The organism is Paenibacillus turicensis, from assembly GCF_050461185.1.
Lineage (GTDB): Bacteria > Bacillota > Bacilli > Paenibacillales > Paenibacillaceae > Fontibacillus > Fontibacillus turicensis_A.
The window spans coordinates 610093-840778 of the sequence record NZ_JBCMOR010000005.1 but is presented as its reverse complement, the minus strand read 5'-3'; the positions used below and the strand labels follow the sequence as shown (position 1 = coordinate 840778).

Sequence of the window (230686 nt, the reverse complement as noted above, 5' to 3'; positions counted from 1 at the left end):
ACTTGATTATATTTTTTCACTGCCTCTCGATATGCCTTTAAATCCTCTTCTTTGTTCATTAATAAATAATTAGTAATGGTTAGATTTTCCTCTTTAATTGCGATACTCAAATCTTTAACTTGACTTACGACTTGAGCTCGTTCATTCAATAACTTCTGATACATATCGTTTGCGGAATTTAGTTCTATATAATTAAGTCCAGCAATTACAATCAGCAGGAGAAGAATAGACAAGAAGCCTGCATATAGTTTTTTGGCGATCGTTAGTTTTAATTTCAGTTTCATTGTTTATTTCCCTCCCCTATTCATTGTTTTGTGCAAAAATTTCTTTTGCACCTTCTCTAAATTGCTGTGCTGCTTCAGTTGGCGTAATTTGTCCATCTAACATTTGGTTTCTCACTGTATTGAACAAAATATTAATATTAGTTGAAATTAATGGGGCAGGCGGGTCAATTGGGCTAGAGTTCTTTTCAACGTAGTCCATGTAGGCATATTGCACTTTATCACGTTCCTCTAACTTCTGCTGAATATGCTTACTTACTTTATCCGAAGCTGGAACCCCACGTTCTCCTAACAAAATGTCATTGGCATCTAAATTATTAAAGAAGAAATCAATAAATTGGGCAGATGCTTCTGCGTGTTTTGTATAAGCAGAGATGGAGAAAAACATAGATGGCTTCACATAGTTTGCCTCTTTACCACCTTGCATTGAAGGTAATGGTAACAGCTCCATGTCTAAACCTGAAAATTTGTTGTATGAAATGACATTGTTACTTGTAATACTATGAAAAGCTGCAAGTTTATTCGCAATGAGTGAGTCTTTATCTGAGGAAATTTTGTTAATAATATCAGGAGGTACCATCAGCCCTTCATCCACTAGCATTTTTTCCATTTCGAAAAATTTAGACAATAGTTCGTCTTGCTCATAACCAAGACCATTTCCGTCCTTATTATATAAGGTGGATCCATTTTGTCTCAGGTAATAAGCAAAATCTAAACCCGCTGATCCGATGGGGTAAAAATCATCATTATCCACTTTATCCTTGAGTTCTTTTGCAGTTGCAATCAAATCTTCATACGTATAGCTAGGCTGAGGCACAGCTACACCAGTCTGATCAAAAATTTCTGGATTGTACATCATCGATTGTGCATTGACACCCGTAGAAATTCCGTATAGATGATCGTAAAAAGTTGCAGATGCTACAGAACTGTCAATCATATCTGAAATATTTAGCTTGCCTGCTTTCACTAAATCATCCAGTGGCATAATCAACTTACGTTTTATGTATCCATCAATATATTTGTAGTCCATTTGGATTACATCTGGAAAATCCTGATCTGCTGCTTTGGAAGCAAGTAAAATCCAGTAGTCACTGTTAGAAGCTTCGATTGGTTCAATTTTTATGTCAGGATACTTGCTTTCGAACAAATCAATTACTTTTAGCGTTCTTTCTTTACGGCCATCGTTGCCCCACCAAGCGACTTTAAGCACAATCTGCTCATTCTCTTTCTTTTTATTTTCTGCTGGCTCACTCTCCTTTGAATTCATGCATCCACTAACGATTAAAGCAAAAACAGATAAAATAATAGCAACCCTCTGAAACCCTCTCTTTTTTCTCATATTATCCCCCTCATGATTCGTTAGACCTATGAAATAGGTATGAGATATATATCGGTATTGTGATGGCATGTTGAGAGAGCGTTGTCATGAAAATTTTGGAACATAAGTTACATTGTTAGTAGGTGCTACAAAAACATAAAGCGGCTTTATATTTTCCACTTAAATTGTTACGATAAATACTGTAATTCTGTAATTAAAAAGAGAATTTTTAAGCGAAAAAGTATCTAATAAGTTTAAAAATTTAGTCACTCTCTATTTTTGCATTGGTGCGAACCCCAAGCTCACATAAAAACCCCAGATCCTCCGCACCTCGCATCCCACAAGGGTTTGTAGCTTTTCAGGCATTTTTTTGCTATAATAAAGCGCTTTAAAAGTTCCTTCGCACTTTTGAGCCTGAAATCCCTTGTCCTGTAAGGGCAGAAAAGGAACGCTGTCGCACTCTGTGTGGGTGCGTGGATTGAAATACCCTTGCACAAATCACCTCTAAGGCGTTTTGTGTCGCACTCTGTGTGGGTGCGTGGATTGAAATAGCCTGTTTGCATCTGATAACAATAGTCGCACTCTGTGTGAGTGCGTGGATTAAATCATCTCTCCTTCTAGCAGAAAATTCTAAACACAAAAAAGCTGGAGCTAAGGAATCCCTTGCTCCAGCTTTCTTCATTGTACTGCCCTTTTTGGTATCTACTACAACTTATTTCAATTCTGCCGCTGCAGTTTGTCCAGCAATACGTCCAAAAACAATAATATCAGCTACTGCATTACCACCAATACGGTTACCTCCATGCACGCCGCCAACAACTTCACCAGCTGCATAAAGTCCTGATAAAACTTTTCCTTCTTTGTTTAATACATGTGTTTTGGTATCAATCTTAAGTCCGCCCATTGTATGGTGAACACCAGGTGTAACTTCAATTGCATAAAAAGGTCCTTGTTCAAGAGAATGAGTTAAATGTACTCTTTCAAATTCAGTATCTTTACCATCTTTAATAAATTGGTTATATGTCTTCATAGTTGCTTCTAAAGTAGTTGCATCTAGTCCCAATTCTTTTGCTAGACTAGCAATGTCATCACCTTTTTTAGCATAACCATCTTTAATGTAACCAGCTAAAGATGCATTATCATCTGCAATTGCTTGGTTAGTGATCAAATAAGCAACTTTATCTGTTTGCTTCAAAATATTTTGAGACACAACGTCACGTGTAAGCAATTCGTTAGTAAAACGTTTAGCTTCTTTATTAACTAAAATTGCGCCATCTCCACGTAGACCTTCTGTAAATAAATAACCTGATTTAGGATCGGTAGTTGGGTGAATTTGGATTTCTCCGATTTGCATCAAATCTGCTCCAGCTTCTTCTGCCATTACAATTCCTGTTCCAGTAGCACCTGAATGGTTAGTAGTAGAGAAGCCTTTTAATTCAGGACGGTATTTAACTACCATTTCACTGTTAGCACCAAAGCCACCTGTAGCCATAATAACCGCTTTCGCATGTACCTTAAATGGATTGTTGTTCTTATCTACCGCCTCAACACCAGTTACAGCCCCATTTTCTGTAATGAGCTTCACTGCTTTGGTTTGAAGCATAATATCAACTTTAAGCTCTTTTAATTTTTTAGATAAAGTTTCGACAACAACCGGTCCAATCGGTGAACCGTCTGCTGGCGTGTGAATTCTCGGATTAGTTGCACCACCAGACAAGGATACACGAGCAATGCCTGCTCCCATGTCATTTAACCAATAAATTGCATCAGGTGCATTATCAACTAAAGTCTGTAGCAAGGCTGGATCATTGATGCCTTTACCACCCTTTAACGTATCTTCATAAAATACTTTCTTTGAATCCTTGATTCCGTTGTCTGCTTGAATCGTAGTTTCAGCTGCATTAAGTCCACCTGTTGCACGATTCGTATTTCCTCCAATAATCGGCATTTGTTCTAAAATCACAACTGATTTTCCAGCTTCTTTAGCTTCAATAGCAGCAGATAGACCTGCTCCGCCTGAACCTACAACTACGATATCTACATTCATATCTTCTTGTTTCTTTTGCTCAACTACTAATTTGTTTGCAGGATCCTTTAATGCTGTAATATCAGCGCCTGCTTTTTCTAACGCTTTCGTTACTGCTTCAAGAATACCATTACTAGATTCACTAGCACCTGCTACAGCATCAATCGCCAAGCTTTGTGTGCCGATGATTTGTTCTGTCAACTGGTTTATGGCTCCATCCCCAATTGTTCCAGTTTCACCAGTAGCTGAAATTTCAATCGACTCGATTTTGTCAGTGGTTACCGTTACTTTAGCAACGATTTCCCCACCATGTCCTTTAGAGACTCCCTCATAAGTACCAGCTGTAAATTTACCTGCTGTCTCAGCCTCTTTTTTACTAGTTTCTCCTTTACTGCATCCAACTGCAAGAATCATAATTAGACCAATTAAAAGAGTGCCCATGATGTACTTTTTCACTTTTTTTACCCCTTTGTGATTTTTTATACAACTAGGGTATACTTTATCACACTTCATGGTGAAAACATTGTGATTTTTTTTACAAAGTGAAAAATACGTAGTAAGTAGCACCTCACTAAGCCTTTTCACCTAACAGTTTTTCCGTTTTATTCCATACTGAAAGCACTCTTAAAAGTCCTATACAGCAAGACCTTAAGAGCACTTTTTAGTTAACAATGGGTCTAAAATAACATTCGAATTCTATTTCTTTTTTTCCTTTTCATCACAGTAAATTGCAATTGCTTCACTAATAAAGCGGGCTAATCTATCATCACCATAGCTATTAATTGTTGCTTCAAAGCGTTCATCCTCCACATAAAGTAATCCTAAACCACGAAAAATTTCAATTTTACAATCATAGTAATGTTCAGTAATAAAACTTCTCCACTCATCAATAGCAGCTTGCACATCAGGATGGCTTGGAGCTTCATCAATATAAGTGAAAATCTTACTGAATATTTTTTGAGCCGCTATATCAAAGGTTTTCCACTCAGCAGTATTACCGCCATTAGGATGTTTTCCATGATACTCTTTAAAAGCGGGTGTGTGTTGCCAACGTTGGTTTGCCTCCTTGTAATATTCCTGTTGTAGCTTCATAATTTCTTCTTCACTAAATGCCTGAAAGCTCATAATGTCTTCCCCCTTCAAAGTTTGTTCAACTAATGCAATTAATTTGTCTAATCGTTTACGTTTTAGAAGCAATAGATTTTTGTGTCTTTTTAATGCCTGCTCCTTGCTATATGAAGGTGCATCCATCATGCTTTTTATATCTTTTAACTCAAACCCTACTTCTTTATAAAATAAAATCTGCTGGAGCTTGTCTAAATCCTCTTTAGAATAATACCGATAATTTGCTTCAGATAACGTGGACGGAGATAACAAGCCGATTTTGTCATAATAATGCAAAGTACGTATCGTGATGCCTGTTTCTTTTGCGACCTCATTTACGCTCATTAGGTTTTGTTTTTTCATCCCAAAAATCCTCAATCTCTTTTAAAATTTGATCTGCTGGTATTAAAGTGGCTTCTACAATATTTTTCCCTGTCTTGTTTAGATAGTACTTTACCATATGATAACCACAAGCATATCCTGCACAATATGGTAGCCCAACTGGTTCATACCCTTGTAGCTTCGCCATCTCATCTCCATACAAATAGGAGGTTATGCCATCTAAACCGGTTACCTGTAGCCCTTGCTTGATGATAGGCTTAATCTTTTTATGAAGCACATCCACCTTTGTTTTACTTACCCATGGCCCAACCATATTTTCACCAAAAAGTGAAACCGCGAAATTTTCCGCCAATCCTTCGTTCACCATCATTTCAGCTAACGAAATGTCATTGCTCCACTTTTCAAACTGAAAACGAATATTGTGATTACACTCATGCGCTAGCGCTACAGGTATTCTTTCCAACGTATACTCATTAGGTAAAAGTGAACCAAAAATATAACCAGGTATCCCACCATCTCCACTGTAACCCTCATTCATGATCGTATACGGACTTTCTGGGTCAGCTAGCACAAGCGAGTATAAATAATTTTGAACAGGCAAATCAATCCCTGCATCGATAAAAAGTTGAATCGAACGTGCAATTGATTGCTCGCACCGTTGCCAAAGCTGTTCATCAGAAAGTAAATCAATCGTTTTAGTTTGATCGCCATTCAATTGCTCTGGTGCTAAAAAACCTAGCATCTTACTAGCCATAATTACATCGTAACCATTAGGTTGCTTCGCCTTTAAAGGAATGCTGTAATAAGACCATTTTTCCTCAAATGGCGCCATTAATTCATAACGATAAATATCTTCCCTTTTTTCTGCTGGAGCCTGCATTATTTTACTGTAAATTTTATCAGATCGAACACATTTAATATCCATCTCATAACCCCCCTATACTATATAAACCTCTTACTTTTCTCACTATATAGTATGACGTAACGTCAGGGTCAAGCTAGAATATTAATAAAACAGCTTCACAGTATTGTAAATTATTGCTATATTAAAAAAGAGGAAATAAAAAATAAATTTATCATGAAAGTGATATAAAACTATTTAGTGCGAACCCCAAGCTCACATAAAAACCCCGGATCCTTCGCACCTCGCGTCCCACAAGGGATTGCAGGTTTTTTGAGGATTTTTCAACAAAATTAAAGCGCTTTAAAAGCTCCTTCGCACTTTTAGGCCTGAAAGCCCTTGTCCTGTAAGGGCAGAAAAGTGGCGCTGTCGCACTCTATGTGAGTGCGTGGATTGAAATAGGCAAGTTTGAAAAGGAATTTACGAGATTGGAGTGAGTCGCACTCTATGTGAGTGCGTGGATTGAAATCATTCCGCCGTCTTCTATTATGCATGCTTTTTTGGTCGCACTCTATGTGAGTGCGTGGATTGAAATTCAGCCAGTTTTATATCACGATCAAACGCAGACAAGTCGCACTCTATGTGAGTGCGTGGATTGAAATAAGCTACTCCACGACAAATAGCAGAAGCATCTTATATAGTCGCACTCTATGTGAGTGCGTGGATTGAAATACGATCTTCATCCGTTACTAACTTCATTTCGTCGTCGCACTCTATGTGAGTGCGTGGATTGAAATATGACAATTTAATTGAGGATTGGGGAGGCGTTGAGTCGCACTCTATGTGAGTGCGTGGATTGAAATATCCAAAGCAGGAGCCGTATACATATCTCCATTATGTCGCACTCTATGTGAGTGCGTGGATTGAAATAACAGTGTAAGTTCGCCTCCATTGTTAAAAACCCTGGTCGCACTCTATGTGAGTGCGTGGATTGAAATTCATGCTTTGGCCTATTTACAGGCCATGTACAAAGGTCGCACTCTATGTGAGTGCGTGGATTGAAATAATACTTTAAGTATATATTTGATGCTCTTGCCCAGTCGCACTCTATGTGAGTGCGTGGATTGAAATACTCCATGCCATTTTCTTACATCCTCCAAACATATTTCGCACTCTGTCTGAGTGCGGGGTTTAAAGGTTTTTAAACACGCACCAACCACTGTGTACCTCATCTTGGAAAACAAAAAAGCCCTGAGGGCTTTAGTTTAAAACTAAATTCAGCTTTCTCTAATCGAGTTATACGTACTCACTTTCCATTGACCATCTCCATAAGCTAGCACGATTTCTGCTGAAATTGCGCCCTCATTTGCTCGATACTTACTGACCTCAATTGTAAGGTTTTCCTTGCTGTCTGACTGCAAATGTTTTTCTACTTTTAATAAAACCCCATTAAGTTTAGTTTCAGATTGATCGTGTAGCCCTTTTTCAACCAACTGTTCATAGGTAAGGGTATGAATCTTGACGTTATATTTATTTTGAAGATAATCCTCTATATTTTTCTTATCATAATCGCTTAAAGGTAACTCCTTGTTGTAATCCAACGAAATGTACTCCATGTTTTCATTAAGAGCAGAATCTATAGACATTATGTCATCTAAAGCCAAACGATAAGGTTCACTCCATTCATTCTCTGAATCCGAACTCGAACCCGATCCACCAGTTGCTTTAATTGAGCAAGCCGAAATCAAAAATACCATTACAATACTAACAATCAAAAAAATTGATTTATTTTTTATGTTCCTTCCCTCCTAGACCTCAGTTATCGAAATAAACGTAACAAAACAAAATATGTTGCATTGAAAATTAGCCTTGCTCAAAAAATTAATCAAAAAAAGAGGAAAGCTTTAATACACTTCCCTCTGTTTGCCCATTATCGAAAATCTTTTTCTACTGCTATTGGCAATAGCTTAAATTTGTTTCTATAAAAGTCAATCAAGCCGTCCCGCTTCATCCATGAAAGCTCTCTTGATAAAGCACTTCGATCTACATCTAAATACTCCGCCATCGCTTCTCTATCAAAAGGAATACTAAAAGCTTCTGTTCCAATTTCACGCCTAACTCTTGTTAAAAAAGTTAAAACCTTATCGCGAATAGTAGGCATAATCAGACAATCATTTCGGTCGTGCAGTTCTAACGCTCGTTCTGCAATACTATCAAAAAGATTACCAAGCAATTGTTCATGTGACATACATAACTTCGTGCAAGGACTCAATATGCTTTTGATAGGAATAAACAAAACTTCTAGTAGTTCTAATGCCTGTACAGACATAGGACATCTTCGTCCACGGCTAGCCGCTGTTAAAACTGCGGTATACCCACCCGGATAATGGAGAGATACAATAATTTTCTTTCCCGTGATACTCAATTTCGTACTTTGAGCGCTACCCCGCAATATGATGCCGATATCATCCACTAAATCGCCCTCACGGACAACCATCTCATCTTTTACATATTCTTTCCGTGTAGCTGACAGACATTCAAGCATTTGGGAAATATCATTTGGGGAAATCCCTGAAAATAAACGTGATTGACATAGGGAATCTAAGTCGTTCATGTAAGTTCTCCTCGTTGCACATGCAACATACATTTTCTTTTTACCATACTATATTAATTGTAAATACACAAGAAGTTAGTCACCTCTTCTAACCTCAGAATGGAGGAAGAACAATGCAAGAGAAAGAAAATTCAATCAAAGCGAGAAATCGACTTTTAGCATCAAAGGTCATAAAAAATCTGCACAGCAGAAAGTTTGAGGCCTATTACTGTGATAACGCCAAAGAAGCTGCAGAAAAGGCACTATCATTTATTCCAGAACAATCTTTGGTATCATGGGGTGGGTCAGTCACGCTTGAGGAAATAGGGCTTCTTAACCAAGTACGTCAAGGTAACTATACAGTCATTGATCGCGATAAAGCGCAAACCATTGAGGAACGTTACGAACTCATGCGTCAAGCTCTTTTGTGCGACACCTATTTAACGAGCTTTAACGCCGTTAGCGAAGATGGCATATTGGTCAATATAGATAGTGTGGGCAATCGAACAGCGGCCATTACCTTTGGACCGAGAAGCGTTGTTGCTATCGTTGGGATGAATAAGGTTTGTAAGACCGCTGAGGACGCAGTTATAAGAGCTAGGACATATGCGGCCCCTATTAATGTACAACGCTGTTCGTATTCATCTAGCCCATTTTTACATTCGCCACAAAAAACGCCCTGCCTGATCAATGGTGCTTGTGGAGATTGTAAAACTGATGATTGCACCTGTTCTTATATCGTCCAAACAAGAATGTGTAAAACGGCGGGGAGAATAAAGGTTATTCTTGTTAATGAATCTTTAGGATTTTGAAATAAATTTAATCTGGATCTTTTATAAAAGATGAGCAGTCTCAATCTTAGCAACTGGGAAAACAATTTCAAACGGTTCCACTTTAAGAGCAAATATTGACTTCACATGTGAAAGATCCGGAAACAAAAATTTGTTAATCTCTATGTTCTCTATTTTAGCTAATCTTCCCTTCCCTTTACCTGAAAATTTAGTATAAAAATATTGATTATTATGTAGCTGCACTAATGGGAATGGCATCAGACTTGTACTGATCGGCAAAGAAGGCCCAAACGTACTTAAAGTTAAATCCGCGATATTTTCGTTTTCTTTAGATACAGTGACCCTTTCCTTTTTAGAGCTAAGCTGTTGAAATTTAAAATTAGCAAGCTCTTTCGGGATTCCCCAGTTTTCTATTCCATTCACTACACTAGCCATTGAGGATACATAGATTTGACTGATTGTATTTAGCTTTCGCCCTTGATGATGGAACTTTCCAGGTATAAAAAGCAATTCACCATAAGGCCCAGCATTTGAGGAGGCATAGTCCACCAGCATCACGCTTCCAAAACCTCCTGCAAATTGATTCTGCAAAAAAGGAGGTATTCGCCCCTCTGTTTCTACAAATTGACGTGTAAAGCGGTAAATCAAAATATAACCTTTTCCTTGCAGACTCCATGGGGCAGGTATACTATTCATAAGATCAACTTCCTTTCTTGTCTAACCAGCCTTGGAATTTTTTTCGCTCAACTTCGTTATAGATTTTAAGGACAAAGGGCAGAAAACGATTTAATATTATAATTGTTGAAAATGTTTTAGAAGGATAGATGCTTCTTTTTCTGCGCTTAATTCCTTTTATAATTGCGGAAGCCACTGCTTCAGCTGACTGGGAAGGCCAAGGCACTGGACTATCTCCTGCCTCTTTAAAAAATGCTGTTCGTGTTGCAATTGGATAAACAACCTGAAAATATTGTTCTTTTTCAAGCTCGTATCGATAAGCGTAAGCAAAGGAATGTACCGCTGCTTTTGTAGCACTATATAAAGCATATCCAGGTAATGGCAACACTGCCATAGCACTTGCAGTACCGATAAATTGAAACGGACGTTGTCCATTCATTTGCTTTAGCTTCTGTGCTGTATAAAAAATATGGTAGCTATTTGTCTCAAAAATAGTTGAAATATGTTGCCAATCTTTATCTTTGAACTGCTCATAATACGCAAAACCTGCATTTGCAAAAAAAATATCTATATTTCCTAGTTTCTTTACAGCACTCGTAAATAGTGTATCTAAATCTTCAGGAACGGATACATCACACGTTTGTACATAAAGTCTTTGATGACTAATAGGCATTTTGTCATTTGGTTTAATTGCAGCGAGAATAACGCAATCTTCTTCTAGCAAACGTTTTACGGTCTCTAACCCAATTCCAGATGAAGCCCCCGTAACAACAACCTTTTTATTTGCAAGGCGTGTCCGTTTTAGCATTATTTTTCTTCATCCATGTTTTCAACATTAAGTAAAATACTAAGTTGTGAAACCGCCTCCAGTAATGACCGTAACGTTTGCTCTGGCATTTTGTTAAATTGAGCTGACACAATGTCATAATTATATTTCTCTATTAATTTAATTTGTGTAGCACCCTCATCTGTAATGTAAAGTGTTACTGCTCGCTTGTCACTTTCATCTAGCTTTTTATACAAAAAACCAGCCTTTTCAAGCCTAGATACCATTCGACTAGTAGAAAAAATAGCTTGGTTCATTTGCTTAGACAGAGAAGATATACGAATGCCAGGATGACGAATAAGTAAATGTAATAAATAAACTTCACTCCAGTTAATTCCAAACATTACCGTTTCTCGATGCTCAAACAAATAAATGCTACGCAAAAACTCAAATAATGCAGCGTCTACCTCTTTTTGATCAATAGTATATGACATGGAAATACCTCACCTTTATGCTATATTTAACAATATTTTAGCATTTTATTTGCAATGTGCAACTAAATTCAAAGTGAATTTTGTTCTATTTTTTTCTGAAAAGAAGTTAAAAATTTTCTTATAAGATATTAAAGTGCGTGGATTGAAATAAGCCTCTCAGCCTATCCCAACCTTATTTTCATTTTTTCTTCATCACAGAAAAAAAACTACATCTCATTGTCGATCCTATCCAACAATAAGGTGTAGTTTACTTTTATAATAACTTATCGAGTTTTCAAACTGATAAGGTTGACGCATACTCCTTTTCCAAAATGGAATAAAAGAACTGATCTGTCCACTCATTTTCCCAGTAAAACTCCTCCTTAATAACAGCTTCCTTGGTCATTACGATGTTTCCCATCAATTTTGCTGAGCTTGTATTATATGCATTGCATGTTCCAACAGTTTTTTCACTTTATTAAATATGCGCAATCACTCTCAATCTCCGATAATCCGCAGTCCAATGCGAGCCATTCCACAATTTCTTTCGTACCTCATCTGTCATATCTTTTAAAACTAAATTCTGCTCATTTTCTGAGAGCTTACCCAAATCCCTCTCAAAAAATTGCTTAGCCCAATTGTATAAGCCGTTCTCCCCATCCTTTAAAGGTGTTGGGCGATCATAATCATATATTTTATCAATGGAGAAGCCATGCTTTTCTAATAACGAACCAAATGCTTCTACTGTAGGAAAGTTAAATTTTGAGCTAAGTGAAAGTCCCATTTTCTCCAAAGCGTTTTTCATCCCGTTTTCAATCGTCTGAATATTTCCATAAGCTCCAAATTCACAAATGAGTTTTCCAGATGGCTTTAATGCGCTTTTAATTTTCTGAATTAATAAATCATGATCTAAAATCCAATGAAATACGGCATTTGAAAAAACTAAATCCCATTGCTGCAAATAAGGCATCTCTAATGCATTCATAACCTCAAAATCTAAGCCTGGATATGCTTGCTTTGCCTTATCAATCATTTCGGAGGAACCATCAATGCCTAAGATGTAATCCCCTAATTGTGCTAATTCCGCAGTTAATACACCTGTACCACAACCTAGATCTAAAATCCTTTGTGTTTTATCCTCTGGAACAAATTCCAAAAGTCCTTTCCCATACTCTGCTACAAAATCATGATTATTATCATAAAGTTTAGAATTCCACTTCATAATTTCCTCCTTTTCTGATGGACATGATCTCTATTCCACATGTGCACACCTATAGTACCGTTTTAATTTGTCACATTAATTTAAAATATAATATAACATACGATAGCATAAAAAAAGACAAGACCACTAAAAGCGGTCTTGCCAATATAAGAGCTAATTTAGGACAAACAATTGTTCCAAATGTAAGGAACGTGACTTACTAATTTTAGCGAGAGATAACGTGAATTGGGTGACCTTCAACCAATTCAGCAGTTTCCATAACAATTTCACCAAGTGTTGGGTGAGCATGTACGGTTAAGGAGATATCTTCAAGCGTAGCGCCCATTTCAACTGCAAGGCCAAGCTCTGCAATCAAGTTGGAAGCTTCAATACCTACGATTTGAGCACCGATTACGACATCATTGTCTGCGTTAGCAACAATTTTGATGAAGCCATCTGGTTGGTTCAAGGATGTTGCACGTCCGTTACCCGCAAATGGGAATTTACCGGATTTAACTTTAATGCCTTTTTCTTTTGCTTCTTTTTCAGTGTAGCCTACGCTTGCACATTCTGGATCAGTGAAGCATACAGCAGGCATACCTTTGTAATCTACAACGGACGGCAATCCAGAGATTGCTTCTGCTGCTACTTTACCTTCATAAGAAGCTTTGTGTGCAAGTGCAAGACCTGGCACGATGTCACCAATTGCAAAGATTTGTGGGTTGCTTGTGCGACCTTGGTGGTCAACTTTTACTAATCCACGATCATCTAGTTCAACATTAGCAAGCTCAAGACCTAGATCACCATCAGTGTTCGGACGACGACCTACAGTAACTAACAAGTAGTCTGCTGTTACTTCTTTTGCTTCACCATTTACACTATATTTTACAGTTACGTTTTTATCAGTTTGCTCAGCACTTTCAGCTTTTGCATTTGTGATAATTTCGATACCTGTTTTCTCCATGTTTTTAGCTACCAAACGAGTCATATCCTTGTCGAAACCAGGAAGAACTGCGTCTGCACCTTCAATGATGGTTACTTTTGTACCAAACTTAGAGTACATTTGACCAAGCTCAGCACCGATGTATCCACCACCGATAACGATCATGCTAGAAGGAATTTCTTGCAATTCTAATGCTTCTGTAGAAGACAAGATACGTCCACCAAATGGGAATGGTTTAAGTTCAATCGGACGAGATCCAGTTGCAAGAATACAGTTTTTGAAACGGTAACGTGGTGATTCATGATCGTTAAAAGCACGTGCTTCTGTGTTGTTAATGAACATTACTTCACCGCTAAAAATTTCGATCTTGTTACCTTTAAGCAAACCATTAACACCTTGGGTCATTTTTTTAACGACACCATTTTTAAACTCTTGAGTTTTACAAAAATCTACTTTTACATTTTCAGCAGTAATCCCGAAAGCTACACCATGGGAAGCATTTTCGAATTGATGTGCTGCTGCAATCAAAGCTTTGGAAGGAATACATCCACGGTTCAAACATACGCCACCAAGCTCAGATTTATCTACGATAACTACTTTTTGTCCAAGTTGTGCTGCACGAATTGCTGCCACATAACCACCAGGACCAGCACCTACGACCAATGTATCAATATCAAGAGAAGCGTCTCCTACTACCATTACATTACACCTCCATTACAAGCAACTCAGGATTAGCAAGGAGTTGTTTGATATAGTTCATAAAGTTTTGAGCAGTTGCACCATCGATTAGACGGTGGTCAAAGCTTAGGGACAATGCCATTACTGGAGCCACTACAACTTCACCATCACGAACAACTGGTTTTTCGCTGATACGTCCAGTTCCAAGAATCGCTACCTCAGGGTAGTTAATGATTGGAGTGAAGAACATACCGCCAGCAGAACCGATGTTAGAAATTGAAATTGTGCTACCTTTCATTTCGTTTGCGCTAAGTTTACCTTCACGACCACGAAGTGCCAAGTCAGAAATCGCTTCAGCGATCATCCAAATGCTCTTACGATCCGCATCCTTAATTACAGGAACGATCAAACCGTTATCTGTATCTGTTGCAATACCGATATCATAGTGTTTTTTGTATACAATTTCATTGTTTACTTCGTCGATAGAAGCATTCAATGCTGGGAATTTACGAGAAGCTGCAACCAATGCCTTCACGATGAATGGCAAGTAAGTTACTTTGATACCTTTCTTCTCAGCAACTGGTTTCATACGAGTACGGAAAGCAACCAATTCAGTTACATCAACTTCGTCCATGATTGTAACGTGTGGTGCTGTGTATGCGGATTTAACCATTGCATTAGAAATTGCTTTACGGATTCCTTTGAATGGTACACGTTCTTCATCACTACCTGCAGGGATCGCAGTTGGTGCTGAAGTTTGTGGAGCTGTAGGAGCTGCTTCACTAGCTTGAGCCGCTGCTGCTGGAGCAGATGCGCCGCCACCATTTTTAAAGCTTTCCACATCTTCACGAGTTACTTTACCCGCTTTGCCAGTACCCGTTACTTGTGCAATATCAACACCTTGCTCACGAGCAAATTTACGCACGCTAGGAGTCGCTAACACTTCATGATTAGGTGCAGCTGGTGCATCAGTAGATGCTGCTGCAGGCGCACTTGCTGCTTCTGGAGCTTTCGCTTCCTCAGCTTGTGGCTCTTCAGCGTGATCTCCGCCACCTAACAATTGCTCAGGAATTTCACCTTCTGCATCAATTACTGCAACCACTTGACCAACGCGGAAAATCGCACCGTCAGTACCAAGCACTTCTAGCACAGTACCATTTACAGGACAAGGTACTTCTACTACCGCTTTATCATTTTGTACTTCCATAATAATATCTTCGTCAGTTACTTTATCGCCTTGCTTGATGTGCATTTTAATAATTTCGCCTTCATGCAAACCTTCACCAAGCTCAGGGAAACGATATTCAAATTTTGCCACTTGAAAGACCTCCTATTGTCTTATTTTTAGAATTCAAGAACTTGGTTCACTGCAGCAATTACACGTGCTGGTGAAGGAAGCCATTGATCTTCAATTTGAGCGAATGGATATACAGTATCAGGACCTGCAACACGAAGCACTGGAGCTTCAAGGTGAAGAATTGCTTTTTCATTAATTTGAGCAATAACCTCTGCTGCGATACCTGCTGATTTTTGAGCTTCTTGAACCACAATGACGCGGTTTGTTTTCTTAACGGAATTAACGATTGTATCAATATCTAAAGGTACAAGTGTACGTAGATCAATAACCTCTGCCTTAACACCTTTTGTTTTTTCTAATTCTTCTGCCGCTTTAACAGCCGTATGCACCATCATACCGTAGGCAAGGATGGTTACATCAGAACCTTCACGAACTACGTTTGCTTTACCAAGCTCAACAGTATATTCGCCTTCTGGAACTTCTGCACGGAATGCATGGTATAAGTTCAAATGCTCCATGAAAAATACAGGATCATTGTCACGAATTGCAGAGATCAACAAACCTTTTGCATCGTAAGGGTTAGATGGGATAACCAATTTAATCCCTGGAGTTTGGGCGATAATACCTTCAAGTGAATCTGTATGAAGTTCCGCTGCTTTAACGCCACCACCAAATGGAGTACGGAATACTACTGGAGCGTTATAACGTCCACCTGAACGGAAACGCAAACGAGCTGCTTGCACTAAAATTTGGTCTAAAGCTTCAAAAATAAATCCTACGAACTGGATTTCAGCAATTGGACGGAAACCTTGAATTCCTAAACCAAAAGCTAAACCACCGATTGCAGATTCAGCAAGTGGTGTATCAAATACACGCTCTTCACCAAAATCTTTTTGAAGACCCTCAGTTACACGGAATACACCGCCAACATGACCTACGTCTTCACCAAATATAACTACGTTTTGATCACGTTCCAACTCTACACGCATTGCATCGCGAATTGCTTCTTTCATATTCATTTGTGCCATTGCTTCATTTCCTCCTCTATTCTCAAGAACAATCAGATTGTTTAATTTTTATTGAAAATCTGCTTTTTGCTCTTCAAGATGTTTAGGTGTATGTTCAAACATGCTATCAATCAAACCAGAAATTGTCATTTTCTCTGTTTGCTCTGCTTTTTTAATTTGCTCATTTACTTTTGCTTTTGCTTCTTCTTTTACGCGAGCTGTATCTTCTTCGCTCCAAAGACCTTTTTTCTCCATATATTTAACAAGACGGTTAATTGGGTCCTTTTCGCTCCATTCGCCTTCTTCTTCTTTAGTACGGTACTTAGAAGTATCATCAGAAAGGGAATGTGGACGGTAACGATAAGTAACTGCTTCAATTAATGTAGCACCTTCACCATTACGACCGCGTTCAGCAGCTTCTTGAACAGCACTAATTACAGCAAATACGTCCATACCATCAATCTTAACGCCACGAATACCAGCAGCTACTGCTTTATGAGCAACTGACAATGCAGCCGTTTGTTTTGAGAATGGAGTTGTAATTGCATAGCCATTATTTTGTACAAAGAAAATTACTGGTAATTTATAAACACCTGCGTAGTTAAGTGCTTCGTAGAAGTCACCTTCTGAAGAACCACCATCACCTGTGTAAGTAATTGCAACATGTTTTTGTTTCTTCAACTTGTAGCCCATTGCAATTCCCATCGCGTGAAGCACTTGTGCACCGATAATAATCTGTGGCATAAGTACGTTAACACCTTCTGGAATTTCGCCACCATGTTGATGACCACGAGAATATAAGAAAGCTTGGTAAAGCGGAAGACCATGCCATACTAATTGAGGCATATCGCGATAGCCTGGGCAAATAAAATCTTCTTTATCTAAAGCGAACTCACTACCTACCATTGTTGCTTCTTGTCCAGAAACTGGTGCGTAGAAACCAAGACGTCCTTGACGACCTAAGTTAATTGCGCGTTCATCCCAAGTACGGGTAAAAATCATACGATAAATAAGTTCTTTTAATTGATCATCGGAAAGATTAGGTACTTTATCTTTGTTCACAATTTCGCCATCTGGCGAAAGTACGGTTAATGCTTCAACTTCCTCCGTATATACTTCATAAGGAATTTTGCTCATTATATTCACCTCGACAAAATATTTGATAATTCAATGTCTCTGTTATAGAATTATTATACAACTGTTTCACCGAATAAGTCAAAGGAAATAGCAATATTCCCCCAACATTTTTTATTTTGTATATGTAACAGTAGATCGTAAGTTATATAACAGTTTTATTGCAGTTACATGAATAGATACTGTATGATTGACATATACAGGCTTAATATCAGCACTAAAAAGCGAATGGTTGTAAATTATAATATTTCTATAAGGGAGTTTTAACTATGACAGAACAGCGTTATTTAAAACGAACAATTATAAAAGAAATCATTGACAGCGAGAATTTAGGCGAAAAACGTACATTAAGAATCTATCTCCCCCCCGGCTATAATGAAATTCTCAGCTATCCCGTCATCTATTGTCAGGATGGCGAAGAATTTTTCAACTTTGGTCGCATTGCAACTATTGCAAATCACCTCATATTAGATGAAGACATTGAACCCTTTATTATTGTAGGTGTTGAAGTAGATACCAAAGTTCGCACCTCAGAATACGCTCCATTTGGGGAACGCTTTGAGGCGTATACGTCTTGTTTTGTTGATGAAATTATACCCTTTGTAGAACGTAATTATCCTGTAAGACAAGAAGCTTCTGAGCGAATACTTGCTGGTGATTCACTAGGTGCAACAGTATCTTTACATTTAGCAATGAAATATCCTCATACCTTTTCAAAAATAATTAGCTTGTCTGGTGCTTACTATGGTGCTTCTCTTGAGCTTTTAGCAGCAGAAAAGAACCTTTCTCACCTTTCTTTATTTATGATTGTTGGGTTACAGGAAGACAATTACACTACAGATACAGGTACCTATAATTTTGTAGAGCTTAATCGACAAGCCAAATCATTATTAGAAGAGCGTGGTGCAAAGGTTCATTATTACGAAAAAGACGGTAAGCACTTATGGGGATTTTGGCAACTAGAGCTTCCTGATGCAATAAAACATTTTCTTATGTAATTAGATCTAATTAACCGATGGTGAATTTTTTCAAAAAATAGGCTGCTACTAAATTGATTACTTCTCTCTTTGATCGCGCTTACATTTTCCGTCAAAAAGTCATATTTTTCTTGTTTTTGGAACCAATTATGTTCGCAGCCCTATTCTTTTATTCTTTTCACTTAAATCTATTGTATTATCCCAGAATCAAATTGTGCAACTAGAAATTCTGAATTATACTTGGGTAAGCTAATATAAACAAAATAGCTTTTGGGTATCCCTACTGAAAGGAAGTAAAGCTATGTCAACTAAACGTGTTTTTATTTTTGCAGGTGGTAATATTGATGAGCATTTATTAGAAGAGATTTGCGAAGAGGATTTTATTATTGGTGCAGACCGTGGTGCTTTGTTTCTAGTAGAGCATAATATTGAGCCTAATCTCGCCATCGGGGATTTTGATTCAGTGACAGAGCAGGAAATGCAAAAAATCAAATCACATAGCATAGAGATGATGACATGTGACGCCATTAATAAGGACTTAACAGATACTGAATTAGCTTATGAGCTTGCGGTTGAAAAACAGCCAAAGGAAATTATTTTAGTTGGCGCAACTGGAACAAGACTTGATCAAACCTTCGCAAACATTCAAATGATGTCAAAAGGGTTACAACATCAAATCAAAACATATATTGTAGATAAAAATAATTATATTACTTTAATCGGCTCCTCTTGTACGGTTGAGGCACGCGGATTCAGCTATGTCTCACTACTTCCATTGACGCCACAGGTAACCGGTATAACATTAGAAGGATTTATGTATCCTTTAGATCAAGCAACCTTAAAAATGGGGCATTCTTTAGGTGTTAGCAACAAGCTTATCGGACAATCAGGTACAGTACATATAGATAGCGGCTTACTACTCATTATTCAAAGTAAAGATTAAAAATTAGTTACAATGTTGTAACTAAAATCAAAATAGTTATTTTATCAAAAAACCTTATTGCAATAAGGTTTTTTTCTATTTCCCCGTTTAAAATCACCTCATATTATTAATTTTCTGTAAACTTTAATCGTTTTTTAATAAAAGGCCTCAAAACCAAGCGCTGTAAGTAGTATAGCATTACTTCCAAAATATAGGTTGTCTCAAACCTGTTATACTTTTGTTCGAACCTATCAAACAAACTAGTATTTTGGAGGTAACAACATGAAAAAGCATAACATATTCCAAAAGGTATTAACGGTAGGCATTGTGTCAACCATCGGATTCAGCACTCTACTCGCAACTGGAGCATCTGCTGCGGAAGTTTCCCCAACAGCAAGCAACATTAATGCTAATATCACTAATGACATTACTGCTGATTTTACTGCTGATATCACAGCAGCATCAAAAGGATCTCAAATTATTAGCTATGGTAAAAAATTTATGGGAACACCATATAAATTTGGCGCTTCAACAACAACAACTAGAGTATTCGACTGCTCTTCTTTTACTAAGTATATTTTCAAAAAGTATGGAATTACATTACCACGTACATCTGTAGCACAATCCAAAGTAGGAAAAGCTGTTTCTAAGGCAAATCTTCAAGTTGGAGACTTGTTATTTTTCTCAAGTGGTAGTAGAGCAAACGGTAAAAATGTAACTCACGTTGGTGTATACGCGGGTAATGGTAAAGTTCTTCATACCTATGGTTCTCCCGGTGTAACTTTGTCTGATCTTAATTCTGGAAATTGGAAAAGAACATATTTAAAAGCTCGTCGTGTATTATAGTATTTGAATTTTAAATTAATTAATTGAAGGGCGCCCATAAATGAATTTTCATTTATTGTGGCGTCTTTTTATTGCAGCATATACCCTACCCCTCTTACAGTATGAATCAGTTTTCTTTTTCTTCCGCTATCTATTTTTTTTCTTAAATGCCGGATGTAAACATCTACAACGTTGGTATCAATTAAAAATTCGTGCCCCCAGATATCCTGTAAAATCGCATCTCGATTACATACTGTATTTATTCTTTGGGCCATGTACAATAACAATTCAAATTCCTTTGGGGTTAATCTAATCATCTCACCGTTTCGGTAAACGCGATGACTATGGATTTGAACCAATAAATCTTCATACCTAATTTCATTCACATTTTTCTGGGATAACTCAAACAACGCAATAAGATTATGAATGCGAGCAATCATTTCATCAATAGCAATATTGTTTCCGACTACATCATTAGCACCATGCTCAAACAACAATACGTTTTCCTGACTGCCACCGTAGGCGTTAATGGCAATGAGTGGAAACATTCGACTTGAACGAACATACTTAACCCAATCTAATGTTCGGTCATCAACGACTGCTACATGGAAAATAACAAGCTTAGGAAATAAGCGATCCTGTAACATATATATTAGCTCTTCATAAGAATAGTAATGAAGCTCAAAACCTGCTTCGTTTAACCTTTGTCGCCATTCCTCCTGCTCCTGCGATTTTTCCTCTACCCACCAAACAATCTGCTTTTCCATGGATAATCCCCCTGTAATCTGAACAATCGTATGCTTAGAATTCTCCATATATAGAAAAACCATTCTCCTTCCATTTATATTTATGGATGAAGAATGGTTTTATTAGATCATTGAGCTGACCAAGCCTCAACATCCCAAACCTTGGTTACCCAATCCTCATAAAAATCAGGTTCATGTGATACCAGTAATACAGTACCTTTAAATTCTTTAAGGGCACGCTTAAGCTCTTCTTTTGCATGCACATCTAGGTGATTAGTAGGTTCATCAAATAAAATCCAGTTCGTTTCTCTCATCATAAGCTTACATAATCTAACTTTAGCTTGTTCGCCACCACTTAACGCTCGTAACTGTCTAGTAATGTGTTCATTTTTGAGTCCACAACGTGCAAGATGAGCACGAACCTCATGTTGGTTTAAGTGAGGGAATTCATTCCAAACGCTATCAATTGGTGTACCATTACCTGCAACTACCTCTTGTTCAAAGTAAGCAGGCTCTAAAAAGTCACCTTGATATGTTTTTCCACTAAACGGGCTTATTTTGCCTAAAATCGTTTTTAGCAACGTAGATTTACCAACACCGTTACAGCCAACGATAGCAATCTTTTCGCCACGTTCAATAGTAACACTCATCTTAGGCAATAAAGCATAATCATAACCTATCTCAAAATCAACACCTTCAAATACAGTTTTACCACTAGCTCTCGCTTCTTTAAAACCAAATACCGGTTTTGCTGCCTCTTCTGGGCGATCGATACGTTCTAGACGATCCAGCTGCTTTTCACGGCTTTTTGCTCGCCCCGATGTAGAGTAACGTGCTTTATTTCGCGCTATAAAATCCTCTTGCTTTTTAATAAATTCCTTTTGCTTTTCATAAGCATCAATATGTTGATTTTTATTCATATCAGCCATTTCAAGGAATTTGTTATAATTTGCTGAATAACGAGTTAGCTTTGCAAACTCTAAATGATAAATTACATTTACAACTTGATTCATAAACTCCGTATCGTGAGAAATCAAAATAAATGCATACGGGTAGTTTTGCAAATAGTTAGTTAACCATTGAATATGCTCGACATCCAAATAGTTGGTAGGCTCATCTAATAGTAATACCGTTGGCTTCTCAAGCAACAGCTTGGCTAGCAGTACTTTTGTACGTTGTCCCCCACTTAAGGAAGCTACGTCACGTTCTAAACCAATCGCTGACAAGCCAAGCCCATTTGCCATTTCCTCTACCTTAACATCAATTAAATAAAAATCTCCGATGTCTAGCTGCTCCTGAATATCACCCATTTGGTTCAGTAGTTCCTCTAACTCATCGGGTGATGCATCAGCCATTTTATTCGTAATTTCCATCATTTCCTTTTCAAGCTCTAGCAAGGGCAAGAAAGCATCTTTAAGAACATCACGAACCGTTTTGCCTGGTGTTAACTTCGTATGCTGATCCAAATAACCATATCTAATTCTTGGTGTCCATTCTACTTTACCTTGATCCTTTAGCAACTGACCTGTGAGAATATTCATAAGAGTAGACTTACCTACCCCGTTTGCCCCAACTAGTCCAACATGTTCGCCATCTAATAGACGAAAAGAAACATTTTTAAATAATGTACGATCCCCAAAATTGTGGGAGACATTTTCTACACTTAGTAAGCTCATATCCTTTACAAAAACCCTCTCTTAGTCGAAATAAGTCATTTACGCGTATTCAACAACCTATTTTAGCATAATATGAAGGGTTTTTTGAACCTCTCCGAAATAAATCTTTGAACATGATTTAAAATCTCTAAAAAATAGTATTGTTTTTGAATTATTTATGCTTCTTTTCTTTCCGCTACGCGTAAAACTCGTCTAGTTGCCCTTGTATTCCAACCCACTAGATACTCTATTATGGACACTAATCCTCTTTTATAAGCACGAGTGATCGGTTGCATTTTCAAATCTTGGGTATGTGTATTTTCAAGCTGAAGCGCTATATTCGTCTCATTCCACGGGACAATAATAGGCTCAGGATCCCAAGAGATCGCAAGATCCTCCATCAAGTTCATCATATATTCATGACTTAAATGGCTATCAACAGCTTGAATATAGACAGGCTTTACAGTAATTCCTTTTAAATCAGGCCACTTTTTAAATAGCTTCTGGAACCATTGCTTACTTTGCTCAATATCGTAACGATCAAACGTTGTCATCCAAACAATGGCATCTGCAGAATACCAAGCTTCGTAACAACCACAGTGGAGATCATTAATATCTATTAATAAATAATCATAAGCACCAGCTAAGCCACCTAATTCAAATATTTCCTTTTCCAGTTCACGTTCATTCTTAAAGCCTGCTGCTACATCAAAACCACAAAATGGTGTTAATCTTAGCTTGCACTCAGTACTCCCAATACAATAGCCGTATTTACCGGACATAGTAGCATCTGCTAACAATACCTTTTTATTAGCTGAGGACAATATTTTACTCAAATAAAGCAGAAATTCATGCTTATCGCTTATACCTGCAAAAATAAAACGTTTCAACTTAGTCGTCTCCTTTTATCCATTTCTTTTTCCACCACAAAGCAATTGAGGGGATTATCCTGCGTTTAGGTATTAGCCATTGTTGAAGAAGATCTATGATCACTGTCTTCATTTCCTCTCCAGGCTCAAATGGGTCTAAATCTAAAGGTAGGGGCTGTATTAAACTTTTAATTTGTCGCCTCATCTCCTTGACTTCCTGTACTGGAGCAAAGGGGACAACACATATCCAATCACGCTTCAGCATCACTGAATGCGTCTCCATAAATTTCATTACGTCAGTTCTACGCCACTCTGCCGCGCCCGCGACAATAAACGCGATATCTGCTCGCATAAACTCTTCTTGTAAATATGGATTATTACTTGTACCAAGATCACAAACAACATAATCATAATTTTGTGCCAATAGTCCAATATACTGGGCTCTAGTAGGTTGTTTGAAATAAAAGACACGATTAATTTGTATTTCTAAAGCGTTGCTGGATTCTGGAAATTCAAAACCTTCTACAATTGAAAATATACGTTCAAATGCTGTTGAAGCTGGGTCAAGCTCAATAATAGCAACACGATATCTCAGTTTTGCAAGTGAATGTGCAATCGTAATCGCAGTATGTGTAACACCTACTCCATGCGAAACACCACTTACAGTAATAAGATTAGTTTTTCCTTCCTTTACTACTACTTCTTTTGATAATTCTTCTTTTTGCTGCAATACTGCTTTCCGTAACAACTGAATCAGCATATCTGCCGAGGGATAACGATCCTCTGGGTTAGACTGCATCAAAGTATGAACAATAGGCAACAACAGACTATAGCCTCGTTTTGAGAATAGCTCCTCCGCATCCTGTGTTAGTTCACTATGTTTACAGCCTGTACCTAAAAATAGCAATACCGCACCTAAGGAATATAGATCAGCTCTACCATCACTTTGAGTTCCTACAAATTGTTCTGGAGCGGCAAATCCAACAGTCCCTAGCTTCACCGTATCACTTGCTTGATCTTGTTTATAGCTGCGAGCAATTCCAAAGTCTACAAAACGGACCTCCTCATCTTCATCTATTAACAAATTAGAGGGTTTAATATCCCGATGTATAATGGGTGGATCCTGACTATGCAAATAATGCAAGCCTTCCCCTGTTTTTAATCCAATAAGAGCTAATTGCTTTACAGATATGGGTTTGTCTTTTTCTTTTACATATTGATCTAAATGTATGCCCTGAATATAGTCCATAACTAAATAACAGTACTGTCTTTCATTAGACCACAAAAAATCAACAATTCTTGGCAACCTAGGATGACTTAGTTTGATTAACAACGAAGCCTCCTCTTCAAGTGCCCTGCCCATGTCATCACTCACACCACTTTCCTTAATCGCCCATCGTTTACCTACTAGCTTCAAATCATCAGCTAAATACACTCTGCTCATTCCACCTACACCAATAACCTTCAAGATCTGGTATCTGCCTCCTACAACGTCTCCTGAAGCAAGCTGTGGTATAAACTTCAACGATTCACCCCCTATATAAGACAACAAAAAAAGGGAAAGCTCCGCATCCAACTATTCATTTGGTTCACTACCAAATAAATAATTGCATGGGATGCTTTCCCTGCTAAGTTTATTTTTATGTTTTAATTTGAACTTAGTATATGTTAATATAATCCAACTGTCAACATGCTTTCAAGCATAATTTTAATTAATGACATTAATATTTAATCATGTATAAAGTAATTTCATCCCGATTGTGTGCTAGCTGTTTGGCACGCTGGACTTGGAGTCTTGCGTCCTGAAACATGCTTATAATTTCACTTATAAGTGCCATTGGCTTTTTATGCAGTAGCTTAACTGTGACAATTGCTGTACCTCCAGGCTGAAGTGCATCCAATAGGTTAATGACTAGTTTTGCTGTCCCTTTTGGACTCCAACTCATATCACACACAAGTAAATCAAATTGTCCTTCGTTAAACTTTACACTATCTGCGTTTTTTTTCAGATAAGTCAGGTTTGGTGAAGCAAGTACAGAAGGGGCCATTTTAGCTGGATCAACCGCTGTAACCTTTAATCCACGTTCTAGTAAAAAAGAAGTCCAGCCCCCAGGTGCAGCGCCAATATCAAGTGCATTGTGAAAAGAGGAAAACGGTATACCAAAGCTAACCTCAGCCTCTAATAGCTTAAATTTAGCGCGCGATACTTGCCCTTCTTCCTTTTGAAAACGAATGGCTCCACCATTCCAGTCAGACAACTGATGCCCTACTGCTTCAACGCCAGCGTACACCCCATTTTGAGCAGCAAATATTGAAATGACATAATCCGCATCTTTGACTACAAATTGTGCAGCCAAATCACTTAAACCATCCTGAATGATGGTTTTAAGCTCTGCAGGGCTATCCTGCCATACAGACTGCGCAGACTTACGAACCTGAACTACAATATTCGATTCTTTTAAAAAGCTATGCGAAGCAATAAATTGATTTAGCTCACTTATCCATGACCAAGCATCACCTGACATTTCGTCATACTCATATTCCCAACTTACAGCAAACATATGACGCAAAAAGATTGGCTCCTGTCGTTCCATAACAGCGTAGATCTCTTTAAGTTCATGCTGTAGGCTTACTAACATGACTTCCCCAGGAATAAGCATTTTTGATTTAACAGAACCAAATAAACGATGTAGTTCTTCCTGCGCATATGGAGCAAAGCCATGGTTAGATGTGCATATTAATTTCGAAAATGCTGACTCATCTATGACTTCATTTTCTAGTTGATTCAAAATTTAACCCCCAACTTCTATTTTGCTTCTTTTGCAATATCGTCCAAACGAGAAAAAGGAATTGGACCGTCATGCAAGGTAACATGCTCTGGCTTATTTTGATATAACATTTCGTACATCTTTCTTTTCCCATACATGCTGGACGTGTGCAGAAAAATTTCATTTGCATAAAGTCCCTCTCGTACCATGCCCGATACTACTTCACTCCCTGTTGGCTCTCCTGGTCCCATATCATAGTCTAAAGATAATATATCAACCTCAACCTCACGAAGTACCTGCAAGCATTCCTCTACCGATCTAACTAAAGTAAAGCCTTTAGGACATCGTCGTAAATCATCCATATACAAATGAATCAATTAAGATCTTCCCTTCCGCGGTATTAACAGTTTTGTCGCTCTCCCCAGCGTCTAACCTTTTCAATATCTTCTCTATATGTTCCATCTCTTCCAGTTCTGCTCTCGATAATCATTGGCTTAGTTCGCACCTCAGGAATGGATAAAAAGTATTCAAAGCCTTTCTCACCAACAAAACCCTCTCCTGGTCTTGCATGTCGATCCTTACGGGACAGAGCAGGGTATTGCGAGTCGTTAAAATGAATACACTTGACATCCGCCCAAAAGTTATACTCTTGAGCCTTTTGGACAAAGTTATTATCCTGATCCCCAACCCACATTCCTGATGCAAATGCATGACATGTATCCAGGCAAAACCCAACATATTCGGGTTTCTCACATAAACTACGAATTTTAGTTAATTCTTCAATGGTGATTCCCATGTCTCCATGATCACCTGCTTGATTTTCCAGTAAAAGCATAGACTTGCCCTGCCAGTTTGAAAGCACTTTATTTATACATTGTATAATATTTTGGTATCCTTGCAAGAGATTAATTCCCTTATAAATGCCAAAATGAACAATTATTCCAATTGACCCACACGCCTCACTAATTTCCAAATCATTTTTTAACGAAGCAATGGTACGATCAAACTGGTCATCCGAAGCTTTTGCCTCTACCGCTAAATTACTTGGATATGGTGTATGAATAACAGAGAGAATGTCATTCTCTCTACATATTTTTTTGCATTTTGTGGCCTCAGCTTTGTCAAAATCTTTTACAGTAAGACTTCTTGGATTTTTTGAAAAAAACTGATAGCAGTTCCCTCCCTGCTTCATCGCAGTTAATGCTGCACCTGCGAATCCAGTCCGAATACTGTGATGACCTCCTACGTACAGAGGTACATTATTTTTCATGCTGGCAGCCAGGACTATAAAACATTTTTTTACCGTTAATTTCTCCCTTTACAATGGTATCTCCACAACGTGGACATACACTGCCCTCCTCATCATAAACAACACACAAATCATTAGAACCACCTGTTAAAGTATCGCCTTGCATAAGCGGAGACTCCATGTATCCTCCTGCTTGTGTTGCTGTAATCAATACTTTTCGCATTGCATGGTATAGCTCGCGTAAATCTTCCTCATTTAAATTTTGAATTTTTACGCTTGGTCTAAGCTTTGCCTCATAAGCTATCTCATCAACATAGCAGTTGCCAATCCCGGCGATTACGTCTTGATTCGTTAACGTTGTTTTAATGCTTCCTTTACGTGATGAAATTAGCTCAATAAATTTAGCTTCTGTCATTTTTGAATGTAGTGGCTCGGGCCCTAAATGACCAAACCTTTCATCAATTTCCTTCGCCGTTAACAAATGCAAATAACCAAGTCGAAGCCCAATAAAGAACAACACTTTTTCACCAAAGGAGATTTCAATTTGTGTCGTTCGATCAAGGCGATCCTCGTCTGAACCCAAATATAGCAATCCACCTAACATAAGATGAAGCACTAAACGTCTACCGTTATCTAGGTGAAAAATTAAATGCTTCGCACGTCGTTCTATGAAAATGACATGTCTATCTTGAAGCTCTGCCTCAAATTGCTCTACACTTGTATTTATGGATTTGGGTCTATTTACAACTACTTTTGTAATTTTTTTATCTAAAATGTGTTGAGAAAGCTGTATTTTATAATTTTCCATTTCTGGTAGTTCTGGCATGTTTATCTATCCTTTCATTCACTGTCTAATTAAATCAATCACTTCGGTAAGGTCGTTGCATATCACATCTGCTTTTAAATTTGTCCTTTGTTCAAAGGATTCCAAATTTTTGACATTTGTAACCCCTGTTAATGTTAATATGGTGCCACATCCTACATTAGCACCCGCTGAAATATCTGTTAGCATATTGTCACCAATTACTGCTATTTGTTCATTTGGGAGCTGTAGCTTATGAATTGCATACTCCATTAATATGCGAGAGGGTTTTCCAATTATTGTTGGTTTTTTCCCTGTAGCTGCTTCAATGGCTGCTCCAAGTGTACCCGCCCCAGGCGCAAAACCTTCCTTCGTAGGCAACATCAGGTCTGGATTTGTCAAAATAAAGTCAGCTCCGTTGGCGATCCAGTTCATTGCTTTGCTTAACGTTTCATATGTAAAAGAACGATCAATGCCTTGAACAACTATATCTGGCTTTTCCCATTCTATCGATACATTTGCCTCGTGCAAGGCGGTCAATAGCCCCTGCTCACCTATAGGCGCAACTGTAGCAGCGGGCTTCGTTCGCTTAATATAATCCGCAGCCGCTACTGCAGAGGTACAAACTTGTTCCTGTAAGGCAGGGATACCCATTTCACGTAAATGTAATGCAACTTCCGCTGGTGTGCGTGAGGAGTTATTTGTAACAAATAAATAAGGCTTACCCCAATGATTAAGCTCATGAATCAATTGCTCCGCATGAGGTATAATACGACTCCCATGATATAAAGTTCCATCTAAATCAATTAAAAAGGCATTCCAGCTTGCCAAGGCAATCCCCCCTTATGTAGCCTATAACAGTACTATTTAATTTTGTCTATTTTGCGTCGAACACCATCGAAGCATGTACAAGAACAGTGTCATTTCCTGCGCTTTCCCGGAAAATAATTAGGGTAATAATTATAGCTCAAAATCAGCAATAATAGTTGCCAAGATGTTGATGGTTGCTACGAAATAGAGGGTTCTTCACTAATTCGGGTATTTATCAACCACTATTTACAACAACAGCGAGCTATAATTATGAGATAGCTTCAGCAGTTGTTAGGTACGATCAATTGGGTACAAGACATGTTCTTGTGCCAATTGAGAAGCGGGAAAGGTGTGCTGTGCCTCTGTGGCTAAAGCTTGTAATTGCTCTTCAGATTTATATCTTGAGCTGAAATGTGTCATGTATAGAACTTTAACGCCTGCCTCTTTTGCAGCTTGTGCCGCCTGTGTGGCAGTGCTGTGATAATAAGTGTGAGCAGTTGAAGCAAGCTCATGTAAAAAGGTAGCTTCATGCACTAATACATCTGCGCCCTTCGCTAATGTCGCTACTCCAGCACAAGGTCTTGTATCCCCTAATACCGTTACAATACGTCCCTTTTTAGGTTCACCTAAAACATCGCTTGGCTTAACAATAGTACCATCTATTGAGGTCACACATTCTCCACGTTTTAACTGACCATACTGGGGCCCAGGCTTAATCCCTAAAGAATCTAAATATGTCATATTTAACTTACCCGGTTGATCCTTTTCTACAAAACGGTAACCATAACTAGCAATCCGATGATCCAGCAGGGCTGATTCAACATAAAAACGGTCATCCTCAAAAATGGTCCCACCATCATGCTCTATAATTTCAAGCTCATAGTTTATATGAGATTGACTAATTTCAAGTGCATTTTCAATAAAAGCTTTTAAGCCATGTGGACCATATATTTGTAAAGGCGTATCACCACCTTGATAGGCACGACTCGAAATAAGCCCAGGTAACCCAAAAATGTGATCTCCATGCAAATGAGTTACAAATATTTTTTCAAGCTTACTCAGCTTTAATGGCGAACGTAAAATTTGATGTTGTGTCGCTTCTCCACAATCAATTAACCAAAACGAGCGTCTTTCTTCAAGCAAACGTAGCGCCACAGAAGTAACATTACGTTCAAGTGAAGGGACTCCTGCATTTGTACCTAAAAAATAAAGTTCCATGAACTATCATCCTTTTTAGTCAACATTCTGTAACAGATAATTTACCATTCATGATCTAGACTTCAAAACGTTCACGCTTTAGTTTATCAGAATGGAGAGCAATATAAAAGCACAGCAAAACAATCAAGCTCCCTTCAATCCATTTAAGGATCAAAAGGAGCTTTCTTTTGTTATTGCATCAGCCTAGATTTAAGCATTGTCTGCAATAATATCATGCAATTCTGATAAATGTTTAATTTCGTAATTTGGTACAATTTCATCATTGCGGATATGTCCAGTACGGTTCACCCACACTGCATGCATTCCAACGCTAAGAGAACCTTTTACATCGGTCGTTAATTTGTCACCAACCATAAGCGCTTCTTCTGGTTTTACATCTAACAGCTCAAGTGCGTGATGGAAGATGGAGGAGTCTGGTTTTCCTTTTCCGAATGTACCCGAAATAATGATGTGATCAAAATAAGGTGTTAACTCAGGCACACCATCTATTTTTTCTTGTTGCAATGAAGGACAACCATTTGTTAAAAGCAATAATTTATATTTGCCTTTTAATTCATCTAAAACTTTAAACGTTTCATTATCATATACGTAAGGGCGCTTGCGACGTTCAATACCAAATTGATCTGCAAGCTTACGAGCTAGCTCTCTATTATCCACACCACAAGCTTTAAGACCACGATGCCATGATTCCTCACGATAAATTGGGGCTAACTGCTCCAATTGACGAAATTCAGGCTGCTCTCCTGCTGAAAAATTCCCCCATAAAGCTTCAAAAGGATTAATCCCTATCATCTTTGTAAAAGCAAAGGGTTCATATGTAGCATATAGCGCTCTAGCTTCTTTACGAACTGCGGCTTCTAGCTGCGCTTCATCAACGTTTGCTTCCCGGTGTGCAGCTTGACATGTTGCTTCAAAGGCTTCCGTTACACTTTTATCGTCCCATAATAAAGTATCATCTAAGTCAAAACATACAGCCTTAATCGTCACAACACATCTTCCTCCCCAAATTATCTCGTATCTTACATATAAATATTTCTATCTTCTAAATTTTCTATTTTCTTTAAAATTTTCAAAATAAAAACTATTCTTTTACAACTTTAACTTGATGAGTGTATCCAAACTTCTCTAAACTAGCTGCCATGGCTGCAACATCAAAACGATTACGGATGCGGTTAAACGTCCATTTTGATCCTCTGCCCTTAGGCACAACAACAATCTGGTCTTTTCTAATGATAATTTTATCAATATTTGCGGCATCCACCATTAAGTCACGATTAAAACGTGAAGTATATAAGAAGTTTTTGTAAATACGAAGATATGGTTTTCTTAAAAAGATAACAAGTGACAAGAGCAAATACAAAACAATTGTAATCCAGAAAATTGCAGTGTCTGCCCCTGTTGCTTTTGTAGCTATCCCTAAGCCTCCGTATAAAATCGCAATTAAACTCAAAGTGACGGGTAGAATAATTTTTCTTCCTTTAAATACCTCGCCATCACCACGAGAGCCAATCATCGTACCTCCACCGCCGCCAGAGCCACGATTTGTAGTCACATTAATTCCTTTTTTCTTCAAACGAACTTGATTCCGTTCTACCTTCCTATCAAATGACCCCATTCATTTTCCTCCTACAAAACTTTGTTTTATTTATCAACTACCTCAATGGATTCAAGCTGCTGTCTGAAATTTTTACGAATATTTTGTAAATAAATTTCACGTAATTTAGCTCTTTCCAATAGTTCCTCTTCATTTAATCCCGACTCTTTTTGCTTACGAGCAAGCTGATTAATTCGTTCTACCAAAGCATCAATATCCATAATTTCCTCCTGTAACTTATCTTTAGCACTTCACAACAATTTAAGACGCTCATCCTTTACTTTGACACGACTAAAAGAGCTTGTCAAGGCAACTTCACCTATACTGCCCAAGCTCATTAAACTTCATTATTTTTTATGCATTTCATAACATTAAATACAATTCTTAGATTGAACTTATTCTGTCAAATTTAGTCCAATATCGGTATAGCAATAACCTCACCTGCATGTATAACACTATTTTTCATATTATTTGCCTCTTGAATGACCTGAATAAATGCTCTTGTATCCCATTTCTCTGGCTTGTATTGTGTCGCAAGCTGCCACAAAGTGTCACCCGCTTGTATGATCACCATCTCTTTTTCTATATTATTAGCCCTATCAGGTGACTCGAATGCCTTCACTGCTACAGTGCAGATTAACATAAATAGGATTGTTATCCCCAGAACCCGCCACATTCTTTTAAATCTCTTGATTTTACTTAGCTTTGTAGCAAAGTTTGAAATCTTAGTTGTGGAATTGTCCTGTGAAGCAGGCAAAGTATAAATGCTTTGATATGAACTATATTTTAACATGATCGCACCTCTTTTTTGAATGAATCGAACGAACGTTCCTGTTTTTCTATACTATATCACGAACACTTGTTTGCTTCAATACTTTTTACGAACAAATATTCTTATTTTTTCGCATGCTTTTTCACGTATAGAATAACTGGTTTTTCTCCTCTCTCTACTCAAAAAACCAAAAAAGCCTATAACAACAGTGTTTTTATATAGAACTTATGTTTGTGCGAACGAGGGTTCCATGTTATAATTTTACTAATACGTTATTTAGATGGGGTTGATTATTGTGTCAAAGGTTTCTAGCCGTCAACAGGCTATTCTTGAATTTATACGTAGTGAAGTTCGGTTAAAGGGTTATCCTCCCTCTGTTCGAGAAATTGGTGAAGCTGTAGGTTTGGCTTCTAGTTCAACTGTTCATGGTCATTTGGATCGTCTAGAGAAAAAAGGTTTTATTCGTCGGGATCCAACTAAACCAAGAGCGATTGAGCTACTTGCTCAAGAAGATGGGGATCATGATGTAAGTTTATTTGCCCATACTGTGACGCGTGTTCCAGTCATTGGTAAGGTTACTGCAGGTGTTCCTATTTTAGCTACTGAAAATATTGAAGATTATTTTCCGCTGCCTCAGCATTATAGTGGAGAAGGACAAGTTTTCATGTTGTCTGTAATGGGAAATAGTATGATTGAGGCTGGAATTCATAATGGGGATTACGTCATTGTTAGACAGCAGCATACTGCTGAAAATGGTGACATTGTTGTTGCGATGACAGAAGAAGATGAAGCTACAGTAAAAACATTTTATAAAGAACGTGATCATATTAGATTACAGCCAGAAAATCCTGATATGAGCCCAATTTTATTGAAAAATGTAAGTATTTTAGGTAAGGTTATTGGTTTGTTCCGCGACTTGCACTAATTTTAGTTAAAGTTAGTTATTAGTAAGGTATTCATTTTGTCATATTTTCTTATCCTTTTGGTCATGATAGCTATAAGAATTATCTTTTACTTAGATATTCAATCCAATGCTAAGGATATGATCAAAATGGACGAAATCAAAGAGATATTACAGAAAATTGAGGAGCTTCGCCAACAGTTAAATGCCTTTCAAGCAAAGCAATTAACCGATCCTGAGGTAATTAAAATTAGTACAGAGCTGGATCAAGTTTTAAATGAATATCAACGTATGCTCAACCAGAAAAAATTTAATTCTACTGATTAAGCATTTATCGTGATATAGTATTGATATACTTCACATCACTTCATTAAACTACATGTTTTTGGGCAGGAGGTTTTGCTATGGATATTGCTGCACTTTCTACACAGTTATCACAAGCTAATTTAAAGCAGGACGTTGGTATTTCCTTGATGAAAATGGTTAAAGATCAGACATCCGTTCAAACTCAGGCTTTAACTAAGCTTATGGAAACTAGTGCGCAACCTCATCTTGGTGGAAATGTAGATATTAAGATTTAATACAATTAGCTATTATGATAGCTATTTATTTACATAAGGTAGAAAAAGAAGGGTATCTCCCTTCTTTTTTTGCTTTTTCAGAATTATTATCGTCGTTTCTTCAGTTTCTTCTTCCAGTTTTTCCTCAACAAAACATTGTGAATGAAATTACTTTATGGGATAATTTAGGGGAATGGAGGGAAAAGCATGTTATATATATGGTTTAAAAATCTAAACCCGCTTTTGCCCACTCTCATAATCGGTCCCTTAGGATCAATTCTTGTTGGTTACTTATGTAAAAAGTTTAGCAAAAACATTTATGTAGGATTAATTATTCCTATACTCCTTCCCCTCTTATTTACTGCACAAAATTTTGCAAAGATGATTTCTTACATTGATGATTGGATAGTTTATGCTTGCTTTTATATCATCATTGCTTTGATCACCTATCGATTAACTTCACGAAGAATTAAGCCATATCAAAAAAGAAGGGTATAGCTAGATAATCATAGCACCCTCCTTCTATTGCTTATTAACCTATCGTACGAATGACTACTCTCCATTAGCAACCTCTACTCTAAACTGGTACTTCTTGCGCGAAAATTCTTTTCCTGAAATTCTAACGATGTCTGAAGTGATTAATTGCACTATGCCCCCAAAATCTTCAAAATTAACACGGTACTCCTCGTCAATCGACACGACATAAACATGTGCTTCACATATCGCCGCCGCAAATAATTCCAAATTAGTTTTAACTACTTTGTATGTGTGATTCAATGATTTCCACCTCTTTACTAAAGCAATACTATCTGTGCTGGATCGTAGCTAACAGCCTCCAGTCTTCATCAAGTACAATATCCTCAATTTAATATGAGTTCAATTCATTATATATATTTCTAGACATTAAGTCAGTACCCTTCTTCATTTTCTTTTTAATTGGTCCCTCATGTAGTCTAAGTAATTTTATTCTGACCTTTCACCCTAATATTAATATTTCGTCCAGTAATCTAAATTACTATCGCTATATTGCTTAGGTTTAGTGTAATTAGAGGTCGTACCTCCACTATTCGTACCTGCCACATTATCCCGATCCTCAACTTCCAAAACCACGATCGTACTTAAATCAGGATTATCTGGCCAAAAAATATATTGTTGCTCTACTAAACGTCGTAATCCAATGATAATTTGTGACTTATTTAACCCCATTTTATATTCTAGCTCTACCCACATCGGCATTCTATGCTTCTGACGACTAAAGTTAAACAATAAACGTAACAGCTTCCGATCCAAATCTTGAAGCACAATCATCACTCCATTCAAAATAGAACATACATTCTTATTCTAGACCTATCTCACTTCTTCTGCAATAAAAATATAAAGTGAAGCACTTGATCGCGAATAGGAACTAGATTTAATTCAACACAATCTTAAGCTTCATTTACTTCTTCATCTATAGTTGCAAAAATGATTTGCTCTATCCGCACCCATTTCCATTCTCCAATCGCTATTGCGAGCTTAATCTCTTTTTTTACGGTTTGAATCGTGGCTACAATCCCCTCTAGCTCTACTTGCTCACACTTAATAGGATTAAATATATGAAGTGTCACCTTCCTCCGCTCACGAAAGGACCGAATTATTGCACGTTCAATTTGCTCTAGCGCTTGCTCATCTAGTATCGGACAGACCTGCTGCTCATGCCGCATATAATCTTGAATAATAGCTTCCTTATGCTGTGGTAACATCATCCGACTAGATTCCCACAAGCCATTGCCTTCAAGCTTTTTACTCATTTATAATGCCCCCCAACCTTATCTGCACGATCAATCGCTTGTGCCGCAGGCATTAAACAGTTTGCTCGCAATATTGAAATTTCTCCAAAGCGATCTTTAATTTGATCCATCACCTGATCTACGGCACGCCAATGCTCCTTATCGTCAAACAACGTAAGTTGACCTATTTTGTCACAACTGAGTCCTGACAAGCTAATCGCAACGCCCCGTACAGGCTGGTGATCCCAGTGAAGATGAAACAATTTGCAAGCCGCTTCATACACCTCCTGAGTAACATTGCTTGGATCACAAAGCTTCATTTGTCGATGAAATCCTGTTCGTACATTAAAATCAGCCCCACTCACACTTAGTGCAACGGTCCCTCCTGCAACCCCCTTTTTTCTTGCTCTTCTGCAAACCTCTGTACATAAATCATGAATGACAATTTCAATATCTTTGGCATGAATATAATCTCTGGGCAACGTCATCGCATTGCCGATATCCTTTTGGATGTGATGACTTAACCTGCTTACAGGTGAATCATCGATTCCATTTGCCACACGCCAAATGACCTCTCCATTCACCCCCCAACGTCTACGTAATGTGCCTAATGAAGCTGAGGCGAGCTGCTGAATCGTTTCAATCCCCATATTTTGTAGATGTCTCTCCATGCGTGAGCCAATCCCCCACATCCCTCTAATCGGTTTATTACCAATATACTGGTGCATTTCCTCCTTATTTAAAATGAAAATACCATCCGCCGTTTTTTTGGCAACGAGATCACAAGCTAGCTTACTAACTACCTTGTTTTCGCCAATTCCAAGTCGGGCAAATATTTGAGTATCCTGTAAAATATGTGCTTGAATTTTTTTAGCTAAGGCATACGCATCCCCATTATAAAAATGGAGTGATCCCGTCACATCTGCAAATACCTCATCAATGCTGTAAGGCTCAACCAAATCGGTATAGAACTCAATAATATGCTTAATCTCCATCGACTTCGCAATGTATTGCTCCATATGAGGGCGAACAATAACAAGGTCTGGGCATTTCTGTAATGCCTGCCATAACGGCTCCGCTGTTGTCACCCCATAGGCTTTGGCTAAAGGACAAGCTGCCAAAATAATCCCTGATCTACGTGCGGGATCCCCTGCTACAACAAGAGGTAAGTCTCGATATTGTGGGTATTTTGCCTTCTCCACACTAGCATAAAAGCTTTGCATATCAATCAGCATGATCGTACGTTTCTTTGTTGTCATATCTATCCTCCAGTTCAAATATACGAACACCTATTTGTATTATATGCGAACATTTGTTCTTTATTCAATGGAAGAATCGACCACTTGGTTTAGGCTTGAACATGTAGACCATGATTATGATTGACATCAAAAAAAATCCAACCACATTAGAAGCAACATGGCTGGACTCTTGCTAGAACTTTCTGTCAGCTTATTCCTGAAGCTGATTATAGGATATTAATCGATGAATATGCACGGCAAGATAAGTAAGCTCCTCATTTGGAATCGTTACCTCGTTAAGCTGGTGGATGTACCCTTTTACTTTAAAGGCAATATCCATCGCTTCAGGATAAAGATTAGCAATTTGCTTAAATAAAATATCATCCTTCGCATCTAACAATTTATGCGCATAAAAGCGTTCCACAAAAAACTTCACATGCGTAATAAAACGAGTGTAATGAATGTTGTCGTGATCCAAATCAAGGTTCAACGAATACCTGATCAAATTAACAATGCTCCCAATCATTTTGGCTACCTTCATCGCATCCTGTGACTCTTTTTTTTCGCTCTGAGCATTAATTAAATGGAAGGCGATATTGGCTGCCTCTTCTTTGGGCAAGCTAATCTCTAATTTTTCATTCATTAGCTTCAAGGCAAATTGTCCAATTGCAAATTCCTCAGCGTAATAATTTTTAATTTCCCAATACACTTTATTTGTAATATTAATTTGTTTATTGAAGCGTTCTACTGCAAAGCTAAGATGATCCATCAGCGTAAAATAGATACCTGTATTTAGCTTCGTTTGAAGCTGTTCCTCTGCATAGACAACAATTTGCTGGGTTAGCTCAACATAGACAGGGGCAATGGCATTTAGCAAGCCAAGATATTGCTTAATTTTAATATGCTCGACTGGAACAAACATTTGATCCGCCTGATCCTCTAGCACAATATCTCCAGTTTTTTGCCCATATCCAATCCCTTTTCCAAACAAAATATATTCCTTTTGATCCTGATCCTCCACGAGTACAACACTAGAATTGAGAACCTTTTTAATCTTGATCACCGCAATCACCTTCCTTCAAGAAAGAACTTGCACTAATCTAAATCTTCTCCATTGCTTTCAATTACTTTTTTATACCAATAGAAGGAATCCTTACGGCTACGTGACAACGTTCCATTACCTTCATCATCTTGATCGACGTAAATAAAACCATAACGTTTAGACATCTGTGAGGTTGAAGCACTAATAAGATCGATACAGCCCCAGCTTGTATAGCCAAACAAATCAACGCCCGCCTCTACCGCTTCCTTCATTTGCTGCAAATGTGCTCTAAAATAATCAATCCGATAATGATCATGAATAGAACCATCCGGCTCCACCTGATCCACTGCGCCCATGCCATTTTCCACAATAATTAACGGCTTCTTATAGCGATCGTATAGTTCAATCAATGAAATTTTTAAGCCAACAGGATCGATTTGCCAGCCCCATTCCGTAGAAGGCAAGTAAGGATTTTTAACCCCCATAATCGTGTTGCCGGAAGTACGTTCTAGCCCCTCCTTCGCAGATTCTGTCAATGACATGTAGTAGCTAAACGAAACATAATCCACCGTGTGTTGTTTTAAAATTTCCCGATCGTTAGGCTCCATATGAATATGAATGTTTTTTTGCTCTAGCATACGTTCAATTAAAACTGGATACTCTCCAAATACCTGTACGTCAGCGTAAAAATAGTTATGAAGATTTCTTTGCAGGGTCACTGCAACGTCTTCTGGGTTACAGGTGTTAGGATACGTAGTTAACTTGGTCAACATACAGCCCACTTGGCTGCCTGGTATAATTTCATGGCAATCCTTCGTAACTAATGCTGAGGCTACAAATTGATGATGAAGTGCTTGATAGACAACCGTTTCCTCTTTGCCCTCAGGACAACGATCAGGCACAATCCCCGCCGTCGTAAATGGATGACGATGAATGCTATCAATCTCGTTAAAGGTTAGCCAATATTTCACTAGATCCTTATAGCGTAAAAAGCAAACCTTGCTAAATTTCACGAAGCAATCAACAACTTTTCGCTCCACCCAGCCATTATATTTCACACTTAATGCTAACGGCATTTCATAGTGAGATAAGGTGACAATCGGTTCAATATTAAGTCTCTTCATTTCAGTAAATAAGTCAAAATAAAACTGTAACCCCTTCTCATTGGGCTCCGCTTCCTCTCCTGTTGGGAAAATGCGACTCCATGCAATCGATACACGTAACGCCTTAAAGCCCATTTCGGCAAATAACGCCAAGTCCTCCTTGTAACGATGGTAGAAATCAATCCCTCTACGCTTAGGGTAGTTTTTATCACTTGTATCCTGTATCGCGACTTCAATCGCTTTAGACGAGATCGCTTGGTGACCTTCATAATCCTCTACATCTACATTTGGCTTGTACAAACCAACATCAGCGACAGAGAGTCCTTTTCCGTCTATATTCCATGCACCTTCCGCCTGATTGGCGGCGATAGCGCCACCCCACAAAAATGTTTTTGAAAAGCCTTTACTCATTTTTTTCTCCCCCTTTAGTCGTTATCGTCATCACAGTATCTGTATTGCCTACTTCACGTTTAGAGAGGTGTAGTGGTTCCACCTGAGCGTCATAATCATCTTTACTTGATACAACCATAATAGTAACAGGATCATATCCCGCTTCTATAATTTTATCTATTTCAAACTTTAACAGTAGCTCACCTGCTTTGACGATATCTCCCGCTTTGACGACGGGTTCAAAATATTTTCCCTGCAATCTAACCGTATCAATCCCAACATGAAACAGTAATTCACAACCATTTTCCATTTTCATCGCAATGGCATGACTTCGGTTGTAGACCACTGCGATCTGTCCATCGACAGGTGCATACAATTCGCCTTTGGACGGAATAATCGCAACCCCCTCGCCCATCGCCTTACTTGAAAACACCTCATCATTTACATCAGCTATTAAAATTTGCTGACCGATAATTGGACTTTTAATTTCTTGTACTTCTTGTGCTTTTTGCGTCTTTTGTTGCACGGTATTTGTAGCCATCTGTTGGTTTTGGTTTTTACCCTTACGATCCTTACCAAAAATAAGCAAGATAATAAATGGAGCAACGAAGGAAATAATGAGTCCAATAAAAGCATTAATAATATTTTGAGGCAAGCTTTCTGATACAAACATCGACATGCTTGCTAGGCCTGGTCCTACTAATACATACACTTCTACTCCAACAATTCCAATAAAAGCTCCGCCAATTAAAGAACCAATCATGACGCTGCCTAGCACTTTTTTATTTTGTAAGGTGACCCCATACAAGGCTGGCTCTGTAATCCCAAACAAGGCAGAGATACCTGCGGATATGGCTGTGGAACGAAGTTCCTTATCCTTTGTACGAATCGCAACGGCAAAACAAGCGCCACTTTCTGCAATATTATGAGCTAAGGAAGCCGGTAAATATAATAATTCTTTGCCTGTGGAAGTAATAGATGTAATCGCATATGGTAATAATGCTTTGTGCATCCCAACAGAGACCATAAACGGTAAAACAGCAGCTAAGAGTGCAGTCGCTACCCATCCCACCTTACTAAACAGCATTACAATCACAGATGAAAAGCCTTCGCCTAGCGTATAACCAAGTGGTCCTAATAACAACAAAGAAATCGGCACTGTAATGACTAATGACATCATCGGTACAAAGAAAATCCGAATCGCTTTAGGCGAAATACGAGTAAATAACTTTTCTAGCTGAGCATATAAAAGGATCGTTAGAATTGCCGGAAAAACTTGATACGCATAAGAAATGTTTTTAATTGGGAAGCCAAACAACATTGCGCCTTCTGTTATCATGGCTGTTACCTTCGGCAACATTAAGGCTCCTACCGCAGATAAAGCAACAAGCTGATTCACCTTTAACTTTTTAGCAGTTGTAACCGCTACCAACAATGGGATGTAGTATAGTGGCGCATCCCCAATTTGGAATAAAAGCTGATAGGTTTGCCCGCTCGGATCCATCCATTTCATTAATCCTAAAAGTAACAGAACCGATTTTAAAATCCCTCCACCCGCAATCGCTGGAATAAGCGGAGAAAAGATACTAGTAATAAAATCTAGCAAAACACTTCCGATATTTTTTTTGGAACTCGTTGAGCTGGATGTACTTGTTGAGGTTGAAGCCTCAGACAAATGCGCCATGCCCCCTAACAACTCAATAATTTGATCGTATACTTCTACGACATCGTTACCAATAACAACCTGGCATTGACCTATCATTTTTACAGCAATTACACCTGGAACACGTTGTAAATGGTCTACATCCACTTTGCTATAATCATGCAGTGAAAATCTTAATCGTGTAGAACAATGCTCAAGCTGCGAGATATTCTGTTTTCCACCTACATGCTTCAACACTTCAGATGCAGTAAGCTTATAATCCATTTGTCATTCTCCTTTGCTGTAAGCATATGCTGGAAAAAGGGTACAAAAAAAGGACCTAAAACGACAAAATAAGCTTTTGTCCATTTTAGATCCTGCCTGCTTTACCAGTCACATGTCTAAGTTATTTAATTAAGGCTAGTATAGTTTATAATTATGAAAGCGTCAACATTTTCAAAAAAATAAATTTATGATTATTTAAAAGTAAGGAGATTAAACGTTACAGAACTGTTGAGTAATGGGCATTTTCCTTCAAAATATGATATATTAAATTCGGCTCAATCTTGAAATTAATGCTTGACCAATAATCCATATTTCTTCTAAATAGAGCCTTTATTTTAAATAAAAAAATTAAATCTAATAAAAAGGAGTCTAACATGAACATACTAAAAGATTACATTGCCGCAACCAATACACACGATTTTGAAGAAGTAAGGAAAATACTCCACCCTAATGCGAAGTATTTTTTTACGAGTCAAACCTGTACAAATCACCAGGAGATTAAAGCTTTTTTTGAAAATGCATGGGAAACTGTAAAAGAGGAAAATTACGAAGCTAGAGATGTAGAATGGCTACACCAAGGAAGCGAATCTGCTACCTGCACCTATACATATTTTTATGAAGGCTATATTAATGGGAATTATGCCAGTGGATATGGCAGAGCAACCAATGTGTTTGTGAAGGAAGGAGACAACTGGCTGTTGATTCATGAGCATTTAAGTGCAATGCCGATCGCAGTTGAAACCAAGTAATTTAAAACATGACCTCGTTAGGTGAGGCTCCTATACAAACATAGGCCACTGCCCGGAAATATCGAAAGATGCCAATGGGTAGAACAGGAACTGTCGGAATAAGGCTTTTCTTAAGGTGGCTAAGTGTTTAACCCTTTACGTTGTATAGTGCCAAAACTCGGACTAAGGGGATAAAACGTTTTTTTGTGCGCTTTTTCAACCCTCTAGCCTAGGCTAGGGGGTTTTTGATTTGAAACTAAAAGGAGGGAAGCATGTCCATGGACAGTAGGCCCAGTTGCCAAACACATATATTAAATAACTTCCGTACAAAGAGCATTCCAAGCTATATACGTCTAATCCGTATCCTTGTAGGGCGTGTTTCCTATACCTTGTCCCTCCCTCTTCTTTAAAGAAACAAGAGCTATTCGTAAGCTTAAATTCAAGCAATGACTTACTGAAGCAGAAGTAGTTCAAAAATTACTTGTTATGTCGGGTCTCTTGTTAGGCATTGGCGCGTTAGGAGATCGAATTGGTCATAAACGTATTTTTATGAACGGTCTACTGGTATTTGGTGCAGCTTCCCTTGCAGCAGCCCTTTCCTCAAGCCCGGAAATGTTAATAGTAGGTAGAATATTTTTAGCAGTTGGCGCTGCTATGATGATGCCTGCCACACTTTCAATTATTCGTATTAATTTCAAGGATGAAAAAGAGAGAAACTTTGCAATTGGAGTATGGGGTTCTGTTTTCTCTGGTGGTGCAGGTTTGGGCCCGATTGTCGGGGGCGCTTTGCTTGAACACTTTCATTGGGGTGCCGTTTTCTTAATAAATGTGCCAATTGTAGTCATTGCCTTTTTCTTGTCGTTTAAATTTGTCCCTAAAGATGAAGGCCATTCAAACAAGAAATGGGATTGGTTTGGATCTATTCAAATTATGATAGGTCTTATCGGCGTGATCTTCGCAATTAAAGAAGCTACAATGAGAAATGGACATATTGGAGTCGCTATTTTATCCGTAGTTATTGGGACCACTGCAATGGTGTTATTTTACAGAAGACAAAAACGAATGGGTAGCCCACTAATTGATTTTAAATTATTCAGAAACGAACGTTTCTTAGGAGGGATGTTAGGGGCAATATTTCTCACATTTGCATTGGTTGGGACTCAACTGATTTTTACTCAGCGATATCAGTTAGTTTTAGGTTATTCTCCGCTCAAATCTGCACTGTTCATGCTTGCGATCCCTGTGTCATCCTTTATTTCTGGGCTTGCAATAGGCTACTTTCTACACAAGTTTTCAGTATTACGTACTCTGCTTATCACAATATCTCTTTCTGCCGTGGGCATGGTATGCTACTTAGCTTCACTAAATCAAGGCACTTTATTTGAAGTCTTCTCTTTGGCCTTGCTAGGTGCTGGTTTAGGAGCTTCAGGAGTTTTATCTTCTAATGCAATAATGAACAATGTGCCGGTAGATAAGGCAGGTATGGCGGCATCCACTGAAGAAGTATCGTATGAAGTAGGTGGCGTATTAGGTGTAGGTATTCTTGGAAGTCTATTGGCATTCTTTTACACACGCGGCTTTGTTCCAGTGAATGGACTCTCTCAGACAATGGGAGTGGACAGTTTGGATGAAGCGCTAATAGCTTCTGAAAAGCTCCCGACTCAACAAGCAGCTTTACTAGTCGATCATGCTAAAGAGGCTTTTAATTATGCTTTTAATTCGGTGAGTATTATTTCGACGGGAGTGATAATTGTTGGAGGATTGAGTATCGCTTATTTAATGATTAAGGAGCGTAAAAAAGAAAAAGTTGGACTAAAAAGCTAAATATCAGATAAAGATAGTTTAACGACGCGACACAGACCATGTGTCGTGTTTGCTATATAAGTTAGTTGTTAGAAACAATATTGAAAACCTGAAGTTGTTTTGCAGAATAGCCTCAGGTTTTTTAGAACTTAATTCATGGCTTAATGCTTTCCTAAAAACTGCGTGATCTCCTCCATATACCCCTTTGCTGTTATACTTCTTGGCGCAAATAAAAAGGTTAATGCTGTTTTCCACTCCGAGCCTGCAATTGAGGTTGGCAACATTGAATGCTCTGTGTTAGGGAATACTTTTATATGAAGCAACGAATCAGGGGAAATTTTTGCACGATATACCTGTTCCGTTTCTTTAATGTCTACATTCACATCATCCTTCCCAAGCAATAACAGCACTGGTGTTTTTAAATTAGCTAAATCTGCTGTAACATCGGCATTAATGTTTTTAACTACGAAGTTCCACCGTTCCTTAGACATCACATCATCCTTATGCGCAAGCTTCGTATATTCCTCATATGAACCTTTCTTATCTAACAACACTTTAATCTCATTTTCATACGTCACTTGCTTCTCAATTTCTTCTGAGCTATAGCCGTCCTTTTTCATTTGACTGCGTGTATTATATTCTCCTTGCGTACGCCAATTAATTGCAGGTGAAACTAAAATGCTAAAAGCTAATTTTTCCTTGCCTGCAAGCTTAGGAATAACCCAACCTGCTTGGCTAGCGCCCCATACCCCCATTTTGGTATCATCGATCATCGGCTGTTTTTTTGCCCATGCCAATGCTTGCTGCGCTTCGACAACCCGATCATCAATACTTTGATCTAACCAATTTCCTTCTGAGCCGTTAATCCCTCGTTTATTTAATGACAACGAAGCATAACCTTGCTTAGCTAGCGCTTCCCATAACGGTTTGTAGCCTTCACTATGTGTTGCATCAATAGCACCGTCGCCATGAATAAATAAAACCAAACCTAACTTCCCCGTAAACTGTTTAGGCAAAGCAAGTGTACCTGTCAACTTGCCTTGTGGAGCATCAATTTCTATTGACTGTTCTACAATGTTAAACGTACTTTGCTGTAAAATATAAAGGCCTATCCCCATAAATAAAAACAATGTAACGAGAACTGAAATCCATATTTTTTTTCTTTTAAGCATAAAGTTCTCCTTTGCGGGTCATGTAGTGCCATCTCTTTTCACCTAGCAATAAGCCTGTGAGCAAGCTGCTATCACAATCTTGTTGGCAAAATTGAAAACGTTCATATAGCTGAATCGCTTTATGATTATGGCTTGCAACATGTAGACTAAGATAAGTCATTCCGGCAGATTGCTGCATGAATTGGTGAGCCCATTGCAGTAGCTGTTTCCCGATCCCCTTACCTTGATGCTGAGGGTGAACCACTAAATCCTCAATGTAGCATTCCTCTACTTTAGGACTGTGCTGAAGCAGGTACAATCCTGTGATCAATTTAAATAATTTCCAATTGCCAATGCTATTGCATTTACTCCACCAGCTAGAATCAATAGATTGATTAGGTTCATCAAATCCATCAAATCCATTAGATTCATTAGATTCATTAGATTTTATCCACTTCCATTTTATACACATGGTGCCTACCACCTCTCCCTGCTGCCTAGCTACAACACGCAAGCTGTTAGGCTCCTGAGGCAAATAATAAAGTAATTGTGTAAAAGCAGAGCCTAATTCCTCTATAGAAAGGGATGCTAAATTTTCAATTTTATATCCAAACCCATATGCCATTAATTGGCCTACAGATGGATAAAGCGCAGGCTGAACTGGCTCTATAGTCATAAATAGGGTCACTGTAATCCCCTTCCCTTCAATTTGAGTAATAGTTCATAATGAATTTGCTGTTGTGTAAACAGCGACAAATATGATTTTTCAACGATAATAAGTGGTCCATCCTCATCATAACCTTGACGTGTAACCAGATCATAAAATTGAGAGATATGCTCATCTAGCTCCATCTCATTTGTGACTAACAACCGATGGGACAAGTAAGTACCTATTGGTAATACCAGATCACCACTTGCTATATTGTCACTTTCTTGATTGTCATTTGCTTGATGACTAGGTGTATAAATCCCTACACCCCCTGACTGATCGTATATATAATGAATATCTGCTTCAAACAAATTGGGTACTTTTCCTTGATGCTGAGTAAGTAGCTTGGCATTTAACGTAGCTGGCTCCTCCATCCGAAACCATAACGATAAGGCCATCTCCTCACGCTGAACAATGGAATACAATGCCTCATTCTCATCTTCATTCTTCTGCTTATCATCAAGCGACTCTTGCTCTTGTAAAAGCCTTGTAATAAAATACTTTGTATCTATTAGCTGTGCTATTGCGGCTTCTGTATCACTTAAAGCTTGGCTAAATAGCGATCTCATTTGAACTGAAGATAAGCCCGTTAAGCATTCCTTAATGATCTGCACAGATAACCCCATCTTCCGCAGCAACAAAATGTGTGCAAGCCGATAAATTTCATCGATCCCATACATACGATATTGATTGTCTGCAATATAAGCAGGCATCAAAATTCCCTTTTCCTCGAAATAACGAATTTGATGTATAGACACTTGCATCAGCTTTGCTAGCTCACTAATTGTAATTTCATCCTTCATATATGCTCATACTCCCTTTGACCTGCTGTGCTTCCACTCCTGTATCAGCTACACTTGAGTTATCCCAAGTATATACCTTAGGTCAGACCTAAGGTCAAGCACCTAATCCAAAAAAATTCAGCTTGTAAACTAAAAAACAACAGCCTGTTTTAGACAAACAAGACTGCTGTACCTTATTTCATTCATCTATTTCATTAGTTTATCCACCCAACCAAAGGTAAGCTTAATGACCTGCGTTGGCCCTGGTAAACTAGGCTGAAAAACAAGGGTAATGGCTAAAATCATCGTCCCAAACGTGATGGAGTACATGATGATTTTAGCCCTTTTTTGTTGACAGTTACTGCTTTCTCCCACCATGATAATCCCTGATATCAATAAAATCCCGATGATCCACCACGCTTCCATAGGAGCCTCCATTTCTTATTCATATTTAAATTAGTTAGATTTCCCTTCCCCTTGCGGTTCCGTTGACTTTCCTGTATGGGTAATGACAACCTTGTTTACTACAGAAATGTCCATCTCTGTATATATTTTTTCCCAGTTGTTTTTTTGCGCTTGCCATTGCTTCGGATAATGTCTGCGAAATTGAACCGACGTTTTAAATAAATCAGCTTTAAAATCATTTTGCGAAAAAACAATCGCCTGATCTGCGTACTCTTTTAACCTATCACTCCAAGCTTGTCTAACTTCTGATATCACCTTTTGATCTGCCAAATCTACATTTGTTGTATTCAATACAACATCTCCTCTTGCATTAACCAGCATCTTTACACTCCACTTTTGATTTTTGATGTGTGGTTGAATACTTACCGTTGCTTTATTTAAGCGAATGGCGATAACGCCTTTACTGCTTTTAATACTGATCGGGATAATAAAGTTATTAAGTTCATTTGAAAGTAATAATACGCCTCCACTGAGTGGTTCCTCTACAGTACGTACGTATTTACCCTCCTTAAATAAGCTAATTCCTTTAAAAAAAGGCGTAGTTGCCAACTTTTCTTGCCCAATTTCTAGTGGTGAAATTAACAATCGAGATAACAGCGCCGTTTTGCTTGGCCCATCGATTGAACGTACTAGCTCTAATAACGTCACTTTTGCGCCAAGTCCTAAGTTTGCCATTTCACGTAATGATTCTGCTGAGCTTCTTTCCAAAGGATCAAGCAAAGCCAATATTTTCTCCGCAGGTGCTTCACTCGAAAAAACATAAGCATGCTCACGAAATTCAGGATAACGAAGAAAAAAATCAATATATTCACGCAAGCCTTGTTTACTCGCTTCCTCATTAAAAACAATTACTTCGCAATGTCCCCAAAACATCTCCCTGGATACTTTTCTTTGTAGCCGATTTAGCGCCTCTGCGATTGTGGAGCCTTCCGCTTTATGAATCATCGTGAGCCCACTTGGACTGCCCCCTGTACTACCTACACTTTCAGTCCCTCCGCCTTTGCGGGGAACAAAGATTTGCGCTGTTAGCTGTACCTTTTCATTTTTATAATCCAGCCCAGTAGCAAGGACAATGGCTAAATCATTAATCTCTTTGCGATCCCAACAGCCCGTCAATAATAAGCTACATGACAACAAAATAAAAAAGAGTCGATAAAAGAGCTTTTGCTTTGATTTCATGATGGTTCACTTCCCTTACTCCACCCTTGGAATAGCCGTTTTAAAAGGGCTACGACATACAGCATAGCAGGTATAAACAACAAAAAGGCTAACGTATATATATTTGCAGATGAACTTAACAAGCTAGCTGCACTAGATTGATCTGAAACGACCCAATAGGCAAAAACTAAGCACAAAAAGGATAACGGAAAGACGACTGGCTTATAATCCTCCATACCTAACCACTCCGCTACTGAGGTTGCAAATATATACAGAAATACAGATATTTTTACGAATATACCAAAAATCCAAATTGCAATGACAACAGCCTCAATATGCTGTAGGAAATCAGCGATCGTAATATATCGTGTCGCAATCATAAACGGATAGGCAAAGCTATCTGTCAAATCTCCCATTAGGAACAAACAAAATAAATTACTAGCAATCATAGCGATTGTTGTAACAAGTAACGAAATCAGCATGGAACGTGTAAGTCCTTGCTTCTGATTTACATTTGGAATTAAAAACGCAATAATAATGTATTCACTAAACCAAGCCGCAGGTGCAATCGCCCCTTTGATGCTAGGTAAAACTCCACGCTCCATAAAAGGAAGAATTTCAGCAGGATCCAGTTCCCCAATTAAGAGCAAACAAATTCCGCAAAATAAGATCACCACTAATGTTACAAATACTTGACTTGTCCGCCCTACGACCTCAATTCCAAGCCTTACATTTAAGGCACACACAATAACCATGGTTCCCATAACAACATATAGCGGTGTAGCAGGTAATGCTGTACTAGTAATAAATTCACCATACTGACGAATGACAAGCCCCGTTAAATGTGGAAAAAACCACAAAAAGAGAAAACTGACTATTTTCCCAATCCACTTGCCACATATATAAGGACTGGCTTGAATAAGGGTTTTTCCAGGATACAGACGATGAAGACCGATGGATAAGCCAATGGTTGCTAAACCAAACAAAGAGCCAATAATTGGCGAAAGCCACATGTCATGACCTGCATAACGCATTGTAATACTCGGAACTGATAATATTGCAGTAGCAATAATAGTTGGAAAAACTAGAAAAGCTAATTGATTGGCTGAAATTTTACCTTGGTCTGTGAGCATATCGTTTAACTCCCTTTTTTCCAAGATGTGGACCGCCACCATACATCCCTTAACCTAGACTTAGAGGTTGGGGCGATTGGCGATAAATAGGGGGTTCCAAATGAACGTAAACTACTTAGATGGATTACGAGCAATATAATCCCTAACATAATACCGGGTAAACCTAATGTGCCTGCTAATATCATCATCGGGAACCTCATAATCCGTGTAGCTATACTTGCTGTATACCTTGGAATCATAAACGAAGCAATTCCTGTCATTGCAACAATAATAATCATTGGGGCCGAAACAATCCCTGCGGAGGTCGCAGCTTGCCCAATAATGAGTGCCCCTACGATACTAACTGCTGAACCAATCTGCTTCGGTAATCTAATCCCCGCTTCGCGCAACGCCTCAAATGAAATCTCCATAATAAGTGCTTCGATTAATGCAGGAAAAGGAATCTCCTCACGCGCCCTTGCAATACTCAGCATCAACACAGTAGGAATCATTTCTTGATGATAAGTCGTAATGGCAACATAAAATGAGGGTAACAGCAAAGCGATGATATAAAAGAAGTATCTTAACCAACGAATAAAAATCGTAATGTAAATGTTTTGATAATAATCCTCTGGTGATTGCAGCATCGCAGACAATGTAACTGGCGCCACCAAGCAAAACGGCGTTCCATCTACAAAAATAGCAAAACGTCCCTCAAGTAGGTTGGATACAACCACGTCTGGACGTTCAGTTGCAATCATTTGAGGAAATGGTGAATAAGGCTGGTCGCTAATGGCTTCTTCTATACATTGACTCTCTAGCACATCGGTCAGCTTTATTTTATTAAGACGAGCCTCAACCTCTTTGACCAAGTCATCTGTAATTATCCCTTCCATATAGACAAGTGTTACTTTTGTGCTTGTATATTTTCCCATTACTTGTGACTTTATTTTTAGTGCAGGGTTTTTAATACGCAAGCGAATTAACGATAAATTCAAACTTTGAGACTCTGTAAATCCGTCACGTGCGCCACGAACTGTAGATTCTGCAACAGGCTCCTCTGGGGTACGTGAGTGATCCTGAACAAAAGGGTATACCGTTCCCCCCGCTTTTCCAGCAACAAGAACTAAGGTTTCCCCCTCCAAAATGGCTTCGACTGCTTCCCCCACAGTGCTTACCAATTGAGCGGCTGAGACAGGAAGCTCCTGTTTCAAATCCTGTTGTGTCCCCTCTGCTCTGTACGGTTCAATATGATGTGTCATTGTTGCATCTAGTTCGGTATTTTGCAACTCAATCTCTTCATCTTGACATTGTAGTGGCGCTAATACTTGGCGCTCCAGTCGCTCCACATTGCAAAGACCTGCACAATATACGCACAAAGCAGATGTACCATTATAAGTATCAAAGGAATGAAATATAATATCAGAACAATGCAAAAAGACAGCACGTAATTGCTGTTCATCCAGTTCAATATTCCCGGTCAATTTCACTTGTTCTTTCCCTTCAGCACCGTTTCCTTGTTTATTCATCCTATACATCCTTTATGTAATTATAATAAGATCATGTACGCTCATAGCGTGCGCAGTAAAAGGAAAAATTATTCTTTCATTCCAGCCCTCGGATATAACAAAAAAAGAACTCCATCTATTTATATAAAAATAAAAGGAGTTCTTAAATACTAATTAAGTTTTTGGCTTTTGCAATATATTGCTTACTTTACTTTAAACTTAGAGGTTTGCTCCTGAAGACCTTCACCTAAATGTGCAAGACTAATGGAAGACGAAGCGATTTCCTCCATAGAAGCAAGCTGTTCCTCAGAGGATGCGGCTACAGTTTGCGCGTGGCCCGCAGTTTCTTTAGCAATATGTGCTAATTGATCCACCGTTGAATTAATCTGCTGTGCACCAGCCATCAATTGTTGAGACGACGAAGAAATTTCATGGCTTTGCACTGTAATGTCTGCTAAACCTTCAATCATTAATTTAAAAATATGCTCCGCTTCCGCCGTTCTCGCCGCACCTTCACTTATTTGCTCACTACTATCAGTCATTGCCTTCGATGCTGCTTCATTGCCTTTTTGAATATCATCAATTAATGCAATAATGCCATTTGTGGCTTCCTTAGACCGTTCTGCCAATTTTTTAACTTCATCTGCTACAACCGCAAAACCTTTACCATGCTCGCCAGCACGAGCCGCTTCAATCGAAGCATTTAAAGCTAACAAATTCGTTTGCGTACTAATTTCCGAAATTAGGTGACTGATTTTCCCCACCTCTTGGGAATGCTCATTTAATGTTTTAATAAGCTCTAAAGTAAGAATGGACTCCTCTTCCATTTTCTTCAGCAATGCAGCGGTTTCTATCATTTGGTGCCCACCCTGCTGTGCTTGTTCACTCAGCTCTCCTGTCGTTTGCGAAGCAGCTAACGAACTATCTACAATCCGCTGAACACCACTAGACATTTCTTCCATCGCACGCGCTGCTTCTTCTGTGGATTGCATTTGGGTCTCTGAACCAGAGGCTACCTCTTGTATTGCTAATACAACATTTTGTGTTACCTTGCTACACTCCTCAGAGCTTGTACTTAATTGTTCAGAGGATGCTGCCATCTGAAGCGAACTTTCGTTGATATTATCAAGCAAATCTCTCATATTTATCGTCATATCATTGAGATGATGTGCCATTTGTGCAAACTCATCTTCACCGGGTATAGATAGCTGCGCTGTAAAGTCGCCATCTGACAAGCTTTTAGCTAAAGTACTAACCTTCCCTAAGTCCCTCGAAATTTTTGAACTATACATTAAAACTACTGCAACTGAAAGAACAACACCGATCAGGCTAATAATAGCAATCCACATTAGTAACGTATATAGTGGACTAAACAGCTGTCCTTCTGGAACTGTGATCGTTAAAACCCAACCTACCCCAGCCCCAACCTTTTCGTGATAAACACGATAAGTTTCGCCGCCCTCAGTGTATTTAACCATCCCTCTTGTATTACTAAGTATTTCTTGTGCAGAACTCGCTAATTCAGGATTGCTTTCCTTTTCTAATTTTACTTTTTGTAATTTATTTTCATCAGGGCCCGCTAAGTACATCCCTGTAGCATCATATAAAGTAACCCAGCCCCCTGAGCCAACCTTAGCCTCTTGCACATAATTTTGAATCGTGCTCAAATTTAAGTCCCCAGTGACAACACCAAGCAAAGTATGATTTTGATCAAAAAAAGGAACAGTTACAGTGGCTAAAGTTAAATTAAGTGCCTCATCAAAATAAGGAGGAGTTATACTTTTTTCTTTAGTACCGTTTGTATACCATGGCTGCTGTACATAATTATAAGAAGGGTCGCTATACTTCTCAGTAGTCTCAATTTTATCCCCTTCATGGTAAGCGTATGTAGAAAAAAATTGGGTATCTGGCTTATAACGATTAGGCTCGAAATAAATCCCCATTCCAAGTGTATCTTGATTTGAATCTAAAACATTTTTTAAAATCGTTTGGTATTGCTCCAATGTATAAGTATCGGCTTGACTTTGTACTGTATTCGCAACCACCTCTGGTAGCTTGCTATGTGCTTGGATGCTAGACGTAATTTGTGCAGATACTTCACCTAGCTGTACATCCATCTTGTCTTCGATGATACTTGTAATAATCCCTTTAGCATACTGATAAGACACACTGGATATCGCAATTAAAGTAACTAGAAATGCTGGTAACAACACCAATAAGGTTTTTGCTTTTACAGTTTTAAAACTTTTTCTTCCCCACTTAAACTTAAGCTGTTTCACAATTGTTCCTCCTAGTATGGTAGTATCTAGACAGTGGAAAAGTAATCAAATGTTTAAGTTATATCTTGTTCTGTTTATGTAATGATATAGTTTAAAACTGATTCCCGTCCCCACAGTACTATCCTATCACGACAAAACTGTCCTTAAAAGACCTTTTTTCGACAGGAAGTAGTTGTTATATGTACCTCCACCCGCTTACAGCCATTGTCTACACTTTTCATATAGGAGTTATGGAGGTAATTTAATGAATCAAAGTAATGAAAAAAACACGGTTCACATGATTGGTGAACGAATCCGTTACTATCGTACTATGCGAAATTTAACTCAGGAAGAAATCGCTGAGCGTATAGGCAGCACTGGGTCATACATAGGGCGAATTGAACGCGGAGAAAAAAATGTTAAAATTGAAACTTTGGAGAAAATTGCAGACGCTCTCAAAATCAACGTTCTGCTCTTGTTCCAGCACGATACGTTAGAGCCACTTCACGACTATCCATGGATTATTAAAAGTGTTTCACTTTTGTTGGAGCAGCCGGAGCGTAATCAACACAAAGCATACCGAATTTTAAAGGAGATCTTTCATAACGATTAACAAAAGAAGTCTAGGTATGTTTATAAGCAACTTAGTAGAATTAAGATAAGAATGTCGCTTTTTTACAATCTCCCTTCAAATACTAGGCATATAATAGAAGTTAAATTATGGTATTTGAAGCAACTAAAATTAAGAATGGAAGTGGAATCTTTTTATGATCGAGCCATATTTAAGTTTTAATGGGGATTGTGAAGAAGCATTTTTATGGTATGCAGTGCACAAAAAGTAATTTCTGCTCTATCAGAGGATGGAGTAATATTAAGTGAGTTGTCTACAAATCCACCTCCAGATGAAGACGGAAAAAGCGGAAGTGTTACAGATAAATACGGATTTACTTGGATCATAACAACGATAAAATCAACGGTGTAATTCAGCAAAAACACCTCTCTACGTTAGACGTAAAGAGGTGTTATTTAATATAATGATTAGTCTTAATTCTAGTACAACGTCATGTATTGATCGCGTTCCCAAGCATGAACCTGAGTGCGGAAGATATCCCATTCAATTTCTTTAAGCTCAAAGAAGTGAGTTAAAGCGTGGTCACCTAAAGCTTCTGTAATGACTTCATTGCGAAGCAATTCATTTAATGCTTCTTTTAAGTCAGATGGCAAGCTTGGGATTCCTTCTTCTACACGTTCTTCTTCAGACATCACATAGATATTGCGGTCCACAGGATCAACAAGTGGTAATTCCTTTTTAATTCCGTCTAGACCTGCCGCAAGCATAACCGCAAGTGCAAGGTAAGGGTTAGCCGCAGGGTCTGGGTTACGTACTTCAACACGTGTACTAAGACCACGAGACGCAGGGATACGAATCATTGGGCTACGGTTACTGGAAGACCATGCTACATAACAAGGTGCTTCATAACCAGGCACAAGACGTTTATATGAGTTCACAATTGGATTCGTAATTGCAGCAAAGGAACGTGCGTGCTTGATAATACCTGCCATGTAATGACGCGCTTCTTTACTTAAGCCAAGTGAATCACTTTCATCATAAAAAATGTTTTCATTGCCTTTAAATAGGGATTGGTTACAGTGCATTCCAGAACCATTTACACCAAATAGCGGCTTCGGCATAAATGTAGCATGCAAGCCATGATGACGAGCAATCGTCTTAACAACAAGCTTAAACGTTTGAATTTGATCTGCTGCATGAATTGCATCAGCATATTGGAAATCAATTTCGTGTTGACCTGGTGCAACCTCATGGTGAGAAGCTTCGATTTTAAAGCCCATTTCTTCCAAGGTTAATACGATTTCACGTCGGCAATTTTCACCTAGATCAGTAGGAGCTAAGTCAAAATAACCGCCTTGGTCATTAAGTTCTGTTGTTGGGTTGCCTTTTTCATCCGTTTTGAACAAGAAAAATTCAGGCTCAGGACCTACCATCATGGAAGTATAGCCCATCGCTTCAGCATCCTTTAATGCACGCTTAAGAATGTATCGTGGGTCACCCTCAAATGGAGTACCATCTGGCATATAAACATCACAAATGAGACGAGCAACACGATCTTCGGTTACCCAAGGGAAAATAACCCACGTATCAAGATCAGGACACAAGTACATATCAGATTCTTCAATACGAACATAACCTTCAATTGAAGAGCCATCAAACATCATTTTGTTATCCAATGCCTTTGGCAATTGGCTAAGCGGGATTTCAACGTTTTTAATGGTTCCTAATAAGTCTGTAAACTGAAGGCGGATAAAACGAACATTTTCCTCTTTTGCAATACGCAAAATATCTTCTTTTGTATAGCCCACTTAAATCTCTCCCTAGGTAAAATTTTTTATATTTTGAAAAAGCGAGAAAGTTCCCCTTGAATTAAAGAAACTTGACCCGGTCTTTTTCCTGTAACTAGCTGCTGCTTCAACATTCGATACAGTTGAGAATCACTCATTTCCTTACGCTTCTCCTCGGTGTCCTTAGAAATCACTGTTGCTTCTTCCGATTCTCGGTTCATCGGATTCATAACCTGCTTGATCCCTGCGATATTAACGCCTTTATCAATCAAGCCCTTAATCTCTAATAAACGTTCCACATCATTAAACGAAAACAACCGTTGATTGCCTGACGTACGTGCCGGAACAATCAGTTCATGCTGTTCATAATAACGAATTTGACGTGCCGTTAAATCCGTAAGCTTCATTACGATACCGATCGGAAACAATGCCATATTTCTGCGAATTTCGTCAGTCATCGCTCTCAACCTTCCACTTATTTTTCATGTTTTTATTCTATGTCAACTATCCTGACATGTCAATAGTTATGTTAGCAAAACTTACAACAGATGGCGATCGACCATGTTTTGTAGTGCTGTTAACAGACCAAACTTCACATGGGAGTAGGTTAACCCCCCTTGCATGTAAGCAATATACGGTTCTCTCACAGGAGCATCCGCAGATAACTCTAAGCTTCCCCCCTGCATAAATGTGCCTGCTGCCATAATGACAGGGTGCTCATAACCGGGCATCTCCCAAGGCTCAGGCACGACATGACCATCCACTGCCGCTGCACGCTGAATCCCTTGCACAAAAGCAACAAGCTGCTCTGCATTGTCAAAGGATATCGCTTGAATTAAATCATAACGAGGCTGATTCCATTTGGGCGTACTTGTGAAGCCTGTACGTTCAAACACTGCTGATGCCAATATACTTCCTTTTACAGCTTGTCCTACGGTCACCGGCGCTAAAAATAACCCCTGATAAATACTACGTGTAGTCCCTAACATCGCACCTACCTCACCACCAATACCTGGCGCAGTTAATCGATAAGAGGCTAACTCCACAAGCTCGGCACGTCCACAAATGTAACCCCCTGTTTCCGCAAGTCCTCCACCTGGGTTTTTAATTAGTGAACCTGCCATTAAATCTGCACCAACCTGTGTAGGCTCCATAACCTCTGTAAATTCACCATAGCAATTATCAACAAAAACTAAACAATCTGGACTTAGCTGCTTTACCTTGGTAATCATTTCTTCGATTTGTGCCACACTAAATGAAGGACGCCAATCATAGCCACGAGAACGTTGAATGCCAATTACCTTTGTCTTATCCGTAAGCTTCGAGGCTACTCCATCCCAATCCACACTACCATCCTCTGTTAGCTTCACTTCATCATATGTAATACCAAAATCCTGCAATGAGCCTGTCCCATCGTTTGGCTTCCCAATCACTTTATGTAAAGTGTCATACGGCGTGCCAGTAATGTATAATAAGCCATCCCCTGGACGTAGCATACCAAATAAAGCCGTTGCAATCGTATGTGTGCCAGACGCAAAATGAGGACGTACCAATGCAGATTCAGCGCCAAATACTTTAGCGTATACTAAATCAAGCACCTCACGTCCACGATCATTGTATCCATATCCTGTTGAACCTGCAAAATGAAAATCGCTCACCTGAAACTTCTGGAAGGCCTCAATGACCTTCCATTGATTCAAGTCAGCTATACGATCTACTGCACGAAATTGTGATTCCACCTGCACTTCTGCTTCTTCAATCCACTCTACAATTTTTGTATCAAATACAGCCATCTTCCGTCTCTGTCTCCCTTATCTGTATCAAACAGCATCATTTTATAAATTTTAGTTCCATATATTACTGCTAATTACCGTATCTGACCGCTATGATTTTATACCGAGTCTGTTTTTATATCGAATTGATCTTAATCTAGTGGTCATGACTCTAATCTAACATCTTCTTGCCTAATCGTCATAAGCTCTTGCTTGCCTGGCGATTGATTGCCATAACTAGATAGCAGCCGAACAGCTTGTTGCCGAATGGAACGTTCGATGACGTTTCTAACGTATCTTGCATTACTAAACAAACGTTCATTTTGATTTTTCTCACGCATTAAAAATTGCTTTAGCTTTAAAATCGCTTGTGGCATTAATATATAATCCCGATCCTTTGCCATGCTTTCCGCAATTTGAATTAATTGATCAATGCTATAGTCGGGAAAATCGAGCTGTAAAGGAAATCTGGAAGGCAATCCTGGATTACATTGCAGGAAAAAATCCATTTCCTCAGAGTAACCCGCCAAAATTAAAATAAAGTTATTTTTATGATCCTCCATCGCTTTTACCAACGTATCAATTGCTTCCTTGCCAAAATCCTTCTCGCCACCACGAGACAAGCTATACGCCTCATCAATAAATAAAATACCACCCATAGCTTTTTTAATTAAATCTCGTGTTTTTTGGGCTGTATGACCAATATATTCCCCAACCAGATCCGCCCGTTCCGCTTCAATGAGATGTCCTTTGCTTAATACACCCATCTTTTGAAACATTTTTGCAACGATGCGAGCTACCGTTGTTTTACCTGTACCTGGATTTCCTTTAAAAACCATATGGTACACCTGAGAGTCTGCAAGTAACCCAATTTGTGAACGCATGATGGCAACCTGTAAAAGCGCATAAATCTCATAGGTTAATTCTTTAACATGCTCCAGACCAACAAGCTCATCAAGCTCTTTTTGGATCTCATTAAAAATACCTTGGGAAGGCTGCTCCTTAAGTGCCGAGGCTGAGGTGGCACGTTCTGCCTCTACGGTAGCTCCAGATACAACAGGAGTCTCAGCTTGACGCAACACAACATTAATTTGCCTAGAGGGTCTATGATCTACTGGTCTATGATCCACAGAACCGTTTTTAGCTACAACACGCCCTGTCATTGTATGAATCACCTTCTTTATTAAGGGTAGAGAGTGACTACTCTTTGAAACCTTCTCTTCCAAGTGTATTCTCTCTCGTCCTTACTTATTAGAAGAATTCACAAACAACTAAATAAACTAAATAATTCCGATAAATAATCCTACCTGCTGTAGCTTCCATTTCGTATAGGACAAAATTTCACGAGAGGTATGATACCAAGAATTCAGCACCTCTGATTTGACAATCGACAAGCTAGGAGAAGTATAATTTAAGCTTTTAGCCATTTCATACGCTCGATTCCCATGATAGTCATGCGTAATAATGAGGGCGGATTGTAAATTCTTTTCCTTCATCAAAGCTTGGCTAAACTTTAAATTTTCATAAGTGCTTGTCGCTTTATTTTCTAAGATGATAAACTCCTTTGATACCCCTTGCTTCTCCAAATAATTTGCCATGCCTTCAGCTTCTGTATACTTGGACTCCGGCGTATCATATCCACCAGTGACTAAAAAGTAAGTGAATTTCCCTGCCTTATAATCTACTAGAGCCTGATCCAATCTTTCCTTTAATCCAGGACTAGGCTCCTCTTTCCATAGCGAGGCTCCTAATACAATACCAACATCCTTTTTCCCTGTGTTAGAAAATTGCTTTGAACCGTCGCCCATCACACTTCCGATTTGCGACAAGGCGTAAAATACCCACAAAATACCAATAACGAGTATAATAATTAACGCTCTTAAAATGCGCCTCTGTTTGGGGCGTTTTTTGGCTCCAAATTCAATTGCCCTCATCATCAACCTCCTGACTGAAAAGGTCCTTCATTCATATAACCGCTACTGTAATGCTCTAAAGACAAGTCTAAATATGGAAATTTATGAGTTTTAATCATGTTAAGTACATGCTTGGCGGTTTCTGTCGCCATATCATAATCCTTCACTGTAATCATGCCTTTGGTTAGAGCTTCATCCAATTCATCCTCATCGAGCAAAAATACGCTACGATTATTTAGCACTACGATATCTAAGTACAAATCGTCAAACCATGGAACGCCTTGATCCGTTACCCCTTGATGCTTACACACATCAATGTACCACTCTACAATTTCTCCTTGGTCGTCAAACATTGAGGTAACGACATAGTGCTCCCCCTTAGGATAATACTGTAGCCACGTATAGCCTTTATCAGCGATACGGAAGGTGTGCTCCCCATACGTTTTCCATAATGGATCACGCAGAGAAATAATGTGGTAATACGTCACATACCCTGTAAATACATCATTTTCAACATACTTAGATCTAAATTGGCGCTTCGTTACTCGTCGCCAGTTCGCACGATCTCCAAATTTTCGCTTCATATTTTTAAACCCTTTCAACACAATGTATAACAAGCTTACCATATTTAAAAGCAACTCACAAAATGGAAATTAAAAAAGCATCGGCACCTCCTTATCTCGTAAGGAAATACCTATGCTTCACTTTTAATTACCTGTATTTGTTGTGCCGTCCGTTCCACCCGTAGGTGGATCAGAGTTAGGGTTGTCAACACCCTGTCCAGATTCATTTGGATTATTTCCACGATCCGGAATTGCTGTTCCATCTGAGTTGCCCCCGCCAGACTGTCCGCCATTTCCGTTTCCATTGCCATTACCTTGTTCTGGCGGTTTTGTACCCCCATTTTGACCATTGCCAGGGTTATTTCCGTTCCCTTGGTTAGGTGTACCAGGCGTCCCAGGTGTGGTTGGCGTTCCAGAATTATCGGACCCATTATTTGGGTTACCGTTGTTTGTGTTTGGATCTGGATCGACCACAGGTGGCTCAGGAACATCAATATCCACAGATATTGTGTTCGAAGGCGCACTTTCAGTGTTGGTCACAGGATCATATAAGGTGACATAATACTGATAACTATTGCCTTCAACAATATTTATATCCTCAGCTGCTGGCGTCTTAGACTCTAAATAATTTGTAAATTCTGTTTCACCCGTTGCTTTTCTGAAAATATGGTAGATCACTTCCCCTTCACCTGCTGGTGTCCATGACAACGCAACAGTAGAAGTATCTGGATTATACGTTGCAGTCAGATTAGTTGGTGAAGTGTTTTTGGGCTCTTCTTTTGGAGGATCTGGCTCCATATTTTTAGGCACAGGGAATTCCTTCCTTGGTACGCCATCTAACGCTTCCTTCATTACCTTCCCGAATAAGGCAGCGGCCTGACCACTACTTCCGTTCAGCAAATGATTTTTGTCAGGTTTATCGTAGCCCATCCAAATGGCTGCTGTCCATTCAGGGGTATACCCCACAAACCAGACATCGCGGTTTTTACTGCTACTCAATCCTTTAATACCATGTTGTGTTGTTCCTGTCTTTCCAGCAACAGGACGATCTATTCTCGCTTTTTTACCTGTACCATCATTAACTACGTTTTGTAGCATTTTTGTCATTTCATAAGCTGTTTTTTCCTTCAGCACTTGTTTAGGATCAGACTTATGCTTAAATACCTCTTTACCGCTATGATCTACAATCGATTTGACTGAATAAGGCTCATTATATTGCCCCAAATTCGCCATTGTACTAAAGGCGCCTGCCATTTCTAGCGTATTGGTTCCTTTTGTTAACCCACCTAGCGCAATTGCTAAGTTGTTATCATTTTTATCAAGCTTAATGCCCATTTCTTTTGCATATTTAACGCCAGTTTTAACTCCGATTTCATTGAGTAGCCATACCGCTGGAATATTTTCCGATTTTGTAATTGCGGTGGTCATATCAATCGTCTTGGAGTATCCATGTAAATTTCGTGGACAATAATTGCCGAAACATTGCTTTTCATTGCTAAGCATGGAGCTGGATTGAAATGCTCCAGTGTCTAGTGCTGGTGCATAAGAAACGATCGGCTTAAAGGCTGATCCTGGCTGCCGCTGACTATTAAGGCGGCTAAAGCCTTTACGCTGGTAATCACGTCCACCTAATAATGCAACTAGGCTTCCGTTTTCATGATTAATAATCGTAATTGCAGCCTGTACCTGCTGATCATCTTTACTTTTCTCAAAGTTACTGTCCTGATTAAACGCCTTTTCTACCGCTGCCTGCGCTTTAGCATCCATAGTTGTATAAATTTTATAACCGCCACGATTCAGCTCATCCTCTGTAAGTCCATATTTTTCTTCTACTTCCTGCACCACATAATCTTTAAATGCAAGATATTTTTCATTTTTAACCGGAGGCACATAGTCATAAACGATAGCTTTAGCCTCATCACGTTGTGCTGCTGTAATATAACCCTCTTGCTCCATCAAATCCAAAACCACACCTCTACGTTTCTGAGATAGCTCTGGATTACGAACTGGGTTATATTTGGAAGGTCCTTTAGGCATGGCTGCAAGTGTAGCCATCTGCCATAGCTCTAATTTTTTTATATCAGGCTGTCCAAAATATCGAATGGATGCTGCTTTAATCCCATATATAGAACCACCAAAATTAATACGATTTAAATATAAGGTCAAGATTTGATCTTTTGTATTTTGCCGCTCCAGCGCCATCGCAATCGACATTTCTGTCGCCTTACGGAAAAATGTTTTATCTGAGGTTAAAAAGATATTTTTGGCAAGCTGCTGTGTAATTGTACTTCCACCCTCAACCATAGCCCGTGCCATAATATCCTTCACCGCTGCCCGACCTATCGACCATAGATCTACACCGTTATGCTCATAAAAACGACGATCCTCTGTGGCAACAAATGCTTTCTTAAGTAAATCAGGAATTTCATCCTCTTTGACCGGTTCACTTTTTTCAACCGATAACTCACCCATCAATGTACCACCACGATCGTAAACCTTAGACGTCTCATAGACAAACAGTTGGTCTTTATTGGCTTGCAGGAATTTCTCCCCACTCACAGTAATATACAAATATCCAGCAACTGCACAAAAAACAGCAAATGCAACAGTAAAAAACATCGTCCATAAAACTTTAGCGGTCGTAATCTTCTTCTTTTTCTTCCCAGACTTTCCGCCGCCATTACCGCCACCACTACTGCTACCTTGATGTGAGCCACTTCTTTTTTTGTCTGAATGACTATTTCTCTCCACTCTGGAAGGTCTATTTGTAGTCATCGTAATCTAACCCCCTTATCGCTTGGACTTTTCCAAGCAGTACAATACCAGAAAGAAAAGAACAACCACTGCTTCAGGGTTGCTCCTCCTCTTGTATTATACAATTAAACGTGTTACACATCAAAAAAGTTTCAAAAACTGTTGTGTCCTAAAAGTCATTCACTGATCTTTCAGACACGACCTAGCTTATGCCTAGCTCAGTCCAAAACTTAGCCCTCTTGCTGAGAATCCTGCATCAAAGAAACGTTACGTTGTGGCTGAAATGTAGAGATTGCATGCTTGTACACCATTTGTTGACGTCCTTCACTATCAATCACGATCGTAAAGTTATCAAACGCTTTGATGAAACCTCTGATTTGGAAGCCGTTTGTTAAAAAAACGGTAACCGGGATATTTTCTTTACGCAATTGGTTTAAAAACGTATCTTGGATATTGATAGATTTGTTCATTTCGCCGTACCCCCAATAAAAATCAATTAGTGTTTAGAATTATATTCAATATCGTTTAGAAACTTTCCTGCTATTATAGCACGAGCTGCATCATAATTATGTGAGAAATTTTCATGAGCACCCATATCAATCCATGAAATATCCTTCATATGCCTGAACCAAGATAACTGTCGCTTCGCATAACGACGTGTATCCCGCTTCAATTTCTCGACTGCTATATTCAAAGGAACACCGTCCACAAGATGCTCAATGATCTCCTTATAACCTAAGCCTTGCATGGACACTAGACGTCGATCATAGCCTTGTTCAAGTAAAGTTTTCACTTCCTTTACTAAACCTTGCTCCATCATTAAGTCAACTCGCTGTTCAATACGGTTATATAGCATTTGACGGTCCATTGTCAAACCAATAAAGCACAAGTCATAGGGAGACTCCTTACTTTGCGTGCTTAATTTAGACGATAAAGTCTCACCAGTCAAATGAAAAATCTCTAATGCCCGTATGACTCGACGCACATCATTAGGATGTAGCCGTTCCGCGGATACAGGGTCAACCTGCTGAAGTTTCTCATGCAGGGCAAGCGTCCCGTGTTCATCCGCAAAAGCCTGCTGCGCCTGGCGGAATTCCTCATCTGCATCAGCTTCAGTAAACTGGTATTTATAACACACAGATTCAATATACAGCCCTGTCCCACCAACGATCATCGGTAAATGTCCACGTTCATGAATAGCAGGAATTAACTGCTGACACCATGATTGAAAGGTTGCAACTGAAAATTCTTCATCAGGATCTAGCACATCAATTAAATGATGCGGAACTCCCTTCATTTCCTCTGGCGTTATTTTGGCTGTTCCGATATCCATCTTGCGATAAACCTGCATCGAGTCCCCAGAAATAATTTCGCAGGACAATGCCGAAGCAAGCTCAATACTTAATTTTGTTTTACCTACCGCCGTAGGGCCTACTAACACTAGTAACCTAGGTTTATTTCTGTTGGTCAACTGCAATCACTCCGTAAACAATATTGGAATGTGGACGAATCTGGACAGCGAAGCCAAGTCGATCAAACTCTCCACATCCCTTTTTCTCCTTTAATACAACACTTCGTCTAGCAACCCGGCAGGCTTCCGCTACCGCCTCTTGAGACAATGCAGCATGGTTTGCCAAGCTACGCAGAGGAGACAATGAGGAGGATTCCATCACAGGATGACGAAACATTGGATCAAAATAAACGACGTCCACACTTCGATCAGGCATCTTTGTAAGCAAGCTAAGATGATCCTGATGGCGCACTTCAATTCGTGCAAGTGCCTCATCAAACGCGGGTACCGAGGAGGCATATGTAGATAACCCCGTATATAGCAATGCTGCTAGCTCCTGCGAAGCCTCCACTGCAATGACCTTCCCTTGCTCCCCAACACCGACGGCAAACATCATACTATCTGCACCAAGACCTGCGGTACAATCTAATACATGATCACCCGCTTGAATTCCCGCCGCTTCGAGCATAACATCTGGAACACCCTTGAAGTAACGTTTTGCTCTAACAAACGCCATACTAGGATGGAAAAACATCATTTCAGTATCGGGCTGATATAGACGAATATCCTGCTGTAGCACTACTAATACACTGCGACCTCCAGCCTGCTTGGAAACTCCTGCTACAGAGTATCTTCCTCGTTCTACATACGTTACACCAAGCTTCACGGCATACTCTCTTGCACGCTGCTGCGTTTCAGGAAGCGGATCACTTCCCGTTGTAATGACCAACTGCTCGTACCCCTTTCACACCCTAATTACAATAATACCCAATTAAGATTTATTACATCACCAATGCACTACTAATACATCACTACACTACATTACTCTCTTAAATAGCTTCTCTAGATCATAGCTAGAAAAGGAAACAACAATGGGTCTACCATGAGGACATGTATAAGGCTGTTTACATGCCGCTAGCCGCTGAATTAAAGTGGTAGCCTCTTCTGTCGTTAGCTTCTGATTTGCTTTTATTGAAGCTTTGCAGGACACCAGCGTCGAGGATTTCTCTCTTAATTTAGCTAGATCAATCGCACGCTCATTAAGCACCCATTCTGCCATTTCCTCAATAATAGAGGCTTCTTCACCTTGCGGGAACCAATATGGGCAACTAACTACGCGAAATGTTCCACCACCAAAATGCTCTAAAATAACGCCGGCTTTTTGAAACCACGCTAAGCGATCCTTTAGCTTCTCAGTTTCTGCACTCGTGAATTCCATTGTTATCGGAATGAGCAATTCTTGCGATGCATCTTCAGGTGCACCAAATTTTTCATAATAATATTCATAATTTACACGTTCATGCGCTGCGTGCTGATCAATTAAGTATAAGCCGTCTTCATTTTGAGCAATTAAATATGTGCCGTGGTGTTGACCGATAAGCGATAGCTCTGGGAAAATAGGCATCTGCGCTTGTTCATCGGGTGGCATATACAGCATCTCTGATGTTCTAGGGTCAATATTAACCTCCTGATTCTGAGCTAGAGGCTGTGTAAAGGGAGTAGATTTACCCAATTGACCTGATGGGCTAGATGGGCTAGATTGCCCTGACGAAGTGTACCCAGCTGATGGAGCTGTATTCCCTTGTGGCTTCAAAGGATTCACATTGTAGCTTGTTGCTTGGTCCTGCACAAAACCTCGATCGGAATTAGAAGTTTCCTGTAAAGGTGATTGTCGTTCGCTAGATGCAGTGTGTGCAGAATGCTCTGGTGCGTGTGCACCTTGTCTTGCTTCCACATTTGGCATCGTATTTTCTGAAGCGTGATTTGCACTAGGAAAATGAAGCTGTTCCTGAATGACAGATGTGCTACGTCCAATTTTTTGATTGACCACCTGTGGAATGAGCACCTGCTTAGACAATACCGCACGCAAGCTTTCTTCTACAAACAGATTAAGCTCCGCTTCCTTGCTGAATCTTACTTCTAACTTTGCAGGGTGCACATTCACATCTACTAACGTTGGATGCATATCTAAATTAATAACAGCTAGTGGGTAACGATGAATAGGCAATAACGTATGGTATGCCCGTAGCATCGCGGCATGTACACCTTGATTGCGAATATAGCGACCGTTCACAATTAAAGAGATGGAAGAGCGATTAGAACGAGTGAGCTCAGGACGACCAATATATCCTGTTAACGTATAATCCAAATTTTCAGCCTCAACCTTTAACATCCCTTTAGACGCATTTATGCCATAAATTGCAGCGATAACCTGTAACAAATCACCATTTCCAGGGCTATGAAGTAAAGTATTACCATTATGACGAAAATTAAATGAAATATTCGGATGTGCTAAAGCTTGTCGATACATGACATCTGAAATATGACCTAGCTCCGTTTGGATCGTTTTCATATATTTAAGTCTTGCAGGTGTATTATAAAATAAATCTTTTACGGTAATATCCGTCCCTTGAGGGGCGGCGATGTCTTCATTTTGCTTAAGATTACCGCCTTCCACCACAATAATGTGGCCTAACCCTGTATCATTGCTAGAGGATATAAGCTGTACCTTGGCTACAGATGCTATACTTGGCAACGCCTCACCACGAAAGCCTAAGCTACGAATTTGGAACAAATCTCGTTCATGCGCCATTTTACTAGTTGCATGTCGTAAAAAGGCTAGCTCACAATCCTCAGGCTCGATGCCAGAACCGTTATCAACGACACGAATCAGAGTAAGGCCGCCCTCTTCTGTCGTCACTTCGATTTTTGTTGCGCCAGCATCTACCGCATTTTCTACAAGCTCTTTAACGACAGAGGCAGGGCGCTCAACCACTTCTCCAGCCGCAATCTGATTGGCAATATGTTCATCTAGCACTGCAATTTTAGCCATATATATCCTCCTTGCTTGATTATTCAAATCACCAAGATATTCAGGCTCAAGCTTGAAATCAGTGCTTGACCACTAACCCAAACTAGCGAAGGGACAGAGAGATTCTGAAGGTTGTCTCTTAAAATTAAATTCCACCCAAAAAAACTTCAATAAAAGGAATCTAATTTTAACAACAATCGCAAGAACTCTCTGGATCGTAGCCACCAGTCTCCAGTCGAGTCAAGTAATAATTTCTAAATAGAGCCTAATTCAATTACAAGCTTAAATGCTGTACCTTTTGTTTCAACTCATTAACAAGCTGCATCGCTTGCAGTGGTGTCATGTTCATAAGGTCTGCATTTTTGACCATTTGAATGAGCTTTTTGTATTCAGCTTCATTCGGATTTGGCTTGTGCTTTTTCGGTGACTCTACTTCATCAAAAATAGAGAGCTGAACCACCTCTTCATGAGTTTCAGACGTTGCTGTTACTGCTGATCTTGCTTCTGTTAATGTTACTTCCGTGGTAGCTACTGCATCATACTCAGGTTTAGATTCCTTCGCCAAGGATGGCGATTCCACTCTATCTGCGTTCAGGGCTGTAGCTTCAAGTAGCGTTGGCTCTTTCCCATCTACGACAACTTGCCCGTTACCCGCGGTCTGCTCCTTACCCGCCGATACCTCACTAGTCGCCTGTTCCAAGCTCTGTAACAGGTTATACGCCCGATCAATAATATTTTCAGGCAAGCCCGCAAGTCTTGCACAATAGATACCATAACTCGTATCTGCCGCGCCAGGAATCAACTTCCGCAAGAAATGCACCTTGTCCCCACTTTCCTGAACCGCCATACAGAAGTTGCTAAGCCCCTTTAGGCTGCTTTCCAAATGCGCAAGCTCATGGAAGTGGGTAGAAACTAACGCTTTACATCCGATATGATCGTGTACATATTCAATCACGGCTTGGGCAATCGCCATCCCCTCACTGCTTGAGGTGCCTCTGCCTAGCTCATCTATAATAATCAAGCTACGTTTTGTCGCTTTTTCAGTCATGACTTGAATATCTGCCATTTCCACCATAAACGTACTTTGACCGCCAATTAAATCGTCCGCCGCCCCAATACGTGTAAAAATCCGATCTACCATAGGAATTGTCGCTTGAGTAGCTGGTACAAAGCTACCGATCTGCGCCATGATCGTAATGAGCGCAACCTGACGCATATAAGTACTTTTCCCCGCCATATTTGGACCTGTAATGAGCAAAATGTTGCCTTCCTCTTGGCTTAAACGGCTATGGTTCGCAATAAACGCAGAATCCTTCATTACAGCTTCAACGACAGGATGGCGCCCCTGCTCAATGACAAGCTCGTAGCCGTCGGTCAGCTTAGGCTTTACATAACCATTTGTTGCCGCTACGACCGCAAGGGATCGGTAAACATCAATTTCAGCAATTTGCTCTGCCACTTGCTTTAAGCGTGTAATATTGCCTGCAATCCATTCTCTAAGCTCTGTGAATAAGGTAAGCTCAAGGTCTACCATTTTTTCTTCGGCTTCTAGGATTAACGTTTCCTTCTCTTTCAGTTCAGGAGTGACAAAACGTTCTGCATTCGCTAAGGTCTGTTTGCGCTCGTATCTACCTTCTGGCAACGCTGATAGATTGGATTTTGTCACTTCTATATAATAGCCAAACACTTTGTTATAGCCAATTTTCAAAGACTTAATGCCTGTTGTCGCGCGCTCTCTTGCCTCTAGCTCTGCAATCCAACGTTTACCACTTTGACCTGCTTCTCGATATTCATCAAGACGTGCATGATAGCCTTCCTTTATAATTCCACCATCTCGAATAGAGACAGGTGGCTCCTCCATAATTGCTGACTCAATTTTGCCTGCAATATCCTCACACTCATCCATTAAGGAGGCGATAGCCTTAAGCGTTGTAGAGGATGAATCTAGTAAAAGCGTACGAATTGCAGGAATTTGTCGTAGTGATAGCTTAAGTGCAACCAGATCACGTCCATTGGCATTACCAAAAGCAATCCGACCAACTAGTCGCTCCAAATCATAAATTTCCTGCAAAGCTAGCTTGAGCTCCTCACGTAACATAAATGCGTCATAAAGGTGAGCAACCGCCTCCTGCCGTTCCTCGATGAGACTACGCCCCATTAACGGCTTATCAATAAAGCGGCGCAACATCCGTGAGCCCATGGACGTTTCTGTATGATCGAGTAACCAGAGCAAGGTTCCCTTTTTAGCACGTTCACGCACCGTTTCCACTAACTCCAAATTACGACGTGTAAACGGGTCCAAAATCATAAACTGCTCGGGCTCATAGGCAGAAATTTGAGTTAATTGTCCAAGAGAACGCTTTTGCGTTTCGTTGAGGTAGCCTACAAGCAAGGCAATACAACCTTTACGTTCCTCTTCAAGTCGAGTCCACGCTGCTTCACCAAACTGCTGGCGTGCCTGCTCCTCCTTAGGCTTGTCCCATGCTGTGTATACAATCGTTTTGCCTAAAGCGAATTGTTGCTCCTGTAGCCAATCAATAAGCCGTGCATCTCCAATTATTTCAGCAGGATCATATAAACCCACCTCATCCCTTAACCATTCGAGACGGGCAAACGAAGAGGTCACATACAGCTCTCCAGTAGATAAATCACAGGCTGTTAACGCCATCGTCTCCTCTGTCTGTGACACACAAAGAATATAGTTGTTAGCACGTTCACCAACAATTTTCCCTTCCATCACGGTTCCGGGTGTGACCACACGAATAATTTCTCGGCGTACAATCCCTTTTGCCGCAGCAGGGTCCTCCACTTGCTCACAAATGGCAACCTTATAACCCTTTTCAATTAAACGTTGAATATAGTTTTCAGCAGAATGATAAGGTACCCCACACATCGGGATTTTCTCAGCAGTGCCACCTTCTCGTCCCGTTAACGTAATGTCTAATTCCTTTGCCGCAAGGATCGCATCATCAAAAAACATTTCATAAAAATCACCTAATCGAAAAAAAAGAAAGGCATCTTGTGCCTGTGCCTTTACGCTTAAATATTGTTGAATCATTGGAGTATATGTAGTCCCCATTCTTTTACCCTCCAAGCTAAAAATCAGAACTTAAATCATACCATAGATCTCTATTATATCAGAAAGATGGGGGTACTTTTACAAAATAATTTCTAATTTCCAGCTCTGGCGTATATCGGCTTGCTCATCCCACGTTTTCTCAGAAGCAATTGTCTGAAATAATGGCGCAATATATTTTTCATATTGAGGGTAAGAGAATAGCAACTTTATTTGTGTTATAAGCGGGGGGATGACTTTTCTTATTACAGCTTGATCCCCTTGATAAAACGCATCATACACCTTTTCATCTGCAAGCGGACGAAGATTAAGCTCTTTGTGATAAATCATAATTAATTTTGCTAATGCCACCACCCCTTTAGTAACAAGTGGAGAAATGAGGAAGCTAGGCAATGTCCGATACTCAAAGCCACCATAATCCTTTATGCGAAAATCACCTAAAAAACCGTAACGGGGTCTTCGTTTCAGACTGCTTTCATCCTCAAGCACAAACACAAGTAATGCTAAGTAATTATCAAGAACATGAAGTAGCTCGGGGGTAAGTGTCACACCACTGAAATGCAAATGTCCACCAAGGCAAAAGCCCCGTCGCGGCATTCCTCCGGCTTGCCATATTAGCGAATGATCGCTAATCATGTTGTAGGCAGTACGGAAGCTACCAAGCAGATGCTTCATTAACTGTCTAGGCTCCTGCGCTGGCTCAGGTCTTAGCTCTGCAAGTGGAAACCGTAATCTACCCTCAATTCGAACCGAATCACAGCCTGCATTTCCGATCCGATTTAAAAATTTAGCCGCAGGCACCACCTTCCCACGCTTAGGATCAAATAAAATAAATTCAGGATCCATCCCAAGTTGGAGCGAACGCTGGACGCACTCATTATTTTCATTTTCGATGTTACTTAAGAGTTCGGATACCACATTTAAATATGTAATTGCTGTACTATCATCATCTAAATTAGGATAAGGCATAATATGGTGTACAATACAAGGCTGGTCTTCAGCAGTTGAAATCGTCACCTCACCCGTATCTAAACCTAAGGCATAACAGGCGCGAATCGCTGCCATTTCTAGCTTGCTCCAACGTTTCGAATCCCGATCTAGCTGATCAAGATTTGTCCAGATTGGTTGTGTGTGCTCAACAGCGCTTCTCTGTAATTGAGTCTGTGCAGGGGATAATTTAATGATTTGAATCGCCTTTAATCTAAACAAGCTCACCTTGTAATACTGGCAGTAATCGTTAGAAGCCCGTGCTTTCCCCCAATTGACCATGACCCCACTTTTAGACAATCGGTTTGTAATCTCCGTTTTCCTAACTGAAGCATTAATCCATGCACTACGATTAGTTTCCATCGAGACACCATGAGCCAGTCCGTCGTCAAAATTTAGACGATTGAGTGAAAACTGTAATTTTCTCTTTGTAAGCGGATGAACCCGTAATTGCGGGGTATGCTGCTGACTTAGCTTCATTAGTCTGCTGGCCTCTTGAGCAGTTTTGATGTTCAAAATCATTGCAGGTATTTGCACCGACATTGTAATCCCTCACTTTTATGTATCAAGCCATAGTCCAAACTTTATTTTCAAAATAAATATACTTATTTCCAAAAAAAGAGGGCGACCGCCCTCGACGACGCCGCCCCTGCCGCATATATTAGACTATAATCACTTAAGCTACACCGCTAAGGGCGGCTGTTACACTTACAATTCATCGTCGAGCAAATCAGGATCTAAGTCCTCATAGTCTCCATCCTCTGAAGCAAAATCAAAGTCCTTATCTTCAAAGTCGCCCCCCGGCACGACGAGGACATTGAGTTTTGTTTCAGCCACCAACTCAACTGCAAACTCTCTTTCAACACGAATGGCTACACGACCATCGCCAGAAATGCTAGCTTCTACAGTGCTTGGTTCTTGTGTAGCCTCGGCAGAGACCTCAACCGATGATGAACGGTGTCTGGCGTCCAAGAAATGGAGCGGCACATTTTCTACATACGAAACCGTTTCCTTCGCTACTTCTGTCTGTGAGTTCTTGTCATAAGAGTACCAGATGTTGATATCGTAAGTACCAATAACCTCAATTCCGTCACCTGCCGCAACTGCTTCATATTGGTGGTTGATGATCCATGCACCTAATATGCTTGCAGGCTTGTTGGGTGGTGTAACGGTATGTGTTACGGTAGAGAACTTACGACCTCTTCCACAGATCGCTTTCGTAATAATCTCTCTACTTTGATATTTCAATGACATGTTTAGAACCTCCTCCATACGTCTTTCACTTAAGTGTATGCAGGACATGGGCAAATGTTGATTATCTTTACAATAAAATTAAATCTTCTTATTTTTGAGCAGTAATATAACTGCTGGACAAGCTTATTTTTTAAGATTGGGTTGGCTTCTGAATAGACCCTTTCTACTTTATATTATTGAAGAAAATAAAAACAAATGAATTTATGGAAAGTTAACTTTACATTCTTTTTATTTAAGAGTATGATTTAAATATGGAAAGCAAACTTTCCATTCAAGGAGGTGTATCGTGAAAAACCGGTTAGAAGAAATACGAAAGCAAAGAGGAATCAAGCAGGAAGAGCTTGCAGCTACACTTGAGGTTTCTCGCCAAACGATCGGTTCATTAGAAAATGGTCGTTACAACCCTTCCATTACACTAGCGTTTAAAATTGCTCGTTACTTCGGTATGTCAATTGAAGAGATATTTATTTATGAGGAAGAGGAGGATGCAAAATGAGAAAAAGCACAAAAGATTATTTTCTAACCGTGTTAGGTCTTGTTATATTAGGTGCTAGTCTGTATTTAATAAAATCAGTTCCTGATCCACAAGGGATAATGCTCAGATTGCCTTCTGTTTTAATTGGAATCGGGAGTGGTCTTTTTGGTGTTGGAGTAGGCAATGTCATTTCACACAAGGTAATGAAAAACAATCCAAAGCTACAGAAACAACATACAATTAACCAAAACGATGAACGTAATGTTACCATAAACAATCTTGCGAAAGCTAAAGCATTTGATCTCATGACCTTTATGCTAGGTGCTTTAATGTTGTCTTTTGCCATTATGGGAACAGAAATGACGTCCACCTTGCTCTTAGTTGGTGCCTATCTATTTATCCACGGCTATAAAATTTACTATGGCTACGCATTTAATAAGCAAATGTAGAGGTATAGAAAAACGGGGAAAGAAAAAAAGCGGAGTAAAACTTAAGGCTACGATTTCCTTTAGCTATACTCTGCTTTTGTTAAGTTAGTTAATCTAAATAATAATTATGATAGGGTGATAGGCATGTTATTAATGTTAATAATAATATTATTACTTTATAATATTGTATTTATCGCTTACTCAACCTTAATTTAAGGTTTGATCGAGCTTTAACACCGTTGCAGGTTTTTTATGCTTTTTAGCAATCTGTAAATACATATCTAGCTCCCTACATAATTGCAATAATGTAGAACGAAGCTCAAATTCCTCTCTCGAAGCAGGCAACTCCATTTTCTTGAAGTATTGCTCTAGCTCATGTAGCATTTCTTCCGTTTGACCCGTGTATACCTCATTTAGCACATCTTCACTTAATTGATCAAATAACATCGCATTGACTTCCCCTTGAGGCATCCGCTGATAGACACGAGACAGCAATTCCAGCATATACTCTACACGTTCCAACTGTTGGCTACGCATGTAAAAATAAATACTCCAGGTCTCGTCTGGTTTTATCATCTGGTTTTCCAGTACACGGTGGGCAGTTAATCTTCCTTCCTCTACTCGCTGACTCGCTTCAATTAACTCCTTGCCATCCCACACATGATACGGATCACGTAAAGATGCAGCCATTTGTTTGAAAATGACCGCAAATAAAGACTCAATTTCACTACGCAGCTGTTTAAGCTTGCTTTCACTTTTAGGCATATAAATAAAATTAACTAACGTCGCATACCCCAAGCCAATAATTAGTAGCTCCACTTGAGTTAGCAAAATATGAAAACTGAGCGCTTCTCCCCCAAACACTCGAAAAACAACAACAGAGCTAGTAACAATTCCATCCTTAAAATGAGCTCTGGATAAAATAGGAAAGGCAATTAATATGTATACCGCTAATACCCAGAAATGAAAACCAAGGAAATAGAACAAAACAAATGCCATTAGCAGCCCTAATAATGAGGCAAAAAAGCGGGACGATACCGTCATTAAGCTGCGTTTACGTGTCACATCTACTCCTAAAATCGCTAGCAAGCCAGCGGATAAAGGGCCTTGAATGCCAAGTGCATCTGCTGTAAAAATAGCTAATAACGTTGCAACTGCTGTTTTTATGACTCGAAAGCCCATCTGAACCATCCTTTGATTAATGCGAATTATGGTGTAATGAATATTAACATGGTACTAAATTTAGTGGGGTTAAACAATGGGGTGCTCAAGGAATATAGAAATATAACGTCGAATAGGAAGTATAGATACTCCTATTTCCTTTAACTGCTACCTTTAAACATAGGGTTTATTGTTTCTAGTAAGTAAATAAGTTAATAATTTTTATGAAATTTTATAGAAATGAGGGAGATATGTTGGAGGAAAATGAACTATATGTTTATCACCTAGTGACTAAAAAGAAAATGTCCCTGGGACAGATAATAACCTTTGATGATAACCAAAAAAACAGCTTATATCATTTCTTTTTTGAGAAAGAACGATTCAATGCCCAAGGTGAAGATTTTATCCAGATACTATATGGACATTATACTGATGAAGGTTTAAAGCTAAATAAAGAAAATGCTGATTTAGCCATAGGTTATGTAGGACAGACGATTAGGGCGATTAGAGAGGTTATTGTTGAAATGGTTAGATTACAAGAATATCCTACATATCCTTCCAGATTGTCCTGCTTATACGCTACCAAAAGTTATGAAGATGCTTTGGAATGGAAGAAGATTTTTGACTCATACCATCGGAAGGTTTTACAGCTTGTTAAATTGCGAGTGATAGGAAGTTATTTTGAAGGAGACGGAGAGCTTTTACCAAAGGAAGACGGAGCTTCCTTCTCCATAAAAATCGAACAGGCTAGAGAGTATTGGAAGGGAAATGTTAAAAATGATCTTCCTGAGCTGTTGATCAACGGTAAAATTGAGGTCACCGAGATTATTGAGGATTTTACTGTCTAATATTATCAGTACATTTGCAATCATTTAAGACCCTTATTCCCGATTTTCATCATATATTGTCGCCTCAGTTATTCTTTGTATTCATTTTCTAATATGGAAAATAAGTAGGAGTCATGAAACCTTCCTTTAGCCCATACGTGCTCTCTTAAATGTCCTTCTTTTTTCATTCCTATTTTACTTAAAACCTGCGCTGATCCAATATTAGCAGGACGACACGTTGCATAAACTCGGTGTACTTTAAATTGTTCAAACGCTAACTTCAACATTGCTCTTGATGCTTCACTTGCATAGCCGTTGCCCCAGTAATCTGGATTAAAGCAATAACCAATTTCAGCATTTAAATCTTTCATATAAATTCCACATCCACCTATGAATTGGTTGGTTTCTTTCAATATGACTGCCAATTCAAAATCAGTTCTCTTTGTAGATTGCTGCTTTTCAAGTTGTTGATTCACATACGATTTAGTGTCATCTTCATTGTTTGGTCCCCAAAGCATGTGCTCCGTTACTTTAGGATTAGATGAATATACATGCACATCTACCCAATCCTTTAATATAAGATCACGAATAATCAATCTTGAGGTTTCAATATGTATCATGAGTTCTCCTTTTCCAATTTTATTTCTATAATTTTGTGTGAGGATGTTCAAATGGATCATTTTTTAATTTTTCTAAAGAATTCAATATTCGCTTTGAAATGTCTTTCTCATTTTTACGAGTGATTTTTTAGCGTGACTCGAAAATAAAACTTCATATTCCAAGTTCACGTTTTAATACTTATTATACTCCAGAGTAATAATTGTTTCCAAAAATTCTATTTCTGCCACAATCTAGTTACCTCTTTTAATGTCAAATCCTCAAATTCCATTTTATAAATATCTGGTTTGCTTAATTGATTCAAAAAATTAAAGTCATAAGCTTGATCAAAATAATTCATCATTAAAGTCATGACCAGCCCATGCGTACCAACTGCTATTTTCTTTCCTTTATGCTCATTTAAAATAAATTCCAAAATTGCAACTGCTCTTTTCTGACATTGTGCATTTGACTCTGCACCGGGCAAAAAATACTCAGGGTTTTTAAAGCCCTCGCTTATACTAGCCATTAACTCTTCAAACCCAATCATTTCTGTCCCAAAGTCAAATTCACGAAGATCTTCAAATGTTTGAACCTCTAGGTTTAAATGCTTCGCCAATCCTTCAACGCTAAGAATTGCTCTAGCATAAGGACTGGATATAATCATGTCTATGTCTTCATTTTTAAGTAACTCCGTTGCTTTTTCAATATCAACCTTACCTTTTGGCGTCAGTCCTCTTGTTCTTTCCGTTCCTTCATCGTAAGGCGATTCAGCATGCCTGACCATATAAATGGTTGTGTTCATAACAGTCTCCTTGAAATTAAAGGTGGTATCATATACAGACCATTTTAATCATCCAACAAATATTCTAGCATCAAGTTCTTAATATTGTTTTTATACCTTTTTTCAAATCTTCAAATATAGGTTTTTGGACTATGTTTATCTCTTCAATATTAATATCTTCAAGCAATCTAAATTCAAGCCTTAAAGACTCATCATTGTCATCATTATAAATAAGTCTGTTGTCCTCAAAAACTTTGCCATTTAAATCAGCTGTAGCATTAAATAGGAACATTACAAAAACAACTTCATTCCCATCTGGGTACCTATACTTCATACGAGGACCACTATATACAGTATATAAATTATATTCTTTAATTTTTAATCCTATTTCTTCATACACCTCACGGATCATTGTTTCTTCGATAGATTCACCTGCGTCCATTCCACCACCAGGAAGTCCCCAATCGCCATAATCGGATCTTCTCTGAAGCAATATCCTATTTTGTTGGTCTCGTATAATTGCTCCACCCGTTACTATAATTTTCAACTCTTAGTCTCCTAACTGTGCTGTAAATCATGATTAGTTTGGAACCCTTGTTTACTCAATTGAATCTTATTGTACCATCCCAGTAATAAGCCTTCTTACATCTGAGATTTTGTTAGGCATGTCTGATGTTGAATGATTTAATATATCTAACAAAGCAATGATATCCTCTAGTATAGAGATCAGTCTCCAGTTTTCATTTAAATACCCACCTGAATCCCTGTAAGATTGAATAAAATGACGTTCAAATAAGGAGTTAGTATTTTCGTATCGGAGCATATTTCCAATATCGACATACCGTCTTCCTGCAAATGCAAATTCCCAATCTAATACCGCTGACACTTCAATAGGATTAGCATGATCAAGCATTAATATATTAAGTCCATTAAAATCAGAATGAACTAGAACTGAAGGCTCATAAACTTTAGACAATAATGAACTATGTTGCAAACAAAATGCTCGAACCTTATCTGTCATTTCTGTTCCCAACCAGCGGCCAGCTGCTCCTTCATCCAAACTTTCTGAAATAAAAGAATTAAACTCATTTGTACCCATAGTAAAAGGATCAACGATTGATAGATCTCCTGCCAAAGAGCCTGAACATTGAAATGTATGAGAATGTATCCGAGCTAAGACATTCCCAACAGCTTCTGCCGCTTGCATAATCTGCCGTTCATCCCCTTTCTGCAAAATATCTCGTAACAGTACACCCTCTTTCCACTCTAGTAAAGACCAATCATAATCTACTATATTTCTTGTTGTATCAAAGTAAACGTAGTCCGCTACAGGTACAATTCCGCTCAATCTATCAGCTATTGCTTTTTCTTTTGATGCAACTTCTACATCACCATTTGAAATTCTTAAAATGAAGGGTGAAGCTATACCCTCCACTTGTACTTTATAAATACCGCTACTTAGGCCAGTTTCTGTCCTTTCAATCTTGACGAGTTGTCTATTTTTAAACACCTGATTAATCATAGTTCTGATGCTCTCATCATTAATATTTAGCTTTTGGCTTGATCGTTCCCAAGAATCTTTCATGATGTTTATCTCCTGTTCGTCTTGTTATAGAGTCAAATCCTAGTACCTTAATCTTCCAAGCTCGTCACATCTATTTCTTCCATTGCCCGATTGCGATCAAAATCCACATAAATTTCTACGATCTTTTCACTGCTTTTTTCCACAATAAAACGCATCTCATATTTATCTATCTTTAAGTTGTAACTGTCTTCTGCTTCACCATTATAGGTTTGTTCTATATTATCACCATAGGCCTTTTTTAGTTTGTCTAAATCATCTCCAACAGTAATGCCTCTTTTAGTTGGAATATTTTTTAATTCTACAGAGACAATGCGACCAGTTTTAAGTGTTTCATTATACAAATAATCGAATAGGAAATCTGCTTTATCTTTGTTGGGGTAGGAGACTTGTAACCAAATAAAATTGGTATTATTACTTTTGCCTGATATAATATGCTTACTATTTTCAGTTTCTTTCCCTATTGGAATAGAAAGCTTAGAGGACAGTTCTTTTAGAGGAGTACGATCATTTAATATGAAACCATTGTAATTTATATCTAGGTCTTCTAGTGAAAATGGAGATATTTTAGAGTTATCACTTGAGGAGTTTTCTGTTGGATTCTGCTTTGACTCTGCTTCTTGTTTAGCTTGTTGATTTACCCCACTGTTACATCCTGACAGTATTATGCAAGTACAAAGAAGTAGGGCTCCAAGGGATAAAAGGTTTTTTATCATGGATTATATTTCCCTTCTATATAAGGTGTACTGCTCACTCAATTAGCTGACAAACGTTTGTATGGTTTTTCCATTTTCTATGCGCTCTTCAAATTGACCTTTCGTGTATTCATTAATCACTTTTTTCCAAAATGCATGCGCTCCTTGATTACTCTCAATTTGATGCACTTCCCATGGTCCTTTATGTCTTTTAAATATATCAGTTGCTACTGAGCCTCCCATGCCTTCTCGTCTGTACTTCTTTAATATGAAAAATTCTGCAATCGAATAATGTCGTATTCCAGGGCCTTCTATTAAACGAACTAAAACAAATCCTACATACTTGTCTTCTCTTTTAATCACATAAGCAAAATAGTGGTTTGTTTCTTTAAAATAATCATCTAAAGGGTAAGGACTATACTTTCCATTCTCTTGTACATCAAAGTTGAGGAATTCGGAGAAATCATAATTATAAAATTGCATAAGATTATCTAATACTTCTCTATGATTTTGACTGACTTGAACGATAGCAAAATTCATTTCATATTCTCCTCTAATATACTTTCAGATCATATTTCAAAAGTTTGTGAAATCACTTTTTGTAGTCCTATGCCATCAATCTCAATAGTCTCTCGTTCTTCGAAGAAATGAATATTATGTTCTTCATAATATTTCTTCCAAAATCTCACTGCTGGTTTATTTTCCACTAGTTGAGCGATACTAATTTTTCCTTTTAATTGCTTTAATACTTTCTCTATTCCTAACGAAGCAATTGTATTACCGCGATATTTCCTTAATAAAAATAATTCTTGTATTGTAAAATCAACTCCTTCTTGAACAAACAGAGGGGAACAAACTAATATGAAGCCAATTGGTTTCCCTTGATGCATAACAAAAAAAGGATGCAACTCCTCTCTCTCTAGATATAGGTAAGTATTTGTTGAATCAAATTTCCCATCATCTTTTGGGTCTTCACAGGTATATTCTGATAAGTCATACAAATATAAGTTATACAAATTCAAAAAAGTATCCGCTTGATCTTTTGCTATTTTTTTAATCTCAATATCCATTTGAAATGACACCTCTTTTTTATATTTTTTGCATCCCTTTTATATCACTTTCCTGTATGCCACGTTCAAGCAACTATAGTAAACAAAGGGAACAAGTCTTCACACTTAGCTGGTTAAATGTATATAGCCAGATTAACCTTCCTGGGAATTCTTATTGGCAATAAAGGGCGAAATCTACAGTAGGAATGCAATGTTAGATGATGTTATTAGCCTACTAGAGTTACATTCATGGTTGAAAGGATCTAAAATAATGATGTATTTCATTTTGAATATCATTTACTGCTTTTTGAACTTGAATTTCATCTAATCCTAGTTCATTTAATCTTTTATTCACTCTAGTCTGCACTAATCCATCATTATACTCAAAAAGTTCTGTATGCAATCCTTCAGCTAATTCATCACAATATCTATCCAGTTCTTCAACAATAATAGATTCAGTATATTCCAATCTATTTTCAAGAAGTTCAATAATTAAATTTCTTATTTTCATAGGTATAAATGGATCAAAATTAATTTTTGATATTAACGTTCTCAAATGTGAGGAAAGTTCGGGAAGTGGATAACCACAAAAAGGAAATTCTCTCTTGGATAAAATTTCTTCCTTATTCCTTAAATAAAAATCATTAATTCTGTCAACTGCATGTGTAATATCATTTATCAGGAACCAATCTTTTTCTGAATCATTATAAAATTCACTAGCAAGTTCTTGGGAAACTTCAGACAATCGTTCAATTACTTTCTTATGATACTCAGTATATATTGGATTTAATAATCCTTTCTTTGCATTCCTAAAAGTAAGAAAACCCAATATAATTGTAATGAAATAAAAGCAAATCTGAGCAATTTTACTTATTGAATCTATGTCTTTCATTATACTCTCCTTTATGTTCAGCTAATACTTTCATCTAACGTTCCTGTACTCATGAACCCCAAAGTGGTTGTCTGCTGAAATTCACCTCGGAAATCTATCCGCAGACCAGTCCTGCTCGAATATAACGTTGTACGATGCTTCACTAGTTCTCCGAATCTGGCCACGGATCACCTTCTCTTCTACATACCCAGTCGAAATACATCTCTGAATCAAACGGTTCCTTTGCTATTTCAATGCCATTTTTTATCAATTTCATTCCATTAAGGTTTATTTCATCATTTAAGTAAACCAAAACGTCATGTATACCACCATCTCGTGATTGTTGAATGATTTCTGCAAGTAATTGTTTTTGTTCTTCAGACAGCGAACCAATGAATTCGTTAACTTTTATATTCCCTTCTGTCTTTGGCCACCCAGTAGTCAATACCCATCTTGATAATACTCCAGACCGAATTTCGACTAATCCATCAATAAAATCTTTATAGTTCTGAAGACTGTTTGATTGTTTGTCTTCTTTCATATATTCCTCCGAATTTTTGAAATTTCGTATAACGTTCCTGTATTAACGAACCCGAAAAGCTTAAGTGAAGCGAATGCGAAACGCATCGCAGACTTAGCCTTGCAAGGTTGATACATGAATCCAATTCTCTGCAACTTCTTATCCGTTACAGAGGAACTTGCAACGATGCCCTAATTCTGTGTTATACGTAGGCGCCTTGAGTTACTTTCAATCCCATAGATTTTTATTAACTAAATTAGTCTGAAAAGTAGACTAATCCCGTTGACTGCAATCAACATATATATATATAACTTCACTTTTCTTAATGTCCGAACACTGTCTACTTTGGTTTTTCCATTAAGAAAATACAATACTATTATTGATGCTATTAAACTTATGATGCTAAACACTGTTGATATAATACCCCAGATAATAGTTTCCTCCTCATAGATAATGTGAAAATTGTTATTATAATGACTTTTCACACTATTTCTTTCTATAAACTTCGTCCTTTCGTATAACGTTTTGTATTCTCGACGTCCCACCGACTTAAGGCGACGAAGTAGCCGGGCGTGATGCGCTTAGTCGGTGCTGATGTGTCCGCCTGAATTAGCTTCCTCGAATTGTCGCCGCGGCGGACCGAGGACCGAATGGTCCGATGTGTGAATATGGTGTTGTGCGATGCCCTTTCCCTCATTGATTAACTTACATATATTCAATTGATTATCTCTAGCAACCGAAAAAAAACAGCATCACTACTATATAAGCTCCTGATTTTAATTAGCATTAATCAGTTCTACGATTTCTATTTGATTTGTTTCAATAGCTCTGTCCAAAGGACTTCCATTATAAGATAATACTTTCCCTTTGAATTTCACGTGAGTTTTAAAGTCAACACCTAGTCCTAATAAAAGTTTAACTATCTCCTTATATCCTAAACTACAAATCCAGAACAATAACTCTGATTTAGGGGTTATTTCACTTTTGAAATCCACCCCATTCTCTAATAAGTATTCGGCAATTTTTATATTGTTTCTCCAACAAGCCCATTTGAACGCTGTTGAAAAGTATATCTTATCAATTCCGTTTTCTAATAATGTTTTAGTTGCTTCTAAATTCCCGCCATCAAGATTCGTTGTAAAGTCAAGTAGTGACTTCCACTCCCTTACTAATATCCTCGCGAACCGAGGTTTTACGATTGTTGAGTTTATAGAAGTGTTATTGCATTCATAGTGCCCCAGACATTTAGCTAAGTCCGATAATCGTAATTGAGCACTAAATAGCTCGATTCTATCAATGAATGAACGAGTGACATTATAACAATAAAGCCGCCAACGCAACTGGCGGCGCTTAACTTTTTTTAATAACATATTTGCAACTATGACTTACGATCTACTTCATCCCTGAGCCTTGTTTATACAATTGAGGTTTGCGCAAAGACACAAATTTATTTTATTGCTTTTCTAAAAATATACGTTCCCTTTCCCAATTCCCATATCTCAAACTAGAATCAATTTGATCATTTATGGCCTTTTTAATAGGTATTAATTTTATGCCTAGATCAGCTTTGTCGACAATTGATAAGATATTCCCCCACTCCGCTGCCTGAAGATCCCCGATAATTACGTCCCCGGAATATGTCCCTCCATTACCACTCCACATAATCTTTATAAAGTCAATCGGATCCTGATTAAGCGAAATGTGCGTAAGCATAATGTCCTCAAATACAGGTTGCAAAGAATTCCTTCCTATATCAGCAATAATATTCATTTTGAGAGTGTTGTTATAGTTTCTCTTTACAAACTCTATCACAAACTTTTCTGCTTTTAGTTGATACTCGTCCTTAATATTTTTGAAAAAAATATTGCAGTAATGATCAAGAATACCGAAATAATATGGCTCGGTTTCGACGATAACATTGATTACCTCAGCAATTTCATTTTCAATCCCATCTACTTCCCATATAAAACCAAACTTCGAATGATCGACAGATAAATGTTTATTATCACTATTCGCATATAACGCTATTATAAAATCAACCAAAAACCTTGAATCTTTCTTTAAGATTTCTAAAAAGCCTGCTCCTCCATAATCAAAGTGCGGTTGTAGGGAATATTGCTGTAGGTATGATTTTTTGATCAAATCCATATCATCCCCTAAAAGGTTTAGATTTTCTGAATAAAGGTTCCTAGGAACCTTTATTCGTGCATCACTTTTAGAGTTCCTTTCAGTTATTTTTTTGAGAATTTCTTGAAATAAGTCTGGCTTCAGGGGCAAATATTTATTCAATCCATCAAAATTCAAATAAAAGGACTCTTCCGTTTTATTCATTGACTTTAACAATTCATCAATACTAACTACCGAATCATCTGCGAATTCAAAGAATGCAAGTATCCATTGTATTTTTAAATCGAAAAGACATTGTTGTATTAGTCCCCATATAATACTAGCCCTTTTTGGATCTTTAAGTTGATTCCGAAAAACTAACCTCGGTAGATAACAGATTGTATTGTTTGTCTCGATAATCATTTTAATAATGGCCGTACCTAAGTGAAAATTCTTCAAGCAATTTTCATCAATAATATAGTCTAAAACCCGCGTGTAGTTGTAATCATTTTTTGCTTGTTGTTTTAAATATATGAATTTATCATAGAATAGTTGTATCTCTTCTTTTGAATCAAAAATAAAAGAATTGCGTATTTCAGCTTCTTTCAATCGTTCATATTCCTCGTAATTATCAAACTCGTATATCTCTCTGTCACGATAACGATCCCAGTCTATATTTATATACATTTCATAAGTAGAGTTCCTGTATTTTTGAGTGAATTCATCTAGAACTGAATTATACACCTCATATCGTCTGCACCATCTAGCTAAATCCTGTACATAACGACAATGCAAGAAAGAATTAGAAGTAAATTGCTTCTCAATAATTGTTAAAATTAAACTAACATCTGACTGTGCTATTTCTTTTACGAGATCTGGTCCATCATCTAAGTAATCATTTAAAAGCTCAAATGACTGAGAAGGGAAATCGGCAAAACTGTTATTTACTGTCTCCCAAATCTTTTGTCGAAGAATTAGAATAGAATTAATATCAGGCAATTCGAAATCATACCAATAAATCGTGTTATTTCTCCCTGCTTTGGTATGATGAAATTTAAAACCAAGGAAATCTTTAGATAGCTCGAGGAAAATAACAGTTAACAGCTTGTCTTTAGACTTGACTCCCTTAATTAAGAGGTTGAACAGCGTTGTCTGCCTTATAAAATCCATTCCTTCGTCAAAGCTATCAAACACTAATTGAGTTCTAATTTTATGTATCAGCTCGGGTAAATGCTGTGGACATTTACGAGTGAACTCAAAAGCTAATTCTAAAGAATCAGCCAGGTTATCAGGAAAACGAAAAAAATCACCTAGGAGGTCGATTATTTCATTAGTATTGCCATACGAAAAAGCATTATTTTCATATGCGACCTTGTATTCTTCAACTGATACTACTGGCATAGAATTAATATTTTTGAGAAGGAATTCTAAAGTTTCGTTTTGCAAATAAAACCAAAATGTCGCTAGAAATTTAAAGGATAACGCCTGGTCCTTCTGTGCAATAGTCCAATACCGCTGCAATCTGGGTTTCAATTTTCCCATAACATTATTGTACCCAAAGGTATTGTTTGCCGGTATTATGCAATCTCTGAATCGCTTGTCATTTTCTATAAAGTATTTTTCCAACAGAACATCGAACGATAATACCTCGTCCTTGATAAATATCTTATAGAAGAAGTACGTAGAAAGATTTTGCTCTGAAATCTTTACATGCTCAAATTGTACTTCAACTATTTCTAATCTATCCAAGTTATCAATAGCATCAACAAAGTCCAAGTAATTGATATCAAAGTTCTCTAGCATTCGATTCATTATTTCTCGATTTTTATATGGTAATGTATAAAAAAAGGAAACCAATCCCAAGCACTTTATGTTTAATAACTTAGCAAATTCTTTAAAATCCTTGATAAACGTAGAAAAGTAACTGTCAAATAGGTCTGATACATCTGATAAGGCATATAAACTCTGCTTTTCCTTTGCAAGTAATGCTGCCATAATAGCTAATCTTGGATTACCATCAGCGATTCTGACTATTTCTCTTTGAAAGTCAGGATTCATGATTCTGAATGAATCAGTTTTCAGCATATCTATTAATTGCTCATCTGATAGCTTTAAAATATCAATTCGTCTAGGCTTAAACTCTAGACAAAGGCGTGCTACCTCAGAAAATGCATAGTCCCGCACTGTAATTATTACTTTTAAATTACCTTTCCTAGATGCTCGATAGAAGCCTACTATTTGATTAAAAGCATCAATTCGGTTAGCATCATCAACAAAGAGGACGTAATCTTTATTTGTATCTAAATATTGGAATAGATCATCTAAAAGAGTATGATTTTTATAGGATACGCAATATCCTTGGTAAGTGGTATTGGCTAATAGAAAGCTTTCAATTGTTTCTATTGCCAGCTTAGTTTTCCCAACTCCTGGAGCACCAGTTAAAATGACAAAGTCTGCCGTGTTCATAGCATCCGCTAATTCACCAACTTCTTTCTCTCGATGAACAAACTTATTATCAAGCGGTGTCGCTATGCCATTTGAAGCTCGATTATATTCGTTGACAAATTTGGTAATTGAAACTATTTGTCCTGAATCAAAAGGCAATCCTAAGTAGTGATGAACTAAATCCCTATGATTTAGATGCAATTCAATGGCTAAGAAATCAAGTGTATAAATCGTTAAGAAGATAGTTGTGCCTTCAAGAATGTCACTCAGTTCTTTAGTCTCCTTAGTATTTAGATTGAAATTGATACAAAAAATAATCTCCGCAATATCCAGAGTCGGTATTCCTGTTTTCTCCGTATCAAGACATTTCTCAAGATCGTCCTTAAGCTTCTTAACTCCAGACGTGATGTTAGTTGAATGTTCTACAAATAAATATTTCCCATTTGGTAATAAAAAAAATGAATCTGGCGTTCCAACTCTTGTCTTCTGTCTTCCACTCACACTTCCTATTCTAGAGAACGAGGAGAAATTCTTATTGCGCAGAGTTAAAAAACTATCACAAAGCTCTTGAAAAACAGTTTCATTTATCGAACTTAACTCATTTTCTATTGCTTGTAATCTACGCACCATCTGACATCCAACATCCTTTCCCTCAACTAACTTGTTAATTAACTTTAGATAGAATTGAAATTGTCTGAAAAGGCTAGTTCAGTGTTATTTTCTAGAACTACAGCTACATCGCATTTATTTTTACACTTTTTGACACTGTTCCATTTGTTTCCTTTTATAATATTTGAACATTTTGCACGATCTTTATGTTCCTTCTCCTCGGTTTGTCGTACTTGTTGATATGCGTCGCCATGGCTTCAACCGCTTCTCCGCCCTGAGCGCTAGACGAAACTTCCGTCTTTAATTAGTTAAATTAACTTGCCTCAATATCAAATTTTTTAATAAAATAATTAAGTCTTACTACTCTTACAAAATAGATTTCACTATTTATATTCTTTTCAATTTTAATTAATAAAGTTATTAGTTTTATGACTTCCTTTCGAGATTGTCGTATAACGTTCCGTATTCACGACTCGACACATGTCGAGTGTCCGGCGTATGCCGGATCAAGGGCGAATACCCGCAGCGTAAATATTATGTTATGTGAAGTAGGCTTACTTCTCTGATTTACCTTCATAAATATTCCCAACAATTTCAAAATGTTCAGATTTATAATCATACCTAACCGGAAATTCATTATCGGTATTTATCACCCATGGCCAAAGCGCATTCGTACCATTTTTAGGATTGCGTTCTTCAAAAAAGAATTTAATAATCTCTTGAGGAGTAGAGCATAATTCGAATATCTTTTCATCAAAATACTTCTTATAAAAATTTGTATGATTAATAGTTTTTTGATGTATTATTTCATTCCTGTGCTCTTCAAAAACGTTATATTTACTCCATGTATTTAACTGTTTTAATGGTTTAGTTTTATAAATGGGGATAAGAATCTCAATAATTTTGGTTTTTAACGGGAGCCATCTCTCAATAGAATCTTTGTTATAAATCTCAACTACTCCTTTGGTATTTTCAAATCTGTATTCGTAGTTTTCGGGTATACTCAAATTCACAAAAGCTTCTAGGGCTGTGTATCCAAAAACAATACTACTCTGAATTTGCTCGATATAATCATAGATAACTTTCGATCTGATGTTAATCTGTTCGTATTTTTCTTTATCTATTTCAAAGTTATTGTGATCGACACTTTTAGGGTTTATGTTTTCGTCATACATAGTCTTAGCTATAGTTAATGATTTATTAGCAATTGATAATAAAATTCCTACATTATTAGGAGCAAAATATTCTATATTATTATTCTTTCCATTCATTTTAATTCGAGATTCAATGACATCTATTTCTTGTAAAACCATTGAAGCATCTCCACCTGTTATTGGGCTGTCTTTGTAGCAAATAGGTTTGTTAGTCCTTAAATCGAATAACTTATAATTCTCAGGGTACTTAGTAACTACAATGAATTCTTTACTCTTTCGTGAACGAGATTTAGACTTATGTTTCATCCGTTTTTCTCCTCAGTTTCTCAGCATTTAATGAAGACATTACTGTATTACGTATTTCTACTTGTACAAATGAATATACCAAGTTACAAATAAAGAACATAGAATATACTTTGGTAAATCGGCGCTTTTCTTTTTATAATCAAAATAGTTATATTCGTCCTCAAACTTATCATCTAAGTTTATATTTCCAATAGAGATATTCATATAATTTTTAAATGATTCGTATTTGTAAAATATTTCTCTTAAAAAACAGTTCTTGTTTCAATCTAATTCTCTTCTCTCATCTTCCAGGTCAAATGAACTTGCACATAGTTTATCGGTTGATTATTTGAATCGAAATAATACATCATCTTTATCAGTCCTTCTAGCGACTACTTCATGTCCTTCATTATATAGAACGTGTTGTTTAGCCATATCGTCTGCGGTTTAATTGTAAACGTAAGCCCACTCGCTTTAAACATCATATCGGTGTCATTTTCTTGTGGTGGCTCAATAGCAGTATACATAGTGGGTCTATCATGTTTTTCATCCTTTAAACAAGAGGTAGGAAATATCCCTGCTTCGTTACTGTATTGGAACTTATATTTCAAATGATTATCAATCCTCTGTGAAGTATATCTTTCTATAGTTTGCAGTTCTCTTATTGTTAGATTATTCCTTTCTATCTCAGAAAAAATAGTACACCAAAACTCACTGACTGCCTCTTTTGTATAGTCAAGCAAGAAAGCAACGTATTACCTACCAGAAATTTCACCAACATAAGCTGGTTTTTCAACATTAAAATCTTTATTTATAACAACGCAAACATCATAACGTCATTCCTCTTTAGGAGTAGTCTCTGGGTTATCTAGCGGTATGCCTAAAATTATGGAATTATCAAATACTCCATTCATTTGTTCCCCTCCCCAGTATACCTATTTTTCAAAATACAGGAAATACAATCCCACAAAAAAAGAGCCCTAAGACGTCTGTACCATCTTAAAACCCTTTCCTTCAATACATATTTAATTTCTCTCTCCCTATCCCTCATCCACACACATACTCTCCCACAGCTCCTAAGACTGCCTCACCAACTTCTTCTCCACATACACCACCAGCTGATACATCCCCGTTGCCACGATCGCAATAATCACCAAGCTAGCCATAACAAGCGTAAAGTTAAATACTTGAAAGCCATAGACGATCAAATAACCAAGTCCAATTTTAGCGACTAAAAATTCCCCAACGATCACGCCCACCCAAGCCATACCAACATTTACTTTAAGCGTGGATACAATAGTGGGAAAGGAGGCTGGCAAGATCACTTTTCTAAACTCTTGCTTGCGTGTTGCACCAAAGCTACGAACAACCTTCACCAGATTGGCGTCCACTTCGTTAAAGCTGTTGTAAACTACCAGTGTCGTGACAATGACCGTAATAGATAAGGTGGTGATGACAATCGCCGTAAATCCTGCGCCAAATAACACGATAAATATCGGACCTAACGCTACCTTTGGCATACTGTTGAACACAACCATATATGGATCTAACACTTTACATAAAAATGGTGACCACCATATTAATACCGCCAATATTGTACCAAGCAACGTCCCAAATATAAAACCGACGGCTACCTCACCTACCGTCATAAATAAATGCGGCCACAGTTCCCCACTTACAACATCCTTTACAATTTGACCGCCGATCTTGGAGGGATAACTAAAAATAAGGACATCTATCCATTTTAGTTGACCCGCTAACTCCCATAGTGCAGTAGCGAGAAACAAAATAGCAAATTGGACTGCCCATACCGCATTACGGATACGTTTTTTTTGTTTCATATGATCATTATATTGCTTATTCAGCCATGTCTGACGCCCATCCGTATTCCGATTGATATCATGATTACTGTCCATCATATGCCCTCCCTTTCATGATCGGCTTCAAGCTCCGCCCATATCTCATGAAATAGCTCATTAAAGCCCTTTTCCTTGCGAGCATAAAATGGGGCAATTTGAGCGATATGACGAGGGATTTTAAACGATTTTCGGATTCTCCCTGGTTTTGCACCTAACACAATGACACGATCACTCATCGCAATCGCTTCGGATAAATCATGAGTTACTAAAATGCCTGTTTTGTTTCTTTTTTGCAAAATATCTACAACAAGATCCTCAAGCTGCAGCTTCGTCTGATAATCTAATGCTGAAAATGGTTCATCCAGCAGCAATAAGTCAGGGTTGGTCGCTAAAGTTCGTACTAAAGCTACGCGCTGACGCATTCCACCTGATAATTGATGAGGATGAAAGGAAGCCGTACCTTCTAGACCCATTCCATCAAGCAATTCCTGCGTGAAGGCAATGTTTTCTGGCGTTAATCTTCCTGTTAATTCTAACCCAAGCACACAATTATCTAATATCGTTCGCCACGGAAATAAATAATCTTGCTGTAGCATGTATCCAACCTCTGCACAAGGGCCTACTACCTTTCTGCCATGGACCAATACGTCTCCTCTGGAAGGAGATATTAATCCGGCAATGAGAGACAACAGTGTCGTTTTACCACTGCCGCTAGGCCCAACCAGACTGACAAATTCACCTGGCTCTACCGATAAATTAATATTTTCCAGCGCCAGAACTGCTTCACGCTGACTGACATATACAAGATCCACATGTCTCATTTCAACAACAGAATTCATCCTGACGTGCTCCTTCCGTGACATATTATGGGTGCCTATTTACCGCATTTTTAGCAAAATCATTATTAACTAACTTCTCCATTGGTACTCGTTCTTTTAGCTCCCCTGCGTTTTCCATAACATCAAGCAAATTGTTCCATGCTTTTTCAGATAACATAGGAGTGGCAGCATAGGATTGCTGTGCTAAATACCGTTTAATTGCACTGGCTAACACAACAGGATCACTATCCTTAAAGTGAGGCGCAATCACCTTTGCTGTTTCCTCAGGAGAATGGAGACTTATCCATTTCTGAGCCTTTTGAATTGCATTTGTAAATTTTTGAATACTTTCTTTATTTTTATCGATATAGCTTGCTTTCGCCATATAAACGGTGTAAGGCAACTGTCCACTTTCCGTCCCAAATGAGGCAACGACATGTCCTTTTCCTTCTAATTCGAAAATCGAAGCCTGTGGCTCAAACAACTGGACAAAGGCCCCTGTGCCTGATGCAAACGCAGCGGCAATGTTAGCAAAATCAATATTTTGAATGAGCTTCAAATCCTGCTGTGGATTAATCCCATGCTTTTTCAAAGTAAATTCACTCGTCATCTGCGGCATGCCACCTTTGCGTTGCCCTAGGAAATCCTTATTTTTAAGATCGTCCCATGCAAAGTTCGGCATATCTTCTCTAGACACTAAAAATGTACCGTCCGTTTGAGTTAGCTGTGCAAAATTAATGACAGGGTCCTCGGCACCTTGTTGGTATACGTAAATCGATGTCTCTGAGCCAACGAGCGCAACATCAATCGCTCCTGACAGCAAAGCAGTCATCGTTTTATCTCCACCCGCAGTCGTTTGTAGCTTTACCTCCAAGCCTTCCTCTGCGAAAAAGCCTTGTTCAAGCGCTACATATTGTGGTGCATAAAACACAGACCTTGTGACCTCCCCTAACCGAATTACGGTTTTACCACTCTCTCCCGAACAACCCGTAATTAGCGTAGCAAGCATCGTTATTGCAATCACAATCCCAAACACACCTTTTTTCATTAAAATCACCTCCTGTAATCTAGGGTAGTCATAATGCATTTACAATTTAATGCTCCATCATATGCCACGAATCTTAAAAGCGTTATAAGGACAAATCCCACGATTTTAAAGACACTATATAGAAAAATGCAAACACACAAAAATCATATATACAAAAAAAGGATGTACTCCATCCTATAGATGAAAGCACATCCTTATTTTTAAATATTAAAAATTAATATCTACTTAAAGCCCTCAAATCTTAAAGCCCATATATCTCTTTATACTTGTTCTCTAAATAATCTGCTAAGTAGGTTGGATTTAGTGGTTCACCTGTCACACCTTCAATTAATTCGGACGGTGTACGGCTCTTACCATATTTATAAATTTTATCAATTAACCATTCACGAATGGGAGCGAAGTTGCCCTCTCCTACCCACTTCTCAAATTCAGGTAGCTCCTTCATCATCGTGTTTGCAAATTGAGCCGAATACATATTCCCTAACGCATAAGATGGGAAGTATCCAAATAGCCCTGCTGACCAGTGCACATCCTGCAGTACACCAACACCATCATTAGGCGGTGTTAAGCCAAGATAGGCTTGATATTTTTCATTCCATACACGTGGTAGCTCACTGACTGGCAATCCTTCGTTGAAAATCATTTTTTCGATTTCATAACGAATGATGATGTGTAAATTGTACGTTAATTCATCGGACTGAATACGTATCAAAGAATTTTTGACTGCATTAATCGCCTTGAAAAATTGATCCAGTGGTACTTCGCTTAATTGCTCAGGGAAATGCTGCTGCAAATCGCTATAATAACGTTCCCAGAACGGACGACTACGTCCGATAATATTTTCCCAGAAGCGGGATTGGGATTCATGAATCCCCATAGAGGTGCCTTGAGCGAGCGGTGTACGCGCTAATTCAGCACTTACATTTTGCTCATACAACGCATGCCCACCTTCATGTAGTGAACTAAACAAGGCATCCACCACATCATCTTCAATGTAATGGGTTGTAATTCTAGCATCGCCATCATTCAGTGTCATTTGAAATGGATGCATACTTTCGTCTACACGGCCTGCTTCAAAGTCATATCCGATTTGCTCCAATAGGAACAGGCTAATCTTTTCTTGCTGCGCTTTCGGGAAAATATTGTGTAAAAATTCAGTGTCTGGCTTATGGCCATGCTCACTAATCGCAGTTACAAGTGGCACTAGACGATCACGCAATTGACCAAATACTTGATCTACCTTTTCAACTGTAAGTCCTGGCTCATACATATCAAGTAACGTATCATAGCGGGTATCCTTAACGCCCCAGTAATCAATAAACTCTTGAAGCTTCGCTACGATCTTGGTCAAATAAGGCTCAAAGCCCGCAAAATCGCCACTTTCCTTGAAGTCCTCCCACAACGTTTCTGTATTTGCAGTTAGTTCTACATATTCCTTATATTTCTCTTCGGGAATTTTTACGCTACGATCGTATTCTTCTTTCGCATCCTTCACAATGCGTTGCTGTGTGTCACTTAATTGCTTGAATGTATCCTCTTCTAAAAGCTGGGACAAATATCCACCCATTTCTGCTGAGGTTTGCAATTTAAATGCTTCTGTAGATAATAAACCAATCGTTTCGGAGCGAGCTGCTGCTCCTTTTCTTGGCGCACCTGTTCTTAAGTCCCATGCCATTAAATTAACAGCCTCATGATAACTACTAATTTTTGACAATAATGCCGCAAAGGAATCCCATACTGCTGTAACATTTATAGCCATATCAGTTCCACTCCTTAAAAAAAATTTATGTACCCTACTTGATGATACTGATTACAATCCGTATAATCAAATTTTGAAATGAGTTTTATCACATTTTACTATTTTACTACATCTATTTAGGAGGGGATAGTCCCATGAGCAACCTTAATGAAATCCTGGAATACAATCAGCAGTTTGTACAAAACAAGGAATATGAAAGTTATATGACAGACAAATTTCCGGGTAAAAAGATGGCGATTGTCACCTGTATGGATACCCGCCTAGTAGAACTATTGCCACGGGCAATGAATTTGCGTAATGGTGATGCTAAAATTATTAAAAACGCTGGTGCTGTCATTTCCCAGCCTTTTGGTAGTGTTATGCGAAGTGTTCTCGTTGCAATTTACGAGCTTAAAGCAGAGGAAGTATTCATTGTAGGTCATACAGGCTGTGGTATGGCTGCACTTGATTCTAACCGAGTGATCTCCTCCATGCGTGAGCGAGGCATCTCTGAGGATACGTTAAGTACGTTAGAAAACTCAGGGATTAAGCTACAAAAATGGCTTCATGGCTTCGCCAATGAAAAAGAAGGAATTATTGGCACCGTTAATATTGTGAAAAAACACCCACTTCTACCTGCTGGAATTCCTGTTCACGGGTTGCTAATTGATTCTGCAACTGGTGCCCTTGAGCTTGTCATTGATGGGTATGAGCAATAAGTCAGGCCTCCATGCTATCTATTTCGTAAAATGCATAGTATCAAAGTTGCATAATTTATAGCAATAAATCTAAAGTAATTGAAGCTAGAGCAACATAGCAAGCCGTCTTACCTCATCTTACACATGAGTGTCTGCGGCTTGCTTTTTATATATAAAATTAGCTAAGCTATATTTTAACGATAAAACTAGAATGGATATGAACACTGACTCCGATAAGGATCTGAAAATGAGTATAGATATGGATAATAGATATGGATATACATACAACATAGATTAGAAATGGAGTTGAACATAAATGCACTCGGATAGGAACTTTACAGCGAAGTTAGAAAAAGTAATAAACAGCTTAGTACATGATCTTACTGAATTAAAGGTTAGAAGCTGCCTTATTGCTTATCAAGATACATTGCTCTTAGAGCATTATAGAGAATCACAGTTGAAGCAGGAAATTGCTAAAATTAATTCCTGTACCAAAAGTATTGTGTCTGCATTAGTTTGCATTGCGATGGATAAAGGCTTGCTTCCGCCACCTGAAACACCAATCGCCAGCTTTTTCCCACAGCTACAGCTCGATTCTGATCCACAGAAACAAGAAATCACAATCGAACATCTGCTCACCATGAGTGCTGGCTTTAGATGGCAGGAATTCAAAGGGATCAACTCCTTTCCTAACATGATCAAAACATCAAATTGGATAGATTACACGTTATCCCAGCCATTAGCTCATTCACCAGGTACATATATGGAATACAATTCAGGTTGTTCCCAGCTTCTTTCAAGTTTAATTTCACAAGCCGCAGGCTGTACAACCGCACAGTTTGCAGAACAATATTTGTTTGGGCCCCTTGATATAACGCAATACGAATGGGAATATGATCCCCAAGGGATTCATACAGGTGGTTTTGGTTTAAAGCTAAAACCAGAGGATATGATGAAATTTGGACAGTTGTTTTTAAATTTAGGGAATTGGCAAGGTAATCAGCTCATTAGCGCAGATATGGTAATGCGTGCTACCGCCCCATTTATAGATACCAATGCCCCAAGAAGAGGACAATACGGGTGGCATTGGTGGGTGGACAGTTATGTGCCAGAGGTTGATAAGGTTAAAAATCAAGGCGACAGTATTTCTCTAGATTATTACTATGCTTTAGGCTTTGGTGGGCAAAATATTTTTGTGATCCCTTCCCTTGATCTAGTCGTCGTCATTACGCGTGATCAGACAAAACGGGGCAAGCCACCTGTGGATATATTCCGTCAGTACATTGCCCCAAAGATTAGTTGTATCTGATTACAAACTGATCACACAGTGCATCGATTTTATCCCTATGAACGAGCTGAAGTAGCCAACGCTCGGGAATACCGTTAAGCCCATATTTCAACCCTGCCATCGTTCCAGCGATGGCTGCAATTGTATCTGTGTCTTCGCCAAGATTGACAGCCTCCAATACAGTCCCTTTATAGCTGTCATGCTTGAAAAAACACCATAACGCCACTTCAAGCGAATGAACAACATAACCATCTGATTTCACTTGCGCTTGTTCCCATGTTAAGAAGCTTTGATCTAGAATCGCTTCATAATGATGAAATTCATTCCCATATTGAGATTCTGTACGTAATTGATCATTGCAGAACGAAATCGCCTTCTCTAACGCGTTAATTGGTTGATCGTCACGAATTAATCCCATTAGAAACGTGATGTAAAAAATACAGCCAAGATGAGATCGCGCATGACGATGAGTCACCTCACACCACTTCTCAACCATCTGCTTAATTTTAACGGATGAGTCTTCAGCTTGAAGCACGAAAGCTAGCGGTGCGATTCGCATCAATGCACCATTTCCATTGTCACTTTCATGTGATCCCCCACACCGATGAGCAGGTGCACCATGCATATATCGATAGATGGCGTCATCCGTTGCTCTGCCAATATCAAACATTTCACCATAAGGGGTCCAGTAGCCCTGTTCCTTGTAAGCAACAAATTTTTTCATCAACTCATCTTGCCCTTGGTTATGAATTAAATTTTCAATTAAACACATTGTTAAAGAGGTATCATCTGACCATGTCCCTGGAGGTTGATTGTATGTACCATAACCGATCATGTCGTCAACATAGTAGGTTGATCTTGCCCTGAACTCCACAGGCACACCTAACGCATCTCCGACTACACCCCCTATAATAGCGGATTTAAACTTATACTTTTCCATTGACATTTCCATCCCTCCTGAAAGTAATTACCCTAAAAATGCAGTCTGTAATCTACGCATTTAGGGTTGACAAACATGAGTTTACTTTTGTAAACTAACATCAGACTACAGTTGTAAACCGGAATCGTTTTTAACACAATTAATTATTTTAAGATAGGATGGGGTATTTAATGCTTGCGGACAAAATTGCCAATGCGGAACTTGAGGTTATGCGTATATTATGGAAACAGCAAGAGCCAGTCTCCTCCTTACTAATTCGCAAAGAACTAGATCAAACAAAAGGTTGGGGCAAATCCACCGTGCTTACATTGTTACGACGGCTTACAGATAAAGAGGTTATTACAGCGCATAAGCGTGAAGTATTATACTATAGTGCAAATATTACTGAGGAAGAATATACTACGTTCCATATGGAAGAAATGGTAGATAAGCTCTATCAAGGCAGCGCTAAAAGTCTTGTTGCCGCTTTAGTGGAGCATGGTAAGCTTAGCGATGAGGACATTAACGAGCTAAGTCAATACTTCAAGATGGAGGGTCCTAAGTGAACAACTTCAGCGATTTATTTATGGTCTGTTTATCGCTATCCCTTGCCGCTACCGTTATTGCAGGGTTAATTTATATCGTGCAAAAAGTAGCTAATAAACAGCTTTCCCAAACTTGGAAATATTACATTTGGCTCATTGTACTCTTTCGGCTTGTCATTCCAGTTGCACCAGAAGGAAGCTTAATTGGCACGTTGTTTAGCCCATTGCAAGAGCAAAATCTAGCTTCTGATTCATTAGTACCTATTTTAAATGAAACTAAACAAGTACAAGAAACAACGAGCTTACCTGAAGTTAACGTGAATAAAAATACTAGCGTGAATTCAACTGATCCAACAGATTCTGAGGAGCAGCGTGCTTCGGCCTCGATTGATACAACACCTGTTACTTCCTCTGCTTCATCGACAACAGTTGTATCCACCTTCTCATCTACACTATGGATGACACTATCAATAATGTGGCTTGTAGGTGCTGGATTGTTGTTTGGCTGGAAGATCATCGGTTATTTACATTTTAAAAGACAACTAAATATCCATCAGGTTACTGTAAAAGATGAGACGGTATTATCCGCCTTAGCTTTAGCAAAACAAAAGAAAGGGATTCATTTAGATATCCCTGTGTTTCAAAATGCACTCATCACCTCACCTATGCTGGTTGGATTGCAGAAACCGTGCATTATTTTGCCACAACGTGAATTTAAGGAGCAACAGTTAAATTACATTTTTTTGCACGAGCTTACCCATCTAAAACGTGGTGATTTATGGCTCAAATGGATAGCACAGCTTGCATTATGCTTACATTGGTTTAATCCGATCATTTACAAGCTAGTAAAGCAGTTTAATCAAGCATGTGAATTATCTTGTGACGAAGCCGTCATTAAAGGAATGAATGTGCAGCAAAAGCAGGGTTATGGTGAAACTCTGATCGCATTAGCGGCTTCTAAGCAAGCTTCAGGCGCGTTTGTAGGTACGATGAGTACCGAAAAAAATAATTTAAAGGATCGATTAACTGCCATTATGCAATCTGAGAAAAGTCGTAAACCCCGTCCTATTAGCATGTTAGCCATAAGTCTCGTGCTCATTGTTAGTGCAATTTTTGTGGGCTCAGCTACACCAAGCATTAAAGCATCTCAAGTGGACTATGACTTCTCTAGACTAAAAATTAATGATATTTCACTGGGGCAAAATGAACAGGACATTCATACAGAGTTGTATACACCTACACCAAACAATACATCATTAAAGTATCAGCATCAATTTGAGGAGTTCAGCTATCAGACAAATTTAGAAGGTCGAATTGTTGCATTTAAAGCGAAAGTGTCTCCAGAAGGCGCCTCAATTCCTTATTTTAAAGTGGATCAGGAGGATCGTATTTTTCCTTTTATGATGAAAACACTCACAGATATAGAAGGGCGGCTAGGTCAACAAAAAAGCACCTGGTATGATCGGGAGCAAAAGCTGAAAAGTGTTTCGTATCAAGATACAAAAAATGAGATTGCATTAACAGCGATTTATCATGATCAAAGTAAGGAGCTTGTCTGGCTACAGGTGGAATATACAACAGCGCAATTAAAAAAGCTACACTCAGATTACAATTTAGAAGTATTAAGTCAAGCTAAAACGCCTTATATTGGGGATGCATCAAAGGTAGCTAAAATCGCGGGATCTCTTAACACGCCTTACCCCACTTACATCCAAAATTTTATTTCATTACAAACAACGAAGGAACCTTATGGTGTAACGGTATTTTATGAACCACGTTCAAATGCAGAGCTTGGTACCTTACCTCCATTTTCGGATGTCCGCTTTGAGCGGCAGCTACGTAAAAATGCATTAGTATTGCTTAGTATGATTGATAATGCGGGTGAAATTACCTTTGCTTTTCGGTCTAACCCATCTCCAGAAGGCGTATTGAAATCTGAAGATTATAGCAAAAAAATCACGTTTGAGCGACGAACACTTGAAGCTGAATTTGGTTCCTTGAAGGCGTTAGGGAATGATTTGAATAAGCTAGATAAACTGTTGTTAAATTGGAAATAAAGTATATTGCTTACCCTCATCCCGACTAGTCACGCAACATTGTTACAGTGATATGCGTCAGATTAGTTGGAGGTGTTGCCCATGATACGGAAATTACATTGGATAGCTATCATTTGTTTCTTATTGCTAATGACGGCTTGTAGCGGCAACTCACAACGAAATAACTCTCCATTTCCAGAAGTGAAAGCGCCCTACGGTTCAGAAATAGCGGCGCAAAATGGGGATGTTGTCCATATCTTTGATAAGGTTATGAATGTAGAAAAGTGGGAGCAGTTTCTTCGTAATGTAAATGCACAAACTGCTGATCAGGTGCGAATTACGCAATATACGATTGAAGGCGATCCTATTTTTTATGAGCTTATCTACGATGGAGATAGTATTAAGTTTACGTATGATAACTCTTTAGACATTAATGGTAGTGATCTCAATAGACCAAGTGCCTCATGTAAAAAAATTGGAACAAAACGAAGTGAAAATGGACAGGAATATTATAGCTTAATTGGCTGTGATAGTGACAATGGAAATTTCTTTGATTTTCCAAAAAAATAAAAAAACACAAAAAAGTTGGCTAGAAAACTTTACGTTCTCTGACCAACTTTTTTATTAAAGGAGCTTACTTAACGTCCTTCATTTTTTAATGATTAAAACGTCAAATCACCATCATACGAAGCAATCAAGCGGTATAATTCTGGACGGCGGTCGCGGAAAATGCCCCACTCAATACGCTGCGATTCCAACGCATCAAGATCAAATTCACTCACTAGCACCGTTTCTTCGTCACGGCCAGCTTCTGCAATTTTGTTCCCTTGAGGTCCTGCAATAAAGGATGAACCATAGAAATTGATGCTGGAGTCCTCATCCTCCTCTTTTCCGATACGGTTAGAGGCAACAACTGGAATCAAGTTAGAGGCAGCATGTCCACGCATACACATTTGCCAATGATCCTTTGAATCGATGGAACCATCTTGTGGCTCAGAGCCAATCGCCGTTGGATAAAATAGCAATTCTGCACCCATCAAGGTCATTACGCGAGCTGCTTCAGGATACCATTGATCCCAACAGATGCCGACCCCAATCTTCGCATATTTCGTTTTCCACACCTTAAAGCCAGTATCACCTGGGTTAAAGTAAAACTTCTCTTCATACCCTGGGCCATCTGGAATATGGCTTTTACGATATTTACCAAGTACTTCTCCGTCCGCATCAATAATGGCAACGGTGTTATAACGTGCATAGTTTTTTTTCTCATAAAAGCTAATTGGCAATACGACCGCAAGCTCCTTCGCAATGCCTTTAAAGTGATTAATCGCTTGATTTTCCTCAAGCTCTGTTGCATATGGATAATAATCCGCTTTTTCCTTTTGGCAGAAGTACGGAGTTTCAAATAGCTCTTGTAGCAAAATAATTTGTGCGCCTTGTGCAGCTGCTTCACGAACGAGCTTTTCTGCTTTCGCAATATTGTCATTTATATCATTAGAGCAGCTCATTTGAGTCGCCGCCACTTTTACATTTCTCATAATTGTTCTGTCACCTTCTTTTATATAATGTGTGAAAAGTAGCCCTCTTGCATTAAAATCCTTTTATGCAACTTACTTTCCAACCGGCATTTGTTGTGTCGTGCAGTGGACGTTTCCGCCCTCTTTTATGACACCCATTCCATTCACTGTACGAATACGGCGATCTGGGAATAGGGACGCTAACGTGTCCATTGCCATCTGATCTGTCTTTGCAGCAGTTCCGCCAAACACAGGTAAAATAATACCACCATTTACGAAATAAAAGTTTAAATAGCTAAGCGTCAAGCGACTACCTTCATAATCTACACGAGGAGGCTGCTGTAGCTTCACGATCTCTAGCTTACGCCCTTTTGCATCCCTAGCTTGCTCCAAAATAGCAAGATTAGTCTGGGTGATCGCGTAGTTCTCATCCTGTGGATCATCACACACTTGGATAATGACCTTTCCTGGCGCTACAAAGCAAGCAATGTTATCAACGTGACCATCTGTCTCATCCCCACTTAAACCACGCTCTAGCCAAATGATGACGTCACTACCTGTGAACTCCTTAACATAAGCTTCAATCTGTTCACGGCTAAGCTCAGGGTTCCGATTTTTGTTTAACAAGCATTCCTCGGTCGTCAAAATCGTGCCTTCACCATCCGTATGAATGGAGCCACCCTCCATCACAAGTGGTGCATCAAACTGCGTAACACCAGCTTGCTTCAAAATTTGCGGAGCTACTGCATCATCTAAGTCCCAAGGTGAATATTTTCCACCCCATGCATTAAATTTCCAGTTTACCCCTGCAAGCTTACCTTCAGCATTTTGAATAAAGGTTGGGCCGTTATCACGTAGCCAAGCATCATTATGCTCAATAGGTAACAAAGTCACATTCTCTTGCTTCACAAAAGAACGCACAAGGACTTCATCATCTGGGTTAATCACTACAGTCACTGGCTCAAATTCCGCAATCGCTGTAATGATTTCTGCATAGCTGGCACAAACTGCTTCATATTGCTCTGGATAGACCATGGAGGCTTCGATTGGCCAAGAAATAAATGTACGCTCATGCTGAGTCCACTCAGCAGGCATTGTATAGTTTAAAGCTTTTGGATTCATCGTTTAAGTTACCCTTTCACATCGCAAATATAAACTTTAGCACTTACCCCCAAAGTTCCTCACTCATCATACAATATTTTAATAAGTCTATCAATTTGAACATGTATCCACTAGAATCTACTTTGGGTTCCTCAATCGATCCATGTCACCACTTGCTCGGTGGTTTGTCTCGTTTTAGCATTAGGCTCACTAGCGCGATAACCAAACGCAGCCATCACTGATACACCATAATGCTCTGGGTCGAGCACCCCTTCTTTAATAAGCAATTCATTAACTGCCTTACGGTTAAAGCCTTCGATTGGACAGGAATCAATCCCGATCATTGCCGCCGCTGTTAACATATTGCCAAGTGCGATATACGTCTGACGACAAGCCCACTCAAACATCACTCTCGGATCGTCCTCAATCGCAAAATTAGTTTTCAAAAAAGCATCATAGGTAGCTTGCTTCATCGTTATGATTTCAGGGGTTAATTGCTGTACCTCCTTCATCATGTGCTGAATGTACTCTGAATCTGCCTTCATATCATGAGGCAATCTTGCCAAAATAACAACAAAATGACTTGCTGTTGGCAGTTGTCTTCTTGCTCCTGTCGCACACTCTGCTAATTTTGTACGAAGCTCCTTGTTTTGTACCACAACAAATTTCCATGGCTCAAATCCATAGGAGCTTGGGGATAAACGCCCTGTTTCCAAAATAAACTTAAAGTCTTCATCACTAATTTTTTTATTAGGATCAAAATCCTTTGTCGCATATCTAGATTGGTAGGCAGCTAAAATGGCTTCTTTGGTAAGTTCAGAATGTTTCAAAATATGGCTCCCTTTCTTCGTCAATTATTTCATTACTATTATTTGGATTTTTTCCAATTGCAAATATTGATTAATCTTCCTTCATCCTACGCTTAAATACAATAATCGCTATAACAAAAATAACAAGTGTGTATCCTAACACCCATAACATATGTGGCATGATTGCATCTAGATTACCAGCCATTGTTGCGCGCGCGACTTCAACTGCATGGGAGAACGGAAGTGCATTGCATATCGCCTGTACTGCCCCGCCAAATAGATTTAAATCAAACCACATTCCACTAGATAGAGCTACTACCTGCACTAATACAGCAAATATCCCGCCAACCTGCTTATCCGTAAACAATGCTCCAAACAATAAGCCTATTCCGATAAACAATAAGGAAATTGGAATGAGCATGACAACGGTTAACATTAAATTACTAGTAACGGGAAGTCCCATTAAGACAGCCGCTGTCAAACAAATAATGCTTTGTAGTAATGCTACGAAAAGTAATGGTAAGGAATAGCTTAAAATATAGTCCTTAGAAGATAGTGGTGAAGCAAATAATCGTGTTAGAAATGAGCTACCGCGATCTTTAGCCAATAACGTACCCGAAAATAAAGATATAAAAGAAAAGCTAAAAATTGCAATCGAGGGCGCAAAGTTTTCTAATTTAAAGACATCAGCAGGTACACTTTTTTGTAAAACGGAAACAAAATATAATAAAAATATCGGTAGTGCTAAGCCAAACACAATACTTAACGGATCGCGAAGCAGTTCTTTTTGATTACGGGTCGCTAGTGCTGATAACATTACGCGGGCACCTCACTTTCTTCTTCTGTCAACACGAGGAAGGCATCTTCAAAGCTACTTTGCTTCGTTAGTTGTAGTAATTCATCCACTGTGCCTAATGCCTGTAGCATTCCTCCGTGCATAATCGCTATGCGATCAGACAAGCTTTCCGCTTCCTCTAAATAATGTGTCGTTAAAATAATTGTAATTTTCCCCTTGAGGCCAGAAATCACCTTCCATAAATCTCTTCTTGCTCTGACATCAAGTCCAAGTGTAGGCTCATCAAGGAAAATAATCTGAGGATTCGTGATGATGGCCATGGCAATACTCAATCTACGCTGCAAGCCTCCTGACAAATTCTTAGCACGATCTTTCGCTCGCTCTGTTAAACCTAACATCCCCATCGCTTCATCTGCCTTCACTTTCGCTTGCTTCTTATCACTTCCATATAAACGTGCAATTAATTCTAGATTCTCTTTCACTGATAAATTTGGAGCTACCGCGGTTTCCTGTGGAGAAACATTAAGCTTTTGCTTCACTGCCGTTGCATGATGAGTAATACTATCACCAAGTAAAAATGCATCTCCACTTGTAGGATTAAGTAAGCAGCTTAGCATTTTGATTGTTGTTGTTTTTCCGGCTCCATTTTGACCTAATAAAGAGAAAAATTCGCCTTGCTTAATTTCTAGATTCAAATCATTTACGACAACACGATGCTTATAGGCTTTAGTTAAATTTACAATTTTAATCCCACTAACGGCATTCATTTATTCAGCCTCCTCTGGTTTCTCCTGTGCTTGAATAATTTCATTTGCAAATTGCTTAAATAAGTCATTTTTAACAATTGCAATCCCTTGATTAATATCAGCTAGCAATAACAAGGTATCCCCTGGCTTAATATCAAACAATTCACGTGCACCCTTTGGAATTACAATTTGTCCTTTTTCCCCTACCTTTACTGTGCTCATAAACTTTCCGTCTTGTGATGTATTATTTTTAACCATGTGTTGAATATGCCTCCTTCGTTTTATTACTTACATTAAAACTCCATTTAAAAATAAAAAATTTTAATAAACTCTTTTGCTTTCAATTCAAACTCAACATAAATGTTATACTTATACAACTAGTTATACCTTTCCTACTTTTCATACTTATTATACTTTTCAGGAAACAAATTAGCAATAAAATTATGGGAATTTTAGTGAATCTACAGTACACTAACCTTAAAACATTAGAATTGCTTGTTAGAAATAGGAGGGAAGAATGATGTATGTACGGGAGTGTACAATAAATGACTTTGAAAAAATCCACCATTTAAACAGTAATGCATTGGGATACAAATACAATTTAGAGAAAACTAAAAATAGATTATCTATTATTCTTAATAGAGAAACAGATAAAATATATGTCGCTTGTGTCGATGACACTGTAGTTGGATATATTCATGGTAGTGATTATGAATGCACTTATTGTGACCCACTCAAGAACATTATGGCAATCGCAGTGGATGGAAACTATCGCAACTTAGGAATTGGAAAAGCACTATTAAGTGCTATAGAAGATTGGGCACAGCAATGTCGTTGTTGTGGGGTACGTCTTGTATCTGGTTTTGATCGCACAGGTGCACATAAGTTCTATCTAAGATCTGGTTACATCCTTCGCAAACAGCAAAAGAATTTCATTAAGTATTTCTCAGAATGAGCATGTTTGCCCTTCAAGTCTTTTGGAGTGCCTTGTGCTAATAAATAAAGTAGCTTTGAAATATCAAATTGACTTAATCCCGTAGACGGTTAAATTGCAAGATTAAAATAATTGAGAATAATTAAATTTTTAATAAAAAAAGACAAAGCTTTAATAGCCTTGTCTACGAGATCAATCTAATTCACTTATTTTTCTCCTTAATCGGAAACAATAAATCAGGCTGAAAATCCCCATCTTACGTCCCTTTTGTATAAAATTATAAAAGTTAAACCTTGTAGTAATGACGCTGCGAATCGTAGAAAGTGTAGTAATTTCATCCTCAATCTCATTAAGGTTACGTTCAAGAATATCAATTGCAATGGTGGTATCCATACTTTGAAGAATCTCCCCAATTTACGCAAAACGATAATCAAAAGCGGTACGTAATTATAGGCAATTCTGAACTAATAATTAAGGCTTTTTCGCCAAATATAAAGCAATCGTATCATTAAGTATGATTTCATTCCCTGCATGTGTAATCGCCTCACGAACTCCGTTATAAAAATTAGATTTATGTGGTTCTTTTAACGTGATATGCTCTACTTGCGTGCTTGCTAGGTACTCAACATATTGATCAGCCGTGTATACTTTTGTTTGCTTCCAATCGCGATAATTGAAATCGACAAAACCATAATTAACCGCATGTTCGTAATCTAATTTACATGTATATTTTGTTTCAACATGGAAGTGTTCAGCGTATACTTTTTGTATCTCATCATACAAAACTCCGTTTGGTGTCTTTTCATCAGTCCGCGTCATAAACATGGCTAGTGTTCCACCGCTTTTAAGAAGATCATGCACTTTAGGAAAACAGATTTGTTCAGGTATCCACTGAATCGTTGCCGCAGAAAACACCAAATCAAATTTTTGAGTGCCAAAATCATGGGTTTCAAAATCATTTTGGATGATATTAAAATTAGAATAAGGAGCAAATTTATTTTTTGTAAACTCCACAAATTGTTGACCAAGCTCAATTGCTAAATAGTTACATCCTGTTTTTAAAAAGGGGGCTGTTGCTTGTCCTGTCCCAGGACCAATTTCAAGTACATCTTTGCTATCATCAATGTTAGCGTATTCAATAACTTCAGCAAATAGCTGGTCACAATAACGAGGTCTCCATTTTTCAAACTGCGTTGGAATTGAATCATATGTTTTTCTAAAATCCATGCCATTCACCTCCATAAAATGATCAGTGATATAAATTCGTACCAAAGGCACAAGTTACAAAGTAAACGTAATAATATCAAATTTAGCTTCCCAATTTATACCACTTACATCACACAACTCAATTCAAGTTCTAAAAAAACTATGACTATTTGTACTATTTTTTCAAGCTATCGCATTTTGTTATCGGTTATTCTCACATAAAAAGGAGTCAGACTGTGCTGACCCCTGTTCTACAATGAGCTATTTATACTTTAACTTTTACTCCAGTCAAAGGAATATGATTTTAACACAATCGTAAGAACGCTCTAGATCGTAGCCTCTATCCTCAAGTCGTTGTCAAGTACTCATTTATAAATAGAGCCTAATTTTAGGTAAAATACTCCAGCTTCGCTTGCGGGAAAAACTTTTTCATACAACCATGCAAATGTTCCTTCAGTTCCTCTTCTTCTTCCTTCTGATAAATGTATTTACCAATACCATATTTACCCCATTTATATCTACGTTTTTCCTCATCTAGCTCCAGCTTAGTCATCGGATAGTTTTTTTCTATGACTCGTTTAGCTGGCTTTGTAAAGCGATGCTGAATAAATTCAAACGTAATGTCATCTCGTGCATCTTTGTCTAGCTCATCATCTAGCCGTTCGAACATGTGATAATAGCCGTCTTTCCAGCCCTCATGTAGATAAATCGGGGCTACAATAAAGCCTAACGGATATCCTGCACGAGCAACCTTGCCTGCCGCTTCAATACGTTGTGCTAGTGGTGAAGTGCCTGGTTCGAAATTTTTAATGACATAATCAGCATTTACACTAAAACGAAATCTTGTTTTCCCGTTGTGATTGGCATCCAGCAAATGATCCACATGATGAAACTTGGTCACAAACCGTAGCTTCCCATATTCGGATTGTCCAAAATGCTCAATTGCCCTTTTTAATGTATGAGTCAGGTGGTCAATGCCAACAATATCAGACGTACAGGATGCTTCAAACCTAGTGAATTCTGGTGCACGCTCCTTCATATAGCTATCTGCTTGCGCTAATATCTCCTCCACATTAACATAAGTACGAATGTAGGGTTTACTCCCCATCGTCGTCTGCAAATAGCAATAATGACAATGCCCCATACAGCCTGTGGCAAAAGGGATGGCAAACTCAGCAGAAGGCTTGGACGTATCAAATTTTAACGTTTTACGTACACCAACTACAAGCGTTGATTTTGCGACCCGATAACGTTGTAGGTCACTTTCACCAGGCAAATTTCGCACCTGATTATGCGAAGTTGTGTACCGAATTTCTGCGTTCAGCTTTTTAAATTTATCATGTAGCTCAACACCAAGCGGATAGTCTAGCGCATCTGGCTCAAAATAAATGAGTCGTGGCATAAATGGTGCAATCATTGAAAGCTCCCTTCCACCGCACCACCAAAGTAATAGCTATATGCCTCATTCGCTTCAGATTCGGTTGCATACACCGCCATTTCTGCTGTGAGTGGATAATAGGTTTCATATAAAAACACGGCGAGTTCTCCCGGTTTTTCAGGGTGGTTAATGACAGCCGCCTGCTGTACATTTGCTACATCTTGTGTGTGCGGATTACGATAAATCACATAAACGACATCGCCTGGGTTGTAGTTTGAATTGGAGTTATTATAAGCTTGCATAAATGGGTCACCTTCTTTATTTTGTCTTGGTAAGGGCAAATAAAACATCCATTTGTAATTACAATTAAATATCCCCAACATATACAAAAATTATATTTACTAAATATGGAAGATGAAAATAGAAACCAGCATTATGTTCTTTTACATGGTAAGATGATATATACAACCAAAGATTGGAGTTTAACTTAAATTATGAGCTATAAAATTGTCTTTTTTGATATTGATGGCACACTGATTAATGAGCATATGGAAATTCCGCAAGATACAATAGATGCAGTTAAACAATTAAAAGCAAATGGAATTGAACCTGTCATTGCTACTGGACGTTCACCATTTAATTTTGAGCCATTACTTAAGAAATTAGATATTCATTCCTTTGTTAGTCTAAATGGTACCTATGTCGTTTATAAAGGGAAACCACTGTACAAGCAAACGTTACCGAAAGAACACATCAAGAAGCTAATTGAGTTTGCAGAACGTAACCAGCATGCGCTTGTTTTTGTGGGAAGTGACGATTACTTTTCCAATTCAAAAGATCACCCCTTTGTCCTTGAATCACTAGGTTCCCTTCATTTGAAGGAAGCGGGCTTTGACCCTGACTTTTGGCAAAAAACTGATATTTATCAGATATTTCTTAATTGTAAGGTGGAAGACGAGCCGTTGTATAAGGAGATGGCGGGGGATTTGCGTATGATCCGTTGGCATGAAAAAGCAATGGATGTCACCATTCAGGGAAGTTCAAAAGCCGAGGGCATTAAAGCGATGTTAGACAAGCTTAATCTAACTACTGCGGATGCGGTTGCTTTTGGTGATGGCTTAAATGATAAGGAGATGTTAGATGAGGTTGGGCTTGGCATAGCGATGGGGAATGCACATCCTGAATTGCTGCCTTTAGCAGACTATGTCACGGCTTCTGTTGATGAGGGTGGAATTTCTCAGGGCTTGCGTTATGCGGGGCTGATTAAATAGCTATTTATATAGGTATTAGTCTAATTGTGAATTAAAAAAATATCTAAAAAAACTTGCGGACAAAGGAAGAGCTTTAAAAAGCTACCTATGGCTGCAAGTTTTTAATGTATCAAGCTTCCTTTGGTCTTTTCATGATTACAACGACACTGAGCGAAGTACCCCCAGATTGATTGGTATTCACACAGGATACAACCTCCCAACCTTCTTCGCCTAGTTCATTAAGCTGTATCTCTAAATCTTCCTCGCTAATTTGTCCCCCAAATAAACCATGGGTCAAAATTTTTAGCGTTTTATATTCCCATTGTTGCATTGCTTATCCTCCCCCAGCTTAGATCTCACCTTAATGAAACTATCCTAAATCTTAATTAGCATCAATTTATTTCCAGTATACCTTCTCCATGTCGAACATCACAAGAAACAGGCGTACTGGGAGGATTACAGAGCAATTTCATTGCACAGGAATATAACATCGTTCGCTTATTCGCTTTGTTTAACCTAATTGGTTACAATCATACTTAAGCACTTGGTGCTTGATTTTTAATATGATCACGTCTAAAATCACCTAGCTTAAATACCACAATTCCAAGTATTATTACGATCACACCAAATAGCTTATTCCAGCTAAAAGGGATTTTTTCAAGTCCCAATACACCAAGTGAATCCCACAACAATGCGGTGCCAAGCTGAGCGGTCACCACAATAGAGATCGCAAAGGTGGGATCAAGATTTTTCATCGCATGAACTAAGCAAAAGACGACGCCAACTCCAATTAAACCGCTGAAAATATACCAGAGCTTTATTCCCTCTAGATTGAACATGCTGCTTCCTTGTGTAATGAATCCAAGCACAAAGGAGGCTAGAAAACCCATGCCAAGCACAAGCGTAGTTGTAGACCACGAGTTATTATACACATTCACCTTACTATTGAATACAGTTTGTACACTGACTAACAGTCCTGCTAAGCTTGCTAGTAATATCCCAGTAATCATTTTTAATCTCTCTCCTTCTTTTTAATCTTTCTCCTATAGTAATGCTTATTTGTCATAAGCAAAGTGTTATGTTGTAGCAAAGTTTTATGTCATAGCAAGGTGTTATGTTATAGCGTTGTCTTGTCATTTACCATCGCCTGTAAGCCTTCTAAATTACGAATATATATCGTCCCTCTTGCCCCTCGTGACACTAAACCTTCTTCACAAAATTTCCCCACAATCCGATTGAGATGACGATAGCTTGTTCCAATTAAATTTGCCGTATCTGCAAGCCCGATGACTTCATGTCCAAAAGATCCATTTATGGCAGCTTCCTCTGAAACGTGCGACAGCAAATAGCTAGCTAACCTAATCTCTACAGGATGCATAAGGTTAAAGCTAAGAAAATCCGATTTTATATAAAACTTGCGTGTGATGATGTCCAGCAAAAAGCGCAAAAAAGGAGGATGCTCATTACCAAGCTTTCTTAACCAAGCATAAGGAATTCCGATTAAATACACCTCTGTCACCGCTTCGACGGTATTGATAATTTCGATTTTCCTTATGTATTCAATATCTCCTATAATTTCTAATGGAGATTTAAATGAAACGATTAGGGATTGACCCTCGTGAGAGTTAGTGTAGATTTTAATCCGTCCTTGTACTAATACATATAAGTGCTCCGATTGTTGACCCTGATAACAGATGACATCCCCAGAGCCAAGATGGTACAGCGTAAGATGACTACGTAACGGCGCATGAAATACCTCTTCTAGCTGAAACTGCTTTAAGTAACCATTAAGCTGTTCTTGATCTTGGACTTCCTTCATAACGAAAACACCTCCCTTTTTCCGATCCTCTGTGCTTCTCTGACTATAGCTTTAAAACGATAACACCTAAAATCATTAGAGCAATACCTGCGAAATGTAACACACCCATCTTACGTTTAATGACATCAAACCATCCGTTTGTATCAATAAGAAAGGTCATCGTTAATTGTGCTATAAGCAATGCAGAAATTGTGAACGTTACTCCAATCTGCCCAATCGCCGTCACTTCACTAAAAATTATGATCGCTGCAAGTGCACCACCCATTAAATATAAAGGCTTGACCTTTCGAATTCCTTGCCATGAGCCCCCGCGAGCTACTAATAAAATCAATGCAGCTGCAATAAAACCTGTAAACTGCGTTAGTGTCGCCGCTTGCCAAGTTCCAATATGTGCACCAATTGAAGCATTAGCTACCCCTTGCAATGTAATAAATGCACCTGCAAGAATCGCATATATAATTCCCTTTATCACTTTCCCCACTCCTATAACGTGTCTTGTAATCTGTAATTATTAAATGATACTTTTTAATGGATGAAAAGGACATATGTCCTAAAGTGACCACAAGACTACCACATGACCGTTGCCTTGCTATCCCTTAAGAAAACTAAAATTATATATTTGTAGATCAAAGCAATAGCATAGGCAACTTATCTAATAAAAGTACACTTGTATGTGCATCTCCAAAGTTCCACTCCATCTCCTCAACAACATGTAGCTTCCCTTGAGATATTGCTGATAGACTTCTCCATTTATCATGATTCATAATATTATGGGCAAGCGCTTGAGATAATGGATCTTCTGTTGCTTTTTATTTTATACAAATTACTCTATAAATCTTTATATCCACACCTATTTCAGTCGAATAACCTTCCCCTATCAAAATATCACTGTTCAAAAAAGACAATGACTTACTATTGGTAATTATTTTAGGCGTAGTTCTGAACAATACTCCATCAGGTAGCTCTTTATTAAAATTCCCATTGTTTTCGATATAGATTTCACAGCTTTGTCCAGTTTCATCACTTCCTTGGAGCATATACCTTGCTGATAAGGTATGACGGTCACCATATTTTCCAATAATCTGCGTATCTACTCCGCCATCAAGGATAACACCATTAAAATATTTACCCGTAGCTTCTCCTGTGAAGGTTATCATGACGACGGTATCACCATCACTATTTTGTAATTGGATTGCTTTTAATATTTTAACATGGACAGTTAGAACTTCTTCAAATTTCAAAATATCACCTCAATTTATAATCTTTATTTTCTATTATTACATTTATCATGGTAAGCAAGAAGAATAATTTGTAAATTTAAAAGTAAATAATTGGATTTCTATATACTACCTTGAATGGATAGGAGGAACAGAAATGAAAAAAGAAAAATACTTATTTTATTATTTATTTTTATTTTTGCTAATGTCAGTAGGTGCGTTTATATGGCAGGTCTTTTTCACAGATATTGCTCAAAATTACTCGGTATGGGGACTCAGCACTGGCTGGCAAACTGAAATTGCATTATGGAATGTGGGTATTGATGTAGGTATTATTATCACGCTTTTCAAACGAAATGTAGAGTACGCAAAAATACTGTCAATTATTTCGTTCTTGCTTTGTATTATGTTAGGAGGTCATCACCTTATCTACGCGCTTACAGCAACTAGCGGCAACACGAGTCTACATTGGATGGGCGCAATTGAGGTCTTTTTGGTTGGCGGCGGTGCTGGGATATGGGCAATACTTAAATCAGGATGCTTTAGCAAGCAATAGACCATGGTGATCATTAAAAATAGCGACTCCCTCCAATTGTGTGAGAGCCGCTATCACTATTAAGGATTAAATCCAAGCGTACAACAGCATGACGGATGAAATAAAATTTGTAGCTCCATGTAATACCCAACCTGGAATAATCGAACCTCCAGCTAACCGCTCATTCATGATTCCCATACTAAATCCAACCCCACCCGTAATCAGCACTACGATCAGAGTAGGGACAATACCCGCCTGGTTAACCAGCATCCCCCCATGAAGTCCACCAAATAGAATAGCTTGTACGGTGTTTCCGATGCTGAATCCCCATTTAGCTGCAAACACTCGTGTTAGGAAGCCCCGAAACAAAATTTCCTCTGATAAGCTTGTCTGAACAAAGGAATAGATGAAAACAGCAAGCAGTCCAGCGTGACCTAAACCATAAAATTGTGAATTAGCTAGATTTTTAGGATTTAACAAGTAAATAGACACGGTTAAACCAACGATACAATACATGACTAAAATCGTAATAAAGCAAATTAAAATCCGCCTTTTAGAGGCAAAGTCAGGTCTATACAAACCAATCCATTTATAAAAAGGGACTACAGGGACTGCTTTACGTTTTGTAATACTCCAATATAGCAAAGGAATGGCTGTAAACAATATAAGCTGGAACATACTGCTTATTATTAAAGAGATTAACATCGTCTTCCTCCCTTTCTTGTTGAAGGTAAATTAATGAATTGAAGATCACCAATATAGCATAACCTTCTTCACAATTAGGGGAGGTCGTCGTATTTTACATATTATATGGCGTAAATAGTTTTGTTACCTTGTTATCCTACTAACATGGCAACGTTACGATCATATGAAAATGATCGGCCATATATTTAAAGCTCACATTGCCCTGTAGCTTTTCAACCGAATAACAAATACTTTTAATCCCAATTCCGCTTTCCTTATGCTTTCGTTTACTAGATAAAAAGGAGGTATTCTCTTGCCGTTGTCCAGCTGGCTTAACATTTATGGCTGGATTTTTTGTAGCAATAATCAATATCCCCTCTCTATACACCACTTCTAAATTTAAGTATCTAGTGCTGGAACTAGGCAATCTTAAAACGCCTTCAATGACATTGTCTAATGCATTTCCTAAAATTATAGCCAACTCTATTTCTTTACCACTAAAAGACAAATCTTGGGGCACCTGAAAATGGGTATGAACATCAATTTGATGACCTTTTGCCACACTCAGCTTCTCATTTATGATGGCATCTATCACGATATTACCGCTTGAGATGAAATCGTCTTGCCTTAAATGCTGAGCTTTATATTGCAAAATAGACTGCTGTGCCTGCTGTACCTGTCCATTTTCTAGCCACGTGGAGAGTATAGTAAACATATGATTCATATCATGACGCATGGTGGATAACGCTTGATGCTCTTGCCATTTTTGCTTATATTCCTTCACCTGTTGTTGTAATAATACATGATGGAACTCACTTTGTACCCGTTTGATTAAAGTATGGTATACAAGCATGACGGCAATGTTAATGATTAACAAGCCTAATAGTGTCATTAGAAATTGCCAAGATAAAAAATGAGCAGAAACGATGTTATGTTGATTTAAAACGGGAATGTCCTGTAAGCTCACCATAATCATCGCTAAGGAAATAACAGGAATGAGCATTAAAATCCCCCACTCCTTATCTGAGAGTGCACCCCAATTAGGAGAATTCCGAAACATACGTACTATAAGTAAACAAAGTCCATTGCTCAAAATGACCACAGTTATAAAACCAACGATGGGTGAAGCTCCAGTAACTCCTGAAACACCATCTATGCTAAGTCCAAACCACACCATAAGTTCAATTATGACTGTAAATACCGTGTAAAAAGCACTTATAAATATTTTTTGCAGCCAGCGACCATGAAAATAAAAGATTGTAATCAGACTATATACGATAAAGTGAACAATTACCGATTCCATTGGCGTCAAGCTTGCTCCGATTAAAGATTTCGTAACATAAAATAACACTAAACTACTCGCAAAAAACAACCTACTTCTCTTTAAAATTAAAAACTTTTGTAAAAAGAGATATAAGGTGACTCCCTGTGGCAAATAAAACAAAATTGACACGGCGATCACAAACAGTAGAAACTGCCACATTTATTTTAGCATCCTCTTTTCTATGAAATGATGATAGGACTTTAGCGCATGGCTACTTTTAGTACGACTTAGAGGAAGCGTAGTACCGTTTGTCAGCATTACCTGATTTTTACCCAATGCACGTACAAACTCCCAATTCACAACATAACCACTATGTATACGACAAAAATGATAGGACTCTAGCTGTAATGCAAGCTCTCCTAGCTTTCCGTAATATGCATACGACTCATTTGCTGTAGCAATCACTAGTTTTTTACCTTGTTCTACGGTGATATACATCATTTCACTTATTTTTATATGATAGGTCTGCTGATTCATTGTAAACGTAAATACATCATTTTGCTGCTTTGATAGTTCAATTGCCTTGATCGTCGCAATATGTAACTCTTTTTCCTCAATTGGCTTTAACAAAAACCAAAACGGCTGTACCTGAAAGCTTCGATACATATAAGAGGAATGACTCGTCACAAAAATAATTAACATATTTAACTTCATCTTGCGAAGCTGCTCTGCAACAGCAATCCCATCTTCCCCTGGCATCTCCATATCTAAATAAACAAGATGGTAGGCTGTCTGCTTCATCGCTCTAAGTAAAGCTTCCCCTGATTCATATATGTCAATATGAAAATGAATGCCCTCTAACATTGACACTAGCTTAATTAACGTGTCTTCTAATTTAGAAGCATATTGTCGATCATCATCACAAATCGCAATGTGAAGCTCCATACCTATATATCGCTCCTCATCTATAACAAATTATATGTATTTATGGCTCAATCTCAAAATTAGTGCTTGACCGCTAACCCAAACTAGCGAAGAGACAGAGCGATTCTGAATAGTGTCTCTTAAAATCAAATTCCATCCATAAATAGACTCTAATAAAAAGGAATATGATTTTAACACAATCGCATGAACGCTCTGGATCGTAGCTTCCAGACTTCTATCGTTGGCAAGTACTAATTTCTAAATAGAGCCGTAGTTATATTTATAAAATACAAAAGCTAGAAAGTAGTAGCAGTTATATTACTCACTGCATACTGTCCTTCTAGCCTAAATGATACTACATTTAATCCATCGCTGTCCCCCGACTAGCTCTAGCGATTCACTTCTTACCTCGTCACTCTCTCCTTTAACCTTTCACTGATCCCGCAGTAATTCCTTCCATAATACGATTACTTAGGAATAAGAACATAATAAGTATTGGCAAAATACTGATCATTAGTGTCGCCCCAATCGAACCCCAATCTGTCGTATATTGCCCAATAAAGTTCTGTACCCCAACGGTTAATGTTTTTAGTGAATCTGAGCTGATAAACGTATTTACGAAAATAAACTCATTCCAGTTATAGATCATATTGATGATCGCTGTCGTTGCAATAACGGAGCTTGTCATCGGCAAAATAATTTGAAAGAATAGGCGATTAATGGAGCAACCGTCCATCACCGCTGCCTCTTCGACTTCCCTCGGCAAAGCATAATAAAAACCAAGCATAATCATAATCGTAATTGGCATGTTAAACGCGACATAAGTCAAAATTAATTCTAACGGATTATCCTTGAGCCCAATTCGGTTAAACATACTAAACAACGGAATCAATGTGGAGTGAACCGGTATCATCATCGCTACCATAAATAAGCCTAGCGCCAATGAACTCCCTTTCCACTTCATTCGAGTGATCGCAAAGGTAGCTAGTCCACCTAACATAATGGTGCAGCTTGTTGCTACAACCGTAATCCATACACTGTTGAAGAAATACACACTAATGTTGCCTGCTTCCCACACCTTTTGATAGTTTTCCCATCGAAAATGCGTCGGTAACGCTAAAGGCGGTAAATTAAAAACCTCCTGATTATTTTTTAATGAGAAAAAGAATAACCAGACTAACGGTAACAGCTGTAATCCTGCAACAACAATTAAAATAAAATACAAAACACTATATTTCATTTTGCTTCCCAACTTTGAACTCGGTATCAGCTTTGGCTCCGCAGGCGGTAGTGCAGCCTCAGGTCTCATGAAGCTCCCCCCTTATGAATATTCAATTGGATCTTTTGTAGCTGTATATTTACGAATAACCCATGTCACAACTAGACAAATGACCAATAGAAAAAATCCGATTGCACTACCATATCCGAAATCATACGATTTAAATGCGGTACGGTACATGTAGGATGCCATCACTTCACTTGATCCATTAGGTCCTCCATCTGTCATGACATAAATGAGATCAAAATATTTCAGTGATCCAACTACAGCAAGCACAATCGTCACTTTAATAACTTCCATCGTGAGTGGAAGCTTAATTCTCCATGCAATCTGAAGCGTGCTAGCTCCATCGATTTTGGCAGCTTCCTCTATGGAAGTTGGGATATTTTTAAGGGCAGCATAGTAGATCAAAATATAAAAGCCTGCGTATTGCCACAAAATTGGAATAAACAATGCAAATAACACAAGTTGTGGCTCGGACAGCCATGCAGGTGGATCTGCAAAGCCTAACGACTCCAATATGCTATTCACTATGCCGTTAGTCGGATGATACATCCGCAGCCATAGCTGTGCAATTGCAACAGAAGATAACAGCATTGGGATTAAATAAATTTTGCGAAACAGGTTGGCCCCTTTAATCTTGGTCGCTAATACCATAGCAACCGCAAGATAAATCAGCAGGCTTAATGTAGAGAAAATAGCTAGGAGTAGGGAGTGCCAAGCACTCCCCCAAAACTTTCCATCCCCAAGCAACTCAATATAATTTTCCATACCTAAAAACTTTGGTTTACCAATCCCGTTCCATTCCGTTAAACCATAATAACCGGTTAAAACAATAGGAACATACACGATCACCATAATGAGCAACAGTGCAGGTAAAATATATAAAGCAATCATCTTTTTATTGGACATCACTTTGTCCATATTCTCCGACTCCTCTCGTTAGTCAGCATGCGTAGGCGCTAGGTTAAGCTAAGAAAGTACACTCATGTCTCGAACGACAATTCATGTCGCTTTACTTAGAATCCGCAACCGCCTTAATATGCTCTTCCGAGAATTTCTCAGGAGTGATGGCTTTACCAAATAACGCTTGAATCATATTTAAGTGGTTTTCTGCCGCACTTGCTGTCATTTGCACATCTGCAAACAACGTAATACTACTTGCTTTATTCATTTCACTAAATAAATCGTTATATAGCTGTGGTAACTGAAGACTTGCGGTATCTACCTTAGTAGCTGGGATCACCCCTGCACCAGTCACAGATTGCTCGCCCCATTTACTTACAAAGTATTCTACAAATGCTTTAGCTTCCTTTTGTACAGTGGAGTTTTGGGATACGAATAAGCCTACCCCTGGTCCACCTACCCAGCTATTAATATCTCCTTTACCCCCATCAACCGTTGGGAATTTAAAGAAACCTACGTTGTCGCGGAATTCCTTAGGAATATCTTCATTGGTAGTGTAGTTAGGTAACTCCCATGTTCCCATCAGGTACATCGCTGCTTTGCCATTTAAAAACTCTGCTTTTCCTTCTTCATTCGAAAGTCCATTAAAGCCTTTAATAAACGCATTACTATCTACAAGCGCTTGCACTTCACTTGCTGCCTTAAGCAAACCTTCGTCTTGGAAGGAGCCTTTACCGCTAATCGCATCTGCCAACGTTTGTTGACCTGCAATACGGTCAGCTAAATACATATACCATAATGATCCTGTCCAACGGTCTTTATTACCAAGCGCGATAGGGGCAATCCCGTTGTCCGATAACGTTTTGATCACAGCTTTAAACTCATCATACGTTTGTGGAATTTCAATATTATATTTTTGGAAAATTTCTTTGTTGTAGTAAATCGGAGCAATATTAAACTCTAGTGGAAGTGCATAGGTTTTGCCATCAATCGCATAAGCTTCAGTAGTGCCTGCAACGAATTTATCTTTTAGTTGTCCATCTAGTAAATCATCAATAGGTGCAAAAAGATTACCCTCTACATATGGCTTCAAAAAGCCTGCCGCCCAAGTGACCCCAACATCTGGCAATTCATTAGAGGACGATAATACCTTTAATTTATTTTTATATTGTTCATTGTCTAATACTTCTTGCTTAATAATGATGTTAGAATGCTCGGTTTGATAGTCATTAATAATTTGATTTACAATTTTGTTTTGTCCTGCGGATACGCCCTCAGGCCATAGGTGCATAAATTTAATCGTGACCTTACTTTCCGATGCACCTTCCTTACCTTTCGTATTGCTTCCCTCACTATTTCCTTTTCCACAGCCTGCCACAATCATTGCAAAACACAACGTTAAAAGTAATATACTCCATCTTTTTCTTGACATCAGGTTATACATCCCCTTTTTCAAATTGTGGAATAACGGATTTGAAACCGCTTACCCAAATTTTAACAATGTATGGTCTCAACGGTAAGGTTATAGTGATTGGGGATAATACCACTTTTATTGGATTTTTTGTTCATCCTCTAACCATTGCTGACGATATTGGCTTGGACTTACCTGCTCTAGCATCCGAAATACTTTTACAAAATACTTCGCCGTTTGATAGCCTACACGCTCTGCCACCTCAGAGATTGACAAATGGGTTGTTGTTAATAGCCTTTTTGCTTTTTGAATGCGATGTCTCGTCACATAATCACTAAACGTAATTCCGGTTTGTTCTTTAAATAAAACACTAAAATAGCTAGCATTCATATGTAAATGATCCGCAATTTGTTTCATTGAAATTTGCTCCTGTAAATGCTCATCGATATAATCTAGTGCCTTTTGGACGTGAGAATTGTAGGTTTTGTCCTGATGAATGACTTCAAGCAATTTAGGATCAACCAGTCTTTTCATACGATCGACCTGCTCATTCCATTCTTCCTTTTTTAATGCCCCCTCGACCGCTTGCACCAGCTTTCCTTTATCGATCGGCTTCAGTAAGTAATCCACAACCCCATTTTTTAAGGCACGGCGTGCATACTCAAAATCAGAATAACCCGACAAAATAATGACAACCGGCATATAGGAAAGCTGTTTTAACTGTTCAACGAGATCAAGCCCACTCATTTCAGGCATTTTAATGTCTGTAATTAGCAGTTGTGCTTCATGTGCTCTCAGCCATGTCATGGCTTCCATACCGCTTGCAGCGGTAACGATCTCATATCGTCCTGAAGCCCACATCTTTAACGTTTTTGCAATCCCCTCTCGCGTTCTAGGCTCATCATCCACAATCAAAATTTGTTTCATGGTTCGATCCCCTTTCGGCATAAGGTGACATCATGTCATCGGTATTTCAAATGAAATCGTAGTTCCTTGTTCTTCCTCACTATGAATAATCAAGCCTTCTGTTTTGTCCCCGTAATAAAGTCGCAACCTACGCTCTACATTAACGATGCCAACCCCGTTCCCTTTAGGTGAGCTGACATAACCTTCTCGTAGTGCAAAATGAATAGAATCAAGCATTGCTGAGGACATGCCTGGTCCATTATCTGAAATCGTGATTAGAATATAACCTTGACGCGAAGATGACTTGACCTCAATCTGAACCATCCCTTGCTCATATCGCTGCTCTACACCATGTAAAATTGCATTTTCAACTAACGGCTGCACAAGCAGCTTAGGAAGTGGAACATCTCGGTACTCCTCATTTATATCAATAGTCCAAGACAATCGGTCTAGCATTCTCATTTTCATAATTTTCAAATATCTTGCAGCATGATCAAGCTCCTCGCCAATCGTAACCCAGACGTCGTCCTCTGTTTTATTGATGACATACCGAAATAAGTCAGACATGGCAATAACAATTTGCGCTAATTCCTCTTCTCCCTTTTCATCTAATGCCCAATAAAAAGCCTCAAGTGTATTAAACAAAAAATGAGGGTTAATCTGAGCCTGTAGCGCCTTTAGCTCTGTCCGACTTTGAATAATTTCCTTCTGATAAACAACCTCGATTAACTCATTTAAATGGTCAACCAACTGATTGTACGTATAATTTAGTTCCTGTAACTCTACGGTTGTAGGTGAGCTATCATTGTATTTTAAATTGCCAAATCTAGCGCCACGCATCACCTTAATCAAATTAAGGATCGGTCTAGTAATCATCGTAGATAAAGCAAAGCTCAAAACAAGAAATAAGATGCCACCTGCTAGCCCTGATACAATAATTCCGGTTCGCAACACAGAAATCCCTTCAGTTGTATAGCTTACAGGCGTTAATATAACGAGGGGCCACCCCGTCTCTACTGAGTGCCTTTTTATTAAAATGAACTGCTCCCCAGCAATCTCGATGTTATCTCCGTTGTGCTCCAACATTTGATTAGACTTCATGCCGTGATCAAGTGTAGAAAATATCGTACCACCAGCCTTATCAAACAAGCCCATTTTTTCCTGTGTATCCATACCAGAAGTTGTGGTGCGATCCGATAATGCAAAGTAACTTTTCTCTATTCTTATAAAGACGTAACCCCCATGTGTAAATGAATCATCCATTAACCTGACCTGTCGCATCGCAATGACTGTATTGGAATCCAGTGGATCAAGACCAAGCCATACCAGCTTGCCTTGTGCTAGATTGGCTTCCTGAATCCATTTGTCAAATACTCGGTTGGTTAAATCAATATCTAATAACGGCACTAGACTTCGATGGTCTGTCGTATATAATTCCATCGAACGTATACCTGTAGCATACGCCTCATACTTGCGAACCTCTTGTTGGAGTTTTTGCCGCATATTAAAGCTAATCCGTTCCCCCTTCACTTCCTTTGCAAGTAAAGATTGAATCGCTGCATCTGTGGCAACTTGGCTCGTGAGCATGTCTATTTGCTTAAGCAAAGCACTTAGCTGCCCCGAAGCCTGCACAGCGGTCTGCTGAATATGCTTTTCCACATTATTTTGCAGTAGAATCGAAACACGATCGAACATAAAGGTACCGACAAGTGTAAGGATAATACACATCACGAGTACAAAACCTAAAAAAATTTGATTCCGTAGCGTATTCCATTTTCCAAGTTGCACCACTTGCTATAGCCTCCTCGAATTCCCAACATGGATTGTCCATAGCTAATCATAACAAGAGAGGATGATTTTTGGCTATATGTAAATTTTTATGATAAAAAGTGCGATATATCCATGTACATTGTCGAAATTAGCTCTCGTTTGACGAAGATGATAGAATAAAATAATAGCTTTCATAGCATAAAAGCTTCAATAATCTAACTTAATAGATTAATAAATTGACTTCAGGAGGTTTCATGAGAAATTTAGAATTAATTGCTTGGATAGTTAACAGTGGCATGTTAATTGCAGGTCTGTTAGGCATGTTACGAAAAAATGTAGTCGTACAAATCATTGCGGTTGGTGTCACCCTCTTAATGAATGGGGTACAAATTTACGCCCAGGGTTATCGGTGGCAGCTCATCCCTATATATGGAATGACCCTATTGCTAGGTATGTTCATGCTATATTCCTACTTTAAACAGAAAAAAACAACCAATAAGCCACGAGCTAGAAAAGCGATAATTAAATATAGCTTTGGTTCGCTATTTTTGATTTTGTACATAAGTATTTCAGGCGCGTTGCCTTCGTTGCTTCCGGTATTTTCATTTCAGGCGCCAACAGGCTCTTATGAGGTTGGAACGGCTTCCTTTATGCTTGAGGATCGGGATAGAGTGGATACGAATAGGTCAAATACAACAGAAGCGGCAGATTTAATGGATTCAAAGGATTCAAAAGATACAAAAGATATAAAAGATTCAACCAATCTATCGGATTCAACTGATTATCGTAAATTGATGATTCAGGTTTGGTACCCTGCTGAATTAGATTCAAATGCACAACGCGCTCCATATGTTGAGCATATCTCTCCATTGCTAGAAGGCGTCGGAGATGCGATTTCTATTCCACCGTTTTTATTGTCACATTTACAATATGTACAAAGCAATGCTTACAAGGATGCTAAGGTAGCTCAAGCTCAAACCAAATACCCTGTCCTCCTTTTTTCCCATGGCTTAACAGGGTTCCGCAATCAAAATACATTTCAGGTTGAAGAGCTTGCTAGTCATGGTTATATCGTGGTGAGCATCGACCATCCCTATGATGCGGCAGCGGTCGTTTATCCCGATCAGTCGGTCATTTCCCTAAAGCTAGAAAGCTTATCTGGGTTTGATAGCTATGTCGACAAAAGTAAGGTTTGGTTGGAGGATAGTCAATTTGTGTTAGATTCGCTTACTGCTTTATCTAATGATTCTAACTCCAATCAGGCTGTTGTTGGTACTGCATCTAATGAGCTTAAGCAGCTTACAGCACACATGGATATGAGTCAAATCGGCGCATTGGGCCATTCATTTGGAGGCGCAACCGCTGTACAATTGCTAATGACGGAACCTCGAATCAAAGCGGCAGTGAACATGGATGGCGTGTTATATGGTCAACCTGTACCTGAGCAAGGGCTGTCTAAGCCTTATCTGCAAATGAATGCAGAGCAAAGCATCGATGATGAGTGGTTTACACAGTCCTTAGATCAAGCTGTGGAGATGACGGGGAGATCAAAAGAAAGCTATGAGCAGTTTTGGGCGGAATCAAAAGACAGACGGAGCAAGGCAACTTCAGGTGCAGACGCCTATTCCATCATGATCAATCATGCTAATCATATGAGCTTTACAGATTTTTATTTATATTCACCACTTCTTCATCCCAAAAAAGCACCACCAAAACCTGTTCATCAGAGCATCAATCAATTGTCAGTTGCCTTCTTTGATCGTTATTTAAAAGGGGAAACAAGCATTGACGTTGCTTTGGTTGCAAAGAAGTTAACTCCTGTGACATTGCAAAGTGCTAATCAATGAGTTTTGAATGAGTTTTCAAAAAGCCTTCAATGAGCTCTATTGGCTAGGGTGGAAATTACAGTAGTAATTACTGCCCTAGTCCTTTTTTTATAAGTAATACTAATGTTTCTTTTTCTGAGTCAGGTATCCCCTCCACTAATCGTCCCGCCGCAACAGGGACTAACCAACGTTCGATATCTGCCTTTGTACGTCCAGATAATCTCATATACTCCTTCTCGTAAGCTTGTCTTAGCTTTTTGCCCGCAAACGAAGATACCATCGCAACGAATTTAGATTTTTGAGTTGGAGTAGTCCCATATTGCAACATCAGTATGGTGCGTGCAACATCTGCAAGAGGTGAACCTACGCCACATGTAGTCCAGTCAATAATATAAGGCTTCTCCTCTTTACCTATCAATATATTGTCTGGGTGAAAATCTAAATGACACAATGCCGTCTCCGCTGGCAACTTGTTAAGTTGCTGTAAAACCTGTTCTTTTTCTGCTTCTCCCAACAGGTCTGTGTGATTAATTCTTGAAGTCAATGCTTCCTGCACTCCAGTTATGTATGAAGGGATCTCAGAAACGGCTGTCGCATGTAGCTTATACTGAAGTTGTGCCATCAATTTAGCATATTTACTTAGTCGCCAAGGCTGTGATCCAATCAACTTTACTAGCGTCACACCTGGTTGAATTTGCTCGTATACAATTCCTAATCGTCCATTAAGATTAATGATTTCATATGGCTTGGCAGTTTGAACACCACTATCGTAAATCAACGAGCTAATGTTAAACTCATGCTGAACCACATCTTCTTGAACCCAATCATAAAATAACTTAACTACCTTTCCCTCTCCGTATGTCAATACCTCTGCGGTTCGTCCAACACCAACCTTTTGCTGAGACTCTATATTTATATTCATAACCTTATTCATTGGATCTCACCTCTTCGTATATGTATCGTGACTATTACTTAGATTGTATTCCTCATGAAGACCTAAGTCTATACGGCTAGGGACTGAGAATAGTTTAATTAGCTTAAGTATGTGGGTCTAAAGACAAAAGTAATTCATCATTGATTTTTTCATAAGCCTTAATATCATAATGAAACTTTAACCCATGCTCAATGTGTATATTGCGTAAATCCTCAAGCAGACTAAGAAGTTGCTGAGCTGCTGTAGTGATGACTTCCCATGTGAAATGAAACTTAGTAGGTGGTTTCTCATTCTGAAGCAACTTTAATGGAATATTTTCCATTTTCCATGTAATACCTTTTGTTGTATGAGCAACATTTACGAAATATCCCCCACATCCAAAAATCCCGCATGTACAGGTAAACATCGGAAAATCTCCACCGTGTAACAAAGACTCAAAAAACTGTTCTATAACAAAAACTTCCTCCTCATCACACTGCTCTTCATTAACAATCACAATAAAAATCCATTCAATGATTGGAACAATTTCACCATGATGTCTAGTTATATTTTTATAGCGATGAGAAATATTGATCTTTAGATCAAAGCTTAATGTGTCAGATGGTGCTTGCTGATTATCTAAAGGCATCATTGTTAACTCCCTTCACCAAAAATTTTCAAGCTATACTTTTAAATCTACAACGACTCAAAATCCGTTCCACCCCTATGCTCATCCTGATCAATCGACAAATACAAATTGCACAAATACTCCACCGCAGGATACGAAATTAAATTCCGATCTCGATACGTGGAAGTAATGACATCTGGATACTGACTTAAAATTCCGTTTTGTAATATCACTGCATTAAACCCACGCTCAATTGCACCATTATATGTAAATAGCACACAATCTTCAGCCGCAAAGCCAGCTACGATAACAAGCTCCACCTGATGATCCAACAACGTTTGCTCTAGCGCTGTTTGCCAAAACGCATTTGAGTGTTTTTTGCTGATTATAATGTCCTCTGCTGTAACATCAACCTCTGGAATTAGCTCATAATTGTGCGGATAACCCACTTCTATTCCTTCAACATCTTGTACATGGACAACGAGGTGCTCTCTAGCACGTAATAATGCTGACACATGATTGATATACTCGCAAGCTTGCTCTATCATTTTCCCCTCTATTTTATTTTGTAATATTTGCTGTTGCATATCAACGACTAGTAGTGCAATCGTCACGCATATCCGCTCCTCTACCTATTCATTTTCAAGAACTCTCTCATCCCTAAATGATCATTTGCTTTGAGCTTATCCAATTAGGGAGATACTGTCAATTCAATTGTAGTTGGACTATGAAACTTAAAATTTAAAATAAATAATGAGCTTCGCTCTGATTTTGATCTCTATCACAATTTTCGTGAGTAACCTACTCTATAATTTGACTCAGGATAGGTTATGAAATAGACATAATTGGAGGAAACAACATGAAAAATTTTGAATATGAAGATATGAAATCGATCAATCGTTCCATTTTAGGAGATTCCGTTCCACTTGAGTTATTCCGAGCTGTACGCTTAATTGGGATGTATCAAGGGCTACCTATGGGTGGGAGAGGCACAACATTAACCGTTGGACGTAAAATTGGTGAAAGCTTACCTGTAAAAACTGTAGACGAACTACTCAACATGTTCAAAGACTTAAAAATAGGCATTCCATCTATCACTCAATCCAACGAACGAGGCATGACGATTGTCGTAGACGATTGCTTCTGTAAAGGGCTACCTGTTGATGATGAAAAAATGGTATGTGACCTAGAGGGTGCAATTATGGAGGGTGCACTTCGCAAAATTTTGAACCGTAATGTGGCGGTTCGTGAAGTGAAATGTAATGTGCATGGTGATGACAATTGTGAATATGAGATAAGGTTGAAATAAAAGATATACTTGATGTTAGTTTATAATACAAAAAAATAAATTACCAAATGATCAATGGAGAAAGCCTTTGCTCCCCTCGTTTCTTCCTACCCTCGGGGTAATATTACTACTTTAGCTTCCAGAAAATTTCCTCCATTCAAAATAAGGAATTCAATTTATTATACCATTAAATGGAGGAATGGCTCGATCTGCTTAAAGCACTTTGCAATAAAAAAAGCTTCCACCATACTCTGGCGGAAGCTTTTTATCGCAATTTAATCATTCAAAATTTCAATCATTTTTCTTGTCTTCGCTAGCTGCTCCACAGTAAAATCATGCTGAGCAGAAGCATATGCGCTAAAGACAATATCAAGCACAAATAATTGCGCAAATCTTGAGCTTGTTGCGGCACTACGAAGCTGTGCTTCCGGCGCACGTGATGTAAATAAAGAAACATCAGCAAGCTGAGAAAGCTTGTTATTACCAGGACGAGTGAGGCTAATTGTTTTTATTCCCTGTTCCTTAGCTCGTCTTAGTAATTGAATAACCTCTCTCGTTTCACCGCTATACGAAATTCCCCAGAAGACGGCATTTTCTGATTTCGTAGCCATGGTCGCGGCTAATAAATGACGATCTGAAATCGCATATACATTTTTGCCAAGCCGAAGCCATTTTTGTGCTGCGTCTTCTGCAATAATAAAAGAAGCACCTAGCCCGTAAACATAAATAACTTCTGCCTGTTGTAGCAGGCTCACTGCCTGCTCAATAGATTGCGCGTCCAGTTGACTGGCCGTATTCTGAAAGGTCAGTATGGTATTCGACAACATTTTACCAATGATAGAATGCACCGATTCATTCGATTCAACATCAAAATAACCAACATGCGGCGTGTTTTCTATTTCCGCTGATAAACGAATTTTCAGTGCAGGGAAACCATCTATTCCTAGCGACCTGCAAAAACGAACAACTGCTGCACTACTTGCCTCCGCTTTCGTTGCTAAATCATGTATGGTCATATGCATCACTTCTTTAGCATTTGCAAGAATATATTCGGCTACTTTTTTTTCAGATTCTGGCAGTTCATTTAGTACTAGTTCAATTTGAGAAATCATACTCCCTACTACCAAGTCCTTATCTCCTCTACTTAATTTATTTTCCTTATTGTAACAAAATAGAGGGAAGTATTCATTAAGTAGCAGTTATAAAGGAAAAACGGCTTTCCCCTTTTCTAATGTAGTCCAATAAAGGAATGTCTTCTTCTATAACATGACCAATCACATTAACGCCCTCATGTGCCGGTAGATCCGTTAACGTGATCTGCAACTCATGTTCATAGCGACCATACAAATAATTATCAACCGTAATCGTTCCTTTTGGCCGCTTGGACGTATGCAAAGGCGAGATGTTTTTTGTGATTACAAATCGCGCTTCATCTGTTCGTGCTGTTTTAGAGCGAACTACATCACGAGCAGCGTCAGGGCGGTTTTGATGAGTAATATCCCATAAGGCATAAGGCAGTTCTTTGGTTACCCGCAAAGGAATAATACCTTCTTCATAGCACTGAAATTGATGCTGAGACCACGCTGAAAGTGTTAAATCGCCAATGAAAATTTTGTCCACTGCACAATCCTTCTCTAATTCCAAGTAAGCCAGAAAAGAAGATTGATTTCGATGCTTCTCTAATGTAGGCAAGCTTTCAAATAATGGTTTTCTCTTCAAACCATCTCCAGGAATAAAGGCCATTGTAGTAAATCCTTCAGACTTCAGCCATTTATTCTTCTCTATAAAGTCTTCTTTATCAAGACCTGTTTCTGGGCGGGGATAATAATTATGCCAAGCTTCAATGTTCTCGAGACAAATATCATGCTCTTTTAATGTAGCTAAAAACTCTGATGTTATTGTGCTAGCGTTTAAGGCAATTTTCATTTTATGCGAATAGGCAGCAATTTCAGAGGCCCTAATTCCAAAATCCATTCGCAAGCCTGTAACTCCAGATTCTAATAAAAAGGGGAAGGAAAATTTCTCCAATGCTTTCCCCGAAATATCTGCCATCAAGTCCATTTCTAATTGTTTAGCAGCCTTTGCGATTTCCAGCAATTTCTCCTTCAGTAGTTCTATATCATCTTCTGGCATATGAAGGGATGTGAATATTTCTGTACAACCTGCTTCCTTCATTTCTTTCATATAATTCAGGTTTTCTTCTAACGTCCGGTCCGCTATATAAATTGAAATCCCTAACAATATAACCACCTCAGTATTTCTTATCAGTTATTCTTGATCTTCCATAGCTTCTTTTGGTGTACCAAATAAATAAGTAGCTATAAATCCACCAGCATAAGCTGCAATTAACCCTATTACATATTTTAACCACAATCCATTAGCAATTAATGGAATCAACGCGATGCCAGATGGCCCAATGGCAATCGCTCCAACATTTCCAAATAAACCAATGACCGCACCACCAATACCTCCGCCAATACAAGCTGTAATGAAAGGACGTCCTAGCGGTAGAGTAACCCCGTAGATCAATGGCTCCCCGATTCCCAGAATACCAACCGGAAGCGCACCTTTAATCATGTTCGTTAACGATTTATTCTTCTTGCAACGAACCCATAAGGCAATGGATGCCCCTACTTGACCCGCACCTGCCATAGCAAGCATCGGAAGTAATAACGTCATTCCTGAACTATTGATCATCTCAATATGAATCGGCGTCAGCACCTGATGCAGCCCTAACATAACAAGTGGTAAAAACGCTGTCCCTAATACAAAACCAGAGAATGCACCACCAACTTCTATCGTCCAGTTAATCGCTCCGATTAAGTTGTTAGAAATAAATCCAGCAAATGGCATGATGAAAAAAATCGTAATCAGTCCCACGACTAGTAAGGCTATTGTTGGTGTAACGATAATATCAACGGCATCCGGAATAACTTTACGCAAATATCTTTCAACGATAGATAAAATCCATACTGCGATTAGGACACCAATAATCCCACCTTGCCCTGGTGTTAAAGGTGCGCCCGTAAATATATTATGAATGGGTAGTTCAGCTGTAACCCCTGTTAAGAGCGTTACCCCACCAATCACTCCACCAAGTGCAGGAGTAGCTCCAAATTCTTTAGCTGCATTAATGCCTACATAAATCACTAAGTAACTAAAAATCGCATTTTTAATAACATTTAATATCGTTACATATTGCTGCCAAGTTGTGGCGTCTAAGTTGCCTGCTGTAATATTGTTCGCTAGAATCGAGCCGATACCAGCAATTAAACCAGCTCCAACGAATGCAGGAATTAGGGGTATAAAAATATTTCCTATTTTCCGCAAAAAGTTTTTGAACGGTGTATCATTCTTCTTTTTAAGTTGTACTTTAATTTCTGCGCCTTTTGCTTGTAATTGTTCAGCCGAAGCTGAACTTTTACCTTCAGAGACACTTCCTTCTAACACTTTGCCAAATTCTTCAGTTACTTTGGTCACTACCCCTGGTCCGAGAATGATTTGATACGTTCCATCATCCACAACACCCAGAACCCCATCAATTTTTTTCAATTCCGCTTCAGCGATTCGACTGCGGTCAACAACAGTCACACGAAGACGAGTCATGCAATGGGTATATTCGGATACATTTGAACTGCCACCAATAGCCCCTAATATTTTGACTGCTAAATCATGATATTTACCCATGTTTATGCCCCCTTCTTACTTTCGTATTATTTTATTGCTTGACGAACAAACCCTTGTGATTCCTCCAAACGATGTATAGCGTCTTCTTTAGAAAGCCCAGCAAGAATCATCACAATTGCAATTTTTGGTTTATAATCCGCTTGTTTTAAATAGTCTTCTGCTGTTTCAGCATCACAATCTGTCGCATCCATAACAATACGTTTAGCACGTTCTACAAGCTTTTCATTACTTAACTGTACATCTACCATTAAATTTCCATATACTTTCCCCGTCCCAATCATCGAAGCTGTTGAAAGCATATTACAAATTAATTTTTGTGAGCTCCCAGCTTTTAATCGTGTTGACCCTGTTAAAACTTCCGGTCCGTTTACGACTTCAATCGCAATCTTGGCAATTTTACCAATCGCTGAATCTTTGTTGCAACTCACGGCTACAGTAGGTGTTCCAATAGAATTGGCATATTCTAATCCACCGATCACATAAGGAGTGCGTCCACTAGCAGCAATTCCTACTACAACATCTTTTGCTGTTAGCTTAATATCTTGTAAATCTTGCGCCCCTAATTGTTCGTTGTCCTCTGCACCTTCGACCGCTTTAATAAACGCGCGCTCTCCACCAGCAATTAGCCCAACTACCTCTTCAGGTGCTGTCCCAAAGGTTGGTGGACATTCAACAGCATCTAGCAATCCGATACGTCCACTCGTTCCAGCCCCCATGTATATTAAGCGTCCACCTTGTTTGATTGCTGTTGTAATTACTTCTACGGCTTTGGCAATTTGCTTAATTTCTTGTTTAACTGCATGTGCAACCTTCTGATCTTCTTCATTCATCACTTCCAGAAGTTCAAGAGGTGTTAATTCATCCAAGTTCATTGTCTTCTTATTGCGAGTCTCTGTTGTCAAATGTTCTAACATGATTTTCACCATCATCCTTTTCCGTTTATGAAATCGCTTTCTAATTGAAGAATATCATCATTGAAATATTATTTCAATATAATTTTCAATATTTTAAAATAAAATATCGAAACATTAGAAGCAAATGGTGATATGACAAAGGTTTGTTCTGCTATTCTCAGAAAAACAGTTCTCCTTCGCCTTAGATCATCCTACCAAATGTATAAATACTTGATTGTAGGATGGAAATCTTTATGCAATGACTCGGAATATGAGCCGTGTTATCATGAAAAAACCTCAGAAAAGACGGCAGACCATATGATATATACTGCCTATTTTAATGGGATTGAATAAGGCCGAAGTTTCCAAAAACACGGGGAACCCAATGTTTTCGGGGTGAAGTCATCATTAATTATGGCCGGGTGATTGCTCTTTGACCCGAACCCGTCAGCTAACCTCGCAGGCCAAAATAAGGAGAGGATTATTTCATGCGTTTTAAGAAATCTGTATTAACTGGAGTCATTGCACTTAGTGTCATGGCAGGAGCTGGATCGGCTTATGCTGCGCCTAGTACTGTGGAAGGTAATAATACAACGTTCACATTCCAAAACTTCGGAATCTCCATGAATGATTTGTTCAAGAGCTTTCAAGGTATGGACACGACAGAAATGTTCTTTAATAATCCGAATACGAGTGTGGACTACTCGAATGGAGATAAATTGGATTCTAGCAGAGATCAAGGAACCAAGACACCGGGTACAAATGCGGGAGTAATCACTGGTTCTTCAGACAATAGCCAAAATGCCAACAATTCCTCAACGTCTGCCTATGCTAGCCAAGTCGTGACCCTCGTTAACAAAGAACGCGCAAAAGCCGGACTTTCGACGCTTGCGAGTGACCCCGCGCTTGCGAATATGGCTCTTGATAAAGCTAAAGATATGTACAACAATAAATACTTCGACCATAACTCCCCGACGTACGGTTCTCCGTTTGACATGATGAAAGCTTACGGGATTCGCTACACGTATGCAGGTGAGAACATTGCCAAAGGGCAACGAAATCCACAGGAAGTGATGAATGCCTGGATGAACAGCACAGGGCACCGTCAAAATATTTTGAGTCCCAACTTTACGAAAATCGGAGTTGCTTACTACAACGGCGAATGGGTTCAAGAATTTATTGCAAACTAAAAATAGAAACATACAGAACCGGAGGCATTAGCCTTCGGTTTTTTGCACGTGCTGCCTAACTCATTGCCATCATGCGCCACCACGCCATGCTTCAAATCCAGCATTGAATCGTCTTTTAAATCTACTTAGAACTTGAAGGAGTGGTTCAGCATAAAATGCAATATCTTTACCCTCGAAGGGAAGTGTTTTTAATTGGTAAAATACCTCATCATTAATGGAGATGATTTTGGTTTATCAGAGTCAGCAAATCGGGGTATCGTAAGTGCTCACCAATACGGCTCATTATCCAGCACGTCTATCATGGTCAATATGCCTTACTTTGAACAAGCCGTTACTTTAGCTCATCAAATGCCTAAATTAGGCGTAGGGCTCCATTTCAATCTTACCGAAGGAGCACCAATCACTTCTTTCCCACATGTTAATTCCCTTATTAATAATGAAGGCTTGTTCTCCGCCCAACAAAACCATTGGACTGAAGCCGATATCGAACAGGAATTGCTAAATCAATATAATAAGCTTCTATCTACTGGTATAGCTCCGACCCATGTAGACACTCATCATCATATTCATATGGTTAGTCCCATGGTTCATCAAATTTTAACCTCATTCTGCCGAAATTTTCACTTACCCTATCGCAAAAATCCTAATATTCTTGAGCCTCACGATCAACAAAGTGGGTTATGTACCGACCACCTAATTTTAGATACTTATGACTCACCTGAAAGAGCAACACGTCTAATCACGCATCTAAATGGGTTATCCGATGGTTATACTGAAATTATGTGCCATCCCAGACACCCTCAAATGATGACCTTGAATCTGACACATACTCCAAAAGAGCATTATGCTGGGTTCAATGAGCTACGGGCAGTCACCGATCAACGTATCCCGTTTATATTAAGTCAACAGCACATTCAATTAATTCATTATGGACAGTTGGCTCCTTTACACGATCCCATACAATCTGAGGTAGCACCACAACCCGAATCTTTCACACCCAAAGCCCGAAATTTATCAAGAAAAAGAAATAAAAAACTTTCAAAAATGAAACTCAACCACAGGTATAAGCACAAAAGAAAACACCATATAAGTTCTTAAAAAGTCTTGAGTAGCTTCATCACATATTCTCTGCCTAACAACATCCTAAGAAGCTACTCATCGGAGACTACGTAAATATTCGAAATCAGGATGAACCACATCGTTCATTAAATAAGCCTCCGTAGTACTCCCTTGTCGTCTATGCGAATTAAGGGCGTTGATAATTTGCTGAGAGGTAGCAATCCCAATTCCATGTCCAAAATATTGATCAGGACCAAGCAAAATCGTATTTTCCCCCTGCCACTCAGGTGTTTTTGGATCAACATCGGGGTTTTTGAAATATAATACATCACCAGGATAAGCCTCCTGAATTTGATCTGAAGATACAAGCTTCAAATCCTGATCATAATTCCAATCATACAATTCTAATTGAGCAAAATTTCTGTTAAATATTTCAGCTCCTACAGTGTCCAATACCCCCTTATATAAAATAATTACCGTAGCCGTTGCACATTCAAATGCATATAACGAGCCCTGATTAAAAATATCCTGAATTGCATCTGAGGGAGACACACCTGGGCGTAATAGCAATGCTCCCTTTTCAGTACGAGTCCAATATTGCGGGTTTCCTTTGGTATTTGCAAACGATGCAAACCTAGCTCCACTGCTGTTCAGCGCCCTTGCAGCTGCTACAATATTTGCTCTGGTCTTCATCTCGAATGCGACTGCCTGTGGTGAGTTATAATTGTAAATAACTGTGCTATTTTTTTTGTCATTTAATATCGACTGCTCTTCCACAGTTAAATTCAATGGCTCCTGTAGCGTCCCTCCGTTTATTGTCACAATCATCGCAAAATCCCTCCCATCCCAATAGTGATATAGGGGCAAATGTCTCACCCCATTTCTACATGGTATGCAAAGAGGCCCATAATTGGAGACAGTCCAAACTAAATATTTCACGATTCCATTTGGTTAGGACTTCATCTAGTTGTCTGCTTTTACTTCTTCCATAAACGACCTGAAATTTTCAGCAATTTCTTTTGATTTAGTATGGTGTAAATAATGTGTTCCTTCCAACGTCATCACTTTTCCATGTTAACTTCCATATTCTTCATCACCTGGTTGAAGGTCAATTCTAGGATTGTAGGCTGCTGCATTAATTTGATCTATAGGTACGATTCTGATTTCCATGATTACCTCCACTTATTTATTGAAACAAAAAAAGCACCCAAATGAGTGCCTTAACTTTTTTACATTCCATTTCTACTGTATTCTCTAGCTTTGATTTTTTCTCCAAATTTAAAATATTCCAATAAATGTTTCCTTTGTTGATGACTTTTAGAAAAAATCATTATAACCTCATACTCAAGACTTGTGGTATTAATTAGAACAATTTCGATTAATTCTTTTTTTTGACCTTCATCTATTTTAGATTGATAAATATACTGTATAATCCCAAAGAAAACAGAAAGATAATCATTAAATAAATGCCTTTTCTTTTCTAACCAAATTTCATGTTTAATATTAATTACAATATCATGGAATTCTACCTGACTTTCTCTTATCGAAACACTTCTATATGCCTCTTTCTTTGCAGACAACATCCCATTTAACGTATTTAATACTATCTGAAAGTTCATCAGTTTTCTTTGATTTTCTAATTCATTTGCTGATCGAGCAGTTTCTTCTCGTTGCATTCTTAATTCTTCCGTCTGCATATCAATAGCCTTACGTTGAAGATCAAGATCTCTTCTTTGTAATACTATTGTTATAATCAATCCAGCAAAAGCCAAGCCAGAAAATAATGCGTTCACAGCACCAAACATATCGCCAAATGTTCCAGCTTCTAACACTTCTTTACCGTACCATCTAGGGATGAAATACCACGAGCCAAGCCATAGACCTACAATTAGCATAACTATTAACACTATATATCTCTTTTTCATATGATCACTCCCTATATTCTGGAATAACATCTTCCAGTATCAGACAAATAATGAAGGTGGTCAAGTCTTGGCGAAATAAAAAAGCACCAAAAGGTGCAGTTTTATAAATCTTTTTATATCTACAATTATGCTTTTCCTGCTAAAACACGAAATCTCTCAAATGATTCTTCATCCTGCATTATTTTATATAATTCAGAATCTCTTTGTGCAATCGCCAATTGCATTGCAAATTCCGTCTCACTCGACATAGCAATTTTTGAAACAATTAATGAATTGATCACTTGTGTCAATGGTTCACCAATTGCCTTTTTGAAATTAAATCCTAGAAGTTGAAGTATGCTTAATAACTCTTTAGACAAAAGTGGCTTAATTAACTCAAGACCTCTGGATGCATCAGGTTGATTCTTTAACAAAGTTTCTAACAAGGGAACAATATTTTCAGTAATATAATCAATTTCTGTATCGGTAATCTTTTGTGTTATCAGCATTTCTTCATATGAACCTACCGCCTGAATAAGTTTATTCCTATCAGAAATCAATTCATTAATTATCTCTTCTAAGCTGTTAATTGTCTTTTCTTTGTCTTTTGTTGATCTTGCGGTCTCAATTCTCGCAGTAATTCCTTGAGCAGTATCCTTAATTAGCCCGCCAACCAGAGCTGCTCCAGCTTTTACTACCTCGTTATGAATTCCTTCAAATTCCATACCCATAAACTGTTATTCCTCCATCCATATTTTCAATAAAATCATATATCATACACCAAAAGAAGTTGGTTAAGAAGTTAATACAAAAAAGTACCTAAAGGCATTCATCATAATCCAAAAATATTTTTTACCTGCATCTTTGCATACTCTTTTAATACTTCAAGAGGAACAGAACCTATTTCTAGTCCTTTAGATTTTACTACATCTTTTACCTTGTTCCATATTCCTTCATTTCTAATAGAATCTAAAAATTCATGTCCTCCCCATGTAAGTGAAGTATATATCCAATATGGCTTATCATCGGCATATGTAATATTGTTTTTTACCAAACTGGCTTGCCCCATGAGTTCAAGGTGATTAGCCACTAGTTTTATATCCATATCCTTTGGAAGTATTAATTCATGACCCTGTTCTGAATCTTCAATCAACACAAGTAGTTTTCTAACAAGTTCCATGTCTCTCTTCAATCTTTAAAACCTCCCAAAATATTATTTATTCTTCCAGTATCAGGGAACTAACTAATTAGGTCAATAGATTAAAGATAATAAAAAATAAAGTGAATTTTTAATAGTTGTCATTCATTCGCTCTAAACCTAAATTCTTTTAACAATTCTCCAAACTCCAGTATAATTACTTTATAACTAATTATGAGAGAAAGAGGAGAATAAATTGAATCAAGTATTTATAGAAAAATTAATGATAGGATTAATTTCAGCAATTATTTCTGTATCTATAGCAGTTTTTATTTCAACTTAGATTTATAAGAAAAATGAATTGCGAAAATCGAAGCAAAAATAATAGAGCTGTTCAAGGCAATATCTTATGACTTAGGAATAAATATAGATGCTGTTTCTGATAACTTCTTATTAATGCCATTTCTAACAAAAAGCTCTGATCGTTTAAGTTGAGTTGGTTTCTACATATAGACGCATTTAAAATAGAGCCGTACAACGAAGTTACGGCTCTTTCATGACGTTTTATTTTATTATCCTTATAACGGATCTTTGAAATGAATATACCTGAAATCGGCCTACAATTTCTTAATGAGTTCCCCAATTTCATTCGCAGAGTTTGCAGCCATTGCTCTTACAGCCCCCGGATTTAAATCGTATTTTGAGCGATTCACTTCACCTGTAATTCCATCCATCCAATGATAACTGTAATGTTCTAAGTAGCTTTCCCAAATTTGGGGAATATGCTTTCTTTGTTCGTCATTAAAATAATGAGTAAGCTCATACGCTGTTGGTTGACCAATATTATAACCTTTTTGAATTGCAAGTATATTAGGCTTACCGTCACTAATACCTCTTAATATATTATAAAGATAATTAGCGTCTTTACGATACCTAACTTGATACTCTCTACTCATAATTTCTTTTTCTAAATCCAACCGAGCTTGTTGCTGCTTACTAAAGTTTAAAGTTTCCTCAGCAACTACAACACTTTTATCTGCTGCAATAGCACTCTTATCAGCTGATTCAGCGCTCTTTCTAGCCGCATCTGCACTACTCTTACTTGCTCGCCACAAAAGGAAATTAAACAGTATGCCAGTTAGAGCAGTTATAGCTGTAGCAACAAAAGTCCAAAACTCCAATTTCATTAAAACTCCTCCCTTTGACATCAAAATTCGACATTAGGAAGTATTTCCCTTCTTAACACACTGCTTTCTGCTACATCCGTCCCATCTCTCCCATACACAACCTTTGTATTTAGTAAGCTGTTTAAGTTCAACATAGGGTCGCCAATGTTTATTTTTTCTTTTGGCCACGACGTTCGCTCCTATTCACTGCTAATCTGCCATATGTTACCTTAACAAGCCAATTGATGATTCTCATATAAACACTCCTTTGAACGTAAAAAAGCCGCTCCGATAAGGAACGACTTAGATTAATTGATATATGTACGATATATAAGAAATAAATAACGATTTTAAATAAAAAATTTCAAATGCTGCTAAAATTAAAGTCAAAATTCTATTAATCAAAATTTCCTTTGTTTAATAGTCAATTCTACTTTGCCCTCTTTCATTCTAGCTTTTTTGATATTTTCCGTTAAAAGGTTTATTCTGGATAAAATAATCTTTGTGAGGTGCTCTATGGAACATCTTTTTGCAAAACAACCTTCCCTTGAAGACATTCAACGCATATATTCTCAGTTAAAGGAACCTATAAACATAGATACAGGTGCCTTTCGAATTAAATCCGATGATATGAGAGACTTTTTTGTGAATTTTGATCTTGATTCTTGGTCTGATATACTTTCAAACCGTTTAAATGAAGTATACTTAAGCTATGCTTTTGCAACTTTTTATTTTGAAATGGGTATTCCAGATGAACCATTCTATGAAAAAACAGATAAAGGATTCTCGTATTTACCACTATTTAGAGATGAACATGATACAATAAAATTTATGTTTGACTACTATGTGGATATATTTTTTCATAAACTCTATTCCGCACTAGACATACTATCGCATATTTTATTCAAAGTGTATAAACTTTCTCTAGGAAAAAGAGAAAAAATAGATTTTAAAACAGCTGTAAGAAAAATGCCTGATTCTAATCTTCATCAATTCCTCAATGATGCATTACAGTCAGACGCATACAAACATAGTTCAGCTATTAGAAATGATTTTACCCATAATTATCCTCATACCACAATTACATCTGGTTTGAAATATGAAGAACACAAAATATCTATAGGTATTAGTAGTACTGACTACACTCCAGCAGCTAAAATACATGATAATATGAAAAAAATGCATGATTGTTTGTTAGAAATACTCCAAGCTGTAATAGAAGATGTTAAAGCAAAACAATAAAAATAGAAGAAGCGAGAAGAGTTACGCCTCAGTTAAAGATTTTATTATAAAGAAGCTAAACCCCTCTTATAACAATAGTTTAATGGAGTTTATCTTCTTTATATAAATAAATGTAAAATATAAAACCATAACTGGAATACTTAGTAGACCCTATACAAGCCTTTCGTTATCGTCAGGAGTAAGATTTTTATTTAGAAAACCATGATCCTTTGCATAAGGAACCAAAAACAAAATAAAATACAACAGAATTAGAGTAGACACGCCTAGTGGTATTAAGTTTACTTTATGATTCCTCATAAATGATCTAATCTGCTTCACGTTATCTCTCATTTCTATATAAAATTCCGTTTAAACCAATAATCGGTACAATTATACAATCATATTTCTATCTTAACTCTTCTTTACTAATAAATCATTCCATTATATTAATTCTGTTATTTCAGTGTATCTATCACGCCCTAGAAAAATAAAAAAGCCAGCGTCATTTTAATCACGCCAGCCCATTTTGTACGATATAGTATTCAATTTAATTTTCACTCAAACTCAAGGCGCAAAAACCTCCGGATTATCACTTCTCCATGCCCCAATACAACCAACTAAACAAGCCGTATAGCATCTCATCACTCTATTATTGTCTATATCCTCATATTCAATTGCTATATTAATAGCCGACTTTCGCCATGCCAAAATCCGCCCAGCAAATCCTGGCCACTCACAATCTTCATCTAATGCTGGTGTGCCATAAGCTTTAATTGCCTCGTCAGGTGTGGATTCCATAGTAATTCCATTAGGTAAGAACCCTGAGAATGGAGACTTTATTCTATCATCTGCTCCAGGCGCCATAAAATGAATCGCACCAATGATCCATCCATCTTCATTCGTATAGCTTAGACCTGTCAAGTCATTAATTTTAGGCACACGGTATACATCGATACGTATAGATGATTTCACAGACCAAATGATATCATCGTTGAAGTAACTATCTGGTTTTGGCATACGTTTAATCCCAAATGGTTTTAACAGGTCTTGAATAGTCTTCGAATCATACGTTTGACCAAGCATTTCAATGAGCTGTTCGGCTGGTTCTTTTATGTTATTACTGTTATTCAGGTTCGAGTCGACACCGAGGTTCATCCAGTTCATTCCCTTCATTCAAATTATAAAAAGTGAGATAAATAGAACCACGTTATTAAAACAACTCTAACAGTCCACTAAAACTATTAATTTCATAATCAAAATGACTAACTTCTCCAAATCCATAACTGGCAAATACGAAGGGTACTCCAGCAAACTTTGCAGCCTTCTGATCTCCCTCAGTATCTCCCACATAAACAGGGTTAGTTAAGTGATTTCTTGCTATGACTAGTTTAATGTTTTCTCCCTTTGAGAGCCCTGTTCTTCCTGGATTCTCAAAGTCTACAAAATACTTCTGTAATTTGTGATATTCATAAAACGATTCCATATATCCCGATTGACAATTACTTACGATTATTAGCTTGTAATTTTTTGATAAAATTTCAAGTGTCTCTTCTAACTTTTCGTACAACATTCCACCTTGATTGGTAAGATATTGACTTTCAACTTCACAACACTCTTTTAATATTTTTTGCTGCATATCCTCTTCTAAATGAGGGAAAAATTTCATTCCAATTTCTTTAATTTGAAGACCCATTACGCCTTTGAAATCTTCCTTTGTTAATATTTTATTGATTTCTTTATATTTTTTAAGTACATCATTCCACGCATTTACTACTACATCTCTCGAATCCCATAGCGTTCCATCTAAATCAAATATAATGCTATCCATATTAAATCCTCCAGCCTTGAGTTAATCTTTCTTAATGATTATAATAACACCAATTTCTTTTAAATTTAGTGCTTCTAAAGTAACGCTGCTATATTTTCCTGTTATACCAACGAAATCCCTAAGTAAGTATTTTGTTTAATTATGCTTTGCCCCATCTTTTCTAAGTACCTAATCTGCGGTTCACTTAGTTGGTTTTTTTGCAAAAACTGGCTATGATAAATAAATGAATATAGATGCCGATAGTTAATAAAGAAATCTACATGTTGTAGTATTTGGGTTACAGAATTCTCCATTGAATATCCGTCCATAAATGATTTGAAAAATTCAGACGCAAAATGATCACGCTTACCTCGATCTTTAACTGTTTGCGATGCATGGTAGATAGCAACAGCAATATCATATGCAAACCAATTAAATTCACTGTCTCCAAAATCGATAAACGTAATCTCACCTTTATTACACAGAAAATTATGATTAGTCAGATCACCATGTATAATCCCATACACTTCTTCGGAATGGCTCATTGATTCAATATTTTTAATGTAGTTCTCCCATCGTTCTTTAATTCTATAATCAATAGAGTTCATATTCATCTGAAAAATCTTATGTTCATCCCATTCTGGCCGTTTCTGCTTACCTTTGTATATCTTCGATAAGGAATGCATTTTCCCCATCCCTTTTCCCCATTGCTTAAATAACCTCTCGTTCCATTCTTCACTGCTAGGATCAATGTGAATTCCCACAACTTTTTGATAGGCAACAAAAAATAAAGTATCCGTCAAGTGATTAATATAAGATTTTTTATTTACTGCTATAGGAATCGTTGCATTCACTTTATTTTCATTAAGAAATTGAGTCCATTTGATTTCAGACAAAATAGTCTCCTCATTATCGAACTCTCTATTATAAACTTTAACAATGATTGGTACTTCTGAGGAAATTTCATAAACATTATTATAATATCCGCCCAGTAAATGAATATTTGCTTTGTGGTAACCTAATAAAGTAAGAATTTGATTAATCTCAGACATTTCAATTTCCACTGAGTCTCCTCCTTTATTCGTTCCATATAATTTCAACTACGATGCCCCCATAACAACCTCAGCAAATTTAGAGATGTTTAACTTCTTAATTATCTTTACTATATTGAGATATTCAGATCCATATTGTTTTAATGCTTTCTTTGGCTGAAACGTTTGTTGACTGAGTTCCTTCCTAAGTTCATATGTATTCTAAAAATAACAATCATTCCTATGATATCCAGACTGTCTTAGGCTATTGTTGTTTAACTTTATTAACTTTATTTCTCCTATAATACCGAACATCTGATATCAATCCAAAAATGAAGAAAAGAGGAACTAATACTATAGGAATAAGTATTGTAAATACCATTAACCACAGCGCTGCCCCACCTGCACAAATCAAGCACAAGAAAAATCCGAAATATACATTTATTATGATTAATGGATATAAAATACTTTTGAGAAAGATTACCTTTCTTTTAGGGAGTATAATATATATCAAATATATTAGCATAATTGGAATACTTAGTAGACTGTATATAAACTTCTCTTTATCATCTGGAATAAGATTTTCATGAAGAAAACCATGGGCTTCCGCATAAGGAACCAAGAACAAAATAAAATACAACAAAAATAAAATAGATATCCCTAGTGGTAATAAGCTCACTTTATCGTTTCGCATAAATGACATCATTTGTTTCATGTTATCTCTCATTTCTATTTATAATTCCGCTTAAATTAAAGACTTAGTAAGTATACAAAGTTCATTCAATATCTCCAATAGTAATGAGTCCAAAATCTTTGTCTTTAACATGTAGTTTTATCTGGCATGGATTGATCAGAACTATCTAAGACAAGACCCATCCTCAGATAGCCTTATCTTAGTATCTTAGGTTGGGTCTTGTGTTTTTTAAATATTTATAAATGCAATATTCATCTAATTAACTGAGGGCTAATGCTCCATTGCACAGATTGTTCATATACGGAGTTGTAATGTTTTTAAGTCAATAATATAATTCTGTTCTTTTAATATATCTAATCCGAGCAGAAGTTGTTATTAACTGTCCGTCATAGTTAATTTTCATTACTTTTACGTCTCACTCTCATTAAGGGATCTTGGCGAAGATGAATTACAAAGTCTTGATTTGATGTATGGTACACTACATTCCCTGGTTTCGCCTGAAAAAACTCTTTATTAGCATTTTCTGCTGATATCCTACGAATTGGTGCAACTTCATCTATTATTTTTTTGTTATCTTCCTCATGATAATTAAGAATGGAAACCAGAACAAATTGATCAGGGAACAGTTCTCTTACTTCTTGCCATTTCATTTATTCTACCCCCTTTAAATTCTTCCTAAATCTTCTTTCTTAATTTTATCATAGTTTTAGTAAAACGTTCTCACTGTTTTTACTTATTATCTAGTTACTGGAAACAATATATTATTCTTAACATTCCGTTCTCGTCTCTTCTGGTGTTGAGTCCATAGTTATTTAAGCTGCTCCTCTACACTCTCAGGTATACTTAATTCCACTTGACTTTGTTTTTTCCACTCTAGTAACCAGTTAAGCTGATTATCTATAAACTTTTCATCTACACAATCAAGTCCATAAATCTCAATGATGGTAGCTTGAAGCTGATAATGCAAAATAGGAACTAAATCATTAAATGCAAACCAGTCGTTTTTAGAAAGCGTCTGATGCTGTAAATAACCAGTTAAAAATCTATCGAAAATCTCTCTAGTTTCTTTGAATCCTTTTTCGTCATAATTAAAATAGTCTGTACAATTACACACCATCATGATGTCATACATGGGAAAAGCTCTACATGACGTATCAAAATCTAAAAGATACAAATCCCCTTCAGGCGTTTTATGCAGGTTTCCACGATTCAGATCACCATGACAATAACCATAGGGAAGATCCTTTACTTTCTCCCACAAAAAATCCCCGTACTCTATATACATTTTCAGCTTTTCATTAGGGTACTTTTTTCTCCTTAGTATCTCTATATATCTATCAATAAAGTAGGATTTGTCGCGAGTTATCAAATTACCAGTGTAATTCTGCATCGTACAATGAAATTTCCCTATTAAGCAACCAATCTTTTCTGCATCCTTATTTATATCTGGTTCATGACCTTCAATATATTCATATAAAATGTAAAGGTGTTTTCCATTGTCATACTCCACACTAATATACGGTTTATCGTCTTTAGTAAAAATGATTTGGGGTACTGGAATCTCATTATGATACAAATACAATTGAATATCTACAGACTGCAATGCGGTATCCAAAAACTCAGGTCGTATTATTTTCAGAAAAAAACGTTGCTCATTTGAATATACAATATAGGATAAACTACCCCCATCACGGGTGAATACGATGTTATCAAATTTAGTTAAATGGTTGTTGTTTAATTCACTAAGTATGTCTGCTTCGTTAATCATAAAGTCCCCCCTTCTTGTACATATAATAACCTAAAATGTTCCATATACGAACAACAATTTTATAAGCAAAAGGCTGAAGTAGCAAAAGAATAACGCATGAATAAAGAATGAATGCTAACCTTTTCTTATTTGAAATAAAAAAAGGAAGGCTCTTCCTCATTTCATTTAAGAAATAGGAAGCCCTTCCGAACTCAAGCCAGCAACACCCTGGCCACCTGATCTACAATGCTATTAATGCCTGTTGGGCCATAACTGCCAATCCATGTCGCAGCATCTACCTGATAAATATGTTGTTGATTAGCTGTATCCAGCATTCCAAGGACACTTTGCTCTGTTGTCGATACTCCATTCAGCATCATCTCGTTACTTAGCACAAAGTAGTGATTGGCATGGACAGTAGATAATCGATCCACCGGAATATGATAAGCAGTATCCGACGTATCTGCCACAAAGAGAGGTGCAGGCAAACCAAGATCACGGTATAACACAGCGCCTGTTCGATGAGAGGCTGTATGTACACGCACCAAGGATTCACGCGGACGAATTAACGCGACACTTTTTCCTGTCATCACCTCTGCAAGCTCTTCGGACAGCAATGCTGTTTTGCGATGATAAGCCGTAATGATATGCTCAGCTTCTGCTTGCTTGCCAATTAATTCACCAAACAAACTCAAAATTGTCTGCCAGCTCTCATTGCGCTTAAACATCAGCGTGGGCGCCATTTGGCTTAGAGCCTCATAATGAGCATCATGCATTTCTGTACATATGATCAAATCCGGTTTCAGTCTTGCCACAGCCTGCAAATCTGGCGCTTCATAGGTGCCAAGATATTCCGTATCATTAAGTCTTTCCCGAATATATTGAGGGAATTTCAGAACTTCTTCTGATTTTTCCATCCCTACAACCGTATCTACTCCTCTTTCAGTTGCTAAACCCTTTAACCCCACATTTCCCAATCCTACTGTTCCTAACCCCACACTGCCAGCAGGGGTCACTCCAAGAGCAAGCAAATGGTCAGCATATTGAACATCCATAACCGCAATTTTTAGCGGAGTAGTGCTCACACAATATTCCCCTCGCATATGGCGAATAACGGTTCCTTGTGCCGAAATATACGAAGAAGCAAAGTGACTTTGGTTATGGCTATAGTTATGGCTATGATTATTGTTTTGGTACTCTTGGTACTGGTTTTGTAGCAAGCCATACCCTGAATTATTTCTATACACCTGCGGAGGTACACCATAATATTTTTTAAATGCCCTGCTAAAATAATACGTATCACGGTAGCCTGCTTTTTCAGCCACTTCACCAATGGGGGCATCCGTATATAAAAGTAATCTCGCTGCACTTTCCATCCTTAACTGAATGACATATTCCATCGGGGCAAGCTGTTTTTGTTGTTTAAACCGTCGCTGTAACTGTCTAACACTACATCCAGCAAGAGTGGCTAGCTCCTTCAGCTCCATCTCTTTACGATAATGCCCTGCGATATAAGTAGCCACAATATCCACCATGTCTGGTACTGGACTTCCCTGACTACGTTCTTGCTCGAGGACAAGCTCATACAGCAAGCCTTGTAGCATCGCGTTAATATGGAAACGTTCAAGACCGTCACCTTGGCTCCATTTGGAAACTATAGTCTCTGCTGATTGATAAAGCTCCGTTCTAAGAACAGGGTGCTGAAGGTAAGATTTACTCAGCTGATTGTTACGCTGCTGCAAATTCAACATCCAGCTATCTTCCACCATTGAAAATACCTTATAAAAAATCATAATATAATGAATGTTTTCTGCTCTAGTAGTCAAAGTAAAGGACGTCCCTTTAGCCAGATGACAAGCAAAAGAAGCTTGGACATGGTTAACCTCACCATTAATCACAAGCTCTCCTTCACCGCCACTAGCAAGCAGTAACACATTTTCAGTTAATTCAGTTTCACGCCAAACACCGTCAGAACGCAAAGTACTGCTATATACATCAAGTGTTTTAATCGCTAAATTACTCCAAAAACTTTCCTGTTCCTGCGGTGGCATGTCTCTCATCTCCTGACAATAGCATCCTTTACTATAGCTAAGGTCAGCTAACATCATGAATGTCATGAACAACGTTCATATTCAATGCTGTTTTATTGACCTAATCGCCTCTAGCAAAGGTAAAATTGTATCTGTTGTCATTTTAATTGAGAGTTATTCTCATTGTCAATCCAGATATGTTTAATTACATTCGAATCCTTAACTTGTCTTGATGCTTTAGTTGATATTTCACTTCTTCGGGCACTTTACGCAATACTCCCCTGACATCCGGTAGTAATAGCAACAAGTAATACGTTCGCTTTTTGCTACTGCAACATCCTCTTTATTTTCTGTAAATCGCGTAAATGGATTACGTCTTTCTCCAAAAGATGCCCCATCCGCTATTTGTGTCAAATAAGCAAAATCTGCTTGCACTCGTTCCTTATCCTGAACAGGCACCTCTACCCTTCCCGAATAAAGCGGAGCTATGCGTACCATAATATTTTCCCAGAGCACGGCCTTGGAGACGGGACCAATTTTAGCAAGTGTCTGTAGCATAGGTGCAACCTGCACCGCAAACATCTCTTCGATAACTTCTTTCCGCCATATGTCCCTCTCCATTAAAGGACTGGGACTAGCAATACCTGTGGCACTAGGGGCACTATCAGTTTCAGTAGCACTAACATTAGCAGTAGCACTAATATTAGCAATAGATTCTGCCTGTAGCCCACCCATAGCTAGAAAAGGAAAACGTGTTCCTCCATTATTTACAATCGAGGTTGAATGATACAGGAAACTGTGATTTAAATCCAAAGAGAGCTTGACGTTATGAAAAGTCATTGCAGTGACAAATGGTGCTGTCCAGAGATAACCTAATCGTTTTATCAGCATCGAAGCAGCAACCTGTAAATCAGGTGCACCAATATAATCTTTAAGCCAGCTTACATACTCTCGGCAGGTTGCTTCATCATGTAATTGACTTAGAGCAACTGTACAGACACTATCCTCAGGTGGCTTACCATACAAAATGTCATAGTCTTCTACTAATTCCTCCCACAAAACAGTAGATAGATAATGATCCATTTTAATTCGATCCTAGTAACGCTTCAGCAGCTTGATCTACGATCATGTTGACCGCAATTGGACCGTAATAAGCAATCCAGAGTTGCGTATCTACGTTGTATACACGATTATTTTTAACTGCGTCGATGGATTGCCAAATTGGGCTACTTGTCAGTTGTTCTGTTTCTGTAGCAAACATAGCATCTGAAAGTAGGAAATAACGATCCGCTCCAATATCCGGAACCTTTTCCATTGTAACTTCAACAGAAGTATCTTCTTTAATATCGGTTACAAATTTAGGCGCTTTTAAGCCTAAATCCTTATAGAGAATACCGCCTGTCCGATGATCAGGACCATGTACACGAATGCCTTCTTTTCTTGGACGAATTAAAGAAACCGTGTCATCTCCTAGCTCAGCAGACAATTTGGAACGTAACCCCACAATTTTGTCCTCATAATTTTTAACCAAAGCTTCTGCTTCAGTTGTTTTACCTGTGATTTTACCCATTGTAACTGCTGTATCGCGCCAATCCTCATAAAAATCAAGTACAATTGTATCTGCAATTTTACTTACACTGTCGTAGATCTTCTCTTGAAAATCCGTCATAATAATAAGATCAGGATTTAACGCCACAATTGCCTCAAGATTAGGCTCATCACGAGTACCTAGTACCTTTACATCCACTAGCTTGTCCTTCAAGTATTCAGGGAAAGTTTCATCCTTTGTTCCTGACACTACACTACCTGCTGGCTGCTCACCAAGTGCGACTAATTGATCGACAAATTTCACATCAAGAACAGCGATTACTTTCGGCTTCTCAGTTAATGTATATTCACCCTTCATATGTTTGATGGTAACTGGAAAAGCTGAATCCGCCTGAGTTGTTGAATTTGATTTGCTTGGATCTGCTTCAGGCTGTTGCGCTTCCTTGTTAGTTCCCGCTCCAGCTCCGCAAGCGGTTAGGACAAGTACTAATGCCAACATCCATACCATTAATAAACGTGATTTGTGAGCAGTGTAACCCTTACCTTCGGTCCCCTGCTTCTTTATCATTTTTTGCATTCTGATTACTCCCCTTTGTAGATGATAATGATTTTCATTATCGAATTCATAAAGTGAGTATAATGTATCTACACACTTCATTTCCATGTACTTTTGCGACATTTGAACAGGATTAATGCGACATCTCTATTAAACTAAAAAACCATCCAAATCCCGATAACCCATATCAACTAACAAATTGTTGCCATCTAACTCATACACTTTTTTCACTGTCGTATCTAAATTCAGAGCAAGGATATACTGTAAAACCTCTGCCACATACTTAGGTTGGTTAAAATTAATCAAAGATAGCTTATCGTCTTTCATCATCCTTAAGCCTTCATTTAAAGGGCTCCCCGAAATCGGAGTATCCTTGGTAACAAATTGAGCTATAAATCGTATATCCTTATTTTCAGTAATAACCGTCAGCTTGGATCTACAGTAAATATCTCTAACGGTGGAATAACTCCACAAATAGGTTGCCCCACCAACTACAATTTTCCTCATTGGCTTTCAACCCTCGTTTGCATCCTCTTTTTCATTCTCTTATTCATCCTCATATCTACCACCAAAAACAGCTCCATTCATCCTTGCATAAGATTTTTCATGTACCAATGCTTCTTGATGGTATTTCTGATTCGTATATTTTTGAAAATAATAATCTTTAATTAGTAAAAGATCATTCCGATATTTTTCAACATCCATAGCACATACTCGGCTCCATAAAAGGCGATCAATCGAGATTACCAACATATTTTCCTCTTCAATGGCATCCTTTATAAAGAAATCATAATCGAGATGGGCTATGCTTCGCCATATTTCAAATTTATCTATAACCAAACCTAAATCACCATACAGATCTTTGGTTTTCTCGGGGAACTGCTGTGCTAAACTTTTGTAATCATAATCTGTAATGATTAAATCAATGTCCTCGCCTGACTTACGCAGTCCATAATACTCCATCGCCATTCCACCCACTAAAAGCGGCTTAGTTGAAAAATTCAGATTACTTTGGACGATGCTTTCATTAAAAATGCGTATTACGTTATTCATCGTTTAATCCCCCATCTAAATGTTTTGTGCAATTAAACAGCTCACATTCCCATCTATGCTCCCCTTTTTTTAGAATGGTTACCGATGTATTATCCAAATGCTCTTCAATATCCTCGTGAGGGATAAGCTTTTTTAGCGTATATCCGAGTAATCCAAAATGACTCACTACAAGTATTCTCTGATGGGGATGTCTCTCTGCAATATCATTGATAAAGGCTACCCCTCTTGCCATAACATCTTGTTGAGATTCCATGCCTAAATCTAATTTTGCCCAGCCATACCCCCACTTTTTCACACGTTCTGCTTCAGTTGTTCCTTCAATAAGTCCACAATGTACTTCTCTTAATCGCTTATCCATGATGACATCAATGCCTTTTATTTCTCCTATCAATTGAGCTGTTTCTGAAGCCCTTCCTAAATCGCTACAATAAATATAGTCCCATGATTCCCCCTTCATTCTTTGCGATAATAACTGCGCCTGCTTGCGCCCCTCCTCATTTAAAGGGATATCACTATGTCCTTGCACTTTCCCTTCTAAATTCCAATCCGTAATTCCATGTCGAACAAGTCCAATGATCATCACATTTTATCCCCTTTCCTTACATCAATTGCCTTCTTCATTTGTTCCCCTCATAATTTCCTACATCTGTTAAGACTCCACAGTCTGGTTGATCGGTTCTGCTCTCAAGACTCCATAATCAGCTCTGTAAGTTCAATCTTTTCCATTAACTTCGCTAGCTCCGATGAGTCTGAGCCACTCTCTGCACACCAACACACTGCCATCGTAATTTCTACATATAGACATAGCTTTAAAACATGACTTGGAATATGTAGTTGCTCCGCTAAGATCGTAATAATATAACTTACTTTGGACTGTAAGGCAGGAGTCACTTCATTACCAAACTCATTTAAAATGAAGCGTGGAATGTCAAATACAGGATCACCGATCACCCCTTTAGGATCAATAATTGCATAAGCGCCATCTTGGTTTAGCAATATATTATCGTGGTGTAAATCACCGTGCAGTAAATACTCTCCGTTGTAGTTTAACGAGACATTATCAAATACTGCCTTTGCTTTTTTCATTTTAAGATAAAGATCAGTACAGTCCTGACGATTGCGCATATATTCGGTAATTCGATATACCCATTGCTTGTAGGTTGGATATACCCCTTCTATTTTGGAGCAAATATGTAAGTCCTGATATAACCCACAAAAAACAGCTAATCTAGCATCTAGCGATGACTCAGCTCGTAGAGTAATTCCTGGCGCAATATATTGTTCCAGAAAAATACCTGCTTTAATATCTGATTCATACACTCTACAGAACTTACCCCCATTATATTCTTTTAAAGCATTCACCTCTGTCACAATCTCTGGGCTAGCTGGATAGCCAATCTTTAACACCGCATCGCCAAATTGATCTGAATGACAGGTAAAAATTAAGTTTGCAGTTAAATTTGATTTTATTTGGATGTTTGTTAGGCTCCACTTCGCCTCGTATTCCTCAAGAGTACTTATTACTTTGTCAAAATGGGCTTGTCCAAACCGCTTAACAATATCTCTGACTTCAAGCTCAGTCATACCATAAAATTGCTTCATAAAATGTGGTGCCTCCCATTCATTTTAGAACTCAATTTGCAACTGTACCTATAGCTTGATGTACAGTTGGGGCTAGTATTTTCATCTCGTATTCTCATCTCGTTTTTTCCTTACTTCATCATACTATATTGGGATTGATTTACGGAGTGTCATAAACATCTTTTGAAAGACTGTTTTCTGAAAAATCATTGATTTTGAAGTATTTGCTATAATTAAGGAGGGGGAATTCAAAAATTATCCCAATGATAAACGTCTATATTAAGAGGAGGGATTATCTTGAAGTATTTAAAACTAATAATTGCTTCTTTTGGAATACTTTCAATTCTTATAACAGGTTGTTCAAATCCAATAGGAAACGAAGAACAAAATATTATTGTTAAAAAGCATATTGTTGAAGAAAATAAATATAAAGATTTTAAAGAAATTAGTGATAGTAAGCAAGTTCAACAGGTAATAGAAATAATTAATGATATTCATTGGGAAAATGCAAAAATGGACATGGAACGCCCTGCTGATTACAGATTTTATTTTCGATTTAAAAATCCAAATATTGAAGCAAAAACAGTGTTATATGAACTTTGGATAAGTCCAAATAAAGATAAGGTAGATCTTGTAATAGACGCTGAAGGTAAATACGCTCAATTAGAGAACAATAAGTCAGCAGAACTATTTGAAATTATCACTGGTGAAAAATTGTCTGAACTGAAATAAAGAGGCTGGGTTATGTCCAGCCTCTCACATCACTTCTCAATGACAAATAAATAACCTACATTTACTTGCTTAGTTTCTAAAGCCTTGTGGATTGTTTTGTTGTTGCATGTATGATGCAGAATCTTGGATTCCTGCAATAGATTGTGCATTCACGCTAGAGATAGATTGCTCTAATTGTCTACACGTTTGCAAAATTTGTTGCATTTGCTTCATAGCAGTGTCATGCCCTTGCAATGCAGTTTGAATGACTTGTACTGCTCTTTGTTCTCTTTGAGCAAGCTCTTCTAATCTTGTTGCATTTTGTTGCTCTTGCTGTAAAAGCTGTTGGTACGTTTGCGAAGCTTGTTGGGTCTGAGTCATCATTTGGTTCACAATTTGCTCGCATTGCTTGATTTGACTTGTAAATTGTGGGTTCACTTGTGTTCCTCCTAATTGATTATTGGGTTAATCCAATAGGTAGGATGCGTATTAACACACAAAAATATCCATATATTTAAATATTTATAAATTTCTCAAATCAAGTTTCAGTTCCCATCTGCTTATTCATGACATATTCAATCACTTTCTGAAGCCATTGCTCTTCATCTAACGTAAACGGCGATGTTCCTGCTGTCATTTCCTCAAGCTGTGTAATGTCCAACTCATTTACATCTCCTAAAGCTTCTATCGCTTCCTGTCCCACAAGCTCCATTTGGGCATTCATATATTGCATAATAAGCTCCTGCACCTCAGGTGTCTCTACAGGCTCACCGCATTTTTGTTTAATTTTTTCAACAAACTCTAAATATAAAGTATCCATAGCCTGAGCAGTAACAGGTTCATATTCTTTAAATATTGTAGCTACAGCTTCCTTGCCCCTGACCTCCTCCAGCCAAGCTTGCTGACGATGACTAGACTGTATACCATGTACAAAGGTTAATAAGGTTGTAAGCTGTTCTGGTCCTGCTAAATCGGATAGGCTTTGAATGCGATGAATCGCTTGTAGTGCAAGCTCTAATCCCTCTTTTTGAGCAACCACCTGCTTCTCTAATTCCACAAGCATGTCCGCCCACTGCTGATCAGATAAATCTGTCTCTAAAATCTTACGAATTTCTTTAATTGAAAAACCTAAAAATTTCAAACCCACGATTTTCTGCAATCGTTCTACTTGGTCAAAATCATACATGCGATGCTCGCCCTCACCATGTCTAATCGGGCTTAACAAGCCTTGCTCTTCATAATAATGTAATGTCCGATAGGTGACACCTGCTTGCTCCGCAATTTGTGCAATGGTAAGAAGAGTGTCTCTGTTCATTTTTTTGCGTTCCTCCTTTGAAAAATTAAGCTAGTTACTTACGTTTTTATTTTATCTGCTAACGTAACGTGAGGCGCAAGTTTGAATTTTAAAAGATTTTTTCTACTATTGAAGGTACTTTATCTGATATCTAAAAATTATAATGATAGGAAAAGATAAAAAATATACCCTTCACTAGATAAGCAAAGGGTGGCTTAATTAAATAATATAGCTATCTATACTACTATCCTGATTGCTCTGACTATTCCCCTCATTGTTCTCTACATGTATCTTCAAAACCTTATTATACAATTCTTCAATTTCAATAAATCTGCTTTGGGTTGTAAATGTGAAATAAGGTGTATCTATTAAATAATAATATTTATTGTCAATAGGATAGTTCAAGTACCATCTTTTCATAACTCCGTTCTCTTCAAGCTCTATATATACATATTTATTTTTAAAATTAGGAAAAACCTTATCAAAGTCAAAAAAACGATACAATTTTCTGGTAACTGGTATTATTAAAAAAATGATCATAAAAACATACATTGATGATATAACTCCCAAAACAAATAATACCTCTTTAGTTGAAACTTTTTGAACAGTATTTAAAACTGAGAATATTTGAGTTCCCACTAAATAAGAAGGAAAAAGATAAAGTCCAGTTGTTAGCCATAACAATATAAAAAATATGGGCACACTCAATACTTTATTCCAATTACCAATAAGATCCATCAACCTTTTGTTAGTGGTTTCTTGTATGACCATGATATAACATAGCCAAACCGCTAAAATAATTGCCCAAACAATTGCTATTATGGGTTTATACATCGACTTATCATTAAATACAGTGGTTGTAAATACTAACAATAATAAAAGTATGAAACTTACCTCTCCAATGTACTTAACCAACCTTATCCAAAATCTTTTTTCCTTTGTCAACAATTTAATCTCTACTGGATTAGCGGTGACTAATGTTATCGGATTAATTTTAAAAAGAATAAAAAGAATTGAAAGTATAATTCCTGGAACACCTGCTAACTTAGGAATCTGCTCCAAAACCCCACTCATATTTCACACTCCTACTTACTTGAGAAATTCTAGACATCCAGTGGTGTATACCAATCTAGCTTGTTCCAGAGACTATCTGGGTGGTGGATTAAATATTTTATATTGTCCCACGTCTCTTTGGTTTTATTTTCACTAAAATACCCTTGTCTATATTGGAAGCCTACGATATACCCTAAACCAAACTCTAACCAGCTCGAAAATTTATTCTGCATCTTTTTCCCCACTCGAACTGCATACTGAAAAGCTTCTTCTTCTGTAATGAAGTTTAAATAAGCTGCCGCCCTGCATAAGTGTAAAAAGAAGGCATATTCTCTTGCTAATGTTGCCCCTCTCGGTATGCGATCCATGTTATCTAGGACACATTTCCATTTTTCATACTCATACTGGTCCTGTACATAGGATTGCACAAATTTTTTACGATCTAACATAGATAATGTAGATAAAAAATTAGCTCTTTCATCAAATTCGCTTGGATCATCCCAATCCTGTCTATTTAAAGCACTAATCATATCTTCTTTAGTATGAATATTTAAATCCCTACGCAAGGAATTCATTCGTATAAAACGACCTTCCTCTGTTTCAGGAATCAAATAATTTTTTTCGTGACGATGCCCATAATAGTTATAGTCTCCTACTCCTATAGCAAAACACCACAACCATGCCTTGTAAGTAGGATCATCTTGAAAAGGTCCCGGATTACTAAATTTCAACATAACTTACCTCCATAAGGTTGTAAAAAATTTATCAATTTCACTTGGTTCCTCTGGTACAATTAAAACTAGGGTAAATAGTTCATTTAATGAGATTACAGGTCTAGATAACAGCTTTTTCATCATGCCTTGATTCGCTTGCTTCGCCGCCTCATATACTTGCTGATAGTCAGCATTATCTGTAACTAGTTGAATTGCTTCCTCAGCATACATTAGTGCTTCCTTATTTTTCTTCAATTGTAGACACGCCATGCTGCTATAGATCAAGGAAAAAGGTTCTCGATCTTTGCTTAGTGCATATTGCAACCAAAAGTAAGCTTCCTCTGCATTCCCTCTATGATAATATGCTACACCAGTGTAGAGGCTAGCCCATTCCTTAGCAGTATCGTCTTCTTCTAATTCATAATAAAAGTTACTAGCAAGAATTGTTGCATCCTGCCATGACTTAGAATTAATCAAAATTCGAATCATATTTACGGTCATCCAGCGATCCCAAGGATACTCTGTTAAAATGTTCTCCATCCATTCAAGTACCTGTTCTTCTTTTCGTGGAAAAATATGATTCATATATGTGTATACTGCCCTTTGCACAATAATATAAGATGTTGGCTTCTGTTTGACACCTAAACAATAGGTCTCCCATGCCTTTTCATAATCTCCTGTTGCTCGGTAAATATCCCCCTTTAAGATGTATCCCTCAATATCGTCGTAATGCTTCATATATTCGTCTAAAGCCAGCAAAGCTTCGGAATAATGGTCTAATTTAACATAAGCAACAGCCAAATTAAAATAAGTATAATTATCATGGAGATAATCAATACATTTTTGAAAAGCAACTAGCGACTCCTCATATTGCTGTAAGTTCATATGGCAATGACCTTTCATAAGCCAAGCGTATGAATAAAATCTGAATTCACTTAACATGAAATTTACATCCGCAAGTGTCTCCTCCCAACGTTGCAATCTAAAAAGAGACAATCCACGATACACATAAAAATGCCAATTCTCCGGATTCTGTACGATTGCTTTTGCACTATAGTATATGGCAGTTTCAAACTGTTCCTGTTCATAATATAATTTACCTAGTAGATAATTAACCTGCGGGTTCAAAGGATTCATTTCGAACGCTACAGTTAACTGCAACTGAGCTTGCTCATATAGATTAAGGTTCAATAACACTTCACCAAGTGCAACCTTGATGTCATAGCCATTCGTTCCTTCTTCTTCTGCCAACTGTTTAGCGATATAAAGTAATTCTTTGCTTCGTTCATATTGTTCTAAGCTGAGCTGTGCTCGCCCCCACAACAAATAAATTGTAGAATTAGCTCCTCCATGTTCGACTATTTGTTCCAATAGATTACTGCAAATCTCGAATTGATCTGTCTCAAAGTATAGCTGTGCTAATTCATACTTAAGCTTTACCAAATCAGTTGCAAATGCTAGTTTCCCTCTAATTTCATTAATCATTTTCATAGTTAAGTCTGCCAACATGATCTGCGCAATGACTTCAGATGGATTTTCTTCCTTTATTAATTCTAAAATATCCTTCGCCTCTTGTAGCTGACCATAATGCTGATAACATAATGCAATCCCTGTCATAGCTTGTAAGGAATTACTGTCCTTAGCCAATATATCCTGATAAAGCCGCATTGCTTCTTTAATTCGCTTCTCAGCAACTAAAAAATTACCGTACTGTAACATGACAGATTCCTCATATGGGAACTCTCTAATTAATCGCTCATAAATTAAATTAGCTTCCTTTTGTCTATCTGTTCGTACTAAATATTCCCCATATAAACGAAGCACATCAAAATCATCACCATACAAGGCTTGGGCTTCATTCAAATAACGCTCCGCCTGCTCTAGGTCGTTTGTGGATAAGGCTTGTCTGGCTTTTTCTCGATAAAATATAAATGCATCTGGATTGATATCTTCAGGTAACTCTAGCAATTCTGGAAACTCATAAGACCATGGTCTTGTCACTAAATAATAGTAATAGTCATAAAAATCATGATCTTCTGCATCACTGCTATGTACAGAATCCTTTTGCTCTAACCAATTAAATTGTTCTTCTAGCAATCTAAGTACAGGCTGTGGTAGCTGATTAAATTGCTTTAAGTATTCCCATAACGATCTACTAATGATGGAATAATACTCAAAATCCCGTACCTCTTCAAAGGACAGCATATATTGCCAATTTTCCAGCTTAATTCTAGCATTATAATCATGATACAAAGTATGGATTTGATGCATAAACCATTCGGGAAATGTCACCTTTGAAGTGGAGTCTTCTTCATTTTCCACGTTCACAGGGTCCTCTGGATGCTCTAGCTGCTGGACGTTTTTAGCGTTTTCTCCGTTTTCAGCGTGCTCCACTGTCTCTTCATCTCTTGTTGATTTTTCAGTAGGTGCATCTTCTTCAAGAGTAATCGCAACTTGGTCATGTTCTAAATAACTTTCAGATTGAACAGAATGGACAATATGCCCATCCCCACTAGCTTCATCTAAATTATCATTCTGATTAACTACATCTTCTACTGCAATCGAAGACAAATATTTGGCTTCTTGTAACGCCGCTTTATACGCCTCCTGTAAGCTTTGAAACGCCTCAATCTCATCCTCTGGGTGAGCATCTCGTAGTTTCCTTGCATAAGCTCGCTTAATGACTTTAACATCCATCGTTGGATTGATTTCAAGAAATTCCCAAGCGCTCACTCGTATCATCCTTTATGTATAAAATAGGTGGTATTAAAATGGTAGGTATTTTATCCCATTATTATATAGTTTAAAAGTCTATAATACTAGCTTAACCTTTTATGTATAACGCTCCCTAGAATGGAACTAAAGTTATTACGTATAAAAAAACTACAGCTTCAATAGAATGAAAACTGTAGTCGTTTTTGAGTTAATTCAGTTAATGCTTACTTGTATTAAACTATTTATTGATTACCTTCGCAATACGCTCCAAAGCAGTTTGCACAATGGATCTTGGACAAGCTAAATTAATACGCATGTAGCCTTGTCCCGCTTGACCAAACCATACCCCCGGGTTAAGAAGCACCTTTGCTTCCTCTTTTAGCTTCTTGTCTAGCTCTTCGTTTGATAACCCTAGAGCGGAGAAGTCTAACCATGACAAATAAGTTCCTTCTTGCTTGTGAAGCTTGACCATAGGCATGTTAGTCTTAATGAACTCGTCCATAAATGTAAGGGTCTCATTGATGTAATCAAGCATCGCATCTAGCCATGCAGCCCCTTGTGGTGAATATGCAGCTGAGGTCGCAATGATGCCAAATAAATTTGGTTCGGCAATGGAGGACTTTTCAAGCTCTTTATCTATTTTCTTTTTAATTTCAGCATTAGGAATAATCAGACTAGAACACTGCATCCCTGCTAAATTAAAGGTTTTCGTTGGTGCTGTGCAGATTACAGAACAGGCGGCAAAAGATTCCCCTAATGTAGCATAAACGGTATGGCTATACCCAGGCATAACAAGGTCATGATGAATTTCATCAGACACTACGATGACACCATGACGCTGACAAATTTCGCCGAGCTGTCTTAGCTCTTCTGGATGCCATACTCTACCGACAGGATTGTGAGGACTACACAAAATAAGCAGCTTTGTAGAAGGGTGTTTCGCCTTTTCCTCTAAATCCTCAAAATCCATTTCATAATAGCCATCTGTTACCTTCAACTGATTATTAATAACTTTACGTTCATTTACTTCAACAGTTTTGCGGAATGGACCGTATACAGGCTCCTGAATAATAACGCCATCGCCAACTTCCGTTAAAGCACGGATAATAAAATTAAGTGCAGGTACAATGCCTGGTGTTGTAGAAACCCATTCATGAGCAATATCCCAATGATGTCGTTGCTTCATCCACCAAATGAGGGCAGCATGACTATCCTTTTTTAACATCGGATAACCAAATATTCCATGCTCTAAGCTTGTTTGTAGCGCCTCAATAATATGGGGGGCGGCTTTAAAATCCATATCTGCCACCCAGAGTGGCAAGTAATCACTATCGTTTTCTAATTTAAATCTTTTGCCTAACCCTTCTATATCCCATTTGAGCGAATTACTGCTCGATCGATCAACGACAACATCAAAATCATATGACATCTCCGATTCCCTCCAAGTCTGTTATCTAGATATTGTACCATTATAGTATGTAATCTCTAAATAGAAAAACAGAAGAATGTGGTATTCGTAATAAAAAATATTACGTATACGTATTCATTCTTCTGTATGATCATGAAAATAAATAATAAAATTGAATGTATACCTGTTTAAATTATGCGCTTAGCAATACTTTGTATTTCACCCTCATACCAGATCAACTGAGTCGTTTGACCAGAATGGAGCTCCCCAAATTCTAATTCTGTTGCAGTCTGTGGCTCAAAATAACGGGTAGGGCTAAGCGGAAGCAGGCTTAACACCATTTCATTTGAGAGCTTTATATATAGTTGTTCTTGTTCAACAAAAATAATAGCATTCAAGGTCTTTCCTTCATCATTAAACTGATATGTCCCAAGCTGAGATTTATAATTTTCTACTAATAACGGAATAAATATACGCTCTTTTATCGGCGCAGGTGCTTCAAAAGGAAGTCCCATCAAAATTTGCTCTATACTGTGTATAAGCTCATGCGTATATCTATATTCTCGTTCTCCATTTTGGAGCATAATGAGTGTAAAGTCCTGATCGACATAACGTTTAAACATCGCAGAGTACCCTGGCCAACCCCCACTATGATATACGATTTTGCCTAATCGTTCGTGGTTTTCAATCAACCACCCAAAGCCATAATCAAAGGATTCACCACCATTAAGCTTAACTGGAGCGAACATAAGATCACGTAGCTTTGGATCAATAAAATCATCTTGATATAACGCTCGATCCAATTTGAGCAAATCCTCATGCGTACTATTTACCATCCCATCACCCTGTAGGCCATCCAAATAATATACATAATTTAATTCTGTAACCTCATCTGGAAGTACATAATGACCAACATCCTCTCGGTAAACATATCCCAAAGCAAAATCTTCTGGGACAGGTGACTTAGAGACGCGCCGATTGTACACCTCACTACGGGTCATTCCAAGCGGGGAAAAAATATGCTGTGCAAGAAACTCTCCATAAGACAACCCACTAATTCTGTCTATCAGAAGTGCTAATATAATGTAGCCCGTATTGCTGTACATCCATTCCTCATTAGGTGCAAATAATGGCTCAGGACGATGATTTATTAACATTTGCAGTACATCTTCATTCGTTGCAATTTTAGTATGATCCCATTCCTTAGCAAATAACTCTATATAATCGGGCAATCCCGAAGTATGACATAATAAATGAGTAACTGTGATGCCAGAATAGGGTAACTCAGGTAACCATCTAGATACTAGATCATCCCACTCTAGCATTCCTGCTTGGTGTAGTTTAATAATGCCAAGCGCTGTAATCGGCTTAGAAACCGAGGCAATTTCATACATAGATTGTAGCGTTAGCGGCCGGTTATTTTCAGGACTAAATTCTGCAATCCCCATGACTTCATTTAGTACAATCTCCCCGCGCTCTGCCACTAAAATTCCTCCATTAAACGTTGCTTGCTCTTTAATCCGATCCATTAATAGGTTGAGTTGTTTTCTTTTGCTCATTTCTGCACCTCCGAGTCTTAAGGTTCTATCCATACTTCCAAATCAACTTATTATCTACAACTTGACCGTATTTACTTGTGAAATGTAACAAAGCTGCATCTAACCATGTCAATTCTTCCTCACTAAATGGCATATCTACTAGTTGATCTAGCTGATCAAATTGTTCTTCATTTATATGATGGAAATTAGCAATGGCTTCTGAGTCAAAAAAATCAGATGCATATTTCACATATTCTCCAATCACTCTTTCCACCTCTGGTGAATCTACTGGATGACCCTGCAAAGCCTTTATATCTCTAGCAAAACGAACCGTATCCAAGTCCAGTCTTGTTGCTAGCTCTGTAGGTAGATCAAATAGCGATGCTGCTGCACGCATAGAAAAATGTTCTTCAACCCATTTTCGTTGCTGATCCTCTACACTCATATTGCGAATTAAGCTAAACAATAGATCATGTTCTAAACTTTCTTCCTGCTGTACAACTGTAATCATACGTGAAACCATTTCAAGTGACTTCTCAATCTGTGAGCGATTCGCTTCCAAAGCTTGCTGTTGCATTTTAAGTGTTTCTATAAAAGTTAGATCAAACTTAGGTTGATTTAATAATTCTTTAATACTTTCTAACGTAAAGCCCATTGACTTTAAGCTTAAAATCTTCTGAAGTCGCATCATATCCGCTGTGCCATAAACACGATGTCCACTTGCTTGCCTTTTGGGTTGTAATAAACCAATGTCATCATAATAATGAAGTGTACGTACTGGAATCCCCGTCATTTTTGCAAAAGCACCTATTGTATACTCCAGTTTCAAAGCTCACTCTCCTTTCTCATCCTAGTATAATACCTACAGTAACTGGAGGGGCAATAGCAAAAAATAAGGGGTGGTCTAGAAATCGTTATGATTTCTTAGACCACCCCATCTACTACCACATAATTCGTATTAATGAATTTCTAAATAATCAACAAATGCATCCCAAGTTCCATCGTCCGCAGTTACAACTAGCTCAACAACCTTATTGCCAGTGCCTGTGCTTACGTTATCCAACGTATATACAGCAGGGTAGCTGCCTCCATAATAGAAGGTTCCTTTATAAACGCCATCAACCTTCAAATCAACACGCGCCATATTTGAGTTATTGGATGCGCCACGAAGAGAGAAACTATTCGTCCCACTTGTAAAGTTGTGGTTGAATTTCACTGAATCGTTATTGGCATATAATGCAACTCCATTAAATGGTGACGTAATATTGCTAGTGTATTGGCCACCTTTGGTCATATTTTCAGCTTCAACTCTAACTACATTGCCACCTGGATTACCTGGGTTGCCAGGGTTACCTGGATTACTTGCTCCACCTACAGTCAGCACGTTTTGATATACGTTTGCTGATCCGCTACTTTGGTATCCTTCTACTGTTAAAGCAACCTCATACATTTTACCCATCTTCATACCGCGGGCTTCCCACGCCTTGAAATGCTCACTTACGGAAATTGTACCACTTGTACGTTTATCTCTACGTACACTCCAATACTGTTGGAAAGTAGTATTTCCCTTAATGGAAGGCTGATTTACACGTGTTGTTTCATAAATATCATATACTCCACCATCGATGGTTACTGAACCTTTAGAGCCAGAACCTGGTGGGCGCCAGCTTCCCCAGCTATCTACGATATAGTATTCTACTAATGGATCTACTGCCCAACCATATACAGTTAAATAAGAGTTGCCATTAGGATTATATGTTGCTGCATAGTTAATGGAAATGTTACCAAGCTGTTGGTGTGTACGAGTTTCATCAAATTTTTTACCTTTACGGAACAAAATGTTGTTGATGTTGCTCCACTGGGCACTAAATGCACCACCCGCATTTAAGGTCATACTTCCATTACCACTGTCTTTCCAAAATTCAAAATCATATCCATCATGAGTCCCAATTTGATTACCATAAATCGTTTCAGGTGTTGCTGCATACGTAGATGCCTCAGCAAAAACTAACATAAAACAAAGTGATGCCATAATTAATAGCCTTAGTCTTCTTAGCTTCATTTCATTTCCTCCTAATAATTATTTAAATTCCTCAATGTAAAATGTTGTTCAGAACAGTGTTAGAATCAAAACTAGCATTTGATTGTAGTTAATAGAGTCTCACTTAATAGAATCACACTACAATCCATCCTCTCCAATAATGCATAGCAAATTTCTTCTCATCCCTTTAGTAACGTATCTAAGCGAACAATAATTAATTATCCAATTAATAAACCGCTTACAATTTACGTTATCAATATTTGCACTTTGTGCTGTGAGAATTGCACTATCATTATTGGGCTTTGTAAGTTAGCTAAGTAGTAGCTAATCTAATAAACTAGGGAGGACTAAACTTGTAGATCTAAACACTGTTTTCTATGTTAGCATTTACAACATAGAAGTATGGATGCACCTTTCAAAAACTGTATTTTTCTAGCTTGTCCCTACTTTAGCAATCCTTTCATAGGAACGATCACTTGGATTAAAAGGTAACTCGCTGGCTTCCAGCATAGTTGATGCTTTCCAACCACCTTTCTTCTCCTAAAGTGAATACAAGGATGACTACTCAATGCTGTAAAATAAATCCTTTTGTAAAATTAAGTTTGCTGTATAATGTTAAAAGAAAGCGTTTTCCATTTTCCTCCTCTCTGTTTCATAATCCATAATTTAACTTCATTATCATTTTAATACATAATTACAAAAAAGTCATCATTTAATTTACAAATTTATCATTTATTTTACAATTGTATTCAATAGAACAAAAATTCCGGAGATTTTAGATCTTAGTCACTAAAAAGAAACAGGATTTTAATATATGGTTTGTAGTTTATTAAAAGTATAACGTGAGACATCAAAAAAGATGTCTTTAGTCATCTTAATAAGATAACCAAGACATCTCTATTTTTATAATTATTTATAAATACGGTTACCTTAGGATTATTTAGACTAACTCGGCATCATATAGCGCCCATAACGAACATTATTAAGTTCGGTTAGCTTCGCTTTCTTTCCCTTCTTCCCTTTGATCATCTTTGTAAACTCTAAAAACGAAGTACTTTCCCCTTCAGCTCCCATCCATTGTACTCCGATAACAAACCCCTGCGATGTACGAGCAGCAAACGTAAAAGTGAACATATCTGGAGTAATCTCTCCACCATCATCAATCCGCCAAGCAGAATTATCCTTAAACTTAGCAGGGTAATCTTTAAATACCCATCCATTTGTCGTTTTTAACGCAATGCTTGCAAGCATGTTGTTACCTTTAGGTTTAAATTCAACTAAATACAATTTCCCAAACCCTCTTACATTCTCTAAAGGCCAAACATTTTTTACTGCTCGCTTTTTCAGCTTTCCAATCTCAGACTTCATGTTTGTAGTAACTTTTTCTTTGTTGATTGACTTTAATTCCACCAACATACGTTCTGTAAGGGCAGAACCCTTCACGATAAAATAAGTTTCATTAGGTTCAGCCTTTCCTTCAACTACCTCATAAACTAGCCCAGGAAGGTTATCGAAGTTATAGGCTGTTTGTCTTCCATTACTTCCTTCAACTTCCTTTTGCTTCCCTTTTAATTTTATTTTAAGTCGTTGCCCCTTGTGCCCAACAGCGATGTTTAATTGTGACCATTTTAATTCCTGCTCCTGGGGATAATCTACCAAAAGTTTCGACCCATCTAAATTAGCAAAACCAAACGTTCCTTGCTTAAATATAGCTTTGTTAAAAAGTGTTGGGGTGTTTTGCACAGGTTCAACAGCATTAGCTCCTTGTAAAAAAGTCGTTAACAGTAAAAATGCAACAATGAATACAGAGATGTATTTAATTGGACGTTGTTGTTTCATTTTTCTCCTCCAATTCATAAATATATTCATTAATTAAAACGAATTTGGAAGATAAAAAGTTGCCTCTAATTATAGCGAGCTTCTAAATAAACCTTACCATATAAAAAATCCTGTAATGTAGCCGCTAAGCAGTTCTACTCTACAGGATTTATATTCACAATTTCTAAGTCCTTCTATTTTTTAACCTCTGTTGCTCCAGTTACTTTACCATCAATCTTGGCTGCATTTTTAACCTCATCATTCGCAAAATAAAGATTTCCTTCGATGCTTGATGTTTCGTGTAAATTAAAACCTTTCGCTTCCACATACACATCGCCCATTACCATGCCACCTTGAATTCTTAAATTTTCACTTTGTACAGTCAGCTTAGGTACAGTTAGCATATAGCTTGCTGTAATGTTGTGATCTGCATCTTGGGCGTATAATGCAATTTTACGGTAAACTTCGCGATCAGCTTGACCTTTGTCATGAAACTCTCCCGCTACAGTGACTTCCTCGTTAATGGTTAGATCATTTAAAATCGCAATAATCCACGTTCCATCCTTACTTACTGCTTTTTTGAAAGCAGCAGCTTCATTTACGATAGAAGCAGAGGTTTGTACATCTGTTTGTCCTTTATTAGGCTGGTTGGCAGTTTGATTGTTTTCTGCTGGTTTATTACCTGCTGTCTTATTATCAGTTGGTTTATTAGCCCCACCACCACAGCCAGACAATAATCCTACAACGATCCCTGCCGTTAAAAGTATTTTAGCAAACTTCATCTTGTTGTCCCCCTTGTTATCACTTGTTGGTAATAAAGGTATTCGTAATTTCCTTTAGCATCTTACTTATGCCCTAATTATTCCTAAATTACTCATATTATCAGTTTTAAAAGGTTTTAAATAATAATTAATGTCTTACTTTTTGTTCTATATAACATAATGCATAACACAATTTGCACAACCATTGTCACAATTGACAATCTTATGTCCCATATAATAAGTAATGGTGCGGATATTGCCCCGATCATCATTAAAATGCTATGATCTCCTTGCTTATAAAAATCACGAATGACCGCACGTAAATTATCAGAAAAATAAGAGCTAGCTTCCCCTAATTTGATATACAAATTATGTATTGCATTTGAATCATCGGGTCTATGTATAACCTGTGCAATTGATGCCTCAGTTGATGAATATAAATCTAATTGCCTCTGAACAAAAGCCACTTTCCTTTGATGATCCTTTTCCAGCATCGATTTAAACTCTTTGTACAACCAAGCAACTACATAAAATAAAATTGTAACAACCAAAATCAATGAAGAACTCGCATTAAACTGCTTGAAAATTTCCTCTAGCACAATACTTCTCCCCTCCATAGTCTTTTTTATTCTTAATATTTAACACTACATATTCGTCATTTAGAATTATTTCCCTCTAAAAGAATCTATTTCAATAAATGGAGTTCGAATTGTCATTACAAGGTGTATAGACAAAATAAGTACTAGATTTTTACAACATATTCATATACAATAACTTCATAAAACGAAACTAAGTTTCATCAAGTGAAACAATCAAAGGAGAGAGGATATGAATTATTCTTTTAATGGTCTTGATCATGTTCAATTAGCAGCACCTGAAGGTTGCGAAGCAAAAGCTCGTCTTTTTTTTAATAAGCTATTAGGTTGGGCAGAACTTGAAAAACCTGAACCTTTAAAACCACGTGGTGGAGCTTGGTTTCAGTGCGGGATTCATGAAGTCCACGTAGGCGTTCAAAGCGATTTTGTTGCTGCAACAAAAGCTCATCCCGCATTTCACGTTCAAGGCTTAAGTCAGTTACGAACCTATTTACTTAAAAACGATGTCCCCGTTATTGATGATGAAGCAAGAGCTGAAGAAGGAATTACACGCTTTTATATTCATGATCCCTTTGGTAATCGTCTTGAATTTTTGGAACGTTCTCATTAATAAACAACAGCTATAAAAGCATACAAAAAAGCTTCCTGGAGTACCCACTCCAAGAAGCTTCTTTAATTCTTCAATTACCCTGTCACCACATGACATAATTCAACATGTTGTTTATTTCTAAATGGAGTCAAGCATTGATATTCAATCGGAAGCGGATGCTCTTGTACCCATGATTGATAAGCTTCCTTTAACGTATCATTAGATTTCTTATCTTTAATACTCGTACCGTTCATTTTCGTACCACTCGAATTCGTAGCATCCTTATAAATAACACTTGTGAAGCTTTGCTCACTTAAATAACGGTGTGCTACTTCATCAAAACGCAAGTCCCGATTACCTCCAACCTGTAAATTCCAGACATCTGCACCTTGAGAAGTATAATCAATTAGCTCATCCCACTCTAATTTAGTAGAAGAAACTAGCAATATGCGTTCGCCAAACAACGGTAATTCTTCAAACCAGCTACTCTTCTTTCGTTGTTGCACGACTTTCCCGACCACGATCATAGCAGGATTTTGAATTGTTGTTAGCTTGGTCTGATCTACAATCGTTCCTAAGCTACCTGTAAGCACCTTTTGTCTTCCCATCGTTCCCCATTCAATTAGCGCAATCGGCATCTCTGAGGAAACACCATAACCTTGTAGCTTATCACAAATTAATGCTAAATTTTCGACTCCCATATAAAAGCATAAGGTACCACCCTGAACGAGTGGAGCAAAATGACTCCCATCCATCTCATTTAGTTGCTTATGTGCGGTTGCTAGAGTTACACGTCCACTAAAATCACGGTGTGTGAGCGAAAATCCAGCATAGCTGCTCGCAGCTGAAGCGGCTGTAATACCAGGAACAAGCTCATAGCTTAACTGGTTGCGTTCTAGCTGTTCGATTTCTTCCCCTACTCTACCAAAAATAGAGGGGTCGCCACCTTTCAAACGAACTACAATTTTATTTTCTTTTGCATGTTGAATAATTTTGCGGTTAATATCCGCTTGCTTCATCGCATGAGCATAAGGTACTTTTCCACAATATAAAAATTCAGCATGAGGGTTAGCTAAATGAAGCAAAATTGGATTCACTAGTCGATCGTAGATGATGACATCCGCTTGCTCTAACAGACGTTTTCCTTTTAGCGTTAATAGCTCTGGATCACCAGACCCTGCACCAACTAAATAAACTTTCCCTGTAGTTTTCATAATTACACCACTACGTAGACACTGCCATTTTCAACAAACGTTTCATACGTAGCCACTTTGCCCTCATCAGGCTCTTGAATCTGACCATCGATTAACGAAATTTTATAATCACGTAATGGACAATACACATATTCCCCTGAAACGGTTCCTTCAGCAAGTGGAGCTTGTGTGTATGGACAAAGATTTTCAATTGCCTTCACTCGATCATCACTTAGACGAAATAACGCAATATTTTTGCCTTCAATAATAATTTCACGACCGATTCGAGGCAAGAGATCTTCTAGCTTCGCAACAAACACTTTTTCTTTGACCATTCTTTACACTCTCCCCACTGTATAAAGTTCTTGCTGTGCTTTTTTATTTTCCACAACTTTTTTCCAAGGATCTTGACGTTTGCCAGCCGTAGCTTCATCTAATCTTTCGTTAAGCTTTTTACGCTCTGTAGGGTCTAGTAAAATCTTTTGAACATTTTCAAAGCCTAGTCTTTCTAACCAAGGTGCTGTACGTTCTGCATAAATCCCTGTTTCACGATAATATTGAAGGAATGCTCCACAAATATCGATAACTTCATCTTCTGTTGTTGCTGTCGTTAACAACGTGCCTTCTTTTACTTCTGTACCGCCGTTACCACCAATGAAGATTTGGAAACCATTTTCTACTCCAATAATTCCAAAATCCTTCACACCACTTTCAACACAAGAACGTGGGCAACCAGATACCCCCATTTTAAATTTATGTGGTGTATCAATAAACTCAAAGCGTTCCTCTAGCTTAATGCCAAGTCCCATCGTATCTTGTGTACCAAAACGACAGAAGCTTGCACCTACACACGTTTTAACGGAACGTACTGCTTTGGCATATGCGGAAGCGGATGTCATATTTAGCTCTTCCCAAATTTTAGGCAAGTCTTCTTTTGACACACCATATAATCCAATACGTTGACTACCCGTTACCTTCAAGAGTGGAACATTAAATTTCTCTGCAACCTCAGCGATTTGCTTCAACTGCTGTGCATTCGTTTGACCGCCACGCATTCTTGGAATAACAGAGAACGTACCATCGTGGTTAATATTCGCATGCATCCGTTCGTTGACAAAACGAGAAGCGGGCTCGTCAATATGATCATTTGGAAATGCAACATTCAAATAGAAGTTAATAGCAGGACGACATTTAGGACAACCCTCTGGATTGCGGAACGCCAACTGCTCGTATACTTCCTGTGAGGTCATTAAGCCTCTTTCATGAATTTGCAATACAATCTCATCTCTAGAAAGGTCTGTACAGCCACAAATCCCTGTTGGTCCACTAGAAACCTTATCTCCTAACTCATGTACGAGTAGATCATTGATCAAGCCTTTACATTTACCACAAGAGCCTCCAGCTTTCGTACATTTTGTCACTTCAGCCACAGAAGTAAGGTTTTTCTCACGTACAGCAGAAAGGATTGTTCCCTTTGTAACCCCATTACAGCCACACACCGTTTCATCGTCTGCCCATGCTGTTACATCATCGCTAACGGAATTATCCCCAGAGGATAATAACGATACAGAAGTGAATTCAGAAATATCTAGCTTTTGCTTCAGCATTTTTAAATAACGGTTTTCTTCTGCTGTATCGCCATATAACACGACACCTACCACTTGCTTGTCCTTAACAAATACCTTTTTGTAGCTATTTGCTAAGCCATCATAAGCTTCAATTCCCTTGATCTCGTTTGTTTCCTTGATTTCACCTGCAGAGAATAAATCACATCCAGAGATTTTAAGTGCTGTGTACATCGTGCTACCCTCATACGGTGCTGTTTCCTTATCCGTTAATACATCAGCAAGAACTTTACCTTGTTCAAATAAAGGAGCAACTAAGCCATATACTGTTTTACGGTGTTCAGCGCATTCCCCTACTGCATATACATCTGGTGCGCTAGTGTGCATGAAATCATCTACGACAATACCACGATTTACTTCTAATCCTGCATTTCTAGCTACTGTTGTTTCAGGACGAATCCCTACAGACATCACAACCATATCAGCTTCAAGGCTTGAACCGTCAGCAAATTCTAGTCCTGTCACTCTTGTATCTCCTGTAATGCGAGCCGTCTTCGTCTCCATGAGGAATTTCAAGCCTTGCTTTTCTAAATCAGCTTTAAGTAGATTTCCTGCTTGCTCATTAAGCTGAACCTCCATCAACCATTTTTCCAAATGAATAACGGTAACATCCATCCCTTGATCAACAAGCCCTTTTGCTGCCTCTAGGCCAAGCAATCCTCCACCAATTACTGCTGCTTTTTTATAATTTCGGGCAATCTTTAGCATTTCTTCGGTATCATCAATTGTCCGGAAGCCCATTACACCTTCAAGCTGTGACCCTTCGATGGGTAAAATAAACGATCTTGAACCCGTTGCCATAATACATTTATCATAAGCAACTTTTTTGCCGCTTGCCGTTACAACGTATTTTTGTGCTGTATTTAGCTCTACCGCAGGATCATGGTTAATTAACTCGATATCATTTTCTTGATACCATGCTTCGCTATTTGTAATGATCTCATCTACAGTCATTTTTTTCTGTAACACATTGGACAACATAATTCGGTTATAGTTTGTATATTTTTCTTCACCAATAATGGTAATGTCATATTTGTTTGCATCTCGGTCTAATATTTCTTCTATCGTTCTAACACCAGCCATCCCGTTACCTATGAGGACTAATTTTTGTTTCATTTGTGCTTCCCTCCGATTGTGATATTATTCACTTAGTTAATTAAAGGGTATCATATCGGAATCTATAATCCTATTAGGGAAAGTCCTAATATTGTGTTTTTTTTCACTTGCAATAAAAATTAAAAAACATCTAAAGCAGCTATTTACGCCTACTTTAAATGTTCTTCATTGTTGTTTTCTGTACTTAAATTGTCACGATTATGTTGCTTATCCAAAAATTCAAGCAGTTCACTCTTTAAGCGCTTTGAAGTGCTTGGCTGCTTACCAACAGTAGAAATACTAATCACGATATCGTCCTTAGCCACCGTAGCCACATTAAAAAAGTCGCTATTTTGCTGCTGGCTACAATCATTTACCCATTGCCATTTAGTTGCATCGTTAACAACCTGCTGATTGACCACTTTATTATCTGTACAAGCAAAAATAAGCTGGGCGTCAGCAATATATTTTTTATCATAGGATGCCTGAATGATTTCCACAGCAGGATCATTTGAGATGACCTGGGCAATGTGTGGGGCAACCACGGTGATATAGCAGCCTGTCTCCCTTAATTTTTCAATTTTTCGCGCTGCGATATTGCCACCACCGATAATGACTACTTGTTTTTCTTGTAAGTTTAACATCACAGGATACATGACTAGTTCCTACTTTCCACAATGACTGAAGCGATGTCTTTCATCATGCGTGGATCAAAATCCAACGTGTCTGTGATTGTAAGTCCATTAAAATTACATTCTAACGCTGCTTTCTGTAGCTTTTGTGTAATTTCATCCACCAGATGCCCCTCAAACATAAAAAAGGGTACAACAATAAGGTGATCATAGGATTTCATAGCTTCTACAGCTAAAGGCAGAAAAGGCTCGTGTCCCCGTATGTTAGCGGGTAAAACTTTGATCTGTACTTGTGCCTCTATGCTTGCACAAATTTGCTCTAATTGCACCTGTGGCGTAGGATAACGTTTCGTACCATGAGAAACAATAATACAAATAGTATTTGCATCAGCAAGAGATTCTTCAGTCTGCAGTTTTTTTGATTTTTGTGACTCTTGACCGACCTCCACATTGTTTGAATTCTTTGTCCACGCTTGTAGTGCTGTCTCAATCCGCTCTTTTAATATCTCACTAGTTCCTGCCCGATGACCAAACGTATCTGCAAAATAAAACACTACTTCAGGATGACTTTGTCTCACCGCTTCGATTTCATTTGGAATGTCCTTAAGTGCATGTGTAGCTGCAAACAATAGTAATGGCACTGCAATTAGATGATTGACACCTTGTGCTATTAAAGCGGTTGCTTCATTTTCAATATTTTCAGCTGTATGCTCCAAAAAAGCAGTTCGATAAGGAATTTGACTCCCAACCTGCTCATGTAATACCTCTACAAAGTTTCGTAATGCCTCGTTTTTTTCACCTTTTTGGCTACCATGGGCAATATACAAAATCCCTTCCATTTCATGGCCTCCCTCATCTACATCCCTTGTTGCACTACCCTCTTATTGCCAAATCATTAGATTAAAAATCAAGTAGCTTTTTCTTAAGTGCATACTCCACAAGCTCGGGACGACTTCGTAAATTTAGCTTCTCCATAATTTTTGCCTTATGGGCTTCTACTGTCTTCACAGATATGAATAACATCTCTGCGATATCTTTATTTCCGTACCCCTTCGCTATCAAAGGTAAGATTTCCAGCTCTCTCATTGATAATTTCTCGAATAATTCGTCACCGTGAGGTTGATTTTCATCGTTAATCAGCTCCATAGCAAAGGAGTTCGCCAGCTTAGGATGGATATATCTTTCTCCTTCATAAATCATTCGAATGGCACGCAGCAATTCCTCATCTGGCGCTGTTTTTAATATATAACCTGACGCACCACTTTTTAAAACGTGAAATAAGTATTCCTCATCATCATGCATCGTTAAAATAATAATTTTCGTATCAGGAAAATCACTTTTTATTTTACCTGTCGCAATCAATCCACTTTCTCCTGGGGGCATGCTTAAGTCCATAATAAGAATATCAGGTTTATATTTTTCAACAACTTCATAGGCTTCGACGCCATCTGCCGCTGTACCGATGACTTCCATATCATCTTGAAAATTTAAAATCATTGAAAAACCACTTCGTACCACAGCGTGGTCATCCGCGATGACTATTTTCATAAAGAAGATCATTCCTTCCTTTCCCATCTCCAATTGGAACCTGTAAATGCACGGTTGTCCCTTTGCCAGGGATAGGAATTACTTTAAATACACCACCTACTAACTCCGTACGTTCCTGCATCCCATACAAGCCAAGCCCTGTACCTCGGGGTGTATTGCCTAATTCAAATCCGATTCCCTCATCCTTTACAATGAGCTGTAGCTTATGATCACGCTCAAATAAAGATACCTGCACCGTATCCACTTGGGCATATTTAATCGCATTAAATACCGCCTCTTGACATACACGATAAATAACCGTTTCTATTTCACTTTCATACCGCTTGTGCAACAAGTCAGAGGTAAAATGAATCGTCAAGCCATAACTCTGCTCGATGCGTTTAAACTGTGAGCGAAAAGCAGCCACAAGTCCAAAATCATCCAAGGTTGCAGGCCGTAATTCTACCGCCAATCGTCTAATATCGTCTAGTAGCCTTGTCATGGCTGCTTCGGTATGTTGCATTTTTGTGAGCAAGCTTTCATCCTGAGTCATATATTTGAGCACGCGCATATCAACGACAGCACTCATCAATTCTTGTGCAATACTATCATGTAATTCTCTAGATATTCGTTTACGCTCATTTTCTTGTGCTTCAATGACATGCTTCATCATTTTGTTTTGAAATAGCCTCTCCTGTGTTTGGTATTGGGCCGTTAAATTTTTTAGCATAAGAACACGTATTCCACTCTCATCATCCAGCTTGTGAAAAGAAGCGGTAAAGGGCTCGATCCCACCATTTTGAGTTTGCAAAAAAACTTGAAAAGAACTCATGTCTGCTAAATCTGGACGGCTCATATAACAATCGTTGCAGGTACGAATTTCCTGTTCACTTGTATATCCTCTGCATGTTCCACAAATCGCCTTTTCTTCCCCCATAGATACGCGCTCTAATACATCCTCATCTACAATTTGCTCAGCAGCAGGATTCATGGCGATCACTTTTCCCTCACGATCAAAGAAAAAGATAGCTTCCATCGTATTTTCATATAGCTTACTCATCATGACATTAAACTGATCTTTCCCTATGTGTGAAATCAACTTGTAGTTAACTCCTTTCCATTCAACTCACCGATCCCACTTCGAGCTAAATCAAGTAGGTCCTGTAAATGTTGTTTGGTTGCTTGCTGCTTACCTCGAAACCCACCTAATAAAACGCCTGCGACGCGTTGATCATTCCATAGCGGGACAGCAACAAGGCTTGTTAATTTCTCAAAATTAATAATTGGGTAATTAAAAATACTATCTGGTTCAATACATTCCGCCACAGAAGGAATAAACATCGGTTTTCCCGTTTTAAATACAATACCAGGTACACCTTTGCCAGATCTCAACACCACTTGCTTATACCGATCATTTAAGTTGCCAGATACGTATTTCCATTTAATTAAATAATCAAACTCAGCTGGCTCAACTAAAGCAATCGCCATAAACTCATATTGGAAGTTAGCGCGTATCTGGTCCAACTCAGCTTGTAAATCCACTTTTTTTTGCATCATTTATTCTCCTAAAACATAGAAAAGAAGACTGTCTAAAGATCTTTCATCGTCTTTTCTTGTTCAATTTATCTATTATACAGATTATGACATGACGTCATTGTGATTTGACGCATTTTTTGAATCCTTAAATATGACTTACTTCATATTAGAACATAACTTATATATACAATAGCCTAGAAAATAAAAAAAGCCCAGAGATGAAGGTCATCTTTGAGCTTTAAAAAACACACATTTATTACTATTGCTTGTCAAATTTTATTTTGAATGCAGTAAGCGTGCTAGTTGGCGCATTTTTTAATTTAACTACGAGTGAGGCGTTTGGCGCCAAATAATTAAAAATACCACCCGATAAACTAGTACCACTAATATTTCCTAATTTGATGCTTGAGCCATTGGCATAAACGAGATAATATTCTCCTTGTAACTTTCCTGCGACTTGGGATGTACTATTATCGTTATAATTAGCGTTCGTAATTCGAAAAACAGCAGTCTGAGTTGTTGTACTTGAATTGGTATACTTAAAGTCTACTGTGTCATTATTACTTAAAGCATGTTGAACAAAATAGTTAAGCTGGGGAATGGTTACGGTAGATGAGGCTGCAAAAATAGTAGGCATGCTAGTGAGCATCAAAACAATTGCAACAACCATTGTAAACAAGTTCTTCCGTTTCATCATATTCCTCCTCTTTTATAAAAACTATTTATTTCTAATTATACTATATATTAGTTTTGTTTCTTTTGTAAATTTGTATTTTGCATATTGCAATAATATATTTATATACACTATACACACCTGTGTCTTATCTATTAAAAAAAGACGTGCAACTTACACGTCAGTAGATAAACCTATTATCTTTTTCAAAAATTTTGATACTCAACATAATATGTCCCGCATGTAGGGCTTTAACCACGATTTTGCTACACTACGCCTTCCTTTCAGGAATACCTTACACGATATCAATCTGAGGTTGTAATGCTGTGAAAAAACCACGTTGGGTGAATCACTATCTCAACCAGTCTAGGAATGCCCTAGAACATATTGGGCGTGGTTCCTTTTCTATATTCTTTTTATATTCCTGCAATTTCTCTAAATTTATTAAATACCATTAAGTAATCACCGAATAGTGCTGCCAACATTCCCTCTATTAATGCTTGTTTCTGTGATTCAATTTCGTTTTTAATTCTATCCTCAATATTTCCTAAAGTAGTATTAACCAGTACTGTCGGTACAGATAAATTAGTTATGATTTGTTCTATAAAAGCAGAAATCTTTGTAAGAAAATCCTCTTGTGGTTTATTTCCAGTATAATTTGTCTCAACAAAGTAAACGACTACATCACATTTTATAGAATTTTCATTTAAGGTTAATTTAACTTCAGGGATTGATTTAACAGGAATCGCCTGCTCAATAGGAATTAATTTACTTTTTAAATATTCTTCACATAACCCCTCTGCTTCCTTAATTGCTTTTTCTAACAGTCCTTTAACATCAAAAAAATCTTTGATTTGTTTTTTTAATTCTTCAAGCTGATTTAACATTTTTTTTGCTTCATCACTCGGATTTGGAACACTATTTCTCACTTCGTCAAATGCATTATTTATTTCTTTAGTTAATTTGTCCCTGGCTGCTTTTTCTAATGCTTCCCGGATTTCTTCTGGTGTAGGAATATGAACAGGTAAATCAACCGGGGGTACATGAATAGGTGGTACCCGTAGCACCCGAGTTGAGATACTCCGATGAGACATTGAATGGAGTTCAGTACTATCCTCGAGCTTGATCTGGCTAATTCGACTTTTTGCATCTAAAATTATCGATTGAATATCTTTAGAATTATCACTCGTAATGTCAGAAGAATTATTTATTTTTTCCACTGTTTCGTCAATAATCTTTTGTATCCTTGTTAAAAGCACGAACCACACATCCCTCAATTATTTTAAAGTTATATTTACCAAAATAAATAAATTTATACCTTAAATTAATTAAATTATTAAATGAATTAATTTCATAATGCATTAGTTTTAGAATCGCACACTAACCTAATCTGACGAGTAGATTTTTGAAATGTTTACTGTTTCTCTTGTTGTTTAAAACTCAGACGGTCACGCGCTAACTTTGTTCAGTTGTAAACCAACCTTACAAAATAAAAATGTGCATTAGCTTTTTAGACCTGTTCGGTGCCTTATGTTATTTAATTGAAAAAAATTTCTTAAGATAGGCATTCACACTTTCGACAACTGAAAGTATTTTGGCAAGCTCTTCCATCGTTTGGAGCCTCGAGTAGGCGCTTTATATTTTCTTAAATCGGTTGCAATTTTTATCTTGTATACCTTCATATCGCCGAGGGCTGTATTTTCGCTCTAGTCATAAGCTTATAGTAATGAATAGCAAATAAAACAACTCCAACTCCACATGCAATCACTTCAGTGATGGTTGTAGACCAGATAAACCCACTTAATCCCCACCATTTGTGCATTATAATAATGACCGGAATAAATAATCCGCCTTGGCAGATCGCCATAATATTAGCAGGTATCGCCTCTCCTGCAGCTTTGAAAATGCCACCAAACCATCCTGCAAAGCCATTAAATATAGCAGAGACAAGCATTGCTATCAAAATGGATGTCCCAACCTGCTGTACATTAGGATCATTAGAAAACCATCCAATCACTGTATCCTTGAACAAGTAGACTAGCAATGTAAATCCACCTGCAATACTGCCAATTAGCCATGCTGAGTAACGATACACCTCTTTAAGACGAATTAGATTAACACTAGACACATTATATGCAATTAGCGGAATCAACCCTAAATAGATGCCCATCGTCACGAATTCAGGAATTTGTGAGAGACGTAATGCAATGCCAAAGGAGGCAACTACATGTTCGCCATACCCCATAGAAAAATTGTTCAGTAACAGCGCTGTAACGATAAGAAATGAAGCTTGCAATAATTCAGATACACCAATTTTATAAATTTCAAGTTGATCCTTAATGGAAATCATGTGAGGTACAAGAAAACCTCGCATCGATTCACTTTTAAAATGTAAAAAATAAACGTAATATAAGGTTGATGCTAAGTTAGCCAGGATCATCGCCAATGCCGCACCAAATACATGCCAATTAAGAACAAGAATAAAAAGCACATCCAAAATTAAACTAACAACAATACTGATAAACATGCCATATATTGATTCCTTGGATGCCCCTTCTGCTCGTACTAATTGTTCTAGAGCAAAATTCCATATTACCGTAATTCCACCAACAAGAAGCATCAACATATAGGTTTTTGTATAGTCAAAGGTTAGCGCATCTGCTCCCAAAAGTTCAACTAATGGCGTTGTGAATGAAAGTGCTAAGATGGCAATGATGGCGGAAATTCCTATGCAACTATAAAAGGTATATCCTGCAATTCGTGCCGATCCTTTCATATCTCCTTTAGCAAGCAATCGGGTAATAAAAGTCCCGCCCCCTACACCTAACATGTTTCCAATCGCCATTAGTACGGTGAAAATAGGTAAGCCTAATGTAATCGCACTAAACATTGCAGTATCATTAACAAGTCCAATGAAAAAGGCATTCATAATGTTATAAAAAGTACCTACTGACATCCCGATAATCATCGGTATGGATAAATGGGCAATGGCTTTACGAATCGGCACATCCTTTAAATAAGATAAATTAGAAACTTCTATTTTTTCCATATTAACTCCTCATTTCGCCTTAATAGTTAGATTTATAACAATTAGAATTCTAAGTAAATGGGTAACAATAGCTATATGCTATTGCTTTTACATGATTACAGGTTTTGATTCACCTTGATAAGCAAGCTTAGCAGCGTTTCACGTTCCTGTGGTGTAAGTGCCTGTGTAAGCTCTTCTTCTACCTGACCAAAGCTGGTATAAAATTGCTCAATCAATTCCTCGCCTTTAGGTAAGACGTAAAGTTTCTTTTGTCGTTCATTATCCGATTGAATTTTCCGTTCAATATAGCCGTTTTTCTCAAGCCCCTGCAGCATACTTGTAATCGTTGCACCCCGACGATCAAAGTGTTCAGCTAGCTCCTTTTGGATCAAACCCTTCTCCTGATGCTCATGAATATAACCAATCATTTTAGCCTGCTGTGCGTTTAATCCTAAATGTGAGGTCTGCTCATCCGCTTTACGCTTGACCTTGATCGCAATCGATTGAAATAAACTTGAATAAGGTGTGTTTTTACGAAGCATTGATGTTCCTCCTTACAGCAAATCAAATAGTTAGATTTCTAATTGTTCGTGGTTTAACTATATGTTTAAATTAGTGAAATGTCAATCATCTAAATAATTATTTACATAATGATATATACAGTATTATCACTTTCAATTGGTTCTATTGCCACGATAATGTTATCAAAGAAATCATACAAAGGGATATTACCACATATATCCTGCAATATTTTTTCATAAAGTTTATTATCATAAATTTCATTATAAATATTGGCGAAATAACCTAATATTTTTGTGTATTCTATTGTAAATAAAATTATTTTTTTACTATATTCTATCTTGTATTTCTTCTTAACACTTTCATCAGTGAGATAACCAGCTATCTTATCACCAATCCTGCTCACATCATTAATCAGTGTGTCAATTTCCCATAATGATAAGCTCTTTAAATCGCCTTCCTTGTTAGGCGGGGGAGAGATTGCAAACAGCAAATGTTCATCTTTGAATTTGTCTGGAATATCTTTCAAAATAATCTTACAAACATCATTTTCATATATTTTAGGAAGCTCCAGCTCCTCACTATTAAAATTAGTATTTTCGATTTCAAAAACTAATTGATTTTTTATTTTTGTTTTATATATATAAGAATTCAAGCTTTTTTTTAATGAAATATCAATTTCTAATGCAATACAACTATCTATAACCTTTATTAAATCCTCTTGTAATATTTTCTCATATTTGTCGTGGGCAACGTTATTGGTTTCTTCTAACTCTATATGTATAGATTTTAATTCTATTTCAAGAATATCGTCTTTATTATCACAATTAACAAAAGTCATATCAACATTATTTCCCTTACCCCAAAACTCTTGGTCAGGGCACGATTGATGCAAGTATTTCCTGCCAAAAACATCCTTTAAAACATAGATATATCTACATTCTATATCTCTACCCCTTGCCTTACATTGTTCGCAGTAATTAAATTCCATAATAGCCCTCTTTTTTAAATTAGCTCTAATTTGGTTTTTTTTAATTGTATTCGACAATATCCTATATTTGTCCTTTTAATCGAAAGAGTAAGAGCTTACATACCCAAAATTTTATATCCGATTATCATTTATAGTATTATATTTGTACAGCTAGTTCTTATAATAAATCACTATAGAAATGGAGACCCATGACATGACCTACACACTAGGTAGCATTCCTTGGCAACGAATAACCACCGCCTATGGTAGAGGAACTGAGATTCCACAGCTTATTGCTGATAAAAAATATCGAAAAATCAGTGAACTTATTGAGCATCAAGGCACCTTGTGGCAGGTAACGCCATGGGTATTGCGAGTTTTACTCCAAGAGCTTAGAGAAAAGCAACCTGAACAAATCAGTGCAGATGAAGTTCACTTGTATCTCGCTGTTGCTGGGGTTATTCCTATTGAAGAACTAAGTTTAGATTCCAGCATAGCGGTTAAAACGATGGACATGTTACTTGATGAAAAATATTTATGGCCTGTGGATGAAGAGGAAGATGAGCTCGAATGGGAAGAAGAAGAAGCGATAGGTTACGACATCCAAGCTTTTCGTAGCTACTACTATTTTAGTTATGTGTTATTGCAGGAGGCATTACCTGTGTTCAAGCGGATTCTAGCTGAGCATGGGGATGATGATATTCGGAGCGATATAGAGGAATTGATAGCTTTACTAACGCCTTGATTAAATATTTAAAAAATAAGCTTACCCCATGAACCGATTTATTAAATTCGAGATGGAAGGTTCATGGGGGAACATTTTAGATTAAACCTTCTCCACCTGCAACACCGTCACCTGCTTCACCGTCAGCGCAGGCTGGACTTGTTCCTCCGACAATACCTTTAGCTTGAGCAAGCTTTTAAGCTTTTGATTATCCACCTTAGATAATAATCGCCACAAGTCAGGATCAGGTAATGACTCCAGAAGCTTTTGATCATCATATTCATGTCGTTGCTGTACAATTGTCTTCACTTTGTATTCCCCAACCTGTGTTTCATATGTACCTTGCTCCACAAGGTAATTCACAATGTCATCCCGCAATACGGCAAGCTTCGCTTCGATTTCCTTTTGCTGCTGCTTTAATTCAAAGTAATTTGCAACCTTCAATTCCATTTAAAGCACCCTCCCTTTGTTTCATAGTTATGCTTTAATAGGTATGCTTTACAAGGTAAGTTTAAGACACATCTCCCAATCTTTATGGAGCCGAACAGGTTTTTCCTATGTTTATCTTATTTTACTTCTCTTATAACCTTTCCTAATTAGCTTTCTTATGATTTTAAGATTGAGCCGATTATAATAAATTTCCCCCTTGTGGAAATATATTGAAACGTCTATAATTTAAATTGACTTGAAATTAAGTCAATAACTAATCGAGGTGAAATGATGGCACGAAATGCAGAGAAAAATGAACAAGTCAGAGAAGCAAGACGTCAGCAAATCCTTGATGCTGCCTTGACTACATATATTCGATTTGGATTTCATGGTACAGATATGGATATGGTGGCGAAGGAAGCTGGGTTAGCTAAAGGTCTACTGTATTATTATTACAAGACGAAAAAGGAGTTGTTTAGGGAGCTATTTACCGTCATGTTTGAAAAGAGTTATGCCCTCTCCAACAACATTGTTACACAATCAGAAGGTCTTAACCCTGTAGAACGCCTAGTCTACTATTGCTATCACATGTTTGTAATCAATGAAGAAAATCCCCGTATTTTGCAGTTCAGTATACGGGTTCCATTTGATGCCTATGCTGTATTTGGGACTGAGGGCTGGGATGAGGGTGTACTCAAATCTAAGCTACATAAGGAGACATTAGCAACTATAATTGGCGAAGGAGTAACACAGAAAATCATCCCCGATACGAATCCAGATCAAGCTGCAAATAGCTTCTGGTCTGTATTTGTCGCTAATGCTTTCGAATATGCAAAACTCATGGAGGGAAAACAAAACCTAGTAGAAGATAGAGTTCAAAGTGTGAGGAATGTTGTTCAATTTTGCTTTCAAGGATTAGGGATTAACTATGAACGATGGAACGATTACCTTGAACAACTGGTTGCTACAAGCACTAATCGGCAAGGGGTGGAATATCATGAAGGTTTATAAAAATAGCAAAGCTGAACAAAATGTGATGTCTTCTTATGATAAGTTTCTTAAGTTATGGAATGTAGATTTAGAAGAACGAGACTTGAATACCTCCTATGGGATGACACATGTGATACTGTGTGGCAAAGAGCACCTTCCCCCGCTTGTATTGTTTCATGGTGTCGGCGATAACTCAGCGCTGATGTGGGTGTATAACGCGAAAGCACTATCAGAACACTTTCGAGTGATTGCGATTGACACAATTGGTGGGCCAGGTAAAAGTCGTCCGAACGAAAATTACAATGCCACATTTGACGTTGTCCAGTGGATTGATGAGATTCTTTCACTTCTTTCAATCTCTTCGTTACAAAAAGTTTATATGGCTGGGGTATCTAACGGCACGTATCTTGCACAAAAGTATGCGGTTTCGCGTCCAGATCAAGTCATAAAGCTAGTTTGTATGGCTGGCTCTCTTCCTATTGGTAATTTTGGTAGTATGAAAGTTATGATGAAGGTCTTCCTTCCAGAAGCCCTATTTCCGACTAAAAATAATATAACTCGACTTTTACGAAAATTAACGGGCGCTAATCACCGCATATTTACAGATGATCCCACCCTATTTGAACATTACTGCTATCTTCTCAAAGGCTTTAACAATATGGCTATGCGTTATCATAAAATTGTACATTTTAATGAAGAGCAAATTAAAGTAATCCGTGACAAAACCTTGTATTTAGTTGGAGAAGATGACCCCTTTGCACAACTAGGCGGAAAAGAGGCTTTATTACAATATAAAATGAACGCACAATTTTTCCCACAGGTCGGTCATGGAATTAATCACGAGATCGCGGATCAAGTGAATGAGATTGTGATCGGCTATTTACTAGGAGATAAATAGGAAAAAGTAAACTTAAACTACAAAGCTACAGTCCGTGCATTTGCTCCTCTGCTTCATCCCAAGGGACAGAAAACCCTTGACCTTTTGCACAAAAAATCGAGCTGGATGTATACTCTGGGTCTGCATCCTTTCGATAGGCTATACGTTGTATAATCTCATCTTGCATGTGACACGGAAAATAACCTGCTAGCTTCAAGCCCATGGTTGCCCTTCCTTGGCTATATGAGGCAAGCTTTACTCCATAATCTAGCCAAGCTGACACGGGTACAATTCCAGTTATAATGGCATGGGTATCACTTAGATCTGGAGGTTCAAATTTTCCATGTGCTTCACTGATGTCCTGCATAATCTTACCAACCCGATCTAACTCAGCTGTGATCTTCACATCATAATAAGGTTCAAGTAATATAGATTCTACTTTTTCTAAGCCTTGACGTAATGCTCGATAAGTAGCCTCTTTAAAATCTCCTCCACTTGTATGCTTCACATGTGCACGTCCATTTACTAACGTAATGACAACATCTGATAATGCAGAGCCCGTTAGCATGCCATGATGCTCCCTTTCCTGTAAATGCTGTAGCACTAAATTTTGGTATCCCACTGCTAAATCATCAGGATGACAATCATTTTTCACTACAATTCCTGTGCCACTTGCTCCTGGCTCCAGCTTTAAATGGACTTCTGCATAATGTCCTAATGGCTCAAAATGCCCATAACCAAATACTGAACTTGATATCGTTTCTTTATAAATAATTTCTGGATGATCAAAGGCGATCGCAACGCCAAACCGCTCTAACACAACCCGTATTAACACCTCAAGTTGTATCAAACCCATTACCGCGATATGGATTTCCCCCGTTTTTTCAAACCAGCTTGCCTGCAAAGCAGGATCTTCATCATTTAATCTGCAAAAATAAGACCAAACGATGCGAGGATGCTCCTTCGATAAAATAATGACACGTGCACGAAGGGCTGGCTCTAGTTCATACGAAACATTTTTTTGTTCATTGCCAACGACAGCCCCCGCAGGTAAAGCGGTTAAACCACATACCGCAAATAAATCACCCATCTGGACATCCTGAACAGACCTCAGCTCTTCCCCATGAACAAGCACAATTTTTGTTATTTTTTCATGAAAGCTCTCTGTAGCCGTGTGGTAACTTATTGTGTCCCTTATCTTTAATGAACCCGCGAGCGCCTTCATGTACGTATAACGAACGCCTTGCTTATCATAACGAATTTTATACACTTTCCCTACAAATGGAGCTGTTGTAGCTGATTCATGGTCAACTTTAATCAGATTAGACTGATCAGACATAACAGAACCCTCAGGAACTCGTTCAGTTCTATCTTTAGTCACTGCTTCTAGCATATTTAAAAACATTTCAACCCCTGCTCCAGACAAAGCTGATCCAGATAAGCACGGAAATAGCTCTCCTGCTTGAAATTTAGCAATCCATCGCTGACGGAAATAAGCAGTATCCTGTGCTAGATCATAATTACCCTCTATGTATTTCTCCATAATTTCATCATCTTGCTCGGCTAAAGAGGCCACCTGTTCTTCTGTCCAAGTCTCTAAAAAACTTCTAGCAGCAATTTGATTAGTAAAATCACTAACCTGTGTCGTCAATTGATGATGAATTCCCCTCAGCACTTTATCTATATCTGCACCTTCACGATCTACCTTATTAATAAAAAACAGAGTTGGAATGTGACGCTTAGAAAGAAGCTCCCACACCGTTTCCGTATGTGCCTCCACACCTTCTACAGCACTAATCAGCACCACCGCATAATCCATAACAGACATTGCCCGCTCCATTTCAGATGAAAAATCCACATGACCTGGTGTATCAATCAAATTAAAGGTTTTTCCGTTCCAGCTTAATATCGCCTGATCTGCAAAAACCGTAATGCCTCTTTCTTTCTCAATCACATGACGATCCATAAAAGCATTTTGATGATCTACTCGGCCCGCTTGTCCTATACTGCTAGATATATACAATAATTGCTCTGCAAAAGTTGTTTTGCCAGCATCCACATGCGCAAATAAGCCTACCGTTTGCTTCAAGCTTCATCCCCCACTTCTTCTCCATATTATATCAAATATAAACAGAGAATGAGCAGGGGATGTCCTATCCCTTAATCGTAAAAACAGGCTCCATCTCAGCTACAATATCTGCCATCCCATAGTCGATATGGGACTGAATGACAGACGTAATATCCTTATACGCATAGGGGGCTTCCTTCTTCAGTTCATCTTCCCACTTCTGTATAATATCTCTGCGATTTCGTAGATCAGGACGCTTCGGATCAATCGGATTAATAATCGTGAAATTCTCTATAAATTGTCTGAACAAGGCATCATCCACTTGAAGTGAACTTCCTCGCGAGCGTTGTCGTCCTGCGCCATGACTAGCACTACACAGACTATCACGATTTCCTTTGCCTGCTAATAAAAAGCTATGCGCCCCCATGGAGCCAGGAATCATAACAGGTTCACCCGTAGCATAAAAAGGAGTGGCACTCATCTGCTCTGCTGACTTCGCTGTACATGAGCCTTTACGATGTAAGAAGCCCTCTACGCCATCCACTGTTTCCTCCCACACATAGTTATGCGGAGCATCATACAGCAATTCATAATGGAAGTCTCTTATTTCTTCAGATAATGACTTATACAGCATCAAACCAAGAAAAAGACGATTCGCAAACGCAAAATTAGCGGCATTATGCAGCAGGCTCCAAAACGCTTGCCACTCCTGCTCATAACGTTCTGATTTAGGTAAAATGTAGATATCGTTTTCCGGATGAGTTAGGTTAGACGGATAAATTTTCTTCATCATTTCTTTAATATACAGTGCACTTTGATGCCCAACACTAACTGAACCAGTGTGAATCATAAATACAATTTGCCCCTCATGAATGTTCCATTCATTTGCAATAGCATGGTCATGTATTCTCTTTACCTTTTGCACTTCTACAAAATGATTGCCCCCACCAATCGAGCCAATCTGTGCATCCCGACTTAAGCTAGTAGTACCGATAAATTGCTCAAAGCCAAGCGCTTCATTGGTGATAAAGGAACCCATTTTGTTCACATTCGACAAATCAGACTCTTGCTGCTTCGCATCATAATACTTCCAGATTCCTTCATTTTTAAGCGTTGCATGTGATTCTTGTATTCCAATTAATCCTCTTTTTAAAATAGCCTCACGTTGCACAGATGTCATCGGGATATCACGTCCGCCCTCAAAAAAGACGTGACTAATCTTCCATTCAAGACGTGGCAAATGTGCTCTGATCTCTTCCTCCTTCAAATCCGTCGTATAAAATCGCATTCCACAATTAATATCCTTTCCAACCGCTTGTGGAATGACAAACCCTTCCGTAAACATCGTTGTTCCAATCGGTATACCTGCACCCTTATGAAAATCCGGCGTAATGGCAACTTCTCTAAGCTTTGCATTGCGACCTAAAAAATGAGGATCTGCTTGCTTAAGCTGGTTGATGTATTGTTCTAAAGTCAATAGACGCTCAAGCTCCTCTATCGCATTTTTCTCTATTTTGACATCGTCATGAATGAAGAAGGAGACAGGGGTCTTACTTTTTGTTCTATTATTCCATTGTTTTTGAATGTTATTTTCCATAATTCCATGTTATAACAAAAGCAAAAGGGCATTAAGGTAAAGAAAAGTTTTAGTTAAACTTTACTGGATTAAAATAGCATTCACAACAATGCTTATTTTTTTGCAATCTTAAACGTAAACTCCCATTTCGCCTCGTTTCCTGAGTATCTGCCCCGATTTTCAGTTACAATCACTTTGAGTTTCTTATTAAGCGTCTTTTTAATCGAAGATACTTTAATGGATGCTTCTTCTTCATTGTAATCAGGGATTTTATCCTGCTCTTCTGCATATGCACTTAATTTGATGTTATCACTTGGCTTTAATTTCAGCTTTACAGATTTACCTTCTGCAATCACCTTGCCATTAATTGTTGCTTCGGTTGCCCACTCATTGCCTACATGATCATTTTCTACTAGCTTAGCACTAACGAAAGTAACTGTAACATTAACCGTTTTGTCCGCTTTCGCTTTTTTGTTTGCCGCATCCACATGAACGGGTTGTACAAACAACATTGTAATCAACAGGATAATCGATAACGCTGAACAGAACATTTTTTTCATTTTAATACTCCCTCTCTAACAGAAAACATTTCTATTTTAAAACTATTAATTATTATAGTAGTCTTTGCAAAAATAGGTCTTATGAGGGGGTAATTTGTATTTTTTTTAAATAAAAAAGCAAAAACAAGACTTTTAGTCCTATTTTTGCTCACTAAGTTTAGTTAACAGCTTAATAATTCCCGCTCGATTTTTAGCTAACTTCATATATTTGGGTAAGCGATACGAAGCTGTACGGTGTATAAAACGAGAAGGTTTCTCTCTTAAATCTGCTGAAATATAATCAATTAAATAACTTAAATGCTCCTGATTCAGTGCCCATACCGGTTTCCCTTGGTAGTTATCCTTATAGTAATATTCCAGATTAAAGATAGGATCATGCCCTTGCTTAATATCACTTTTGTAGTAGCATGATACCTGTGTTTTTTGTAAGACAGTTTGATTTAGCTCATGACAATAGGGACACTTTATATGAATATGCTTATGCCCCCACTGCTGTTGATTGTTAATCTCCAAGTTATACCAACGTTCACAGGTGTCGCATATTCCACTAGCCCGATAACGATATTGAGCCTGCTCTCGTTGAACATACATGCATTGTGTGCAATGCACCTGAATAAAGGAAGTAGACTCCTTTTTCACTTTTATAATTCGGGCTAAACCTTGACAATTCGGACATCGCACTGCAACAGGGGCTCCTTCAGATAGAATGGAATAAAAAGAAAACGGCTCTCCTAACTGATCTACAAACCTTTTCATCCTTCCACCCCGCTATCACTCTCTTTTACATCATTCTCTTTTGTTTAATCAATTAATTTATGCTGATACCACAACTCACCTTTATATCTACGTAGGAACAACAATCCCCTGACGCCCCACTCCAAATTCATCGCAACCCAGACGCCCATAATTCCATATCCTAATGTAATACCTAATATATAACCAAGCACAACCCGGAATAACCACATGCTTAACATCGAAACCATCGACGTATATTTAGCATCTCCTGCGGCGCGAAGAGCTGCTGGCGTCATAAAGCTAATCGACCATAACGAAATTTGCCCAATCAATGTTATCATTAAAATCCAAAATATATCACTGACGATCTCTTGCGGTGGTTGAAAAAATGAAATGAGCGTATTGAAAAATGGCATGCAGAGTAGCCCCATTAGCAACAATAAGCCTGAGGACAACCATATAAATGACCTAATAAACTTTCTTGCGTCCTCTATATTTTTTTGCCCCACACATTGCCCTACGACAGTGATTAAGGTCAACATCAGTGCATTAGATGGGATTTGAAATAACATCGATAATGAGGCCGCTATCGCATTTGTTGCAATCGCATTTGTCCCTAAGCTAACGATAAAAATTTGAGTTAAAATTTTACCGCCGTTAAAAAACATCTGTTCTGCCGCAAACGGTAAACCAATAAACATAATTTTTTTAAGCATCGTTAAATTAACATGAATCAGTTCTTTTAGCTTCAAATGTAAGCTATGATCGACACGAATCAAGTAATAAATCGCGCACCCCGCGGCAAGGTATCTTGCCAAATTCACTGAAATCGTCATCCCGTAAATTCCCATATGAAGGCCATGAATAAATAACATATTTAAGCCAACGTATACGAGATTCATAATAAGCGATAATACGAGGGAAGCACGCATTTTACCAATCCCTCTTAATGCACTACACACCGCCTCAACAATCCCGATCCCAACATAAGAAATGCCACTGCCTATTAAATAAATTCTAGCGTTCTCAAAAACCAAAGGGTCTGCTTGACCAAATAAAAGATTTAATAAAGGGTTATGTAATACGATAATAAATAAGCCTATTCCAAAGGACAGCAAAGCCACAGACGATACGGTTCCTGCTGCGGACTTAGATACCATAACATCATTGCGACTCCCTTTATATTGGGCTACCACTACCGTTCCACCTGTTGCAACAGCAATAATGACGCTAAGTAAAAATAAATTGATTGAATCTACCATATTGACAGCACTTACAGCCTCTACGCCTGAGGAGCTAATCATCGATGTGTTTAAAATGTTAAGACCAACTATAAATGCCTGATCAATCAACAACGGGATAAACAAACTAATAATTTGACGATAATCCATTGAGCTACCTGACAAGTATTTCGTTAATACACCTTGAGTTTTCCTCTTTACGATTGCGGTCTCCATAGTATCACTTTCTTTTTGTCGTATTTTTTTGCATTTCCTGTTTCTAACTTAATTGTAAGCTTTAATAGCAACACCCGCTACATGATACTCCTATAACAAAAATCTGTCAATATAATAAAATAGTTTTATTAATATGATTAAAATAACATGATTTAATGATGAACATAGTGATAAATTTGGCACAGTCATGTACCAAAAAATCAGATACAATAAAGCGAATCTTGTGTAAAGTTAAATGGAGGTTACTTCTCATGATGGAAAAGAAAATTAAAGGTTTTGATTATTTATATTTAGCTTTATACGCATTTGCAGGTATCGGTTTAGAGCTTGTGTTAGTAAATCTCATCGAACCCCTTTTTGGAATGCAGATGAACACATTTACTGTGGCACAACATATTATTCATTGGATTATCACGAGTATTTTATGGTTAGCTGTAGGGATATTGCTCATTCAGTTAGCAAAAAACAAATATGATTTTGATTTATGGGGATATACAAGTAAGTTTAAGAAGTGGCAATACATAGGCGTTTTACTTTGTATGGTCGTATCCGTAATTGCGCATTACATCGATTGGGGTGGCTTTAAGCCGTGGATAGAATATCAAACACTAGGAGGCTTAAAATTTAGCTTTCAATATATTTATTATGTCCTTGAGGCTTTTTTAATTTCTCTCATTGTTATTTTTGGTCAACGTGCTTGTGAAAAGTGGTTTAATAATGAGGTGTTCCCTTATGGTGGGATTGTACTTGCTTTATCGTGGGGACTTATGCATATCGTTTCAAAAGGGAGTATTCAAGCAGGTTTATTTACTGCCTTTTATGGATTTCTATTTGGTTCTGCTTACTTGGTTGTTGGTAAGGACTATAAAAAGGCGCTACCGCTAATGTGCTTTATGTTTATGATTTGATGTAATTTCCTTTAGCAAAGGATTTAAAAGGAACCTTACACTTGAAAAGAACCTTGCACCACAAATTAATGGTAGTGAAGGTTCTTTTTCTTTTTCATATTAATTAAATCTCACTTCGTTTATGTGATTTAGTTATTCCATGATATTATCTGGATGCGCAACTTCTTTAATTTTTTGAGCAACATGCTGCTCAGAACCAAGATAATATTTCTCAATCGGATGTAAATGCTCGTCTAATGTATACACTAAAGGAGTCCCTGTAGGTACATTAAGATCGATGACCTCATCCGCAGTTAAATTTTCCAAAAATTTAATTAATGCTCGTAAACTATTGCCATGCGCAGCAATAATGACCTTTTTGCCCTCCTTTATTTGCGGGGCAATTTCCTTTTCCCAGTAATCCTCTACGCGGACAACGGTCTCCTTCAGACTTTCCGCTGTGGGTACAGCCTCATCTGGCAGGTCTTTATATTTCACATCATGACGAGGATAACGCTCATCGTCTGCCGTAAGTGCTGGTGGAAGCACATCATAGCTTCTACGCCATAACATCACTTGCTCTTCCCCATACTTTTGTGCTGTGGTTTCTTTACTTAACCCTTGGAGCGCACCATAATGACGTTCATTAAGCTGCCATGTCTTATGTACTGGAATCCATAACAAGTCCATTTCCTCTAGTACATAATCTAACGTTTTAATCGCTCTTTTTAAATAAGAGGTATAGGCGATATCAAATACAAACTGCTCTTCCTTGAGCCATTTGCCTGCTTGCTGTGCTTCTTGTACGCCTTTTAGGGATAAATCCACATCCGTCCAGCCTGTAAAAAGATTAGCTTGATTCCATTTACTTTCGCCATGTCTAATTAATACGAGCTTATGCATGGGCCCACATCCCTTCCATCATATCTGTTATACTTTCATTACTTTCATTACCTTTATACTCTCAATATACACCTCTTCATTTCCTAATGCATCTTTCAGCAAAACAAGGGAGTTATGTAGTTTACTATATTGTGATATAATTCCAGAAGCAACCACAACAACGTATTAAAATTTTTTAAGAGGTGATTACAGCTTGAGCAAACTCGGCATCTTTTTCTTATTATCATGGTTAACCGGCAATCCGATCCTAGCGATCCTTCTTGTCCTTTTTATTATTTATATTTTAGATCGTAGCTTTGTTGGAATTTTCCCTAGTTTAACTAAGCCTTTTAAGCGACTATCGCAAATTTCTAAGCTACGTCAACAGATAGCGATGAGTCCACATGATGTCTCTTCCAGACGAGAGCTGGCAAGACTATTGATGGAACGCAAGAAATATCAAGAAGCCTATGACATCTTCCTTGGTGTGGAACAAGCACTCGCAAATTCGGCAGATTATTGGAGTGATCGAGGAATTAGCGCTTTAAAATTAGGGTTAATTACAGAGGGGAGGCGGGATATTAGTCAAGCATTAGCTATGAATGATCGTGTAAAATACGGTGAACCTTATTTGCAATTAGCACTAACACTTGCAACAAGTGAACCTGAGCTTGCTCTACAATATGCGGCGAAATATAGTGAAATTAATTCCTCGTCCATCGAGGCATATTACTTACTAGGCAAATTATACAAAAACATGGGTCATAACGAGAAAGCAAAGCAAGCTTGGACAGAAGGTGCTGGTATTTATCGGGCATTGCCAAAATATCAAAAGCGCAAAGAACGTAAATGGGCACTCCGTTGTAATTTTGCTAAGATGACAGGCTGAATTTAACCCTATGACATATACTTTAAATTTATAGTCAAAAAAGGTAGGCTCCTTCACGGAACCTACCTTTGTTATTCTCTTCCTCGTTTATCAAATTACTTTAATTATCAATCTTCTTCATCTTCAGCATCATAGATGCATTTATAATATTCTCTGCCAGACTCATCAATGAAATCAATAATTTGAAATCCAAGATTGCGGAAGAAATCCACAGTGGTATCATCTGTTATCGCCTCTAGTACGGCTGGCTTTTCTTCTAACAGCAATTCCACAATAATGCCTCGTCCATACCCTTTCATCCGTTCGTCAGGACGTACAACAAGGTGCTTTAATTCCATGATACCGTCTTTAGCGGGTTTCACACCTATTAATGCTACGTATTCCTCCTGATCCTCTAATGCGTATAAAATACGGTCATCTTCAGCATATTGCTTCATCACCTTCTGTAAAGCATCTGGATCAGCAAATACTGCATATTCTAGGAGCTCCTTTATTGAAGCCTCTTCTACCTTTGAAGAAACATTAACTAACATGCCTTTCACCTCTTATCCAACTATCTCGCATGAAACTGTACCATAAAAATACCAAATAGTAAAATTTACATTCCATTAACGCCCCGCTGATGCTCCCCTATCACTATTGAGTTAGTTAGCTGAAGAAGGATAAATCATAAGAAAGAAAGGGGATAGTTTTAAATAACCTCCTTTCTTTTCATTTTTATGGGACAAAATTACCTATAGGTTAATCCTCCCGGTCTACAAATCTCTTTTTCTATTAATGAGTGAAGCCAACAGAAGTGTTAAAGGTGTTAATATACCTACAAGATTAATTATATATAGGTAAGGAGGAACCTCTACTAAATCTAATATTTTTAGCGAAATAAGTAACCACAAGCAGACAAAACTAAAGGTAATTAAAAATATATTCTTATTTTCTACCCCAGGGATCTTTTTTAATACAAGGAAGACAGCAATAATTAATACCGAATAAATCACAAAATAATTTAATTCATGGTTGTTAATTGCAATAGGAATATCCGAGGAGAAAAGAAATTCCAAAAACACCTGAAAAAGCAGGCTCAAAAATAAGCCTGTATAATAAAAATATTTAGCCATTTTTATCTCCTTAAAATTACTACATACTCTCCAACCGAAATTACTTGCAATTCACATAATTCCTAGTATAATACTCGGTAAATATAAATTAAGATTGGAGTTGGCATCATGTCAAAAGCCGTTTATAGTATGTATGAGACCGTTAATGATTACCTAGATTTACTCAATTATGCAAAGCAGCTTCATGATGTAGAATGGCAACAAGCGATTATTCAACAGTTAAAACAACTGCATAATTCTAATTTTTCTTTAAATGAAACTACTGAGGAAATTAAGTATATTCAGGGTACTGAGAAAGTTAAGGGTATTAAAGATGTTGAAAGTGACACTACCTCCACAAAGCTATGGGATCGACTCGATGAAATTAATACGAATATGATCAGCTTATTCCTTGCAATCAGTCAAACTAAGGACGAGGAAGAAAAAAACGTACTGTTACATGCACTCCATGAGCTAAAGCAAGAGCAAATTATAGTTTCGGAAAAATTAAAAGCCCAATTTTAAAAAGTCAAAGATATAGAAAAAAAGCATGATCACATTTTATATATAATAATGTTCACTAAATGAAGGAGGAATGCCTACCTATGATTACATATAAGATAGGGCAAGAAATTACTGCAACCCAGTTGATTGAGTTATTTCGTTCATCTGGCATTAAACGTCCCCTTGATCAGCCTGAGCGAATTAGCAACATGATAAAGCATTGTGATATTTTATATACGGCATGGGATAACGATACGCTAGTTGGTGTGGCTAGAGCGATCAGTGACTTCAGCTATTGCTGTTATCTATCTGATCTTGCAGTCGCTAAGTCACACCAACAGCAAGGGATTGGTGAAGCTCTCATTCAACATGTACGTGACCATCTTGGCGATGAGGTTTCACTGCTTTTATTGTCTGCGCCCACTGCAATGGACTATTATCCTAAAGTAGGCTTTGAGCTTGCGAATAACGCCTTTTTAATTAAACGAAAGCGTTAGTGATTGGACATCTGGCCTTTGTTTTGCTATTGCCTTTATTATGCTGTAAGTTTAAATAAACCTGCTCCATGCGCTGCTAACTCTACCTGTAACACTTCTGATTTCGTTCCGACATCTTCTCTTAGCCATAAATCGCGAACAGCATAGTTTGTATCCTCAGCTAACCCTAGCTCAGAGAAGTTTACCTTTACTTGCTCCTTTTGCTCACTAAGGTTAAACATCGCTACATAAATACTTCCATCTTCATCAAGTGCAGTCCATACCGCTTGCGAATCAGTACGATATACTTGCTTATTTTGATTGGAATGTGTCGTGATTCTAATGACTTCAGGATTCGTAATTAACTTTAGTGTCCACTCGTCATTGTTACGTAGTTCCCCGCCAAAAAATAAAGGTGAACGGAAAATACTCCATAGGGTCATCATCGTTACTTGCTCATTCTTTGTAAATTGACTCCATTTAGGTTCATGATCAGAATGAGTACGTACTCGAATATTTCCTAAAGGCAGCATGTCACAGTCAGGCCAATTCCCTTCCCCGCTAATCCCTTCCCATTTTTCACAACGCTCAAACATATCCGCGAGCAAACGCCAAGAATCCCAGAAATCATCCGTCATTCTCCACATATTTGCATTTGCTGTTAACAGCTCAGCCTCTTCTCTTGGTGCAGGCCCAGGGGACAAACTTAACACCATCGGTCTCCCACAATGATCTATCGCTTTACGAATCATTTCGATTTCCTGATCGTGAATACCATATAACCTTGAAGCGGCAATATCATCTACCTTGACAAAATCAACACCCCACTGCGCATATAGCTCAAATAATGAATTGTAATATTGCTGTGCGCCCTCTTTTGTACAATCTACCCCATACATATCTGTATTCCATGGACAAATTGAATTCGGATGGGCGATCTGTCGTGCAGTAACTGTTGTTCCTAAAATCGGAGTATTTCTGTGAACAGCTTGGCGAGGAATACCACGCATAATATGAATTCCAAACTTTAAACCCAAATCATGTACATAGTCACTAAGCGGTTTAAAGCCCTTGCCACCCTCCGCAGACGGAAAGCGATTCACAGCAGGCATAAGTCTAGAATATTCATCCATTTCAAGCTCAGTAAATGAACGATATTCATGAGAGTATGCACCTGGCTCATACCACTGAATATCCACAACGACATACTCCCACCCATATTGCTTTAGATGTGTAGCCATATACTTGGCATTGCCCCGAATCTCTTCTTCGTTTACACTAGCCCCATAGCAGTCCCAGCTATTCCAGCCCATAGGTGGCGTTACAGCAACTTTACTCATTTGTGTTCCCATTTTTTATACCATCCTTATCTTAAAAATTTGGATTCATATTAGAGGCTCTAAATAAAGAGCCTATATTTGGGCTCAACTTAAGAATCGGTACTTGACAATAAGCTAACGAAGCGAAGGAGCAGGGAGATGGTGGAGAAGCGAACGCGCCCGCCTTTAAGGTCACAATTTCATCCTTTCAACACATGCTATAAAGAAATTGGGGCCTTAACAGCGGTTGAAGCCACTCCCTGCTACGTAGCCTCTTACTTCATGGATTGTCAAGCACTGATTATTGTATTGAGCCTATACTTAATTTCGTATTTTTATTAACGCTTGGATTAATATATTCATTAATGATATAATTCAATTATTAATTCATGGAGGAATGATACATGATTCAAGCTTCAACCGATTTAAAATGGCTGCCCTTATATGAAGCGCTTGCTAGTGATGTTAGACTCAAGATGATCGAATTGCTAGCTAAACAGCCTATGAATAACAAAGACCTCGCTGCCAATTTACATATAAGTAGCGCTATTGTGACCTCTCATGTTCGCAAGCTTCAAGAAGCAGGCATTGTCGAATCTAAGCTTGAGCGTATTAATGGTGGTACGCATAAAATTAATCGCCTTTGTGTAGAAGGAGTTCAGCTTTTATTTCCTACTCAAAATACAACGATGCGTCATTTCCATGAAGTGTCTATTCCTGTCGGGCATTACATGAAGTTTGCAGTAGAGCCTACCTGTGGCTTGGCAACAACAGAAAAAGTTATCGGTCAATTTGATGAGCCCCGTTATTTTTATGATCCAGAGCGGGTAGATGCGAACATTTTGTGGTTCGGAACAGGTTTCGTAGAATATCACATTCCAAACTACGTGTTGTCCTCGCAACGTTTAACCGAAATTGAAATTTCAATGGAAATTAGCTCCGAAGCGCCTGGCATCGCTGAAAATTGGCCCTCAGATATTTCTTTCTACTTAAACGATATTCCGCTTGGCTTCTGGACTAGCCCTGGTGACTCTGGAAACGGTCGTGGCACGTATACACCTAAATGGTGGTCCGACAATACGAATCAATATGGCTTGCTGAAAATTATACGAATTAGCGATGAAGGTACGTTTATCGATGGTCAACAAATTTCACAAACGAGCCTTCAAGATTTAAAGCAAACCCGTAACAGTTGGAATTTACGTTTTGCTGTTGAACATGATGCCAAAAATGTCGGTGGCTTTACTTTGTACGGTAAAGGCTTTGGCAACTACAATCAGGATATTACTTTTAAAACGTATTATGAAGAGTAATTATTAATACACCAAAGAGCCTATCCACTACAAAGGGTAGGCTCTTTAATTATGATTTAACTGGTTAGCTCACTTTCCCATCGGTTATCTCCTGGCATGGGACAGCTACGATCCTTCCATTTCGCAACGACAGGAATTAGACAACCACATAACAAGCACGTGATCCCATCCTGTAGCTTAGGGCAATCCGCGCATTTAGCCAAACGCGCTTGATATTGTTCATCTGATACACAACGCTCAGGCGGAAATAAGGAGGCTTGGTCAAGAATACGCCGAATACGTTCATCTGTAACTTTAAATTCTGGACTGCATCCTTTGCATCCTTGAGTCATGACACTCCCCTCCTGTCTGCTTTGCATTAAGCCTTTAGTTCAAGCATAGTGACAGACATGGCTGGCAACTCAATGCTTAAGCTTCCTGCTTCTAGTTTAAACGCTGTAAATGACTTCGGCGCAACACGATCACTTTGATCAAATGTATTATGCGCGTCCATACTATCACCTGTCAGCGTAGTTCCTGTAATTTTAGTGTTATCCGTTGCTACACCACGAAGCTGTAGTGAAACGTTAGATGCAGTATTTGGATTCAAGTTACACAAGCTAATATGAATCGTTCCTTCTGCATTGATAGATGCCGACACAGACACCTCTGGAATTTCCTTATCTCCATACTTATAAGTGCTAGTATCTGTTAGGGATAAATCAAGGCGTTCTGCATCTTGATGCACCTTGAACATATCAAGTACATGATAAGTTGGTGTTTTCAGCATTTTGTCGCCCTCTGTTAAAATCACGGCCTGTAATACATTAACAAGTTGCGCCAAATTCGCCATGCGCACGCGATCGTTATGATTATGGAAAATGTGCAACGTAGCACCCGCTACAAGCGCATCCCGAATACTATTTTGCTGATATAAAAATCCTGGGTTAGTTCCTGGCTCAACTTCATACCAAGTTCCCCACTCGTCTACAATCAAACCTACACGTTTGTTAGGATCATATTTATCCATAATCGTTTTATGACGTGTAATTAATTCATCCATATGCAATGCTTTGTCTAGCGTCTCAAACCACTCATCCTCAGCGAAGCCAGTCGCAAATCTCTTTTCCTCCCAACGTGGGCCAGGAACAGTATAATAATGCAACGTAATGGAATCCATATAAGGTGTAGCTTCACGCATCAGTACTTCCATCCAATTGTAATCGTCTACGTTAGGTCCGCAGGCAATACGATGAATTTTGTTGTCCCCATAGTTACGGACATAGGTCTGGTAACGACGATAAAGATCAGCATAATATTGCGGACGCATATTGCCGCCACAACCCCAGTTCTCATTACCAACGCCAAAATATTTCACCTTCCAAGGCTCTTGGCGTCCATTTTCAGCACGTAATTTAGCCATAGGAGAAATACCTTCAAATGTAAGATACTCTACCCACTCCGCCATCTCTTGCACTGTACCACTACCTACATTTCCGTTAATATACGGCTCACAGCCAAGCATGTCACAAAGCATCATAAACTCATGTGTACCAAAGTGATTATTTTCTACGACGCCACCCCAATGTGTGTTTACCATCGTTTTACGATTTTCAGGTGCACCAATCCCATCTTTCCAATGGTATTCATCCGCGAAGCAACCACCCGGCCAACGAAGCACAGGAATAGATAAATTTTTAAGCGCTTCCAAAACGTCATTACGAATTCCCTTTGTATTCGGGATTTTAGAATCTTCCCCTACCCACATGCCTTCATAAATACAACGTCCTAGATGCTCAGAGAAATGACCATAAATATTTTTATCAATAACGCCCTTACGTACATCTCCATTAAGGATACCTTGTGAAGTCAAATTAAAAAGCCACCTTCCATTGATTAATATAAACATTAATTGATTAATGAATTTATTAATATTATAAAACGTTACTATTGTATCGTCAATCTCAATCAAGTAAATTAAAATCATAGAATGCATACTTCCAGCAAATAAGGAGAGTTATCCAATGAAAGCAATTCATATCACCGAGTTTGGCTCCACTGAGCATATGAAATACGTAGATGTTGATGTCCCTAAGATGAGTTCGAAGCAGGTTTTGATCTCTGTCAAGTCAACAAGTGTTAATTTTGGAGATATTAAAGCAAGGTATGGAAATAAAGGACAAAAAACACTCCCTTTTATTCCAGGATTAGAGGCTGCGGGTATCATTGCACATGTTGGAGATGAGGTCACTACCCTTTCTGTTGGGCAAAGAGTTTTAGCTTTTCCTCATGAGGGGTCCTATGCTGAATATGTTGTTGCCGATGAAAATCTAACGTTTGGCCTGCCTGATTCGGTTGAATTTGATGTGGCTGGGTCATGTGGGATCGCTTCCTTTTTATCTTATAAATTACTTGTAGACATCGCTAAAATAAAGGATGGAGATAACGTATTGATTCATTCTGCTTCTGGTGGTGTTGGCACAACTGCAATACAGATTGCGAAGGCATTAGGTGCAAATATGATCATTGGGGCTGTTGGTCATGAAAATAAATATCAAGTTGCCCTCGAAGCTGGTGCTGATCACGTTGTGTGCTATTCAGATGAATCATTTTCAGACAAAGTGATAGAGTTTACCGATGGCAAAGGTGTTCATATTGTCCTAGATTCTGTTGGCGGCTCCATTACAGCACAAAGCATGCAATGCTTATGTAAGTATGGTCGCTTAGTTGTATTTGGCAACTCAAGCGGAACATATGCCCAGCTTTCTACAGACCAACTGCATTCAAGCTGTCGTTCTATTCTTGGTTTTAGTTTTGCGACAACACGGAAAGAGCAACCAGAGTCACTAAAGGATATCGCCAAAGAAGTTTTTAGACTGCTAGAAAGTGGGCAACTTAATATTAAAATTAGCAAAAAAATGTCTCTAGCAGATGCCGCAGTTGCACACCAGCTTATAGAAAGCAGACAAAGTACAGGTAAAATAGTGCTGTATACGATGGAGATTTAAAATAACTAGAGCAAGCTAGGATAAATAAGATTCGGCAAGATTACCATAATCAAGCTAGATTGAGCTAGAACAAGCTTAACGAAGCATTTTCTCTAGCTCGTCTGCGATCATAACGGCATTTTGAGCTGCCTCCTTAGCAGAGCAAGACATCTCATTGTTTTTAGATTCGATTTGTGCTGCGGCGTGTAGTAACTGCGTAAAGGCTTCGCTTCCAGCGGTAATGTATTTTGCACTATCACTAATTTGTAGCATACTTTGATCCGACAGCGTAACCGTATCGTTAAGCTTACTTTCAATTTCTGTAAGTAAACCTGCAATTTGAGCTGAAAATTGTTTAGTTTGCTCAGACATATCCTTTACAGCATGCGATACCACCTGAAAGCCCCGTCCATGTTCCCCCGCTCGTGCTGCCTCAATAGAGGCATTAAGGGCAAGCAATCCACTCTGATCTGCGAGTAGACGGATTGAAGTTGCCATTTGTTCAATATTTTCTAACGCTTGAATTAGTGCTGTCATCTGTTCTTGCTGACGTTTCATTTTTTGCTCCACTGCACGATATGAAAGCAACACATCTTCCAGGGCTACCTTGCCTTGCCTTGACCATTCATTCATAACATGGGTTAGGCTTATACTGTCCATCGCTTCCTGCACGGCTAATTCTACTGTATACTTGATCTGGTGAATTCCTTCATAGCTTTGCTTTACTACATCTGTCCGATGTTCATCGGCTTCCTTTTGCATCTGCTGCATTACGGCTAAAATATCACGAATAGTAAGTACACCAAGGATATGCTCTCCCTCTGTCACAAGCAAGCAATCATAAAAACGCTCGTCCTCCCGCATCATTGCTAGATTAATTATTTTTACAACAGGCATTTCAATATCAACCACTAACGTATGTAGGTCTGCAAAGATGGATACAGGTTTATCATAAAATAAAGCAGCCGCAAATCTGCCAGTAAAGTGCTGACTATAATTATCTCTCATAATTATTCCTAGCGGTTGCTCATTTTCAACTACAATTACACAAGGGATATCTACCTCTTTTTTCATAAGAGCTAATAGCTCCTTGCAGCACATTCCCTTCTCTATAATTGGCACCTTTCTGTAAGGCACATAATGGGTAATGAGCTTCCTGTCATTTGTATGGATCCATGATGGGTCACTATTTTGACCTTCTGCGTGTTCCTTTGATGTTAAGTTTGAATCGGTCATTAGTTCTGCCGATACCATACTTTAGTCCCCCTTTTACTAGTTCTAGCGATGGGAACATCATAGCGATTTATTGTTAATTCTAATAATCATTTATATTTTCATGATGTAAAAACACAAAATTGACAAAAAAAGGGCTCAACACAGAAATCGGTTCTTGACAATCATAGAAAGTAAGAGACTACTTAGCAGGGAGTGGCTTCAACCGCTGTTAAGGCCCCATTTTCTTTATAACATGTGTTGAATGGATGAAATTGTGTCCTTAAAGTGTTTATGCTCTCGAAGTATCTTTCTTGCAGAAAGATTGTCGCGCTCTCGCTTCTCCACCATCTCCCTGCTCCTTCGCTTCGTTAGCTTTTTGTCAAGAACCGTTTTTAAGATTGAGCCCATAAAAACAAAAAAAAGAAGAAGAAAAATCCCTTTTTCTTCTTCCCTGTATAAATATTCTTCTATTATTTTTTGTAAACAATCTCTGTAGTGCCATCGTCATAACCTACAATGACAAGCTCAGCGATATCCACGAACAAACCATGATCCACAACCCCCACCATCGCTTTCAATTCTTCACTTAGAGCTGAAGGTGATTCGATTTTTTCAAAGGAAGCATCTACGATATAATTCCCATTATCCGTTACATATAGCTCATCGTTGTTCATCCGCATTTCAAAAGGAATATCATATTTTTTACGTAATTGATTTAACGTCCATTCATACGTAAAAGGAATAATTTCAATAGGTAGCTTAAACTTACCTAAATGCTCAACCCGTTTATCTTCACCAGCAATGACGATAAAGCGTTTACTGTTAATTGCAACTAACTTTTCACGTAACAATGCACCGCCGCCACCCTTTATTAAGGCAAGGCTCGGATCAAATTCATCCGCACCATCAATCGCTAGATCAAGCTCTGTCACATCCGCAGCTTCGATCATAGGGATATTATTTTTACGTGCTAACTCCTCGGAAGCCTTAGAGGTTGCAATTGCAGACACCTTTAACCCCTCTGCTACACGTTGTCCAATTTTTTCTATGACATAAAATGCAGTGGAGCCTGTCCCAAGTCCAATCACCATGCCATCTTCAACGAATTCTGCCGCACGATATCCTGCCGCTTGCTTTGCATTCATAATCTAATAACCTCCTTGATATATGTAAACATAACCTAACCGAACAGTTCACGAAATATAATAGCAGAAATAGGCGTACAGTTAAATAGCAAAAACTCCAGCCCATGCAGTTTAAAGCATAAGCTAGAGCTTGATTATTAGTCCATGAACCTGATCCGAGACAGGTATAGAGTTACTGAAGTCGAGGCTTTGACGTTGCCACACTTCGTTTTTGAGTCCCTTTGGCATTTCCTTTTGTATTTCCTTTAGATTTTTTCTCCCCTTTGTCGTCTGGCTCCGGCTTCACCATAAACAACAGCAACAACACACCGATGAGAGAAACAGCTCCAATTACACTAAACATAGTAGCATGACTTGTCTGCATTAAGAGCGAAATGACGGGCGGGCCCAAAGCCACTCCAATAAAACGCATACTGCTGTATATTGAAGTAATCGTCCCCCTGAGCTTTTTCTCAATCCCTTCAGTGATTAAGGCATCAGAGCTCGGAAGCACCATCCCAATTCCAAGCCCACATACAACAAGGCAAGCAATTACAAAATAAATTTGACTAAAGAAGCTTACACCAAACAATGCCGCGGTAGCTAACACTAAGCCAATTACACCAAGCCATTTCATAAGCGGCTTATTTTCACCAATCCATCTACCTGTAAAATATGAAGCAAGACATAACACTGCAAGGGGGATGGCAAGCACTAGTCCCTTTACGACACCCTGTAGGTTAAAGCTTGTTTCCAGCTTCTCAGATAAATAAAACAGCACACCAAACAATAAAAACATGCAAATGCCACCGATAATAAAAATCGCATACAACCAGCGTCCTTTATCCTTAAACACAGCCTTAACAGACCCTAAAAATTGCTTTAACTGTGGCGGCTCCTTATGCTCTGGCTCCTTCACCATAAAAATAACAAGAATTAATGAAATAATACACAATACAGGAATCGCAAGAAAAGGTACATACCAGATCCAAGCCCCAAGTAAAGCGCCTAGAATTGGACTTAACACTTTACCAAATGTGTTCGACGTTTCAATAATACCTAAGCCATGACTTACCTGCTCTTCACTTTCAAACATGTCGCCAACTAAAGGGATGACAATGGGGAAAGCCCCAGCGGCACCAATGCCTTGTAAAAACCGCCCCCCTAAAATAATCCAATATACAGTCATTCCATTTGCAAACCAATCTGCAACTCCACAAATCGCACCACCCACCCCAGCAATGATAAGACTAGGGATAATGACCACTTTGCGTCCAAAGCGATCTGATAAATAACCTGCGATAGGGATTAACAGGATTGCAACGATGCCATAGACTGTAATCAGCATGCTTACTTGAAAAGAGGAAATTCCTATTTCCTTTGCTATTAAAGGCAAAACAGGGATTAACATGGAATTGCCCAAGGTCATAATAAGCGGAATGGAGGCAAGTGCAAATAAATCCCCTTTTTTGTTATCCATAACCAAGCGCCAACCTTTCTAAGTACACTGCATGTTGCCACTAGTCATCTGTAATGTTAATTACATTGTAATGACAACTGCTTTGTACAATCATTCAGTCGATAATCAACTTATTAAAGGTTAGTGTGGTTTATTAATACGAAATTATTCTTAATGAATTACATTATGCGTATACATAGTGATTATCATTACTTTATCATTTTATAAAGTGAAGGTGAGGCCTCTAGCATAAAGCGACTTGGCTCCCCAACATAAAAAATATGAAGTAAATGCATCGCACGAGTACAAGCAGTATAAAATAGTTTTCTTTCGCTTTCTCGTGTATAGCTTTCATTTGAGCCGTTATAAATGAGCACAGCATCAAACTCCACACCTTTTGCTAAGTAAGCTGGGATAATATGGATTCCTTTTTCAAAGGAAAGGGTTGTTTTTTTAATTAATTTTACCTCATGCTTTGCAGACAATTGCTCATGCACCGCCTTAGCCTCAGCAGCGGTTTTACAAATGACTGCCATGCTTTCAAAGCCCTGCTGTTGCAATTGTGATAGCTTTTTGCTAATGGAATTCAGCATTTCAGGTACATTTTGCATTGGATAGAGCTCTGGCTTCTCCCCACCACGATTAAAGGGCTTAATATGCTCACCATGCTCAACCATCTTAGACGTAAATTCAACAATCTCCTTCGTGGAGCGATAGCTTTGTGTAAGAGTGATAAGCTCCGTCTCCTCTTCTCCATAAATATCACCAATAAGCTCTGACTGCTGAAGCACGGACGAATGGGCATAAATCGCTTGATTAAAGTCACCTAACGCAGTAACTCTAGCCCGCGGAAATAAACGCTTCATAAAATAAAGCTGGAATGGTGAATAATCCTGCGCTTCATCAATAATGACATGGCGAATAGAATTGTTAGAGCGAAAGCCTAACACAAGCTCACGCAGGTATAAATACGGCGTTGCATCTTCATAAAACAACTCTTTTTTACTCATTTTACTTAAAGTTGCTTCACTTATTTGGGTCCAATCTTCGGGAATTACACCTTCACTTAATATTTTAATGAGCTCAGGCTTTTTAAACATCTGTTTATACAAATTCACAATATCTACAAAACGCATCCCTTTGATCCATTTTCGAAGTGGCTTCAAATGTTTGCTTATGACCATTTTGGCTAAAATGTCACGTTCACTCTCATAGTCCTCGAACCCAATCTCGGTCCCATGTTGCTTACGACGCATGCGAGAGTAGGCACGTTGGTAATCCTCGTTACTCAAATACTGAATATACTCATCCACCCATGCTTCCTTTGCTTCTTCCTTTGTAAATTGAGCCAATTCCTTCAAAACCCACTCTTTGAGCAATTCACAACGATTCGCTAACGTAATCGCAGAATCAAATTCGTAAAAACGCTTCGTTAATTCCCCGCTACTCACAATCACCTTCCCTTGAAAGCGAACAGGACGGAATAACATACCTGAAGACTCCAAATGTAATTTATAATTTGTAATAGCATGAAGATAATCCACTGAGGATTTATAACGAATACCACTCATTCTATGCTGATATTCAGCTTCGTTGGCATCCTTAGCTAACACATATTCAATCTGCTCGAACGGGTCCTCTAGTTGGAACTCTTTGCTAAGACGTCGTTCTAAGTATTCTTGGAATGTAGACTGTTGCATGTTTTCTTCCCCAAGCTCAGGCAAAACGGAGGAAACATAGCTATTAAACATCGGGTTTGGTGAAAATAAAATGACTTGATCCGCTGTAAGATTTCCACGATGCTTATACAATAAATAAGCAACACGCTGTAACGCCGCAGAGGTTTTACCACTTCCAGCCGCCCCTTGCACAACAAGCAGACGACTACGATCATTACGAATAATTAAATTTTGTTCCTTTTGAATCGTGGCTACAATGCTACGCATTTGGGCATCTGAGCTTTGTCCTAGCACTTCCTGTAGCAGCTCATCTCCAATTGTAACTCCAGTATCAAACATTACTTTAATCTTGCGATTATGAATAACAAACTGACGTTTTAACGTCATTTCGCCTGAAATTGTACCTGAAGGGGTTTCATAAGACGTTTCCCCTGGCACACTGTCATAATATAAATTTGAAATTGGCGCCCGCCAATCGTAGATTAAAAACTGTTGGTCATCGTCCTCCAGCAAGGAAGCTATGCCAAGATAAATACTTTCAGCTGGCTCCCCCTCCTCCTCAAAATCAATTCTTGCAAAGTAAGGCGACTGCTGTAGACGCTTCATTTTATCTAATGCTGCAAAAGTATGCTGGTGACTTTTTTCGCGTTGTGATAATACTTGTGATTGCTGACGCAAGCTTGTAGAGGTTTCTCCTAAATCATCTGCCTCACTAAAGTTGACGGTAACCTCATCCCAAAAATCCTTTCTCATCGAGACGACATCATCACGCATCGTACTAGCTTCTTGCTCCAACGTCTTTATTTTGGATACAATCAAATCTTGTACATAATTAACACGTTGCTGCTCCTCTTGCCAAGCTTGATCATTTTTATCCATACTGTTTACACCTCAATTGTTATTTTCAAAACCCATCTTGACACAATAAAATAAGCATGTTATACTATTATCAATAGTAATGTGTGACTATATTTAAATTGTGCAGTCCATTTATTATCTTACCAATTTTCCTTATAAATAACAACCTTAATTTCGATGTTAAGCATCGTTTTTTTTATGCCTAAAAACCGTTTCTCTTAAAATGGATTAACGTGGGACTAAACCCACCTCCATTTTGTGGAGAACGGTTTTTTTATTTTACTCCTTTATTTCAAACCCTCAAACTCTTTTGCTGTATAAAATGATATAAAGCACCATAAAGATTTGCGTCACCTCTAAATTGACAAGCAACAATAACTGGATTAACTCTAAGAAGTGGGTTAGCACGCTTCACCTCATTGATAGCCCATGTTATTCGTTCAAATAAAATAGGCTGTGCACTAATACCACCTCCAATAGCAAAGCATTCGGGATCTAAAATACATTGTAAATTTATAATTTGTGAAGCTAACAGTAAACAATAATCATCAAAAATCTTATTTGCCTGATCATCATTTTGTTTGATGAATTGGAATACCGCTTCCCCATCTTTTTTATCACCCAGTCCCTTTATGGTCGCAATTTTCTCTATCATTTGCACAGCTGAACAATCCAGACCAAAATATCGTCCTTGCATATTTTCAAAATTAATATCATGCATCACATAACTTACCTCACCGGCAAAAAGATGCGCACCATGGTGGATTTTTCCATCCATAATAATCCCTCCACCAATTCCACTTCCAAGGATAAGCACTACGGCATGCTTCTTTTCTTTAATACTACCTAACCATAACTCAGCTAAAGCCGCACATTTCCCATCATTTTCAATCGTTATAGGCACACCATACTTCCGCTCAAGTACTTCAACCAGATTTACTTCATGTAAAAAAGGGAGTAATCCGCCATAATAAATGATACCTGTATCTACATCAATTGTTCCTGGACAAGAAATTGCAATTCCTTTTAAACCCTCTAAGCGATACGCATCAATGATTGAAAACAGTTTTGTCTGAAATGTGGACAAATCCTCTCGATCTGAAGGGGTCGTCCCTTTTCTGATCATCTCCCCTGTAGCAGACATTTGGGCATGCTTGATCAGTGTACCCCCAATATCAATAGCTAGATACATATGACTCCCTCTTTCCTTATCCATCATTTCTTTAATTTCATGTGTAAATTTAAACTCTTCTTGCAGCAAGCTCTGCCACAATCTCATGGTGTGGTTTTTCCCATTTATTAATAAATATTAGAATCAAGATAGACAAAATACCAAATTATGATAGGTAACCATACAAAGCTTAGCGTGATCATTTGTAATGCGGATTCTGCTTGCTTTTGATTAGGAACATACCCTCCCGCTGCAAGCAACCATGCAGGGATTGCTGCACCAAACCCTGAACCTAATTTAATACCCATACCCGCTGAAGATACTAAAATACCTTGCGCCCGTATGCCTGATTTCCATTCCCCATAGTCTACGGTATCTGCCATAAATGCAAACAATAATCCAGCAGGCAACCCTAGCCCTATCGAACCGATAATAGTGCCTGTTATAACGACCACAATATTTGTGCCGCCAAAATAAATAATGAATTGACCTACAATATTTACTAGAATTCCCGTAATCATTAATGACTTTTTACTATATTTTTTTGTTAAAAATGGAACGAATAATATTCCTAACAGAGATAACATACCAAGTGTGTTAACTAACGAAACTAGCTCTGGTTTTTCAATGTTATACGTAATGTAATATATACCTGCGGACATCTTCATAATATATAACATAAAAAATAAGATACCAAACAACGAAATTGCATACCAAGGTCGATTACCCCTCATTGCTTTAGTGCTTTGCTTCAAAGTTAAAGACCCATCACCAGATATATTTTGGACCCGTTCCTTTGTATTAATAAAGGTAATAAAAAATAGAATTAATCCGATAAGTGAAAACAACCCCATCGTATAGAAAAAGCCCTTTTGCTGATCCCCACCTCCAAAATAGGCAACAAGCGGTAATAAGGATAGGTTTACAATTAGACCCCCAACCTGACCTCCAAACATCCGAAATGTATTGGCAACCGTTCTTTCCTGAACATCAGTTGTCATACTTGGCAACATCGTGGTTAGTGGATTATTTACTGCTGCATATAGGATGTTAGCCAAAATATAAAAAATGTAGGCATACGCCAGCTTGCCTGAGGCACTTAATTCCGGTCCCATAAATAACAAGGTTGAAACGATTGAAAACGGAATACTTGACCATAAAATCCATGGTCTAGATTTCCCCCATTTTGTGTTCGTTTTATCGATTAAAACGCCAAAGATTGGACTATCTATCATATCCACAAACCGTGCAATTAACATCAGAGTACCTACCGCAACTGCCCCAAGACCATATACATCTGTGAAATAAAAGGTTAAATATGTTGTAATGACGGTGTAAATCAGATTTGATGCCGTATCTCCCAAGCCATAGCTTACATTTTCTATGAGTGGCAATTTTTGATTTGCCTCCTGCACCTTACTTCCTGTTTTCATGTCGCCTTTTCCCCCTCTAGCTATATAAAATATATATGGAAAGCGCTTTCTATATAACTAATTATATAGATATTACCCTATTTTTTATGGTAATATTTAAAGAGAATTTGTATTATTTTTTCATAATCTAAAGGAGTTTACTCTACATGAACAAACAAAATAAAGAGCTCAAACTTATGTGCAAAATGGTTTATAACACGGTAAACATCCCTATCGTCTTCATACATAAATCTCAAGAGGAAATCTTGATTATTAACAATCATTCTTTTGTGGAGCATAGCACGCTCCCCCTTATACTCATTGACCACTTTTTTTACGCTCGAAATTGTAATCCAATTCAGCTTATCTATATAAATCAGCATCATTTAAACAAAACTGTAGTCATGTTACCCAATCCCGAGTGTAGCGATGAACTCATTTTATTATGGCCTTCTATTGATGACTATTTGCCTTTTAAAAACACGTTAGACCAGCACTTCTCTCATCAACTACAGTTTGATGTAAACCAGCTATTCCATACCGCTATACTTCTTCATTATCTTTTTCACAATGAAACTTTGTCTTTAAATGAAGTAGTTAAGCATAATGAGCATAGTAAAACTACAATAATTCCTGAAATCATTGAGCTTAACATAATGCAGCAACGTGAAAATAGCAGCTACCACAGCTCATTTCTTGCAGAAAAGAAAATATGGCATAGTGTCCAATTAGGAGATACAGAGAAGGTATTATACTATAAAAATCTACACTCACAAGAAGGTATTTATGGAAAGTTATCTAAAAAGGATACGCTAAGAGATTCTAAAAATATATTGATTAGTGCGATTGGGATTGCAACTAGATCTGCGATTGAAGGTGGGCTGTACCCAGAAATTGCTTATAATCTGAGCGACTCTTATATTCAATATATCGAGGAGCTCGCAACGATTCCGTCAGTAGATAAGCTGATGGAACAATTTTTACTTGATTTTTACAAGTAGAGTAAAGCAAGCGAATCGTTCTAAATACACGAAGGTCGTATTGCTGTGTCAGGAATATATTTTTAATCATTTATATGAGGAATTAACCTTGGAGCTGCTAGCAAATCAATTAAATATAAATCCATCTTATTTATCAAATAAATTTAAAGCAGAGACAGGGGAAACCTTAATTGGATTTATTCAGCGGCAAAAAATAGAAGAGGCCAAGCATCTCATCGTATACTCAGATCTTAGTATTAGTCAGATTTATGCTGTCCTTAACTTTTATGATCAGAGCTACTTTATTAAGGTTTTTAAAAAAATAACGGGCCTTACTCCAAAGCAATATAAAAATAACTTTATTGTCCATACTCCACCCTCGACTTAACGATTAACCTCACCATATACAAATGAAAAAACTGACTTTTTTGCAGAAATGCAATAAGGTCAGTTTTTGGGTTTCACATATCTGTTTATATTTTTAAGTTGTTAAGATAAAACAACACTATTAAAAGATTCTGGCTTTAGCTCAAGCTGATAACTTTTCCCTTTAAATTCAAAAGAAAGCTGCTGTGCATCCTTTAAAGGATTGTTAACAATCAGCACAACCGATTGGTCGGGATTTTGGAATACCAAACTATTAGAAGTAAAGCGTCCCGAAGTCACTAACCGAACAGCCCCATTTTGGACAAAATGTGAATGATGCTTCACAACATAAAACTCTGGATTAAAGGAATATTTTTTAGTTTCAGGATCTACTGTAATCATGGAGTTTTGCTCCCACCCCCAAGTACTGCTTCCTTTTGGCTCTAAAATCGCATTCCAGTACACATAACCATTTGCACCGTTCACAAAATAGTGATGGAATAAAGTAGACACGTATTGTGCATATTCCCACGTATTTTTTCCATTTCCACATTCATTTTCAGTTTGCAAATAACGTAATTCAGGATAACTAGCTACTGTGCGCTGGATCGCATGTTTACCTGCCCACTGATAACCAACACCATGAATATATTGATATGCTTCAGGGTCACTCAAAACTAGCCCAGCATAAGCATCATAATCTGAGGTGGTATCGGTCAATAATTCCTGCCAAGGCTCAGGAGCATTAATGGTTCCTAACCAAATTTCCGTATCAAGCTGGTATTGTTTAAAGGCTGGGCCAAGATAATCCCTAATAAACTCTTGAAGCTGCTCTCCCGTCCATTTGCATGAAGGGAATTTTTGATCTGCAACTACTTCGTTTTGAATATGAATTTGATTAATTCTAATTCCCTCTTGTTCATAAGCCTGTATAAATTTCACAAAATATAATGCATACGCTTCTAAAATTTTCTTTTCCCAACGTAATGTACCAAAGTTATACGCTTTCGGGGTTTTCATCCAAGTAGGTGGACTCCATGGTGAAGCAAAAAAAGTAAGTTTTGGGTTTCGTTTTTGCGCTTCCTTAATATATGGAATTAAGTATTTATGGTCTCGTTCAATTGAAAAATGCTTCATTTCATAATCATCATCATGTTCATTATGACTATACCATTCTAGAGCATAGTCACTAGCACCAATCGGCAAACGACACAACGTAAATTTACAATCCCCATCTAAGGCGAACAAAGAATCCAGTACAGCGTGACGATCTTCTTCACTAAGATGCTCTATAGCAAACATACCTAATTCATTAAAACAGCTTCCAAATCCTTCAACCACTCGACCTTGCTGTTCCGTTATTTTTAGGTTGGTCATACTGGTCATGTTATTGTTTGCGGTATTTATTTTAATTTCATTATTATGTTGCCAGAAATTCTGACGTGTTGTTTCCATCCAGACGACGTTATTATTGCTCAAGATCATTCATCCTTCCCATACCATATATTGAAAACGCTTTATTTAAACCTATTATATATGATTTATTTTATTAATAATGGTATTTTTTTTAGATAATTAGTAAATTTAATCGTTAAATAAAAAAGACTACCTCTTTGCAATGCAGTATCCATTGTTCAAACAAATTACCATCTGAACTGCTTGCTGAGTATAGTCTGTAATTTAAAGCTATTCTGTAGCTGAGTGTCTTGCCAAGCGATCGAGTCTTTCCAGTTGATGACCATATTCGTAAATTTCAGCAGAAACAATCGATAACCGTAAAACGCCATGTCTTGTTTCGGCATATTTATCTAGCATTTTACGTAGAAAATCATCATTTTCCTGTTCGATCCATGCCTCCTCATGATCGTTAGGTTTTAGCTTATCATCAAATTTCCATAAAATATGTTCATGGTACTTAATTAGCTTTTCTAAATGCAAATCAAAGGCTTGATTAAGTTCTGGAGTGCGAACCGCTTGGAAGTAATGCTGCTCAATCGAATCTAACACATCAAAGCCTTTACGGAGCGTATTCAACATCTGCTTGTACACCACAAGCTGTCTCGCATGTGTGAAAACAGATCGTTTGAGCTTCTTTTGCTCCTCCTCCATCAGCTTATATTTATCTACAAGTAATATAATTGCATTTTCCAGTTCCCTTTTTTCATGTCGGAATACGGTTTCTTTAATCTCATCTGAAATTGCTGTACGAAGCAGTAACGATAAACGGTCAAAGGTTTGTTTGATAAGTGCATTAAATTGTACCTTTGGTTTCGGTGGAGCTATCGTAACGTTAATAACAAACGCCGCTAAAATTCCGATTAAGCTTAAAGAAAAACGAGTCAAAGCAAATTCCCATTGTCCAGACGCCTCCATCACAGCAATGACCGTGACAAGTGTAGTTCCAATTGTATCTCCCATTTTTAGTCGTAGACAGATCATAATAACTACGATACATACTAAACCAACAGCAATCGGATCATTGGATAAGACCATACCCCCAAATACGGCTAATATCGCACCTAAAGTATTGGTCTGTAATTGATCTATTAAATATCGCCAAGATCGATAGATAGAAGGCTGCATGGCAAAAATGGCAGCAACTCCAGCCAAGACGGGAGAAGATAAGCCAAATAAGCTTACAGCATATAATGCCAGCGTTACTGCAAGTCCAGTTTTAACCATTCTTGCGCCAAATGTCACTTTGCATTCCCCCTTACCTTATATCTTATATACTACTGCACTATGCGACTTCCTTATCTTTCACCTATTACGTATAATTTCATACAACCTTGTACAAGGTATGTAGAAAAGGAGTGACTCATCCATGAAAAAAACAAAATTTATGTTGCTCATTGCATTCATGCTTATGAGTATGAGTATGGCAAGCCTTTCGAGCTTAATACCTACTACGTTTGCAAATCCACAGCACCCGATTCATCCTAAACATCATTCACATCACAAGTTACATGGTGGATTTATTGTGAAAGATACCGCGGCTATGATTGGAATGCAGCCTCAAGCGTTAGTTGCTCAATTAAAACAAGGTAAAACCTTGCTACAAATCGTTCAGTCCAAGGGCATTACCGAACAACAATATATACACAGATTAACTACACTTGCGCATGGACATTTGAACCAAGCTGTTGTAAATAAATCAATTACGCATGAGCAAGCAGAGCAATTAAAAGCGAAATTACCTAGCGTTTTAAACCGAGCTATTCATCACAAGTGGCAACAAGCTGCACCAAAGCCACAATTTTCAAACAATTCAATCTAAATTAAATTTTTTGACTCTAAATCTTAATCCATTCCACTAAAAAGCGCTAAAAAAGAGCAGAAGAAGACAAGTCCATTGCCTCTTCTGCTCTATTTTACGTGCTCTAATGTATACCTACCACTATTCTACTTCATTATTTTTTATAACCAACTCCGAGTTAGGCTTAGGAATTGGAGGATGAAGACCTGTTGGTACATCCAAAATATCAAGTAAAAACATAAAGATCGGTACGCCTAAAATTAGTCCCCACACCCCTAAGAAATGCTCCGAGACAAGCAAAATTAAGAACGTGTAGAAAATAGGTAAATGTGTTTTGTTGGACATAAATTTAGGATTTAAGAAATACGTTTCAAGTGCATGAACAACAGCAATCATGACCAGTACATAAACGATTTTTATTAAGCCCCCGATTTTAAATGCAATTGCACATAAAGGAATTAACGAAATAACAACACCCATGACTGGAATAAGTCCTAGCAAGAAAATCATAATCCCAAGCGCAATCAAATTAGGGAAACCGAAAATCCATAAAAACAGTATAGACAAAATTGCATTTACAAAAGCAATCAGAAATTGAACTTCAATAATTTTACCGAAAGATAACACGAATTTTTTACCAAAGTATTCTAAATCAGAGAACAGAATAGAAACACGGCTTTCTCTAAACTTTTGTGTAAAAGAAGTGACCTTCTCTTTTTCTAACAAGAAAAATAAACTTAAAACAACAGCAACAAATAAGTTAATGCTCCATTTCCCAATGTCCGTTACGGTTTTCATTAGAAAATCAAATCCACTACCTAAGTAGGCAGATAAATCAATTTCTTTAAGAGAATCCACTAAAAAGTTAATAACGATATTGTCAGGCAGATCCGCAGGTGGCTTTTCGTAAAAGCTAATGACCATTCTTATTAGATCATTTAATTCTTCAATAATAGCAGGCATGTAGCTATAAACTGTTACACTCAATAAGGTCACGATAATGGTATAAATCAGCGCCACCATAACTTTTCGATTCACCTTAAAAAATTTATCTAATTTACGGCAAATAAAATTATTCAGTCGATTGATTAAATACGTAAGAATGAAGGTAATTAAAAACATGTTTAGCATGCTACGTGAATAATACAACACCACAATTACAAACAGCAATGCTAAAAACCGGCGAAATCCAGACATTTGAAAAAGCTCTCTAAAAAAGGACATATATAGTGTTCTGCTCCCTTACTCACAATAATTATGTAAATAAACATATAAATGACACATCAAGAAAAGACAATAATCGACTTTTTCCGCACTGTTTATTCTTATACTGTTCATCTTAATTCAATCTATCCCTCTAACGCAAGTAATTCATCTCATCTTATGAAATATTAAGAATTTCTTTATGATTAATTAAGTCCCTGTAATTTATGTTATTGAAAAATGAATTAAAAAATACATTAAAATGACCTGTATTTTCTAACCAAGTAGAAAACACAGGTCTTTTTCAGTTACTATAGAACAATCGGCTGCACACATACCGGCTTGGACACCGTTACAGAATGACCAGTATAGCTTAGCTTACCTTCATCATCAATCGTAAACAATGTTAAGTTATTTGCATCCCGATTAGCAACAATAAGGTGTTTTCCTGATGGTGTTACTGCAAAATGACGTGGATGTCCACCCTCTGTAGAAACATGACCGATGAGAGTCAGTTTGCCAGTAGTTGGATCAATTTTAAAGTGGACAATGCTATCATGACCACGATTAGAACCATATAAATGAAGTCCATCGGGTGAGATTGCAATTTCTGCGGTTAGGTTTTCACTTGTAAAGCCTGCTGGTAACGTAGACACTGTATCCAATGCAGTCAGTTGCCCCTTGCTGTCATCATAAGCAAAAGCAGTGATTGTAGAATTCACTTCATTAATTGAATATACAAACTTACCATTAGGATGGAAGGCCATATGACGAGGACCTGCCCCTGGTGGTGTTGCTGCTTCACTATGGAAGATTAGCTTATTGTTTTCTTGATCTAATGCATATACTTTTACTAGATCAAGTCCAAGATCTGCAACTAAAATATATTTATTATCTGGTGTTGCAAGTGTGGAATGCGGGTGTGGGCGATCTTGCCTAGACGGCTCTGCACCATGCCCCTTATGAATTTGCTCATCGACTAGCTTACCCGCTTCTCCTTGTCCATCTATTGTGAGTAAACCTACATTTCCACCATGATATCCTGAGAAAATTAAATATTTGCTATTGCGATCTCTTTGAATATGTGATGCAGTAGGCTGAATGGTTGTTGCTCTAGCCAACTCTGTTAGTTGCCCTTCATTTGTAATATCAAACGTTACAACCTCGCCTGTCCGTTCTCCAGACTCAGTGGTCGTTTCAGCGATAGCATATAACTTGCGCTTTGCTGCATCGACATTTACAAAGGTTGGGTTTTTCATGCCTGCCGCATGATCAACTGCGGTAAATGTGCCATTATTACAATTAAGATTATAAACATGAACACCCGCTTCTTCTTTTTCTGCATAAGATCCAACGAATAATAAAATATTTTGTTCTGACATGGTGTGCCTCCTAATAGGTTTTAAGTAACACTACTTCTCATCACTAATAACCAGTATACCATCTTCTATTTTTTTGCAAAACAATATAAAAGTCTGACTACACAAATTTTAAAAAATATGTTATACTGCAAACGCTTACATCCATCATCTAAAGGGGGAAATTTGGAATGATGCATGCTGAATTAAAGGAACAGACGGTTTATGAGGCACTTGAGCCCCATGATACTTATTTCTTTAAGTTAGGTTCGCATGGTATGGTTTGTTTTCATGGTAAAAACTATAGTTTAAAAAAGACGTTATCACCTGAGCAAATTACAGCCCTGCTAGCCGATCCTGCTTTTTATCGTGTAAGTAATCAATACTACGCTAATGTATCTAAGGTATATGCCATTCAAGGCACTACATTACTGTTCCGCGATGAATTTCATGGGATTAAGACACTTCCTGCATCAAGAAGAGCTGTAGAAGAAATTCGGCGGCGTAAATCCATGTAGCTCCAAAATATAAAAAAAGCGTAAGACAGCAAGTTTGTGGAAAACTTGATTGTGTTTACGCTTTTTTTATTTAAACTTATTTAACTTAAAGAGTTTGGTATTATGCTATTTCACATAAAATCTAGCTGTTTCTTCCCAGATTTCACCTGGCTGCAAACTAAACAAACCAATTTCTTCAGCTGATAACGATGATTTAGGCGCATTCACTAAATTAATTTGTGGTTCAGGGCAGAAAAACCCTTCCTTTGCTCCGTTGTTCCAAATCATCCATTGCTTATAGGAAGTGCCAACATCATATACAAGTGTAACGCCTAATTTCGTATCGGTAAGCTCCATCACATTGCGGCCGTTTTGAGGTTTTGCTGTGTAATGATTGTCAAGGGAAGTGAAAAACGGATATACTCCTTCTCCTTGTAGCTGCTTTTCTTCCTCTGATAACGGCTGATATTGACCTGTAGGTAACATCCGATCACTCATTTGCCAGCGATCGCCAATCGTTGCTTTTACCTTGTAATCACTAGCAGCAGAGCCTGTAGCAAACGGAGCATTGATCGCTGTATGGAACGCAAACAAGCAAGGCATCTCATTTTGACCTTCATTTATAACAAATAAGTGTTGTGCCAAGCCATATTCGCTTAAAGTGTATTTTAATTTAACTGTAAATTTAAAAGGAAGATATTGATACATTTCATGGTGCTCATCAACCTTAACATGGACAATAACATAGCTTTCAGATGCGGTAGTTCCAAATTGCTCAACAGTCCATTTAGATGTATGTAAAAATCCATGTAAATGGTTGCCTGTTGCTGCCTCATTCACCGGTAAATGATAAACCTGTCCACGCCATGGGAATTCCCCATCTTCATAACGATTAGGCGGGTACAACACAGGAATGCCATAAATCCCAGGTTGTGCTTTAAAGTCATCCATTTGTCCTTCCAGTGGTTCACGCAAAAATTTGTAATCGCTTTCGACATCACGAAATGAAATTAAGTTACCGCCTAATTCAGGCAAAATAACAGCTTCATATTTTCCCGCTTTTAAACCGATAGCCTTTTCATTTTGGAACAATTGTTCTTTAGCTTCGTACTTCGACATACCTTTCTACTCCTCCTATAATAACCCATGATTAGAATTCAAAAAAATAGTCACTCCACTATATATTAAGTTAGACGCCTCAGCTTTTAAACCCTTTTTCTAAAGCATTTTACATAAAAATATTTAAATCCTGTGAATGACGTATAAAAATTTTGATCTTCTGCATACTTCAAATACAGTCTAAATGAAGGAGTGCAGCCCAAAATGACTAACGCTAACAAGACACGCACTAAAAAAACACTGATTTCCACTATTATTTTGACGATGATCCTTGTTTCATGTGGTCGTCCAGAGGGATCAAGTGTTATTTTGAATAAAAATGTTGCCGCTGGAACCACAATCAATACAAACTTGCATACAGATAACAATAATCAGATTTGGATTCCGTTAGATGATGCAGTAAAAGGCTTAAATTTGCGGATGAAGATGGACAAACAAGATGCACTAATTGGTTACTCTGATGTTATGTATTCAGTGAAGCCTAATTCTAAATTTGCCATGTCATTAGGACGTTCAATTCAGCTTGACCAAGCTCCAACTTATTTAAACGAAAAAATATACATGACCCCTAACGCTTTAGCAAAGCTGCTTCAAACAGATATCGTTGCAGATACTAGGCAGCAGGCGATTCAAGTAAAAGCATGGGATAAACCTAAGGAAAATAATGAAAATGTTATGCCAAAGCAAGGAAAGGCAAATTTTAAAGTGTTAGATATTGGTCAAAATCAAGATGAGCTAATCAACTATGCAAAAAAATTCCTTGGTGTTCCTTATGAATTTGGTGCACCTCCTTATGAGCAATCCAAAACCTTTGACTGCTCTTCCTATACTCGGCATATATTAAGTCGCTTTGGCAGTGATCTGCCACGATTAGCACGAGAGCAAGCAAACGTAGGTGTCTCCGTATCTCGTGACCAACTCAAGGTGGGTGACCTGTTATTTTTCACAGTACCTGGGCGATTTGCAAATGACAAAGTTCCTGGACATGTTGGAATTTATATCGGTAACGGTAATTTCATTCACACTTGGGGAGAACCAGGTGTAACGATTAACACTGTAGATAGTGGCTATTGGCATGATATGTTACTGTTTATGCGTAGAGTATTGTAAATTTACTGCAACTAGAAATTAGTGGTTGATTAAAAAAGTTTTTTTACATTATAGAATAAATATTTAAATTTGTGTTTGACTGCTAATGCAAGCTAGCGAAGAGGCCAGAGAGATTCTGAAGATTGTCTCTTAAAATCAAATTCCAACAATACATTTACTCCAATTAAAAGGAATATGATTTTAATACAATCGCAAGAACTCTCTGGATCGTAGCTACCACGCTCTAAGCACATTTCATTTATTTTTATTGTTAACAAAACTTTCCCCTCTCGAAGTTTCCATTACTCCCCATTACACAGTATAATAATGCTTATACGCATTCTTAATAAATTCTTGCTACTCTTAACCTCACGTAAATAACCACAATGAAACTAGTAGAGTAGATTGCGTGGCTTTGCTTAACTTTTAATATATATACATGAGGAGAATAGGTATGGAGAACTTAAAGCAGGCTTATCAGACATTAGGTCTTTCCGAGAACGCTTCCAGAGAAGAAGTTGAAAAAACATTCGAAATGTTATTACGACGCTCTAAGGGCAAGTCTGGGGAAGAGGCAACAATTTTTGAGCAGCAATTAAAGGCATATAAATTTATTATTAACTACAAAGAACAAGCTGAAATTGAAAAAATGAGTGCAGAACGTTATAGCAAATACGGTAAATTTGCAGATCAGGCTGAAAAAACAAGTGATTTTTTTAGACTACATAAAACAAAAGTTTTCGTTAGCATCATTAGTGTTGTAGTCGTTATTGTTGCCCTTACTACCTACCTCAATCATAGAGAGGAACAAAAAAGACTAGCCGCACTTCCTCCTGTTGATTTATCGTTATTATATATTGGTAATTTTATGGTAGATGATAGAAATGGTGGTGAAGAAGCCTACGAAAAAGCGTTATTGCAACAATTCCCACAATTTAAACGTTTTGCGTTGAGTATTAACTATATGCCTCCCGCAAATAAAGACGGGTTAACAGGAGATGCATTAGCCTATCAGCAAAAAGGATTTACAGTTATAGCGACTGAACGCCCTGATATTTATGTTACTGATCAAACTACGTTTGAATGGGTAGGCAAAATGGGGGCTTTTAAAAGCTTAGATGAAGAGGTTGCAGGCAGATGGAAGTCACTTGTTAATGAAAAAACAGCACTCAAGCTATTGAATGAAGAGGATCAAAAGGAACATATTTATGGAATTGATGTTTCTGATAATCGGCTATTTAATGCGCTTCCTCTATATAAAGACAAAGCAATTTTAACGATCCGTGATGGAAGCAGCAATATAGAAAAATCGATGCAATTCATTGAACATTTTCTACAAAATAAATAGACAAAAAATAAGAGGTGTCCATCATGACGAAGGAACTGGTTCCCAAATTAATACAGCTTGTTAAAGAGGATGGTTTGTTATCTGAGCATGTATTTAGTAATATTGAAGTGGATGATTTACTAGATCATAGGGATGAAGCTCTGTTTACTGATGAATGGATGAAAATCTATGATGACATTTCTAATAAAAAGCTAACAAGTTTTATAGATGAAATAACTAATCAGCAAATTGATTTACTTCGCGAACGTGTGTATAAAAGGGTGTATCGTTATACTAGTTCAAGTGATCTAGCAGGATATATTTCTGATGATTTTGGACTGATTGGGGATGCATTACATGTGAATTATAATAATGACTGGCTTTCTGCTCTCCTAAAATGTTATATAGAAAATACAATACCAGCTGGCGCGTTATCTAAAAACAATCACACCTTATCTGAATTATTATCATCAATATAACCTCAATATCATAGATTTATATTACCAACTAAGGACAGCTAATAAGCTGTTCTTTTTGATTTCTAAATTTTGATCTCCACACAAAAAGTTATTGTTGCATTATATAACAATCTTATCTACAATAGCTTTATAAACGCGCGTTTATAGAAAGAGGGATCACCATGCGCAGCGAAGATATTGCTAAATTAGCCGGGGTGTCCCGTAGTACGGTATCCCGTGTCATTAACAATTATCCAAATGTACCAGAAGCAACACGTCAGAAGGTGCTAGAGGTCATACACCAGCATCAATATGAGCCAAATGCTTTTGCGCGTGCATTAGCAGGCAAAGGTACAGATACAATTGGACTGTTTGCGATTAGTATGAGTGAACAGGAGCATACCAGCCGTATTTATCAAAACAGCTATTTTGCACCAATTGTTGATCTTGTTGTGGATACGGCGAATGCCCAAGGCTTTTATGTTTTAATTCATACGATCTATTCTCCTGATGACTTTCATAAGGTCAAGCAGGCATTTTCTCAAAAAAGAATAGATGGAGGTATTTTAGTAGGGATTCAGAATGATATCAATCTCGTGTCAGAGATGGTGCAGCAAGATGCCCCCCTCGTACTTATTGATTATAATATTTCTGAAATTATGTCTGAACACCTTGATAAAAACCACCTCGCAATTATTAATTCAAGAGATTATGAAGGTACTGTCGAAGCGATGGAGTATTTGATTGGGCTAGGTCATCAGGATATTGGGATAATTTGTGGAAAGATGGATACTTTCTCTGGCCGTGAGCGTTATATGGCCTACAAGGATACGATGCAAAAATATGGACTCTCTATTGAAGAAAAGTTTGTGTTAGAGGGTAACTTCTTGAAGGAAACCGCTTACACTTCAGTGGAGAAATTAATTGCAACAGGTGAGCTACCTACAGCCCTCTTTTGCGCTAATGATGCTATGGCGATTGCCGCCATTGAAGCATTAAATGCATCAGGTCTACAGGTACCCGCTGATGTATCCATTGTTGGCTTTGATGATGCTTCCCTTTCCTCCCATATTAATCCTAAGCTAACGACTGTACGTTTACCTATTGCTGAAATGGCAAAAGCGGCAGTAGACAAAGTAATAAGTTTATGTCAGGATGAATCCACTAGTTTTAGCACCATGAGCTTCCCTACCAAATTTATTATTCGAGAATCGTGTTCACAGCTTCATGATTGTTAACCAATATATACATATTGGTTTCAATTTTCATTAAAATAAACGCGCGTTCACAAACGAAGGGAGAGTTTATATTTATGAAATACGGAACTTTTGATGATACTCGTAAGGAATATGTCATTAACACCCCCGAGACCCCTTATCCTTGGATTAACTATTTAGGCAATGAGCAATTTTTTGGACTCATTTCAAATACTGCTGGTGGCTACACCTTCTATCGTGATGCACGTCTACGTCGCTTAACTCGCTATCGTTATAACAATATTCCACTAGATTCTAATGGTCGTTATTACTATTTGTATGATGATGGTGATTTCTGGACACCAGGCTGGATGCCTGTAAAGCGTGAGCTTGATTTTTACGAGTGTCGTCATGGCTTAGGTTATACCTCAATCACTGGAGAGCGCAATGGAATCTCAGTAAATCAACTTGCCTTTATCCCATTAGGTCATAATGCAGAGGTACATCGTCTTGTTGTCAAAAATACAGGTAATTCCACAAAGTCTGTAAAGCTGTTTTCCTTTGCTGAGTTTTGCTTATGGAATGCACAAGACGATATGACAAACTTCCAACGCAACCTAAGTACGGGTGAGGTTGAAGTGCAGGATTCCGTAATCTATCACAAAACTGAATATCGTGAACGTAGAAACCATTATGCATTTTATTCTGTTAATTCTAAAATCGATGGCTTTGATACCGATCGCGAATCATTTGTTGGACTATATAACGGTCTTGAGCATCCACAGGTTGTTGCCGCAGGTCAAGCTTCTAACTCTGTTGCTAGCGGCTGGTCCCCGATCGGCTCCCATGCGCTTAACATCACACTTGCTCCAGGAGAAGAGCAAAGCTTTATTTTCATCCTTGGTTATATTGAAAATCCAGAGGAACAAAAATGGGAAGCGCCTAACGTGATTAACAAAAAACCAGCACTTCAGGTGATCGAGCAATTTGCAACCGATGCACAGGTGGATGCAGCACTTGCTGACCTTGCTGCTTACTGGGATAACCTTTTATCCAAATACCAAATTGAAAGTAACGATGATAAGCTTAACCGGATGGTCAATATTTGGAATCCGTATCAATGTATGGTTACGTTTAACATGTCTCGTTCTGCCTCTTATTTCGAATCAGGGATTGGACGTGGTATGGGCTTCCGTGATTCAAACCAAGACTTGCTTGGCTTCGTACATCAGATCCCTGAGCGTGCAAGAGAACGTATTCTCGATATAGCGGCAACTCAATTCGAGGATGGCAGTGCTTATCATCAATATCAACCGCTTACGAAAAAAGGAAATAACGAAGTAGGTAGTGGCTTTAACGATGATCCATTATGGCTTGTGCTTGGTACTGCAGCTTATATTAAGGAGACAGGCGATGTAAGCATCTTAGATGAGCAAGTGCCTTTTGATAGCAATCCGAACAACACAGCTACATTATTTGAACATTTAAAACGTTCGTTTGAGCATGTCACCAATAACTTAGGACCACATGGTCTACCATTAATCGGTCGTGCGGATTGGAATGACTGCTTGAACTTGAACTGCTTCTCGAAGGAACCAGGTGAATCGTTCCAAACGACGGCAAACATTGAAGGCCGTATCGCTGAATCTGTATTTATCGCTGGTTTGTTTGTGTTTGTTGGTCCTGATTATGCAGAAATTTGCCGTATGCGTGGTCTTGAGGATGAGGCAGTAAAAGCTGAAAATGCGATCTCTAAAATGTCTGATATTACGTTAGAACATGGCTTCGATGGAGATTGGTTCTTACGTGCTTATGATCACTACGGCGACAAGATCGGCAGTAAGGAAAATGAAGAAGGAAAAATCTTTATTGAGCCACAAGGTATTTGTGTCATGGCTGGTATCGGTGTAGAGGGCGGTCAGGCGGCAAAAGCACTACAGTCTGTAGAAGAACATCTTGATACAAAATATGGTATCGTGTTGCAGCAGCCTCCTTACTCTAAATATTATTTAAATTTAGGCGAGATCTCGACCTACCCACCTGGTTATAAGGAAAATGCGGGTATTTTCTGCCACAACAATCCTTGGATTATGATCGCAGAAACAGTGCTGGGTCATGGCGATCGTGCTTTTGATATTTATGCTAAGATTGCACCTGCTTACCTTGAGGACATTAGTGATATTCACCGTACGGAGCCATATGTTTACTCTCAAATGATTGCGGGCAAAGATGCGGTTCGCCACGGTGAAGCGAAAAACTCTTGGTTAACAGGAACTGCGGCTTGGAACTATGTAGCGATTACGCAATCTATTTTAGGGATTCAAGCCGACTTCAGAGGCTTAAAGGTTGATCCTTGTATCCCATCAGCTTGGGAGGAATTCCAGATTACACGCGTATTCCGTGGTGACACATACGTAATCAAAATTAGCAATCCTCATCGCGTAAGCAAAGGGGTTAAGAGCTTGACGTTGAACGGTCAAGACGTAGCAGGCAACATCATTACCCCTGTTGGGGATGGTGGCACACACCACGTTCATGTTGTTTTAGGCTAGCTAATAAGCATTTGAATACGTAGAAAGCAAAAAATAGGTTACGCTTTTAGTCCAACAGAACAGTCTCTCCCCTTGCTTTACAAGCAAAAGGGAACTGTTCAAAGAACTTTAAGCCGTAACCTATTTTTTTATTATTGTGATATTGAAGCAGCTTTACTCACAGTCCCCTGCTCTTGCCGCTGAACATGAACCTTGCCCTATGAAAAAGGATAGCAATAATGCAACAACCGTAATCGCGGTTGCAATCACAAAGGCATGATCAATCCCCTGCAATGTTGCTGTACGAGTTAACTGTGCAATTTGCCCTGCATTTGCTGGGTCCTTCGGATTAATCCCTGCTTGCCCAATTAATGAAGTCAACTGCCCTTTTGTTTCTGTTGTCATCACGGTGAGCAGTAACGCTGTTCCCATTGCGCCAGCAATCGTTCTTAGCGTATTTGACATCGCAGTACCATGAGCATTTAAGGAAGCAGGTAATTGATTAAGTCCCGCTGTTTGGATAGGCATCATCAGCATTGACATACCAAACATCCGTATTGTATATACAAGGATTAAGTGTGTATATGTCGTGTCTAATGTTAGCTTACTAAACTGCCATGTCGTTACGGTCGTAATAATAAGTCCAATGACTGCTAACCATCTTGCCCCGATTTTATCAAAAATAATGCCAGTGATTGGGGACATAATTCCCATTAAAATTGCACCAGGCATTAATAATAGTCCTGATTCAATTGGCGTGAAGCCGCGGAGATTTTGCAAATAGATTGGTAACAAAATCATAGCAGCATATAAAGCCATCGTAATAATTACATTAATTAATGTCGTTAAACTAAACATACTATAACGAAATACTCTAAACTCTAAAATTGGGTTACTGGAAAAAATTTGACGCACAATAAACCAGATGAGTGACATTATTCCAACGATTACACTTACAATAACCTCTGTACTATGCCAACCATTGGCGGAGCTTCCAGCTTGGCTAAAGCTATATAATAAGCCGCCAAAACCCGCAGTGGATAAAATTACGGACCAGATATCTAAATTAGGCTTAGAGATTTCTGTTACGTTTCGCATAAACACAATCCCTAATACAATCGATAACACTGCAAACGGAAGTATAATCCAAAATAAAGTGTTCCAAGGGTGATGCTCAATAACCCATCCAGATAAGGTTGGGCCAATCGCAGGTGCAAAAATCATTGCAATCCCCATCATCCCCATCGCTTGTCCCCGTTTTTCAATCGGGAAAATGGTTAAGAAAATAACGGTCATGAGTGGCATTAAGACCCCAGCGCCTGATGCCTGTACTAATCGACCGATTAACACGACAGGAAAGCTATTTCCTAACGCACAAATCAACGTACCGATTGAAAATAAGCTCATTGCTGCAATAAATAATTTACGTGTACTGAATCTTGCCATTAAAAAGGCACTTATCGGAATAAGGACGCCATTTACTAGCATAAAGCCAGTAGATAACCATTGAATTGTTGTATAGCTTACACCAAGATCCTCTGTCATTTTAGGTAAAGCTATATTCATTAACGTTTGATTTAAAATCGATACAAATGCTCCAATAAGTAGTGCCATTACAATTGGCCATTTTTTGAAAGTAATTGCATTATTAGTTGCTATATTCATAGTTGGTTTTCTTCTCTCGCTTTCTCTAATGACTCAATAATTTGTTGATGTGTATTTAGCATTTGTGTCACTGCATCAGCATCCAATGTTTCTAATACGTTAGAAAGGATACCTGAATATTTTACGTCCGTTTGATCGTGAACCTCCTTCCCCTTCTCAGTCAAGCTCAACGTCACTGATCTTCGATCACTTGCACTACGATGCCGTTCAATTAGTTCTGCCTTCACTAAACGATCTACTACACCACTTACAGTACTATTGCCTAATCGCATCCGCTCAGCTAGCTCTGTAACCCCAATCTGAGGTTCCTTACATAAAATTTTCAAAGCATAAAATTGAATTCCAGTTATCCCAGCTTGCTCTGACTGCTCCGTTAGCAATTGGAAAAAGGACTTTTTGACTGCCCTAAAGGATTGGACAATTTCATGCATATTTCCTTTTTGCACCAACTATAACCCTTCCTTTTAAATGCTACTAATTTAAATACTTCTTACTAGAAGTATCGCATACGAAATATTAAACTTTATTATTATAATTGTCAAGACATGCTTAAAATTATGATCAAAAACATATATTTAAAGCCCGATTCTCACCTGGATTTTATCCAAGTCATCGGGCTTTTAGTGATTATTAACAGTATATAATTATTTTGAATAAGACCGTAATTTTTCTCGTACATATTTCCCTGTTGGTTTCAAGTCCTTTTCTTCCCAATGTCCCTGTACAGAAGCCCCAGGAACTAATACTGCTGAATCCTCAGGATGATCTGCTAGGTTCCAATTAAACCAGCTAATGCCATGCTCGTCCAAAAAGGATAACCACTCATCAGACTTCTCTAAATAAACCCCTTCATCCCCACTTGCTAACGTGGTTCCCCACTCACTTACAAACACACCCACATTTTTATTTAATGCATATCTGATTTTGTCTCGAAGCTCCTCACCATGTGTGCCTGCATAGAAATGAGCAGTATACATGACATTATTATCTTCCAAAGGATGATCTGCGGCATGGTGAACATCTTGGCTCCATGTGCCTGTACCTACTAAAATTAAATTTTGTTTATCATAGGAACGTATCACTTCAATAATTTCTACAGCGTAAGGTCTAATTTCCTTCTCCCAGGTCACATCCTCCCCATTGGGTTCATTACAAATTTCATAAATCACATGTGGGTATTGATGGTATAAACCTGCCATTTCCGCAAAAAATGCCTTTGCCTCTTCTTTATGCATATTTGGATTGTTATCAGATAAAATGTGCCAATCAATGATGACGTATAAATCTAAGGAGATACATATTTCTACTGCTTCTTTTACTTTTTCTTTGAGATGAGGTTGGCTTATGTAGCCGTTTTCACCGGTATACATTGCTATCCGAAAAGCGTTAATGTGCCAATCTTCCTTGAGCCAAGTTATCACATCTCGATTTACATAATTTCCGAACCATTGCATCCCATGAGTGCTAATTCCTCGAAGTTGGATTTTATCACCATTTTGGTCATATAACGATGATTGCTGAACCTGAAGCTTACCTCTGAACAGACTCATTCCACTTGCTCCTCTCATTGATTTACCTCTAAGTTTTAGTTACCATATACTTCAATTTTTCTTCTACTTAAATTTACCTTATAACATATTCTTTTGCAAAATATATATATCCGGTAATACGAAAGTGGTGCTATACTTATGGTATAAATATCCTATTATTTAGTAAAGGAGACTTAATTCTTATGGCATGGTTTCATAAGCTTCCGTTTTCCAAAAAAATATTTTATGCGTGTTATGTTATTGCAGCATTTTTTGCTATCCCAACCTTGGTCACATTCATAATAGTAGGAAAAATATTTACAGGTATTTTTTTAACCTTGATTTTGTTAACGCTTACCTTTCCAATTGCGATTTATTTAAGAAATGTATTGTCAGATTCCTTTACCACCCTTTCACATGCTACAGCTAGAGTTGCAAAAGGTGATTTTACAGGCAGTATTAATGCCACTGGTGGAATCGGTGATTTAAGCGTCTCCTTCAATAGTATGGTAAATAAGCTCCGTAGCATCCTACAAGAAACCTCACAGATCACTCGAAAAGTTATGAACTCCAGTAACTCTATTTCTGATAAAAATCACAGCTTAATTGACGTTATGATACAAGTTGGTCAGTCCTCTAATGAGCTAGCCATCGGAGCTGGCGAAATTTCGCAAGATATCGGCAATATGACCAAGTCGATTAATGATATTGAGCATAAAATTAATGACTATACCACCACCACCCAAGTGATGAACCAACGCTCTTCTGATACCTTGCAGCTTGTGGAAACAGGCCGAAGTGCAATTTCACGTCAAGTATCTGGTATGCGTAAAAATATTGATGCTACCAGCAAAGTGGCAAGTACAATTCAAGCTTTAGCAGAAAGTGCAAGAGACATCACACTCATTACTACTTCTATTTCTGAAATTGCAGATCAAACAAATCTATTGTCATTAAATGCTTCTATTGAAGCGGCTCGGGCAGGAGAGCAAGGTGCAGGCTTTGCAGTTGTAGCTCATGAGGTTCGTAAGCTAGCTGAAGAATCAACAAAATCTACAAAGGAAGTATTTAAGCTAGTACAAATTATAGATCGAGATATTAAGGAAGCTAATGAAAGCATGATTTTAAATGAAAAGATTGTAAAAGAACAAGGTCAATTAATGGTGGAAGCAGAGCAAGTATTTAATCAAATTATTGATAGTGTCCAATATATCGGTAAGCAGGTTGAAGACTTTGCCAGAGAAAGTATATCTATGCTGGAAAGTGCTAAAACAATTTCGAACTCGATTCAGAACATTTCTTTGATTACAGAACAGTTTGCCGCAGGAACAGAAGAGGTATCTGCATCTATGAACGAGCAAATCGCCTCAATTCAGGCGATGGCTGCTGAAAGTGAAACGATGAAAAATGCAGTGATGCAGTTAAACAAAACAATTAATATATTTAAATTTTAAATATAAGTAAAGGATAGCCTTGATTATTCACTTCGATGATCTGGGCTATCCCCATCTCTATTTGCAGAGACAATTTGATTCCTTCCCTTTTGCTTCGCATGATACATAGCTAAATCTGCCTCTTTAATAAGGTTAGAACCCAACCTCACTCCCCTTCTACTACTACTCACTCCTATACTAGCGGAAAGGACCATAAACCTATCCTCTATTCCTATAGGTCTGCTTAATTGCTCCAGAACGGCTGAAGCTATTTTTTGAGCCTGCCGCTCATCTTTTGTTTGGACTAAAACAATAAACTCATCGCCACCTACACGAAAGATAAGATCAGAATTGTCTGTGGCCTGCCTTATTCTCCTTGTAGCTGTACGTAGTAACTGATCCCCTGTTTCATGTCCCCATGTATCGTTGATCTCTTTAAAATGATCAAGATCGATGTACAACACAGCATGTGCTCTTTTAGCCTTACACGATTTCATATAATACAACATCCCATTACGATTAAATGTCTTTGTTATGGAATCACGATATGCGAGGTTTCTTAGTACAGCACGTTGTTTAAATGAAATATGCAAATATATACTTGCGGTAATTATGACAATAATCCCTATTTCAACAAGGTACATTTTATCACCAACGATGACTAATTTAATTTTTAGGTATATTAAAACTAATGGTTGTCCCATGATCTAATATACTTTGGATTTTAAGACCATGTCCATAAAGTTGTTTCAAGCGTCGATCTGTATTTAACAATCCAATTCCTTGCTGCAATTTGTTATCTCCTTGGAGCAGATTGTGTACTTTCTCTTCCGTCATTCCAACGCCATCATCTATTATTTTGATTTCAACAAGCTGTGGGAATTCTTTAATGCTTATTGTAATACTTCCACCACTTGCACGTACTAAAATTCCATGCTTGATTGCATTTTCGACAAGGGGTTGAATGGAAAGCGGCGGTAGTTCTAATCTTAAATGCTCTGGAATTTGCCAAATCACTTTTAATCGCTCTCCAAAACGTTCTTGCTCGATGTATAAATAGGAACGAAGCAATTGAAGCTCATGCTGTAAAGGGACAACGCGCTGAAGGTTGACATCATGAAAGCTCGCCTGCAAATAATTACCAAACTCCTCCAATAATGCAATCATCCTATTTATATTGACTTCAGATAAGGAAGCAATCGTATTTAGTGTATTAAATAAAAAGTGGGGCTGTATTTGTGCTTGCAACCAAGCCGCTTCTAGTCTAAGACGTTCATTAATAGAACGTTGTACATTAATCAAAGCATGTACTCTTGTTTTCAATTCTAAACTATTAATCGGTTTAATTAAATAATCATTTGCTCCCGCTATATATCCTTCATACATATCTTCAGGATGGCTATACGTTGCTAATAGCAAAATAGGGAGCTCTGATAACGAAAACTTTGACCTGATCTGTTTAGTTAATTTATAACCAGAGCGCTGCGGCATCGCAGCATCTGTTATGATAAGACTCCATTCCTGTGAGTCTAGCAAGTCCAGTGCTTCCTTTGCGTTGGTAACAAAAGAAACATCATAATGAACAGGTGTTAAAATATGATCCAACACTTTTAAATTGGTGGGGTCATCACCCACCGCTAAAATTTTTGGACGTTCAGGATGATGGAGCATATGGGCAAACATCGCAGATGAATTTTCTTGCATCAATCGTAACTGCCCCTCAGGGTCCTGATCCTGCTGGTCTAATTCTAATTGCCACACTTCGTCAGTGATTGGCCTCACTTGGTTTGCACCTCCATGTAGTCCTACAGTTTCCTTAACTATATATGTATACATAGGGAGCATTAAACTCTATCATTTTGTCTATCGCTCCCAATTAGATTTAATATGACAATTATAATTTGGCTTGAACAATCAATCGATGCGTTGGATTAATCATAGGATCACATGTAATTAAGGTTACAATAGAATCCTGACCATTTTTATCTAAGACAGATAAATCAGTAGGCTCCACAATAACAATATTATAAACCTTATATATATACTTTTGCTGGTCATTTTGCACTATGATTTCATCGCCAATTTTAACTTCTCCTAGCCGATTAAACAATCTACCCTCTTTATGAGCGCGGTGAGCCGCGATTGCTGCGTTACCTATTTGTCCTAAAGGTGTCGTCTCAGACATATGTGCTGCGGCGTGTCTCATATTTTTTTTGGTTGCTCCTTCTAGAATAGGAAGCTTCAAATCAATAGAGTCGATAGAAATAATGCCTAAAACACCTTCCTCAAGCTTAATAGGCTGTGCTTTATTTTCATCAGTGGAGGATACACCTTCATCAAGTAGCTGAGAAACTTGAGCATAATCTTGACCTATCGTACTATTTTCAGATACGGTTGAACCCGCTTCAGCAATTTCGAGCAAATGATTTTGCTCTTGATCTGCAAGCCACTCATTTACTGTAGGAAATAGCATGATACAAAAGCCTGCAATGATTAATAAATAAGAAAGTTTTTTCTTCAACTGTTTGTCTTCCTTTCACTCTGAGTAGTTATTAGCACACTTACCAGTTTTGGTTACCCTCAAGCTTATTGATTTCTATTGATTATATTGATTGATCATTAACGACTATAATGGTTTATAATCAACAAGCTTCAAGGCAGAAAAGAAGTAATTGGGAATTCCCGTTTACTTCTTTTCTTAAGAAAATCAAAATAATTTCATTAATTACGTTTGTTCATGCGAATTAAAAGTCCACCAGCGATGAATAAAAATCCTAATCCAACGTAAGGCATGCTACTTGTTTCCCCTGTTTGTGGCAATGTGGTTACGCTACCTAATGGAAGCTCCTCATCTTCTAGTTCGATGATCTCCTCTGTTGCTGGAGAAGGAGAAGGATTTACAGGTTGATCTAAATCCTCAGATTGTTGTTCAGGTTCTGCTGGTTGTTCTTTTTGTTCAACAGCTCCAAATGGTATTGGTTCATCATCAATCTCCACAAACTCTGAAACATCAGGAATTGTTGGGGTTGTTGGAACCGTAGGAGTCGATGGGTCTGTCGGATCGGTCGGATCCGTAGGATCGGTTGGATCCGTCGGGTCCGTTGGATTCGTCGGGTCCGTTGGATCCGTTGGATCGGTTGGATCCGTCGGGTCGGTCGGATCCGTTGGGTCCGTTGGGTCTGTCGGATCCGTTGGATCCGTTGGATCCGTTGGGTCCGTCGGATCGGTCGGATCCGTTGGATCCGTCGGGTCTGTCGGGTCCGTTGGATCCAACGGATCCGTCGGATCGGTTGGATCTGTTGGATCCGTTGGGTCTGTCGGATCCGTTGGATCGGTCGGGTCTGTCGGATCGGTTGGATCCGTTGGATCTGTTGGATCCGTTGGGTCTGTCGGATCCGTTGGGTCCGTCGGATCGGTCGGATCCGTTGGGTCCGTTGGGTCTGTCGGATCCGTTGGGTCCGTTGGATCGGTTGGATCCGTTGGATCTGTCGGGTCTGTCGGATCCGTAGGTGTAATCGGTGGATCCACGCCCGTAAACGGTACAGTGTGGAGTTCCCCACCTCCCGATAATGATTCGGCAATAATCGTACCGTTGATATTACCATTGTTAAACTCAACATTTGCTAGTGGCGCTAAAATTGAACCTCGAACTCCTACGGCTTCGAGCTTTAATGATTTAGCTTCATAAAAGTTAAACAACACATTTGAATTGTTTACACCACCTTGACCATTAAAGAAAAATTCTCCGCCT

At 38.1% G+C, this 230686-nt stretch carries 228 protein-coding genes, 3 pseudogenes, 1 CRISPR repeat array and 2 riboswitches (2 of these 234 running past the window's edge); of the genes and pseudogenes, 48 read left to right on the top strand and 183 right to left on the bottom strand.

What is annotated here, in order from left to right:
* The 7 genes from ABE099_RS06025 to ABE099_RS05995 all read right to left on the bottom strand — a co-directional run.
* A protein-coding gene (locus tag ABE099_RS06025) for a methyl-accepting chemotaxis protein (protein ID WP_430028338.1) crosses the window boundary here: on the bottom strand, window positions 1-284 show its start. Its footprint begins 1417 nt before the window's first position; 284 of the gene's 1701 nt are visible here — the first part of the coding sequence; the start codon lies at window positions 282-284; its stop codon lies off the left edge, out of view.
* 16 nt (window positions 285-300) lie between these two features.
* On the bottom strand, window positions 301-1620 hold the full coding sequence (locus tag ABE099_RS06020) for an ABC transporter substrate-binding protein (protein ID WP_430028336.1): 1320 nt from the start codon (window positions 1618-1620) through the stop codon (window positions 301-303).
* Between the two features lie 691 nt (window positions 1621-2311).
* Window positions 2312-4081, bottom strand: coding sequence for a flavocytochrome c (locus ABE099_RS06015; RefSeq protein ID WP_430028334.1), 1770 nt, complete (start codon window positions 4079-4081; stop codon window positions 2312-2314).
* 240 nt (window positions 4082-4321) lie between these two features.
* Window positions 4322-5092, bottom strand: a complete 771-nt coding sequence (locus ABE099_RS06010) for a MerR family transcriptional regulator (protein ID WP_430028332.1) — start codon at window positions 5090-5092, stop codon at window positions 4322-4324.
* Window positions 5061-5996, bottom strand: coding sequence for a DUF2268 domain-containing protein (locus ABE099_RS06005; protein WP_430028330.1), 936 nt, complete (start codon window positions 5994-5996; stop codon window positions 5061-5063). Before ABE099_RS06005 ends, ABE099_RS06010 begins: the two co-directional genes overlap by 32 nt.
* A 344-nt stretch (window positions 5997-6340) precedes the next feature.
* A CRISPR array of direct repeats spans window positions 6341-7043; the repeat unit is 32 nt; unit sequence GTCGCACTCTATGTGAGTGCGTGGATTGAAAT.
* A gap of 146 nt (window positions 7044-7189) precedes the next feature.
* Window positions 7190-7687, bottom strand: coding sequence for a hypothetical protein (locus ABE099_RS06000; protein WP_430028328.1), 498 nt, complete (start codon window positions 7685-7687; stop codon window positions 7190-7192).
* A 155-nt stretch (window positions 7688-7842) separates the two neighbouring features.
* A complete protein-coding gene (locus ABE099_RS05995; RefSeq protein WP_430028326.1) occupies window positions 7843-8526 on the bottom strand; it encodes a Crp/Fnr family transcriptional regulator in 684 nt (227 codons plus the stop codon).
* Between the two features lie 113 nt (window positions 8527-8639).
* Here ABE099_RS05995 and ABE099_RS05990 point away from each other — a divergent pair, with 113 nt between their 5' ends.
* Entirely contained in the window at window positions 8640-9317 is a 678-nt protein-coding gene (locus ABE099_RS05990; protein WP_430028324.1) for a lactate utilization protein, read from the top strand.
* Window positions 9318-9338: 21 nt separating this feature from the next.
* Here the strand turns inward: ABE099_RS05990 and ABE099_RS05985 are convergent, their stop codons facing one another.
* The 8 genes from ABE099_RS05985 to pdhA all read right to left on the bottom strand — a co-directional run bounded on the left by ABE099_RS05985 (window position 9339) and on the right by pdhA (window position 17473).
* Window positions 9339-9992: an acetoacetate decarboxylase family protein gene (locus tag ABE099_RS05985; protein ID WP_430028322.1), complete on the bottom strand. Its 654-nt coding sequence runs from the start codon at window positions 9990-9992 to the stop codon at window positions 9339-9341.
* A 4-nt stretch (window positions 9993-9996) separates the two neighbouring features.
* Window positions 9997-10779: an SDR family NAD(P)-dependent oxidoreductase gene (locus ABE099_RS05980; RefSeq protein WP_430028320.1), complete on the bottom strand. Its 783-nt coding sequence runs from the start codon at window positions 10777-10779 to the stop codon at window positions 9997-9999.
* Window positions 10779-11231 carry a MarR family winged helix-turn-helix transcriptional regulator gene (locus ABE099_RS05975; RefSeq protein WP_430028318.1) on the bottom strand — a complete coding sequence of 151 codons (453 nt, stop codon included), beginning with the start codon at window positions 11229-11231 and terminating at the stop codon, window positions 10779-10781. Before ABE099_RS05975 ends, ABE099_RS05980 begins: the two co-directional genes overlap by 1 nt.
* A gap of 457 nt (window positions 11232-11688) precedes the next feature.
* Window positions 11689-12432 (bottom strand): class I SAM-dependent methyltransferase, encoded by a 744-nt coding sequence (locus ABE099_RS05970; RefSeq protein ID WP_430028316.1) that lies wholly within the window; start codon window positions 12430-12432, stop codon window positions 11689-11691.
* A gap of 205 nt (window positions 12433-12637) precedes the next feature.
* Entirely contained in the window at window positions 12638-14053 is a 1416-nt protein-coding gene (gene lpdA, locus ABE099_RS05965) for a dihydrolipoyl dehydrogenase (RefSeq protein ID WP_430028314.1), read from the bottom strand.
* 4 nt (window positions 14054-14057) lie between these two features.
* A complete protein-coding gene (locus ABE099_RS05960) occupies window positions 14058-15350 on the bottom strand; it encodes a dihydrolipoamide acetyltransferase family protein (RefSeq protein WP_430028312.1) in 1293 nt (430 codons plus the stop codon).
* A gap of 26 nt (window positions 15351-15376) precedes the next feature.
* Window positions 15377-16357: an alpha-ketoacid dehydrogenase subunit beta gene (locus tag ABE099_RS05955; RefSeq protein WP_210090597.1), complete on the bottom strand. Its 981-nt coding sequence runs from the start codon at window positions 16355-16357 to the stop codon at window positions 15377-15379.
* 48 nt (window positions 16358-16405) lie between these two features.
* A complete protein-coding gene (pdhA, locus tag ABE099_RS05950; protein WP_210090598.1) occupies window positions 16406-17473 on the bottom strand; it encodes a pyruvate dehydrogenase (acetyl-transferring) E1 component subunit alpha in 1068 nt (355 codons plus the stop codon).
* A gap of 266 nt (window positions 17474-17739) precedes the next feature.
* Between pdhA and ABE099_RS05945 the strand changes: the two genes are divergently transcribed.
* The 3 genes from ABE099_RS05945 (at window position 17740) to ABE099_RS05935 (ending at window position 20215) form a co-directional block, all read left to right on the top strand.
* Window positions 17740-18468: an alpha/beta hydrolase gene (locus tag ABE099_RS05945; protein WP_430028310.1), complete on the top strand. Its 729-nt coding sequence runs from the start codon at window positions 17740-17742 to the stop codon at window positions 18466-18468.
* 280 nt (window positions 18469-18748) lie between these two features.
* Window positions 18749-19390: a thiamine diphosphokinase gene (locus tag ABE099_RS05940; protein WP_430028308.1), complete on the top strand. Its 642-nt coding sequence runs from the start codon at window positions 18749-18751 to the stop codon at window positions 19388-19390.
* Window positions 19391-19651: 261 nt separating this feature from the next.
* Complete coding sequence (locus ABE099_RS05935; RefSeq protein ID WP_430028306.1) at window positions 19652-20215, top strand: C40 family peptidase; 564 nt, start codon at window positions 19652-19654, stop codon at window positions 20213-20215.
* 68 nt (window positions 20216-20283) lie between these two features.
* On the opposite strand, the gene ABE099_RS05930 is transcribed toward ABE099_RS05935, so the two are convergent.
* The 14 genes from ABE099_RS05930 to yneA form a co-directional block, all read right to left on the bottom strand.
* Window positions 20284-20961 carry a winged helix-turn-helix domain-containing protein gene (locus tag ABE099_RS05930; RefSeq protein WP_430028304.1) on the bottom strand — a complete coding sequence of 226 codons (678 nt, stop codon included), beginning with the start codon at window positions 20959-20961 and terminating at the stop codon, window positions 20284-20286.
* A gap of 107 nt (window positions 20962-21068) precedes the next feature.
* The gene (locus tag ABE099_RS05925) at window positions 21069-22616 is read right to left on the bottom strand and encodes an ABC-F family ATP-binding cassette domain-containing protein (protein WP_430028302.1); all 1548 of its coding nucleotides are present in this window, start codon (window positions 22614-22616) and stop codon (window positions 21069-21071) included.
* Window positions 22617-22771: 155 nt separating this feature from the next.
* A complete protein-coding gene (locus ABE099_RS05920) occupies window positions 22772-23485 on the bottom strand; it encodes a hypothetical protein (protein ID WP_430028300.1) in 714 nt (237 codons plus the stop codon).
* Window position 23486: 1 nt separating this feature from the next.
* Window positions 23487-24989 (bottom strand): protein kinase domain-containing protein, encoded by a 1503-nt coding sequence (locus ABE099_RS05915; protein WP_430028298.1) that lies wholly within the window; start codon window positions 24987-24989, stop codon window positions 23487-23489.
* A 196-nt stretch (window positions 24990-25185) separates the two neighbouring features.
* Window positions 25186-26253: an SAM-dependent methyltransferase gene (locus tag ABE099_RS05910; RefSeq protein ID WP_430028296.1), complete on the bottom strand. Its 1068-nt coding sequence runs from the start codon at window positions 26251-26253 to the stop codon at window positions 25186-25188.
* 17 nt (window positions 26254-26270) lie between these two features.
* Complete coding sequence (locus tag ABE099_RS05905) at window positions 26271-26594, bottom strand: cyclic-phosphate processing receiver domain-containing protein (RefSeq protein WP_430028294.1); 324 nt, start codon at window positions 26592-26594, stop codon at window positions 26271-26273.
* Between the two features lie 38 nt (window positions 26595-26632).
* Complete coding sequence (locus ABE099_RS05900) at window positions 26633-27502, bottom strand: deoxyribonuclease IV (RefSeq protein ID WP_430028291.1); 870 nt, start codon at window positions 27500-27502, stop codon at window positions 26633-26635.
* Window positions 27492-28307: an Fpg/Nei family DNA glycosylase gene (locus tag ABE099_RS05895; protein WP_430028289.1), complete on the bottom strand. Its 816-nt coding sequence runs from the start codon at window positions 28305-28307 to the stop codon at window positions 27492-27494. The genes ABE099_RS05900 and ABE099_RS05895 overlap by 11 nt, the downstream gene beginning before the upstream one ends.
* Before the next feature lie 18 nt (window positions 28308-28325).
* A complete protein-coding gene (locus tag ABE099_RS05890; protein ID WP_430028287.1) occupies window positions 28326-29114 on the bottom strand; it encodes a TIGR01457 family HAD-type hydrolase in 789 nt (262 codons plus the stop codon).
* Window positions 29115-29384: 270 nt separating this feature from the next.
* Entirely contained in the window at window positions 29385-30311 is a 927-nt protein-coding gene (gene rnz, locus ABE099_RS05885; protein ID WP_430028285.1) for a ribonuclease Z, read from the bottom strand.
* Between the two features lie 189 nt (window positions 30312-30500).
* A complete protein-coding gene (locus ABE099_RS05880; protein ID WP_430028283.1) occupies window positions 30501-31298 on the bottom strand; it encodes an HAD family hydrolase in 798 nt (265 codons plus the stop codon).
* Window positions 31299-31392: 94 nt separating this feature from the next.
* Entirely contained in the window at window positions 31393-31926 is a 534-nt protein-coding gene (locus ABE099_RS05875) for a hypothetical protein (protein WP_430028280.1), read from the bottom strand.
* Between the two features lie 26 nt (window positions 31927-31952).
* A complete protein-coding gene (locus ABE099_RS05870) occupies window positions 31953-32126 on the bottom strand; it encodes a DUF896 domain-containing protein (RefSeq protein ID WP_210090613.1) in 174 nt (57 codons plus the stop codon).
* A gap of 188 nt (window positions 32127-32314) precedes the next feature.
* Window positions 32315-32698, bottom strand: coding sequence for a cell division suppressor protein YneA (yneA, locus tag ABE099_RS05865; RefSeq protein ID WP_430028278.1), 384 nt, complete (start codon window positions 32696-32698; stop codon window positions 32315-32317).
* 274 nt (window positions 32699-32972) lie between these two features.
* On the opposite strand from yneA, the gene lexA reads away from it, so the two are divergent.
* The 3 genes from lexA to ABE099_RS05850 all read left to right on the top strand — a co-directional run bounded on the left by lexA (window position 32973) and on the right by ABE099_RS05850 (window position 34159).
* Window positions 32973-33602 (top strand): transcriptional repressor LexA, encoded by a 630-nt coding sequence (gene lexA, locus ABE099_RS05860; protein WP_210090615.1) that lies wholly within the window; start codon window positions 32973-32975, stop codon window positions 33600-33602.
* A gap of 63 nt (window positions 33603-33665) precedes the next feature.
* Window positions 33666-33905, top strand: a complete 240-nt coding sequence (locus tag ABE099_RS05855) for a Spo0E family sporulation regulatory protein-aspartic acid phosphatase (RefSeq protein ID WP_430028274.1) — start codon at window positions 33666-33668, stop codon at window positions 33903-33905.
* A 77-nt stretch (window positions 33906-33982) separates the two neighbouring features.
* Entirely contained in the window at window positions 33983-34159 is a 177-nt protein-coding gene (locus tag ABE099_RS05850; protein WP_210090617.1) for a YjfB family protein, read from the top strand.
* Window positions 34160-34690: 531 nt separating this feature from the next.
* Here ABE099_RS05850 and ABE099_RS05845 read toward each other — a convergent pair.
* The 7 genes from ABE099_RS05845 to ABE099_RS05815 form a co-directional block, all read right to left on the bottom strand.
* Entirely contained in the window at window positions 34691-34915 is a 225-nt protein-coding gene (locus tag ABE099_RS05845) for a hypothetical protein (RefSeq protein ID WP_430028272.1), read from the bottom strand.
* Window positions 34916-35125: 210 nt separating this feature from the next.
* Window positions 35126-35458, bottom strand: coding sequence for a hypothetical protein (locus tag ABE099_RS05840; RefSeq protein WP_430028270.1), 333 nt, complete (start codon window positions 35456-35458; stop codon window positions 35126-35128).
* A gap of 107 nt (window positions 35459-35565) precedes the next feature.
* The gene (locus tag ABE099_RS05835) at window positions 35566-35928 is read right to left on the bottom strand and encodes a YolD-like family protein (RefSeq protein ID WP_430028268.1); all 363 of its coding nucleotides are present in this window, start codon (window positions 35926-35928) and stop codon (window positions 35566-35568) included.
* Entirely contained in the window at window positions 35925-37166 is a 1242-nt protein-coding gene (locus ABE099_RS05830; protein ID WP_430028265.1) for a DNA polymerase IV, read from the bottom strand. Before ABE099_RS05830 ends, ABE099_RS05835 begins: the two co-directional genes overlap by 4 nt.
* 190 nt (window positions 37167-37356) lie before the next feature.
* A complete protein-coding gene (locus ABE099_RS05825; RefSeq protein ID WP_430028263.1) occupies window positions 37357-38208 on the bottom strand; it encodes a PRD domain-containing protein in 852 nt (283 codons plus the stop codon).
* A gap of 32 nt (window positions 38209-38240) precedes the next feature.
* Complete coding sequence (locus tag ABE099_RS05820) at window positions 38241-39701, bottom strand: glycoside hydrolase family 1 protein (RefSeq protein ID WP_430028260.1); 1461 nt, start codon at window positions 39699-39701, stop codon at window positions 38241-38243.
* On the bottom strand, window positions 39694-41607 hold the full coding sequence (locus ABE099_RS05815) for a beta-glucoside-specific PTS transporter subunit IIABC (RefSeq protein ID WP_430028257.1): 1914 nt from the start codon (window positions 41605-41607) through the stop codon (window positions 39694-39696). The genes ABE099_RS05820 and ABE099_RS05815 overlap by 8 nt, the downstream gene beginning before the upstream one ends.
* Before the next feature lie 374 nt (window positions 41608-41981).
* Between ABE099_RS05815 and ABE099_RS05810 the strand changes: the two genes are divergently transcribed.
* Both ABE099_RS05810 and ABE099_RS05805 read left to right on the top strand, forming a co-directional pair.
* Window positions 41982-42356, top strand: coding sequence for a YybH family protein (locus ABE099_RS05810; protein WP_430028255.1), 375 nt, complete (start codon window positions 41982-41984; stop codon window positions 42354-42356).
* A 6-nt stretch (window positions 42357-42362) separates the two neighbouring features.
* A riboswitch (M-box (ykoK) riboswitch) is annotated at window positions 42363-42532 on the top strand.
* A gap of 301 nt (window positions 42533-42833) precedes the next feature.
* Window positions 42834-44159 carry an MFS transporter gene (locus ABE099_RS05805; RefSeq protein ID WP_430028253.1) on the top strand — a complete coding sequence of 442 codons (1326 nt, stop codon included), beginning with the start codon at window positions 42834-42836 and terminating at the stop codon, window positions 44157-44159.
* Window positions 44160-44299: 140 nt separating this feature from the next.
* Here the strand turns inward: ABE099_RS05805 and ABE099_RS05800 are convergent, their stop codons facing one another.
* The 8 genes from ABE099_RS05800 to ABE099_RS05765 form a co-directional block, all read right to left on the bottom strand.
* Window positions 44300-45310, bottom strand: a complete 1011-nt coding sequence (locus ABE099_RS05800) for an alpha/beta hydrolase family protein (protein WP_430028251.1) — start codon at window positions 45308-45310, stop codon at window positions 44300-44302.
* On the bottom strand, window positions 45303-45965 hold the full coding sequence (locus ABE099_RS05795; RefSeq protein WP_430028248.1) for a GNAT family N-acetyltransferase: 663 nt from the start codon (window positions 45963-45965) through the stop codon (window positions 45303-45305). Before ABE099_RS05795 ends, ABE099_RS05800 begins: the two co-directional genes overlap by 8 nt.
* A gap of 8 nt (window positions 45966-45973) precedes the next feature.
* Window positions 45974-46801: a MerR family transcriptional regulator gene (locus tag ABE099_RS05790; RefSeq protein ID WP_430028246.1), complete on the bottom strand. Its 828-nt coding sequence runs from the start codon at window positions 46799-46801 to the stop codon at window positions 45974-45976.
* 186 nt (window positions 46802-46987) lie between these two features.
* Window positions 46988-47206 (bottom strand): hypothetical protein, encoded by a 219-nt coding sequence (locus tag ABE099_RS05785; RefSeq protein WP_430028244.1) that lies wholly within the window; start codon window positions 47204-47206, stop codon window positions 46988-46990.
* A 30-nt stretch (window positions 47207-47236) separates the two neighbouring features.
* Window positions 47237-48424, bottom strand: a complete 1188-nt coding sequence (locus ABE099_RS05780; protein ID WP_430028242.1) for a Ger(x)C family spore germination protein — start codon at window positions 48422-48424, stop codon at window positions 47237-47239.
* Complete coding sequence (locus tag ABE099_RS05775; protein WP_430028240.1) at window positions 48421-49560, bottom strand: GerAB/ArcD/ProY family transporter; 1140 nt, start codon at window positions 49558-49560, stop codon at window positions 48421-48423. The genes ABE099_RS05780 and ABE099_RS05775 overlap by 4 nt, the downstream gene beginning before the upstream one ends.
* Entirely contained in the window at window positions 49542-51044 is a 1503-nt protein-coding gene (locus ABE099_RS05770; protein ID WP_430028238.1) for a spore germination protein, read from the bottom strand. The genes ABE099_RS05775 and ABE099_RS05770 overlap by 19 nt, the downstream gene beginning before the upstream one ends.
* Before the next feature lie 182 nt (window positions 51045-51226).
* Window positions 51227-53302 carry a methyl-accepting chemotaxis protein gene (locus ABE099_RS05765; RefSeq protein WP_430028236.1) on the bottom strand — a complete coding sequence of 692 codons (2076 nt, stop codon included), beginning with the start codon at window positions 53300-53302 and terminating at the stop codon, window positions 51227-51229.
* A gap of 244 nt (window positions 53303-53546) precedes the next feature.
* Between ABE099_RS05765 and ABE099_RS05760 the strand changes: the two genes are divergently transcribed.
* Together ABE099_RS05760 and ABE099_RS05755 are read left to right on the top strand one after the other, a co-directional pair.
* Complete coding sequence (locus tag ABE099_RS05760; protein ID WP_430028234.1) at window positions 53547-53894, top strand: helix-turn-helix domain-containing protein; 348 nt, start codon at window positions 53547-53549, stop codon at window positions 53892-53894.
* A 204-nt stretch (window positions 53895-54098) separates the two neighbouring features.
* Window positions 54099-54263 carry a hypothetical protein gene (locus tag ABE099_RS05755; protein ID WP_430028231.1) on the top strand — a complete coding sequence of 55 codons (165 nt, stop codon included), beginning with the start codon at window positions 54099-54101 and terminating at the stop codon, window positions 54261-54263.
* 68 nt (window positions 54264-54331) lie between these two features.
* On the opposite strand, the gene glnA is transcribed toward ABE099_RS05755, so the two are convergent.
* The 14 genes from glnA to cotE form a co-directional block, all read right to left on the bottom strand.
* Window positions 54332-55660 carry a type I glutamate--ammonia ligase gene (gene glnA, locus ABE099_RS05750; RefSeq protein WP_430028229.1) on the bottom strand — a complete coding sequence of 443 codons (1329 nt, stop codon included), beginning with the start codon at window positions 55658-55660 and terminating at the stop codon, window positions 54332-54334.
* Between the two features lie 26 nt (window positions 55661-55686).
* Entirely contained in the window at window positions 55687-56097 is a 411-nt protein-coding gene (locus ABE099_RS05745) for a MerR family transcriptional regulator (protein WP_210089315.1), read from the bottom strand.
* Between the two features lie 81 nt (window positions 56098-56178).
* Complete coding sequence (locus ABE099_RS05740; protein ID WP_430028227.1) at window positions 56179-57432, bottom strand: aminotransferase class I/II-fold pyridoxal phosphate-dependent enzyme; 1254 nt, start codon at window positions 57430-57432, stop codon at window positions 56179-56181.
* A gap of 143 nt (window positions 57433-57575) precedes the next feature.
* Complete coding sequence (locus ABE099_RS05735) at window positions 57576-58574, bottom strand: AAA family ATPase (protein ID WP_430028225.1); 999 nt, start codon at window positions 58572-58574, stop codon at window positions 57576-57578.
* 117 nt (window positions 58575-58691) lie between these two features.
* Window positions 58692-59345 carry a YdcF family protein gene (locus ABE099_RS05730; protein WP_430028223.1) on the bottom strand — a complete coding sequence of 218 codons (654 nt, stop codon included), beginning with the start codon at window positions 59343-59345 and terminating at the stop codon, window positions 58692-58694.
* Between the two features lie 2 nt (window positions 59346-59347).
* Window positions 59348-59908: a DUF402 domain-containing protein gene (locus ABE099_RS05725; RefSeq protein ID WP_430028220.1), complete on the bottom strand. Its 561-nt coding sequence runs from the start codon at window positions 59906-59908 to the stop codon at window positions 59348-59350.
* 123 nt (window positions 59909-60031) lie between these two features.
* Window positions 60032-62662, bottom strand: coding sequence for a PBP1A family penicillin-binding protein (locus ABE099_RS05720; protein WP_430028217.1), 2631 nt, complete (start codon window positions 62660-62662; stop codon window positions 60032-60034).
* Between the two features lie 209 nt (window positions 62663-62871).
* A complete protein-coding gene (gene hfq / locus ABE099_RS05715; RefSeq protein ID WP_210089321.1) occupies window positions 62872-63111 on the bottom strand; it encodes an RNA chaperone Hfq in 240 nt (79 codons plus the stop codon).
* Between the two features lie 26 nt (window positions 63112-63137).
* Complete coding sequence (gene miaA, locus ABE099_RS05710) at window positions 63138-64112, bottom strand: tRNA (adenosine(37)-N6)-dimethylallyltransferase MiaA (RefSeq protein ID WP_430028215.1); 975 nt, start codon at window positions 64110-64112, stop codon at window positions 63138-63140.
* Window positions 64096-64881 carry a class I SAM-dependent methyltransferase gene (locus tag ABE099_RS05705; RefSeq protein ID WP_430028213.1) on the bottom strand — a complete coding sequence of 262 codons (786 nt, stop codon included), beginning with the start codon at window positions 64879-64881 and terminating at the stop codon, window positions 64096-64098. Before ABE099_RS05705 ends, miaA begins: the two co-directional genes overlap by 17 nt.
* 87 nt (window positions 64882-64968) lie before the next feature.
* A complete protein-coding gene (gene mutL / locus ABE099_RS05700) occupies window positions 64969-66984 on the bottom strand; it encodes a DNA mismatch repair endonuclease MutL (protein WP_430028211.1) in 2016 nt (671 codons plus the stop codon).
* Window positions 66985-67237: 253 nt separating this feature from the next.
* Window positions 67238-70042, bottom strand: a complete 2805-nt coding sequence (gene mutS, locus ABE099_RS05695; RefSeq protein WP_430028209.1) for a DNA mismatch repair protein MutS — start codon at window positions 70040-70042, stop codon at window positions 67238-67240.
* Window positions 70043-70120: 78 nt separating this feature from the next.
* Complete coding sequence (locus tag ABE099_RS05690) at window positions 70121-71569, bottom strand: putative amidoligase domain-containing protein (protein WP_430028207.1); 1449 nt, start codon at window positions 71567-71569, stop codon at window positions 70121-70123.
* A gap of 165 nt (window positions 71570-71734) precedes the next feature.
* Window positions 71735-72280, bottom strand: coding sequence for an outer spore coat protein CotE (gene cotE, locus ABE099_RS05685; RefSeq protein ID WP_210089327.1), 546 nt, complete (start codon window positions 72278-72280; stop codon window positions 71735-71737).
* 286 nt (window positions 72281-72566) lie between these two features.
* Here cotE and ABE099_RS05680 point away from each other — a divergent pair, with 286 nt between their 5' ends.
* On the top strand, window positions 72567-72776 hold the full coding sequence (locus ABE099_RS05680; RefSeq protein ID WP_430028205.1) for a helix-turn-helix transcriptional regulator: 210 nt from the start codon (window positions 72567-72569) through the stop codon (window positions 72774-72776).
* Complete coding sequence (locus ABE099_RS05675; RefSeq protein ID WP_430028203.1) at window positions 72773-73204, top strand: DUF6442 family protein; 432 nt, start codon at window positions 72773-72775, stop codon at window positions 73202-73204. Before ABE099_RS05680 ends, ABE099_RS05675 begins: the two co-directional genes overlap by 4 nt.
* Window positions 73205-73390: 186 nt before the next feature.
* Here ABE099_RS05675 and ABE099_RS05670 read toward each other — a convergent pair whose 3' ends face one another.
* Entirely contained in the window at window positions 73391-74365 is a 975-nt protein-coding gene (locus ABE099_RS05670; RefSeq protein ID WP_430028201.1) for an aromatic acid exporter family protein, read from the bottom strand.
* A 233-nt stretch (window positions 74366-74598) separates the two neighbouring features.
* Here ABE099_RS05670 and ABE099_RS05665 point away from each other — a divergent pair, with 233 nt between their 5' ends.
* A complete protein-coding gene (locus tag ABE099_RS05665) occupies window positions 74599-75192 on the top strand; it encodes a DUF2441 domain-containing protein (protein WP_430028199.1) in 594 nt (197 codons plus the stop codon).
* Window positions 75193-75260: 68 nt separating this feature from the next.
* On the opposite strand, the gene ABE099_RS05660 is transcribed toward ABE099_RS05665, so the two are convergent.
* The 18 genes and pseudogenes from ABE099_RS05660 to ABE099_RS05575 all read right to left on the bottom strand — a co-directional run bounded on the left by ABE099_RS05660 (window position 75261) and on the right by ABE099_RS05575 (window position 93352).
* On the bottom strand, window positions 75261-75788 hold the full coding sequence (locus ABE099_RS05660; protein WP_430030497.1) for a GNAT family N-acetyltransferase: 528 nt from the start codon (window positions 75786-75788) through the stop codon (window positions 75261-75263).
* A 218-nt stretch (window positions 75789-76006) separates the two neighbouring features.
* On the bottom strand, window positions 76007-76573 hold the full coding sequence (locus ABE099_RS05655) for a histidine phosphatase family protein (protein ID WP_430028197.1): 567 nt from the start codon (window positions 76571-76573) through the stop codon (window positions 76007-76009).
* 70 nt (window positions 76574-76643) lie between these two features.
* Window positions 76644-77099, bottom strand: coding sequence for an NUDIX domain-containing protein (locus ABE099_RS05650; RefSeq protein WP_430028195.1), 456 nt, complete (start codon window positions 77097-77099; stop codon window positions 76644-76646).
* Between the two features lie 66 nt (window positions 77100-77165).
* On the bottom strand, window positions 77166-78137 hold the full coding sequence (locus tag ABE099_RS05645; RefSeq protein WP_430028193.1) for a phosphotransferase family protein: 972 nt from the start codon (window positions 78135-78137) through the stop codon (window positions 77166-77168).
* Window positions 78138-78184: 47 nt separating this feature from the next.
* Window positions 78185-78850, bottom strand: a complete 666-nt coding sequence (locus ABE099_RS05640) for a hypothetical protein (protein ID WP_430028191.1) — start codon at window positions 78848-78850, stop codon at window positions 78185-78187.
* Window positions 78851-78892: 42 nt separating this feature from the next.
* On the bottom strand, window positions 78893-79369 hold the full coding sequence (locus ABE099_RS05635) for a GNAT family N-acetyltransferase (protein WP_430028189.1): 477 nt from the start codon (window positions 79367-79369) through the stop codon (window positions 78893-78895).
* Between the two features lie 29 nt (window positions 79370-79398).
* Window positions 79399-79899 carry a GNAT family N-acetyltransferase gene (locus tag ABE099_RS05630; RefSeq protein WP_430028186.1) on the bottom strand — a complete coding sequence of 167 codons (501 nt, stop codon included), beginning with the start codon at window positions 79897-79899 and terminating at the stop codon, window positions 79399-79401.
* Between the two features lie 226 nt (window positions 79900-80125).
* Window positions 80126-80770 carry a hypothetical protein gene (locus ABE099_RS05625; RefSeq protein ID WP_430028184.1) on the bottom strand — a complete coding sequence of 215 codons (645 nt, stop codon included), beginning with the start codon at window positions 80768-80770 and terminating at the stop codon, window positions 80126-80128.
* A 142-nt stretch (window positions 80771-80912) separates the two neighbouring features.
* On the bottom strand, window positions 80913-81290 hold the full coding sequence (locus ABE099_RS05620; protein WP_430028182.1) for a DUF6547 family protein: 378 nt from the start codon (window positions 81288-81290) through the stop codon (window positions 80913-80915).
* A 755-nt stretch (window positions 81291-82045) separates the two neighbouring features.
* Entirely contained in the window at window positions 82046-82639 is a 594-nt protein-coding gene (locus ABE099_RS05615) for an ankyrin repeat domain-containing protein (RefSeq protein WP_430028180.1), read from the bottom strand.
* A gap of 82 nt (window positions 82640-82721) precedes the next feature.
* Window positions 82722-86450, bottom strand: coding sequence for a hypothetical protein (locus ABE099_RS05610; RefSeq protein WP_430028177.1), 3729 nt, complete (start codon window positions 86448-86450; stop codon window positions 82722-82724).
* A 533-nt stretch (window positions 86451-86983) separates the two neighbouring features.
* On the bottom strand, window positions 86984-87889 hold the full coding sequence (locus ABE099_RS05605; protein WP_430028175.1) for a hypothetical protein: 906 nt from the start codon (window positions 87887-87889) through the stop codon (window positions 86984-86986).
* A 371-nt stretch (window positions 87890-88260) separates the two neighbouring features.
* Window positions 88261-88479 carry a hypothetical protein gene (locus ABE099_RS05600; protein ID WP_430030589.1) on the bottom strand — a complete coding sequence of 73 codons (219 nt, stop codon included), beginning with the start codon at window positions 88477-88479 and terminating at the stop codon, window positions 88261-88263.
* A pseudogene (locus ABE099_RS05595) lies at window positions 88477-88785 on the bottom strand (GyrI-like domain-containing protein); the annotation flags it as partial. The gene ABE099_RS05600 and the pseudogene ABE099_RS05595, both read right to left, overlap by 3 nt.
* A 159-nt stretch (window positions 88786-88944) precedes the next feature.
* The gene (locus tag ABE099_RS05590) at window positions 88945-89709 is read right to left on the bottom strand and encodes an ABC transporter permease (protein ID WP_430030495.1); all 765 of its coding nucleotides are present in this window, start codon (window positions 89707-89709) and stop codon (window positions 88945-88947) included.
* Window positions 89710-89783: 74 nt separating this feature from the next.
* Window positions 89784-90566, bottom strand: coding sequence for an ABC transporter ATP-binding protein (locus ABE099_RS05585; RefSeq protein WP_430028173.1), 783 nt, complete (start codon window positions 90564-90566; stop codon window positions 89784-89786).
* Between the two features lie 25 nt (window positions 90567-90591).
* On the bottom strand, window positions 90592-91593 hold the full coding sequence (locus ABE099_RS05580; protein WP_430028171.1) for an ABC transporter substrate-binding protein: 1002 nt from the start codon (window positions 91591-91593) through the stop codon (window positions 90592-90594).
* A 241-nt stretch (window positions 91594-91834) separates the two neighbouring features.
* Window positions 91835-93352: a carboxypeptidase M32 gene (locus ABE099_RS05575; protein WP_430028168.1), complete on the bottom strand. Its 1518-nt coding sequence runs from the start codon at window positions 93350-93352 to the stop codon at window positions 91835-91837.
* A gap of 134 nt (window positions 93353-93486) precedes the next feature.
* On the opposite strand from ABE099_RS05575, the gene ABE099_RS05570 reads away from it, so the two are divergent.
* Together ABE099_RS05570 and ABE099_RS05565 are read left to right on the top strand one after the other, a co-directional pair.
* The gene (locus tag ABE099_RS05570) at window positions 93487-94050 is read left to right on the top strand and encodes a beta-class carbonic anhydrase (protein WP_430028166.1); all 564 of its coding nucleotides are present in this window, start codon (window positions 93487-93489) and stop codon (window positions 94048-94050) included.
* Window positions 94051-94345: 295 nt separating this feature from the next.
* Window positions 94346-95338 (top strand): serine hydrolase domain-containing protein, encoded by a 993-nt coding sequence (locus tag ABE099_RS05565; RefSeq protein WP_430028164.1) that lies wholly within the window; start codon window positions 94346-94348, stop codon window positions 95336-95338.
* On the opposite strand, the gene ABE099_RS05560 is transcribed toward ABE099_RS05565, so the two are convergent.
* The gene (locus ABE099_RS05560) at window positions 95325-96263 is read right to left on the bottom strand and encodes an ADP-ribosylglycohydrolase family protein (RefSeq protein WP_430028162.1); all 939 of its coding nucleotides are present in this window, start codon (window positions 96261-96263) and stop codon (window positions 95325-95327) included. The genes ABE099_RS05565 and ABE099_RS05560 overlap by 14 nt on opposite strands.
* A 164-nt stretch (window positions 96264-96427) precedes the next feature.
* Here ABE099_RS05560 and ABE099_RS05555 point away from each other — a divergent pair, with 164 nt between their 5' ends.
* The 3 genes from ABE099_RS05555 to ABE099_RS05545 all read left to right on the top strand — a co-directional run bounded on the left by ABE099_RS05555 (window position 96428) and on the right by ABE099_RS05545 (window position 99387).
* Window positions 96428-96802 carry a BlaI/MecI/CopY family transcriptional regulator gene (locus ABE099_RS05555; RefSeq protein ID WP_430028160.1) on the top strand — a complete coding sequence of 125 codons (375 nt, stop codon included), beginning with the start codon at window positions 96428-96430 and terminating at the stop codon, window positions 96800-96802.
* Window positions 96799-98838, top strand: a complete 2040-nt coding sequence (locus tag ABE099_RS05550) for a M56 family metallopeptidase (RefSeq protein WP_430028158.1) — start codon at window positions 96799-96801, stop codon at window positions 98836-98838. Before ABE099_RS05555 ends, ABE099_RS05550 begins: the two co-directional genes overlap by 4 nt.
* An 81-nt stretch (window positions 98839-98919) precedes the next feature.
* Window positions 98920-99387: a DUF4362 domain-containing protein gene (locus ABE099_RS05545; RefSeq protein ID WP_430028155.1), complete on the top strand. Its 468-nt coding sequence runs from the start codon at window positions 98920-98922 to the stop codon at window positions 99385-99387.
* A gap of 92 nt (window positions 99388-99479) precedes the next feature.
* On the opposite strand, the gene aguB is transcribed toward ABE099_RS05545, so the two are convergent.
* The 6 genes from aguB to ABE099_RS05515 all read right to left on the bottom strand — a co-directional run bounded on the left by aguB (window position 99480) and on the right by ABE099_RS05515 (window position 104044).
* On the bottom strand, window positions 99480-100355 hold the full coding sequence (gene aguB / locus ABE099_RS05540; RefSeq protein ID WP_430028152.1) for an N-carbamoylputrescine amidase: 876 nt from the start codon (window positions 100353-100355) through the stop codon (window positions 99480-99482).
* 72 nt (window positions 100356-100427) lie between these two features.
* Complete coding sequence (locus ABE099_RS05535; RefSeq protein WP_430028150.1) at window positions 100428-101456, bottom strand: agmatine deiminase family protein; 1029 nt, start codon at window positions 101454-101456, stop codon at window positions 100428-100430.
* A gap of 131 nt (window positions 101457-101587) precedes the next feature.
* Complete coding sequence (locus ABE099_RS05530) at window positions 101588-102265, bottom strand: NAD(P)H-dependent oxidoreductase (RefSeq protein WP_430028149.1); 678 nt, start codon at window positions 102263-102265, stop codon at window positions 101588-101590.
* Window positions 102266-102335: 70 nt separating this feature from the next.
* On the bottom strand, window positions 102336-103061 hold the full coding sequence (locus ABE099_RS05525; protein WP_430028147.1) for an ABC transporter permease: 726 nt from the start codon (window positions 103059-103061) through the stop codon (window positions 102336-102338).
* Window positions 103061-103807, bottom strand: coding sequence for an ABC transporter ATP-binding protein (locus tag ABE099_RS05520; RefSeq protein WP_430028145.1), 747 nt, complete (start codon window positions 103805-103807; stop codon window positions 103061-103063). Before ABE099_RS05520 ends, ABE099_RS05525 begins: the two co-directional genes overlap by 1 nt.
* Window positions 103808-104044 carry an AbrB/MazE/SpoVT family DNA-binding domain-containing protein gene (locus ABE099_RS05515; protein WP_430028143.1) on the bottom strand — a complete coding sequence of 79 codons (237 nt, stop codon included), beginning with the start codon at window positions 104042-104044 and terminating at the stop codon, window positions 103808-103810.
* Window positions 104045-104306: 262 nt separating this feature from the next.
* On the opposite strand from ABE099_RS05515, the gene ABE099_RS05510 reads away from it, so the two are divergent.
* Window positions 104307-104741: a GNAT family N-acetyltransferase gene (locus tag ABE099_RS05510; protein ID WP_430028141.1), complete on the top strand. Its 435-nt coding sequence runs from the start codon at window positions 104307-104309 to the stop codon at window positions 104739-104741.
* Window positions 104742-104912: 171 nt separating this feature from the next.
* Here the strand turns inward: ABE099_RS05510 and ABE099_RS05505 are convergent, their stop codons facing one another.
* The 4 genes from ABE099_RS05505 to ABE099_RS05490 all read right to left on the bottom strand — a co-directional run bounded on the left by ABE099_RS05505 (window position 104913) and on the right by ABE099_RS05490 (window position 107606).
* Window positions 104913-105113 (bottom strand): hypothetical protein, encoded by a 201-nt coding sequence (locus ABE099_RS05505; RefSeq protein WP_430028139.1) that lies wholly within the window; start codon window positions 105111-105113, stop codon window positions 104913-104915.
* Between the two features lie 78 nt (window positions 105114-105191).
* Window positions 105192-105947 (bottom strand): class I SAM-dependent methyltransferase, encoded by a 756-nt coding sequence (locus ABE099_RS05500; protein ID WP_430028137.1) that lies wholly within the window; start codon window positions 105945-105947, stop codon window positions 105192-105194.
* Between the two features lie 367 nt (window positions 105948-106314).
* Entirely contained in the window at window positions 106315-107343 is a 1029-nt protein-coding gene (gene splB / locus ABE099_RS05495; RefSeq protein ID WP_210089358.1) for a spore photoproduct lyase, read from the bottom strand.
* Window positions 107340-107606 (bottom strand): transcriptional regulator SplA domain-containing protein, encoded by a 267-nt coding sequence (locus ABE099_RS05490; RefSeq protein WP_430030492.1) that lies wholly within the window; start codon window positions 107604-107606, stop codon window positions 107340-107342. The genes splB and ABE099_RS05490 overlap by 4 nt, the downstream gene beginning before the upstream one ends.
* A 192-nt stretch (window positions 107607-107798) precedes the next feature.
* Between ABE099_RS05490 and ABE099_RS05485 the strand changes: the two genes are divergently transcribed.
* Window positions 107799-108575 carry a Cof-type HAD-IIB family hydrolase gene (locus ABE099_RS05485; RefSeq protein ID WP_430028135.1) on the top strand — a complete coding sequence of 259 codons (777 nt, stop codon included), beginning with the start codon at window positions 107799-107801 and terminating at the stop codon, window positions 108573-108575.
* Window positions 108576-108684: 109 nt separating this feature from the next.
* Here ABE099_RS05485 and ABE099_RS05480 read toward each other — a convergent pair whose 3' ends face one another.
* From ABE099_RS05480 to ABE099_RS05455, 6 genes are all read right to left on the bottom strand, one after another.
* The gene (locus tag ABE099_RS05480; RefSeq protein WP_430028133.1) at window positions 108685-108885 is read right to left on the bottom strand and encodes a DUF4177 domain-containing protein; all 201 of its coding nucleotides are present in this window, start codon (window positions 108883-108885) and stop codon (window positions 108685-108687) included.
* A 205-nt stretch (window positions 108886-109090) separates the two neighbouring features.
* Window positions 109091-109564 (bottom strand): DMT family transporter, encoded by a 474-nt coding sequence (locus ABE099_RS05475; RefSeq protein WP_430028131.1) that lies wholly within the window; start codon window positions 109562-109564, stop codon window positions 109091-109093.
* Window positions 109565-109671: 107 nt separating this feature from the next.
* Window positions 109672-110373 (bottom strand): Crp/Fnr family transcriptional regulator, encoded by a 702-nt coding sequence (locus tag ABE099_RS05470; RefSeq protein ID WP_430028129.1) that lies wholly within the window; start codon window positions 110371-110373, stop codon window positions 109672-109674.
* Window positions 110374-110416: 43 nt separating this feature from the next.
* Entirely contained in the window at window positions 110417-110842 is a 426-nt protein-coding gene (locus ABE099_RS05465) for a DMT family transporter (protein ID WP_430030490.1), read from the bottom strand.
* A gap of 157 nt (window positions 110843-110999) precedes the next feature.
* Window positions 111000-111137 (bottom strand): hypothetical protein, encoded by a 138-nt coding sequence (locus ABE099_RS05460; RefSeq protein ID WP_430028127.1) that lies wholly within the window; start codon window positions 111135-111137, stop codon window positions 111000-111002.
* Between the two features lie 45 nt (window positions 111138-111182).
* Window positions 111183-111614: a DUF3237 family protein gene (locus tag ABE099_RS05455; protein WP_430028124.1), complete on the bottom strand. Its 432-nt coding sequence runs from the start codon at window positions 111612-111614 to the stop codon at window positions 111183-111185.
* 133 nt (window positions 111615-111747) lie between these two features.
* On the opposite strand from ABE099_RS05455, the gene ABE099_RS05450 reads away from it, so the two are divergent.
* Window positions 111748-112146, top strand: coding sequence for a hypothetical protein (locus ABE099_RS05450; protein ID WP_430028121.1), 399 nt, complete (start codon window positions 111748-111750; stop codon window positions 112144-112146).
* Window positions 112147-112212: 66 nt separating this feature from the next.
* Here ABE099_RS05450 and ABE099_RS05445 read toward each other — a convergent pair whose 3' ends face one another.
* From ABE099_RS05445 to ABE099_RS05410, 8 genes are all read right to left on the bottom strand, one after another.
* Window positions 112213-112830 (bottom strand): CPBP family intramembrane glutamic endopeptidase, encoded by a 618-nt coding sequence (locus ABE099_RS05445; protein ID WP_430028118.1) that lies wholly within the window; start codon window positions 112828-112830, stop codon window positions 112213-112215.
* Window positions 112831-112969: 139 nt separating this feature from the next.
* Window positions 112970-114292: a GHKL domain-containing protein gene (locus ABE099_RS05440; protein ID WP_430028116.1), complete on the bottom strand. Its 1323-nt coding sequence runs from the start codon at window positions 114290-114292 to the stop codon at window positions 112970-112972.
* The gene (locus ABE099_RS05435; protein ID WP_430028114.1) at window positions 114293-115018 is read right to left on the bottom strand and encodes a LytR/AlgR family response regulator transcription factor; all 726 of its coding nucleotides are present in this window, start codon (window positions 115016-115018) and stop codon (window positions 114293-114295) included.
* Window positions 115019-115421: 403 nt separating this feature from the next.
* A complete protein-coding gene (locus ABE099_RS05430) occupies window positions 115422-116306 on the bottom strand; it encodes a carbohydrate ABC transporter permease (protein ID WP_430028112.1) in 885 nt (294 codons plus the stop codon).
* Between the two features lie 12 nt (window positions 116307-116318).
* A complete protein-coding gene (locus tag ABE099_RS05425; protein ID WP_430028109.1) occupies window positions 116319-117200 on the bottom strand; it encodes a carbohydrate ABC transporter permease in 882 nt (293 codons plus the stop codon).
* 91 nt (window positions 117201-117291) lie between these two features.
* Window positions 117292-118614 carry an extracellular solute-binding protein gene (locus ABE099_RS05420; protein ID WP_430028106.1) on the bottom strand — a complete coding sequence of 441 codons (1323 nt, stop codon included), beginning with the start codon at window positions 118612-118614 and terminating at the stop codon, window positions 117292-117294.
* Window positions 118615-118731: 117 nt separating this feature from the next.
* Entirely contained in the window at window positions 118732-119520 is a 789-nt protein-coding gene (locus ABE099_RS05415; RefSeq protein ID WP_430028104.1) for a response regulator, read from the bottom strand.
* A gap of 30 nt (window positions 119521-119550) precedes the next feature.
* Complete coding sequence (locus ABE099_RS05410; RefSeq protein WP_430028101.1) at window positions 119551-121290, bottom strand: sensor histidine kinase; 1740 nt, start codon at window positions 121288-121290, stop codon at window positions 119551-119553.
* Between the two features lie 233 nt (window positions 121291-121523).
* On the opposite strand from ABE099_RS05410, the gene ABE099_RS05405 reads away from it, so the two are divergent.
* Window positions 121524-123116, top strand: a complete 1593-nt coding sequence (locus ABE099_RS05405; protein ID WP_430028098.1) for an alpha/beta hydrolase family protein — start codon at window positions 121524-121526, stop codon at window positions 123114-123116.
* A gap of 67 nt (window positions 123117-123183) precedes the next feature.
* Here the strand turns inward: ABE099_RS05405 and ABE099_RS05400 are convergent, their stop codons facing one another.
* The 3 genes from ABE099_RS05400 to ABE099_RS05390 all read right to left on the bottom strand — a co-directional run bounded on the left by ABE099_RS05400 (window position 123184) and on the right by ABE099_RS05390 (window position 125250).
* Window positions 123184-124017 (bottom strand): phosphotransferase, encoded by an 834-nt coding sequence (locus tag ABE099_RS05400; protein WP_430028096.1) that lies wholly within the window; start codon window positions 124015-124017, stop codon window positions 123184-123186.
* A gap of 115 nt (window positions 124018-124132) precedes the next feature.
* Window positions 124133-124657 carry a hypothetical protein gene (locus tag ABE099_RS05395; protein WP_430028094.1) on the bottom strand — a complete coding sequence of 175 codons (525 nt, stop codon included), beginning with the start codon at window positions 124655-124657 and terminating at the stop codon, window positions 124133-124135.
* Window positions 124658-124704: 47 nt separating this feature from the next.
* Entirely contained in the window at window positions 124705-125250 is a 546-nt protein-coding gene (locus ABE099_RS05390; protein WP_430028092.1) for a cysteine hydrolase family protein, read from the bottom strand.
* A gap of 245 nt (window positions 125251-125495) precedes the next feature.
* Here ABE099_RS05390 and ABE099_RS05385 point away from each other — a divergent pair, with 245 nt between their 5' ends.
* Window positions 125496-125945 (top strand): V4R domain-containing protein, encoded by a 450-nt coding sequence (locus ABE099_RS05385; protein ID WP_430028089.1) that lies wholly within the window; start codon window positions 125496-125498, stop codon window positions 125943-125945.
* A gap of 254 nt (window positions 125946-126199) precedes the next feature.
* Here ABE099_RS05385 and ABE099_RS05380 read toward each other — a convergent pair whose 3' ends face one another.
* The 4 genes from ABE099_RS05380 to murQ all read right to left on the bottom strand — a co-directional run bounded on the left by ABE099_RS05380 (window position 126200) and on the right by murQ (window position 130525).
* The gene (locus ABE099_RS05380; RefSeq protein WP_430030487.1) at window positions 126200-127036 is read right to left on the bottom strand and encodes a MurR/RpiR family transcriptional regulator; all 837 of its coding nucleotides are present in this window, start codon (window positions 127034-127036) and stop codon (window positions 126200-126202) included.
* A 76-nt stretch (window positions 127037-127112) separates the two neighbouring features.
* Entirely contained in the window at window positions 127113-128165 is a 1053-nt protein-coding gene (locus tag ABE099_RS05375) for a DUF871 domain-containing protein (RefSeq protein ID WP_430028087.1), read from the bottom strand.
* Window positions 128166-128192: 27 nt separating this feature from the next.
* Complete coding sequence (locus ABE099_RS05370) at window positions 128193-129611, bottom strand: PTS transporter subunit EIIC (protein WP_430028085.1); 1419 nt, start codon at window positions 129609-129611, stop codon at window positions 128193-128195.
* A gap of 26 nt (window positions 129612-129637) precedes the next feature.
* Window positions 129638-130525, bottom strand: coding sequence for an N-acetylmuramic acid 6-phosphate etherase (gene murQ / locus ABE099_RS05365; RefSeq protein ID WP_430028083.1), 888 nt, complete (start codon window positions 130523-130525; stop codon window positions 129638-129640).
* 323 nt (window positions 130526-130848) lie between these two features.
* A riboswitch (cyclic di-AMP (ydaO/yuaA leader) is annotated at window positions 130849-130985 on the top strand.
* A gap of 7 nt (window positions 130986-130992) precedes the next feature.
* Here murQ and ABE099_RS05360 point away from each other — a divergent pair.
* Window positions 130993-131694, top strand: a complete 702-nt coding sequence (locus ABE099_RS05360; RefSeq protein ID WP_430028081.1) for a CAP domain-containing protein — start codon at window positions 130993-130995, stop codon at window positions 131692-131694.
* A gap of 192 nt (window positions 131695-131886) precedes the next feature.
* Window positions 131887-132792 (top strand): carbohydrate deacetylase, encoded by a 906-nt coding sequence (locus tag ABE099_RS05355; protein ID WP_430028078.1) that lies wholly within the window; start codon window positions 131887-131889, stop codon window positions 132790-132792.
* A 57-nt stretch (window positions 132793-132849) separates the two neighbouring features.
* On the opposite strand, the gene ABE099_RS05350 is transcribed toward ABE099_RS05355, so the two are convergent.
* From ABE099_RS05350 to ABE099_RS05325, 6 genes and pseudogenes are all read right to left on the bottom strand, one after another.
* On the bottom strand, window positions 132850-133581 hold the full coding sequence (locus ABE099_RS05350) for a protein-glutamine gamma-glutamyltransferase (RefSeq protein WP_430028076.1): 732 nt from the start codon (window positions 133579-133581) through the stop codon (window positions 132850-132852).
* A gap of 135 nt (window positions 133582-133716) precedes the next feature.
* Window positions 133717-133827: pseudogene (locus tag ABE099_RS05345) on the bottom strand (alpha/beta hydrolase); the annotation flags it as partial.
* Between the two features lie 155 nt (window positions 133828-133982).
* The gene (locus ABE099_RS05340; protein ID WP_430028073.1) at window positions 133983-134678 is read right to left on the bottom strand and encodes a hypothetical protein; all 696 of its coding nucleotides are present in this window, start codon (window positions 134676-134678) and stop codon (window positions 133983-133985) included.
* Between the two features lie 125 nt (window positions 134679-134803).
* Window positions 134804-135388, bottom strand: coding sequence for a hypothetical protein (locus ABE099_RS05335; protein WP_430028070.1), 585 nt, complete (start codon window positions 135386-135388; stop codon window positions 134804-134806).
* Between the two features lie 101 nt (window positions 135389-135489).
* A complete protein-coding gene (locus tag ABE099_RS05330; protein WP_430028068.1) occupies window positions 135490-135849 on the bottom strand; it encodes a DUF2513 domain-containing protein in 360 nt (119 codons plus the stop codon).
* Between the two features lie 563 nt (window positions 135850-136412).
* Complete coding sequence (locus ABE099_RS05325) at window positions 136413-136982, bottom strand: hypothetical protein (protein WP_430028065.1); 570 nt, start codon at window positions 136980-136982, stop codon at window positions 136413-136415.
* Window positions 136983-137477: 495 nt separating this feature from the next.
* Between ABE099_RS05325 and ABE099_RS05320 the strand changes: the two genes are divergently transcribed.
* The gene (locus tag ABE099_RS05320) at window positions 137478-138203 is read left to right on the top strand and encodes a Cthe_2314 family HEPN domain-containing protein (protein ID WP_430028063.1); all 726 of its coding nucleotides are present in this window, start codon (window positions 137478-137480) and stop codon (window positions 138201-138203) included.
* A 543-nt stretch (window positions 138204-138746) separates the two neighbouring features.
* Here ABE099_RS05320 and ABE099_RS05315 read toward each other — a convergent pair.
* The 12 genes from ABE099_RS05315 to ABE099_RS05260 form a co-directional block, all read right to left on the bottom strand.
* Entirely contained in the window at window positions 138747-139355 is a 609-nt protein-coding gene (locus tag ABE099_RS05315) for a hypothetical protein (protein ID WP_430028061.1), read from the bottom strand.
* A 37-nt stretch (window positions 139356-139392) separates the two neighbouring features.
* On the bottom strand, window positions 139393-140010 hold the full coding sequence (locus ABE099_RS05310) for an HAD family hydrolase (RefSeq protein WP_430028059.1): 618 nt from the start codon (window positions 140008-140010) through the stop codon (window positions 139393-139395).
* Between the two features lie 101 nt (window positions 140011-140111).
* Window positions 140112-141053, bottom strand: a complete 942-nt coding sequence (locus tag ABE099_RS05305; RefSeq protein WP_430028057.1) for a phosphotransferase enzyme family protein — start codon at window positions 141051-141053, stop codon at window positions 140112-140114.
* 1053 nt (window positions 141054-142106) lie between these two features.
* Entirely contained in the window at window positions 142107-142364 is a 258-nt protein-coding gene (locus ABE099_RS05300) for a hypothetical protein (RefSeq protein WP_430028054.1), read from the bottom strand.
* Window positions 142365-142522: 158 nt separating this feature from the next.
* A complete protein-coding gene (locus ABE099_RS05295) occupies window positions 142523-143482 on the bottom strand; it encodes a phosphotransferase enzyme family protein (RefSeq protein ID WP_430028052.1) in 960 nt (319 codons plus the stop codon).
* 191 nt (window positions 143483-143673) lie between these two features.
* Entirely contained in the window at window positions 143674-145512 is a 1839-nt protein-coding gene (locus ABE099_RS05290; protein ID WP_430028049.1) for a helix-turn-helix domain-containing protein, read from the bottom strand.
* 228 nt (window positions 145513-145740) lie between these two features.
* Window positions 145741-146574, bottom strand: coding sequence for a ferric iron reductase (locus tag ABE099_RS05285; RefSeq protein WP_430028047.1), 834 nt, complete (start codon window positions 146572-146574; stop codon window positions 145741-145743).
* 1 nt (window position 146575) lies between these two features.
* Complete coding sequence (locus tag ABE099_RS05280) at window positions 146576-147616, bottom strand: ABC transporter substrate-binding protein (protein ID WP_430028045.1); 1041 nt, start codon at window positions 147614-147616, stop codon at window positions 146576-146578.
* Between the two features lie 129 nt (window positions 147617-147745).
* The gene (locus ABE099_RS05275) at window positions 147746-148102 is read right to left on the bottom strand and encodes a hypothetical protein (protein ID WP_430028043.1); all 357 of its coding nucleotides are present in this window, start codon (window positions 148100-148102) and stop codon (window positions 147746-147748) included.
* 39 nt (window positions 148103-148141) lie between these two features.
* Window positions 148142-148648, bottom strand: a complete 507-nt coding sequence (locus ABE099_RS05270) for a hypothetical protein (protein WP_430028041.1) — start codon at window positions 148646-148648, stop codon at window positions 148142-148144.
* Entirely contained in the window at window positions 148641-149228 is a 588-nt protein-coding gene (locus ABE099_RS05265) for a histidine phosphatase family protein (RefSeq protein WP_430028039.1), read from the bottom strand. Before ABE099_RS05265 ends, ABE099_RS05270 begins: the two co-directional genes overlap by 8 nt.
* Window positions 149229-149332: 104 nt before the next feature.
* The gene (locus ABE099_RS05260; protein WP_430028037.1) at window positions 149333-150250 is read right to left on the bottom strand and encodes an aminoglycoside phosphotransferase family protein; all 918 of its coding nucleotides are present in this window, start codon (window positions 150248-150250) and stop codon (window positions 149333-149335) included.
* A 276-nt stretch (window positions 150251-150526) separates the two neighbouring features.
* Between ABE099_RS05260 and ABE099_RS05255 the strand changes: the two genes are divergently transcribed.
* Window positions 150527-150961, top strand: a complete 435-nt coding sequence (locus ABE099_RS05255) for a hypothetical protein (protein ID WP_430028035.1) — start codon at window positions 150527-150529, stop codon at window positions 150959-150961.
* Window positions 150962-151030: 69 nt separating this feature from the next.
* Here the strand turns inward: ABE099_RS05255 and ABE099_RS05250 are convergent, their stop codons facing one another.
* The 12 genes from ABE099_RS05250 to ABE099_RS05195 form a co-directional block, all read right to left on the bottom strand.
* A complete protein-coding gene (locus ABE099_RS05250; RefSeq protein ID WP_430030484.1) occupies window positions 151031-151324 on the bottom strand; it encodes a hypothetical protein in 294 nt (97 codons plus the stop codon).
* 154 nt (window positions 151325-151478) lie between these two features.
* Window positions 151479-152255 (bottom strand): MerR family transcriptional regulator, encoded by a 777-nt coding sequence (locus ABE099_RS05245; protein ID WP_430028033.1) that lies wholly within the window; start codon window positions 152253-152255, stop codon window positions 151479-151481.
* A gap of 198 nt (window positions 152256-152453) precedes the next feature.
* Window positions 152454-153308, bottom strand: a complete 855-nt coding sequence (locus tag ABE099_RS05240) for a hypothetical protein (protein ID WP_430028031.1) — start codon at window positions 153306-153308, stop codon at window positions 152454-152456.
* 29 nt (window positions 153309-153337) lie between these two features.
* On the bottom strand, window positions 153338-154021 hold the full coding sequence (locus ABE099_RS05235; RefSeq protein WP_430028029.1) for a DUF1266 domain-containing protein: 684 nt from the start codon (window positions 154019-154021) through the stop codon (window positions 153338-153340).
* Between the two features lie 3 nt (window positions 154022-154024).
* Window positions 154025-156733: a tetratricopeptide repeat protein gene (locus tag ABE099_RS05230; protein ID WP_430028027.1), complete on the bottom strand. Its 2709-nt coding sequence runs from the start codon at window positions 156731-156733 to the stop codon at window positions 154025-154027.
* Between the two features lie 220 nt (window positions 156734-156953).
* Window positions 156954-158144 carry a MalY/PatB family protein gene (locus ABE099_RS05225; RefSeq protein WP_430028024.1) on the bottom strand — a complete coding sequence of 397 codons (1191 nt, stop codon included), beginning with the start codon at window positions 158142-158144 and terminating at the stop codon, window positions 156954-156956.
* 167 nt (window positions 158145-158311) lie between these two features.
* Window positions 158312-159682 carry a serine hydrolase domain-containing protein gene (locus tag ABE099_RS05220; protein ID WP_430028022.1) on the bottom strand — a complete coding sequence of 457 codons (1371 nt, stop codon included), beginning with the start codon at window positions 159680-159682 and terminating at the stop codon, window positions 158312-158314.
* Window positions 159683-159707: 25 nt separating this feature from the next.
* Window positions 159708-160490, bottom strand: a complete 783-nt coding sequence (locus ABE099_RS05215) for a MerR family transcriptional regulator (RefSeq protein WP_430028020.1) — start codon at window positions 160488-160490, stop codon at window positions 159708-159710.
* A 129-nt stretch (window positions 160491-160619) separates the two neighbouring features.
* A complete protein-coding gene (locus tag ABE099_RS05210; protein WP_430028018.1) occupies window positions 160620-161723 on the bottom strand; it encodes a glycoside hydrolase family 11 protein in 1104 nt (367 codons plus the stop codon).
* Window positions 161724-162647: 924 nt separating this feature from the next.
* Entirely contained in the window at window positions 162648-163541 is an 894-nt protein-coding gene (locus ABE099_RS05205; protein ID WP_430028016.1) for a hypothetical protein, read from the bottom strand.
* Window positions 163542-163714: 173 nt separating this feature from the next.
* Window positions 163715-164302 (bottom strand): polymer-forming cytoskeletal protein, encoded by a 588-nt coding sequence (locus ABE099_RS05200; protein WP_430028014.1) that lies wholly within the window; start codon window positions 164300-164302, stop codon window positions 163715-163717.
* A 116-nt stretch (window positions 164303-164418) separates the two neighbouring features.
* Window positions 164419-164880 (bottom strand): hypothetical protein, encoded by a 462-nt coding sequence (locus ABE099_RS05195; RefSeq protein WP_430028012.1) that lies wholly within the window; start codon window positions 164878-164880, stop codon window positions 164419-164421.
* 229 nt (window positions 164881-165109) lie between these two features.
* Here ABE099_RS05195 and ABE099_RS05190 point away from each other — a divergent pair, with 229 nt between their 5' ends.
* The gene (locus ABE099_RS05190) at window positions 165110-165487 is read left to right on the top strand and encodes a glyoxalase (RefSeq protein ID WP_430028010.1); all 378 of its coding nucleotides are present in this window, start codon (window positions 165110-165112) and stop codon (window positions 165485-165487) included.
* A 74-nt stretch (window positions 165488-165561) separates the two neighbouring features.
* Here ABE099_RS05190 and cobA read toward each other — a convergent pair whose 3' ends face one another.
* The 14 genes and pseudogenes from cobA to ABE099_RS05120 form a co-directional block, all read right to left on the bottom strand.
* Entirely contained in the window at window positions 165562-166680 is a 1119-nt protein-coding gene (gene cobA, locus ABE099_RS05185) for a uroporphyrinogen-III C-methyltransferase (protein WP_430028008.1), read from the bottom strand.
* Window positions 166681-166682: 2 nt separating this feature from the next.
* Window positions 166683-166994 carry a nitrite reductase small subunit NirD gene (gene nirD, locus ABE099_RS05180; protein ID WP_430028006.1) on the bottom strand — a complete coding sequence of 104 codons (312 nt, stop codon included), beginning with the start codon at window positions 166992-166994 and terminating at the stop codon, window positions 166683-166685.
* Window positions 166995-166997: 3 nt separating this feature from the next.
* Window positions 166998-169400 carry a nitrite reductase large subunit NirB gene (gene nirB / locus ABE099_RS05175; RefSeq protein WP_430028004.1) on the bottom strand — a complete coding sequence of 801 codons (2403 nt, stop codon included), beginning with the start codon at window positions 169398-169400 and terminating at the stop codon, window positions 166998-167000.
* A 149-nt stretch (window positions 169401-169549) separates the two neighbouring features.
* Window positions 169550-170023: a precorrin-2 dehydrogenase/sirohydrochlorin ferrochelatase family protein gene (locus ABE099_RS05170; protein ID WP_430028002.1), complete on the bottom strand. Its 474-nt coding sequence runs from the start codon at window positions 170021-170023 to the stop codon at window positions 169550-169552.
* A 14-nt stretch (window positions 170024-170037) separates the two neighbouring features.
* The gene (locus ABE099_RS05165; protein WP_430028000.1) at window positions 170038-170850 is read right to left on the bottom strand and encodes a sirohydrochlorin chelatase; all 813 of its coding nucleotides are present in this window, start codon (window positions 170848-170850) and stop codon (window positions 170038-170040) included.
* A 61-nt stretch (window positions 170851-170911) separates the two neighbouring features.
* The gene (locus ABE099_RS05160) at window positions 170912-171559 is read right to left on the bottom strand and encodes a response regulator transcription factor (RefSeq protein ID WP_210089417.1); all 648 of its coding nucleotides are present in this window, start codon (window positions 171557-171559) and stop codon (window positions 170912-170914) included.
* Entirely contained in the window at window positions 171537-172598 is a 1062-nt protein-coding gene (locus ABE099_RS05155) for an ATP-binding protein (RefSeq protein WP_430030482.1), read from the bottom strand. Before ABE099_RS05155 ends, ABE099_RS05160 begins: the two co-directional genes overlap by 23 nt.
* Before the next feature lie 35 nt (window positions 172599-172633).
* Entirely contained in the window at window positions 172634-173092 is a 459-nt protein-coding gene (locus tag ABE099_RS05150; protein ID WP_430027998.1) for a GAF domain-containing protein, read from the bottom strand.
* A 241-nt stretch (window positions 173093-173333) separates the two neighbouring features.
* Window positions 173334-173768 (bottom strand): hypothetical protein, encoded by a 435-nt coding sequence (locus ABE099_RS05145; RefSeq protein WP_430027996.1) that lies wholly within the window; start codon window positions 173766-173768, stop codon window positions 173334-173336.
* A gap of 395 nt (window positions 173769-174163) precedes the next feature.
* The gene (locus ABE099_RS05140; RefSeq protein ID WP_430027994.1) at window positions 174164-175006 is read right to left on the bottom strand and encodes a hypothetical protein; all 843 of its coding nucleotides are present in this window, start codon (window positions 175004-175006) and stop codon (window positions 174164-174166) included.
* Window positions 175007-175212: 206 nt separating this feature from the next.
* Window positions 175213-175426 (bottom strand): annotated as a pseudogene (locus ABE099_RS05135) (IS5/IS1182 family transposase); the annotation flags it as partial.
* A complete protein-coding gene (locus tag ABE099_RS05130; RefSeq protein WP_430027992.1) occupies window positions 175426-176796 on the bottom strand; it encodes an MATE family efflux transporter in 1371 nt (456 codons plus the stop codon). The gene ABE099_RS05130 and the pseudogene ABE099_RS05135, both read right to left, overlap by 1 nt.
* A gap of 95 nt (window positions 176797-176891) precedes the next feature.
* Window positions 176892-177317 (bottom strand): MarR family winged helix-turn-helix transcriptional regulator, encoded by a 426-nt coding sequence (locus tag ABE099_RS05125; protein ID WP_430027990.1) that lies wholly within the window; start codon window positions 177315-177317, stop codon window positions 176892-176894.
* Between the two features lie 101 nt (window positions 177318-177418).
* A complete protein-coding gene (locus tag ABE099_RS05120) occupies window positions 177419-178285 on the bottom strand; it encodes a hypothetical protein (RefSeq protein WP_430027988.1) in 867 nt (288 codons plus the stop codon).
* 193 nt (window positions 178286-178478) lie between these two features.
* Here ABE099_RS05120 and ABE099_RS05115 point away from each other — a divergent pair, with 193 nt between their 5' ends.
* On the top strand, window positions 178479-179009 hold the full coding sequence (locus ABE099_RS05115; RefSeq protein WP_430027986.1) for a hypothetical protein: 531 nt from the start codon (window positions 178479-178481) through the stop codon (window positions 179007-179009).
* An 81-nt stretch (window positions 179010-179090) separates the two neighbouring features.
* Here the strand turns inward: ABE099_RS05115 and ABE099_RS05110 are convergent, their stop codons facing one another.
* Complete coding sequence (locus ABE099_RS05110; RefSeq protein WP_430027984.1) at window positions 179091-179438, bottom strand: hypothetical protein; 348 nt, start codon at window positions 179436-179438, stop codon at window positions 179091-179093.
* Window positions 179439-179708: 270 nt separating this feature from the next.
* On the opposite strand from ABE099_RS05110, the gene ABE099_RS05105 reads away from it, so the two are divergent.
* On the top strand, window positions 179709-180428 hold the full coding sequence (locus ABE099_RS05105) for a TetR/AcrR family transcriptional regulator (protein WP_430027982.1): 720 nt from the start codon (window positions 179709-179711) through the stop codon (window positions 180426-180428).
* The gene (locus ABE099_RS05100) at window positions 180415-181305 is read left to right on the top strand and encodes an alpha/beta fold hydrolase (protein WP_430027980.1); all 891 of its coding nucleotides are present in this window, start codon (window positions 180415-180417) and stop codon (window positions 181303-181305) included. The genes ABE099_RS05105 and ABE099_RS05100 overlap by 14 nt, the downstream gene beginning before the upstream one ends.
* A 25-nt stretch (window positions 181306-181330) precedes the next feature.
* Here ABE099_RS05100 and ABE099_RS05095 read toward each other — a convergent pair whose 3' ends face one another.
* The 5 genes from ABE099_RS05095 to ABE099_RS05075 all read right to left on the bottom strand — a co-directional run bounded on the left by ABE099_RS05095 (window position 181331) and on the right by ABE099_RS05075 (window position 187680).
* Complete coding sequence (locus tag ABE099_RS05095; protein WP_430027978.1) at window positions 181331-183373, bottom strand: GTP-binding protein; 2043 nt, start codon at window positions 183371-183373, stop codon at window positions 181331-181333.
* Between the two features lie 64 nt (window positions 183374-183437).
* Window positions 183438-184949 carry an RtcB family protein gene (locus tag ABE099_RS05090; protein ID WP_430027976.1) on the bottom strand — a complete coding sequence of 504 codons (1512 nt, stop codon included), beginning with the start codon at window positions 184947-184949 and terminating at the stop codon, window positions 183438-183440.
* Window positions 184950-185041: 92 nt separating this feature from the next.
* Window positions 185042-185488: a hypothetical protein gene (locus ABE099_RS05085; RefSeq protein WP_430027974.1), complete on the bottom strand. Its 447-nt coding sequence runs from the start codon at window positions 185486-185488 to the stop codon at window positions 185042-185044.
* Window positions 185489-185626: 138 nt separating this feature from the next.
* Entirely contained in the window at window positions 185627-186244 is a 618-nt protein-coding gene (locus tag ABE099_RS05080; RefSeq protein ID WP_430027972.1) for a hypothetical protein, read from the bottom strand.
* 44 nt (window positions 186245-186288) lie between these two features.
* Entirely contained in the window at window positions 186289-187680 is a 1392-nt protein-coding gene (locus tag ABE099_RS05075) for an MATE family efflux transporter (RefSeq protein WP_430027971.1), read from the bottom strand.
* Window positions 187681-187931: 251 nt separating this feature from the next.
* On the opposite strand from ABE099_RS05075, the gene ABE099_RS05070 reads away from it, so the two are divergent.
* Complete coding sequence (locus ABE099_RS05070; protein ID WP_430027969.1) at window positions 187932-188588, top strand: hypothetical protein; 657 nt, start codon at window positions 187932-187934, stop codon at window positions 188586-188588.
* Window positions 188589-188720: 132 nt separating this feature from the next.
* Here ABE099_RS05070 and gpmA read toward each other — a convergent pair whose 3' ends face one another.
* Complete coding sequence (gpmA, locus tag ABE099_RS05065; protein ID WP_430027967.1) at window positions 188721-189470, bottom strand: 2,3-diphosphoglycerate-dependent phosphoglycerate mutase; 750 nt, start codon at window positions 189468-189470, stop codon at window positions 188721-188723.
* A 193-nt stretch (window positions 189471-189663) separates the two neighbouring features.
* Between gpmA and ABE099_RS05060 the strand changes: the two genes are divergently transcribed.
* Window positions 189664-190338 carry a tetratricopeptide repeat protein gene (locus ABE099_RS05060; RefSeq protein ID WP_430027965.1) on the top strand — a complete coding sequence of 225 codons (675 nt, stop codon included), beginning with the start codon at window positions 189664-189666 and terminating at the stop codon, window positions 190336-190338.
* 107 nt (window positions 190339-190445) lie between these two features.
* Here ABE099_RS05060 and ABE099_RS05055 read toward each other — a convergent pair whose 3' ends face one another.
* Both ABE099_RS05055 and ABE099_RS05050 read right to left on the bottom strand, forming a co-directional pair.
* Window positions 190446-190871 carry a GNAT family N-acetyltransferase gene (locus ABE099_RS05055; protein ID WP_430027963.1) on the bottom strand — a complete coding sequence of 142 codons (426 nt, stop codon included), beginning with the start codon at window positions 190869-190871 and terminating at the stop codon, window positions 190446-190448.
* Window positions 190872-191093: 222 nt separating this feature from the next.
* On the bottom strand, window positions 191094-191453 hold the full coding sequence (locus ABE099_RS05050; RefSeq protein WP_430027961.1) for a hypothetical protein: 360 nt from the start codon (window positions 191451-191453) through the stop codon (window positions 191094-191096).
* Window positions 191454-191561: 108 nt separating this feature from the next.
* Here ABE099_RS05050 and ABE099_RS05045 point away from each other — a divergent pair, with 108 nt between their 5' ends.
* Window positions 191562-191957: a hypothetical protein gene (locus ABE099_RS05045; protein WP_430027958.1), complete on the top strand. Its 396-nt coding sequence runs from the start codon at window positions 191562-191564 to the stop codon at window positions 191955-191957.
* An 80-nt stretch (window positions 191958-192037) separates the two neighbouring features.
* Entirely contained in the window at window positions 192038-192433 is a 396-nt protein-coding gene (locus ABE099_RS05040; protein ID WP_430027956.1) for a GNAT family N-acetyltransferase, read from the top strand.
* Between the two features lie 38 nt (window positions 192434-192471).
* Here the strand turns inward: ABE099_RS05040 and ABE099_RS05035 are convergent, their stop codons facing one another.
* The gene (locus ABE099_RS05035) at window positions 192472-193764 is read right to left on the bottom strand and encodes a glycoside hydrolase family 27 protein (protein WP_430027953.1); all 1293 of its coding nucleotides are present in this window, start codon (window positions 193762-193764) and stop codon (window positions 192472-192474) included.
* A 371-nt stretch (window positions 193765-194135) separates the two neighbouring features.
* On the opposite strand from ABE099_RS05035, the gene ABE099_RS05030 reads away from it, so the two are divergent.
* Window positions 194136-195044 carry an ArsR/SmtB family transcription factor gene (locus tag ABE099_RS05030; RefSeq protein WP_210089448.1) on the top strand — a complete coding sequence of 303 codons (909 nt, stop codon included), beginning with the start codon at window positions 194136-194138 and terminating at the stop codon, window positions 195042-195044.
* A 56-nt stretch (window positions 195045-195100) separates the two neighbouring features.
* Here ABE099_RS05030 and ABE099_RS05025 read toward each other — a convergent pair whose 3' ends face one another.
* Together ABE099_RS05025 and ABE099_RS05020 are read right to left on the bottom strand one after the other, a co-directional pair.
* Window positions 195101-195376: a hypothetical protein gene (locus tag ABE099_RS05025; RefSeq protein ID WP_430027950.1), complete on the bottom strand. Its 276-nt coding sequence runs from the start codon at window positions 195374-195376 to the stop codon at window positions 195101-195103.
* Window positions 195377-195402: 26 nt separating this feature from the next.
* On the bottom strand, window positions 195403-196932 hold the full coding sequence (locus ABE099_RS05020) for an alpha-N-arabinofuranosidase (protein ID WP_430030480.1): 1530 nt from the start codon (window positions 196930-196932) through the stop codon (window positions 195403-195405).
* Window positions 196933-197047: 115 nt separating this feature from the next.
* On the opposite strand from ABE099_RS05020, the gene ABE099_RS05015 reads away from it, so the two are divergent.
* Window positions 197048-198031 carry a quinone oxidoreductase family protein gene (locus tag ABE099_RS05015; protein WP_430027947.1) on the top strand — a complete coding sequence of 328 codons (984 nt, stop codon included), beginning with the start codon at window positions 197048-197050 and terminating at the stop codon, window positions 198029-198031.
* Window positions 198032-198106: 75 nt separating this feature from the next.
* On the opposite strand, the gene ABE099_RS05010 is transcribed toward ABE099_RS05015, so the two are convergent.
* From ABE099_RS05010 to ABE099_RS04985, 6 genes are all read right to left on the bottom strand, one after another.
* Complete coding sequence (locus tag ABE099_RS05010) at window positions 198107-199264, bottom strand: methyl-accepting chemotaxis protein (RefSeq protein ID WP_430027944.1); 1158 nt, start codon at window positions 199262-199264, stop codon at window positions 198107-198109.
* 431 nt (window positions 199265-199695) lie between these two features.
* Window positions 199696-200370 carry a ribose-5-phosphate isomerase RpiA gene (gene rpiA / locus ABE099_RS05005; RefSeq protein WP_430027942.1) on the bottom strand — a complete coding sequence of 225 codons (675 nt, stop codon included), beginning with the start codon at window positions 200368-200370 and terminating at the stop codon, window positions 199696-199698.
* A gap of 172 nt (window positions 200371-200542) precedes the next feature.
* Window positions 200543-201829 carry an MFS transporter gene (locus ABE099_RS05000; RefSeq protein ID WP_430027940.1) on the bottom strand — a complete coding sequence of 429 codons (1287 nt, stop codon included), beginning with the start codon at window positions 201827-201829 and terminating at the stop codon, window positions 200543-200545.
* A 188-nt stretch (window positions 201830-202017) separates the two neighbouring features.
* Entirely contained in the window at window positions 202018-204366 is a 2349-nt protein-coding gene (gene helD, locus ABE099_RS04995; RefSeq protein WP_430027937.1) for an RNA polymerase recycling motor HelD, read from the bottom strand.
* 271 nt (window positions 204367-204637) lie between these two features.
* Window positions 204638-205537, bottom strand: coding sequence for an ROK family protein (locus ABE099_RS04990; protein ID WP_430030478.1), 900 nt, complete (start codon window positions 205535-205537; stop codon window positions 204638-204640).
* Between the two features lie 107 nt (window positions 205538-205644).
* Window positions 205645-206949 (bottom strand): glycoside-pentoside-hexuronide (GPH):cation symporter, encoded by a 1305-nt coding sequence (locus ABE099_RS04985; RefSeq protein ID WP_430027934.1) that lies wholly within the window; start codon window positions 206947-206949, stop codon window positions 205645-205647.
* A gap of 146 nt (window positions 206950-207095) precedes the next feature.
* Between ABE099_RS04985 and ABE099_RS04980 the strand changes: the two genes are divergently transcribed.
* Together ABE099_RS04980 and ABE099_RS04975 are read left to right on the top strand one after the other, a co-directional pair.
* A complete protein-coding gene (locus ABE099_RS04980) occupies window positions 207096-207929 on the top strand; it encodes a hypothetical protein (RefSeq protein WP_430027931.1) in 834 nt (277 codons plus the stop codon).
* Window positions 207913-208296 (top strand): helix-turn-helix domain-containing protein, encoded by a 384-nt coding sequence (locus ABE099_RS04975; RefSeq protein WP_430027929.1) that lies wholly within the window; start codon window positions 207913-207915, stop codon window positions 208294-208296. The genes ABE099_RS04980 and ABE099_RS04975 overlap by 17 nt, the downstream gene beginning before the upstream one ends.
* Before the next feature lie 101 nt (window positions 208297-208397).
* On the opposite strand, the gene ABE099_RS04970 is transcribed toward ABE099_RS04975, so the two are convergent.
* Together ABE099_RS04970 and ABE099_RS04965 are read right to left on the bottom strand one after the other, a co-directional pair.
* A complete protein-coding gene (locus ABE099_RS04970; RefSeq protein ID WP_430027927.1) occupies window positions 208398-209753 on the bottom strand; it encodes a glycoside hydrolase family 30 protein in 1356 nt (451 codons plus the stop codon).
* Between the two features lie 207 nt (window positions 209754-209960).
* Window positions 209961-210974, bottom strand: coding sequence for an FUSC family protein (locus ABE099_RS04965; protein WP_430027925.1), 1014 nt, complete (start codon window positions 210972-210974; stop codon window positions 209961-209963).
* Window positions 210975-211098: 124 nt separating this feature from the next.
* On the opposite strand from ABE099_RS04965, the gene ABE099_RS04960 reads away from it, so the two are divergent.
* Window positions 211099-211551: a hypothetical protein gene (locus ABE099_RS04960; protein ID WP_430027923.1), complete on the top strand. Its 453-nt coding sequence runs from the start codon at window positions 211099-211101 to the stop codon at window positions 211549-211551.
* Between the two features lie 120 nt (window positions 211552-211671).
* On the opposite strand, the gene ABE099_RS04955 is transcribed toward ABE099_RS04960, so the two are convergent.
* Both ABE099_RS04955 and ABE099_RS04950 read right to left on the bottom strand, forming a co-directional pair.
* A complete protein-coding gene (locus tag ABE099_RS04955; RefSeq protein WP_430027921.1) occupies window positions 211672-212754 on the bottom strand; it encodes an AI-2E family transporter in 1083 nt (360 codons plus the stop codon).
* A 290-nt stretch (window positions 212755-213044) separates the two neighbouring features.
* Entirely contained in the window at window positions 213045-214115 is a 1071-nt protein-coding gene (locus ABE099_RS04950; protein ID WP_430027919.1) for a lactonase family protein, read from the bottom strand.
* Between the two features lie 167 nt (window positions 214116-214282).
* On the opposite strand from ABE099_RS04950, the gene ABE099_RS04945 reads away from it, so the two are divergent.
* Complete coding sequence (locus tag ABE099_RS04945; RefSeq protein ID WP_430027917.1) at window positions 214283-214609, top strand: LytTR family transcriptional regulator DNA-binding domain-containing protein; 327 nt, start codon at window positions 214283-214285, stop codon at window positions 214607-214609.
* A gap of 105 nt (window positions 214610-214714) precedes the next feature.
* Here the strand turns inward: ABE099_RS04945 and ABE099_RS04940 are convergent, their stop codons facing one another.
* The gene (locus ABE099_RS04940; protein WP_430027915.1) at window positions 214715-215707 is read right to left on the bottom strand and encodes an aldose 1-epimerase; all 993 of its coding nucleotides are present in this window, start codon (window positions 215705-215707) and stop codon (window positions 214715-214717) included.
* A gap of 204 nt (window positions 215708-215911) precedes the next feature.
* Between ABE099_RS04940 and ABE099_RS04935 the strand changes: the two genes are divergently transcribed.
* The 5 genes from ABE099_RS04935 (at window position 215912) to ABE099_RS04915 (ending at window position 222329) form a co-directional block, all read left to right on the top strand.
* A complete protein-coding gene (locus ABE099_RS04935; RefSeq protein ID WP_430027913.1) occupies window positions 215912-216817 on the top strand; it encodes a C40 family peptidase in 906 nt (301 codons plus the stop codon).
* Between the two features lie 433 nt (window positions 216818-217250).
* A complete protein-coding gene (locus ABE099_RS04930) occupies window positions 217251-218144 on the top strand; it encodes a molecular chaperone DnaJ (protein WP_430027911.1) in 894 nt (297 codons plus the stop codon).
* Between the two features lie 23 nt (window positions 218145-218167).
* Window positions 218168-218602, top strand: a complete 435-nt coding sequence (locus ABE099_RS04925) for a hypothetical protein (RefSeq protein WP_430027909.1) — start codon at window positions 218168-218170, stop codon at window positions 218600-218602.
* A gap of 143 nt (window positions 218603-218745) precedes the next feature.
* The gene (locus tag ABE099_RS04920) at window positions 218746-219819 is read left to right on the top strand and encodes a LacI family DNA-binding transcriptional regulator (protein ID WP_430030476.1); all 1074 of its coding nucleotides are present in this window, start codon (window positions 218746-218748) and stop codon (window positions 219817-219819) included.
* A 74-nt stretch (window positions 219820-219893) separates the two neighbouring features.
* Window positions 219894-222329 carry a GH36-type glycosyl hydrolase domain-containing protein gene (locus ABE099_RS04915; RefSeq protein ID WP_430027906.1) on the top strand — a complete coding sequence of 812 codons (2436 nt, stop codon included), beginning with the start codon at window positions 219894-219896 and terminating at the stop codon, window positions 222327-222329.
* A gap of 153 nt (window positions 222330-222482) precedes the next feature.
* Here ABE099_RS04915 and ABE099_RS04910 read toward each other — a convergent pair whose 3' ends face one another.
* From ABE099_RS04910 to ABE099_RS04900, 3 genes are all read right to left on the bottom strand, one after another.
* On the bottom strand, window positions 222483-223973 hold the full coding sequence (locus ABE099_RS04910; RefSeq protein ID WP_430027904.1) for a DHA2 family efflux MFS transporter permease subunit: 1491 nt from the start codon (window positions 223971-223973) through the stop codon (window positions 222483-222485).
* Window positions 223970-224404 carry a MarR family winged helix-turn-helix transcriptional regulator gene (locus ABE099_RS04905; protein WP_430027902.1) on the bottom strand — a complete coding sequence of 145 codons (435 nt, stop codon included), beginning with the start codon at window positions 224402-224404 and terminating at the stop codon, window positions 223970-223972. The genes ABE099_RS04910 and ABE099_RS04905 overlap by 4 nt, the downstream gene beginning before the upstream one ends.
* 213 nt (window positions 224405-224617) lie before the next feature.
* Window positions 224618-225523, bottom strand: coding sequence for a glycoside hydrolase family 5 protein (locus ABE099_RS04900; RefSeq protein ID WP_430027899.1), 906 nt, complete (start codon window positions 225521-225523; stop codon window positions 224618-224620).
* 182 nt (window positions 225524-225705) lie between these two features.
* Here ABE099_RS04900 and ABE099_RS04895 point away from each other — a divergent pair, with 182 nt between their 5' ends.
* The gene (locus ABE099_RS04895; protein ID WP_430027896.1) at window positions 225706-226956 is read left to right on the top strand and encodes a methyl-accepting chemotaxis protein; all 1251 of its coding nucleotides are present in this window, start codon (window positions 225706-225708) and stop codon (window positions 226954-226956) included.
* Between the two features lie 23 nt (window positions 226957-226979).
* Here ABE099_RS04895 and ABE099_RS04890 read toward each other — a convergent pair whose 3' ends face one another.
* The 4 genes from ABE099_RS04890 to ABE099_RS04875 all read right to left on the bottom strand — a co-directional run.
* On the bottom strand, window positions 226980-227639 hold the full coding sequence (locus tag ABE099_RS04890) for a GGDEF domain-containing protein (protein WP_430027894.1): 660 nt from the start codon (window positions 227637-227639) through the stop codon (window positions 226980-226982).
* Window positions 227602-228717, bottom strand: a complete 1116-nt coding sequence (locus ABE099_RS04885; protein ID WP_430027892.1) for a response regulator — start codon at window positions 228715-228717, stop codon at window positions 227602-227604. The genes ABE099_RS04890 and ABE099_RS04885 overlap by 38 nt, the downstream gene beginning before the upstream one ends.
* A 112-nt stretch (window positions 228718-228829) precedes the next feature.
* Window positions 228830-229456: a class D sortase gene (locus ABE099_RS04880; protein WP_430027890.1), complete on the bottom strand. Its 627-nt coding sequence runs from the start codon at window positions 229454-229456 to the stop codon at window positions 228830-228832.
* A gap of 200 nt (window positions 229457-229656) precedes the next feature.
* Window positions 229657-230686 carry the 3' portion of a choice-of-anchor A family protein gene (locus ABE099_RS04875; RefSeq protein ID WP_430027888.1) on the bottom strand. Its footprint extends 680 nt past the window's final position, so only the last 1030 of its 1710 coding nucleotides appear in the window; the start codon falls outside the window, past its right edge; its stop codon occupies window positions 229657-229659.

Bases quoted from the DNA above. Each gene is read 5' to 3' on its own strand.
- ABE099_RS05055 (WP_430027963.1), bottom strand. From the start codon at position 190,871: ATGTTAGTTAATGTTTCTTCAAAGGTAGAAGAGGCTTCAATAAAGGAG.
- ABE099_RS05425 (WP_430028109.1), bottom strand. From the start codon at position 117,200: ATGGACAAAGTGATGTCCAATAAAAAGATGATTGCTTTATATATTTTA.
- ABE099_RS05585 (WP_430028173.1), bottom strand. From the start codon at position 90,566: ATGAATTCTGTTGTTGAAATGAGACATGTGGATCTTGTATATGTCAGT.
- ABE099_RS05930 (WP_430028304.1), bottom strand. From the start codon at position 20,961: ATGGAAAAGCAGATTGTTTGGTGGGTAGAGGAAAAATCGCAGGAGCAG.
- cotE (WP_210089327.1), bottom strand. From the start codon at position 72,280: ATGTCATTGAAATATCAAAGTAGAGAGATTATTACGAAAGCGATCTGT.
- ABE099_RS05440 (WP_430028116.1), bottom strand. From the start codon at position 114,292: ATGTGGCAGTTTCTACTGTTTGTGATCGCCGTGTCAATTTTGTTTTAT.
- ABE099_RS05335 (WP_430028070.1), bottom strand. From the start codon at position 135,388: ATGGGTATGGAATTTGAAGGAATTCATAACGAGGTAGTAAAAGCTGGA.
- ABE099_RS05430 (WP_430028112.1), bottom strand. From the start codon at position 116,306: ATGAGACCTGAGGCTGCACTACCGCCTGCGGAGCCAAAGCTGATACCG.
- ABE099_RS05675 (WP_430028203.1), top strand. From the start codon at position 72,773: ATGAGAAAAAGCACAAAAGATTATTTTCTAACCGTGTTAGGTCTTGTT.
- ABE099_RS05210 (WP_430028018.1), bottom strand. From the start codon at position 161,723: ATGAAGCTAAGAAGACTAAGGCTATTAATTATGGCATCACTTTGTTTT.
- ABE099_RS05320 (WP_430028063.1), top strand. From the start codon at position 137,478: ATGGAACATCTTTTTGCAAAACAACCTTCCCTTGAAGACATTCAACGC.
- ABE099_RS04945 (WP_430027917.1), top strand. From the start codon at position 214,283: ATGATGCATGCTGAATTAAAGGAACAGACGGTTTATGAGGCACTTGAG.
- ABE099_RS05815 (WP_430028257.1), bottom strand. From the start codon at position 41,607: ATGGATTATAAGCTTACTGCATCTGAAGTGTTGAAGCATGTAGGTGGA.
- ABE099_RS05460 (WP_430028127.1), bottom strand. From the start codon at position 111,137: ATGAATCATGATAAATGGAGAAGTCTATCAGCAATATCTCAAGGGAAG.
- ABE099_RS05670 (WP_430028201.1), bottom strand. From the start codon at position 74,365: ATGGGCTTTCGAGTCATAAAAACAGCAGTTGCAACGTTATTAGCTATT.
- aguB (WP_430028152.1), bottom strand. From the start codon at position 100,355: ATGAGAAATGTAAAAGTGGCGGCGACTCAAATGAGCTGCTCTAATGAT.
- ABE099_RS05575 (WP_430028168.1), bottom strand. From the start codon at position 93,352: ATGGCTATAAATGTTACAGCAGTATGGGATTCCTTTGCGGCATTATTG.
- ABE099_RS04925 (WP_430027909.1), top strand. From the start codon at position 218,168: ATGACGAAGGAACTGGTTCCCAAATTAATACAGCTTGTTAAAGAGGAT.
- ABE099_RS05990 (WP_430028324.1), top strand. From the start codon at position 8,640: ATGCAAGAGAAAGAAAATTCAATCAAAGCGAGAAATCGACTTTTAGCA.
- ABE099_RS05555 (WP_430028160.1), top strand. From the start codon at position 96,428: ATGCTTGCGGACAAAATTGCCAATGCGGAACTTGAGGTTATGCGTATA.
- ABE099_RS05725 (WP_430028220.1), bottom strand. From the start codon at position 59,908: ATGAAGCGAAAATTTGGAGATCGTGCGAACTGGCGACGAGTAACGAAG.
- ABE099_RS05610 (WP_430028177.1), bottom strand. From the start codon at position 86,450: ATGGTGCGTAGATTACAAGCAATAGAAAATGAGTTAAGTTCGATAAAT.
- ABE099_RS06020 (WP_430028336.1), bottom strand. From the start codon at position 1,620: ATGAGAAAAAAGAGAGGGTTTCAGAGGGTTGCTATTATTTTATCTGTT.
- ABE099_RS05000 (WP_430027940.1), bottom strand. From the start codon at position 201,829: ATGGATAACAAAAAAGGGGATTTATTTGCACTTGCCTCCATTCCGCTT.
- ABE099_RS05035 (WP_430027953.1), bottom strand. From the start codon at position 193,764: ATGGGAACACAAATGAGTAAAGTTGCTGTAACGCCACCTATGGGCTGG.
- ABE099_RS06010 (WP_430028332.1), bottom strand. From the start codon at position 5,092: ATGAAAAAACAAAACCTAATGAGCGTAAATGAGGTCGCAAAAGAAACA.
- ABE099_RS05940 (WP_430028308.1), top strand. From the start codon at position 18,749: ATGTCAACTAAACGTGTTTTTATTTTTGCAGGTGGTAATATTGATGAG.
- ABE099_RS04930 (WP_430027911.1), top strand. From the start codon at position 217,251: ATGGAGAACTTAAAGCAGGCTTATCAGACATTAGGTCTTTCCGAGAAC.
- ABE099_RS05740 (WP_430028227.1), bottom strand. From the start codon at position 57,432: ATGGCTGTATTTGATACAAAAATTGTAGAGTGGATTGAAGAAGCAGAA.
- ABE099_RS04940 (WP_430027915.1), bottom strand. From the start codon at position 215,707: ATGTCGAAGTACGAAGCTAAAGAACAATTGTTCCAAAATGAAAAGGCT.
- ABE099_RS05295 (WP_430028052.1), bottom strand. From the start codon at position 143,482: ATGATTAACGAAGCAGACATACTTAGTGAATTAAACAACAACCATTTA.
- hfq (WP_210089321.1), bottom strand. From the start codon at position 63,111: ATGAACAAATCTATCAATATCCAAGATACGTTTTTAAACCAATTGCGT.
- ABE099_RS05340 (WP_430028073.1), bottom strand. From the start codon at position 134,678: ATGAAAAAGAGATATATAGTGTTAATAGTTATGCTAATTGTAGGTCTA.
- ABE099_RS05590 (WP_430030495.1), bottom strand. From the start codon at position 89,709: ATGAAACAAAAAAAACGTATCCGTAATGCGGTATGGGCAGTCCAATTT.
- ABE099_RS05110 (WP_430027984.1), bottom strand. From the start codon at position 179,438: ATGGAATTGAAGGTTGCAAATTACTTTGAATTAAAGCAGCAGCAAAAG.
- gpmA (WP_430027967.1), bottom strand. From the start codon at position 189,470: ATGCATAAGCTCGTATTAATTAGACATGGCGAAAGTAAATGGAATCAA.
- ABE099_RS05350 (WP_430028076.1), bottom strand. From the start codon at position 133,581: ATGATTGTGACAATAAACGGAGGGACGCTACAGGAGCCATTGAATTTA.
- ABE099_RS05145 (WP_430027996.1), bottom strand. From the start codon at position 173,768: ATGAAACGGAAGAACTTGTTTACAATGGTTGTTGCAATTGTTTTGATG.
- lpdA (WP_430028314.1), bottom strand. From the start codon at position 14,053: ATGGTAGTAGGAGACGCTTCTCTTGATATTGATACATTGGTCGTAGGT.
- ABE099_RS05155 (WP_430030482.1), bottom strand. From the start codon at position 172,598: ATGAGTAAGCTATATGAAAATACGATGGAAGCTATCTTTTTCTTTGAT.
- ABE099_RS05415 (WP_430028104.1), bottom strand. From the start codon at position 119,520: ATGAAACAAATTTTGATTGTGGATGATGAGCCTAGAACGCGAGAGGGG.
- mutL (WP_430028211.1), bottom strand. From the start codon at position 66,984: ATGGCTAAAATTGCAGTGCTAGATGAACATATTGCCAATCAGATTGCG.
- ABE099_RS05690 (WP_430028207.1), bottom strand. From the start codon at position 71,569: ATGTCGGTGCAAATACCTGCAATGATTTTGAACATCAAAACTGCTCAA.
- ABE099_RS05120 (WP_430027988.1), bottom strand. From the start codon at position 178,285: ATGGAATTTAATTACTGCGAACAATGTAAGGCAAGGGGTAGAGATATA.
- ABE099_RS05225 (WP_430028024.1), bottom strand. From the start codon at position 158,144: ATGTCATATGATTTTGATGTTGTCGTTGATCGATCGAGCAGTAATTCG.
- ABE099_RS05075 (WP_430027971.1), bottom strand. From the start codon at position 187,680: ATGGAGACCGCAATCGTAAAGAGGAAAACTCAAGGTGTATTAACGAAA.
- ABE099_RS05160 (WP_210089417.1), bottom strand. From the start codon at position 171,559: ATGAAAATAGTCATCGCGGATGACCACGCTGTGGTACGAAGTGGTTTT.
- ABE099_RS05405 (WP_430028098.1), top strand. From the start codon at position 121,524: ATGAGAAATTTAGAATTAATTGCTTGGATAGTTAACAGTGGCATGTTA.
- ABE099_RS05980 (WP_430028320.1), bottom strand. From the start codon at position 10,779: ATGCTAAAACGGACACGCCTTGCAAATAAAAAGGTTGTTGTTACGGGG.
- ABE099_RS05280 (WP_430028045.1), bottom strand. From the start codon at position 147,616: ATGCAAAAAATGATAAAGAAGCAGGGGACCGAAGGTAAGGGTTACACT.
- ABE099_RS05235 (WP_430028029.1), bottom strand. From the start codon at position 154,021: ATGTTGAAATTTAGTAATCCGGGACCTTTTCAAGATGATCCTACTTAC.
- ABE099_RS04950 (WP_430027919.1), bottom strand. From the start codon at position 214,115: ATGTCAGAACAAAATATTTTATTATTCGTTGGATCTTATGCAGAAAAA.
- ABE099_RS05380 (WP_430030487.1), bottom strand. From the start codon at position 127,036: ATGATTTCTCAAATTGAACTAGTACTAAATGAACTGCCAGAATCTGAA.
- ABE099_RS05810 (WP_430028255.1), top strand. From the start codon at position 41,982: ATGAACATACTAAAAGATTACATTGCCGCAACCAATACACACGATTTT.
- ABE099_RS05490 (WP_430030492.1), bottom strand. From the start codon at position 107,606: ATGCAAGCTTATAATAACTCCAATTCAAACTACAACCCAGGCGATGTC.
- ABE099_RS05505 (WP_430028139.1), bottom strand. From the start codon at position 105,113: ATGGATACCACCATTGCAATTGATATTCTTGAACGTAACCTTAATGAG.
- ABE099_RS05630 (WP_430028186.1), bottom strand. From the start codon at position 79,899: ATGGATATTGAGATTAAAAAAATAGCAAAAGATCAAGCGGATACTTTT.
- ABE099_RS05855 (WP_430028274.1), top strand. From the start codon at position 33,666: ATGATAGCTATAAGAATTATCTTTTACTTAGATATTCAATCCAATGCT.
- ABE099_RS05395 (WP_430028094.1), bottom strand. From the start codon at position 124,657: ATGCCTTTAGATAATCAGCAAGCACCATCTGACACATTAAGCTTTGAT.
- yneA (WP_430028278.1), bottom strand. From the start codon at position 32,698: ATGTTAAAATATAGTTCATATCAAAGCATTTATACTTTGCCTGCTTCA.
- ABE099_RS05015 (WP_430027947.1), top strand. From the start codon at position 197,048: ATGAAAGCAATTCATATCACCGAGTTTGGCTCCACTGAGCATATGAAA.
- ABE099_RS05310 (WP_430028059.1), bottom strand. From the start codon at position 140,010: ATGGATAGCATTATATTTGATTTAGATGGAACGCTATGGGATTCGAGA.
- ABE099_RS05900 (WP_430028291.1), bottom strand. From the start codon at position 27,502: ATGAAAAATAATGTACCTCTGTACGTAGGAGGTCATCACAGTATTCGG.
- ABE099_RS05300 (WP_430028054.1), bottom strand. From the start codon at position 142,364: ATGAAATGGCAAGAAGTAAGAGAACTGTTCCCTGATCAATTTGTTCTG.
- ABE099_RS05640 (WP_430028191.1), bottom strand. From the start codon at position 78,850: ATGATAAAAAACCTTTTATCCCTTGGAGCCCTACTTCTTTGTACTTGC.
- splB (WP_210089358.1), bottom strand. From the start codon at position 107,343: ATGATTGCACCATTTATGCCACGACTCATTTATTTTGAGCCAGATGCG.
- nirD (WP_430028006.1), bottom strand. From the start codon at position 166,994: ATGGTCAAAGAAAAAGTGTTTGTTGCGAAGCTAGAAGATCTCTTGCCT.
- ABE099_RS05635 (WP_430028189.1), bottom strand. From the start codon at position 79,369: ATGAATTTTGCTATCGTTCAAGTCAGTCAAAATCATAGAGAAGTATTA.
- ABE099_RS05580 (WP_430028171.1), bottom strand. From the start codon at position 91,593: ATGAAAAAAGGTGTGTTTGGGATTGTGATTGCAATAACGATGCTTGCT.
- ABE099_RS05780 (WP_430028242.1), bottom strand. From the start codon at position 48,424: ATGAAATCAAAGCAAAAGCTCTTTTATCGACTCTTTTTTATTTTGTTG.
- ABE099_RS05615 (WP_430028180.1), bottom strand. From the start codon at position 82,639: ATGTTATTAAAAAAAGTTAAGCGCCGCCAGTTGCGTTGGCGGCTTTAT.
- ABE099_RS05270 (WP_430028041.1), bottom strand. From the start codon at position 148,648: ATGAATAACGTAATACGCATTTTTAATGAAAGCATCGTCCAAAGTAAT.
- ABE099_RS05480 (WP_430028133.1), bottom strand. From the start codon at position 108,885: ATGCAACAATGGGAATATAAAACGCTAAAAATTTTGACCCATGGTTTA.
- ABE099_RS05935 (WP_430028306.1), top strand. From the start codon at position 19,652: ATGAAAAAGCATAACATATTCCAAAAGGTATTAACGGTAGGCATTGTG.
- ABE099_RS05985 (WP_430028322.1), bottom strand. From the start codon at position 9,992: ATGAATAGTATACCTGCCCCATGGAGTCTGCAAGGAAAAGGTTATATT.
- ABE099_RS05050 (WP_430027961.1), bottom strand. From the start codon at position 191,453: ATGGCTAAATATTTTTATTATACAGGCTTATTTTTGAGCCTGCTTTTT.
- ABE099_RS04915 (WP_430027906.1), top strand. From the start codon at position 219,894: ATGAAATACGGAACTTTTGATGATACTCGTAAGGAATATGTCATTAAC.
- ABE099_RS05115 (WP_430027986.1), top strand. From the start codon at position 178,479: ATGACCTACACACTAGGTAGCATTCCTTGGCAACGAATAACCACCGCC.
- ABE099_RS05850 (WP_210090617.1), top strand. From the start codon at position 33,983: ATGGATATTGCTGCACTTTCTACACAGTTATCACAAGCTAATTTAAAG.
- ABE099_RS05025 (WP_430027950.1), bottom strand. From the start codon at position 195,376: ATGACTCAAGGATGCAAAGGATGCAGTCCAGAATTTAAAGTTACAGAT.
- ABE099_RS05735 (WP_430028225.1), bottom strand. From the start codon at position 58,574: ATGACAGGGCGTGTTGTAGCTAAAAACGGTTCTGTGGATCATAGACCA.
- ABE099_RS05975 (WP_430028318.1), bottom strand. From the start codon at position 11,231: ATGTCATATACTATTGATCAAAAAGAGGTAGACGCTGCATTATTTGAG.
- ABE099_RS05835 (WP_430028268.1), bottom strand. From the start codon at position 35,928: ATGAGTAAAAAGCTTGAAGGCAATGGCTTGTGGGAATCTAGTCGGATG.
- ABE099_RS05435 (WP_430028114.1), bottom strand. From the start codon at position 115,018: ATGGAGCTTCACATTGCGATTTGTGATGATGATCGACAATATGCTTCT.
- ABE099_RS05030 (WP_210089448.1), top strand. From the start codon at position 194,136: ATGATTCAAGCTTCAACCGATTTAAAATGGCTGCCCTTATATGAAGCG.
- ABE099_RS05150 (WP_430027998.1), bottom strand. From the start codon at position 173,092: ATGCAAAAAAAAGTGGATTTACAAGCTGAGTTGGACCAGATACGCGCT.
- ABE099_RS05785 (WP_430028244.1), bottom strand. From the start codon at position 47,206: ATGGAAGCGTGGTGGATCATCGGGATTTTATTGATATCAGGGATTATC.
- ABE099_RS05470 (WP_430028129.1), bottom strand. From the start codon at position 110,373: ATGAAGGAAGTCCAAGATCAAGAACAGCTTAATGGTTACTTAAAGCAG.
- ABE099_RS05605 (WP_430028175.1), bottom strand. From the start codon at position 87,889: ATGAAACATAAGTCTAAATCTCGTTCACGAAAGAGTAAAGAATTCATT.
- ABE099_RS05250 (WP_430030484.1), bottom strand. From the start codon at position 151,324: ATGATGACTCAGACCCAACAAGCTTCGCAAACGTACCAACAGCTTTTA.
- rpiA (WP_430027942.1), bottom strand. From the start codon at position 200,370: ATGAATGCAAAGCAAGCGGCAGGATATCGTGCGGCAGAATTCGTTGAA.
- ABE099_RS05125 (WP_430027990.1), bottom strand. From the start codon at position 177,317: ATGCTTCGTAAAAACACACCTTATTCAAGTTTATTTCAATCGATTGCG.
- ABE099_RS05130 (WP_430027992.1), bottom strand. From the start codon at position 176,796: ATGGAAAAAATAGAAGTTTCTAATTTATCTTATTTAAAGGATGTGCCG.
- ABE099_RS04895 (WP_430027896.1), top strand. From the start codon at position 225,706: ATGGCATGGTTTCATAAGCTTCCGTTTTCCAAAAAAATATTTTATGCG.
- ABE099_RS04905 (WP_430027902.1), bottom strand. From the start codon at position 224,404: ATGCATGAAATTGTCCAATCCTTTAGGGCAGTCAAAAAGTCCTTTTTC.
- ABE099_RS05485 (WP_430028135.1), top strand. From the start codon at position 107,799: ATGAGCTATAAAATTGTCTTTTTTGATATTGATGGCACACTGATTAAT.
- ABE099_RS05760 (WP_430028234.1), top strand. From the start codon at position 53,547: ATGAATCAAAGTAATGAAAAAAACACGGTTCACATGATTGGTGAACGA.
- ABE099_RS05100 (WP_430027980.1), top strand. From the start codon at position 180,415: ATGAAGGTTTATAAAAATAGCAAAGCTGAACAAAATGTGATGTCTTCT.
- ABE099_RS05515 (WP_430028143.1), bottom strand. From the start codon at position 104,044: ATGGTTAAAAATAATACATCACAAGACGGAAAGTTTATGAGCACAGTA.
- ABE099_RS05080 (WP_430027972.1), bottom strand. From the start codon at position 186,244: ATGAAAAGGTTTGTAGATCAGTTAGGAGAGCCGTTTTCTTTTTATTCC.
- ABE099_RS05315 (WP_430028061.1), bottom strand. From the start codon at position 139,355: ATGAAGGGAATGAACTGGATGAACCTCGGTGTCGACTCGAACCTGAAT.
- ABE099_RS05625 (WP_430028184.1), bottom strand. From the start codon at position 80,770: ATGAAAGACATAGATTCAATAAGTAAAATTGCTCAGATTTGCTTTTAT.
- ABE099_RS05045 (WP_430027958.1), top strand. From the start codon at position 191,562: ATGTCAAAAGCCGTTTATAGTATGTATGAGACCGTTAATGATTACCTA.
- ABE099_RS05995 (WP_430028326.1), bottom strand. From the start codon at position 8,526: ATGAACGACTTAGATTCCCTATGTCAATCACGTTTATTTTCAGGGATT.
- ABE099_RS05200 (WP_430028014.1), bottom strand. From the start codon at position 164,302: ATGAAGTTTGCTAAAATACTTTTAACGGCAGGGATCGTTGTAGGATTA.
- ABE099_RS05955 (WP_210090597.1), bottom strand. From the start codon at position 16,357: ATGGCACAAATGAATATGAAAGAAGCAATTCGCGATGCAATGCGTGTA.
- ABE099_RS04900 (WP_430027899.1), bottom strand. From the start codon at position 225,523: ATGAGTCTGTTCAGAGGTAAGCTTCAGGTTCAGCAATCATCGTTATAT.
- pdhA (WP_210090598.1), bottom strand. From the start codon at position 17,473: ATGAGCAAAATTCCTTATGAAGTATATACGGAGGAAGTTGAAGCATTA.
- ABE099_RS05090 (WP_430027976.1), bottom strand. From the start codon at position 184,949: ATGGAAAATAACATTCAAAAACAATGGAATAATAGAACAAAAAGTAAG.
- nirB (WP_430028004.1), bottom strand. From the start codon at position 169,400: ATGAAACAAAAATTAGTCCTCATAGGTAACGGGATGGCTGGTGTTAGA.
- ABE099_RS05450 (WP_430028121.1), top strand. From the start codon at position 111,748: ATGAAAAAAGAAAAATACTTATTTTATTATTTATTTTTATTTTTGCTA.
- ABE099_RS05275 (WP_430028043.1), bottom strand. From the start codon at position 148,102: ATGAGGAAAATTGTAGTTGGTGGGGCAACCTATTTGTGGAGTTATTCC.
- ABE099_RS05385 (WP_430028089.1), top strand. From the start codon at position 125,496: ATGAAAAATTTTGAATATGAAGATATGAAATCGATCAATCGTTCCATT.
- ABE099_RS05830 (WP_430028265.1), bottom strand. From the start codon at position 37,166: ATGACAACAAAGAAACGTACGATCATGCTGATTGATATGCAAAGCTTT.
- ABE099_RS05770 (WP_430028238.1), bottom strand. From the start codon at position 51,044: ATGAATAAACAAGGAAACGGTGCTGAAGGGAAAGAACAAGTGAAATTG.
- ABE099_RS05500 (WP_430028137.1), bottom strand. From the start codon at position 105,947: ATGGATTTTAGAAAAACATATGATTCAATTCCAACGCAGTTTGAAAAA.
- ABE099_RS05190 (WP_430028010.1), top strand. From the start codon at position 165,110: ATGAATTATTCTTTTAATGGTCTTGATCATGTTCAATTAGCAGCACCT.
- ABE099_RS04980 (WP_430027931.1), top strand. From the start codon at position 207,096: ATGAACAAACAAAATAAAGAGCTCAAACTTATGTGCAAAATGGTTTAT.
- ABE099_RS05370 (WP_430028085.1), bottom strand. From the start codon at position 129,611: ATGGGTAAATATCATGATTTAGCAGTCAAAATATTAGGGGCTATTGGT.
- ABE099_RS04935 (WP_430027913.1), top strand. From the start codon at position 215,912: ATGACTAACGCTAACAAGACACGCACTAAAAAAACACTGATTTCCACT.
- ABE099_RS05795 (WP_430028248.1), bottom strand. From the start codon at position 45,965: ATGACTATAGAGCCAGTTCAGCCTGCGCTTTATCCATCTGTAGGCCAA.
- ABE099_RS05745 (WP_210089315.1), bottom strand. From the start codon at position 56,097: ATGACTGACGAAATTCGCAGAAATATGGCATTGTTTCCGATCGGTATC.
- ABE099_RS05730 (WP_430028223.1), bottom strand. From the start codon at position 59,345: ATGAGGGCAATTGAATTTGGAGCCAAAAAACGCCCCAAACAGAGGCGC.
- ABE099_RS05285 (WP_430028047.1), bottom strand. From the start codon at position 146,574: ATGGATCATTATCTATCTACTGTTTTGTGGGAGGAATTAGTAGAAGAC.
- ABE099_RS05400 (WP_430028096.1), bottom strand. From the start codon at position 124,017: ATGAATATAAATATAGAGTCTCAGCAAAAGGTTGGTGTTGGACGAACC.
- ABE099_RS04890 (WP_430027894.1), bottom strand. From the start codon at position 227,639: ATGGGACAACCATTAGTTTTAATATACCTAAAAATTAAATTAGTCATC.
- ABE099_RS05520 (WP_430028145.1), bottom strand. From the start codon at position 103,807: ATGAATGCCGTTAGTGGGATTAAAATTGTAAATTTAACTAAAGCCTAT.
- ABE099_RS05755 (WP_430028231.1), top strand. From the start codon at position 54,099: ATGGTATGCAGTGCACAAAAAGTAATTTCTGCTCTATCAGAGGATGGA.
- ABE099_RS05875 (WP_430028280.1), bottom strand. From the start codon at position 31,926: ATGGGGTCATTTGATAGGAAGGTAGAACGGAATCAAGTTCGTTTGAAG.
- ABE099_RS05620 (WP_430028182.1), bottom strand. From the start codon at position 81,290: ATGAAAGAAGACAAACAATCAAACAGTCTTCAGAACTATAAAGATTTT.
- ABE099_RS05325 (WP_430028065.1), bottom strand. From the start codon at position 136,982: ATGAAATTGGAGTTTTGGACTTTTGTTGCTACAGCTATAACTGCTCTA.
- cobA (WP_430028008.1), bottom strand. From the start codon at position 166,680: ATGAAAACTACAGGGAAAGTTTATTTAGTTGGTGCAGGGTCTGGTGAT.
- ABE099_RS05170 (WP_430028002.1), bottom strand. From the start codon at position 170,023: ATGTTAAACTTACAAGAAAAACAAGTAGTCATTATCGGTGGTGGCAAT.
- ABE099_RS05360 (WP_430028081.1), top strand. From the start codon at position 130,993: ATGCGTTTTAAGAAATCTGTATTAACTGGAGTCATTGCACTTAGTGTC.
- ABE099_RS04960 (WP_430027923.1), top strand. From the start codon at position 211,099: ATGAAAAAAACAAAATTTATGTTGCTCATTGCATTCATGCTTATGAGT.
- ABE099_RS05535 (WP_430028150.1), bottom strand. From the start codon at position 101,456: ATGAATCCAAAAGCTTTAAACTATACAATGCCTGCTGAGTGGACTCAG.
- ABE099_RS05510 (WP_430028141.1), top strand. From the start codon at position 104,307: ATGTATGTACGGGAGTGTACAATAAATGACTTTGAAAAAATCCACCAT.
- ABE099_RS04955 (WP_430027921.1), bottom strand. From the start codon at position 212,754: ATGTCCTTTTTTAGAGAGCTTTTTCAAATGTCTGGATTTCGCCGGTTT.
- ABE099_RS05420 (WP_430028106.1), bottom strand. From the start codon at position 118,614: ATGTCAAGAAAAAGATGGAGTATATTACTTTTAACGTTGTGTTTTGCA.
- ABE099_RS05895 (WP_430028289.1), bottom strand. From the start codon at position 28,307: ATGCCAGAACTACCAGAAATGGAAAATTATAAAATACAGCTTTCTCAA.
- ABE099_RS05565 (WP_430028164.1), top strand. From the start codon at position 94,346: ATGCACTCGGATAGGAACTTTACAGCGAAGTTAGAAAAAGTAATAAAC.
- ABE099_RS05905 (WP_430028294.1), bottom strand. From the start codon at position 26,594: ATGGATGATTTACGACGATGTCCTAAAGGCTTTACTTTAGTTAGATCG.
- ABE099_RS05165 (WP_430028000.1), bottom strand. From the start codon at position 170,850: ATGGAAGGGATTTTGTATATTGCCCATGGTAGCCAAAAAGGTGAAAAA.
- ABE099_RS04985 (WP_430027934.1), bottom strand. From the start codon at position 206,949: ATGAAAACAGGAAGTAAGGTGCAGGAGGCAAATCAAAAATTGCCACTC.
- murQ (WP_430028083.1), bottom strand. From the start codon at position 130,525: ATGTTAGAACATTTGACAACAGAGACTCGCAATAAGAAGACAATGAAC.
- ABE099_RS05105 (WP_430027982.1), top strand. From the start codon at position 179,709: ATGGCACGAAATGCAGAGAAAAATGAACAAGTCAGAGAAGCAAGACGT.
- mutS (WP_430028209.1), bottom strand. From the start codon at position 70,042: ATGGGGACTACATATACTCCAATGATTCAACAATATTTAAGCGTAAAG.
- rnz (WP_430028285.1), bottom strand. From the start codon at position 30,311: ATGGAACTTTATTTTTTAGGTACAAATGCAGGAGTCCCTTCACTTGAA.
- ABE099_RS05655 (WP_430028197.1), bottom strand. From the start codon at position 76,573: ATGAACACAACCATTTATATGGTCAGGCATGCTGAATCGCCTTACGAT.
- ABE099_RS05245 (WP_430028033.1), bottom strand. From the start codon at position 152,255: ATGAACAGAGACACTCTTCTTACCATTGCACAAATTGCGGAGCAAGCA.
- ABE099_RS05525 (WP_430028147.1), bottom strand. From the start codon at position 103,061: ATGTTATCAGCACTAGCGACCCGTAATCAAAAAGAACTGCTTCGCGAT.
- ABE099_RS05260 (WP_430028037.1), bottom strand. From the start codon at position 150,250: ATGAAGCAATTTTATGGTATGACTGAGCTTGAAGTCAGAGATATTGTT.
- ABE099_RS05925 (WP_430028302.1), bottom strand. From the start codon at position 22,616: ATGAGCTTACTAAGTGTAGAAAATGTCTCCCACAATTTTGGGGATCGT.
- ABE099_RS06005 (WP_430028330.1), bottom strand. From the start codon at position 5,996: ATGGATATTAAATGTGTTCGATCTGATAAAATTTACAGTAAAATAATG.
- ABE099_RS05820 (WP_430028260.1), bottom strand. From the start codon at position 39,701: ATGAGTAAAGGCTTTTCAAAAACATTTTTGTGGGGTGGCGCTATCGCC.
- ABE099_RS05790 (WP_430028246.1), bottom strand. From the start codon at position 46,801: ATGAAGGATGAAATTACAATTAGTGAGCTAGCAAAGCTGATGCAAGTG.
- ABE099_RS05445 (WP_430028118.1), bottom strand. From the start codon at position 112,830: ATGTTAATCTCTTTAATAATAAGCAGTATGTTCCAGCTTATATTGTTT.
- ABE099_RS05290 (WP_430028049.1), bottom strand. From the start codon at position 145,512: ATGCCACCGCAGGAACAGGAAAGTTTTTGGAGTAATTTAGCGATTAAA.
- ABE099_RS05085 (WP_430027974.1), bottom strand. From the start codon at position 185,488: ATGAAAAAAATGTTCTGTTCAGCGTTATCGATTATCCTGTTGATTACA.
- ABE099_RS05240 (WP_430028031.1), bottom strand. From the start codon at position 153,308: ATGAGTGGGGTTTTGGAGCAGATTCCTAAGTTAGCAGGTGTTCCAGGA.
- ABE099_RS05020 (WP_430030480.1), bottom strand. From the start codon at position 196,932: ATGTTTATATTAATCAATGGAAGGTGGCTTTTTAATTTGACTTCACAA.
- ABE099_RS05265 (WP_430028039.1), bottom strand. From the start codon at position 149,228: ATGATCATTGGACTTGTTCGACATGGAATTACGGATTGGAATTTAGAA.
- ABE099_RS05800 (WP_430028251.1), bottom strand. From the start codon at position 45,310: ATGCTTAAAAGAAAAAAAATATGGATTTCAGTTCTCGTTACATTGTTT.
- ABE099_RS05645 (WP_430028193.1), bottom strand. From the start codon at position 78,137: ATGAAAGATTCTTGGGAACGATCAAGCCAAAAGCTAAATATTAATGAT.
- ABE099_RS05070 (WP_430027969.1), top strand. From the start codon at position 187,932: ATGATGGAAAAGAAAATTAAAGGTTTTGATTATTTATATTTAGCTTTA.
- ABE099_RS05560 (WP_430028162.1), bottom strand. From the start codon at position 96,263: ATGTCAATGGAAAAGTATAAGTTTAAATCCGCTATTATAGGGGGTGTA.
- helD (WP_430027937.1), bottom strand. From the start codon at position 204,366: ATGGATAAAAATGATCAAGCTTGGCAAGAGGAGCAGCAACGTGTTAAT.
- ABE099_RS05475 (WP_430028131.1), bottom strand. From the start codon at position 109,564: ATGATTACTGGGATATTACTAGCAAGCTTAGCAGGACTGTTAGTCAGT.
- ABE099_RS05040 (WP_430027956.1), top strand. From the start codon at position 192,038: ATGATTACATATAAGATAGGGCAAGAAATTACTGCAACCCAGTTGATT.
- ABE099_RS04990 (WP_430030478.1), bottom strand. From the start codon at position 205,537: ATGTATCTAGCTATTGATATTGGGGGTACACTGATCAAGCATGCCCAA.
- ABE099_RS05720 (WP_430028217.1), bottom strand. From the start codon at position 62,662: ATGACTACAAATAGACCTTCCAGAGTGGAGAGAAATAGTCATTCAGAC.
- ABE099_RS05945 (WP_430028310.1), top strand. From the start codon at position 17,740: ATGACAGAACAGCGTTATTTAAAACGAACAATTATAAAAGAAATCATT.
- ABE099_RS05010 (WP_430027944.1), bottom strand. From the start codon at position 199,264: ATGGTATCGGCAGAACTAATGACCGATTCAAACTTAACATCAAAGGAA.
- ABE099_RS05870 (WP_210090613.1), bottom strand. From the start codon at position 32,126: ATGGATATTGATGCTTTGGTAGAACGAATTAATCAGCTTGCTCGTAAG.
- ABE099_RS05970 (WP_430028316.1), bottom strand. From the start codon at position 12,432: ATGAAGTGGAATTCTAAACTTTATGATAATAATCATGATTTTGTAGCA.
- ABE099_RS05545 (WP_430028155.1), top strand. From the start codon at position 98,920: ATGATACGGAAATTACATTGGATAGCTATCATTTGTTTCTTATTGCTA.
- ABE099_RS04910 (WP_430027904.1), bottom strand. From the start codon at position 223,973: ATGAATATAGCAACTAATAATGCAATTACTTTCAAAAAATGGCCAATT.
- ABE099_RS05205 (WP_430028016.1), bottom strand. From the start codon at position 163,541: ATGAAACAACAACGTCCAATTAAATACATCTCTGTATTCATTGTTGCA.
- ABE099_RS05220 (WP_430028022.1), bottom strand. From the start codon at position 159,682: ATGAGCAAAAGAAAACAACTCAACCTATTAATGGATCGGATTAAAGAG.
- ABE099_RS05570 (WP_430028166.1), top strand. From the start codon at position 93,487: ATGAGCAACCTTAATGAAATCCTGGAATACAATCAGCAGTTTGTACAA.